Here is a 181,621-nt window from a genome sequence, read left to right as displayed (position 1 = left end):
GATTCAAGCCGGAGTGAGGGCATGCCGAGCCTAGGCGAGGCACCGAGTGTTGGGGCAAGAGCCCTTTGGTTACTTTGGGGCTTTTCCAAAGTGACCCGCTGTAAGAGCGGAACCATAAGCCGCCGTGACCTAAATAACGGATATGTACCCCGTCAGACCAAAATAGTATTTAACGAACGTTTTTTAGAACCATAAGCTCATCCCTATTCCATTAGAAGATCGAGCCCCCCATGCCCATACGCCGCCCCTTCATCGCCGTCCTAGGATTACTGGCCTTCTCCATCGCAGCCACCGCCGAAGCCCAAGAATCCCTACGCATCGGCTACCAGAAATCCTCCACCCTGATCACCCTGCTAAAAACCCAGGGCACCCTGGAAAAAGCCCTCAAGGCCAACCACATCGACGTGACCTGGCACGAGTTCCCCAGCGGCCTGCCCCTGCTCGAAGCCCTGAACGTAGGCAACGTGGACATCAGCGCCGACGTCGCCGACACCGTACCGATATTCGCCCAGGCTGCCCAAGCCAAGCTCACCTACTTCGCCCAGGAAGCGCCCTCGCCTTCGGCCCAGGCCATCGTGGTGCGCAAAGACTCGCCGATCCAGCAACTGAGCGATTTGAAAGGCAAGAAAATCGCCGTCACCAAAGCCGCCGGCACTCACTACCTACTGATCGCCGCGCTGGCCAAAGCCGGTCTGGAATTCGCTGATATCGAACCCGCCTACCTGTCACCCGCCGACGGCCGCGCCGCGTTCGAGAACAACAAGGTGGATGCCTGGGTCACCTGGGAACCCTTCCTCACCGGCGTGCAACGCCAACTACCGACCCGCACCCTGGCGGACGGCGCCGGGCTGGCCAGCTACAAGCGCTATTACTTGACCGGCACGCCATACGCCAAAGCCCATCCCGAGGTGTTGAAGGTGGTGTATGAACAGTTGGAAAAGACCGGCCAATGGGTCAAGGCCAACCCACAGGACGCGGCGAAAGTGCTTGGCCCGCTGTGGGGCAACCTGGACGTGGCCACGGTGGAGGCCGCCAATGCACACCGCAGCTATCAGGTGCAACCGGTGACAGCCGATCAGTTGGGTGAACAGCAGAAGATTGCCGATGCGTTCTTCAAGGCGGGCCTGCTGCCCAAGGCCGTGGATGCCAAGGACGTCAACATCTGGAAGCCGTGAGCGGCTCAACGGTGGAGTGGGCCCGCTCCCACACAAGCCCACTCCCCCATGTTGACCTTGCTCAGACCGTTAAAGCAGGGTTCGACTCAGCGCCTTTTTCCATTCCTCGTACCGACCCGCCATCGCCGGATCATCCTGCGGTTCAAACCGCTCGCGCTGGCGTTCCAACCCGGCCAGCGCGGCGTCGCTGGTCCACACGCCAAGCGCCCTGCCCGCCAGGTGCGCCGCGCCCAGCGCCGAGACTTCCGGCGACAGGCTGCGCACTACCGGACGTTGCAGCAGGTTGGCGAGAAACTGCATCAGCCAGCGGTTGCGCGTAGCGCCACCGTCGACCCACAGCTCCTTCAACGGGCTGCCGATGTCTTGCTGCATGGCGTCGAACACATCACGAATCTGATAGCCGATGGACTCCAGCGACGCCCGCAGAATATGCGCGCCAGACGTGGCCTCGGTCAGCCCGCAGATCAACCCACGTGCATCCGCCTTCCAGTGCGGCGCACCCAGCCCTGACAGCGCCGGCACGAAGTACACCCCGCCATTGTCCGGCAGTTGCGCGGCCTGTTCGGTCAGGGCATCCAGGGATTCCCCCGCGACCAGGCGTGACGCCCACTGCACAGCCGCGCCGGTGTGGACGATATTGCCTTCCATGCCAAACGTCGCCCGCCCGCCGTCATGCCAGGCCAAGGTGGTGGACAAGCCGTGGGTCGAGGCAATCGGGCCGCTCATGGGCGTCATCAACGACGAGCCGGTGCCGAGTGTGGCCTTGACCAGCCCGGGCGCGAAGCCGCCCTGCCCGTACAGTGCTGCGTGGGAATCGCCGATCATCGACAGCACCGGAATGCCTGCCGGCAACCCGCCGACGGCCACGGTTTCGGCAAAAAAACCGGCACTGGGTTGGATCGGGGCCAAGGCGGCCAGCGGAATGCCGAACAGGTCGAGCAACGCCGAGTCCCAGGCGCAGGTGTGAAGGTTGAACAGTTGGGTTCGTGCCGCGTTGGAATAGTCGGTGGCAAACACCTGGCCGCCGCTGAGTTGCCACAACAGCCAACTGTCGATGGTGCCCAGGCAGATCTCACCGGCCGCCGCACGGGCATGGCCGTTGTCGAGGTGGTCGAGAATCCAGCGGAACTTGCCAGCGGAAAACATCGGGTCGAGGGCCAGCCCGGTCTTTTCCAGGACCAGCGCTTCATGCCCCTGCGCGTGCAATTGCGTGCACAGCGCCGTGGAGCGGCGGCATTGCCAACTGATGCACGGTGACAGCGGCGCGCCGCTACGTCGGTCCCAGGCCACTACCGATTCACGCTGGTTGCTGATGGCCAGGGCAGTCACCGGGCGGTCCACCTGGGCCAGGCATTCTTCAATCGCCGCCAGGGTGCTTTGCCAGATGAGCAGCGGGTCTTGCTCGGAGAACCCGGCCTGGGGATGGCTGATGCTCAGCGGCCGCGAGCCCCGAGCGATGACCTGCCCGAGGTCGTTGACCAGCACCGCCTTGGCGTTGCTGGTGCCTTCATCTATCGCCAGGATCAGCGGAGTGTTGTTATTCATGGATTTCACCGCAACCGAGTGGCAGCCGCCACGATCCCAGCCGCGTCGATGTGATGCAAGGCGCGGGTCGGTTCACGGGCGCCGGCCGCCGCGTATTCGCCGTCGCCGATGCCCAGGCGCACCAAGGGGATACCCAGCCCGGCTTCGGCCAGCACTTCGGAGACCAGGCTGCCGACGCCGCCATTGATGTTGTGTTCTTCCACGCTGATCACCGCCCGCGTGCCACGCAGGGCATTGAGCAACACGTCACGCTGTAGCGGACGGATCGAGGACAGGTTGATCACCTGCGCCTGGATGCCCTGCTCCGCCAGCAACGCAGCGGCGTCCACCGCTTCATGCACCACCGAGCCGAGGGCGACGATGCTCACGTCTGTGCCCTCGCGCAGGATGTCGACCTGACCGGGGCTGAATTGATAGTCGGCGCCATGCACATCGGGCAAGGCCTTGCCGTCGAGGCGGATGTATACCGGGCCGGCATGGCGCAGCGCGTAATCGACGATCTGCCGGCACTCAACGGCGTCCGCCGGGGCGAAAATCTGCACATTGCCAAAACCGCGCATCACCGAAATATCGTCAAGGCTGTGGTGGGTGCTGGCCAGCGGGCCGTAGCTGGCGCCGGCGTTGAGGCCGAACATCTTCACGTTGGCCTGGTTGTAGCAGACGTCTACCTTGATCTGCTCGTTGGCCCGCGAGATCAAAAACGGCGCCGCATTGCAGGTGACGGCGATCTTGCCGCCCAACGCCAAACCGGCGGCGACACTGACCAGCGACTGCTCGGCAATCCCCACGTTGATCAGACGCTCGGGAAAACGCTGGGCAAACGGGCCGATCTTCGCCGTGGAGGTGGAGTCGCTGACCACCGGAATCACGTCCAGCCCGGCGTCGACGGCTGCGATAAAGCCTTCCACCATCACGCTCGCCAAATGTTCACTCGCCATGACTCAACTCCTCCAGTGCCGCGTTGATTTCGTCACCCTTGGGCACGCGGTGGTGCCATTCGGGACGGGCTTCGATAAACGACACGCCCTTGCCTTTGATGGTGTGGGCGATCAGCACCTGGGGCGCGCCGGTGTTGGCCTGCATGCGTTCCAGGGTGTCGACCAACTGGCCGACATCGTTGCCGTCGCACTCGCTGACGGTGAAGCCGAAGGCGGCCCATTTCACGTCGAGCGGGTCCAGCGGCATGATCTCGGCGGTCAACCCGGCCAGTTGCAGCTTGTTCTTGTCAACGATCACAAACAGGTTATCCAGGCCGTACTTGGCCGCCGCCATCGCCGCTTCCCAGTTGGAGCCTTCGGCCAGCTCACCGTCGCCGGTCAACACATAGATGCGCTTTTTGCTGCCCGACAGCTTCGCCGCCAGCGCCAGCCCCACCGCCACCGGCAAGCCGTGGCCGAGGGCGCCGGTGTTGAGTTCGATGCCGGGGGTTTTCTGACGGACCGGGTGGCCAGGCAAGTGGGAATTGAAGTGCTGATACGTCGGCAACCAGTCGACAGGAATGTAGCCCGCTTGCGCCAGGCAGCAGTACAAACCGCCGACGCCGTGGCCCTTGCTCTGGATGTAGATGTCGCGCTCAGGGTCCTGGGTGCGTTCCGGGCCGGTGTTGAGGATGCGGAAGTACAGGGTGGCGAGGATGTCGGTTTCCGACAGATCCGCCCCGGTGTGGCCGCCGGCCGGTGAGTCGGCATTCAGGCGGATCACGTGGCGCCGTATCAGGCGGGCCTGTTCTTTGATCTGGTGGGCGTCGTACTGGAAGGCATTCATGCAGCGGCTCCTTTGAGGCTGACCACGCGGGGTGAAAGTGTCCAAGGCTGTTTTGAATATTTATTCAGCAGTGACAATATATTTCTATTTAGACGCCGAACGCCCAGCAGGTCAAGTGAGCGAACCACAGAAAAATCAAAAATATCCCTCGGACAAACGGCCAAAATCCCACGCGCGCTTATCTATCCCGTGGCTTTGCGTGGTATGAAAGCGGCGGTCTAGAGGCTCAGATGAAAAATTAAGGACTTGACATTGCCACGGTGGCACTGGAATCTGAATTAACAGTCAGGCACGCATAAATATTCAAGCGCCCTGAAAGCACTCCAAAAAAAATAAATCAGGAGAACACTGTGGACGCCAAAGCTACTGTCCAGCACCCGGCCGAACTCAAGCCGCCCCACCGCCCACGGTTGGTGAAACTGCTCCCCAGCAACATCGGCGGCCCGCTGATCGGCCTTGTGCTGTTGGTGCTGGTCTTCTCCTTCAGTTCCGAATTCTTCTTCTCCTTGCGCAATGGCCTGAACATCCTTGATCAGGTCACGGTGCTGGGCATCCTGGCGATTGGCATGACGGCGGTGATCGTGATCGGCGGCATCGATCTGTCGGTCGGTTCGGTGTTGGCGTTCTCAATGATGATGCTCGGCTGGCTGTATCAGGATCAGGCGGTGCCGCTGGGCTTCGCGATCCCGATCTCGATCGCCACCGGCATGCTCGCCGGGCTGGTGTCCGGCGCGCTGATCACCTACGCCAAGCTGCCACCGTTCATTGCCACGCTGACCATGATGTCGGTGGCCCGTGGCCTGGCGAACATCCTCACTGAAGGGCGGCAGATTGTCGGCTACCCGGACTGGTTCACCAGCCTGGCCACGGTGCGGCATTTCGGGTTCTTGTCCGCAACCGTCGGACTGTTCCTGGTGATGCTGCTGGTGGCCTGGGTGTTCCTGCGCTTCCGGGCCGGTGGCCGTAACCTGTATGCCATGGGTGGCAGCCCGGAAGTGGCACGCCTGTCGGGCATCAAGGTGCGGGCGATCACGCTCTGGGTGTACGCCATCAGCGGCGCCCTCGCCGGTATCGCCGCCGTGACCCTGGCCGCCCGCCTCGACTCCTCGCAACCCAGCGCCGGCCTGAGCCTGGAGCTGGATGCCATCGCCGCCGTGGTGATCGGCGGCGCCAGCCTCAACGGTGGTGTCGGCAGCATCGGCGGCACCCTGGTGGGCGTGCTGATCATTGGCGTGTTGCGCAATGGCCTCAACCTCCTGGGCGTCTCGCCCTTTATCCAACAAGTGGTGATCGGCGTGGTCATCGCCCTCGCGGTGACCATCGACACCCTGCGTCGCCGTTCCAGTACTGCCCGTTAAACCTGTTCGACAGTTGACACCCTCCAACAATAAAACCAGGAGTCACCGACATGTTCAGCCCCAAGAAACTGCTGTTGGCCACCGCACTGGCTGCCGCCACCCTCACCACTGCTGGCACCACCTGGGCCAAGGACCTGACCATCGGCCTGGCCGTGGCCAACCTGCAGGCCGACTTCTTCAACCAGATCAAGCAGTCGGTGGAAGCCGAGGGCAAGGCCAAGGGGATCAAGGTGATCACCGTGGACGCCCAGGGCAACTCATCCACCCAGGTCAGCCAGATTGAAGACCTGATCACCCGCCAGATCGACGTGCTGATCTACATCCCGGCCGGCGCCACTGCCGCCGGTGTGCCGGTCAAGGCCGCCAAGGCGGCGGGCATCCCGGTGATCGCCGTGGACCGCAACGCACCGGACGCACCGGGCGACACCTTCATCGCCAGCGACAGCGTGGCCGGGGCCAAGGCCCTCGCCGAGTACGTCGGCAAAGTCACCGACGGCAAAGGCCGCATCGCGATCCTGCAAGGCCAGCTCGGCACCACGCCAGAGAACGACCGCGCCAAGGGTTTTGAAGAAGGCCTCAAAGCCTTCCCGGACCTCAAGGTCGTCGCCCAGCAGCCCGCTGAATGGGCCCAGGACAAAGGTTTCGCCGTGGCCCAGGACCTGCTCCAGCGCGATCCGAACATCACCGTGTTCTTCGGCCGCGCCGATGCCATGGCCCTCGGCGCCGCCCAGGCGGTGAAGGTCGGCAACCTCGATCACAAAGTCGTGGTGGTGGGTTTCGACGGTGACGTCGCCGGGCTCAAGGCCGTGGAAAGCGGCGTGCTCAACGCCACCATGACCCAGCAGACCCAGCACATGGGCCGCCTGGCCGTGGCGTCCGCCATCGACCTCAAGGCCGGTAAAGCCGTACCCAAGGAACAACTGCTGCCCACCGTGCTGACCACCAAAGACAACGTCGCGCCGTTCCTGCAACAGCACCCGTAAGCCTTGGAGGTCGTCATGCACGCAGCAGCTTTGGATAACACCGTGGAAGCGGTGTTGTGCCTGCGCAATATCAGCAAGGCCTACGGGCCGGTGCAGGTGTTGTCCCAGGTCAACGTGGAGATTCGCCCCGGCGAAGTGCTGGCCCTGCTCGGCGAGAACGGCGCGGGTAAATCCACCCTGTCGTCGATCATCGCGGGCCTGGTGCAACCGGAAGCCGGGGGCAGCATGACCTGGCTTGGCCAACCGTACGCGCCGAACTCGCCGGGGGCGGCGCTGGCGGCGGGCATCGGCCTGATCCACCAGGAAATCCGCCTGCTGCCGCAATTGTCGATCGCCGAGAACATCTTCGTCGGCCGCCTGCCCATGCGTTATGGGAAGGTGGACCGCGAGTACATGGAGGCCCAGGCGCAGATCCAACTGGAACGCCTGGGGCTCAAGGTGCCGGCGTCACGCAAGGTCGAAGGCCTGAGCGTGGCGGCCCAGCAACTGGTGGAAATCGCCAAGGCGCTGACCCTCAAAGCCAGCCTGTTGATTCTCGACGAGCCCACCGCCGCACTGGGTGGCGAAGAAACCGAGCTGCTGTTCAAGCAGGTGGAACGCCTCAAGGCCGAGGGCGTGTCGTTTATCTACATCAGCCATCGCCTGGAAGAAATCGCACGCATCGCCGACCGCGTGCTGGTGTTGCGCGACGGGCGCCAGATCGCCCTGCACGCCACGGCCCAGGTGCCGGTGCGGGAGCTGGTGGAGCAGATGGTCGGGCGCAGCCTGGAGCGGATTTTCCCTGCGTTGCAGGCGCCCCAGGAACGGGTGATGTTGCAGGTCAAGGACTTGAGCTGCCGCGAACTGGCCCTGCACGGCATCGATTTCAGCGTGCGCGCCGGTGAAGTGTTTGGCATTGCCGGGGTGGTCGGCGCGGGGCGTACCGAACTGGTGCGCGCCATCGCCGGTGCGGCCCAGGACATCCAGGGCCACCTGCTGCTGGACGGCGAGTCGCGCCAGTTGCGCTCGCCCTTCGAGGCGATCCAGGCCGGCGTGGTGCTGGTGCCCGAGGACCGCAAGCAGCAAGGCGTGGTGGTCGAGCATCGCATCGAAGACAACCTGATCTACGGCAACACCGACCTGCTGGATAAACGCGGTTGGGTGTTCCCTGCCCCGCTGCGCGAATTTGCGCGCACGGCGGTGGCGCGGTTGGGCGTGAAAGGTGCGCCGCAGTCGCGGATTTCGAGCTTGTCCGGGGGCAACCAGCAAAAGGTGATCATTGCCAAATGGCTGGCGCGCAACCCCAAGGTGTTCATCCTCGATGAGCCGACACGGGGCATCGACGTGGGCGCGCGTGCCGCGATTTATGAAGTGATCGCCGACCTGGCGGCCAAGGGCATGGCGGTGATTGTGGTGAGCTCGGATCTGGATGAGGTACTCGGGTTGTCGCATCGCGTCATGGTCATGAGCCGGGGTCGGCAGATGGGGATTCTGGAGCGGGGCGAGGCTACGCCGGTATCTGTCATGGAAATGGCCACTGCGTAACAACGAAGAACCCATGTGGGAGCGGGCTTGCTCGCGAAAGCGGTGTATCAGTCAACACATTCATCAACTGACCCACCGCTTTCGCGAGCAAGCCCGCTCCCACAGTTTTGATCTGTGGTGTGTTCACTATTGGGAGTTATTCATGCAGCTTTTTAGTCTTCAGGGCCAAGTAGCCTTCGTGACCGGTGCCGGCAGCGGTATCGGCCAAGCGATTGCAGTGGGTCTGGCCGAGGCCGGTGCGGATGTGGCCTGCTTCGACCTGCCGGGCAGCCCCGGCATTGCCAGCACCGTCGAACGCATCCAGGCCGTCGGCCGTCGCGCCCTGGCCCTGAGCGGCACCGTCACCGAGCGCGCCGCACTGGATGCCGCGGTCGCCCGCACCGAACAAGAACTGGGCGAGCTCAGCGTCGCCGTCAACTGCGCCGGCATCGCCAATGCCCAGGCCGCCGAAGACCTGGAACTGCAACGCTGGCAGACCACCCTGGACATCAACCTCACCGGCATCTTCCTCAGCTGCCAGGCCCAGGCCGCCGTGATGCTGCCCCGTGGCAAAGGCGCCATCGTCAATATCGCCTCGATGTCCGGCAGCATCGTCAACCGTGGCCTGCTACAAGCCCACTACAACACGTCCAAGGCCGGGGTGATCCACCTGAGCAAAAGCCTGGCGATGGAATGGGCCGACAAGGGCCTGCGGGTCAACTGCATCAGCCCTGGCTATACCGCCACGCCGATGAACTCGCGCCCGGAAGTCGCCGACCAGGTGAAGATCTTTGAACAGACCACGCCCATGGGCCGCATGGCCAGTGTGGAAGAAATGGTCGGCCCGGCGATCTTCCTGGTCAGCCAGGCGTCGTCGTTCTGCACCGGTGTCGACCTGCTGGTCGATGGCGGCTTTGTTTGCTGGTAAGCCTTGGAGCCCATCCCCATGTCGCAACGTTTCAGCGGTAAAACCATCGTGATCACCGGCGCCTGCCGTGGCATCGGCGCCGGCATTGCCGAGCGCTTCGCCAGGGAAGGCGCCAACCTGGTGCTGGCCTCCAACGACCTGGAGCGCGTGACGTTCACTGCCGACCAGCTCGCCCGGGAATACAGCGTCGACACCCTTGCCCAGGGCATCGACGTCACCAACGAAGAGGACATCGAAAAGCTCTACCGCGAAGGCCATGCGCGTTTTGGCAGCATCGACGTGTCAGTGCAGAACGCCGGCATCATAACCATCGACCACTACGACAAGATGCCCCGCGCCGATTTCGACAAGGTGCTGCAGGTCAACACCACCGGCGTGTGGCTCGGTTGCCGGGAAGCGGCCAAGTACATGGTCAAGCAAGGCAGCGGGCGCTTGATCAACACCTCGTCCGGCCAGGGCCGCCAGGGCTTTATCTACACGCCCCACTACGCCGCGAGCAAAATGGGCGTGATCGGCATCACCCAGAGCCTGGCGCTGGAACTGGCGCGGCATAACATCACGGTCAACGCGTTCTGCCCCGGCATCATCGAAAGCGAGATGTGGGACTACAACGACCGCGTCTGGGGCGAGATCCTCAGCACCGATGAAAAACGCTACGGCAAGGGCGAGTTGATGGCCGAATGGGTGCGCAACATTCCCCTGCGCCGTGCCGGCAAACCCTCGGATGTGGCGGGCCTGGTGGCGTTTTTGGCCTCGGACGATGCGGCCTACCTCACCGGGCAGGCGATCAATATCGACGGCGGCCTGATCATGTCGTAAGGGTTTGGTATCCTCACCGACGTTGAGTCAATTACTGAGGCTTTCATGAGCCAGATCGAAGAACAGCGCCTGATTACCAAGATCGCGAGCCTCTATTACGAAGAAGGGCTCAAGCAGTCCGAGATTTCCACGCAGCTGGATTTATCCCAGTCCTTTATCAGCCGCGCCCTGCGCCGGGCGCTGCAGGACGGCGTGGTGAAGATCAGCGTGATGCGCCTGCAAGGCCTGCACCTGGAACTGGAAAGCCAATTGCAGCGCCGCTACGGCGTGCGCCGGGTGATCGTGGTGGAAGCCACCGAACCGGGCAACGACGAGAGCATCAAGCAAGCCATCGGCTCGGCAGCGGCCCATTACCTGGAAACCAGCCTGTCGCCCCAGGACCATATCGGCATTTCGTCGTGGAGCAGCACCATTCGTGCGATGGTCGGGCACTTGCATGCGCAACCGGGCAAGCAAGGCGCCGAAGAGGTCGTGCAACTGCTCGGCGGCGTCGGCAACAAGGGCGCGTTTGAAGCGACCTTGCTGACCCAGCGCCTGGCCACCCTGCTCAACTGCCCGGCGTATCTGCTGCCGTCGCAAAGCATCGAGCAATCGGTAGAGAGCAAGCAGCGCATCGTGCAGATGGAAGAGGTCAAGGAAGTGCTGCAACGCTTTGACAGCATCACCCTGGCGATTGTCGGCATCGGCGACCTGGAGCCCTCGCAACTGCTGCGCAACAGCGGCAACTACTACACCGAAGACATGCTGCGCCTGCTGGCCGAACGTGGCGCGGTGGGTGACATCTGCCTGCGCTACTTCGATGCCGAGGGCCAGCCCGTGCTGGAAGAAGATGAAGAGTTCGTGGTGTCGGTGGCGCTGCCCAAGCTGCGCGCCATCCATCGCGTGCTCGGCCTGGCCGGTGGGCTGAACAAGGTCCAGGCGATTCGCGGCGCGCTCAAGGGCGGCTACCTCGACATCCTGATCACCGACCTGGACACCGCACAGGCCTTGAACCACTAACCGTTTCTCTGGAGACCACCGTTCATGACGTCCAAGCTCGAACAACTCAAGCAATTCACCACCGTGGTCTGCGACACCGGCGACCTCGAAGCCATCAGCCGTCTGCGCCCGGTGGACGCCACCACCAACCCGTCGCTGCTGCTCAAGGCCGCCGCCATCCCCGAATATGCCGACCTGCTGCACAGCGCCGTGGCCCACGCCAAGGGCAATGTGGACCTGGCTTGCGATCACTTCGCTGTGGCGGTGGGTGCGGGGATTCTCAAGGTGATTCCGGGGCGCATCTCCACTGAAGTCGACGCGCGTTTGTCCTTCGATGAAGAGGCGCTGTGGGCCAAGGCCAACCAGTTGATCGCCCTGTACGACCAAGCCGGCGTGAACCGCGACCGCGTGCTGATCAAACTGGCCTCCACCTGGGAAGGTATCCGCACCGCCGAGCGCCTGGAAAAGGCCGGCATCCAGACCAACCTGACCCTGCTGTTTTCCTTCGCCCAGGCCGTGGCCTGCGCCGATGCCGGGGTGTTCCTGATTTCGCCGTTCGTGGGCCGCATCTACGACTGGTATCGCAAGAGCACCGGCCAGGACTACACCGGTGCCGACGATCCGGGCGTGCAGTCGGTGACGCGCATCTACAACTACTACAAGGCCAACGACATCCCCACCGTGGTGATGGGCGCCAGCTTCCGCACCCTCAGCCAGATCGAACAGCTGGCCGGCTGCGACCGCCTGACCATCAGCCCGGACCTGCTGCAAAAACTGGGTGAAGACCACGGCCCGCTGACCCGCAAACTGGCGCCGGGCAATGCCGGTGAAGCACGCCAGTCGTTGACCGAAGCGCAATTTCGCTGGGCCTCCAACGAAGACGCAATGGCCACCGAAAAACTCGCCGAAGGCATTCGCCAGTTCGCCCGCGACCAGGAAAAGCTGGAAAAACTGCTGGGCAGCGCATGACCCCGGTGGCGGCGCTGGGTCTGCCGCGCACCTTGGTGTTCCTGGCCTACCCGCAAATGGGCCTGCTGGACCTCACCGGTGCACAGACGGTGTTCTGGGCCGCCACCAAAGCCATGGCCGAACGTGGCCTGCCCGGCTACGTGATGCACACCGCCAAAGGGCTCAGCGTCGATACCACAGCGCTGAGCTCATTGACCGACGGCATCATCGACACCCTGTTTAGGCGGACGTTTTTTTATCACCCTCACCCAACCCGCGCGCCGCCACCGCCCCCAACACCCCACCCACTATCGGTGCCAGCCAGAACAGCCACAGCTGCGCAATGTACTCACCGCCCGCAAACAACGCCGGCCCGGTACTGCGTGCCGGGTTCACCGAGGTGTTGGTCACCGGGATCAGAACCAGGTGAATCAAGGTCAGCGCCAGGCCGATGGCAATCGGCGCAAACCCGGCCACCGCGCCAGGGGCGGTCACACGCATGATGATGAAGACAAAGAAGAACGTGGCGATCAGTTCGGCCAGCAACGCGGCCTTCATGTCGAAGTGGCCTGGGCTCAAGGCGTCATAGCCGTTGGCGGCAAATCCACCCATGACAAAATCGTCCTGGCCGTTGGCGATCAGGTACAGCGCTGCCGCCGCGCCAATTGCACCGGCGACCTGCGCCGCGATGTAGGGCAGCACGTCAACGCCCGCCACCCGCCGCCCGGCCCACAGGCCAATGGTCACCGCCGGGTTGAAGTGCCCGCCCGAAATGCCGCCCACCGCATAGGCCATGGTCAACACCGTGAGGCCGAACGCCAGGGACACACCGACAAAACCAATACCCAACTCGGGGAATGCCGCCGCCAGGATGGCGCTGCCACAGCCGCCGAAGGTCAACCAGAAAGTACCCAGAAACTCTGCGGTCAAACGCTTTTGCACAATCGACTCCATTGCTGTTCAAGTGCCGTCACCACAGGGCGTGGGCGGTCCTGTGTGACGGTAGCAATGGGCATCGATGCGCCCTGTAAGACTTGTCTGGTTTTAGCTGGGTGACACACCCTGCCCAAACTTGCGAATCGCCAGGCAATAGCCGATCAACGCGAGCGCCGCCAGCAAGCCGCCTGCGGCGCCGATCCAGGCGAAGCCGAACTGGCTGCCGACCCAGCTGCCCATCAGCGCGCCGCCACCGATGCCGATGTTGTAGATGCCGGAAAACATCGCCATGGCCACGTCGGTGGCGTCCGGCGCCAGCACCAGCACCTTGGACTGCATCGCCAGGCCAAAGCCCATGATTGCCATGCCCCAGAAAATGCTCAGGCAGACGAGATAGGATTCGGCCCCGCTCAACGGCAGCATCAGCGCCAGGCACGCCGCCAGGATGAATACCGCGCCGACCACGAACAGATGGGGATTGAAGCGGTGCACCAGGCTGAACAGCAGCGAACCGATAATGCCCGCGCCACCAAACACCAGCAGGATCAGGGTCACGGCACTGCCGCTCATGCCGGCCACGCCTTCGACGAAGGGTTCAATGTAGCTGTAGGCGGTGAACTGCGCGGTCACGGTAAGGGCGGTGAGCACGTACAGCGCCACCAGCGCCGGACGTTTGAACAGCAACGGCAGGCTGCGCAACGAGCCGGAGTTCTGGCTCGGCAACAGCGGCAAGGTGCGCGCCAGCCAAAACACCAGCGCCGCGGCGAACGCGCCGATCACGAGGAACGTGGTGCGCCAACCCATGGCCTCGCCGAGCAGGCGGCCCAGCGGAATACCCAACACCATCGCCAGGGACGTACCGGTGGCCAACAGGCCGAGGGCTTGCACCTGTTTGCCGGCCGGCGCCAGGCGCACGGCCAACGACGCGGTGATCGACCAGAACAACGCATGGGACAAGGCGATGCCAATGCGACTGACCATCAGCAAGCCAAAACTGGTGGCCACGCTGGACAGGATATGGCTGGCGATAAACATGCAAAACAGCACGATCAGCAACTTGCGCCGCTCGACGTTGCGCGTCAGCAACATCACCGGAAGTGACGTCAGGGACACGATCCAGGCATAGATCGTGAGCATCAGGCCGACGCTAGACACCGGCATGTCAAAGCTCGCGCCAATGGCGCTGAGCAGCCCGACGGGGACGAATTCGGTGGTATTGAATACAAAGGCGGCCAACGCGAGGGCGATGACCGGTTGCCAATTGGCTTGGGGGGTTGCGGCTGAAATGCTCATTGAAGGGCGCGGTACTCGGACGATGATCAAACGGCTACCCAGGACAAGCGCCGCCGTCGAGCATTCTATAGGTTTCTCGCTCGTCTGTTGGCGCTGATCCTGATCAAAAAGCCATCAGTTTCATCACGGCGCGGTCAGCGTGACCACGTAGAGCCCAGTCTTAACCTGCTTTCCCTGGGTATCCACCAGCACATACCGCTGGTCGTAATATCGCCCGCTGCCAGTGTCCGTAACCAGCTTGACGCTGACCGATGCATCGCCCACCGCCTGCACGCTGCGAATCGGTTGCACATCGAACCGTCCACCGCGAAAGGCCTGCGGACAGCCCTTCAACTCCACCGACGAACCGCCCGATGCCCCCGCGTTGCAGCCTGGCTCGACAATACTGCCGTGAAATTGAATGACTCCGCCCGATGCCGCCAGGCAACTGCCCGCCCACACCACAAAAAACCCGCTAACCAGTGACAAACGCTTAACGTTGTTCATCTCGACGCTCCTTCTTGGGTGATTAAGAAGGTAGTCGTCCGATTGGCCCAAGACTTGAGGGCCCTACAGCGCCAAGTGGCAACTCAGGGATCAACCTGCTCCATCAGTTCCACAACCGACTCGGGCCGCTGCGCATAGCGCTGGGCCAGCGCCGCGCAGACCATCAACTGGATCTGGTGAAACAGCATCAACGGCAGGATCAGCACGCCCATGGTTGCCCCGGCGAACAGCACCTGGGCCATCGGCACGCCCGTCGCCAGACTTTTCTTCGAGCCGCAGAACAGGATGGTGATGCGGTCTTCCTGGTTAAAGCCGAACGCTTTGGCCAGCACCGTCGACGCAACCAATACCAGGGCCAGCAACACACAGCACGCCACCACCAGGCCGCCCAGTTCCCACAACGGGATCTTGTGCCAGATGCCTTCATTGACCGCTTCGCTGAACGCGCCGTAGACCACCAGCAGGATCGAGCCTTGATCGACGAATTTCAGCCAGGACTTGTTACGCCCCACCCACGCGCCAATCCAGCGCCGCGCAATCTGCCCGGCGATAAACGGCAGCAGCAGTTGCACGCTGATCTTGAGGATCGCATCGAGGGTGTTGCTGCCTTCGCCGTGCACATTGAGCAACAGCGTCACCAGCAGTGGCGTGAGGAAGATGCCAAACAGGCTCGACGCCGCCGCGCTGCAAATCGCCGCCGGGATGTTGCCCCGCGCCAGCGACGTAAAGGCAATCGCCGACTGCACCGTGGCCGGCAGCGCACACAGGTACAGCATGCCCATGTACAGGTCTTTGCCGATCAGCGGCGACAACAGCGGCTTGAGCGCCAGGCCCAGCAACGGGAACAGCACGAAGGTCAGGCTGAACACCAGCAGGTGCAGGCGCCAGTGCCCGGCACCGGCGATGATCGCCTGGTTCGACAGCTTGGCGCCGTGCAGGAAAAACAGCAGCGCGATGGCCAGGTTGGTGACCCAGCCAAAGGCCACGGCGGTCTGGCCGCTGGCGGGCAACAGCGAGGCGAGGATCACCGTGGCGATCAGGGTCAGGGTGAAGTTGTCAGGGAGAAAGCGCGGACGGGTCATAAGTGAGTTCTTCCGGGGGTTGCCAAGAGCGTCTCGGCGACTCTAACGTAACGGCTTGTTACCGACTAACGCCAATGAGCCAACAAATGCCGCCTAAAGGACATGACAAAACCGTGCGCCGCAGCGTGCCCGGGCTTTCCAGCCTGCCACGGCCGGTGTACGGGCGCACCGAATCCCTGCCTAATCGCGCCTTGACCCGGCGCCACAGTCACCCGTGGGTGCAATTGTCGTACGCGATTTCCGGGGTGCTGGAGATTCAGACAGGCGCCGGCCGCTTTGTCGCGCCGCCGCAACGCGCCGTGTGGATTCCGGCGGGCATGCCCCACCGCGTGTTCAGCTCGCCACGCACCGAGATGCGCAGTCTGTACCTCGATTGCAGCGTGACCACCTGGGCGGACACACGTTGCCATGTGCTGGAGGTGAGCAGTTTGCTGCGCGAGCTGATCCGCAGCTTCAGCGAACTGCCGGTGGCCTATGCCGAAGACGGCGCGGAGGGGCGCCTGGCCCAAGTGCTGCTCGACCAGTTGGCCGCAGCGCCCCAGGTGGACTTGATGCTGCCGCTGCCCATGGACCCGCGTTTGCGCCAGATCTACCGCAGCTTGAACCTACACCCGGAGCAGCAAACCACCCTGTGTGACTGGAGCCGCAAATTGGCGGTCAGTGAGAAAACCCTCAGCCGCTTGTTTTTGCGCGACACCGGGCTGACCTTCCGCGCCTGGCGCCAGCGCTTGCGACTGCTCACCGCCCTGCCCGCCCTGGAACAAGGCGAGCGCGTGACGGATGTGGCGTTGGGGTGCGGGTATGAATCGACGTCGGCGTTTATCAATGCGTTTCGCCAGCAGTTTGAGGCGACGCCGGGGGAGTTTTTCCGCTGACTATCAGGTGTAGGTGATCCAAATGTGGGAGCGGGCTTGTGTGGGAGCGGCGGTGCGACGATTCGACTTGCTCGCGAAAGCGGTTGGTCAGTTGGAACATCTTTGACTGACACACCGCTTTCGCGAGCAAGCCCGCTCCCACAGGGGATTGGGTTCACAAGCCAGATCAGGTTTGCACCGCTCAAAAAATGTGGGAGCTGGCTTGCCTGCGATGGCGGTGGGTCAGCTGCATCTGTGTTGGCTGACAGGCCGCCTTCGCGGGCAAGCCCGCTCCCACAGGGGATTGGGTTCACAGGCCAGATCAGGTTTGCACTGGTCAAAAATGTGGGAGCGGGCTTGCTCGCGAAAGCGGTGGGTCAGTTGGAACATCTTTGCCTGACACACCGCTTTCGCGAGCAAGCCCGCTCCCACATTTGGATGTATGTAGATTCGTTAGATATGGGACTTGGCCAATATCGCCTGGAGCAACACATCCGCGCCCGCCGTCGACCATTCAGGCAAAATCTCCTCCGCCTCGTTATGGCTCAACCCATCCACACACGGCACAAAGATCATCGCCGTCGGCGCCACTTGGTTCAGGTAGCAGGCATCATGCCCCGCGCCGGAAATCATCGGCCGATGGCTGTAACCCAACGCCTCGGCAGACGCCCGCACCACCTCCACGCACTCAGCGTCAAACGCAATCGGCGCGTACTGGAAGATCTGCTTCACGCTGTGCTGCAAGCCGATCCCGTCGGCGATCTGCGCCACCGCTTCGCGCAGTTGCTGGTCCTGGCGCGCCAGCACGGTTTCGTCCGGGTGACGGAACTCCACGCTGAAAAATACCCGCCCCGGCACGACGTTGCGCGAGTTGGGGAAGATATTCGCCATGCCCACCGTGGCGCGCCCTTCGGCGCCTTGTTCCAGGCCCAGGCCGTTCACAGCCTCGACCACGCGGGCGAAGCCGAGCAAGGCGTCGAGGCGATGGTCCATCGGCGTGGTGCCGGCGTGGGCGCTGCGCCCCTTCAATTCGACTTCATACCAGCGCTGGCCCTGGGCGCCGGTGACCACGCCGATGGTGATGCCTTGCGCTTCAAGGATCGGGCCTTGCTCGATATGCAGTTCGAACGCCGCATGCACCGACTGGCCACCCACCGGATGCGGGCCGGCATAGCCGATCTGCTGCAACGCCTGGCCAATGCTCACGCCGTTTTTGTCTTCACGGGACAGACCGTATTCCAGGTCAAACACGCCGGCGTAGACCCCCGACGAAATCATCGCCGGGGCAAAGCGCGAGCCTTCTTCGTTGGTCCAGTTGACCACCTCGATCGGCCGGTCGGTCTCGATGCCGAGGTCGTTCAAGGTGCGCAGTACTTCCAGCCCGGCGAGCACGCCGTAGATGCCGTCGTACTTGCCGCCGAAGGGCTGGGAGTCGCCATGGGAACCGGTCAGCACCGGCGCCAGGTCAGCAAAGCGCCCGGCGCGACGGGCGAAGATATTGCCCATGGCGTCCACGCGAATACTGCACCCGGCCGCCGTGCACCACTGCACGAACAGGTCGCGCCCGCGGCGATCCTCATCCGTCAGCGCCAGGCGCGAGACGCCGCCCTTTTCGGTGGCGCCGATCTGCGCCATGTCCATCAGCGAGTCCCACAAACGCTTGCCGTTGACCCGCGCCACATTATTCATGGGGTTTGGCCCGGTAGCGGAAATCACAGCGATGGTCGCCGCCCATGATGGTCTGGGTGCGGGTCAGCTCGATATCGGGGTTGTAGCCGACGATAAACAGCTCGTCGCGGTTGCACGACAGCAAGTGGCCGATCTCGCCCAGGCCCATTTCGGTGTACATCTCGGCGTAGCGGCAGCGCTTGACGTCGTAGTCGTAGTGCTCGGCGTCGCTGGCGATGATCTCGACCTTCAGCGCGTCGTCTTTTTCCCAGAGCACTTGCAGTTCGACGAAACTCTTCAGGTCAGCCTGCTCTTCCAGCGAGGCAAAATGCTTGCCCGCCTGGATCGCCGCGTTGCCCACGGCTTCGCCGATCACGGCAGCGGCAAAGTCCTTGCCCTGCTCGCGCTTCAAGATCTCGTAGATCGGCTTGATGATTTCGGCCTCGATCCGCCGCCGGGCGAGGATGCCCAGTTCACCTTCCAGTTTGCTCATTTCATCTCTCCTCCAATCCAATGTGTGCACAACCGTCTTGATCGTTCCCACGCTCTGCGTGGGAATGCATCCCTGGACGCTCTGCGTCCGTTCTTGAAGGCATGACGCGGAGCGTCACCGGCGGCATTCCCACGCAGAGCGTGGGAACGATCAATTCAAGGGCACCCAAGAGATCTTTACTTGCCGCCCGCCACGCTGACCGGCTGCCATTGGTTGGCTTTGACCTGATAAACAGTGAACGACGGCTTCTTCAAGTTGCCTTGCGCATCAAACGCGATAGTCCCCGTCACACCCGCGTAGCTGATGGCGCGCAGCACCGGCAGGTACTTCTGCGGATCAACCGAGTCGGCCTGTTCAATCGCCGCCACCAGCACGCCAACGCCGTCATAGGCGAACGGCGCGTGCAGTTCGATATTGGCCTTGTAGCGCTCTTTGTAAGCCTGCTCGAAGGCCTTGCCACCCGGCATCTGCGCAATCGCCAGGCCCGGCTCCAGGGCAATCACGCCCTCGCCTTCGTTCTGCGCCAGTTCCAGGAACGTCTGGCTGACAAAACCACCCGCGCCCATCAGCGGTGCCTTGATCCCCAATTGCTTGATGCGCCGCGCCAGCGGTGCCGCCTGGGCGTCGACGCCGCCAAAGAAGATCAGGTCCGGGTTCTGGCTGCGGATATTGGTGAGCACGGCGCTGAAGTCGATGGTCTTGTCGTCCACGTATTCACGGCCAACCACTTTTGCGCCACCGGCTTCGATGGCTTTGACAAACTGATCCGCCAGGCCCTGGCCGAACGCGGTGCGGTCGTCGATCACGGCGATGCGCTTGGCTTTCAGCGTGTTCAACGCGTAATCACCGGCGACCTGACCGCCGTCGTCGTCATGGCCCATGATGCGGAAACTGGTGTCGAAACCCTGCTGGGTGTACGCATGACCGGTGGCAACCGGTGCCACCTGCGCAATCCCGGCGTCGTGGTAGACCCGCGCAGCCGGGATGCTGGTGCCGGTGTTCCAGTGGCCGACCACGCCGACCACGCCTTCATCCACCAGGCGCTGGGCCACGGTGACGGCGGTGCGCGGGTCGGACTGGTCGTCTTCGGAGACCAGCTTGAAGGTCACGGCCTCGCCGTTGATCTTCGGGTGCTTGGCGTTGGCTTGGTCGATGGCCAGTTTGGCGCCGTTTTCCAGGTCCTTGCCGATGCGTGCGGACGGGCCAGTCAGCGGGCCAGCCAGGCCGATCAGTACGGTCTGGTCGGCTTGGGCCATGGCGCTGGCGAGACTGCTCAGGGCCAGGCCGATCAATGCGGTGTTCTTCAAAATACTCATCAGTGGTTCCTGCTTCTTTTCGGGCGGGTCGGAACACGCCGGGCGTCCGGTAGCGTCATGGTTTGGTTATTCGCCGAGATACGCGCTGCGCACCTCGGGGTGTTCAAGCAAATCCTGGGATGGGCCCGTGAGGCTGATGCGCCCGGTGTCCATCACATAGGCGCGGTCGGTGACTTGCAGCGCCAGCCGCGCGTTCTGTTCCACCAGCAACAGGGTCATGCCCTGGCGGCAGACGTCGTCGATCACCTGGAAAATCTTCTCCACCATGATCGGCGCCAGGCCCATGGACGGCTCATCCAGGATCAACAAGCGCGGGCGCGACAACAGCGCGCGGGCCAGGGCGAGCATCTGTTGCTCACCACCCGACAGCAGGCCGGCGGATTGGTGCAGGCGTTCTTCCAGGCGTGGGAAATGTTCGAACAACTGGCGCATTTCGCGCTGCACCTGCGCGTTGTCGCGGCGTAAAAATGCGCCGGCCTGCAAGTTCTCCAGCACGCTCATGCGCGCGAAAATCCCACGGCCTTCCGGGACCATGGCGATGCCTTGGCGCAGCAGCTTGTCCGGCGCCTGGCCGAGGATGGATTGCCCGGCAAAACGGATCTCGCCCTTGGCCGCCGGCAGCAAACCGGTGAGCGCCTTGAGGCTGGAGGTCTTGCCCGCGCCGTTGGCGCCAATCAGGGTGACGCGCTCACCTTCATCGATATGCAGGTCGAGGGCTTTGACGGCTTCGATGGCGCCGTAGCGCACCTGCAAACCTTCGACTTTCAACAGTGCTTCAGACATGCGCGCTGGCTCCCAGATAGGCTTGGATCACCGCCGGGTGCTGGCGCACGTCGGCGGGCGGGCCGACGGCGATGACCTGGCCGTAATCCAGCACGCTGATGCGGTCGCACACGCCCATCACCAGCTTGACGTCGTGTTCGATCAACAACAGGGTGTGGCCGTCGTCGCGGATCTTTTCCAGCAGGTCGCGCAGTTGCACTTTCTCGCTGGCGTTCATGCCCGCTGCCGGCTCATCCAGGGCCAGCAGGCGCGGTTCGGTGGCCAGGGCGCGGGCGATTTCCAGGCGGCGTTGGTGGCCGTAGCTCAGGCTGTCGGCGCGGTAATTGGCGAAACCGGCAAGGCCCACGTAGGCCAGCAAACGATGGGCGTGAGCGCGGGTTTGCGCTTCTTCATCGCGGGCGCGGCGATGCTGACTCAAGGCCGCCCACAGGCCGTTGCGGGTGCGCACATGGCGCCCGACCATGACGTTTTCCAGGGCGCTCATCCCATTGAACAGGCGGATGTTCTGGAAGGTACGCGCGATCCCCGCCTCGGCCACCTGGTGCACGCTGGTGGGTTGATAGTCGCGGCCATCCAGTTGGAAGCGCCCGGAGTCGGGCGTGTACAAGCCGGTCATCACGTTAAAAAAGGTGGTCTTGCCCGCGCCATTCGGGCCGATCAAGCCGTAGATCTCGCCGGGCTGGATGCTCAGGCTCACGTCGGTCAGCGCCGCGACGCCGCCGAAGTGTTTATTGACCTTGTCGATCTGCAACAGCGGTGCGTTCATCGTGCCACTCCTTTGGGCCACAATCCGGCGGGTCGGTAGAGCATCGCCAGGATCAACGCCAGGCCGTAAAACAGCTGGCGGATGATCTCCGGGTCCACCAGCACCTGGCCGAACAGCGCCTGCTGCAACGGGCCCATGCTGGCGCGCAAGGCTTCGGGCAGGGCCGCCAGCAATACGCAACCGAGGATGACCCCGGGGATATGGCCCATGCCGCCCAGCACCACCATCGCCAGTACGGCGATGGACTCGTTCAAGGTGAAGGATTCCGGCGAGACAAAGCCCTGGAACGAGGCGAACAACACGCCGCTCACGCCGCCGAACGCCGCGCCAATGGCAAACGCCAGCAGCTTGAGGCGCACGGTATTGATGCCCATGGCCTGGGCCGCGTCTTCGTCCTCGCGGATCGCCACCCAGGCACGGCCGATGCGCGAACGCTCCAGGCGGATGCAGGCAAACAGGATCAACACCACCAGCGCGGCAAACAGGTAGTAATAGAGGTACACCGACGGCAGGCGCAGGCCGAACAGCTCTTGGGTGCGCCCCAGGTTGACGCCGAGCAGGCTGACCGGATCGACCTGGGAGATGCCTTTGGGGCCGTTGGTGATATTCACCGGGCGGTCGAGGTTGCGCAGCAGGATGCGGATGATTTCGCCAAAGCCCAGGGTGACGATGGCCAGGTAGTCGCCGCGCAGGCGCAGGGTCGGCGCGCCCAGCACCACGCCAAAACCTGCCGCAAGCAGCGCGCCCAGCGGCAGCATCAGCCAGATCGAGGTGTGCATGCCCGCTGGCAACAACGCCGCCAGCGCAGGGAACTGTTGCAGCAGATGGGGCGACGAGAGCAACGCAGCGAGGTAGGCGCCCACCGCGTAGAACGCGATAAAGCCCATGTCCAGTAACCCGGCGTAGCCGACCACGATGTTCAGCCCGAGGGCGAGCATGATGTACAGCAAGGCAAAGTCGAGGGTGCGCACCCAGGTGTTGCCGCCCGCATGGCCGACGATCCACGGCGCCAGCACCAGGGCCACGGCGAGCAGCAACAGGCCCAGGCTTGCGCGTTTGTTGGGGGTCAGGGACTTGATCATGCGCGGGTCGCCAAACGTTCGCCCAACAACCCGGAAGGCCGGAACACCAGCACCGCGATCAACACGATAAAGGCGAACACATCCTGGTAATTGCTACCGAACACGCCGTTGGTCGCCGCGCCGAGGTAGCCGGTGCCGAGGGCTTCGATCAAGCCCAGCAACAGGCCGCCGAGCATGGCACCCTTGAGGTTGCCGATGCCGCCCAGCACCGCCGCGGTGAAGGCTTTGATGCCGGGCAAGAAGCCCATGTAGAAGTGCGCGCTGCCGTAGTTGCTGGCCATCATGATTCCGGCGAGTGCCGCCAGGGCGCCGCCGATGGCGAAGGTGATGACAATGATGCGGTTCGGGCTGATGCCCATCAGGCTGGCGACTTGCGGGTTCTCCGCCACGGCACGCATGGCCCGGCCGAAACGCGTGCGCTCCACCAGCACCAGCAACGCGAGCATCACCGACAAGGCGATGGCAATCGTCGTCAGCGCCGTGGCGTTGGTGATGGCCGGGTGCTCGGAGGCGCCGGCCAGCACTTCGATCGGCTCCAGCGGCAGCAGTTGCGGGAACATCTGCGGGTTGCGCGTCCACACCAGCATCGCGAGGGTTTGCAGCAGCAGCGACACGCCGATACCGCTGATCAACGGCGCCAGGCGCGGGGCGTGGCGCAGGCGGCGGTAGGCGACGCGCTCGATCACCACCGCCAACACCGCGCAAAAGGCCATGGCGACGAGAGTCGCGCAGAGCAACACCAGCATCGGCGCAAGGCCTGGAAAGGCGGCCTGCATCAGACGGATCACCGACAAGCCCACCAGCGCGCCGATCATCAACACATCGCCGTGGGCGAAGTTGATGATGCGCAAGATGCCGTAGACCATGGTGTAACCCAAGGCCACCAGCGCGTAGAGACTGCCCGTCATCAAACCGTTGAGCAGTTGTTGGATAAACCCATCCATGAAAACCATCGACCTCAGTGCGTGCAAGGGCGGCACACTAAGCATCTATTCTGTTTTTATCAAATAACAGAAAGTCATATGGTTATATCAACCCTTAAACAGGCTATTTATGCCGTAAATACGGCATTTATGGCTCTTTATTCGGCGCAAGAGTTAGTATTTAATTCAACACATGAATAAATCAGAACAATTAGCCAATGACCCTCCCCTGCGTGCCGTGCGCACCTTCGAAGCCTTTGCACGCCATGGCGGGGTGAATGCCGCCGCGCGCGAGCTGGAGGTTTCCGCCTCGGCCATCAGCCATCAACTGCACTTGCTGGAAGATTTCCTGCAGCAACCGCTGACCTTGCGCCAAGGCCGCAACCTGGTGCTCACCGACGAAGGTCGCGAGTACTACCGCGCGATTCGCTCGGCGTTTGCGGTGCTGCGCAGCGCCACCGAACACGTGCGCGAAAAAAGCGCCACGCGCCAGGTGACCATCAGCCTGATCCCACTGTTTGGCATCAATCTGTTTATTCCACGCCTGGCGAATTTCCTGAAGGATCACCCGGCGCTGGACATCAACGTGACCTACGCCAACCACCGCAGCTACCCCAGCGATGCGGCCGACCTGTCGATTCGCTTCGGCACCGGGCATTGGCCGGGCTACCACAGCGAACCGCTGATCTCCGGCGCGGTGACGCCCTATTGCAGCCGCGCCTTCCTGGCACAGCACGGCCCCATCGACACGCCCGAGACCTTGAGCCAACTGCCACTGCTGCACGATGAAGAACGCGGCACCTGGGGCCAATGGTTCGAAGCCGCCGAAGTGGATGCCACCGCGTTGAATGGGTTGTTGCTGGAAGATGGCCAGCTTGCACTCACGGCAACCCTCACCGGCCTCGGCTGCGCATTGCTACGCGAACCCTTGGTGGCACCGCTGGTAGCCAGTGGCGAGTTGGTGAAGTTGTTTGAGCTGGAGGTGAATGATGGCCGCCAGTATTACCTGTGCCGACGGGCCAACAGCGAGTTGTCTAGCGAGGGCAATGATTTGTATGACTGGATCAAGCGCAGCTTGATTGCAGCCTGAACCGTTGATTAATCCCCCACAAACCGGCGCTCGGCTGCTATTGTGCCGCGCTTTGAAAAACCGCCGAACCTGCGAGGAAATGCACGTTGAACACTGACGAAAAAATGACCGGGGACCTGTTCGAGGTGGATAAGCGCCTGTCACTCAAACCCGTGGTGGACTTCAACAGCTACCTGCGCACAGCGTTCGGCGACGGCCCATGCACTTGCATCCGCTGCACCGCCAGCGGCGGCGATGAAACAGGCTACGCGTTCCAACACACCTTCACCTTCGACGGCAAACCCACCCACCGCCGCTTCGCCACCACGGCGGGCAGTGATGTGTTGCAGGTGTTGAAGAAGGCGTGGTTGTCGTACACCAAGGCCGAGCTGGCGTTGAGTGGTGTGCTGGGGTTGGATACGGTGAAGGAATTTGTCGAGCCGCAATTGCACAAACGAGTGCTGCCGTTGTTTTTGGCCAGTGGGTTGGTCAAGGAAGTGGAAGGCGAGTTGCAGGTCCAGCCTCAAGCGGCGTAATCCAGAGCACACCGCCCTACAAAATCTGCGCGAGCTTGCCTGCGATGGCGCTGGGCCAGCTGCATCTGTGTTGGCTGACAAGCCGCCTTCGCGGCGATGCGGCGGCCCGACAAGCCCGCTCCCACAGGGGATTGGGTTCACAGGCCAGATCAGGTTTGCACTGGTCAAAAATGTGGGAGCTGGCTTGCCTGCGATAGCGGTGGGTCTGTTGTAGCAGTGTTGACTGACAAGCCGCCACCTGAGCGCGCGGGTGCGGGTGTTTGTCGAATGGTTGGTGGAGGTGTTTGCCGCACATCCCCATGTTCGGCAGTGATCAAACCGTCAGTAGCCGACACCGCGCACGCCACCGGATGCGCGGATGGATTCCCCAGTGACCCAATGGGCATCTTCGGACGCGAGGAACACCGCCAGCGGTGCAATATCTTCAGGCTCACCCAAACGCCCCAACGGCGTCCCGGCAATCAGTGACTGGCCAAATTCACCGGCAAAGTTGCCATCGGTGGCCGGGGTATTGGTATGGCCCGGCAAGATTGAATTGACCCGGATGCCCTTTGGCCCCAGTTCACGCGCCAGGGCGAACGTCAGCGTGTCCACCGCCCCCTTGGTGGCCGAGTACACGCTGGAGGCCAGGTAGGGGTCGGTGCTGAGGATCGAGCTGATATTGATAATACTGCCGCCCTGCCCCAGCAACTTCACCGCCTCCCGCGCCGCCAGCAAATAGCCCAACACGTTAAGGTTGAACTGCTTGTGGAAGGCCTCTTCGGTCAGGTCCTCGATCATCTGGAACACCGCGACACCGGCGTTGTTGACCAGGATATCCAGCGTGCCGAAGGTCTGCCGAACCGTGTCGAACAAGCGCGTCACATCGGCACCCGCACTCATGTCTGCCTGCACGCTGATGGCGTTGCCGCCCTGCGCCTGAATATGGGCGACGACTGCATCAGCATCGGCTTTGCTGGAGGCGTAGTTGACCACCACCGTCGCACCGGCCGCCGCCAAGCCTTTTGCAATGCCTGCGCCGATACCTTTTGATGCGCCAGTGACGACTGCAATTTTTCCGTCGAGCTTCATACGTTTGATTTCCTGCGGTTGAGTGATACTGCGTGCCGCCAGTATTCGGCCCGCCGCCCGCATGACGGTTGCCGGTTCCTCGCCCATGCTTGCCTATTCTTCTCAGTTGCCTTGCGCTACCGCTCGGCGTAGCTCATGGTCGAGCCCATGAACAACGACCTCGATGAACTGCGCCGCCGCGTGCTGCGCGCAGAAAACAAGTGGACCGACACCGGCCTGCCCCGTGTGGCGATGGTGTGTGCCGAAGCCTGCGCCGATCAGGTGTATCAGCCGATGCTGCATCTGGTGCTGCAAGGCGTGAAAACGCTGTCTATCGGCGATCAGGTGTCCACCTACGGGCCGTCCAGCTATTTCGTGGTGCCGGTGGAGGTGCCCGCGACCGGGCAGGTTCACCCTTATGCTCCCGAGTCGCCCTACCTGGCACTCAGCCTGACCCTTGACCCGAGTGTAATCGCCAGCGTATTGGCAGATGACATCGCGCCGGCTGAACGGCCGCGCGCGCAACGGTTCGCAGCGGTGCAGGCGCCAGCAGAAATGATCGATGCGTGGCTGCGCATGCTGCGGCTGATGGATCGCCCCAACGAAGCGGCCGTGCTGGCACCGATGATTGAGCGGGAGATTGTGTTTCGGGCGCTGCAAGGCCCCCTGCGTGAAACCCTGGTGGCGATGGCCCGCCCCGATGGACGTCTGGCCCAGATCCGCCGAGCCACCGAGTGGATTCGCCAGCACTACACCGAACCTTTTCGCGTGGAACCGCTGGCGGCCATGACTGGCATGAGCGTGGCGGCCTTCTACCGGCATTTCAAAGCCATCACCGCGATGACGCCCATTCAGTATCAGAAACGCCTGCGCCTATTGAGGGCGCGTTGGTTGCTGCTGTTCGACACCCTGGATGCGGCGTCCATCGCCTTCACCGTGGGTTATGAAAGCGCTTCGCAGTTCAGCCGCGAATATGCGCGGCTGTTCGGCTTGCCGCCGGTGAAGGATGCAGCACGTTTCAAAAGCCACCCTTGAACCGCCTGCGAACCGCTGTGGCGAGGGAGTTTGCTCCCGCTGGAGTGCGTAGCGCTCCCGCTTTTTGGGGCCGCTTCGCGACCCAGCGGGAGCAGGCTCCCTCGCCACAAGGTCATCAGGTTCCGGCCAGGACTGCCGGATCGCCCGAGCGCCAGACGTTATCCACGGTCACGCGCTGGATCAGCCATACGCCCTCCTCCCGCACCAACTCAACGTCATAACGGTTCTTCATCAAGTAATGCCGAGAAGGATCGCTTTGCGGCACGTGCTGCGCTTCCACCAACGCATCCAGCCGCGCGTTATCACCGTCGAGGGTGACCCGTGCATTGCTCACCGAGTGCGTGGTATCGAGCTGGCCGAGCGCGGCGGACAGCGCGCCGACGATGGTGTCGCGCCCTTCCAGCACCGGGTATTCAAAGCCGGCCTTGGCGGCGGCCGGACGGAAGTCCGAGATGGCGGTGGCGGTGAATGCCGAGGCAAGCAGGGCCGAGTCCTTCAGATCGATGCCTGCCGCGAAGCGATGCAGGGTGTCGATCACCGCGCTGTTTTCAGCGGCCGTTTGCAGATCAGTCATGGTGCAATTCCTGTGAGTTCAATAATCGGTGATTTGAGTGCCGCCGATGGTCTGGGCAAAACCCACACCAAACAGCTTTGCCGGGGTTTCAAAGCCGGATCGGCGTTCGCCGCCGAGCACTCGACGCGCCGCTTCCACGGCAGCCAATGGGGTGTAGCTGTAGCCGTTGACGGTTTCGATGACTGACCGTGCAACCGTGCCATCGATGCCTGTGACTTCGGCCACGGCGCGGGCACGGTGGGCGTCACGCTGGGCCTGGGTGGGGCCGTCGGGCAGTAGCGACAGGTCGCCTTCGGGGAAGGCTTCGCCGGTGATGTGCACGAACATCGCGATGTTCGGGATGGCGCTGGAATGCCAGGCCGTGACCAGGTCGCCAAACGACAACGGTGCGCACAGCGCAGGGCCGTCGCCAAAGTCCAGGAGCTGCGGGTGCGCGTCCGGGGTGGCCAGCAATTCGCCGTCGATGCGCGCCATCACCCCGGCGCCGATGATCTCGCCGACACTCAGCGCCGAGCCCCGGGACATCGCGCCCGGCACCTGCAAGGCGATTTTCAGCGACTGCGGCTGCGGCACGCGGCGGGCGACGTGCATCGCCAGGCAGTCGGTGGGCACCACGTCCCAGCCCACGCCGGGCAGCAGCATCACATCCGCCCCGGCGCCGAGCTGTTCGGCCAGGCGATACACATTGATTTCGGCGGTGATGTCCAGGTAGTCGGTGCCGCTGGCCATGCAGGCGCGCATCAAGGGTTCGGCGGTGTGGGCGAACGGACCGGCGAAGTTGAGCAGGACGTCGATGCCCTGCAATTGGCTGGCGTCAGCCGCAAACACGCGATGCGGCACGTCCAGCTCAGCGGCCAGGGACGCCAGGCGCTCGGCGTTGCGGCCAGCGATCACCAGGTTCAGGCCGAGCTGCTTGGCATGTTCGGCCGCCATGCGCCCGGTATAGCCGGTGGCGCCGTAGATCATCAGGGTTTTCATAGGCTGTGCTGCCAGTTTTTGTAGACGAATTCGAGGCTGTAGCCGTCCGGGTCGAGGACGTTGGCCGCGTAGTAGTTGGGGTCGTAATGCAAGCGCGCACCCGGTGCGCCGTTATCGGTGGCGCCGTTGTCCAGGGCGGCGGCGTAGGCCTTTTCCACCTCGGTGCGGTTGTTGGCGACAAAACCCACATGCACCGCCCGCCCTTCGACCACGCCTTCGCGCAGCCAGAAGAACATGCGCCCGTTGGCGCCAAAGCCCTTCAGGTCCGGGTGGCCGGGTGGCCCGTCCTTGCCGTCGTAGTCGAGCCGCGCAGTGATGCCCAAGGGTTTGAGGGTGGCTTCGTAAAAGCGCACAGAGCGCTCGATGTCGCTGACCGAGATAAACAGATGATCCAGCATGTGTAGCCTCGCTATTCAGATGATGTAGCCGCCCGCAACTTCAATCGTCTGGGCATTGATCCAACGGCCTTCTTCGGACAGCAGCAGCGCAATGACCCGCGCCACGTCTTCAGGTTCTCCGACACGGCCAAGGGCGGTTTGCCCGGCCAGCAGGGCCTCGAACTCATCGTTCAAGCCACCGCCCAGTTCGGTGCGGATGGCGCCGGGCGAAACAGCATTGGCGCGAATCCGCCGCTCGCCGAATTCCTTGGCCATGTAGCGGGTGAGTACATCCAGGCCACCTTTGAATGCGGCGTAAGGCGCCACGCCTGCGGTCGCAGCACGGGTGGTGGCACTGGTGAGGTTGACGATGCTGGCGTGCTCTTCCAGCAACGGCAGTAAAGCCTGGGTCAGGAAAAACGGCCCTTTCAGGTGCACGCTGAACAGGCCGTCGAACTGCGCCTCGGTCACCGACTCCAGGGGGTTGAACAGGCCATAGCCGGCGTTGTTCACCAGGCCGCTCAAGGTGCTGACGCCCCAGGTGGTGTCCAGGGCTTGCACCAGCGTTTCGCGGAAAGTGGCGAATGTGCTGACAGCGGCAACATCCAATGCCAGCGCCACGGCCTTGCCACCGGCGGCTTCGATCCGCTGCACCACCGCCTGCGCCGCAGCCGGGTTGCGGTTGTAGGTGAGGATCACGCCATGGCCTTGGCGAGCACACAACTCGGCGGTACTGGCACCGATCCCGCGGCTGCCTCCGGTAATCACGATGACGCTCATGGCCTGCTCCACTGCTGAAAAGTTGAGTGAGCACAGTAGCCCTCGCCCTACCCCATCACTCAGCCGTTCCTACTCCAATCCTGCCTGTTTCTGCTTTTTGCTTGCGCAAGGCCTGAAGGAAGGAACAGCATGGCCGGCATGAATACTCAACTGATCGAACTGCGCGCCTTGGCCGCAAACGCCGAAAACCGCCGCACCGAGACCGGCATCCCGCGCGTGGCGATGGTCCAGGGGGCGATTCCCGAGCATATGCTCGCGGCGGTGTATGACCCGATGATCAACCTGATCCTACAGGGCAGTAAGTGCATGACGGTGGGCGACCGCACCTTGCATTACGACCCGGCGACGTATTTTGTGATGTCCATCGAGTTGCCCGCCGTGGGGGTGGTGAACCCGGCGAGTACCGGCGAGCCTTACCTGGCCGTGAGTCTGACCCTTGACCCTACGGTGCTGACCACACTGCTCAACGACTTGCCGCCGCCCAGCGGACGCTGCGAGCAGGAAGCGGGTTTTTCGGTGGCGGCCGTCACGCCCGCGCTGATGGACGCCTGGGTGCGCATGCTGCGCCTGATGGGCGATCCCGTCGCGATTGCCGCCTTGGCGCCGGCTTATGAGCGGGAAATCCTCTATCACGTATTGCAAGGCCCCCACGGCTGGATGCTGCGCGAGATTGCCGCGCCGGATACGGCCATGGCGCGGGTCAGCCGGGCCATCCAGTGGATTCGCCGCGACTTTGCCGAACCGATTCGCGTTGAAGCGCTGGCATCAATGGCAACCATGAGCGTTTCGGCGTTTCACCGCCACTTCAAGGCGGTGACCAACCTGAGCCCGTTGCAGTATCAGAAGCGCGTGCGCTTGTTACAGGCGCGCACCTTGATGGTGGCCAGTGCGAGCAGCGTGACCAGCGCAGCCTTTGAAGTGGGATATGAAAGCGCAACCCAGTTCAGCCGGGACTATGCGCGGGTATTCGGCTTGCCGCCGGCGCGGGATACGGCGCGGATTTTGGCGGCGAACAAGGTTCGTCAGTAAGCTACGAGATTGATCGTTCCCACGCTCTGCGTGGGAATGCCGCCGGTGACGCTCTGCGTCACGCCTTCAAGAGGGGACGCAGAGCGTCCAGGGAGATGTATTCCCACGCGGAGCGTGGGAACGATCAAGACAAAACTCAGGGATATTCCTGGCGGGCATGCAGAACGTTGACTATCTCAATCCGCTCGGCAGTCACGCGGTACACGAGTACGTAGTTAGGATGCACCACCACTTCGCGAGTACCTGGCACACGGCCATTGGGGTAGAGTCACGATGTCAATCAGGTCGGTGATGGCTTCATCCAGCCAAACCACCGCCAGCATCAGGCCTTGGCCCTTTGCTTGCGCCCTGCTTCCAGAATGATGGCCTCAACCCGCGCCATCACTTCGTCATGGGGCACGCCAGGCCCAGGATTGGCCAAGCTTTTTTCAACTTTTGCACGAAACCAGAGATCATGGCTGCTCGCCTGCTCTTCTGTCTCAAACTCGGAAACAATAAGGGAAAGTGGAACACCCATCGGATGACCTCCTGCATGAATAGCCAGGAGTTTAGTCGTAACCAGCGGCACTGTCTTGGACCTCCTGATGAAATGCAGGCCCCGCCCCGAATGCAAAAAACAAAACGGCACCTGAGTGCCGTTTTGTTTTATCCAACTCGATTACTTACGCGCAGCCTCCCACTGCTTGAGCAGGTCACCGTAAGCCACGGTCTCGCCTTTTGGCTTCTCATTCGCCAACTTCGGCTTCGGCGCACCCGGCTGGTCGAACCAGTATTGCGCGTCACGCTCGGGGTTCATTTTCGGGCCGCACACCGGTTGCACCTTGGAGCGTTCCAGGCGCGTCATGATCGCGTCTTGCTCCTTGGCCAGGTTGTCCAGCGCTTGCTGCGGGGTTTTCTCGCCGCTGGCGGCGGCGGCGATGTTGCTCCACCACAGCTGCGCCAGGCGTGGGTAGTCCGGCACGTTGGTGCCGGTCGGTGACCACTCGGTGCGGGCCGGGCTGCGGTAGAACTCCACCAGCCCACCCAGTTTCGGCGCCATGTCGGTCATGGCCTGGGAGTTGATGTCGGACTCACGAATCGGCGTCAGGCCGACGATGGTTTTCTTCAGCGAGACGGTTTTCGAGGTCACGAACTGGGCGTAGAGCCACGCCGCGAGTTTCTGTTTTTCCGGGGTGGATTTGAGGAAGGTCCAGGAGCCTACGTCCTGATAGCCCTTCTTCATGCCCTTTTCCCAGTAAGGTCCGACAGGCGACGGCGCCATGCGCCATTTCGGGGTGCCGTCGGCATTCACTACCGGCAGGCCTGGCTTGACCATGTCAGCGGTAAACGCGGTGTACCAGAAGATCTGCTGGGCGATATTGCCCTGGGACGGCACCGGGCCAGATTCGGAGAAGGTCATGCCCGCGGCTTCCGGTGGCGCGTAAGCCTTCATCCAATCCACGTACTTTTGCGTGGCGAACACCGCCGCCGGGCCGTTGGTGTCGCCGCCACGGGTGACGCTGGAGCCCACCGGGTGGCAGTCCTCGACGCGAATGCCCCACTCGTCCACGGGTAGGCCGTTGGGCAGGCCTTTGTCGCCGCCACCGGCCATGGAGAACCAGGCATCGGTGAAGCGCCAGCCGAGGGACGGGTCTTTCTTGCCGTAGTCCATGTGCCCATACACGCGCTTGCCGTCGATTTCCTTGACGTCTTCGCTGAAGAATTTGGCGATGTCTTCGTAGGCCGACCAGTTCACTGGCACGCCGAGGTCATAGCCGTACTTTTCCTTGAACTTGGCTTTCAGGTCCGCACGCTCAAACCAGTCGGCGCGAAACCAATAGAGGTTGGCGAATTGCTGGTCGGGCAGTTGGTAGATCTTGCCGTCGGGCGCCGTGGTGAAGGAGATGCCGATAAAGTCCTTGATATCCAGGGTCGGCGAGGTGAAGGCCTTGCCTTCGTTGGCCATCAGGTCGGTGATGGATTCAGTCTTGCCGTAGCGAAAGTGCGTACCGATCAAGTCGGAATCGTTGACCCAGCCGTCATAGATGTTTTTGTCGGACTGCATCTGGGTTTGCAGTTTTTCCACCACGTCGCCTTCCTGCAACAGGTCGTGGGTCAGCTTGATGCCGGTGATTTCGCTGAAGGCCTTGGCCAGCACCTTGGATTCGTACTCGTGGGTGGTGAGGGTTTCCGACACCACGTTGATCTTCATCCCACGGAACGGTTCTGACGCCTTGATAAACCATTTCAACTCTTCGAGCTGCTGCTCGGCCGTGAGCGTTGATGGCTTGAACTCGCTGCCGATCCATTTTTTCGCGGCATCTTCGTACGCATCGGCCCACGCCGAGGCACTCAAACCGCTGAGGGCCAGTACGGCGGCCAATGAAATGCTATGTCGCAGCTTATTGTTTTTATCGAACATAGAGACCTCCTGGTTGTTTATTCATAAGGGCACTAGCCCCAACGCATCACGCTCAACAGCCACACCAGGGACAGCGCAGTCGCCGCCCAGATGCTCCAGCCGGTGACGCCGATTACCAGCAAATGCAGGTAGGCGCTGCCGAGAAGACCGATAAACAAACGATCACCACGGGTGGTGCTGATCGGCAAAAAACCGCGCCGGGGAATACTCGGCGAACGCAGTTCCCAGGTGGTCATGCCCGCCAGAATCAGCGCGATGCCACCGAAGAACAGTGCGGTTGGGGTGGTCCAGGCCATCCATTCCATCATCGACTCCTCAGACCCGGCCGAGGGCAAAGCCCTTGGCCACGTGGTTGCGAACAAACCAGATCACCAGCATACCCGGCAGGATGGTCAACACCCCCGCCGCTGCCAGCACGCCCCAATCGATCCCCGACGCCGAGACGGTGCGGGTCATCACCGCCGCGATGGGCTTGGCGTTGACCGAGGTCAGGGTGCGCGCCAGCAGCAACTCGACCCAGGAAAACATAAAGCAGAAAAACGCGGTGACGCCGATACCGGAGCCGATCAGCGGGATAAAAATCTTCACGAAAAACTTTGGAAACGAGTAGCCGTCAATGTAGGCGGTTTCGTCAATTTCCTTGGGCACGCCGGACATGAAGCCCTCCAGAATCCACACCGCCAACGGCACGTTGAACAGGCAATGGGCCAGGGCCACAGCGATGTGGGTATCGAACAAGCCGATGGACGAATACAGCTGGAAAAACGGCAGCAAAAACACCGCCGGCGGCGCCATGCGGTTGGTCAGCAGCCAGAAGAACAGGTGCTTGTCGCCGAGGAAACGATAGCGCGAAAACGCATAGGCCGCCGGCAACGCCACGCTCAGGGAGATCACCGTATTCAGGCTCACGTAGTACAGCGAGTTGAGGTAACCGGTGTACCAGCTCGGGTCGGTGAAAATCACCTTGTAGTTCGCCAGGGTGAAGTCCTGCGGAAACAGCGTCAGCCCGCCGAGGATTTCGGTGTTGCTCTTGAAGGACATGTTCAGCAGCCAGTAGATCGGCACCAGCAGGAACAGGATGTAGATCAGCAGGGGGATCACTTTCTTCATAAACGTAAGACGCTTGCTCATGTTGGCGGCCTCAGCGGTTGGCGTCGGAATGGGTCATGGCGGTGTAGAACAGCCAGGACACCAACAGGATGATCAGGAAGTACACCAGAGAAAACGCGGCGGCCGGGCCCAGGTCGAATTGACCTACAGCCATTTGAGTGAGCGTCTGACTGAGAAAGGTGGTGGCGTTACCCGGCCCGCCGCCAGTCAGTACGAAGGGCTCGGTGTAGATCATGAAGCTGTCCATAAAGCGCAGCATTACCGCGATCAACAGCACGCTTTTCATCTTCGGCAACTGGATATGTCGGAACACCGCCCACGCCGATGCACGATCAATCCGCGCCGCCTGGTAGTACACATCCGGGATGGCCCGTAGTCCCGAGTAACACAGCAGCGCAACCAGGGATGTCCAATGCCACACGTCCATGATCAGCACGGTGACCCAGGCATCCGCCGTGTTGGCCGCATAGTTGTAGCTGATGCCCATGGCGTTGAGGCTGTAACCCAACAAACCGATATCCGCACGGCCGAAGATCTGCCAGATCGTGCCCACCACGTTCCACGGAATCAGCAGCGGAATGGCCAGGATGATCAGCACCAGCGACGACCAGCGGCCCTTTGTCGGCATGGTCAGGGCGATGGCGATGCCAAGGGGGATTTCGATCAGCAGCACACAGGCCGAGTAGATGAACTGGCGCAACAATGAGTCATGCAGACGCGGGTCAAGCAGTACCTGCTTGTACCAGTCGGCACCGACGAAGTAGCGGCTGGACTGGTCGAAAATGTCCTGCACCGAGTAGTTGACCACCGTCATCATCGGGATCACGGCACTGAACGCCACCAGCAAAAACACCGGTAAAACCAGCCACCAGGCCTTGTTGTTCTGCACCTTGTTCATGGCTGCCCCTCCAGCAAGTAATCGTCGGCGTAGACCATCAGCCACTGCGCCGGAAAGCTGATGGACGCCTTGCCCTCAGGCACCGGCTTGTCTTCGGCCAGGCGTACTTTCAACAGCGTGCCGCCAAGGTTGAGGGTCATGATCTTGTAGGTGCCGAGGTCTTCCAGATGAGTGACATCGGCTTGCAGGGCGTCAGGGTTGAACTCGTCCCATACATGGATAAATTCCGGGCGGATGCCGACCTGCAATTTCTTGTAGGACGTGTCGCTGATGCGCTGCGCAATCGCCGCGGACAACGGCAGATGAGTCCCGGCAAACCGCACCCCGCCCGCCTCGGCCTGCACCTCGATCAGATTCATCCCAGGGCTGCCGATGAAATAGCCGACAAACGTATGGCTGGGCCGCTCGAACAACTCGCGGGGCGTACCGAACTGCACGATCTGCCCGCCGTACATCACCGCGATCTTGTCGGCGAAGGTGGAGGCTTCCAGTTGGTCATGGGTGACGTAGACCATGGTGATGTTGAACTGCTCATGGATCTGCTTGAGCTTGCGCCGTAGCTTCCACTTGAGGTGCGGGTCGATCACCGTCAGCGGCTCATCGAAGAGGATCGCCGACACGTCGTCACGCACCAGGCCACGGCCCATGGAGACCTTCTGTTTTTCGTCGGCGGTTAGGTTGCGGGCTTTCTTGGACAGCAGGTTTTGCAGGTCGAGGACTTCGGCGATTTCCTGCACCTTGCTGTGAATGTTCGCCTCCGCCATGCCTTGGTTGCGCAGCGGAAAGGCCAGGTTGTCGAACACCGTCATGGTGTCGTACACCACCGGGAACTGGAACACCTGGGCGATGTTGCGTTTTTCCGGGGTGAGGTCGTTGACCACTTTGCTGTCGAACAGCACCTGGCCTTCGGACGGGCTGAGCAGGCCGGAGATGATGTTAAGCAGGGTTGATTTGCCACAGCCGGAGGGCCCGAGCAAGGCGTAGGCACCGCCCTGCTCCCACACATGGTTCATTTCCCGAATCGCGTAGTCCTCAGGACCATTAGGCGTAGGGCTGTAGCTGTGCGCCAGGTTCTGCAAATGGATCTCGGCCATCAGGCAACCCTCGCAACACGGCGCCCGGGGGCCTGGACCAGACGGCCCTGGCTATCGAACACAAACAGTTTATGGGTGGGGATATACACGCGGATCGGCGCGTCGACGTCGTACTCGTGCACCCCCGGCAGGTGCAGCACCAGCAGGAAATGTTCGCTGCGCACATGCAGGAAGGTTTCCGAACCGCTGATCTCGGCGACTTCCACGGTCACCGCCAGTTCCAGGTCGTCATCGTTGCTCGGCACCAGGCTGATATGGCTGGGGCGCACACCGAAGCGGAATTCACCTTCGCCGATGGGGCGCAAATCGACGTTGAGCGGAAAATGCACGAAATTGGCAAAACTCACTTCGTTGCCACTGATGCGCCCCGGCATCAGGTTGATCGGCGGCTCGGAAAACAACTCGGCGGCGAGCACACTCTGCGGCTGGTGATAGACCTCAGCCGCCTTGCCGCTCTGGATCACCCGGCCTTCATGAAGGATGGTGGTGGTGCCCCCCAGTGCCAGGGCTTCGTTGGGTTCGGTGGTGGCGTAGATGGCGATGGTGTGGCGCGCCTTGAACAGTTCGCGCATTTCCTGACGCAGTTCTTCTCGCAGCTTGTAGTCCAGGTTCACCAGCGGCTCATCGAACAGGATCAGCTCGGCATCCTTGACCAGCGCGCGGGCCATGGCCGTGCGTTGTTGCTGGCCGCCAGACAGCTCCAGCGGATGACGCTGCAGGAACTTCTCGATGCGCAACATTTTCGCGGTTTCGAGCACTTTGCTCTGGATCAACTCGTTGGCCACACCGGCCTGGCGCAAGGGCGAGGCGATGTTTTCGAAGACAGTCATGGTCGGGTAGTTGATGAACTGCTGGTACACCATCGACACGTTGCGCAAGCGCACCGGTTTGTGGGTAACATCCACGCCATTCATCAGGATGCGGCCGCTGTCGGGCTTGTCCAGTCCGGCCATCAGGCGCATCAGGCTGGTCTTGCCGGACAGGGTGCGGCCAAGCAATACGTTGAAGGAACCGGGTTCGAAACGCAGGGTGGCGTCGTCGATCCAGGTTTGGCCTTCAACGACGCGGGAGACGTGTTCCAGGGTCAATGACATGACACGACCTTTTTATTATTGGAATGAATCTGGCCATTCGTCAGAGCGAGTTTCGTGCCAAAACTGCAAGTGCTTGATGTGTGAGGAATTGGCTTGAACGACATTTTCAGGAGTGAACAATCCGGGTGAACAACTGAACAGTCCGGGGGTTGACAATGAACAGTTCTGAACAACACTCTTCGAACTCGATTTAACGAACACCACAGGTTGATTCGGTTTCAAGTGAAAGAAATTGCAAGACCCCATAACAATAAAAATGAAGGTCACCCCATGGCCGAACCCTTGGCTCACGACACCCTTATCCAGGAATCCTGGCGCCGTTGCCGCGCGTTTGGCCTGGACCATCAAAGCGTCCCCAGCTTCGACCAACTGCCTGCCGAAGGCATCAGCCAACTGCTGGAAAGCCAGCATTCCCTGGTGCAGACCACCCACCAGGAAGTGCTGCCCTACTACGAAAACATCCTCAGCAATTCCAACTGCCTGATCATGCTGGCCGACAATCAGGGCCAGGTGCTGACGTCATGGGGCACCCAGCGCTTCATCGAGCCGAAGCTGGCCCGCGGCTTCAACCCCGGCGCCAGCTGGCGCGAGCGCTCCAGCGGCACCAATGCCATCGGCACCGCGCTGGCCTGTGCCCAGGCGGTGCATATCGAGCATGACGAACACTTTCTCAAGGCCAACCGCTTCATGACCGGTTCGGCGGCGCCGATTTTCGATGCGCAGCGCGAGATCATTGCCGTGCTGGACGTGTCCAGCGACAGCTACCTGCCGCCCTCCCACACCCTGGGCATGGTCAAGATGATGAGCCAGACCGTGGAAAACCGGCTGATCCTCAACCTGTTTCGCGGCGAGCACTTTCAACTGACCTTCAACACCGGCCTGAACAATCTGGACAGCCAATGGGCCGGCCTGCTGATCTTTGACGACAGCGGCCAGGTGCTGTCGGCCAACCGCCGCGCGGACAATCTGCTGGGTATCAGCTTGTCGCGGGTGATGATCGACAGCTTGTTCAAGGTGTCGCTGCTGGAGTTGCTGAACCAGCCGGAGGGACTGCCGTTCTCCTTGCAGGCGGCGGGACGCAATCGGTTCCAGTGCCTGTTGAAACGACCCAAACAAATGCCGGTGCAGGCGCGAGTATTCACACAACCCACGCCGCCAAAGCCGACGTCGATTGGGCTGAAGACCTTGCACTTCGGCGACGCACGCGTGGAAAAAGCCGTACGCCAGGCCGAGCGCCTGCTGGAGAAGGACATCCCGCTGCTGATCCACGGCGAAACCGGGGTGGGCAAAGAGGTATTCGTCAAAGCCCTGCACCAGGCGAGTTCCCGTAGCCAGCAGGCATTTATCGCGGTGAACTGTGCGGCGATTCCTGCGGAGTTGGTGGAATCGGAACTGTTCGGCTATGAAAAAGGCGCGTTCACCGGCGCCAATCAGAAAGGCAGCATTGGCCTGATCCGCAAGGCCGACAAGGGCACGCTGTTCCTCGATGAAATCGGCGACATGCCACTGCCGACCCAGGCGCGTTTACTGCGGGTATTGCAGGAACGTTGCGTGCAGCCCGTAGGCAGCAGTGAATTGTTCCCGGTGGATTTGCGCATTATCTCTGCCACCAACCGCACCCTGCGGGAGTGGGTGCAGGCCGGGCGGTTCCGTGAGGATTTGTACTACCGCATCGGCGGCCTGACGCTGGAGCTGCCGCCCTTGCGCGAACGCACCGACAAGCAGGCGTTGTTCCAGCAACTGTGGCAGCAGCACCGCGAACCGACCCAATGGGCCGGCCTGAGCGCTGAGGTGCTGGCGTTGTTTGAGCAGCACCCGTGGCCGGGGAATTTGCGCCAGGTGAGCAGCGTATTGCAGGTGGCGCTGGCGATGGCCGAGGAGCAGCCGATCCGTGCGGAGCACTTGCCGGATGATTTTTTTGTGGATCTGCACGTACCCGCGCCACGGCCAGCCGACGAGTCCCTAGATGACAGCATCGACTTGAACCAACGCTTGAAGGCGCTCGGCGGGAATATTTCCCACCTGGCGCGGGAACTGGGCGTCAGCCGCAACACCCTGTACAAACGCCTGCGCCAGAACGAGCGCTAGCGCGGCTTGACCACCACCAGCAGGTCGGTGAAGTACTCCACCTGGATCGGCAGATTGTCCGCCAGTGCCGCGAGTGCCGCCGCCGTGTCATCGAGCTTGAACACCCCGGAGACCCGCAGGTTGCGCAGCGCCTGGGGATCAAAACGCACCATGCCGTGGCGGTAGCTGGCCAGGGTTTGCAGGACGTCGCTGAGGGGCTGGTCGTTGACCTTGAGCAGGCCACGGGTCCAGGCGTCCGGATCGGCGTTGCCAGTGGCTTGCGCGAGTTGGGCGCGGCCGTGATCGAGGATCGCACGCTGGCCGGCCGTGACCTTGACCTCATCGCGGGTATCACCTTTGACGGCCACGGTGGACTCGATCACCGTCACCACGGTCGTACCGTCTGCCGCGCGCTTGACCAGATAACGGGTGCCTAGCGCGGTCGCCGTGCCTTGGTCGGTGCGCACCACGAACGGCCGTTGTGCATCCTTGGCCACCTCCACCCACAACTCGCCTTGCAGCAGTTCGATCACCCGCTGATGGCCGTCGAACTTCACGTCTACCGCCGAGTTGCTGTTGAGCTGTAGCTGGCTGCCGTCTTCGAGGGCGATCTGGCGGCGTTCGCCGACGCCAGTGCGTTGGTCGGCCATCCACAACGGCAGGTGTTGCAGGCCGATCCAACCGCAGAGCACCAGGCCGAGCACACCGACCGCCTGGGCGCCACGCGCGCGTTGCGGCGCGAACGCGCGGTTGAGGGCTCGGCGCGCAGGCTGGGCGGGCAACGTATCCAGGCTGCCCCACAGGCCGCGCATCCGCTCAATGGCGACGGCATGCCGTGGGTCGGCGTCGCACCATAGGAGGAAGGCTTGGCGGTCCGCATCGGTGACGTCTTCGTCGTGCAGGCGTGTCAGCCAATTCGCCGCCTGCTGAATGATTTGTTCGGAACTCATGACAGCGGATCGGCTGCGTGCAGGCTGTGGTAACAGTGCACCAAAGCGCTGGAGATGTAGTTTTTGACCGTGCTGGAGGACACCTCCAGGCGCGTGGCGATCTCGCTGTAGGTCAGCCCGTCGAGACGGCTCAACAGGAACGCCTCGCGGGCCTTGGCGGGCAAGCCGGCGAGCATCTCGGCAATACGCTCCAGGGCTTGCAGCGCCACATGGATCGCGGCCGGGTCGGGCATGCCGGCGTCTTCGCACTGGATCACCAGGGCTTCCATATAGGCTTTTTCGATACGCCGGCGGCGCGCGCCGTCGATCAGCAGGCGCCCGGCGGTGGTGGCGAGAAAGGCGCGGGGTTCCTTGATGTTGTGCGGCTCGGCGAGCATCAGCACACGGATGAATGCGTCGTGGGCCAGGTCGGCGGCGTTTTGCGAACAGCCCAGTTTTTTGCGCAGCCAGTTGTGCAGCCAGCCGTGGTGCTCGCTGTACATTGCCGCAAGGGTCTGCTGACGGGTTGAATCGTTCAGCACGGCCGGAATGTCATGCATGCGCAAAAATTTCTCAAATGGGAAATATTACCAATTGCGCGAAGAATGCCAGTAAATCGGAGTAGGAGCAAGAACCGCTGGGCAACACACATCACTGAGGGAGCTGGCTTGCCTGCGATGGCGGTGGGTCAGTTGCATCTGTGTTGGCTGACAGGCCGCCTTCGCGGGCAAGCCCGCTCCCACAGGGGATTGGGTTACCACTTTGGAGCAGGTTCACACCACCCAAACTGTGGGAGCTGGCTTGCCTGCAAAAGCGGTGGGTCAGCTGCATCTGTGTTAACTGGCAGGCCGCCATCGCGGGCAAGCCCGCTCCCACAGGGGATTGGGTTACCACTCTGGAACAGGTTCACACCGGTCAAACTGTGGGAGCTGGCTTGCCTGCGATGGCGGTGGGTCAGTTGCATCTGGGTTGGCTGACAGGCCGCCTTCGCGAGCAAGCCCGCTCCCACAGGGGATTGGGTTACCACTTTGGAGCAGGTTCACACCATCCAAACTGTGGGAGCTGGCTTGCCTGCGATAGCGGTGAGTCGCCATCGCGGCGATGCGGCAGCCCGACAAGCCCGCTCCCACAGGGGATTGGGGATGGCTCGCAGGATCAGGCTCAGCGCCAGCTCCAGGACACACCGGTGTAGATACCGCGACCATCCGCTGGCGTGGAACGCGCCATGTCCACGCCTTTGTCGTCATACCCCGGCGTGACGGTATTGGCGTAACGCCGATTGGTGAGGTTGCGCAGGTCGACCCAGGCTTGCCAGTCCTGTTTCGGCGCGTCGTAGCCGAAGGTCGCGCCCACAATCGTGTAAGACGCAGCGTTGTAGGAATTAGCGTAATCAACTGCCACCTTTGACGAATGCTCGGCGTTGAAACTGCTGTAGAACCCCGTCGGATGGCTATAGCGCAGTTGCCCCTGGTAGAAGTGCTTGGGGATACCCGGCAAGGTGTTGCCGCCGAAACGGTCGTCGTCACGGTAGTGGAAGTCGCTGAAGGTATAGGCCTGCCGCAGGGCGAGCTTGCCGTTGCGGCCGCCGTCCCACAGCGGGCTGAGCAGGCTCAATTCAACGCCTTGGTGCACCGTGGGGCTGGCGTTGTTTTCGGCAACGATGGCGTTTGTCGTGCCTGTCTGGGCCTGGGTTTCCACGGTGAGCAATTCATGGCGCACTTCGGAGCGGTACAGCGCCAGGTCCCATTGGCCGAACCAGTGTTCGCCGCGCCCACCGATTTCCAGGGTGGTGGCGGTCTGGTTTTTCAGGCTCACGCCTTCGCGCTGCAAACCGGTAGCCGCGCCGCTGTGTTCCGGAAAGTACTTGTTGGAACCCCAGATCATCGACCACGCATGCGGCGGCTCGACCGAGCGGCTCAGGTTGCCGTACACCTGCAATTGCGGGTTGAAGTCGTAACGCAGGCCGATGCGCGGCGCGTAGTCCCAATCGTGCTGGCTCAGCGGCGCGTGGGCGTCCGGGTAGGTCACTTCGGTTTCGCGGCGGGTGTAGATCGCCGCTAGGCCGGTAGTCAGCCACAGGTCGGGGGCCAGTTCCAGGTCGTTACCGATATGCAGCACGGTGTCCGAGCCCAGGTAGCTGTAGTCGCGGGTCTTGGTGCCGGGGGCGTAGTATCTTGCGGGGTCTTTTGAGGGAATCCGCACGTATTCCGCGCCACCGTTGTTGGGCATCGCCTGGGTGGTGCGCAGGCCGATCGTGGTTTTGCTGTCGTGGCCGAACAACGTGTCCTGGCGGATGTAATTGAGGGTGCTGCTGATGTCGGTGTAGGCGACTTTCAGGCGAATCGTGCCTTCGCGCAGGTCCATCGGATAGTCGTGGTAGGCCAGACCGAACTCGACGCGGGAATTGTCGTCCAGTTGCAAGGTGGTCTTGTTGGCGATCCAGGTCGAGCCCGGTTGCAGGCGCTTGGAGTCGCGGGCGGCGTTGAGGCTGTTGGCGGCCCGGGGGTCGTGGCTGATCTGCTCGCGGGTGAGTTTGCCCGGGGTGTCGTTGGTGGTTTCGCGGTAGCGGAAATAGAAACGGGTTTCCAGTTCCGGGCTGAAGCGGTAGCCGAAGTTGGCCGCCATGCCCTTGCCCGTGGCGGCGCTCTGGCGCTGGTAGCCGTCGGCTTCGGAGTCGGTGAGGCTGATGTAGTAATCGGCATCTCCCAGGACCTGGCCGGAGCTGATCTCGCGCTGGGCGTAGCCTTTGCTGCCCGCCTCATAACGCAGTTGCAGCTTGGGTGCGTCATAGCCGGTACGGGTCACGTAGTTGACCGCGCCGCCCAACGCCAACGCGCCCTGATCGAAACCGTTGGCGCCGCGCAGCACTTCGACGCGGCTTTGCCACAGCGGGTCTTTCAACTCATAGGGCGTGCCGCCTGGGCCGGTCAGCGGCAGGCCGTCGAACATTTCATACAAGCCCGAGCCATGGGAACCGGGGCTGCGGTTCAGGCCCGAACCGCGGATCGACAGTTTCACCCCTTCGTTGTTCGCCGCCTTGGCGTACACCCCGGCCTGGTACTTGAACACGTCTTCGTTGGTGCTGACCCGCCCTTGCTGCACGCTGTTCATGTCGATGTAGTTGGTGCCACCGGGCACGCTCTTGAGCTGGGCCTCGGCGATTTCGCCGGCGCTGGCTTCGCTGCTGGTGACTTCGACCGGGGCCAGTTGCAGGTCTTCGGCGTGCACCAGTGAGCTTAAGGTCAGGGCGGCAAACAGGAGCGGAGGCTGGCGCAACAACATGGGGCGGGTCCTTGGAATTCGGGGGACGTAAAAGGCGGGGCCCAGATGGGAAGACAGGGACGCCCGGCAAGTCACTCCTGATTAACGAACCAGCGCCGAAGTGCAACAGCGTTTCTTAAGTCCAAAATCGAATTAACACATGAAAACTCAGTATTTAAAGAAATAACCGGCGCAGATTACTGTGGAGCCACTGAGTCACCCACGCCCCACGAGACCATCCCCATGCAAACATCCGCCACTGTCATCGACTTCACACTCCACCGTAAACGCCGCCAGGCGCGCGCAGCGGCCGAGCTGATGTGGGCGATGTACGCGGCGCGCGCAGGGCTGGCGGTGTTTACTGCACAGGCGACGTCGTCCAGCGACACTCGCCGGGCGTAATGCCGATGAATTTCCTGCATGTGTTGCCCGATCCTCCCGAGCCCCCGCCCAAACCGAATTCCGATGACGACGTCATCAGCCTGTGCGTCGCGCACAATCTGCAACGCCTGCGCGGCAAGCGGCATTTGTCCCTGGATGGCCTGGCGCGCGCCTGTGGTGTGAGCCGTGCGATGCTGGCGCAGATCGAGTCCGGGCGCAGCGTGCCGTCGATCAAGGTGCTGTGCAAGATTGCCAAGGGATTGAAGGTGTCGGTCGCGGCGTTCCTGGAAGATCGCGCATTTGAAGGGGTCGAGGTGTTGCCGGCGCGACAGAGCAAGCGCCTGGTGAGTGCCGATGGCGCGTTTATCAGCCGTGCGTTGTTTCCCTACGATACGGCGCGCCAATCCGAGTTCTACGAGATCCGCCTTCGCGCACTGGGCGAGGAAGTTTCCGAAGGCCACGGTCCCGGTATCCAAGAGAACCTGGTGGTGGCCCAAGGTGTACTAGAGGTGAGCGTCAATGATGAGCGCTACCTGCTATCTACCGGTGATTCGATCCTGTTCTACGCCGACCAGCCCCACCGCTACCGCAACCCGGCGGACAGCGAGGCGGTGGCGTTTTTGGTGATCACTTACCCTGAACGTTTGGACTAATCGCGAATATCTGTGGCGAGGGAGCTTGCTCCCGCTGGGCTGCATAGCAGCCCCGAATCCAGGCACTGAGATTTATCAGGGATATTGAGGTGGCCTTTTTGGGGCCGCTGCGCGCCCCAGCGGGAGCAAGCTCCCTCGCCACACCTGTCAGCAGGTGCAGCACATCATCGGCATGCCATTGCAGCTCATCATCATCGGCATGGCGCAGTCGTTCATCATCTTGTTCATGAGCATGCAGCAGTTTTCCATCATGGCCATGCTCATGCCGGGCATTGGCATCATTTTGCACATCATGCTATCGGCCATCAGGGTGCATTCCATCACGCACTTCATCATCGGCATCGGCATGCCCATCATCGGCATCATGTTCATGCTGTTCATCATGGCCATGGCGTCGGCCGACAGGCACATCATCGACATATTGGCGCACTGCATCATCATCGGCATGCCGCAGTTCATCATCATCGCCATCATCTCGGCGTTGTTCTTGAACTGAGCCATGTCCATGCCAGCGGCAGGTTTCATGGTGCACATCATGGCGTCAGCGGCCATTTCGCATTTCATCGTGGCCATCATCATCGGCATGCCCATCATCGGCATCATTGGCATGGCGCTGTTCATCGGCATCTGCATTGCATTCATCATGTTCGAAACTCCGTAATCGACAGGAAATGGCTAAGTTCTGGCGCCGATTCTAGAGACGCCGGGCCGCCGTGCAAGACGTCGGCAGAGCAGCAGGAATGGATGTTCGGTGGCGGGCTTGGTCGATGAAAACAGCTGAAATGGATGTGATGACGTTGGATTTGTCGCTACTACGCCAATTCCATCCATTACCGCTATGAAAGTGGCGTTATGGATATTCATTGTAGGAATTGCGACCAACGATAAGGAAATAATCGATCTAACCACGCTGAAAATTCAGCGTCTGCATCAACTCATCCGCCTCTGAACCCTGGGTAAACCGAAAGCCAACCATTTCTTCGGTGGCCAGAATCTCAGCAAGGGTTTCGCACAACTGCTCTTCCGTAGGCGAATCACGCAGCAGTTTATGCGCAGGCAACAACAACTCAGCGCAAACGCCTTGAACACTGGCGGCGTCAATCACGGCAAACAGGATAAATCGCAGGCGGATTTCGCGATCCGTCGGCCAACGCGTTTTGGACTTACCCAAGGTAGGCACTCATTTTTAAGAAAAGTCCGAGGCTATTGCCGAGTGGTAGGCGTTTCAAGCAGCGTCCGTGAAGTTAGGCCCATTCCTACATCGGAAGAAGAAACAGCGCACTCCTAAACATCGCGCAGTCGCGTGCGCGTCGCTTGCCAGCACATCAGCGAGCCCACGGTCACCAACACGGCGCCCTGCCAGAACTGTGCGGTCAAGTGGGCCCCCAGCCACACCGCCGCAAATGCCGACGATAGCACCGGCGCAGAATACGAGGCAGTGGCCAGCAGGGTCAGGTTGCCGCGCAGAATGCCCAGGTTCCACAGCGCGTAGCCGCCGGCCATGGCAATGCCCGCAGCGCCCAGTTGCAGGCTGCTATTAAGGGTGAACGCGGGCAGCACTTCTGTGCTCAGCGCGTATTTCAGCCAGAGCACAGCGGCGGCCAAGGTAAAAAACAACATCACCAGGTTTTGCCCACCGGCATAGCGCCGGGTGACGTTGCAGTACAACGCGAACGTCACCGCGCAGCCCAGCGCGAGGCTGTAGCTCAGGGGGTTGCTGCTCACATTGGCGACGAGGGTGGACAATGCCAGGCCATCACCGCTCACCACCCACACGATGCCAAACAACGCCAGCGCGGTGCCAGGCAGGATCAGCCAACGGGCTTTCTGCCCATTCATGACAATGGCGAGCAACACGGTCAGGCAGGGCCAGAGGTAGTTCACCACCCCAAGCTCAATCGCCTGGTTGCGATTGCTGGCGTAACCCAATGCCAGCGACAGGCACAATTCGTACGCCACAAACAGCGCACTGCCCACAATCAGGTAGAACCAGGACGTCGCGCGCACCCGCGGCCGTCCCAGGAACAGCACCAACAGCACCGCCCCCAAGGTGTAGATCAACGCCGCGCCGCCCAACGGGCCAAACAGTTCACTGACGCTGCGGATAAGCCCGGCGGCGGTACTCCACAGGAGAATCGCTACCAAACCGCATGCAGTGGCTGCACGCTCGCTGTTGATCTGCATGGTGACCTCGTGGGCAAAGCGGGAGGGATGAAAGACGGCGCAAACCGTCTATCACGCTGCAATTGGACATTTTTAGCCACACTAATGTAAAGCCACTTATGTGGGGTGCTTACTGCACCGGCAGGAAATTCATCAGCAACAAGCTCTGCGCATAGTTGACGCCGATACGCCGGTAGCGCTCATCCAGCAGCTGGGTCAACAGGTCGAGCCGCGCAACAATCTTGCCGAATTCCACGGCAAAGCTGAGGTTGCTGCCCTCCTCCGAGATTTCGTTGGAAAACAGCAGCAACACACCGTTGGCATCCTGGCGCTGGCTGAGCAGCCAGGTGGCCTTCTCGATGTTGCGCGCGGCGTTGCTGACAAACTGCGGGTTGATCGCGTCGGTGATGTAGAACTCGGTGCGCCCGCCATGAGCGGTGACGATCATGCTGCCGATCGCATAGATGAAGGCGCCGACCCGGTCACCGCGAAACTCCGGGCTCAGGGAGTAACTCAGGGCGGCCAGGTCGCGACGCTCGCCGAGGGCTGGCAGTGAGCGGCGGTTTTCGATGGCCAGGCGAATTTCCCGGGCCGCGCTCACCGCATCCGGGTAGCCCGATTGCCGCCATTGGCTGGGGTTGCGCAGGTAGAGCTTGTTCATCAGCAGATACAGGCTTTGCAGGTTGTCGCGCATACCCAGGGTGGCCATGCGATCGACGCTGGTCTGGAAGAACTCATCCGGCTTGCCGTTGCTGAACTGCTTGGCCATGTCCTGCGCCTGCTGCTGGCTGCAACCGGCGACACACAGCGCAAGCGCGGCAACCAGTAGCAGTGGTTGCCGCGTCCGGCGACGCTTACATCTGGCTTTCAGGCGATCTATCGGCACCAGGTCTCGCTCTTGTGTCCACGGGGAATGAATGTGGCTGGGTCACAGATAGAGCGAGGAAATGCAAAAAAGTGCGATAGGCAATGGCTTAAACCGCTGCCTCAAGCAGCAAAACCGTGGAAGGCCCGGCGCGGAACGTAGGATTGTGCCGACTGGCTTCTTGCATATGGGCCGTGCGGTGGTGGGCTTCCAGCGTGGCTTTTGATGCCCACTTCTCGATCAGCACGAAGCTGTCGGGGTTGCCGGCCACGGGATGCAGATCATATTGAATGCATCCCTCCTCGGCCCTGACCAACGGAGCCAGCTTCTCAAACGCCGCCAGCTGGTCGGCACCGCGACCCGACTGAGTAGTGATAATGACGACAAGCCGCACTTCATCTGACATGGATTACACCCTGCACTGTGGGAAAGAACCCACACACTACGCCAGACGCTAGGCGTCGCACAGCCCTACAAAAAGGTTGCGCCAGGTGCTGTCCTTTCACATCGTTTTCACAGTCAAGCGCTTATGGTCACACCAGCTCCTAATGAACATCCCTTTTAGCCCGTGCTCCCCATCACGGGCTTTTCTTTGTCTGGGATTTGGTGGAGGTCCGAAAACGGCCCCGGTTATCCCACGCGTAAAACACCGCGTGCGGCGCCAGCATCACCGCGAACATTCCCCAGAATTCGACGAGCCTTGCGCCATACAAGCCGCCTCCGATTCCGATCACAACAGTGCATACGAGCTGTCGCAGTGTTTCGGTTTTGATTCCTTTCACGTCACGCCTCCTTGAGTTCGGCCGCAAGGATACCGCGAACACGCACGTGTCAGGAGCAGGCAGCGGTTCCTGGCCGTTGGTTGGTAGCCGATCAGACCGAACTGAACGAAGCGTCGCCCTCACCCGGCAGCGGCGGCGCCAACCGCAAGGTATTGCGCCCCATGCCCTTGGCCTCATACAACGCTGCATCCGCGCGGGCCAGCAGGCTGGCGGTGGTGTCGGACGCCCCTGGTACCCCGCAACACACACCGATACTGATCCGCGCCGCAATGCTTGACGCCCCATACCCCGCCGGCGTGTCGGCCAGCGAAGCGCGCAGCTCATCGAGTACCGCCACCGCACCTTCAGGGCTGGTGCCCGGCAGCAGCAACAGAAACTCCTCGCCGCCGTAACGGCCGATGCTGTCGGATTGGCGCAGGCGCTGGGACAGGTGCGCTGCACAGTGAACAATCACTTCATCCCCCGCCAGATGGCCATGCACATCATTGATCTGCTTGAAGTGGTCGATATCGACCATCGCCACAGCCAGGCTGGAGCCGTCGCGGCGGGCGCGCTCCAGCTCCGTGGCGAACTGCTCGAGGATCGCCCGACGGTTGAGAATACCGGTCAACACATCACGCAACGCCAGGTATTGAAACCGCGATTCACTGCGCTCCTTGGACAGCAACACCAAGCCCAGCGAAATCATCATGGCCGTGAACGTGCCGATGCTCACCGAAATGGTTTGCTTGAGGTTGCTGACGTCATAGCGCATCTCTGCCGCACCGCCGCCGAACACCGCCACCACACGCATGCCCAGGCCAATCAGGCTGATGCTCGAGCCAATGATCAACAACAGGCGCGCCCGCCCCTGGGCCGGGATGTAGCGCAGGGTCCAATAGATGATCAACGCGCACTGCAACATCAACACAAAGGTGGCGGCGAGCATGCGCGGTTCCAGGGTGCCGATCAGGCTGGCCATCAACACCGCCATCAGCACCGCAGGCGCAAACGCCCGCCACCAGGCGACCGGCAGTTCAACGATGCGAAACACGCTGGCACCATAAAACGCCAGCGCCACGGCCAGCAGCGTATTGGCCACGCCGTAGGTAAACCACAACGGCGCATGCCCGTAGAAGGTGTAGCCAACGTAGGCCAACGCGTGGGCCAGCAGGCCGAAGCCAATGGTGAGCAGGCTGTCACCCCGATTGAACTGGCCGACCAGGATCAGACAAAACGCCATGATCGTCGCCACCAGGGCGACACAGGCAAAAAGCGTGGGGGTATGGGCAATCATGGAGGGCTCACCGGACGCTGTCAGCAGCTGTTGTGCTGGCTAGTCTAGTTGAGCCGGCCCGGCGTCGATATGGGTTTGTCGGTACTGTGTTTCGTGGTGCTACAGGGTAATGGACGTCGCGGGGTAGAAGAGCATGTTGAGCACGAACAGAATCATCCAGAAGCCGATTTCCAGGGTTTCGGTAATCGGCTGAATGCGCTTCAACGCGCCATAGACATGCACGACAAACATCAACGCAAACACCACAAACAGCACATCGAAGGCGTAGCTGAAACGGGTGCCGGTGGTGACCGAGCGCAGCATGGTCGCCTCCACCACCAGGATGAAAGCCCCCAGGCAACGACCAAAGTAGATCGCCAAATGCTGGTGCTCGGGAATCGTCCAGCGCATGGCGCGTGCCCAGGCGATCGGCGCGACAAAAATCGGCAGGGCGAAAAACAGTGTGGTGACCACCATCAGGGTGGTGAGGTAAAGGTGGCTGTATTGGGCGTAGTAACCGAGCATTGTTAGCGTCCTTGTCCATGGGCAGTGTCGGTTGGCAGGATTGCAGCCGAAAATGCTCAAGTCCAATGGAAACGGGGCTTGCAGGACCAAAGAGAACAGGCTTGGGTGGGTGGGATTAGTACGGAAGGTGGAGCTGTGAGCAATAACTACGACAGCCTATGAATGACATCCGCAACCATCTTTTCAGCACGATTCATCCCGTCAATCCGTAAGACCGGAGCCGTTTGCCCTGACAGCCACGTCTCATGCCACGCGCGGTTGCGTCCTGAAAAGCTTGGTTCGTCATATTGCGAGGCCCATTCGCGAAAGGCGATGTGTATCTCATGCATATCGCCACCCGGTGCGATCCGTTCGCCAAACCGCTGCTTCTCGCGGGCAGCCAGCCGCTCCAGGCGAACGGGTGTGGGTGTCACAACGAATACAATCAGATCGACAGCGGCAATCAGCGCATCGCCCCACCCCATGCAGGAGCCGGTCAGCACCCACTCATCACCACCGAATGCTTGCTGGATCAATGGCACGCGCTCACTGGCAGGTCGCTTGGTCGTGAACGGCGGGTTGGTGGGCATCCAGTAAAAATCATCGACATCGACGTGGGGCATGGCGAGCTGGTTGGCGAGATTTTGGCCCAGGGTGGTCACGCCTGCGCATGAGGCGCCGGTGATGTAGATCCGCATTTATTCCTCCGTGAACGTCAGTGGAGCTTAAGGTCTTTACGAAGACCGCACTTGGCAGCCTCATTCTTGCCCCCCAGCCAGCCAGAGCTCTGGCGCCTGGATGATCTGGCTGTAGAGCTGCCAGATATCGTCCGGTGTTGGAGCATCCCTTCCAAAAACTACATGCCCGCTCTCACTTTTGGCGCCGCGTCACGAACAAAGGAAGTACAAACAGCACCAAACCTCCCGACAGAATACCTACCCCAAAAGTGTGCATGAAACCTTCAGCGTTCATTGCGAGGGTAGCTACGCCCGCAACCATCCCGGCAATGCCTACGATTCGAATGTTTTTACTCGGCGACTTCAATTCCATTGCGTTGAGGCTCCCTTCAAATAATTGGCTGAGTCTATCTCAGTGCATCCGGTTCACATCCGTGCGAAAGCGGCCAAGGAAATGCTTGATCTGGGGGATGGCAGCCAGAAACACAAAAGCCCCGCTTTCGCGGGGCTTTCGTTTGAATCTTGGCGCAAAACCAGGGATTCGAACCCTGGCAGTGCGAAGCCTATTTCAGCGCTTCCTTACTTGGCCTGGCGAAGCACAAGCTGCGACAGACGAGTCTTGACTCGGAAGCAGAATTCACGAATTTGGAATTGATAAGCAGGCATGACCATGTAGTTCAAATCAGAACCTAGCGAGTCCTTGATTTCCATGTACTTGGCAGTCTTGGCAGCAATGGCTTGGTATTCCGCCTCGTACTTCACGTAAGACGCTTTGTTGTAGAGCTTCAAAACATCCAGCTCTTTACGGCACTGCTCAGCGCGATTCTGGTTCAGGTTTGTGTCTGCTTCCGACTGATCCGCGTCCGCTGAGGCAGCGGTCCGGGAGTCATAAGTGGCGGCCGCAGGAGCTGCCTCGTACCGCACGGTGTAATTTGGTGGTGTCGAAGGTGCGACTTCAGGTGGTGCTGGCTGGACAACGGCAGGAGCTGGAGCAACTTCAGGCTTTTCTGGAGTTTTCGTAGCGCATCCCGCGAGGGCAAGTCCGACCACTACAACGATGCCACACATTTTATCCATCGGTTTCACCAAAAAGTAATTACGGCTGGCTGAGTCGTTAGGTTCTGGGTAAAAGCAATAACTCATTGAATGATCGAGTGTAATTTTCTACCAGACTCAAGGCGCTCAGCCTCTCTTCCTTGAGTACACAGACGAAGGATAGTAGTAAAAAAACAAGGAGATGACGAGTAAAAGGTAGTCGGAAAAGCGACAAATTTGAGGGGATACCACCCCGCCTGTTTGAGACTACAGGCGCTTAGCTGTGTGGTTTGCCGGCTTCGCCAAGGTCTTTGTATGAGCGATACCAACACCAACCGGTATGCCAGTGCCGCGAAACACCTGAGAGCGAATCTGCCGGCCCAATGCATCCAACCCACCGACACCAGTCAAGTCGGCAAACGCCTCGTCGATGCTGTACACCTCAACTGCCGGCACCATCGCCTCAATCAGGCTCATCACGCGCCCGCTCATGTCGCCGTTTATGTGGAATAGAAAATCTATAGAAAGATACGCCTTTTTTTACGCTGAGCGTCATTCTGGAGCTGAGCGGAGGAGGTGTCTCAGGCTTTGAATTGTGCGGTCAGAAGGCAGCAAATATGGGTGTTGCACTCAGTCTCCGCGGCCGTCCTTCAGCCATGATAGAACCCAGACCCCTATCCCAACAGGGACGGCATAAGCAAAAGTCCCAGGAAATAAATCCGAAATATCAGACCAACCAAATTGCCATACGCCAGTTTTATAGTAATTAATGCAAGCCCCCATAAATGTCGCAATAACACCCACCAAAAAAAACAAAAATATTAAATATATCAAAAGCAAAATAAATGCTTGAACCCTCGATTTAGGCTTAATCACTTCTTATCTCCCAAGGCACCTACCTCGCCGCCAACTGTTTCAGAGCCGTACGCACCGATGCTGTTGTCTATTAGATCCGCCCAAAGGCAGCAAGCGAAATTCTGAATCTCGGTGATACCAGCCGCTTTCTGGGCCACACGGACAAGCGCATCACGGAGACGGTTTACCAGCGGGTCGGCGAGATCGTAAAGCCAACTCGCTGACGACGAATCTGGCGGAGTTGCGGAAACTGCCTGAAATGATGCGGAAACGATCCGAAGCTCTAGCCCCGGCGTTCTCGGATGCCAGAAACACAAAAGCCCCGCTTTCGCGAGGCTTTCGTATGAATCTTGGCGGGAAACCAGGGATTCGAACCCTGGGAACGCTATTAACGTTCGCCGGTTTTCAAGACCGGTGCATTCAACCACTCTGCCAATTTCCCTTTTGCATCACAGGATTAGAGTAGACCATCCTGTCTCAGCGGGCGCCATAATACCCGAATGAAACACACTGTCAAACTCTCGGCATCGCTTGTTACAGAGCGTCTGTTATGATCTTTGCGACTGAACGTTTCAAAACTGAAGGAGTGTCGCCATGCGCGAACAGAATTACGCAGTGAATGGCAACGCGCAGGCTGAGCAGCTTGAAGTCAGCCGCGTGTTGCGCAACACATACGGCTTGCTCGCCCTTACCCTCGCATTCAGCGGCGTGATGGCGTTCGTGGCGCAGCAGATGCGCGTTGGCTATCCGAATATCTTTGTCGTGTTGATCGGCTTCTACGGTCTGTTCTTCCTGACCAACAAGCTGCGTGACTCGGCCTGGGGCCTGGTGTCGGCATTTGCCTTGACCGGCTTCATGGGTTTTATCCTCGGCCCGATCCTTAACCGTTACCTCGGCATGGCCGGCGGCGCGGAAGTGGTCAGTTCGGCATTTGCCATGACGGCGCTGGTGTTTGGCGGCCTGTCGGCCTATGTGCTGATTACCCGTAAGGACATGAGCTTCCTCGGCGGTTTCATCACCGCGGGTTTCTTCGTGTTGCTGGCGGCCGTGGTTGCAGGCATGTTCTTCCAGATCAGCGGCCTGCAACTGGCGATCAGCGCGGGTTTTGTGCTGTTCTCCTCGGTGTGCATCCTGTTCCAGACCAGCGCCATCATCCACGGCGGTGAGCGTAACTACATCATGGCGACCGTCAGCCTGTATGTGTCGATCTACAACCTGTTTATCAGCCTGTTGCAGATCTTCGGCATCATGAGCCGCGACGACTGATCCAAGTAACGCAAAAAAAAGCCCCGTATCGAAAGATACGGGGCTTTTTTGTTTTCAAGGGATCAGTACTGGTTGGGCTCCATTTCCAGTTCGACCTTGAAACGCTCAGCAATATCGCGCTGGATACGCAGCGCCAGGTTCGCAATATCGTGCCCGGTGGCAGCACCATAGTTGACCAGCACCAGCGCTTGCAGCGCGTGTACGCCGGCATCACCGTCCCTGAAGCCCTTCCAGCCGGCCTTGTCGATCAGCCAACCGGCAGCGAGTTTCATCTGGCCATCGGCCTGCGGGTAAGCCACCAGGTCGGGGTATCGCGCCTGCAATTCGGTCGCGAGCACCTGGGAGACCAACGGGTTCTTGAAGAAGCTGCCGGCATTCCCCAGTTCTGCCGGATCTGGCAGTTTTTCGCGGCGGATGCTGCAGATGGCGCGGCTAACATCGCTCGGCGTCGCCTCAGTGATCCCCTGCCCGGCCAGGCGTTGCTGCACCGGGCCGTAATCAAGCTTGAGGTGGCTGGTGCGGCTCAAGGCAAAACGCACACGCAGGATCAACCAGCGTCCGGTTTCGTGCTTGAACAGGCTGTCGCGGTAGGCGAAGTTGCATTCTTCCAGGCTGAAATCCCGCAGTTCGCCGGTATGGCGATCCAGGGCGGTGAGGCCGGCGAATACGTCCTTGATCTCGACGCCATAGGCGCCGATGTTTTGCATCGGTGCCGCGCCAACGGTACCTGGGATGAGGCTGAGGTTTTCCAACCCACAAAAACCTTGCTCCAGGGTCCACAGCACAAACGGGTGCCAGGCTTCGCCTGCTTCCGCTTCGACCACCACAGACTTGCCGTCATCGTGCAGCACCCGGATACCCTGGGTGGCCATGCGCAACACCAGCGCAGGGATATCCTGAGTCAGCAACAAATTGCTGCCACCACCGATCACCAGCAGCGGCAGCGCTTGCGTAACCGCGTAGGCCAAGGCCTCACGGACGTCCGCGTCGCTGTGGGCTTCGGCAAACAGTTGGGCACGCACGTCGATGCCAAAGCTGTTGAAGGGCTTGAGGGATACCTGCGAGAGCACTTGCAAGGTCATAGCCGCCCCTTGATTTCGATCACCAATAAATCACAGGCCTGCTCGATCAGGTCCAGGACCCGTTCGAAGCCCTGTTCGCCTTCGTAGTAAGGGTCTGGCACCTCGTCAACCTCAGCGTCATAGCGGCGCAGGAACAAGTCCAGCTGTGCCTTGCCCTGCCCCGGCTGCAGCGCCTTCAGGTTGCGCAGGTTGCTGTGGTCCATGGCCAGGATCAGGTCGTAGCGCGCAAAGTCGGCACGGCTGACCTGTTGCGCACGCTGCGCCGACAAGTCGTAACCGCGCGCCAACGCCGCGCGCTGGCTGCGCTGGTCCGGTGGGTTGCCGACATGCCAGTCGCCCGTACCGGCGGACGCGACCTCGACCTGCCCAGCCAGCCCCGCGTCGCGCAATTTATGGCGCAATACACCTTCGGCCGTTGGCGAGCGGCAGATGTTGCCCAGGCAGACAAACAGGACTTCCATCACGCCCCCAGCAGGCGACGGACGCGCTCAAGGTCTTCCGGCGTGTCCACACCCGCAGGCGGCGCTTCCAGGGCGTCACCCACGTGGATACGTACGCCATGCCACAAGGCACGCAGTTGTTCCAGGGATTCGGTGTTTTCCAGCCAGCACGGGCCCCAGCTGACGAAGTCATGCAGGAAGCCGGCACGGTAGGCATAGATGCCGATGTGACGACGGTACGGCACGCCCTCTGGCAATACGTCAGGGTGTTTGGCGAAGGCGTCGCGCGCCCAAGGCAGGGTCGAGCGGCTGAACGTCAGCGCCAGGCCATTGATGTCGCTGACCACTTTCACCACGTTCGGGTTGAACAGGGTGTCGATGTCTTCGATCGGCTCGGCCAGCGTCGCCATGCGCGCTTCGCCGTGGGCCGCGAGGTTGGCGGCCACTTGGTCGATGACGCTTGGCGGGATCAGCGGCTCATCGCCTTGCACGTTCACCACGATGGCGTCGTCGGCCAGGCCCAGTTGCGTGGCCACTTCGGCCAGGCGATCGGTGCCAGAGTTGTGGTCTTCGCGGGTCAGCACCGCTTCGGCGCCAAAGCCCTGGCAGGCGGCGATGATGCGTGGGTCATCAGTGGCGACTACAACCCGTTCAGCGCTGCTTTTGCAGGCCTGTTCCCACACCAGCTGGATCATCGGCTTTTTGCCGATCAATTGCAGCGGTTTGCCCGGCAGGCGCGTCGAGGCAAAGCGCGAAGGAATGACAACGGTAAAGGCGGTGGTCATTTATCCAGGCGCTCATCGGAAGTCAGGGTGCGGGCTTCGCTTTCCAGCATGACCGGGATGCCATCACGGATCGGATAGGCCAGGCCGGCGCCTTTGCTGATCAGCTCGGTTTTGTCGGCGCTGAGCTTGAGCGGGCCTTTGCAGATCGGGCAAGCGAGGATGTCGAGCAATTTGGTGTCCATGAGTGTTTCCTGGAAAGAAGCAGTTAAGGCAAGAGACGGGCAGGCAACAGACGCATCAGCTGCGTGTCGAACCAGGCGACGAACGCCGGCGACGGCACCGCATCCACCGCAAGGTACCACCAGTCGGGCTGGGCAAAGGCGCGGCACTTCACCGCGTCCTTCTCGGTCATGACCAGCGGCAATGACGGCATAAAATTCAAGACCTCTGCGCTGTAGGGCGCATGGTCGGCAAACGCATGGGGTATCGCCTGCCAGTGTAACGTTTCAAGGGTGTTGAAGAAACGTTGCGGGTTGCCGATACCAGCGACCGCGTGTATCCGCTGCCCCGCTGGAAAATGCCCGACTGGCTGGCGCTCACCGGTTTGCAGGTTGACCAACGCCGTGGGTTGCAGGCGAAAGGCAAAGCCATCTTCGCGATCGGCTGCCGCGCCGTTATAGAGCAGCGCATCGACGCTCTGCAGGCGCTCCACCGGCTCGCGCAACGGCCCGGCCGGCAGGCAACGGCGGTTGCCGAGACCGCGGGCAGCGTCGATCAGCACCAGCTCAAGGTCGCGGGCCAGGCGATAGTGTTGCAGGCCGTCATCGGACAGGATCAGGTCCAGGGTCTCACTGGCCAGCAAGGCCTGGACGGCACGGCTACGGTCGGGGTCGATCATCAGCGGTACACCGCACCGCTGCACGATCAGCAACGGCTCATCGCCGGCGACTTCGGCGCTGTGGCTGGCGTCGACCCGCCACGGCAACTGCGGCGGTTTGGCGCCATAGCCACGACTGACCACGCCCACCCGCAACCCGCTGCGGCGACAGTGTTCGATCAACCACAGGATCAATGGCGTCTTGCCGGTGCCACCCACCGTGATATTACCGACCACCACCACCGGCACGGGCGATTGGTAAATCTGGCCTTCGCCCGCGAGGAAGCGCGCACGCTTGCCCTGCACGACCCGCCGATACAGCGCCTCCAGCGGGCGCAGCAACGCGAGAGCCGGATGCCCTTCATACCAGGCCTTGAGTAAACGATCAGACATGGCCATCAGGGTTGGCTCGCCGCCTCGACAGTGGTCATGCGCAGATGGCTGAAACCGAGCTTGCCGGCCGCATCCATCGCCGTGATCACGGCCTGATGCTGGGTCTTGCCATCAGCACTGATCGACAGCGGCATCTTGGTGTCGCCCCCGGACTCTTTCTGCAAGGCGTCCATCAGGCTGGCAAGGTCGTTCTTCGCCAGCAACTGGTTATTCACCGAAAACACGCCGTCGGCGCTGATGGCGATGTCCAGTTGCTTGACCTGCTGGTCTTCTGCCGGCGAGCCGCTGACCGCTTCCGGCAAATCGACGCGCAACTCGGTTTGGCGGGTGAAGGTGGTGGTGACGACAAAAAACAGCAGCAGGATAAACACCACGTCGATCAGCGACGCGAGGTTGATATCAACGTTTTCCCGTTGCTTGCGGCGAAATTTCACGCTCTGCCCTCGACCAGGTCCACATCACGGTCGCCCTGCACCACTTCCACCAACTTGATGGCTTCCTGCTCCATGCCTACCACCAACTCATCGATGCGCCGTTGCAGGAAACGGTGGAAGAACACTGAAGGAATACCGACCATCAAGCCGGCAGCGGTGGTGATCAACGCCTTGGAAATACCACCGGCCAGCACAGCGGCGTTGGTGGTCATGCCCGAGCCCATGAACGAGCTGAAGATGTCGATCATGCCCAGCACGGTGCCCAGCAAACCGAGCAAAGGCGCCATGGCGGCAATGGTGCCGAGGGCATTGATATAGCGCTCCAGTTCATGAATGACCCGTGCCGCGGCCTCTTCGATGCACTCTTTCATGATCTCGCGACCATGCTTGGAGTTGGCCAGGCCAGCGGCGAGGATCTCACCCAAGGGCGAATTGGCCCGCAGTTCCTTGAGTTTTTCCTTGTCGAGCTGTTTGCTTTTGATCCAGCCCCAGACCTGCCCCAGCAGGTGTTCGGGGGTGACGCGACTGGCGCGCAGGGTCCACAGGCGTTCGGCAACGATGCCGAGTGCGGCGATAGAACTCATGATGATCGGCAACATCATCCAGCCGCCGGATTTGACCAATTCCCACACAGTGAATGTCCCCTTGAAAAAGTGCGCCACTTTACCATATCGGTTCGTCAGCGGGGTTCGCCGACCACAGGCCCTGAGGGTAACGCTTCGCGCCAGAAGCGACGTTGACTGCGCGCAACAACCGGTGGTGCGAAGGCCCCCAACCGCAAGCGCACGGCACCCTGTTCGGCGCTGTCGTAGATCCGGCTGCCGAGCGCCTGATACCGCTCTATCACTTGCCGGTGAGGATGACCAAACCCATTGCCTCGACCTCGGGAAATCAGCACTGACGTGGGTGAGAGCCGCTGCACAAAGGGCCAGGACGAGGAGCTGCGACTGCCATGATGGGGCGCTTGCAGCCAATCAGTCGGTACCGCCAGGGGCGATGCGAGCAAGGCCCGCTCGGCGGCGCGGTCGATATCGCCGGTCAGCAACAGGCGCTCGCCACTGGCCTGGACCTGCAACACGCAGGACTTCGCATTGCCTTCAATAGCATCAGGCCATTGCCATAGTTCAAACACCACGCCATCCCATTCCCAACGCTCCCCGCTCACACACGGCTGGGTGCCGAGAAACGCCGGCAAGCCTTCGGTCTCGCCACCTACCACGCGACGGATGGCCAGCCCACGAGCCACAGCCGCCGCGCCACCCGCGTGATCGGCATCCGCATGGCTGAGCAGCATCAGGTCCAACTGCTCTACCCCGAGTTTTTTCAAGGCGGGCAGCACGACCTGCGCCCCCATGTCGGCCATCCCCAAGCGCGGGCCTGCGTCGTACAGCAAGGTATGGTTGCGGGTACGCAGGATCAAGGCCTGGCCCTGCCCCACATCCAGTTGCACCACGTCCACTTGGCCATGGGGCACCGGCTCCCTGGGTGGGAACACCGCCAACAGCAGCATCGGCCAGCCCAGCAGCCGAAACGGCACGCCCTTGGGCAGCAGCAGCAACACCGCGCCCAGCAGGCTGATCAGCCAGTACCCCAAGGGGACCTCGCCGGGGCCCCACGCCGGCACTTGCCCGGCCAACAGTTCAAGGCCCTTGAACAGCCCATCAAGTGCACCGCCCGCCAACCACAACAACCCCTCGCCCAGCCATGGCACCGGCAACAGCACTGTCCCCAGCAATGCCAACGGCAACACCACCAGGCTGATCCACGGCACCGCGAACAGATTGGCCAACGGCGCGCTGAGACTGATGGGCAAGCCCAGCACCAGCAAGATAGGCAACAAACCGATAGCAATCAGCCATTGCGGGCGGGTCCACACTTGCCAGAAGCTCCACGGCCCCAGACGCCCGCTGAACGCCAGCACCAGTACCGCAACCGCCGCAAACGACAACCAGAACCCCACTTGCAGGCTGGCCAACGGCTCAAGTACCAACACCCCATTGAGCGCGAGCAACAACGGCCACCACACCCCCATGTGCCGAAACCGCAAACGCCACAACAGTACCAGCCCGACCATCACACAGGCGCGCTGCACCGGCACACCGAACCCCGCCAGCAAGCCGTAACCCAACGCCGCGGCAAAGGCCAGGCCACAGGCCCACGGCAGCCAAGGTAAGGTTCGCGGCCAGCAACCGTAACGTGCCATCCCGGCGATCAGCCCGTAGATCAAGCCCGAGAGCAAGCCAATGTGCTGGCCGGAAATCACCAGCAGATGCACCGTGCCGGTGGCCTGCAGCACCCGCCAATCCTGGGGCGCCAGCCCGGAGCCGTCGCCCAGCACCAGGGCTGCCACCGCCGCTTCACGGCCCTGGGCGTCCACGGCCAGCAGGCGCTGGCGCACGTTGTCGCGCCAGGCATTGCGCGCTGGCGTCAGGCGCACGCCATCCTTTACCGAGCCGGTGGCGCCAATGCGCTGGGCCAGCAGCCAGGCTTCGCGGTCAAATCCGTGAAAATTTAACAACCCGGAGGGCCGCTTGAGCGTGACCGCCAGGCGCCAGCGCTCACCGCTGCGCACGGGCGGCCCGCCGTGCCAGGACACCTGGATACGCTTGGGCAAGCGGGCATTGCGCGACCGACTGTCGACCAGTTCGAAACGCACACCGCTGCCCGTCTGCTGCGGCAACCCGACGACACGCCCCTCCAGCCAGCGCGTCTGCCCGTCCAATGCCGGCCGCAACCGATCATCCAGCGCCCAGTGCGCACTCAGGCAGGCCCAACTCAAGCCCAGTAGGAAGAACGCCAGCCAATACGTGCGAAATGGCAACAACATCAATGCCACCACCAACATGGCGAACAGCCAGCCAACAGATGGCAATGCCGGCAAATAGCGCAACGCCAGCAGCCCCAATGCAAACGCGAACATCCCTGCTCTCATGGATCATCCCTTTCAAGTGATCCACTCAGTCTTAGCCGGACGCCGAGCGCGGCCTATGATGTTTTGTCACAAAGTCTGAATTTTCTGTTTATAGAATGCGGGCATACTTGCCCCTCGAACTGACCTGGACCCCTTATGCCCCGGCGCTTATTCAAACGCTACATGCCCGACCCGACCAGTATCAGGGAACACAAGTCCTTACGATTCCTCGGCACCCTGCTGCACGACCCAAACCTCTGGCACCTGAACCGGCACTCGGTGGCGCGGGCCATGGCCGTGGGTTTGTTCGCGGCGTTTATCCCGATCCCCTTGCAGATGCTGTTGGCGGCCGTACTGGCCATTGTGGTGCGCGGCAATATGCCCATCGCCGTCAGCCTGGTGTGGCTGACCAACCCGATCACCATGCCGGTGGTGTTCTTCTGCACTTACCTGACCGGCGCCTGGCTGATGAATGTACCGCCGCGCAGCCTGCCGGATGACCTCACCTGGGAATGGATCAGCGGCCAGCTGAGTACCTTGTGGCAGCCGTTCCTGCTGGGTTCAGTGGTGCTGGGCCTGGTGTTGGGCGCCCTGGCCTATTGCCTGACCATGCTGTATTGGCGCTGGTGGGTTGCTCATCAATGGAAGAAGCGCAAACAACGTCGCGCCTGAGGCCTAGCTCGCCCGCAAGCGCAGGTGCACCCGCAGGCCAAGCCCGGTGTTTTGCGCCCACAGGCTGCCATCCTGGCGTTGCACGGCATTGCGCGCGATGCTCAAGCCGAGGCCAAAGCCGCCGTCGCCGGGGCGCGAGCCGTCCAGGCGGGTGAACGGCGCGAAGATGCGTTCCAGGTCCTGCTCGGCGATGCCGCCGCCCTGATCCTCCAGCCACAGGTGCCAGTAATCGCCCTCACGCCGCCCGTCCAGGCTGACCACCCCTTCGGCAGGAGAATGGCGGATAGCGTTGCGCACAATGTTTTCCAGGGCCTGGGCCAACGCGTTCAAGTTGCCGCGCACCCAGCAATCAGCCTCCAACAGGCACGGCAGGCGCGATGCCGGCCAGTCGCTTTCGAAACACGCGTTCTCCCGCAACATGTCCCACAACGCCTGCAACTGGATGTCTTCCTGAGGCAGCGGCGCGCGTTCGGTGTCCAGCCAGGCGAGCTGCAGGCTGTCCTCCACCAGGCGTTGCATGGCGTCGATCTCGCGGCCCAGGCGTTCACGCAGTTGCGTCAGGTCCTGCTCACTGTCACAGGCCACTCGCAAGCGGCTCAAGGGGGTGCGCAACTCGTGGGACATGTCCCGCAGCAACTGCTGCTGCAACACCACCGTGCCTTGCAGGCGCTCGGACATATGGTCAAAAGCCCGCCCCAACTCACCCAACTCATCCTGGCGACTGATCGCCGCGTGGGACAGCCGCGTATTCAATTGATCGGCGCGCCAGGCGTTGGCCTGCTCGCGCAGTTGATTGAGGGGCATGATCAGCAAACGATACAGGCCGATGCACAACAACAAGGTAAACAGGCCCGGAATCACGCCGTTGGTCAGCACCCGCCAGAACAACTGATAGCGCCCCGGCAAAAAGCGTTGGGGCAACTCGATCACCAGGGAGCCCGCCGACGGGTCCACAGGAAAGGGGATTTTCAACCACGGCAAACCCTGCACGTGGCGGCTGACGGGCCAGTCGAGCCCGCGCAGGGAGGTGAGGCGCTGGCTTTCCTTGTCGGTCAGTGGATAGCTGCTCAACGATTGCAGGTCGTTGCCAATCACGCCGATCCAGGTGCGTTCGTGCTTGCCCATTGCTTGCAGCCAGGCGTCGACGCCGGCGTGGCCGCCGCGATTCCAGGCCTGTTCGGCACTCACGGCGTAACCACTCAATGTGATCCGCGCCTCGTCGGACAGGTACCGGTTCTTCTGCTCCATGTAGCGGCCCCAGGACCAACTGAGCCAGATCATCAGCAAGCAGAAGGCAATCAACAGGCACGCCAGCTTCCAGAATAACGAGTGCTTGCCCGGCAGCCGCGTCAAAGGGCGCTCAAAGAACCTCATCAGCACCGCTCAACACGTAGCCCTTGCCCCACACCGTGCGCACTTCACGTTCGCTGTAACCGACGGCCTTGAGCTTGCGGCGGATCTGACTGATGTGCATGTCCAGGCTGCGGTCGTGGGGCGCATAACCGCGCTGCAACACATGCTGATAAAGGAAGGCCTTGCTGAGGACTTCTTCGCCATTGCGATGCAGGGTTTCCAGCAAGCGGTATTCGCTGCGGGTCAGCCCGGCCCATTGTTCCTGGTAGAACACATCACACAGTTCATCGTCAAAACGCAGGGGGCGCAGGTCGTCGCGCAACGGTGCAAGGCTCGGCAACGGCCGCCGGTCGAGGGCTACGCGGCGCAGGATGGCTTCGATGCGCACGCGCAGTTCGATCATGCTGAACGGCTTGGGCAGGTAGTCGTCGGCACCCAGGCGAAAACCGCTGATACGGTCGGCCTCGGCCCCCAGGGCCGACATCAGGATGACCGGGATCGAATGGCTCTGACGCAAATGCGTAAGGATCGACAAGCCATCCATCCCCGGCAGCAAGATGTCCATCAACACCACATCAAACGCCTGGTCGCGCGCCATCTGCAGGCCTTGCTGGCCGTTCTGGCACCAGGTGACCTGGAAGCCGCAACGCCCCAGATGCTCGTGGACATAGGCGCCGAGCACAGGGTCATCTTCGATGGTCAGGATACTGGGTAGGCCAACTACTGCGGGATTCATTAGCGTCTGCAAGTCATTCTCAATGACTGATTATTCAAGATTAACCCGCCACAGGCAATCGCCATCCGGCCACCAATGGCCCGAAGATTGCCGCTTGTCATTAATTTGCAAGATTCCACCGTGCGCAAATGGCTACACTGCGCAGGTGGCGCGGCCCGGATGCTTGCGTGGTTCATTGATAACAGTGTGGTAGCAGGAGAGTGGCGTGCTTAGAAGAATGGGGATAAAAGGCCGCGTACTGTTGCTGACCTTATTGCCGACCAGCCTGATGGCCCTGGTGTTGGGGGGCTACTTCACCTGGATGCAGCTGTCGGAATTACAGAGCCAATTGCTGCAACGGGGCGAAATGATCGCCGAGCAACTGGCACCGCTGGTGGCACCGGCCCTGAGCGCGAAGAACGCCGACCTGCTGGAGCGCATCGCCACCCAGTCCCTGGAGCAGCCGGACGTGCGCGCCGTCTCATTCCTCGGCCCTGACCGCACGCCCCTGGCCCATGCCGGCCCGACCATGCTCAACCAGCCTCCCGCCGGCAATAGTTCCCATCTGCTGCAACGCACCGGCAACGACGCCACCCGCTACCTGCTGCCGGTGTTTGGCCGCCATCGCAACCTCGCGGGCGACTTGATCCCCGACGAAGCCGACCGCCTGCTGGGCTGGGTCGAAGTCGAACTGTCCCACAACGGCATGTTGCTGCGCGGCTATCGCAGCCTGTTTGCCAGCCTGCTGCTGATCGCCATCGGCCTGATCGGCACGGCCACCCTGGCACTGCGTATCAGCCGTACGATCAACTCGCCCATTGGCCTGATCAAGCAAGCCGTGGCCCAGCTCAAGGACGGCAACCTGGAAACCCGCCTGCCGCCGCTGGGCAGCCAGGAGTTGGACCAACTCGCCTCGGGCATCAACCGCATGGCCGAAACCCTGCAAAACGCCCAGGAAGAGTTGCAACACAGCATCGACCAAGCCACCGAAGACGTGCGCCAGAACCTCGAAACCATCGAGATCCAGAACATCGAGCTGGACTTGGCGCGTAAGGAAGCCCTGGAGGCCAGCCGCATCAAGTCGGAGTTCCTGGCCAATATGAGCCATGAAATCCGCACCCCGCTCAATGGCATCCTCGGTTTCACCCACCTGCTGCAAAAAAGCGAGCTGTCGCCGCGCCAGCTGGATTACCTGAGCACCATCGAAAAGTCCGCCGACAACCTACTGGGCATCATCAACGAAATCCTCGACTTCTCGAAGATCGAGGCCGGCAAGCTGGTCCTCGACAGCGTGCCCTTCAACCTGCGCGACCTGCTGCAAGACACCCTGACCATCCTCGCCCCGGCCGCCCACGCCAAGCAGCTGGAACTGGTCAGCCTGGTCTACCGCGACACGCCGCTGGCACTGGTGGGTGACCCGCTGCGCCTCAAGCAGATCCTGACCAACCTGATCAGCAACGCGATCAAGTTCACCCGCGAAGGCACCATCGTCGCCCGCGCGATGATCGAGGACGAGCAGGAAGACAGCGTGCAGTTGCGCATCAGCGTGCAGGACACGGGCATCGGCCTGTCCAGCCAGGATGTGCGCGCGCTGTTCCAGGCGTTCAGCCAGGCCGACAACTCGCTGTCGCGCCAGCCTGGCGGCACCGGCCTGGGCCTGGTGATTTCCAAGCGCTTGATCGAACAGATGGGTGGTGAGATCGGCGTCGATAGCACACCGGGCGAAGGCTCGGAGTTCTGGATCAGCCTGAACCTGCCCAAGACCCGCGACGACCTTGACGACCTGCCCTCTGCCCCGCTGCTCGGGCGCCGCGTGGCCGTGCTGGAGAACCACGAACTGGCGCGCCAGGCCCTGCAACATCAGTTGGAAGACTGCGGCCTGGAAGTCACCCCGTTCAATAGCCTGGAAAGCCTGACCAATGGCATTACCAGCGCGCACCAGACCGAACAGGCCATCGACCTGGCGGTGCTCGGCATCACCGCCAACGACATTCCGCCGGAACGTCTCAACCAGCACCTGTGGGACCTCGAACACCTGGGCTGCAAAGTGATGGTGCTGTGCCCGACCACCGAACAGATGCTGTTCACCCAATCGGTGCCCAACCCCAACAGCCAGTTGCAGGCCAAGCCGGCCTGCACGCGCAAGCTGCGCCGCGCCCTGGCCGACCTGATCAGCCCGCGCCCCTCGCGCAGCGAGCCCGGCGAGCCGTTGTCCAGCCGTGCGCCGCGGGTGCTGTGCGTGGACGACAACCCGGCCAACCTGCTGCTGGTGCAAACCCTGCTGGAAGACATGGGGGCCAAGGTTCAGGCGGTCGAAAGTGGTTTTGCCGCCATTGATGCGGTCAAGCAGGAAACCTTCGACCTGGTATTGATGGACGTGCAAATGCCTGGCATGGACGGTCGCCAGAGCACCGAAGCGATCCGCCAGTGGGAAAGCGAACGCCACGGCACGCCATTGCCGGTGGTCGCCCTCACCGCCCACGCCATGGCCAACGAAAAACGCGCGCTGTTGCAAAGCGGCATGGATGACTACCTGACCAAGCCCATCAGCGAACGGCAACTGGCCCAGGTGGTACTCAAATGGACCGGCCTGGCCCTGCGCAACCAGGCGCCGGAGCGCGCCACCGACGGCCTGGCCCCGGCCGTGCGCCTGCTGGTGCTGGACCACGAAGAAGGCCTGCGCCTGGCCGCCGGCAAGACCGACCTGGCCGCCGACATGCTGGCCATGCTGCTGGCCTCGCTGGAAGCCGACCGCCTGGCCATCACCCTGGCCCGCGAAGCCAATGACCACCACGCCCTGATCGAACGCGTCCACCGCCTGCACGGTGCCACCCGCTATTGTGGTGTGCCGCAACTGCGCGCCGCCTGCCAGCGCGCGGAAACCCTGCTCAAGCAGGACGATGCCAAAGCCCTGAGTGCGCTGGACGAACTGGACATGGCCATTGCTCGGTTGGCCAGTGAGGCGCGGGTTAGCGCCTGATGCAAAGCCGCAGGAAACAGCCATATGTGGGAATGGCTTTGGGTGGGAGCGGGCTTGCTCGCGAATGCGGAGTGTCAGTCACCTATATTTCGACTGGTCCACCGCTTTCGCGAGCAAGCCCGCTCCCACACAAGCCCGCTCCCACAGGGGTTATGTATTTTCAAATGATTAATCGCAGGGAGCATTTTCTATGCGCGTCATACTTTTCAGCAGCCAAACCTACGACCGCGACAGCTTCCTCGGCGAGCCTCTACCGCCCGGCGTGGAGCTGCAATTCCAACCCGCGCGCCTCAACCTCGACACCGTGGCCCTGGCCGAACACCACGAAGTGGTCTGCCCGTTTATCAACGACGACCTCAGCGCCCCAGTGCTGGAACACCTGGCCAAAGGCGGCACGCGCCTGATCGCCCTGCGCTCGGCCGGCTACAACCACGTGGACCTGGCCGCCGCCAAGCGCCTGGGCCTGACCATCGTGCGCGTCCCCGCTTACTCGCCGCACGCCGTGGCCGAGCATGCGGTGGCGCTGATTCTCGCACTCAACCGCCGCCTGCACCGCGCCTACAACCGCACCCGCGATGGCGATTTCAGCCTGCACGGCCTCACCGGCTTCGACCTGGTGGGCAAGACCGTCGGCGTGGTCGGCACCGGGCAGATCGGCGCCACATTCGCCAAGATCATGGCCGGTTTCGGCTGCCAGTTGCTCGCCTACGACCCATTCCCCAACCCTCAGGTGCTGGCCCTCGGCGCGCGCTACGTGAGCCTGCCCGAGCTGCTGGCGCAGGCACAGATCATCAGCCTGCACTGCCCGCTCACCGCCGACAGCAAACACCTGATCAACGCCGGCTCCCTGGCGCATATGCAACCCGGCGCGATGCTGATCAACACCGGGCGTGGCGGCCTGGTGGATACGCCGGCGTTGATCGAAGCGCTCAAGGACGGCCAGCTCGGCTACCTGGGGCTGGATGTGTACGAAGAAGAAGCCCAATTGTTCTTCGAAGACCGCTCCGACCTGCCCCTGCAAGACGACGTGCTGGCGCGCCTGTTGACCTTCCCCAACGTGATCATCACCGCGCACCAGGCGTTTTTGACCCGCGAAGCCCTGGGCGCCATCGCCGGCACCACCCTGGCCAACATTGCCGCCTGGGCCGAAGGCCGCACACAAAACCTGGTCGAGGGATGATCAGTGGTCACATACCAGGCCCATGATGGGCCGGCACCCGTGATAGGATGCCGCGCCTATTTGGAGGATCCATGGCCGAACACGATTTCCGCTTCAGCTTGCTGAGCCCGCAACACACCCTGATCGAATGCCGCGCCCTGGTGCCGGGCCGTTACCAGGTCACCGGCAACGGTGGCGCGATCAAGCACGGCGACGTGCTGATCGTCACCCTGCGCGGCAGCAAAACCCTGTCGATGCGCCTGACCGTCGAAGGCGACGCGCGCTATTCCATCCGCCCGGCGGGCCAATGGGTCGCCATGGCCCAGGGGCCGAAATTCGGCGAGTTGGAGATTCACACCTGGAAGGTCAACTGCGACAGCTGCGACAGCGTGCTGGAGTTTGAATTCGCCGTCGAAACCAAGCTGAGCAAAGAGCCGCTGCAACCGGCCGCCAACGCGCGCATCAAGGAGTTGGGCTGGGCCAGCGAAGGCGCCAAGCACCGCTGCCCGAAATGCCAGCAGGCCGCGCAATGAAAGGCCTGCTTCTGCTCGCCGCCGCTGGTGCGGCCCTGACGGGCTGCGCCGGGGATGCGGTCAAGCTCAAGCAGGACCACAGCTACGTGGTGGAATGGATCGGTGAACGGCCGCTGATGGATTACGCGCACCTGACCGTCACCTTGGGTGCGGACGGTCGCGCCTACGGCAATGGCGGTTGCAACCATTGGTTTGCGCCGTACACCGTCGACGGTGAAAAGCTCAGCTTCGGCCAGATCGGCAGCACCCGCAAACTCTGCGCCGAGGCCTTGATGGAGCAGGAACACCGCTTCTTCCAGGCCCTGCAAGGCGTGCAGCGCTGGGATATTTCGCCGATCGAACAGACACGTTTCTGGCCGGCCGAGGGCAAGCCGATTCGCTTGTGGCTGGAAGAAGGCTGATTCAGACAGCGAGTGCGGCTGGCTCTTCTGTGGGAGCTGGCTTGCCTGCGATGCGGGCGGCGCGGTGTAACAGGTACACCGCAGCGATGCCATCGCAGGCAAGCCAGCTCCCACACAAGCCAGCCCTCACCTGCTTCCAGCTGTTTAGCCGCGCAACGCCTTGAGCTTGGCAATGACGCCTTCCGCCGTCTGCTCCCCCATCAACTGCTCACGCACCTTGCCCTTGTCATCAATGATGTAGGTCACCGGCAACGCTTCACTGCGCGGAATATCAAAGATCCCCTCCGGGTTCTGCGCCAGCACGGTGAACTTGATCCCCAGCTTCTCGCTGGCCGCCTTCAATTCTTCGCCCTGCACATTGTCGAAGTTAACCCCGAACACCCCGACGTTCTGCCCTTTCAACTGGTCCGACAGCGCGTTCAGCTCGGGGATTTCCGTGCGGCACGGGCCACACCATTCGGCCCAGTAATTGACCACCACCCATTGTTTGTCCAAGCGCTCGGCCGCGACTTTCTGGCCGTATTGGTCAACGCCGTAATCGTTGCCGCAGCCGCTGAGCAGCAGGGTTGTGATGATCGCCAATGCACCGATCAGTCGATTTGTCATGGGGTAATCCTTCGCAAAAATGAACGTTGGCTGCGACCTATCGCCTCTTACGGTTTAAGGACGGGACGCAGCGCGGGTAGAATACCCGCCACCTTACGCAAGATGCGACCCGCACATGACCGATCTGACGCTTTATCACAACCCGCGCTGCTCGAAATCCCGCGGTGCGCTGGAACTGCTCGAAGCCCGCGGCCTCACCCCGACCGTGGTGCGCTACCTGGAAACGCCGCTGGACGCCGCGCAACTAAAGGCCTTGCTCGCCAAGCTGGGCCTCACCGCGCGCCAACTGCTGCGCACCGGTGAAGACGAATACAAGGCCCTCAACCTCGCCGACGTCAGCCTCAGCGAAGCGCAACTGATCGCCGCGATCGCCGAGCACCCCAAGTTGATGGAACGCCCGATCCTCGAAACCGCCGACAAGGCCATCATTGGCCGTCCGCCAGAAAACGTGCTGGAGATCCTGCCGTGACTACGCCGTATGTGCTGGTGTTGTATTACAGCCGCCATGGCTCGGTCAGCGAAATGGCCCGGCAGATTGCCCGGGGCATCGAGCAAGGCGGCATGGAAGCGCGCCTGCGCACCGTGCCGGCGATCTCCGCCGAGTGCGAGGCCGTGGCGCCGAGCATCCCCGACGAGGGCGCGCTGTATGCCAGCCTCGATGATCTGAAGCACTGCTCGGGCCTGGCCCTGGGCAGCCCGACGCGCTTCGGCAACATGGCCGCGCCGCTCAAGTACTTTATCGACGGCACCAGCAACCTGTGGCTGACCGGCGCCCTTGTCGGCAAGCCGGCCGGGGTCTTCACCTCCACCGCCAGCCTGCACGGCGGCCAGGAAACCACGTTGATGTCGATGCTGCTGCCGTTGCTGCACCACGGCATGTTGATCACCGGCCTGCCCTACAGCGAACAGGCGCTGCTCGACACCCAAGGCGGCGGTACACCCTACGGCGCCAGCCACCACGCCGGCCCGGACGGCAAGCGCCTGCTCGATCAACATGAAATCGCCCTGTGCCGCGCCCTCGGCCTGCGCCTGGCGAACACCGCGACGCTGCTGGAGGCCGGTCGTGGCCAAAAAGCCTAAAGTCCTGCCGCCCCAGGCGTGGCTGGAACCACGGGTCAAGGTCGCACGGGCATTGAGCCTGCTGGCGTTCTTTGGCCTGGTGGGTTTGCTGTGCGGGTATTACCTGTTCGTCGCCGACCTGCACGGCGCACGGCCATGGGTGATCCTGCTGATCGAACTGGTGCCGCTGCTGTTGCTCGCACCGGGGATGCTGCTGGGCAGCGCGCGCGGGCATTCGTGGATGTGCTTTGCGGTGAACCTGTATTTCATCAAGGGCGCGCTGGCGGCGTATGACCCGAACCGGCAATGGTTCGGGGTGTTGGAGATGCTCGCGAGTCTGACGGTGTTTTGTACGGCGTTGTTGTATGTGCGGTGGCGGCATCAGTTGAATCGGCGGCTGGCTGTAGAGCCTGTGTCGGCCTGAAGTCCGCTATCGCGGGCAAGCCCGCTCCCACATTTGATTGCATTTCAATTCAAGGAACGCGGTCGAATGTGGGAGCTGGCTTGCCTGCGATGGCATCACCTCGGTTTCAATGATTCACCGTATAGGCCAGCATCATCGACAACTGGCACATCGGCCGCCCACTCTCGGCATGCCACTGGTTGAACGCCCCTTGCACCGTCGCCAGATCCCGCAGGCTGGTCGGCGCCTTGTCGACGATCTTCTGCGCATTCAACGCCGCCACCACGTCATAACTGGGCACAAACGTATCCTTGCCGACCATGCGCAAGAAGCGCGGCGCCGACAAACCGCCCAGCTGGTGGCCGTGCTTGCTCAGGTATTTCCACAGGCCGACGATGTCGGTCGCCGGCCAGTCGGCGATAAACGCGCCAAAGCTGCCGTGTTCCTGGGCGATATCCAGGATCATCTGCGCATTGCGCGGCACGCTCTTGAGCTTGCCCAGGTGGCGGATGATGCTGGTGTCCTGCATCAGCCGCTCCAGGTGCTCGGCACCCATCAACACGACTTTTTCCGGGTCGAAGCCGAAGAATACTTTCTCGAATGCCGGCCACTTGGCGTCCACCACACTGTGCTTGAGCCCTGCACGAAACACCCGCAGGGCCAGGGTCGACAGGTAACGGTCATCGCTGATCTTGCGCAATTGCGCCGGGGTGTTTGGCACCGGCAGATGGGCTTCCAACTCGGCGACCGAACCGAAACGGTTCAGACAGTATTCGTGTAGCCACTTGTAATCGCGCATGCCCTCTCCTGGGGTTTGAATTGAAAACGGCGCCCGCGAGCGCCGTGTGTCAGAGCGTGGAAGTCGCCTAGAGGTTCACTACATTGACGAAGCGCGAAGCGGCGGTCTCGTCGATCTTGAGGCTGGTGAAGTCGAACAGGTTGCGGTCGGCCAACTGCGACGGCTGCACGTTCTGCAGGCTGCGGAAGATGCTCTCGGTGCGGCCTGGGGTCTTGCGCTCCCAGTCCAGCAGCATCTCCTTGACCACCTGGCGCTGCAGGTTTTCCTGGGAGCCACACAGGTTGCACGGGATGATCGGGAATTGCTTGAAGTCGGAGTAGGCCTGGATGTCCTTCTCGTTGCAATACGCCAGCGGGCGGATCACCACGTTGCGTCCGTCATCGGCGCGCAGCTTGGGCGGCATGGCCTTGAGCGAGCCGTTGAAGAACATATTGAGGAAGAAGGTCTCGACGATGTCGTCGCGGTGATGACCCAGGGCCATCTTGGTTGCGCCGATTTCATCGGCAAAGGTGTAGAGCGTGCCACGGCGCAGGCGCGAGCACAGCGAGCAGGTGGTCTTGCCTTCCGGGATCAGCTCCTTGACCACCGAATAGGTGTCTTTCTCGACGATGTGGTACTCGACGCCCAGCTCTTTGAGGTAGGCCGGCAGCACGTGCTCGGGGAAGCCCGGTTGTTTCTGGTCCATGTTGACGGCGACGATCTGGAACGTGATCGGCGCGACCTTTTGCAGGTGCAGCAGCACGTCGAGCAGGGTGTAGCTGTCTTTGCCGCCGGAGAGGCAGACCATGACCTTGTCGCCGTCCTCGATCATGTTGAAATCGGCGACCGCTTCACCGGCCAGGCGACGCAGGCGTTTTTGCAGTTTGTTCTGGTTGACCGTAAGAGTGCCCATGGCGCTTGGATCCGCAAAAGGTGTGTGACGAAAAGCCGGGTATTTTAGCGTTATGAGCGACCGAGTTCCAATGTGGGAGCTGGCTTGTGTGGGAGCGGGCTTGCTCGCGAATGCGGTGGATCAGAAATACATTCAGTGACTGACACACCGCTTTCGCGAGCAAGCCCGCTCCCACATTGTGATTACGGCACTCCCGACAGACCTCAGCGCGATTAACCCCAGCGTTTACAGCGCAATTTGCTCTAAAGGCCCTACAGTTATTCCGATCATCCCTTCCTATACTGCGACTTGAGGTCGCACACATATCCAGGACCTTTCAGGCCAATTGGCCCGTGGGCGCTCCGATGGGGGGCGATGGTAATAACGACAGGAGTGACTGGCATGATCCATCACGTCGTGGGGCTATTTACCCATCCCGACCGGGAATGGCGGGAAATCCGTGGCGATAAAGAAGAAAGCATCGGCCACATGTACCTCACTCATACGCTGATTCTTGCGGCGATCCCCGCCGTATCAGCCTTTATCGGCACCACCCAGGTCGGCTGGGTCATCGGCAACCGCGCGCCGGTCATGCTGACCCAGGAAAGCGCCTTGTGGATGACCCTGATGTCCTACGCCGCCATGCTCGGCGGCGTGGCGGTGATGGGCGCGTTCATTCACTGGATGGCCCGCACCTACGACGCCAACCCCAGCATGCCGCGCTGTGTGGCGTTTGCGACCTACACCGCAACGCCATTGTTTATCGGCGGGCTGGCGGCGCTGTATCCACATATGTGGCTAGGCATGGTGGTGGGCACGGCGGCGATTTGCTACACGGTGTATCTGCTGTATGTGGGGCTGCCGACCTTCATGAACATCGACCCGGACGAGGGTTTCCTGTTTTCCAGTTCGGTGCTGGCCGTAGGGCTGGTCGTGCTGGTGGCGATCATGGCGTTTACCGTGATTGTCTGGGGCCTGGGCGTAGGGCCGATCTACACCAGTTGAGCGCGTTCAAACCTTGGACAAAGCCACCGCAAGGTGGCTTTGTGCGTTATGTGCGACCATTCGGCGCCTGACAGATTCGGAAACACCCGCCTTTACGGCATACTGGGCGTCTCTGGAGATAGGTACAGCATGCCCGAGCAGCTCAACACCCGCGTCGAAGATTGTTTCCAACAAGCCGAATCCTTTTTCAAACGAAGCTTCAAACGCCCCCAGGTCAGCCTCAAGCTGCGGGGCCAGAAGGCCGGTGTCGCGCATTTGCACGAGAACCTGCTGCGCTTCAACCCTCAGTTGTACCGAGAAAACAGCCAGCACTTCCTGAAACAGACCGTGGCCCATGAAGTGGCACATTTGATTGCCCACCAACTGTTTGGCGAGCGCATCCAGCCCCATGGCGAGGAATGGCAACTGATCATGCGCGGGGTTTACGAACTGCCACCGGATCGTTGCCATACCTATGCGGTGAAACGGCGCCAGGTGATGCGGTATATCTACCGCTGCCCGTGTGCGGACAGTGATTTCCCGTTTTCGTCGCAGCGCCATGGGCTGGTGGCACAGGGGCGGCGGTATTTGTGTCGGCGGTGCCGGCAGACCCTGGTGTTTACCGGGGAAACTCGGGTGGAGTGAGGGCCTCATCGCAGGCAAGCCAGCTCCCACATTGGATAGGCGGCGCGGTCAAAATGTGGGAGCTGGCTTGCCTGCGATAGCGCCGGATCAGTCAACCAATAATCCTGGCCTGCCGTAAATCCTCGATACGCTGAGCACTGATCCCCAACTCCGCCAACACCTCATCACTGTGCGCCCCCACCGCCACCCCAATATGCCGAGGCGCTGGCAAACCCTGCGAGAACTTCAACGGGCACGCCAGTTGCGCCTGGCTCGAACCATCCCCCCTAGGCACTTGGCTGACCAATGCCCGCGCCTTCAACTGGGGATGCTCAACCGCCTCACTGAAACTCAGCACCGGTTCGACGCAGGCATCCACGTCGGCGAACAACGCACAAAGCTCGTCGAAACTGCGTTTCTCAAACTCCACCTGCAACGCCTGTTTCAGGGCCTTTTGCTGCGCAGGCTGGGGCGATAACCCTTGCGTCGCCAACTCGGGCCGCCCCAACGTGGCGCACAGTTGCTGCATAAACGCCGGCTCCAGGCTACCGACGGACATCCAGCGCCCATCCCGGGTGCGGTAATAGTCATAAAAACTGCCGCCGTTCAGCACATGGCTTTCCCACCCAGGCTCCACCCCGCACGCCAGGTAACCCGCAGCGGCCATGGCGTTCAGGCTGAACGAGCAGTCAGTCATGCTCACGTCCAGGTATTGGCCGACGCCACTGTGCTGCCGGGCGATCACCGCAGCCAGCAACCCGACGACGGCGTGCAACGAGCCACCGGCCACATCCGCCAATTGCACGCCCAGGGGCAACGGCCCGCTGTCCTGGCGCCCGGTGTGGCTTGCCACACCGGCCAGCGCCAGGTAGTTGATATCGTGCCCGGCACGGTCCTTGTAGGGGCCGGTCTGCCCGTAGCCGGTGATCGACACATAAATCAGCCGCGGGTTGATCGCCTTCAACGTCTCATAGCCCAGGCCCAGCCGCTCCATTACCCCAGGGCGAAACTGCTCAAGCACAATGTCGTACTCCTTGACCAACGCGCGCACGATCTCCAACGCTTCGGCCTGCTTGAGGTCCAGCGCCAGGCTACGCTTGTTGCGATTGAGGTAGGCATGGCTCGCCGACGTGCCCCGGTCATGGGGCGGCAGCACCCGCAGCAGGTCCATGCGCGTGGGCGATTCGATGCGCAAGACCTCGGCACCCATGTCCGCGAGCATCAAGGACGCAAACGGGCCAGGCAGCAAGGTGGAGAAATCCAGCACTTTGAGGGACGCCAAGGGACCTGACATGGGCACTCCAATTCCGTTTCGATTGCCCACAGACTAGGCAGCCTTGGTCCTACGGGCAATCGTCAGAACAATCAACGACAGTGACCGTTTTGATCACGGCGGGCTTTTTCCTGGCGGCGGCTTTATCATTGGCCCACGTTTGCTTGCAGAGTGTTCCATGAAGTTTGCGATTGCCGTGTTTTCCGCCGCCCACGCGCCCTCCTCGCGCCGCGCCCTGCTGTTCGCCCAAGCGGCGCTGGCCGGCGGGCACGAGATTGTGCGGCTGTTTTTCTATCAGGATGGCGTGTACAGCGCGTCCAACAACATCGTCGCGCCCCAGGATGAGCAAGACATCGCGCGCCAATGGCGTGAGTTCGTCAGCCTGCACCAGCTCGACGGCGTGGTGTGCATCGCCGCCGCCTTGCGTCGCGGCGTGCTCAACCAGGAAGAAGCCGCGCGTTATCAGCGCAGCGCCGTGAATATTGAAGCCCCTTGGGCGTTGTCGGGCCTGGGGCAGTTGCACGATGCCGTCCAGGCCGCCGACCGCCTGATCTGTTTTGGAGGGCCGTGACATGTCCAAATCCTTATTGGTGATCAGCCGCCAGGCACCGTGGTCCGGCCCGGGTGCGCGGGAAGCCCTGGATATCGTGCTGGCCGGTGGTGCCTTTGATTTGCCGATTGGCCTGCTGTTCATGGATGACGGCGTGTTTCAGCTCGCACCGCACCAGAACGCCAAGGCCGTGCAACAAAAGGACCTGAGTGCCAACCTGCAGGCATTGGGGCTGTTCGGCATCGACGATGTCTTTGTCTGCCGCCACAGCATGGCCGTGCGTGGCTTGACGCCGCCCACCGAGGCGCAACCGTTGAGCAACGACGCGATTTCCCAATTGATTGACCGTTACGACCAGGTGATTACCCTCTGATGTCGACTTTACATGTGGTGTCTCACTCACCGTTTTCCGACAGTCGCCTCGACAGTTGCCTGCGCATCTGCGGCGCCGAGGACGCGATCCTGCTGTGCGGCGACGGCGCCTACGGGCTGCACGCTCCCGCCCTGCACACCAAGGGCGTAAAGGTGTTTGTGCTGGCCGAGGACATGCAGGCGCGCAACCTGCCATTACCGGACTGGGCCGACAGCGTGGACTATCCCGGCTTCGTGCAACTGTCGCTCGATTACGACAAGGTCAACAGCTGGTTATGAACACCTTGACCGTAGGCGAACGCACCTATGAACTGGACAAGGACGGCTATCTCGTCGACTTGAATGACTGGTGCGTCGACGTCGCCAACGCCCTGGCCGCCGCCGAATCCCTGGAGCTGACGCCAGACCACTGGCAGATCCTCGACCTGCTGCGCGGCTTCTACGCCGAATTCCAGCTGTCCCCGGCCACGCGCCCGCTGATCAAGTACACCGCGTTGAAGCTCGGCCCGGAAAAGGGCAACAGCCTGCACCTCAACAAACTGTTCAACGGCACTCCCGCCAAACTCGCCGCCAAGCTGGCGGGCCTGCCCAGGCCGACGAATTGCTTATGACCGACTTTGCTCCCCTGATCCTGGAAACCCCCGCCGAACACCCGTTTGCGCAATTCGTGCGCATCCTCGGCAAAGGCAAGCGCGGCGCGCGCAACCTCACCCGCGAGGAAGCCCGCGAAGCCATGGGCATGCTGCTCGACGAAAAGGTCGAAGACACCCAGCTCGGCGCCTTCCTGATGCTGCTGCGCCACAAGGAAGAAAGCCCGGAAGAACTCGCCGGCTTCACCGAAGCCGTGCGCGAACGCCTCAACGCTCCAGCGTTGAATGTGGACGTGGACTGGCCAACCTACGCCGGCAAGAAACGCCACCTGCCGTGGTATCTGCTGGCGGCCAAGTGCCTGGCACAAAACGGTGTGCGCATCCTTATGCACGGCGGTGGCGCGCACACCGCAGGCCGGTTGTACACCGAGCAATTGCTGGAAGGCTTGCAGATTCCGCTGTGCCGCAACTGGCAGCAGGTCGAAGCCGCCTATGGGCAAGGCAACCTGGCGTTTATTCCGCTGGGCGATTGGGCACCGCAGTTGCAACGCATGATCGACCTGCGGAACACCCTGGGTCTGCGCTCGCCGATCCATTCCCTGGCGCGTTTGCTCAATCCCTTGAATGCACGCCTGGGCCTGCAGAGTATTTTCCATCCGGGTTACCAGGGCGTGCACCGCGATGCCAGCGGCCTGCTCGGCGACAATGTGATTGTGGTCAAGGGTGACGGCGGCGAGATCGAGATCAACCCCGACTCCGCCAGCCACCTCTATGGCACCACCGGCGGCGAAAGCTGGGACGAAGAGTGGCCTGCCCTCTCCGCCCAGCGCCACGTCAAGCCGGCCAGCCTTGAACCTGAGCACTTGAGGGCGTTGTGGCGCGGTGATGTCGAGGACAGCTACCCGCAACTGGCGCTGATTGCCACCATGGCCCTGGCCTTGCGCGGCCTCGGCCACCCACGGGAACAGGCGTTTGCCTTGGCCCAGCAGTACTGGGACGCGCGGGATAAATCGATTTAATCGATCATTCACCCGCAGTCTTTGCGCTTTTAAATCGAACCCATCCCTTTAGACTGGGCTCCAACGCTTATTAGCCAAGGAGCCAGTCATGGGTTTGCTGATCGAAGGACACTGGAAAGACCAGTGGTACGAAAGTAGCGCGGACGGCGCATTCCAGCGCGAACAAGCGCAACGCCGCCACTGGGTCACCGCCGACGGCGCGCCCGGCCCAAGCGGCGAAGGTGGCTTCCAGGCCGAAGCCGGCCGCTACCACCTGTATGTGTCCCTCGCCTGCCCCTGGGCCCACCGCACCTTGATCTTGCGCAAGCTCAAAGGCCTGGAAAGCCTGATCGACGTGTCCGTGGTCAGTTGGCTGATGCTGGAAAACGGCTGGACCTTCGACAAGGCCCACGGCTCAAGCGGCGACGCCCTCGACGACTTTGCCTTCATGCACCAGCGTTATACCGCTGACACCGCCGACTACACCGGTCGTGTGACGGTGCCAGTGCTGTGGGACAAAAAGCTCAACCGTATCGTCAGCAACGAATCGGCGGAAATCATCCGTATGTTCAACAGCGCGTTTAATGGACTGACCGGCAACACGCTGGATTTCTATCCCGAGGCGCTGCGCCCGACCATCGACGCACTGAATGAGCGTATTTACCCCGCCGTGAACAACGGCGTGTATCGCGCAGGCTTCGCCACTTCACAACACGCTTATGAAAGTGCGTTTGACGATGTGTTTGCCGAGCTGGATTACCTGGAACAGCACCTGAGCGACCATCGCTACCTGGCGGGTGAATACCTGACCGAAGCGGATGTGCGCCTGTTCACCACGCTGATTCGCTTTGATGCGGTGTATTACGGGCACTTCAAATGCAATTTGCGGCGGATTGCGGATTATCCGAATCTGTCGAATTGGCTAAGGGAGATATACCAGTGGCCGGGGGTGGCCGAGACGGTGGATTTTGCGCATATCAAGGGGCATTACTATGCGAGTCACCGTACGATCAATCCGACGGGGATTGTGCCTAAAGGCCCGTTGCAAGAGTTTGATACTGCCCATGATCGGCAGCGCTTGACCGGCGCCGGCGTCTGGAGCTGAAAACACTTTGTGGCGAGGGAGCTTGCTCCCGCTGGGCTGCGAAGCGGCCCCAAAATCTTGGGAGCGCTTCGCACTCCAGCGGGAGCAAGCTCCCTCGCCACAGGTACAGTGTCAGATCTGTGACTGCGCGCCTTCGAACCACTTGAGCTTTTCACGCAACACCACCACTTCACCCACGATCACCAGTGTCGGCGCATGCACTTCATGCTCCGCCACCATGCGTGGCAAGTCGGCCAGGGTGCCGGTAAACACACGCTGGTTGGACGTGGTGCCTTGCTGGATCAAAGCCGCCGGGGTATCGGCTGCGCGTCCGTGCTGGATCAGCTGTTCGCAGATGATCGGCAAGCCAATCAAGCCCATGTAGAACACCAGGGTCTGCGACGGTCCCACCAGGTCATGCCAGGGCAGGTCCGAGGTCCCGTCCTTCAAATGCCCGGTGATGAAACGCACCGATTGCGCATAGTCGCGGTGGGTCAGCGGAATCCCGGCGTACGCCGCGCAACCACTGGCCGCCGTGATACCCGGCACGACCTGGAACGGGATGCCATGGGCCGCCAGTTCCTCGATCTCCTCGCCACCGCGGCCAAAGATGAACGGATCGCCACCCTTGAGGCGCAGCACGCGCTTGCCTTGCTTGGCCAGGTCCACCAGTTGCTGGTTGATCTGGTCCTGGGGCACAGCATGGTCGGCGCGGCGCTTGCCGACGTACACACGCTCGGCATCGCGGCGGCACAGCTCAAGAATCGCCGGCGCAACCAGGCGGTCGTAGAGCACCACGTCGGCTTGCTGCATCAGGCGCAGTGCGCGGAAGGTCAGCAGGTCCGGATCGCCGGGGCCGGCGCCCACCAGGTAAACCTCACCCGGCGCATGGGGCGCCTTGCCGTTGACTTTTTCCACCAGCAAACGCTCGGCTTCGGCGCCCTGCCCGGCCAGTTGCCGATCGGCAATCGGGCCCTGGAACACCTCTTCCCAGAACGCGCGACGTTGCTGCACATCCGGGTACAAGCCTTTGACCTGGGCGCGAAAACGCGCCGCCAACCCGGCCAACTGGCCGTAGGTGGACGGAATCCAGGTTTCCAGCTTGGCGCGGATCAGTCGCGCCAGCACCGGCGCATCGCCGCCACTGGACACCGCAATCACCAACGGTGAACGGTCGACAATCGCCGGGAAGATCACGCTGCACAAGGCAGGCGCATCGACCACATTGACCGGCACGCACCGACGCTTGGCATCGCTGGACACTTGCGCGTTCAGCGTTTCATCGTCGGTGGCGGCGATGATCAGGGTGCAGCCGTCGAGGTCGGCCTCCTGATAACCGCGCAAAATCAGTTCCCCGCCACTGCCCAGGACCAACTCATTGAGCTGGTCTTCGATCTGGGGAGCAACCACCCGCAGCAACGCACCGGCGTCGGCCAGCAGCCGGGATTTGCGCAAGGCAATCTCCCCGCCACCGACGACCAACACACGACTGCCGCGCAGGTTATGAAACAGCGGCAGAAATTCCATTTAGCCGATGACCTCAACGCCCGCCATGTACGGCTTGAGCACGTCCGGTACGCGGATGGAACCGTCAGCCTGCTGGTAGTTTTCCAGCACGGCCACCAGGGTACGGCCTACGGCCAGGCCCGAACCGTTGAGGGTGTGTACCAGTTCCGGCTTGCCGGTTTCCGGGTTGCGGAAACGCGCCTGCATGCGACGGGCCTGGAAATCACCGCAGTTGGAGCACGACGAGATCTCGCGGTACTTGTCCTGGCTCGGCACCCACACTTCAAGGTCGTAGGTTTTCACGGCGCTGAAACCCATGTCGCCGGTGCACAGCGCGAGGACGCGGTATGGCAGCTCCAGCAGTTGCAGGACGCGCTCGGCGTTGGCGGTCAGGCCTTCCAGGGCGTCCATGGAGGTCGACGGCTCGACGATCTGCACCATTTCGACCTTGTCGAACTGGTGCTGGCGGATCATGCCGCGCGTATCGCGACCCGAGGCACCGGCTTCGCTACGGAAGCACGGGCTGTGGGCGACGAACTTCAGCGGCAGCTCTTTGGCGTCGAGGATCTCGCCGGAGACGATGTTGGTCAGCGACACTTCGGCCGTCGGGATCAGGTACAGATCGGCTTCGCCTTCGCGGCTGATCTTGAACAGGTCTTCTTCGAATTTCGGCAGCTGGCTGGTGCCCATCAGCGCCGGCGCCTGTACCAGGTACGGCGTGTAGGCTTCTTCGTAGCCGTGCTCGGCGGTGTGCAGGTTGATCATGAACTGCGCCAGGGCGCGATGCAGGCGGGCCACCGGGCCACGCAGCAGGGAGAAACGTGCGCCGGACATCTTGGCAGCGGTCTCAAAATCCAGGCCACCGGTCAATTCGCCCAGGGCAACGTGGTCCTTGATCTGGAAATCAAAGGCTTTTGGCGTGCCCCAACGGCGCACTTCGACGTTGCCGTCTTCGTCGGCACCGACCGGCACGGATTCGTGCGGGATGTTGGGGATACCCAACAGGATCGAATCCAGTTCGGACTGGATGCCCTCCAGCTCGACCTTGCCGTCGGACAGCTCGGTGCCCATGCGCTCGACGTCGGCCATCAACGGTGCGATGTCTTCGCCGCGCTGCTTGGCCTGACCGATGGATTTGGAACGTGCATTACGCTCAGCCTGCAGTGCTTCGGTGCGGGTCTGGACGGTCTTGCGCTGTTCTTCCAGCGCTTCGATGCGCGCAACATCCAGGGCAAAGCCACGGGATGCCAGGCGGTCCGCTACGTCCTGAAGGTTGCTACGTAACAGTTTGGAATCGAGCATGTCGGTCTCTCGTTTATCAAAGTTTGGTCAGGGACAGGCCAGCCCAGGTGGCGAGCAGCCCGCCGAACACGCTGATGCCCAGGTACCCGAAGGCGACCAGGGCTTGCCCGCTTTCCAGCAGGCGCAGCGTATCCAGTGAAAAGGATGAAAAGGTCGTCAGACCGCCTACAAAGCCGACAATCAAGCCGGCGCGAATCTCAATCGGCACTTCCGGGCGCAACAGGAACCAGCCGTACAACAGCCCGATAATCAAGCAGCCCACCAGGTTGACCGCCAGGGTCGCCGCATAAAAATGCTTCGGCCAATTGGCGCTGACCCACGTACCGGTGGCGAAACGCAATAATGTACCAGCGATGCCGGCTGCGGACACGGCAAGAATCGTCTTGAGCACTACTTTCTCCGCTGTTTTGGGCTGAGTCGATCGAGTTGTGCGAGGTGATTGAGCTTTTCGCCGATTTTCAGCTCCAGGCCACGGGGCACTGGCTGATAGAGCGGCAGCGGTTCAAGCTCATCGGGGAAGTAGTCTTCGCCGGCGGCATAAGCGTCCGGCTCGTCATGGGCGTAGCGGTATTCATCGCCATAACCCAGTTGCTTCATCAGCTTGGTCGGCGCATTGCGCAGGTGCATCGGCACCTCAAGGGAGCCGTATTCGGCGGCCGCACGCAGCGCCGATTTGAAGCCCATGTACACCGCGTTACTTTTGGGTGCACAGGCCAGGTACGTGATGGCCTGGGCCACCGCCAACTCGCCTTCCGGGCTGCCGAGGCGCTCCTGCACGTCCCACGCCGCCAGGCACAGGCTCAGCGCACGCGGGTCGGCGTTGCCGATGTCTTCGCTGGCCATGCGCACCACGCGGCGGGCCAGGTACAGCGGGTCGCAACCGCCGTCGATCATGCGCGCAAACCAGTACAGCGCGCCGTCGGGGTTGGAGCCACGCACGGATTTGTGCAGCGCCGAGATCTGGTCGTAGAAGGCTTCGCCGCCCTTGTCGAAACGGCGGCGGGTGTCGCCCAGCAGGCTTTGCAGCAGGTCGACACCGATCTCGCTGCCGTCTTCCGCCAGGTCGGAGGCGTTTTCCAGCAGGTTGAGGAAGCGCCGCCCGTCGCCATCGGCGGCGGTCAGCAGAATCTTGAAGCCTTCGTCGCTGACGCTCAGCTGGCGCTTGCCCAAGCCCTTGTCTTCGCTCAAGGCGCGGTGCAACAGCTTTTGCATCGCCGCTTCGTCCAGGCTCTTGAGCACATAGACCCGCGCCCGCGAGAGCAAGGCGTTGTTCAATTCGAACGAAGGGTTTTCGGTGGTGGCGCCGATAAAGATCAGCGTGCCGTCTTCCACATAGGGCAGGAACGCATCCTGCTGCGACTTGTTGAAGCGATGCACTTCATCGACGAACAAGATGGTGCGCTTGCCGTATTGCCCGGCCTGCTGCTTGGCCACCTCGACCGCCTGCCGGATCTCCTTGACCCCGGCGAGTACCGCCGAGACCGTTTCGAAGTGTGCATCCGAGACTTTCGCCAACAGGCGCGCGAGGGTGGTTTTACCCACCCCGGGCGGGCCCCAGAAAATCATCGAGTGCAGCGCACCTTGCTCCAGGGCTTCGCGCAACGGCTTGCCGCGAGCGAGCAGGTGTTCCTGGCCGACGTACTCATCCAGGTTGGTCGAGCGCAAGCGCGCGGCCAGGGGCTGGGCAATCGGGTCACTGCGAAACAGGTCCATGGGCAGCGTTTTACTCCTGGATCACGTCGGCACCCTTGGGGATGTCGAACTTGAACGTGGACGCCGGTACCGGCTGGTTGGCCTTGACCCCGGAGAACAGGATATCGGTACGCTGGCCGACGCTATCGATCAGGCGCATGTTGTTGATCACACCGTTGCCGAACGACAGGTTCAGGGTATCGAACAAGGTGTCCTTGGACTTGGGCTTGAGGGTGAACTCAATCACGTTGCTGGTTTGCTTGGAGGTGATTTCGAAGCTGTCGTTGATCTTCGACACATCACCCGACAGCAGCAGCGCCGGGGTCTGGTTCAGGCGTGGATCGAGCTTCTTGATGGTTGCCTGTTCCAGGTCCGGGTCCCACAGCGTGACTTTCTGGCCGTCGGAGACGATGGTCTGCTCCGACTTGCCTTCGGTATGCCAGTAAAACAGCCCCGGGCGCTGTACGGCCATTTCGCCTTCGGTTTGCTGCAACTGGGTGCCGCCGGCGTCCAGGGTCAGCTGGGAGAAGCGCGCAGTCAGGGTCTGGGATTTGTCCAACAGGTTCTTCAGGCTGGCGACGGAGGCCGGGTCAGCGTGAGCCGAAACAGCGGTCAGGGCCAGTGCCGGCAACAACAGCATGCGGATAAGGCGCATGGGAGTCCTCATTGAGTCGTAAGGGCGTGCCGCGTGCTGCCACGCGGCACGGGGTCAGTCGCGCATCTGCCCGGGGGCGATGACTTCACGCGAGCCGTTGGTGTTCATGGCAGTCACGACGCCGGCCATTTCCATGGCTTCGATCATGCGGGCGGCGCGGTTGTAGCCGATTTTCAGCTTACGCTGCACCGCAGAAATCGACGCACGGCGGCTTTCGAGCACAAAGGCCACGGCTTCGTCGTACAGGGCATCGGTTTCCGCATCGTCGTCACCGCCACCGCCGCCATTTTCGAAGCCGCTGCCGGCTTCTTCGACGCCGTTGAGGATGTCGTCGTTGTACTCGGGGGCGCCGCGCAGTTTCCAGGCTTCCACCACACGGTGCACTTCATCATCGGAGACAAAGGCGCCGTGTACACGGATCGGCAGGCTGGTACCTGGTGGCATGTAGAGCATGTCACCGTGGCCCAGCAGCTGCTCGGCGCCGCCCTGGTCGATGATGGTCCGCGAGTCGATCTTGCTCGACACCTGGAACGCCATGCGCGTCGGAATGTTGGCCTTGATCAGACCGGTGATCACATCCACCGACGGACGCTGGGTCGCGAGGATCAAGTGGATACCGGCCGCACGGGCCTTCTGCGCGATACGCGCGATGAGTTCTTCGACCTTCTTGCCGACGATCATCATCATGTCGGCGAATTCGTCCACCACCACCACGATGGTCGGCAGCTTGGTCAGCTTCGGCGCTTCGTCGTGAATGCTTTCGCGCTTGTACAACGGGTCATCAATGGTCTCGCCACGATCGTGGGCTTCCTTGATCTTGGCGTTGAAGCCCGCCAGGTTGCGCACGCCCATCTTCGCCATCAACTTGTAGCGGCGCTCCATCTCGGCGACACTCCAGCGCAGGGCGTTGGCGGCGTCCTTCATGTCGGTGACGACCGGGCACAACAGGTGCGGGATGCCTTCGTAGATCGACAGTTCCAACATTTTCGGATCGATCATGATCAGCTTGGCGTCGTCCGGCCCGGACTTGAACAGGATCGACAGGATCATCGCGTTCACGCCCACCGACTTACCGGAACCGGTGGTACCGGCCACCAGCAAGTGCGGCATTTTCGCCAGGTCGGTGATCACCGGCTTGCCGCCGATGTCGTGGCCCAGGGCCAGGGTGACCGGCGACTTGAAGTTGTCGTACTCGGGCGTCGACAGCACTTCGGAGAAGCGCACGATCTGGCGGTCTTCGTTGGGAATCTCAATGCCCACGGTGGTCTTGCCGGGGATCACTTCCACCACGCGCACACTGGTCACGGCGAGGGAACGGGCCAGGTCTTTCGCCAGGTTGGAGATACGGCTGACCTTGACGCCTGCGGCCGGCTGGATTTCGTAACGGGTGATAACGGGGCCGGGGTGGATCGAGTCCACGGTCACTTCGACGCCGAATTCCTTCAGTTTGATTTCCAGCAGATGACCAACGGCAGCCAGCGACTCTGGGGAATAGTTGAGTTGTTTCTTTTCTGCCGGGTCGAGAATCGAGATCGGCGGCAAGGTGCCTTCGACGGCGCTGTCGACAAACAGCGGTGCCTGTTTCTCTTTCTGCACACGGGCACTTGGCTCAGGGGCCTTGGGCGGTGCCGGCGCGATCACTGGCGGCACCTGCTTCTCGCGGTCCGACATGTGCTTGCTCAGGGCCTGCTCACGTTCGATCAGGCGTTCCTTGACCTTGGCCTGTTCACGGCGGTCCGGCGTGCTCGGGGCCACCACTTCGTTGACACGGGTGTCGACTTCACGCAGTTGCGCGACCATGCGCTTGCGGTCGACCCGCGCCGCCCACCAGCGGTTGGCGGCACCCTGGAACAGCTCCAGCAGGTCGAGGGTGATCTTGCCGGTCACGTCCATCACCTTGAACCACGACAGGTCGGTGAACACGGTCAGGCCGAACAGGAACAGGGCGATAAACATCAACGTGCTGCCCTGGATGTTCAGGGTCTTGCGCGCCAGGTCGCCCAGGCTTTCGCCCAGCGCACCACCGGCGCCCGCAGGCAGGCCAGTAGGTGCATGGAAATGGATATGGGCCAGGGCCGCGCCGGACAGCACCAGGAACACCAGGCCGATCAGGCGCCAGGAGAACAGCCAACCGCTCCACTGCCACGGCTCGTGGCGCTGGCGGAAGATCTGCCAGGTCTTGATTGCCAGCAGCAAGGGGAAGATATACGCGAAGTAACCCAACACCATGAACAGGATGTCGGCGCTGTAGGAACCGGCGGGGCCGCCAAAGTTCTGTACATCGTCGATCTTGCTGTTGTGGCTCCAGCCCGGATCGTCCTTGCCATAGGTGAGCAAGGCCATCATCAGGAACAGGCACAGGGCGCCGATCGCGATCAGCGCGCCTTCCTTGAGGCGGTAGTGCAGGTGCTGGCGCCAGGCCGGCACGACTGCTGCTTTAGGTGTTGCGGCGGATTTCTTCAAAACGGGTCTTTTCCTGCGCTTTTAGCGCGTCCATCTATTGAATGACTGCAACCACTGCCCAATCCGAGCAGCTGAAAAATAAACGAACGTCGTTGATTCTACGTTTAACACTGGGAGATGAAGCGGTGAAACGGCGATAACGCCACAGTGCCCGCATTGTACGGGTTTGTGCCCCCGTTGCCACGCCCTTGCCCTTCCCTCGGCAGCATAGACAATTCAAGTGTTGCAACATGTTCAATTTGAGCATGCATTGTCTTTGCTGACAAAGGCTTATGGGCTGTTTTTACCAAACAAGGCAAGCTTGGCAAATGGCCTGCATGGTGTAACCCCGGTTACGACCACATCCCCGGCAGAGAGTTGCAGAAACACCCGCTCACGCTAATCCTGACTTGCGCCCGATTCGGGCTGGCCCTGGGGCGCTCTGTCGACAATAATCACCCTCACTCGCGGCACGTGCCGCTCCCCTCCCCCTCCGTAAGCCTGGATGCCATGCTGACCTGGTTGCAACGTGACTCTCTGACCTTCCCGCCGCTGGCCAAGGCCATGCGCGAACCCAATGGCCTGCTGGCCGCCGGTGGCGATCTATCGGCCGAACGCCTGGTGCAGGCGTACCGCCACGGCTGCTTCCCGTGGTTCTCGGACGGCCAGCCGATCCTCTGGTGGTCACCCGACCCGCGCACGGTGATCTTCCCCGAAGAACTGCATGTCTCCCGCAGCCTCGGCAAACTGTTGCGCCAACAACGCTATACCGTGACCTTTGACCAGGACTTCGCCGCCGTCATCCAGGCCTGCGCCGCACCCCGCGCCTATGCCGACGGCACCTGGATCACTGAAGGCATCCAGGACGCGTACCTGGCGCTGCATCAGCGCGGTTACGCGCACTCCGTCGAAGTGTGGGACGAGGGCAAACTGGTGGGCGGGCTCTACGGCCTGGCAATGGGCCAATTGTTCTTTGGCGAATCCATGTTCAGCCGTGCCGACAACGCCTCGAAATTCGGCTTCGCTACCCTGACCCGGCAGTTGCAGGCCTGGGGCTTTGTGCTGATCGACTGCCAGATGCCCAACGACCACCTGCACAGCCTGGGCGCCCGCGCCATCCCGCGCAGCGACTTTGCACAGTACCTGCACGACCACCTGGACCGACCCAATGGCGGACCCTGGGTTTCCTAGGCGACTTTCGCGCACGTGGCTTACACTTGTTTCAAAGCTTATCCCGAGGGTTGATCATGACCGAGCTGGCACGCTTGAAGTTTTATGCCACTCAAGCCCACTCTTGCAGCTACCTGCCCGACGAGCAGGCCACCACACTGTTCCTCGACCCCAGCCAGCCGATGGACGTGCACGTGTACGCTGACCTGTCGGAAATGGGCTTTCGGCGCAGCGGCGACCATCTGTACCGCCCCCATTGCCAGAACTGCAATGCCTGCGTACCGGCGCGCATTCCTGTCGCGCAATTTCTGCCGGATCGTAACCAGAAGCGCATTCTCAAGCGCAACGCCGACCTGACGGTGACCGCCACCAAGCCACACTACAGTGAAGAGTATTTCGACCTTTACCAGCGCTACATCGAACAGCGCCATGCTGACGGCGATATGTTTCCGCCCAGCCGTGACCAGTTTTCCACCTTCCTGGTGCGCGACCTGCCCTTCTCGCGCTTCTACGAGTTCCGCCTCGACGGACGGCTGGTGGCCGTCGCCGTGACCGATTTGCTGCCCAACGGGCTGTCGGCGGTGTACACCTTCTACGAGCCCGCCGAGGAACGCCGCAGCCTGGGGCGCTTTGCGATCCTGTGGCAAATCGGGGAAGCCCTGCGCCTGGAGCTGGAGGCGGTGTACCTGGGTTACTGGATCAAAAACTGCAAAAAGATGAACTACAAGACCCAATATCGCCCCATAGAACTGCTGATTAATCAAAGATGGGTCACGCTTAACTAGAACCCCTTGGCTTAAACACCCTTTTTCGGGCACAATGCACGCCGCTTTTGCCTGGCGCAGTTGCACCGGGCCATTCACTGGATACCGAGGGCTTTACTGCATGTCGAAAGAAGACAGCTTCGAAATGGAAGGCACTGTCGTCGACACCCTGCCCAACACCATGTTTCGTGTGGAGTTGGAAAATGGGCACGTCGTAACCGCGCATATCTCCGGCAAGATGCGCAAGAACTACATTCGTATTCTTACCGGTGACAAAGTGCGCGTCGAGCTGACGCCCTATGACTTGAGCAAAGGGCGCATCACTTACCGCGCTCGCTAAGCAAGTCAATACAAAACGCCCGGTTATGCCGGGCGTTTTTGTGTGTGCGTTATTTACCGAACACCACAGATTTCCTGTGGGAGCGGGCTTGCTCGCGAAGGCGGCGGATCAGCCGATAAATTTGCTGGCTGACACTCCGCATTCGCGAGCAAGCCCGCTCCCACATTTGATCCTCTACACATGAACGTTAGTGTCCAGCCTGGTATGGCACGCAGCAAAAAGGCGCCTTTCGGCGCCTTTTGCTGTGTTGCGATCAGCGATCAGGCCATTTCAGCCGTGGTCTCGAACTCGAAGGTCAGCTCGCCATCCTTCAGATCGATATGCACCACGCCACCATGGTCGGAAAGCTCGCCAAACAGGATCTCTTCGGCCAATGGCCGCTTGATCTTGTCCTGGATCAGACGCGCCATCGGGCGTGCGCCCATTGCCGCGTCGTAGCCGCCTTCGGCGATCCAACTGCGCGCCGCTTCCGTGACATCCAGCTGCACGCGCTTGTCTTCCAACTGCGCTTGAAGCTCGGTAAGGAACTTGTCCACCACGCTTTTGATGACCTCATGGCTGAGGCGACCAAACTGGATAATGGTGTCCAGGCGGTTGCGGAACTCCGGCGTAAAGCTCTTCTTGATCACTTCCATCGCATCGGAAGAGTGATCCTGATGGCTGAAGCCGATCGAGGCCCGCGCGGCCGTTTCGGCACCGGCGTTGGTGGTCATGATCACGATCACGTTGCGGAAGTCCGCCTTGCGGCCGTTGTTGTCGGTCAGGGTCCCGTGGTCCATCACCTGCAACAGCAGGTTGAAGACTTCCGGGTGAGCCTTCTCGATTTCATCGAGAAGCAATACGCAATGCGGTTGCTTGGTGATCGCTTCGGTCAGCAGACCGCCCTGGTCGAACCCGACATAGCCCGGAGGCGCGCCGATCAGGCGCGACACGGTGTGACGCTCCATGTATTCGGACATGTCGAAACGCACCAGCTCGATCCCCATGGCCTTGGCCAACTGCCGCGCCGCTTCGGTCTTGCCGACGCCGGTCGGGCCGGCGAACAGGAACGAACCGACTGGCTTGTCCGGCGACTTGAGGCCCGCACGGGACAGCTTGATTGCCGTGGACAGCGCATCGATAGCCGCATCCTGGCCAAACACGGTGAGCTTGAGGTCGCGCTCCAGGTTACGCAGCAGCTCCTTGTCGGAACTGTTGACGTGTTTAGGCGGAATCCGCGCGATCTTCGCGACGATGTCCTCGACCTGAGGCACATCGATGCGCTTCACACGTTTCTCGACCGGCTGCAGGCGCTGATAGGCGCCGGCCTCGTCGATCACGTCGATGGCCTTGTCCGGCATGTGCCGATCATTGATGTAGCGTGACGCCAGCTCGGCCGCCGCACGCAGGGCCTCATCGGTGTACTCGATGCCATGGTGCGCTTCGAAACGCCCCTTGAGCCCGCGCAGGATGCCGATGGTGTCTTCAACCGAAGGCTCGGACACGTCGACTTTCTGGAAGCGACGCGCCAGGGCGCGGTCTTTTTCGAAGATGCCGCGAAACTCCTGGAACGTGGTCGAACCGATGCAACGGATATCACCCGACGACAGCAGCGGCTTGAGCAGGTTGGAGGCATCCATCACCCCGCCAGACGCCGCACCGGCACCAATGATGGTGTGGATTTCGTCGATGAACAGGATCGCCTGCGGGCGTTTTTTCAGCTCGCCGAGCAACGCCTTGAAGCGCTTCTCGAAATCGCCACGGTACTTGGTCCCGGCGAGCAACGCGCCCAGGTCCAGGGAGTAGACGACACTGTTGGCCAGCAGATCCGGCACCTGGTTATCCACAATGCGCTTGGCCAGGCCTTCGGCAATTGCGGTTTTACCCACGCCCGCCTCACCCACCAGCAACGGGTTGTTCTTGCGACGACGTGCAAGGATCTGCGCTACGCGCTCAACTTCAAGCTCGCGCCCCACCAGCGGATCGATCCGCCCCTGGCGCGCCAGTTCATTGAGGTTGCTGGCATAGGCATCCAATGGATTGCCCGAAGAAGAAGACTCACCGCCCTCGTCGTCCTGCATATCCTGCTCACCCTCGGAATGATCGCCGTGCCCAGGCACCTTGGAGATACCGTGGGCGATGTAGTTGACGACATCAATACGGGCAACGCTCTGCTGCTTGAGCAGGAACACTGCCTGGCTTTCCTGTTCGCTGAAGATCGCCACAAGCACATTGGCGCCTGTGACTTCACGCTTGCCGGAGCTCTGCACATGGAACACGGCACGCTGAAGCACCCGCTGGAAGCCCAGGGTTGGCTGGGTTTCACGGTCTTCATCGTGGACTGGAATAAGTGGCGTTGTGGAGTCGATAAACTCCTGCAGGTCATGCTTGAGTTTGTCGAGGTTGGCGCCGCACGCACGCAAGACGGTGGCGGCAGCTTCGTTATCCAAAAGTGCCAGCAGCAGGTGCTCGACGGTCATGAATTCATGACGCTTCGAACGGGCCTCCTTGAAGGCAAGATTGAGGGTGACTTCGAGCTCGCGGTTTAACATAGCTTCACCTCATACCCAAGTGGTCGGCGTTAACCGTCCTTCTCGATTTCACAGAGTAGCGGATGCTGGCTTTCCCTGGCGTACTGGTTGACCTGCATGGCCTTTGTCTCGGCGATGTCGCGGGTAAACACTCCACATACTGCCCGTCCTTCTGTATGAACGGCCAGCATTACCTTGGTCGCCAACTCGCGGTTCAGATTAAAAAACACCTCGAGCACTTCGACGACGAAATCCATCGGTGTGTAGTCATCATTGAACAAAACCACCTTGTACATCGGCGGCGCCTGTAGAGCAGGTTTGGCCTCTTGAACAGCAATGCCTGCAGAACCGTCGTCATCGTGTTCCTGATCCGGGCGATCCTGATTGAATGTTAGTCGAATCTGGCTGTTTGCATGCATGGAAAGAAAGGTTCGTCAGTGGTTCAAATACAGTGGTGGGGGCGACCTGTCAGAATTTCAACTCTGACTGACTGGTCGCCTTGACTATCGGCAAATCAGTGTTACAACCAATAGAACCCACATTGGGGAAAAAAGGTCCGCGCAGTCAACCTTATTTATTCGGGTTAGGACGGATAAACTGGATGATACTCCAGTGATGGAGTCTGGTGCAGAGGGATATGGAGATGGCTAGTGGTAAGGTCAAGTGGTTCAACAATGCCAAAGGCTACGGCTTCATCAATGAAGATGGTAAAACCGAAGACTTGTTTGCGCATTACTCAGCGATCCAAATGGAAGGATACAAAACGCTGAAAGCGGGGCAACCCGTGAATTTCGATATTATTCAAGGACCCAAAGGGCTGCACGCGGTGGCAATCACGAACGCCACACAACTGCAACCTGACGATCACGTACCTTCGCACGCTCACAAAGAAAAGAAACAAACGGCTTGATCCGCCGATAAGCGAGAACGTTGCGATAAAAAAGGCCACTCCAACTAACCAGGGGTGGCCTTTTTTTGTACTGCCTTTACATATGCGAGATCAGCGCGTCACCAAAGCCGGACGATGACACCAATTTCGCGCCATCCATCAAGCGCTCGAAGTCATAGGTCACGGTTTTGGCCGAGATGGCACCATTGGTGCCCTTGATGATCAGGTCGGCCGCTTCGGTCCAACCCATGTGGCGCAGCATCATCTCCGCCGACAAAATCAGCGAACCAGGGTTGACCTGGTCCTTGCCCGCATATTTCGGCGCCGTGCCGTGGGTTGCCTCGAACATCGCCACGGTGTCCGACAGGTTGGCCCCCGGCGCAATACCAATACCGCCCACCTCTGCCGCCAAGGCGTCGGACAGGTAGTCACCGTTGAGGTTGAGGGTGGCGATCACATCATACTCAGCCGGGCGCAGCAGGATCTGCTGGAGCATGGCGTCAGCGATAGCATCTTTGACCACGACATTCTTGCCAGTCTTCGGATTCTTGAATTGCATCCACGGGCCGCCATCGAGCAGGGTCGCGCCGAACTCTTCAGCCGCCACTTCGTAGGCCCATTCCTTGAAGGCACCCTCGGTGAACTTCATGATGTTGCCTTTGTGCACGATGGTCAGCGAATCGCGGTCGTTATCCACTACATATTGCAGGGCCTTACGCGCGAGACGCTTGGTCCCCTCTTTAGAAACCGGCTTCACGCCAATCCCGCAATCCTGGTCAAAACGAATTTTGGTAACGCCCATTTCCTCCTTGAGGAACTTGATCACCTTGATGGCTTCCGGCGAACCAGCCCTCCATTCGATGCCGGCGTAAATATCTTCGGAGTTCTCGCGGAAGATGGTCATGTCCACATCCCCCGGTTTTTTCACCGGGCTCGGCACACCTTCAAACCAGCGCACCGGGCGCAGGCAGACATACAGGTCGAGCTGTTGGCGCAGGGCCACGTTCAGCGAACGAATGCCGCCACCCACCGGCGTGGTCAGCGGACCCTTGATGGAAACCACGTAGTCCTTGACCGCATCCAGGGTCTCCTGGGGCAGCCAGGTGTCCTGGTCGTAGACCTGAGTGGCCTTTTCGCCGGCATACACCTCCATCCACGAGATCTTGCGCTTGCCGCCGTAGGCCTTTTCAACAGCAGCGTCGACTACCTTGATCATCACCGGGCTGATGTCGACGCCGATACCGTCACCTTCAATGTAAGGGATGATCGGTTGGTCAGGAACATTGAGAGAATGGTCTGCATTGACGGTGATTTTGTCGCCGACGGCTGGAACCTGAATCTTCTTGTATCCCATGCTGAACTCCATCTATGGATTGAACATCTGGCTGCGTTCGAGCCTACTCCAGATAAATGACGACTGAAACCTCGCGCCATGCTCATTTGCATCGAAAACAGCATATTTAGTCGCCTACAAGCCTGAAATCAAAGGCAAAATCGCCAATCCTGAGCACATCGTGCGACTTTGGGCGTAACCCGGTACCTGCGACCTTTAGACCAATGGACGACACACCTTTTGTATGAAGGCTCGGCGTAAGCATAGCGACCTATGTATAATGCCGCCGCTGACCCAAGAGTCACGACAGCTGACCGCTCTGGAACAGGTGCCTTCAGCTACAAAGCCGGACTATTACAATAGTCCACCCGCTTGACGCTCGACTGATGCAACCCAACATCACCGCGAAGAAACCTCGACATTTCGCTCATGGATGACTTTGAACGAACGCGCTCCACCCGGCGCATCTCGAGTTTCTGCGCACGCTTTCAGCAAAGAAGAGAGTTAATCCGAATATGCCCACCCGCTCGAAGATCATCTACACCTTCACCGACGAAGCCCCGGCCCTCGCCACCTATTCACTGCTGCCTATCGTAGAGGCCTTCACCGCTTCCGCTGATATTGCCGTGGAAACCCGCGACATCTCCCTCGCCGCGCGCATCCTCGCAAGCTTCCCCGAGCAACTGGGCGCCAAGGCTATCCCGGACCACCTCGCCGAACTGGGCGACCTGGCCGTTACGCCTGAAGCCAACATCATCAAGCTGCCTAACATCAGCGCCTCGACCCCGCAGCTGCAAGCCGCGATCAAGGAACTGCAGGCCCATGGCTACGCCCTGCCGGACTACCCGGAAACCGTAACCACCGACGCGGAAAAAGAAACCCGTGCACGTTACGACAAGGTCAAGGGCAGCGCCGTGAACCCGGTACTGCGCGAAGGCAACTCCGACCGCCGCGCACCGCTGTCGGTCAAGAACTACGCACGCAAGCACCCGCACAAGATGGGCGCCTGGGCTGCCGACTCCAAGTCGCACATCGCGCACATGAACAACGGCGACTTCTACGGCAGCGAAAAAGCCGTACAGATCGAAGCCGCTGACGCCGTGAAGATCGAACTGATCGCCCAGGACGGCACCGCCACTGTCCTGAAGGAAAAGACTTCGGTACAGGCCGGCGAGATCATCGACAGCGCCGTACTGAGCAAGAAAGCCCTGCGCAGCTTCATCGCCGCCGAAATCGAAGACGCCAAGAAACAAGGCGTGCTGCTGTCGGTCCACCTGAAAGCCACCATGATGAAGGTCTCCGACCCGATCATGTTCGGCCAGATCGTTGCCGAGTTCTATAAAGACGCCCTGGCCAAGCACGCTGTCGTGCTGGAGCAGATCGGCTTCAACCTGAACAACGGCATCGGCGACCTGTACGCTCGCATCAAGGCCCTGCCGGCCGACCAGCAAGCGCAGATCGAAGCTGACATCCAGGCGGTCTACGCCGCTCGCCCTTCCCTGGCGATGGTCAACTCCGACAAAGGCATCACCAACCTGCACGTGCCGAGCGACGTCATCGTCGACGCCTCGATGCCAGCCATGATCCGTGACTCCGGCAAGATGTGGGGCACCGACGGCCAGCTGCACGACACCAAGGCCGTGATCCCGGATCGCTGCTACGCCACCATCTACCAAGCCGTCATCGAAGACTGCAAGGCCAATGGCGCGTTCGACCCAACCACCATGGGCAGCGTGCCAAACGTTGGCCTGATGGCGAAGAAAGCCGAAGAGTACGGTTCCCACGACAAGACCTTCCAGATCAAGGTTGACGGCGTAGTCCGCGTCACCGACAGCAAGGGCAACCTGCTGATGGAACAAGCAGTCGAAGCCGGCGACATCTTCCGCATGTGCCAGACCAAAGACGCGCCGATCCAGGACTGGGTCAAACTGGCCGTCAACCGTGCCCGCGCCAGCAACACCCCAGCGATCTTCTGGCTGGACCCTAAGCGTGCGCACGACGGCGTCGTGGTCGAGAAAGTTCAGGCCTACCTGAAAGACCACAACACCGAAGGCCTGGACATCCGCATCATGGCCCCGGTCGATGCGATGAAGTTCACCCTGGAGCGCACCCGCAAGGGCCTGGACACCATCTCGGTGACCGGCAACGTACTGCGCGACTACCTGACCGACCTGTTCCCGATCATGGAACTGGGCACCAGCGCCAAGATGCTGTCCATCGTGCCGCTGATGAACGGCGGTGGCCTGTTCGAAACCGGCGCCGGTGGTTCGGCGCCGAAACACGTGCAGCAGCTGGTGGAAGAAAACTTCCTGCGCTGGGATTCCCTGGGCGAGTTCCTGGCCCTGGCGGCCTCCCTTGAGCATTTGGGTGTGACGTACAACAACCCGAAAGCCCTGGTACTGTCCAAGACCCTGGACCAGGCCACTGGCCAGTTCCTCGACAACAACAAGTCGCCATCGCGCAAAGTCGGCAACATCGACAACCGCGGCAGCCACTTCTACCTGGCGCTGTACTGGGCACAAGCCCTGGCTGCCCAAGCTGAAGACACTGCACTGCAAGCGCAGTTCGGCGAACTGGCCGAAACCCTGACCGCGAACGAAGCAACCATTGTTGCCGAACTCAACGCAGTACAGGGCAAGCCAGTGGACATCGGCGGCTACTACGCGCCGAGCCCGGAGCTGACCAGCAAAGCCATGCGCCCAAGCAACACCCTCAATGCGGCGATTGCCAAGTTGAAGTAAGGTTGTAAGGTGACATCACAAACCCCGGCCATGTGCCGGGGTTTGTGTTTTCAGGCCTTAATCAAAGTGGGCCATCGATATACTCAGAAGCCCATGCTGTGCGGATCAAGTCCAGCATCTGCTGACGACAGCCGGGATTCCAACCTGCTCGCTCCCTTAGCATCACGGCAAACTCGGGCAGCCTCGGCAGGCTGGAAACACCCTCGAGGCTTCTCAAACCCAGCACCTGCGCAACATAAGGCAGCAACGTCACCCCCACACCCGCTTGCACCGCAGAGCGCAATGACATCAAGTCTTCCGATTCATAGACGCAGTGCCATTTTAGCCCGCACGCCTCAAGACTCCTGATCGCCAAACTGCGGAATCCACAAGGGGGCTTGAACAACACCAAGGGCACATCTTTCAAATCATCACCTAAGCCGACCTGCGCACTGCCAAACCATTTAACAGATAACGTATGCCAAGGCGGCTCGCTCGCAATACCCAGCTCATCTATAACCAGACATAAGTCGATCTCACCGTCATTTACGGCCTCCAACAACACGCCAGACCTTGCGACCTTTACCACCAACTGCGTAGATGGAAACTGGATGGCCATATTGGAAATGATATGCGGTAGCACACGCTCACAAAAATGCTCAGGCATACCCAGTACGACTGTTTCTCTTCTTTTTTCCTTTTCAAACAGCCCGCCTATCTTGTCGTTGCAAGCAACAATATCCTTGGCGTAGCCAAATAGCTTTTCCCCATCCAGGGTAAGCAGCACCTGACGCCTTTCCCTTACGAAGAGCTCGACACCCAGCAAGTCCTCGAGACGCCTGATCTGCTGACTGATCGCGGGCTGAGTCAAACTCAATGCTTGCGCAGCGCGCGTAAAGCTCTTGGTTTCACCCACCTTGATAAAACTGCGCAAGGACTGAACATCAAGATTGACCCTCATGACACACCACCCACCGAGGAATAACGCTTGGGAGTGTGGCAATTCCCTGCAACACTTACAACTGACTGTTCGGCTAGGTAGAAATGTTACTCGCGTAGGAAGATCAAACTTAACGTGTACTCCTGTAATTCCTCCTAAACCCTATGCAAACAAACGCGACCCTGAACGAACAAGTGACAGCCTCGATAGGACGTCGTTAGCTCGCCTCGCCGAATGACGGGAATTGATTTCCAACGCACTGGTAAAAAAGAATGCGCCGCTCGTGAGCTCACCTAGCACTGTAATTCTGTCGTCCACATAACCTAGCTGATTAATCAGTCCGCCTGTTTCAGCAGAAACCCTGACACCCCCGAAGGGATCAACACTGGCGAGGCCCTGATGAAGCATATTTTGCACAATAGGGTTGTCGAACATTTTGACGTCACGAGGCGTACCAGTCGCAATAACCACTGCGTCATACTCGCAGCGACGAATACCTGAACAATTATCTACTACCAAGGTAAACCTCCCGTCACACTCCACCGCTTTAAGCTCAACCTTGAGGATTGACAATTGTTCCGCCTCAAGTAACACCTTTATTTTTACTGCATTCTCAACCGGAATGGAAACGCGGTAGATCATCCACCAACTTGAATAACCTAAAAATCTACGCCTGTCCTCATCAGGCATTGCTGGCCAAATCAAATCAAGTACCGCATTGGTAGAATAAAGTACTGACTGCCAAAATCTGGGATATTTTGCCTGTTCGATTTCATCGCCCAGGAACTCAATAGCAGGCTTCTGGGCGCACTTGGATGACCAATCAATGGCGCCAATAGCCTCTCCACCTAAAGCCAACTCCTGCAACGTCCAACGCATCACATCTTCAAGTCGGACCACCCCACACCTAGAAATGCAAGACTTGACCGTCTCAGGCGTCAGAATTTTCGGCTTATAGCGTGCCTGGGTCCCACGAACACAGGGCAACGCCCCGGTACGCGAATGCAATGTGATTGGCCCCACGTGCCCATTAGTGGTGAGCCCGATCAATGTATCGATGGCACTGAGCCTTGAGCCAACAATGGCTACACTTGCATGCTTTGGAATCAAGCGACATGTACGCCTTAGAGGGTAAGGACTGTTGAAAAAACCCTCTGAAGCCTCCAGATGCCGATACTCCAGACTTCGGGCATTACCGCAACTGAGTACCACGTGATCACTTGGAAAGGAAAGATTTCCTCTGGTTAAAACCACCACTTTCCCGTCGTGCGCAAAACTCAGGCTGACCGCCTCATCATGAACCTGAATCAATTGACAGCCGAGTGCCACTGCCCTATTAACCAACCACCGAATCATATGCGCAAGATAAAGCCCAAACAGCGGACGGGGTAGAAAGGACTGAGGCAATAATTCAATACCTGGAAAGTCATCCTCCCAAATCTCCCGATTATTCGATAACCATTTATAGAAATGCCCAGGCTGATCGGCGAAAGGCGAAATGAACTCAGCCCGAGTATTTAAAATATTCGTGATGCAGTCCTCTGAATAGGCGAGCCCCCCGCCCACATTGAGACTGCCTGTCAATTAAAAACAAAGAGACACTCGAGTAACAACCCGACCTGCCGAGACCCTCCAGCAACGAGTAGATAAACGCAACGCTCGATGCGCCACCGCCGATGATTGTAATCACGCTATTTGACATAACAGCCTCCCTTAAATCGAATTGATCACCCCGCTAACACCTCACAACGCCATCCAACTTCAAACGCCACAACAACCCGCTTACCTAAATTAAAAAAACATCGCCCTTCATGCGCTTGCAATTAGCCGAGATAACAAATCCGCCTTCGATGCACGGTACAATATCCCGCGCGATATCAATACCCGGCGCGACCTCATCCAAATAAATAACTCCATCACGCAACGAAAAAACAGCGCGTTCCGTCACAAACATTACGCGCTGACGCAACAACTTAGCGTAGCCACCGTTAAATGTCAGGTGCGAAACATGGCGTACAAACTTCTTGACGCGCCCTTCCTGGACAATTTGCAGCCCTTCTGGACCCATTTCGACATTCAGCCCAGCAGCGGTTAAAGTTCCGCAAAATATAATGAAGCGCGCGGACTGTGAGATGTTTATAAAACCGCCAGCACCCTGCAACTTGCTGCCAAACTGCGAGACATTGACATTGCCAGCGGCATCAACTTCAGCAAAACCCAAGCACGCCACATCAATGCCGCCGCCTTCATAAAAATCAAACAAGGCTGCCTGCTCGATCACAGCACTCGGTCGATAGCTGGCTCCAAACGACAATCCGAAAGCAGGCCTACCACCCACAACTCCAGACTCAACAGTAAAGACCTCGCTCCCCGGACAACCATTCTCTTCAGCCACTCGACCAATAACCGTGGGCATACCAATACCGAGATTGACTACTTGAGCGTTTTGCTGGCGAATTTCCTGTAGCGCGCGTTTGGCAATGATCCGCTCGGCACAGGATATTGCCCCCCTATCAGGTGTCTGAACTCCCGGACATATGAATTCGGAATTATAGACTTCGGCATAGGTTTGAGGATGTTCTCCGGGGCGAGACACGGTGACGTAGTCTACTAATACACCTGGAATCTTTACATGTTGTGGCTCTATCTCATGCCGCCCTACCAAGGTTTCAACTTGCACGATTACGGTGCCGCCGCAATTTTTAACAGCCATAGCCTGCGCGAGTGAGTCACTATAAGAAACCTCCCTCTCCATTGAGATATTTCCATCAGGATCGCAACAGGTACCTCTCAACAACGCACAATTAACGTCAAGCGCGGGATAGAAAAGTGTTGTCGCCCCCGCGATATCAACTCTTTGAACAAGCGGGCCGCGCCCTCGATCATTCAAACAGCCCCCTTCATTATTAGGATCAACGAAAGTATTGAGCCCGATGTTCGATATTACCCCGGGCTTTTTGGCTGCGATGGCACGAAAGAGCTGGCTGATAACACCCTGCGGCCAGTTATGCGCCTCTATTTCGCCGCGCCGCGCCATCTCACCCAGTCGCGGAACCAACCCCCAAAAACCGCCAATCGCCCTGGCCACCAGCCCTGGCTTAGCAAATAGATCGACACCTCGCCCCTCAAGATCCCCTGAGGCCGATGCAAAGAGCAGACCAATTTGGCGCGGCCGCCCTTCACCCTTGAAACGCTCACTGATTGCACGCGTGAGACCATCTGGATGCCCGCAACTTCCAAAGCCACCGGGGATGATTGTCCAACCGTCTTCGATCAAGTCCGCCGCTTGTTGCTCGCTAATGACTTTCATATGTCGGCCTCATGAGTTGAGGCAGCGCCTGCACTGTCTTCAGGTGACGTGACAACCTGAACGGGTTGCTCCCAAACAACCAGGAACGTACAACCTGTCATCGAACAGAGTTCATGCGAAGAACCGGGCGGATAAATCTGCAACACGCCCTCTGTATGAAGCCCCCTATCATCAAGCAGCTCACCCTTTAATACTAAAATCAACTCCCACCCCAAGTGCATATGTCTTGGGGTAAAGGCCCCCGCCTTGTAACGGACCAAAGCTGCGGCGGGCCCTTGCGCATTTTGCCGGGCGTCATACAGATAAAATATCGAAACGCCCTCCCGACCATCAATTTGATAAGGCTCAAACTTTAAATTCTCAAGATCGTCGGTAGATAATCCACCGCCTAACTCACTCATCTGAATGTCAAATATTTCGCCACTGCCTATCGTATGCATGACCGTTCTCCGTCTTGTCACGAATGAACTGTTTATCAATCATTTCGCGCGGGCATGATTCATCAAATAAACCCCAACCGCCGAAACAACAAACCCCACAATCGCAACCGTACTCGGCACTTCCCCCAACACTAGCGACGCCATAATCTGTGTGACCGCCGGAATAACATGAAACAAGTTAGTCGCCTTACTTGCCTCGCCCCGTCGAATCATCAAATACAGCAGCGTCAACGCCCCAACTGAATTCATCAACGTGATCCAGGCCACCGATGCTGCAAATGGTGCCCACTCAGTCACGCGCATGGTTTCGGTGGTGTAGGCCAGAAGCAACATAACCAGCGACGCGACAACCATTTGAATGAAGCAGCCCACCCACAGGTTCACGCCACCTAGAAAGCGCTTCTGATAGAGCGTGCCGAGCGTGATACCTAGCAATGCCAGGCCCACTGCGCCGTACCCGCCCAATGACGCCTCGGAGCCGGACAGGCTGCTGGCTACGACAATGACCACACCGCCGACGCCCAGGATGGACCCCGGCAGGTCGCGCCAACTCAATTGCTCACCTAAAAAGCAATAAGCACCGATCACGACAAATACCGGCATCAACCCAACAATCAAGGCGGCTTGCCCTGCTGGAACGCCCTGACTAATGCCGGTGTACAAGCCACCGAACTGCAACGCCTGCAGAAGCAGCCCAACTGCAGCAGCGTGAAGGTAAGGCGTCAGCTTTTTCGGCCATTCAGCTTTAATCGCAAGTGCAACTCCCAGGAAAACCAGCGCCGCCAGGGCAAATCGATAGAACGTCATGGTGAACGGCTCGCCATAACGGACGCCGAACGCGCCGCCGATGTAACCGGAGCTCCACAGCAGAATGAAGGCAATGGGTAGCGGCGAGGTGAGGCGTACTTCGTAGCTTTTGTGGGCAACCGGACTCATGACACTCTCCAAATTGGCTTGAAGAGGTAAACTGCGCCACGCCCTGGCATCCGTAAAATCATAAAATGTCAGGCTCATCATGCAGATTGCTTATGCAAACTCATTGAAGAAACCCAATCAAATGTGGGAGCTGGCTTGCCTGCGATAGCGGTGGGTCAGTTGCAACTGTGCCAACTGACAGACAGCCATCGCAGGCAAACCAGCTCCCACATTGACCGAGTTTCTCCAGCCACATCATCCTTGAGGCCGCTTATGACCTGGCAACCCCACATCACCGTCGCCACCATCGTCGAAGACAACGGCCGCTTCCTTATGGTCGAAGAACTGAAAAACGGCCGCGCCGTGCTCAACCAGCCGGCCGGCCACCTCGATCCGCATGAAACCCTCACCGAAGCCGCTATCCGCGAAACCCTCGAAGAAACCGGCTGGGACGTCGAAGCCACCGGCATTGTCGGCATCTACCTGTACACCGCCCCCAGCAATGGCGTGACTTATCAAAGAGTCTGCTTCATCGCCAAGGCGCTGAAACACCACCCGGACTATCAACTCGACGAAGGCATCCTCCGCGCCCGCTGGCTGACCCGCGACGAGCTGCTGGCCGTGCGCGAGGACTGGCGCAGCGAGCTGATCATCCGCTGTATCGATGATTATTTGGCCGGCCAGCACCACAGCCTCGAATTGATCCGCCCTTCTCTTTAGCCTTGAAGGCCCGAGCCTGATAGAATCGCGTCCTTTTTCAAGACACCCGTTGAAACCCTATGCGTGATCCAGCCCCTTCTGACACACAAAAGAAGCGCGTCATCGTCGGCATGTCCGGCGGCGTGGATTCTTCCGTTTCCGCCGTTCTGCTCATGGAGCAGGGTTATGAGGTGGAAGGCCTGTTCATGAAGAACTGGGAAGAAGACGATGGAACGGAATATTGCACCGCCATGGACGACCTGGCGGACGCCCAGGCCGTGTGCGACAAGATCGGCATCAAGCTGCACACCGCCAACTTCGCCGCCGAGTACTGGGACAACGTGTTCGAGCACTTCCTGGCCGAGTACAAGGCCGGCCGCACGCCGAACCCGGATATCCTGTGCAACCGTGAGATCAAGTTCAAGGCGTTCCTTGACTACGCCATGATGCTTGGCGCCGACCTGATCGCCACCGGCCACTACGTGCGCCGCCGCGACATCGATGGCCGCACCGAACTGCTTAAAGGCCTGGACCCGAACAAGGACCAGAGCTACTTCCTGCACGCCGTCGGCGGCGAACAGATCGCCAAGACCCTGTTCCCGGTGGGCGAACTGGAAAAGCCCGAAGTGCGCAAGATCGCCGAAAAGCACGGCCTGGCCACGGCCAAGAAGAAAGACTCCACCGGGATCTGCTTTATCGGCGAGCGCCGCTTCAGCGACTTCCTCAAGCAATACCTGCCGGCGCAACCGGGCGAGATCAAGACCACCGACGGTGAAGTCATCGGCCGCCACCATGGCCTGATGTACCACACCATCGGCCAACGCCAGGGCCTGGGCATCGGCGGTTTGAAAGACGCCGGTGAAGAGCCGTGGTACGTGCTGGTCAAGGACCTGGAAAACAACGAGCTGATCGTCGGCCAGGGCAACGAGCATCCGCTGTTGTTCTCCGGCGCCCTGCTGGCTTCGGAAATCTATTGGGTCAACCCGATCGACCTGAGCACCCCACGCCGCCTGACGGCCAAGGTGCGCTACCGCCAGAGCGACCAGCCGTGCACGCTGGAAAAGACCGCTACCGGCTATCGCGCCACCTTTGATGACCCGCAACGCGCGGTCACTCCTGGTCAGTCCGTGGTGTTCTACGACGGCGAAATCTGCCTGGGCGGCGGCGTGATTGAAATCGCCGAAGCCTGGAGCCAGACGGCATGAGCCCGACCCAGGAGCAATTGACGGCGCTGGGCGGGGTTTTCCTCGCCGCCGTCCTGGTGGACAAGATCGCCAAGACCGGCCAGGTCACCGAGGCGGGCCTGACCTGCATGCTCGGCAGCCTGCTGATCCGCGACCCCAAGGACACCCTGGAAGTCTACGGCGGCGACGATATCGCCCTGCGTGAAGGCTACCGCGCACTGATCGGCGCCCTGGAGCGCGACCCCAGCACCTTGCAGCGCGAGCCATTGCGCTACGCCCTGTCGATGCTTGGCCTGGAACGACAACTGGCCAAGCGCGAGGACATGCTGGAAGTCATCGGCAAGCGTCTGCCACAGATTCAATCCCAGGTGGAACACTTCGGCCCGGCCCACGAAAACGTGATCGCCGCCTGCGGTGCACTTTACCAAGACACCTTGAGCACCTTGCGTCAGCGGATCCAGGTCCACGGCGACATGCGCAACCTGCAACAACCAAACAATGCCTCGAAAATCCGCGCCCTGCTCCTGGCCGGCATTCGTTCGGCGCGGTTGTGGCGGCAGTTGGGCGGCCATCGTTGGCAGTTGGTCATCAGCCGACGCAAATTGCTCAAAGAGCTTTACCCGTTGATGCGCAACGAATAAGTCGCAGCAACCGCATTTTTTCAAGCGTTACGCGTAATACGCCGGTCAGTTGGCGACGGACCGGCGGATTTTTTCATGTATGATACGCGCCCCATTTCGTTGCCCGACTGTCCGAGAACACCCCATGCAGCTCTCTTCGCTCACTGCGGTTTCCCCTGTTGACGGCCGCTACGCCGGCAAAACCCAGGCCCTGCGCCCTATTTTCAGCGAATACGGCTTGATCCGTGCTCGTGTTCTGGTTGAAGTGCGCTGGCTCCAGCGCCTGGCCGCTCACCCCGCCATCAGCGAAGTGCCGGCGTTTTCCGCCGAAGCCAACGCTGTGCTCAACACCCTGGCGGAAAACTTCTCCCTGGAGCACGCCGAGCGTGTGAAAGAGATCGAGCGCACCACCAACCACGACGTAAAAGCCATCGAGTACCTGCTCAAAGAGCAAGCGGCCAAGCTGCCGGAACTGGCCCAGGTCAGCGAGTTCATCCACTTTGCCTGCACCAGCGAGGACATCAACAACCTGTCCCACGCCCTGATGCTGCGCGAAGGCCGTGATGACGTGATGCTGCCGCTGATGCGCCAGACCGCCAACGCCATCCGCGAACTGGCGATCCGCTTCGCCGACGTGCCGATGCTGTCGCGCACCCACGGCCAGCCGGCTTCGCCGACCACCCTGGGTAAAGAACTGGCCAACGTGGTGTACCGCCTGGAGCGTCAGATCGCTCAAGTCGCGGCCGTCCCGCTGCTGGGCAAGATCAACGGCGCCGTGGGCAACTACAACGCACACCTCTCGGCCTACCCTGAGATCGACTGGGAAGAAAACGCCCGCGCCTTCATCGAAGATGAGCTGGGCCTGGGTTTCAACCCGTACACCACGCAGATCGAACCCCACGACTACATCGCCGAGCTGTTCGACGCCATTGCGCGCTTCAACACCATCCTGATCGACTTCGATCGCGATATCTGGGGCTACATCTCCCTGGGCTACTTCAAGCAGCGCACCATTGCCGGTGAAATCGGTTCGTCGACCATGCCGCACAAGGTCAACCCGATCGACTTCGAAAACTCCGAAGGCAACCTCGGCATCGCCAACGCGCTGTTCCAGCACCTGGCCAGCAAATTGCCGATCTCCCGCTGGCAGCGCGACCTGACCGACTCCACCGTACTTCGCAACCTCGGCGTGGGCTTTGCCCATAGCGTGATCGCGTACGAAGCCAGCCTCAAAGGCATCAGCAAGCTGGAGCTCAACGCGCAGAAGATCGCCGCTGACCTCGACGCATGCTGGGAAGTCTTGGCCGAGCCGATCCAGACCGTGATGCGCCGCTACAACATCGAAAACCCGTACGAGAAGCTGAAAGAATTGACGCGCGGCAAGGGCATCAGCCCTGAGGCGCTGCAAACTTTCATCGACGGCCTGGACATGCCAGCCGCGGCCAAGGCCGAGCTGAAACAGCTCACCCCGGCCAACTACATCGGCAACGCTGTAGAGCAAGCCAAGCGCATCTGATCATCGCAAGACCCTTTGAGACGCCCGGCCGCGCCGGGCGTTTTTATTCCAGTCTGAAAAGTGCTTTCTTTCAATAGGTTACACATGAATCCTGACATCCCTCTTCAACTTCTGGGCGGCATCACGGCACGGGAATTCCTGCGCGACTACTGGCAGAAAAAACCACTGCTGATCCGCCAGGCCATCCCTGATTTCGAAAGCCCGATCGACGCCGACGAACTGGCCGGCCTGGCCCTGGAAGAAGAAGTCGAGTCGCGCCTGGTGATCGAACACGGCGAACGTCCGTGGGAGTTGCGTCGCGGCCCGTTCGCCGAAGATGCGTTCGGCGCCCTGCCTGAGCGTGAGTGGACCCTGCTGGTACAAGCCGTCGACCAATTCGTGCCGGAAGTCGCCGAGCTGCTGGAACAGTTCCGCTTCCTGCCAAGCTGGCGTATCGACGACGTGATGATCAGCTTTGCCGCACCGGGCGGCAGCGTGGGTCCGCACTTCGACAACTACGATGTGTTCCTGCTGCAAGCCCAAGGCAAGCGCAACTGGAAAATCGGCCAGATGTGCAACTCCGAAAGCCCGCTGCTGCAACACGCCGACCTGCGCATCCTCGCCGAATTCGAAGAAAGCGCCGAATGGGTGCTGGAGCCGGGCGACATGCTCTACCTGCCACCGCGCCTGGCCCACTTCGGTATCGCCGAAGACGATTGCATGACCTACTCCGTAGGCTTCCGCGCACCGAGCGCCGCCGAAGTGCTGACCCACTTCACCGACTTCCTCGCCCAGTACCTGACCGACGAAGAGCGCTACACCGACGCCGACGCCCAGCCGGTCAGCGACCCGCACCAGATCCAGAGCGACGCCCTCGACCGCCTGAAGAGCCTGCTGGCCGAGCACATGAGCGACGAGCGCATGCTGCTGACCTGGTTCGGCCAGTTCATGACTGAACCGCGCTACCCGGAACTGGTGGCCGGCGAAGAACTGGGCGAGGAGGACTTCCTCGGCGCCCTGCAAGATGGCGCGATCCTGGTGCGCAACCCAAGCGCGCGCATGGCCTGGTCGGAAGTGGATGACGACGTCCTGCTGTTCGCCAGCGGCCAGAGCCGTTACCTGCCGGGCAAGCTGCGCGAACTGCTGAAGCTGATCTGCGCCGCCGATGCCCTGCACGCCGAAAACCTCGGCCCATGGCTGGCGGACGAAGACGGCCGCGATCTGCTGTGCGAACTGGTCAAGCAAGGAAGCCTGGGGTTTGCTGATGAATAAGATTCACGTAAGTGTCGCGGACTGGCAAAAGGATATCGCCGAGATACGGCGCATTCGTGAAGCGGTGTTTATCGCTGAGCAATCGGTACCCCCAGAGCTGGAATGGGATGCAGACGACGCTGACGCAGTGCATTTCCTCGCGTTCGAAGGCGACTTTCCGATTGGCACCGCTCGCCTGCTGCCCAGCGGCGAGATCGGGCGCGTGTCGGTGCTCAAGGATTGGCGCGGGCTTAAAGTCGGCGACAAGCTGATGGACGCGGTGATCGGCGTGGCCGAGAAGCGTGGCCAGGCCAAGCAGTTCCTCAGCGCGCAGGTGTATGCAGCGCCGTTCTATGAGCGGCTGGGTTTCAAGATCGTCAGCGATGAGTTTCTTGAAGTCGGGATCCCGCATGTAGATATGGTGCGCGGGGACTGATCCAAGACCGAGTCGCGCCTTTCGCGAGCAAGCCCGCTCCCACATTTTGACCGCATTCCAAGGGATGCACTCAGCCAACTGTGGGAGCGGGCTTGCTCGCGAAGGCTATTTCAGCACCACCACAAATGCCCTGCCCTGCCAGGGCATTTTGCCGTCTACGACTCAACTTGCACCCCGCCAGGCCGACAAACTGGCACTATCAAGCCTAAATGACTCGCAGAGATAACGGACATGTCCCTACGCACCCTGCTCACCGCCCTCCTGCTGGCCACCAGCGCCACGGCCATGGCCGATACCGAAGTGGTCAACCTGAGCAACCGCACCAGCGCCGACCTGCTGCCCGTCGCGCAGAACTTCATCGGCAAGGACGGCACCGTCAGCGCCTACGGTAACCAGCTGATTGTCAACGCTGACCCCGGCAAGATCCAGGACCTGCGCGCCCTGCTCGCGCAACTAGACACCCCGGCCAAGCGCCTGCTGATCACCGTCGACACCAACGAGAACAACCAGCAGAACAGCGGCGACAACCAGACCCGCATCATCAGCTACGGCACCGCCAGCCGCGACGGCGGCGTGCAGCAGATCCAGGCCAGCGAAGGCGTGCCTGCGCTGATCCAGGTCGGCCAGAGCGTGCCGCTGACCACCACCCAACCGGACGCCTACGGCCGCCCGCAGAACCAGACCCAATACCGCAACGTGACCCAGGGCTTTTACGTGACCGCAAGCGTCACCGGCGAGACCGTTCACCTGGCCATCAGTACCAACCGTGACCGCATGAGCCAGGAACGTCCCGATGTAGTGAACGTGCAAAGCACCGACACAACCGTCAGCGGCCGCCTGGGCGAATGGATCCCCCTGGCCGGCATCAACCGCGAGACACAGGCCGACAAATCCGCTGGAACCCGCACCTACTCTACTCAGGGCCGCGATGACCTGACTTTACGGGTCAAGGTCGACACCCTGAACTGAAGCACCAAAAACTGACTGATGAGTCGTCTTAGACTAAAGATGTAGTGCTTGAAAATAAGCACTACAAAACATTTGACGAGCCAAAAAAGCATGGGCATGATGGCCTCGCTCCCGCTAATCAGGGGCCCTGGCAAGGGCCTTCGGATCGCGCTCTAAGCCACCCATCTGAGCCGATCCGTGTCTGTACCGCCCACAAGGTGTGTTTGACGAGGTTGCGACTGGAACGAAGTTGTCCCGAGGGACGGAAGCTAACCAGGTAACCCGGCTACACACTGATGGATCGTACAAAGGCCCACGACGCCCGAAGACCGCCCGCAGTTTGCCCCTACCTGCTCAACTCCTCCTCTCGCCATTCGTTCATCCCGTCGCATTCCCCGCCAAACCCGACATGACCGCCTAAGCTTCTGGTCAGCGAGCAGCCCTGCCTATGCATTGATTGCATGGCTGGAAAACGGATCTTCCCAAACTGTTTTTTCACAAGAAGACGCGACGAGGTTTACTCCCATGGCACTGACACGCGAACAGCAAATTGCAGCCCTCGAGAAAGACTGGGCTGAAAACCCACGCTGGAAAGGCGTGACCCGCGCTTATTCCGCTGCTGACGTCGTCCGCCTGCGTGGCTCGGTTCAACCGGAGCACACCTTTGCAAAACTCGGCGCCGAGAAGCTGTGGAACCTGGTGACCCAAGGTGCCAAGCCGTCCTTCCGTCCCGACAAAGATTTCGTCAACTGCATGGGCGCCCTCACTGGCGGCCAGGCAGTCCAACAGGTAAAAGCCGGCATCCAGGCGATCTACCTGTCCGGCTGGCAAGTGGCAGCGGATAACAACTCCGCTGAATCCATGTACCCCGACCAGTCGCTGTACCCGGTGGACTCGGTTCCAACCGTGGTCAAGCGCATCAACAACTCGTTCCGTCGTGCCGACCAGATCCAGTGGAAAGCCGGCAAGAACCCAGGCGACGCTGGCTACATCGACTACTTCGCGCCAATCGTGGCTGACGCCGAGGCTGGTTTCGGCGGTGTACTGAACGCCTACGAGCTGATGAAGAGCATGATCGAGGCAGGCGCTGCCGGCGTGCACTTCGAAGACCAACTGGCTTCGGTGAAGAAATGCGGCCACATGGGCGGCAAAGTACTGGTGCCAACCCAGGAAGCCGTACAAAAGCTCACCGCTGCACGCTTGGCGGCTGACGTTGCTGGTACACCGACCATCATCCTGGCCCGTACCGATGCCAACGCTGCTGACCTGCTGACTTCGGATTGCGATCCGTACGACCAGCCGTTCGTCACTGGCGAACGTACCCAGGAAGGCTTCTACAAGGTGCGCGCCGGTCTCGACCAGGCCATCGCCCGCGGCCTGGCCTACGCGCCGTACGCCGACCTGATCTGGTGCGAAACCGCCAAGCCAGACCTGGACGAAGCCCGTCGCTTCGCCGAGGCGATCAAGAAGGAATACCCGGACCAGCTGCTGTCCTACAACTGCTCGCCTTCTTTCAACTGGAAGAAGAACCTGGACGACGCGACCATCGCCAAGTTCCAGCGCGAACTGTCCGCCATGGGCTACAAGCACCAGTTCATCACCCTGGCCGGCATTCACAACATGTGGCACAGCATGTTCAACCTGGCGCACGACTACGCCCGCAACGACATGACCGCCTACGTGAAGCTGCAAGAGCAGGAATTCGCTGACGCCGCCAAAGGCTACACCTTCGTGGCGCACCAGCAGGAAGTGGGCACCGGCTACTTCGACGACATGACCACCGTGATCCAGGGCGGCTCCTCGTCCGTGACCGCGCTGACCGGTTCGACCGAAGAAGAGCAGTTCCACTAAGCACCGCGTACACGGCCACTGCGGCCCCAAGGAAGACCTAACCGCAGTGCCGCAAAAAAATCACGCCCCGACCTGTTCGGGGCGTTTTTTTTGGGCGATGGAAAACCTCCTGACACAATGAAGATCAAAATGTGGGAGCGGGCTTGCTCGCGAATGCGGTGGGTCAATTAGCCCATCAGTGACTGACACACCGCATTCGCGAGCAAGCCCGCTCCCACAAGGGGAATGCATTCAGTCAGGTTTTTTTTGCGCAAAACATTGATCCAGAGCGGTATTCGCTGTGAGCAAATCGGTTAAAAGATCCCCGTCAACAACTAAGCCGCAATCAAGCAAGTAACGACAACTTCCCCCGCCACACGCGAAACATTCGCTTAAACCCTACGCAAACAATATTCATTATCATTTGGCGCATGAAAACTTCGTTACAGCTTAAACAAAACACATTTGATTAAATGCCCGCTAATGCCCGCTACACAAGGGTTACAGCCCCATCGAGGTGCACTATGTCCTTATTCCATCGAATAATTTCGCCATAGGAATTTTACTTGCCCGGTGTTTAGCCATAAAATCACCGCGATTGATTGCAGTGCGACATATCGTCACTGCATCGTTACTTTTTTAAGCTCAGAGACCCTTGCTCTCTGTTAAGGACTTCCAGCATGACCGAAGCGACAGGACTCATGGCCCACAACTGGGGCTTTGCCATTTTCCTTCTCGGTGTTGTCGGCCTTTGCGCCTTCATGCTTGGCGTCTCCAGCCTCCTCGGGTCAAAAGCCTGGGGCCGCAGCAAAAACGAACCGTTCGAGTCCGGCATGCTACCTACAGGTGGCGCCCGCTTGCGGCTCTCAGCCAAATTCTATCTGGTCGCGATGCTGTTCGTGATCTTCGATATCGAAGCCCTCTTTCTCTTTGCCTGGTCTGTGTCCGTCCGCGAAAGCGGCTGGACCGGATTCGTCGAAGCTCTCGTTTTCATAGCAATTCTGTTGGCAGGCCTTGTCTACCTATTCCGAGTGGGCGCCCTTGACTGGGCACCGGAAGCTCGTCGTAAGCGGCAAGCGAAGCTGAAACAATGAGGCTTTGGCGATGCAATACAATCTCACCAGGATCGACCCGGATGCTCCTAACGATCAGTACCCTATCGGCGAACGGGAAACCGTCTCCGATCCGTTAGAAGATCAAGTCCACAAAAACATCTACATGGGCAAGCTGGAAGACGTGCTGAGTGGCGCGGTCAACTGGGGGCGTAAAAACTCCCTGTGGCCGTACAACTTCGGCCTTTCGTGCTGCTACGTGGAAATGACCACTGCCTTCACGGCGCCCCATGACATCGCACGCTTCGGCGCCGAAGTTATCCGGGCATCACCGCGCCAGGCGGATTTCATGGTTATCGCCGGCACCTGCTTCATCAAGATGGCGCCGATCATCCAGCGTCTCTACGAGCAAATGCTCGAGCCGAAGTGGGTTATCTCCATGGGTTCGTGCGCCAACTCCGGTGGCATGTACGACATCTACTCCGTTGTCCAAGGGGTGGACAAGTTCCTGCCCGTGGACGTCTACGTGCCTGGCTGCCCGCCCCGCCCTGAAGCGTTCTTGCAAGGCTTGATGCTGTTGCAGGAATCGATTGGCAAGGAGCGTCGCCCGCTTTCCTGGGTCGTCGGCGATCAAGGCGTTTACCGCGCCGAGATGCCTTCGCAAAAGGAAGAGCGCCGCGAACAGCGAATCGCAGTGACCAACCTGCGCAGCCCCGACGAAGTCTGATCCAGCCCCGCTTCTTTTATAGAACGAAAACCTGGCTTCATTCTTTACGTTGACCGAAAGCGATAAAAAAACCATGACTACAGGCAGCGCTCTGTACATCCCGCCTTATAAGGCAGACGACCAGGATGTGGTCGTCGAACTCAATAACCGTTTTGGCCCTGACGCCTTCACCGCCCAGGCCACGCGCACCGGTATGCCGGTGCTGTGGGTGGCGCGCGCCAAGCTCGTCGAAGTCCTGACCTTCCTGCGTAACCTGCCCAAGCCGTACGTCATGCTCTATGACCTGCATGGCGTGGACGAGCGTCTGCGCACCAAGCGTCAAGGGCTGCCGAGCGGCGCCGACTTCACCGTGTTCTACCACCTGATGTCGATCGAACGTAACAGCGACGTGATGATCAAGGTCGCGTTGTCCGAAGGCGACCTGAGCGTGCCGACCGTCACCGGTATCTGGCCGAACGCCAGCTGGTACGAGCGTGAAGTCTGGGACATGTTCGGTATCGACTTCCCGGGCCACCCGCACCTGACGCGCATCATGATGCCGCCAACGTGGGAAGGTCACCCGCTGCGCAAGGACTTCCCTGCCCGCGCCACCGAATTCGACCCGTTCAGCCTTAACCTCGCCAAGCAACAGCTTGAAGAAGAAGCCGCGCGCTTCCGTCCGGAAGACTGGGGCATGAAACGCTCCGGCACCAACGAGGACTACATGTTCCTCAACCTGGGCCCGAACCACCCTTCGGCTCACGGTGCCTTCCGTATCATCCTGCAACTGGACGGCGAAGAAATCGTCGACTGCGTGCCGGACATCGGCTACCACCACCGTGGTGCCGAGAAGATGGCCGAGCGCCAGTCGTGGCACAGCTTCATCCCGTACACCGACCGTATCGACTACCTCGGCGGCGTGATGAACAACCTGCCGTACGTGCTCTCGGTCGAGAAGCTGGCCGGCATCAAGGTACCGGACCGCGTCGACACCATCCGCATCATGATGGCCGAATTCTTCCGCATCACCAGCCACCTGCTGTTCCTGGGTACCTATATCCAGGACGTCGGCGCCATGACCCCGGTGTTCTTCACCTTCACCGACCGTCAACGCGCCTACAAGGTCATCGAAGCCATCACCGGTTTCCGCCTGCACCCGGCCTGGTATCGCATCGGCGGCGTGGCCCACGACCTGCCGAACGGCTGGGAGCGCCTGGTCAAGGAATTCATCGACTGGATGCCCAAGCGTCTGGACGAGTACCAAAAGGCCGCGCTGGACAACAGCATCCTCAAGGGTCGGACCATCGGCGTCGCCGCCTACAACACCAAAGAGGCCCTGGAATGGGGCGTCACCGGTGCAGGCCTGCGTTCCACCGGTTGCGATTTCGACCTGCGTAAGGCGCGCCCGTACTCCGGCTACGAGAACTTCGAATTCGAAGTACCGCTGGCGGCCAATGGCGATGCCTACGACCGTTGCATCGTGCGCGTCGAAGAAATGCGCCAGAGCCTGAAGATCATCGAGCAGTGCATGCGCAACATGCCGGCCGGCCCGTACAAGGCGGATCACCCGCTGACCACGCCGCCGCCGAAAGAGCGCACCCTGCAGCACATCGAAACCCTGATCACGCACTTCCTGCAGGTTTCGTGGGGCCCGGTCATGCCGGCCAACGAATCCTTCCAGATGATTGAAGCGACCAAGGGTATCAACAGTTATTACCTGACGAGCGATGGCGGCACCATGAGCTACCGCACCCGGATTCGTACTCCAAGCTTCCCACACTTGCAGCAGATCCCTTCGGTGATCAAAGGCGAGATGGTCGCGGACTTGATTGCGTACCTGGGTAGTATCGATTTCGTTATGGCCGACGTGGACCGCTAAGCATGAACAGCACGCTTATCCAGACAGACCGTTTCACCTTGAGTGAAACCGAGCGCTCGGCCATCGAGCACGAGCTGCATCACTACGAAGACCCGCGCGCGGCGTCGATCGAAGCCTTGAAGATCGTCCAGAAGGAACGTGGCTGGGTGCCGGACGGCGCCCTCTACGCCATCGGCGAGATCCTCGGCATCCCTGCCAGCGACGTTGAAGGCGTGGCCACGTTCTACAGCCAGATCTTCCGCCAGCCAGTGGGCCGCCACATCATTCGCGTGTGCGACAGCATGGTCTGCTACATCGGTGGCCACGAGAAAGTGGTCGACGCGATCCAGACCAAACTGGGCATCGGCCTCGGCCAGACCACTGCAGACGGGCGTTTCACCCTGCTGCCGGTGTGCTGCCTGGGCAACTGCGACAAGGCGCCGGCGTTGATGATCGACGACGACACATTCGGTGACGTGCAGGCAGCTGGCGTGACCCAATTGCTCGAGGGCTACCCATGACCCTTACATCTTTCGGCCCGGCCAACCTGATCAAGCGTTCGCCTGAAACCCACCCGCTGACCTGGCGCCTGCGTGACGATGCCGAGCCGGTATGGCTCGACGAGTACCAGGCCAAGAACGGTTACGCGGCGGCGCGCAAAGCCTTCGCCGACATGGCCCAGGACGATATCGTCCAGACCGTGAAAGACGCCGGCCTCAAAGGCCGCGGCGGTGCAGGCTTCCCCACTGGCGTTAAGTGGGGCCTGATGCCCAAGGACGAATCCATCAACATCCGCTACCTGCTGTGCAACGCGGATGAAATGGAGCCGAACACCTGGAAAGACCGCATGCTGATGGAGCAACTGCCCCATCTGCTGATCGAAGGCATGCTCATCAGCGCCCGCGCGCTGAAAACCTACCGTGGCTATATCTTCCTGCGTGGCGAGTACACCACCGCCGCCAAGCACCTCAACCGTGCCGTGGAAGAAGCCAAGGCAGCAGGCCTGCTGGGCAAGAATATCCTCGGTTCGGGTTTCGACTTCGAACTGTTCGTGCACACCGGCGCCGGGCGTTATATCTGCGGTGAAGAAACCGCACTGATCAACTCCCTCGAAGGCCGCCGCGCCAACCCGCGCTCCAAGCCGCCCTTCCCTGCCGCCGTGGGCGTGTGGGGCAAGCCGACTTGCGTGAACAACGTCGAAACCCTGTGCAACGTGCCGGCGATCATCGCCGACGGCGTGGACTGGTACAAATCGTTGGCCCGTGAAGGCAGTGAAGACATGGGCACCAAGCTCATGGGCTTCTCCGGCAAGGTCAAGAACCCTGGCCTGTGGGAACTGCCGTTCGGCGTGACCGCACGCGAGCTGTTCGAGGACTACGCCGGCGGCATGCGCGACGGTTACACCTTGAAAGCCTGGCAGCCAGGCGGCGCCGGTACTGGCTTCCTGTTGCCCGAGCACCTCGACGCACAAATGTATGCCGGCGGCATCGGCAAGGTGGGCACCCGCATGGGTACTGGCCTGGCGATGGCGGTGGACAACACCGTGAACATGGTCTCGCTGCTGCGCAACATGGAACAGTTCTTTGCCCGCGAATCCTGCGGCTTCTGCACCCCATGCCGCGACGGTTTGCCGTGGAGCGTGAAGCTGCTGATGGCCCTGGAAAAAGGCGAAGGCCGCGAGGGTGACATCGAGACCCTGCTGGGTCTGGTCGGCTTCCTCGGCCCAGGCAAGACCTTCTGTGCTCACGCACCGGGCGCCGTGGAGCCATTGGGCAGTGCCATCAAATACTTCCGCTCGGAGTTCGAAGCCGGCATCGCGCCTACCAGCGCCGCCGTCCCGCCTCTGGCGAGGCCGATCGTAGTCGGCGCGTAACGCTTAAAGAAGCGAAGGGTCCGTGCCCTTCGCTTTCTCATGTGCTGACGCCTTAACGGCTGTGTAGATGCACATGAATAACAAGATTCCATTAGCCACGCCCGCTGACAACGGGCCAACGAAGAACTTTGAACCATGGCCACTATCCACGTAGACGGCAAAGCGCTCGAAGTCGATGGGGCAGACAACCTGTTACAGGCATGTCTGTCACTCGGCCTCGACATCCCGTATTTCTGCTGGCACCCCGCGCTTGGTAGCGTCGGTGCCTGTCGCCAGTGTGCGGTCAAGCAATACACCGACGAAAACGACACCCGTGGTCGTATCGTCATGTCGTGCATGACCCCAGCCACCGACAACACCTGGATCTCCATCGAAGATGAAGAATCCAAGGCGTTCCGCGCCAGTGTCGTTGAGTGGCTGATGACCAACCACCCCCACGACTGCCCGGTCTGTGAGGAAGGCGGTCACTGCCACCTGCAAGACATGACGGTGATGACCGGCCACAACGAGCGCCGTTATCGCTTCACCAAGCGTACCCACCAGAACCAGGACCTCGGCCCGTTCATTTCCCACGAAATGAACCGCTGCATCGCCTGCTATCGCTGCGTGCGCTTCTATAAAGACTACGCCGGCGGCACTGACCTCGGTGTGTTCGGCGCCCACGACAACGTGTACTTCGGTCGCGTTGAAGACGGCGTGCTCGAAAGCGAGTTCTCCGGCAACCTCACCGAGGTCTGCCCGACCGGTGTGTTCACCGACAAGACTCACTCCGAGCGCTACAACCGCAAGTGGGACATGCAGTTCGCCCCGAGCATCTGCCATGGCTGCTCCAGCGGTTGCAACATCTCCCCGGGCGAGCGCTACGGCGAACTGCGTCGTATCGAAAACCGCTTCAACGGTTCGGTCAACCAGTACTTCCTGTGCGACCGTGGCCGTTTCGGCTATGGCTACGTCAACCGCGAAGACCGCCCGCGCCAGCCATTGCTGGCCGGTGGCGCCAAGCTGAGCCTGGACGACGCGCTGGATAAAGCCGCCGACCTGCTGCGCGGCCGCAACATCGTCGGTATCGGCTCGCCGCGCGCCAGCCTCGAAAGCAACTTCGCCTTGCGTGAACTGGTCGGTGCCGAGCACTTCTACAGCGGTATCGAAGCCGCTGAGCTGGAGCGCATCCGCCTGGTCCTGCAAGTGCTGAACGACAGCCCGCTGCCCGTGCCGAACATGCGCGACATCGAAGACCACGACGCCATTTTCGTCCTCGGTGAAGACCTGACCCAGACCGCTGCCCGCGTCGCCCTGTCCCTGCGCCAATCGGTGAAAGGCAAGGCCGAAGAAATGGCCGACGCCATGCGCGTACAGCCATGGCTCGACGCCGCGGTGAAAAACATCGGCCAGCACGCGCTGAACCCGCTGTTTATTGCAAGCATCGCTGAGACCAAGCTCGACGACATCGCCGAAGAATGCGTACACGCAGCCCCGGACGACCTGGCCCGCATCGGTTTCGCCGTTGCCCACGCCCTCGACGCCAGCGCCCCTGCCGTCGAAGGCCTGGACAGCGAAGCCGTGGCCCTGGCCCAGCGTATCGCCGACGCCCTGCTGGCGGCCAAGCGCCCATTGATCATTGCCGGTACCTCGTTGGGTTCCAAGGCGCTGATCGAAGCCGCTGCCAACATCGCCAAAGCCTTGAAGCTGCGCGACAAGAACGGCTCCATCAGCCTGGTGGTGCCGGAAGCCAACAGCCTTGGCCTGGCCATGCTCGGTGGCGAGTCCCTGGACGCGGCCCTGCAAGCGGTGATCGACGGCAATGCCGACGCCATCGTGGTGCTGGAAAACGACCTGTACACCCGCACCGATGCCGCCAAGGTTGACGCTGCACTGGACGCTGCCAAGGTCCTGATCGTCGCCGACCACCAGAAGACCGCTACCAGCGAACGTGCCGACCTGGTGCTGCCAGCCGCCACCTTCGCCGAAGGCGACGGTACCCTGGTCAGCCAGGAAGGCCGCGCCCAGCGCTTCTTCCAGGTGTTCGATCCGAAGTACATGGACGCCAGCATCCTGGTTCACGAAGGCTGGCGCTGGCTGCACGCCCTGCGCGCCACCCTGCTGAACCAGCCGATCGACTGGACCCAGCTCGACCACGTGACCGCGGCCACCGCTGCCAGCACGCCGCAACTGGCCCGCATCATCGATGCTGCGCCGTCTGCCGCGTTCCGCATCAAGGGCATGAAACTGGCCCGTGAACCGCTTCGCTACTCCGGTCGTACCGCCATGCGCGCCAATATCAGCGTGCACGAACCGCGTACCCCACAAGACCCGGACACCGCGTTCGCCTTCTCCATGGAAGGTTACTCGGGTTCCGCCGAACCCCGTCAGCAGGTGCCGTTCGCCTGGTCGCCGGGCTGGAACTCGCCGCAGGCCTGGAACAAGTTCCAGGACGAAGTCGGTGGTCATATCCGCGCTGGCGACCCGGGCACCCGCCTGATCGAAAGCACCGGTGATGCGCTGAACTGGTTCGCCGCCGTACCGCGTCCGTTCAACCCGGCCCAGGGCACCTGGCAGGTTGTGCCGTTCTTCCACCTGTTCGGCAGCGAAGAGAATTCTTCCAAGGCCGCGCCGGTGCAAGAGCGCATTCCAGCGGCCTACGTGTCTGTAGCCAAGTCCGAAGCTGACCGCCTGGGCGTCAACGACGGTGCCCTGCTCAGCCTGAACGTGGCCGGCCAGACCCTGCGTCTGCCGCTGCGCATCAACGAAGAGTTGGGTGCAGGCCTGGTTGCACTGCCTAAAGGCATCGCCGGCATCCCCGCGGCGATCTTTGGCAAAACCGTTGACGGTCTGCAGGAGGCAGCGCAATGACTTGGTTCACGCCGGAAGTAATTGACGTGATCATCTCGGTGGTCAAGGCCATCGTGATCCTGCTGGCCGTGGTCGTTGCGGGCGCCCTGCTCAGCTTCGTCGAACGTCGCCTGCTGGGCTGGTGGCAGGACCGTTACGGTCCGAACCGCGTTGGCCCGTTCGGCATGTTCCAGATCGCCGCCGACATGCTGAAAATGTTCTTCAAGGAAGACTGGACCCCGCCATTTGCCGATAAGGTGATCTTCACCCTGGCACCGGTCGTGGCCATGAGCGCCTTGCTGATCGCCTTCGCGATCATCCCGATCACCCCGACCTGGGGCGTGGCGGACCTGAACATCGGCTTGCTGTTCTTCTTCGCCATGGCCGGTTTGTCGGTCTACGCGGTGCTGTTCGCCGGTTGGGCCAGTAACAACAAGTTCGCCCTGCTGGGCAGCTTGCGGGCTTCGGCCCAGACCGTGTCCTACGAAGTGTTCATGGGCCTCGCGCTGATGGGCATCGTGGTGCAGGTTGGCTCGTTCAACATGCGCGACATCGTCGAGTACCAGGCGCAGAACCTGTGGTTCATCATTCCGCAGTTCTTCGGCTTCTGTACCTTCTTCATCGCTGGCGTCGCCGTGACTCACCGTCACCCGTTCGACCAACCGGAAGCGGAACAGGAACTGGCCGACGGTTACCACATTGAATATGCCGGCATGAAATGGGGCATGTTCTTCGTTGGTGAATACATCGGCATCATCTTGATCTCGGCCCTGCTGGTCACGCTGTTCTTCGGCGGCTGGCACGGTCCGTTCGGCATCCTGCCGCAGTTGGCGTTCTTCTGGTTCTTCCTCAAGACCGCGTTCTTCATCATGTTGTTCATCCTGCTGCGCGCTTCCATTCCGCGTCCACGATACGACCAGGTGATGGATTTCAGCTGGCGCTTCTGCCTGCCGCTGACCCTGATCAATTTGCTGGTGACGGCTGCCGTTGTGTTGTTGAACACGCCAGCCGGCGCGGTTCAGTGAGGATTTGACCCATGTTCAAATATATTGGCGACATCGTTAAGGGTACTGGTACCCAGTTGCGAAGCCTGGTGATGGTTTTCGGCCATGGCTTCCGCAAACGCGACACCCTGCAATACCCGGAAGAAGCGGTGTACCTGCCGCCGCGTTATCGCGGCCGTATCGTGCTGACCCGCGACCCCGATGGCGAAGAGCGTTGCGTAGCCTGCAACCTGTGCGCCGTGGCGTGCCCGGTGGGTTGCATCTCCCTGCAGAAAGCTGAAACCGAAGACGGTCGCTGGTACCCGGACTTCTTCCGCATCAACTTCTCGCGCTGCATTTTCTGCGGCCTCTGCGAGGAAGCTTGCCCGACCACCGCGATCCAGCTCACCCCGGATTTCGAGATGGCCGAGTTCAAACGTCAGGACCTGGTGTACGAGAAAGAAGATCTGCTGATCTCTGGTCCCGGTAAAAACCCTGATTACAACTTCTATCGTGTTGCAGGTATGGCCGTTGCCGGTAAGCCGAAAGGCGCCGCACAAAACGAAGCCGAGCCGATCAACGTGAAGAGCTTGCTGCCTTAAGGAAGAAAGATGGAATTCGCTTTCTATTTCGCGTCCGGTATTGCAGTGGTGTCCACGCTTCGCGTGATCACCAACACCAATCCTGTGCACGCCCTGCTCTACCTGATCATTTCGTTGATCGCCGTGGCCATGACCTTTTTCAGCCTCGGCGCACCGTTCGCCGGTGTCCTGGAAGTGATCGCCTACGCTGGCGCCATCATGGTGCTGTTCGTGTTTGTGGTGATGATGCTCAACCTGGGGCCGGCTTCGGTCGCCCAGGAGCGCGTCTGGCTCAAGCCCGGCATCTGGCTCGGCCCGGTGATCCTGGCGGCCCTGCTGCTGGGTGAACTGCTGTATGTGCTGTTCGCTCACCAAAGCGGCCAGGCCATCGGCCACACCACCGTAGACGCCAAGGCCGTGGGCATCAGCCTGTTCGGTCCGTACCTGCTGGTGGTCGAACTGGCTTCGATGCTGCTGCTCGCTGCAGCCATCACCGCCTTCCACTTGGGCCGCAACGAAGCCAAGGAGCAATGACGATGCCTGCTATTCCTTTGGAGCATGGTCTGGCGGTCGCCGGCATCCTGTTCTGCCTTGGCCTGGTCGGCCTGATGGTCCGCCGTAACATTCTGTTCGTGTTGATGAGCCTGGAAATCATGATGAACGCCGCCGCACTCGCGTTCATCGTTGCCGGCGCACGTTGGGGCCAGCCGGATGGACAAGTCATGTTCATCCTGGTGATCAGCCTGGCAGCCGCCGAGGCCAGTATTGGCCTGGCGATCCTGCTGCAACTGTATCGTCGCTTCCACACGCTTGATATCGACGCTGCCAGTGAGATGCGCGGATGAACATGATCTTTCTGACTTTCGTATTCCCCCTGATCGGTTTCCTGCTGCTGTCGTTCTCTCGCGGGCGCTGGTCGGAAAACCTGTCTGCCCTGGTGGGTGTGGGTTCCATTGGCCTGTCGGCCATCGTGACCGCCTACGTCATCTGGCAATTCAACGTGGCGCCGCCGGAAGGTGGCCACTACACCCTGGTGCTGTGGCAGTGGATGTCGGTGGAGGGCTTCAAGCCCAACTTCGCTCTCTACGTCGACGGCCTGTCGATCACCATGCTCGGCGTGGTGGTGGGTGTGGGCTTCCTGATCCACCTCTTCGCGTCCTGGTACATGCGCGGTGAAGCCGGTTACTCGCGCTTCTTCTCGTACACCAACCTGTTTATCGCCAGCATGCTGTTCCTGGTACTGGGCGATAACCTGTTGTTCCTGTACTTCGGCTGGGAAGGCGTGGGCCTGTGCTCGTACCTGTTGATCGGTTTCTACTACAGCAACCGCAACAACGGTAACGCGGCACTCAAGGCCTTTATCGTCACCCGTATCGGCGACGTGTTCATGGCCATCGGCCTGTTCATCCTGTTCCAGCAAGTGGGCACGCTGAACATCCAGGAACTGCTGGTGCTGGCACCGCAGAAATTCCAGGTCGGCGACTTCTGGATCACCCTGGCGACCCTGATGCTGCTGGGTGGCGCCGTGGGTAAATCCGCGCAACTGCCGCTGCAAACCTGGCTGGCGGATGCGATGGCCGGTCCTACCCCTGTTTCCGCACTGATCCACGCGGCAACCATGGTAACTGCCGGTGTCTACCTGATCGCCCGTACCCACGGCCTGTTCACCCTGGCGCCGGACATCCTGCACCTGGTCGGCGTCGTTGGCGGCGTGACCCTGGTCCTGGCCGGCTTCGCCGCGCTGGTACAGACCGACATCAAGCGTATCCTCGCCTACTCGACCATGAGCCAGATCGGCTACATGTTCCTGGCCCTGGGCGTTGGTGCCTGGGACGCGGCGATCTTCCACCTGATGACCCACGCCTTCTTCAAGGCCCTGCTGTTCCTCGCTTCCGGTGCGGTGATCGTTGCCTGCCACCACGAGCAGAACATCTTCAAGATGGGCGGCCTGTGGAAGAAACTGCCACTGGCCTACGCCAGCTTCATCGTCGGTGGTGCCGCCCTGGCCGCCCTGCCGTTGGTGACCGCCGGTTTCTACTCGAAGGACGAAATCCTCTGGGAAGCCTTTGCCAGCGGTAACCAGAACCTGCTGTACGCAGGCCTGGTGGGTGCGTTCATGACCTCGCTGTACACCTTCCGCCTGATCTTCATCACCTTCCACGGTGAAGCCAAGACCGAAGCGCACGCAGGCCACGGCATCTCCCACTGGCTGCCCTTGTCGGTGCTGATCATCCTGTCGACCTTCGTCGGCGCACTGATCACCCCGCCACTGGCCGGTGTATTGCCAGAAAGCGCCGGCCATGCCGGTGGCGCTGCCAAGCACAGCCTGGAAATCGCCTCGGGCGCCATCGCCATCGCCGGTATCCTGCTGGCCGCGCTGCTGTTCCTCGGCAAGCGTCGCTTCGTGACCGCCGTGGCCAACAGTGGCATTGGCCGCTTCCTGTCAACCTGGTGGTTCGCTGCCTGGGGCTTCGACTGGATCTACGACAAACTCTTCGTCAAGCCTTACCTGGCCATCAGCCATGTACTGCGCAAAGACCCGCTCGACCAGACCATCGGTTTGATCCCGCGCGCCGCCAAGGCCGGTCACACCGCCCTGAGCCGCAGCGAGACTGGCCAGTTGCGTTGGTACGCTGCTTCCATGGCTGCCGGTGCGGTACTGGTGATCGGCGCCATCGTCGTGGTAGCGGTCTGACTATGAACTTTGCCAACTTTGCGAACTTGCGAAAGGAAACGAGCCTGTCATGATTCTGCCCTGGCTAATCCTGATCCCCTTCATCGGCGGCCTGCTCTGCTGGATGGGTGAACGCTTCGGCGCCACCCTCCCCCGCTGGATTGCGTTGCTGACCATGTCCCTGGAACTCGCGCTCGGCCTCTGGCTGTGGGCCCATGGCGACTATTCATTTGCTCCGGCACCGGGTGTCGATCCAACGTTCGCGCTTGAATTCAAGCACGTGTGGATCCAGCGCTTCGGCATCAACGTGCACCTGGCCCTCGACGGCCTGTCGCTGTTGATGATCCTGCTGACCGGCCTGCTGGGTATCCTCTCGGTACTCTGCTCCTGGAAAGAGATCCAGCGTCACGTGGGCTTCTTCCACCTGAACCTGATGTGGATCCTGGGCGGTGTCGTCGGCGTGTTCCTCGCCCTCGACCTGTTCATGTTCTTCTTCTTCTGGGAAATGATGCTGGTGCCGATGTACTTCCTCATCGCGCTCTGGGGTCACAGTTCTTCGGACGGCAAGAAAACCCGGATCTACGCAGCGACCAAGTTCTTCATCTTCACCCAGGCTTCCGGCCTGATCATGTTGGTGGCGATCCTGGGTCTGGTACTGGTCAACTTCAACACCACCGGCGTGATTACGTTCAACTACGCCGACCTGTTGAAAACCAAGATGTCCCTGACCACCGAGTACATCCTGATGCTGGGCTTCTTCATCGCGTTCGCGGTGAAGCTGCCGGTGGTGCCGTTCCACTCCTGGTTGCCTGATGCGCATGCCCAGGCGCCGACCGCGGGTTCCGTGGACCTGGCCGGTATCTTGCTGAAAACCGCCGCCTACGGCCTGCTGCGTTTCGCCCTGCCGCTGTTCCCGAATGCCTCGGCCGAGTTCGCGCCGATCGCCATGACCCTGGGTCTGATCGGGATCTTCTACGGTGCGTTCCTGGCCTTCGCACAAACCGACATCAAGCGTCTGATTGCCTTCTCGTCCGTTTCCCACATGGGCTTCGTACTGATCGGCATCTACTCCGGCAGCCAACTGGCGCTGCAAGGTGCAGTGATCCAGATGTTGGCCCACGGTGTTTCCGCCGCTGCCCTGTTTATCCTGAGTGGGCAGCTGTACGAGCGCCTGCACACCCGTGACATGCGTGAAATGGGTGGCGTGTGGTCGCGCATCGCGTACCTGCCGGCGATCAGCCTGTTCTTCGCCGCCGCGTCCCTGGGCTTGCCGGGTACCGGCAACTTCATCGGCGAGTTCCTGATCCTGATGGGTGCCTTCGTGCAGACGCCATGGATCAGTGCCATTGCGACGTCCGGCCTGGTGTTCGGTTCGGTCTACTCGTTGATCATGATCCACCGCGCCTACTTCGGCCCGGCCAAGTCCGACACCGTCCTGCAAGGGATGGATGCTCGCGAACTGATCATGGTGTTCGGCCTTGCGGTATTGCTGATCTACATCGGCGTGTACCCGCAACCGTTCCTGGACACTTCTGCCGCGACGATGCATGGCGTGCAGCAGTGGTTCGGCACCGCCTTCTCTCAACTCGCTTCGGCCCGGTAAGAGCGCTATGGAATTCACGATCCAACACTTTATCGCGCTTGCGCCGCTGCTGATTACCAGCCTCACCGTTGTTGCGGTGATGCTGGCCATCGCCTGGCGCCGCAATCACTCGCAAACGTTCCTGCTGTCCTGCGCCGGTCTCAACCTGGCCTTGCTGTCCATCATCCCGGCCCTCAAGGTCGCGCCACTGGCGGTCACGCCTTTGATGATGGTCGATGACTTTGCCCTGCTGTACATCGCGCTGATCCTGGTTGCCACACTGGCCTGCGTCACCCTCGCCCACGCCTACCTCGGCGAAGGCGGCACCGGCTACCCAGGCAACCGCGAAGAGCTGTACCTGCTGATCCTGCTGGCTGCGGCCGGTGGCATCGTGCTGGTCAGCGCACAGCACCTGGCGGGCCTGTTCATCGGCCTGGAACTGCTGTCGATCCCGACCTACGGCCTGGTGGCCTACGCGTTCTTCAACAAGCGCTCCCTGGAAGCCGGCATCAAGTACATGGTGCTGTCGGCTGCCGGTTCTGCGTTCCTGTTGTTCGGTATGGCCCTGCTCTACGCCGAAGCCGGCAGCCTGAGCTTCACCGGTATCGGCCACGCCCTGGCCGCCACCGGCATGCCTGCGCCGATTGCCCAACTGGGCCTGGCGATGATGCTGATCGGCCTGGCGTTCAAGCTGTCGCTGGTGCCGTTCCACTTGTGGACCCCGGACGTGTACGAAGGCGCCCCGGCGCCGGTGGCCGCGTTCCTGGCAACCGCGTCGAAAGTGGCTGTGTTTGCGGTGATGGTGCGTCTGTTCCAGATCTCCCCTGCTGCCAACACCGGCGTGCTCAGCGACGTACTGACCGTGATCGCCATCGCGTCGATCCTGTTCGGTAACCTGCTGGCCCTGACCCAGAACAACCTCAAGCGTCTGCTGGGTTACTCCTCCATCGCACACTTCGGCTACCTGCTGATCGCCCTGGTGGCGAGCAAAGGCCTGGCCGTGGAAGCCATGGGCGTGTACCTGGTCACCTACGTGATCACAAGCCTCGGTGCATTCGGCGTGATCACGCTGATGTCCTCGCCGTTCAAAGGCCGTGACGCCGATGCCCTGTACGAATACCGTGGCCTGTTCTGGCGCCGTCCGTACCTGACCGCCGTACTCACCGTGATGATGCTGTCCCTGGCCGGCATTCCGCTGACTGCGGGCTTTATCGGCAAGTTCTACATCGTGGCTACCGGTGTTGAAGCCCACGAATGGTGGTTGGTTGCCTCCCTCGTGCTGGGCAGCGCCATCGGCGTGTTCTACTACCTGCGCGTGATGGTGACCCTGTACCTGATCGAGCCAAACCTGCGCCGTGTGGATGCCGAGCTGCATTGGGAACAGAAGGCAGGCGGCGTGATGCTGCTGGCCATCGCCCTGCTCGCGTTCTTCCTGGGCGTATACCCACAACCGTTGCTCACCCTGGTGCAGCATGCGGTGCTGGGCGTTTGATCGCTTAAGTCAATGCGGTAAACAAAACGGCGCCTTCGGGCGCCGTTTTGCGTTTCTAAGCTAAGTGTTTTTGCCCTCCTCCACTTGCTGAAAATTCCTCTTCTCCCTGCATGCTTCGTCCGGCATCTAGCCGCTGAAGCCCGCCGTATGGTGTCTGCGTTTTAGGAAAGTTCCCACAGCAGGGTCACTTGACCCACAGCGAGTGGGCCAGCAAACTCTACGCAGGCTACGTACAGAACATGGATGCTCTATTTATCGAACTGCCGGCCTTCGAGCGGCATCGCAAGGACTATCTGAGTGACGAGCTTTTCCAGGGTTTTCAACAGGAGTTGATGCGAAACCCGCAGGCAGGAGACGTGATCGAGGGGACAGGAGGACTACGCAAGGTACGATTCATTGATGAGCGACGAAACAAGGGCAAACGCGGTGGGCTGCGCGTCATTTACTACTGGTGGTCGGGCGGCACGCAATTCTGGCTGTTCACCCTGTACGGCAAACACGAACAGGACGACCTGGCGCCGCAGCACAAGAAGGCCCTAAAACACATGCTGGACAGGGAAATCAAAGCGAGAGTAAATCATGAAACGTGACATTTTTTCCGAACTGGTCGAAGGCTTCGACGCACTGGCAAACGAACGCCAAGGCAAAGTCACCCTACGGACCCACAAGGTCCATCTCAATAAATTGGCACCGCTGAGCGCAGAAGAAGTGGTCGCGGTACGCCAACAGCTCAACCTATCCCGCTCGGTATTTGCCATGTATCTGCGCACCAACACCCGCACGCTGGAGAACTGGGAGCAAGGCCGGGCCAAACCCAATGCCCAGGCAGTGACCTTGATCCGCCTGGTGGAGCGTTTTCCGGAAACCGTGGCGCAACTTGCTGCATTGAGCTAACACCACTTACGAGTGTATGGGCTTGCCCGCGAATGCGGTGGTTCAGTGCCAGATGTGGTGACTGATACGCCGCTATCGCGGGCAAGCCCGCTCCCACAGGGGATCGGGTTCACATCACCCAACTGTGGGAGCTGGCTTGCCTGCGATTGCAGTAGATCAGTTGCATTGGTGCTGTCGTCAGAACGCGATTCCGACCTTCACCCCATACTCATCCCGCTTGAGCCTGGTGTTATCCGCCACCTCCGAGTCTTCATCCAGCTTGTACTCGGTACGGGTGTAATACAGGCCCGCGACCACCGGCAAGTCGCCCTTCTGGTTCATCAGCAGGCTGACTTCGGCGTAGGGGTTGGTGCGGTCCTTGAGGTCCACGGTGTCGCTGCCCAGGCCGTCGACCTTGATCTTGGCGCGGCCGTCCAGGGTGCGGCGGGCGCCGGCTTCGACACGCAGGGTCATGTCATCGAACTGGTGGTTGTAGCCAAGCGCCGCCTTGGCGAACGGCGACTTGCTGGTGAGCTCCAGGTCTTCATTGTTGGAGTCCAGCTCGTAGCGGGTCCAGCTATAGCCGCCGCCGGCGATCACATCGACCGAGTTGCGCGCATCCAGCGCGGCACGCCAGCCGAGGTCCAGGTCGGCCTGGCCGTCCTTGAGTTTGTTGTCGCTCTTTTTGCCGTACTTGGCGGTAACGCCCGCCTGGTAGATAAAGCCGGACTCAGCGGTGAGTTTGTTGCCGAAGGTATAGAACAGGCCCGCTTCGGGCATGTTGTCCTTGTCACTTTGGCTGCCGCCTTCGAGCTTGAAGTCGTTGTAGGCACCCAGGATACCGAAGGTGGAAATCGGCCCTGTCGGCGGTGCGGCGAACACCATGGCAGGCGCTGCGACTAGCGCAAATACCGAGGTGTTCTTGAGGAATTTTCCGAATAGCTTGGACATCGTTTTACAGCTCCTTGTCTGGTGAGCAAATTACTCCGGAACCGCTTCGAGCCTAAATGTAGGAAAAAGGTTCGCATTCATTTGCGCAGACAAAGAGATAAAACGGTTCAGCGATGGCTCTATCTCGATATGTCTAGATAGACGCCAGTATTAGGCCATCGATTTTTTCAACAAGCTGGCCATCTGCCGGTAAGCGAATCCCAAAGGTTTCCCTGAGCAGCGCCAGGAGTTCATCAGCCTGTTTAATCGTGTGTTTCTCGCTGGGCCGATCCAGGTAGTGGACTGCGTAGTGGGCGTTGTTCAACGTGTAGCGCTTGCCCGGCGCCAACCGCGCCACTTTCAACTGGCCAACAAACGGCGACTCGGGATGCGTGGACACGTACCAGTTGCCGATTTCGTAATCGATATCCGCCTGCACCTGTAGGTCAAACACATACAGCCCGCGCCATTCCCCGGCGACTTCAGCCCACAACGTGTAGCTGCCGTCCGCATTGTGCGTCAGGCGATAGGGCTCGTGAGCCGTAGCCTGTAGCGCTTCGCTGTCCAACTGCAACGGGCTGCTGGGCACCATGCCGCCAAAGCCGACGTCGGTGATGTAGCGCACCCCGTCCAGGGTCACCAGGCTCAAGCGATGGGTGCGCGCCGTGCGTGCATCCGCCGGCCCGCCCATGACCACGCGGCCAGTAATGCCGCGCGCGTCAAAACCCAGTTCCTGCAACAGGGCCAGGAACATCTGGTTCAGCTCATAGCAATAACCCCCTCGACCATCGAGCAGCACTTTGCGCTCGACACTGGCCAGGTCGATGGGCACCGGCAGGCGCAGCAAGGTGGACAGGCTTTCAAAGGCAAAGGTGCACACATGGCGCAGTTGCAGGTCGCGCAGGGTTTGCAGGGTGGGTGCAGGCGGCGTGTCGTAGCCCAGGCGTTGCAAGTAAAGCTGGCGATGGGTCAGGTCGGGCATGGCGCAATCCTTGGGCGCAATCGTTGGGCAAAGTGCAGAGGCGACACTATGCCGCGCCGACGTGCAGATTGTCATTTTGAATGAACCTTTTTGAACGCCGCCCTATCCATTTATAACAACACAGGGAGGCAACATGAGTAGCGCAAAAATCTACACCATCAACTACCAACTACACGGTCAACCCAAGTCCTTTGTGGTACGCGCCGAGGTGATGAACAACGCCGAGGCCTGGCACTGGGCGGCAATGGATGCCGACATTGCCCACGTGAGCCGCATCGGCCGCGTCGGTCATGAGCAAGTGAAAAAGACCACCCGGCCCTGGGCGGAGAAATTCGGCGTTACCGAAGTGACGTGGACCGCGCCCAAGTAACTAAAAGCCCCGCCTAAGCGGGGCTCTCTATGTGCGATGTGCGAAGATGCGCGCCTACGCCACTGGAGACCGCCCCGGATGTTCGAGCTCAAACCCTGCGACCCTGTCACCTTCCGCCGCCAAACCCGCCGCAGCACGCTGATCGTGGCGGTGCTGTTCCTCGCGCTGGCGATGTTGCTGTCGAGCCTGGCGGTGATGCTGTTCGGCGAGCCGGGCGCTGACAACTTCCGCTTCAACGTCGGCGGCGTATTTGCCGGCGTGCTGATCACCCTGGCCCTGGTACGCGGCCCGCTCTGGACCCAGCCGTGGCTGGCGCCCGCGGTGTATGGCTGGCAGCTCAAGCGCAGCCTGATGAGCGTGACCAATGTGATGCACAAGGTCACCGAGGGCGTGCAGGCCAACGACCCGACGGCAATCAAGCTGCTGCGTTTCTACCACTTGGGGCTGACGCAGATGCATGCCCTGGACGCCAACTCCAGCGCCCAGGCGCAGCTCCTGAGCGAGGTCGAGGCGCACAAGGCGAAAATGCAGGCGCTGGGCATCGAGACCGAACAAACACGCCTTGATCCTGCGTGGCTGGAACAACTGCGCGGTTAGGCGACCCGACCGGCGCGCCAGCAGAACAGCGCACTCACTGCAATCGCCGCGCCGGCCAAACCAAACACCAGCGGCGCCGACGCCACCGGCAGCAACAACCCCGCCAACAACGGGCCAAGGCCCGCGCCGATATCACGCCACACCGCATTCGAGGCCAGCGCCGACACCCGCATCGCACCGGGGTTGCGTTCGGCCACCAGGGTAGTCACCAGCGGCAGTTGCAGCGCGCGCAACACCAGCACCGCCGCCGCGCCGACGATCACCCAGTAGCTGGCAAACGCCGTCAGGGCCAGCGCACTCATGAACGAGAACAACAGCAACATCGAGGTCGCGCCGAAGCGCTGGGCCGCGCGCCCACCCAAGGGGCTCAGGAGCATTTCCGAGACATAGCGCAGCGCCATCAACCCGCCGGCGATCAACACCGCATCGCCACCCAGGATCTTCTGCGCCTGGATCGACAGGCCAAAGATAAACAACCCATCCAACGCCACGCCTTCGATAAACGACCACATAGCCACGCTGTCGGGCCACTTGAAGCGGCGCCCGCTGCTGTGCAGATCATGGCCCGCGACGGGCAAACCACGCGCCACCCACAGGCCCACCAGGCAGCAACCGGCGAGGATCAGAAAGATCGGCCGCGGCCCGGCCCATAACGTCAGCCAACCACCCAGCGGCAACGCGAGCATCGGCCCGAGGGCGATCACGGCCCGTGAACGTCCGGCCCGGCGTGCCGCACCTGCAGGTTCCGACGTCGCCAGCACCTGGGTCGAGAGGTTCAACGCGGCAAAACACAGGCCCCAGACCAACCGCAACCCCAGCAACGCGGCAAAGCCCGACAACATCGAGTTGCCCAAGGCACACAGCATCGCGGCGCCGGCGGCGATCATGCAGGTCAGGCGGTCGCCGTTGCGCGCGTAGAAATTCAACACATGCCGGTAGCCGAAAATCCGCACCAGGCGGTTGGCCGCCAGCAATACCCCGGCCTGGGCGAGCGTGATGCCGAAGGCCTGGGACTCCATCGGCAGCAGCAGGTACAGCAGCACATCGCTGGGCAGGCATAAAGCCAGGGTCAGCGCAGCGCGGCGGGATTGGGTGTCAGCAGTGCGTTGGGCCAGGGCGGTCATAAATCTGAAACATCCCGAAATATTCAGGTCGCCACGGTAGCCTTCCCCCCGCGTGTTTTACAACGGCCTAGCGGGCTTTTTTCCATAGGGCAGCAGACGCAACACGCTGGCCACCGCGCCCACCAACGCAAACACGCAGCCCAGCCACAACGCCGTTTGCGGGCCGCTGTCGACGAACAGGTGGAAACACAGCGCCACCAACGACGCCCCCAGCGTCTGCCCCAGCAACCGCGAAATTGCCACGATGCCACTGGCCCCACCGCTACGGGCGAGTGGCGCGCTGGTCATGATGGCCTTGAGGTTGGGCGACTGGAAGAAACCAAAACCGGCCCCACACAGGGCCATGCGCCAGCCAATATCCCAGGCCGACGCCTCGTTGCCCAGGCTGGCCAGCGCCGCCATGCCCAGGCTGAGCATCAACAGGCCGATGCCGCACAGCGCCCCCAGCGACACGCGGTCCGCCAGGCGCCCCGCCACCAGCGCCATCACCGCCACCACGGCCGGCCACGGCGTCATCAGAAAACCGGTTTCCACCTGGCTATGGCCCAGCACCGCCTGCAACAGGAACGGCAGCGACACAAACGCCAGGCCCTGGGCGCTGAAGGCGCAAATCGCGGTGAGGGACGACAAGGCAAACACCGGCCGCTTGAACAGGTCCACCGCCAGCATCGGCGCCGGGTGACCCGCCTGCCGGCGCAGCAGCAAGGCGCCGCACACCAACGCCACCGCGATCAACCCCAAGGTCAGCGCGCCCTGGGCACCCTGCACCGCCGTACCCAGGCCCAACACCAGCAGGGCGAATAACCCGGCACACAGCAAGGCCGCCAGCCGGTCAAACGCGTGCCCGGTCATTGGCAGGGTCGGCAACGAGCGCAAGCCCAACGCCAGGGCCAACAACCCCAGTGGCACATTGATCAGGTACAGCCAGTGCCAGGTGGTGACCGCCAGGATCGCCGACGCCGCCGTCGGCCCAAGGGTAAACGCCAACCCCACCACCAGCGAGTTATAGCCCAGGCCACGCCCCAGCATGCGGGACGGATAGATATGCCGCAGCAACGCAGCGTTCACGCTCATGATCGCCGCCGCCCCGAGCCCCTGCACGACCCGCGCGGCGGTGAGGGTTTCCAGTGAACCCGCCAGCCCGCAGAACAGCGACGAGACGATAAACAGCAGCAACCCGCCGAGGTACACGCGGCGATGCCCCAACACCTCGCTCAGCGACGCAAAGGGCAGCACCGTGGCAATGATCGCCAGTTGATAGGCGTTGACCACCCAGATCACCGAGGCCGAGTCCGTGCCAATGCCCTCGGCCAGGGTCGGCAACGCCGTGTTGACGATTGCCGTGTCCAGGGTCGCCATGCCGATCCCCAGGGAGAGCGCGATCACGGCCGGCAGGCGTTTATTGAGGGGCAGCCCATCGGCAACTGAAGACATGAACAATCCGCACGGGTGACAAAGGCGTCTAGAGTACGGGCAGCGGCAATTTTTTTCAGCGGCTGATTGGCCAACTGTCAATATCTTCATGTCCAATGCCGACGTTTACGCCTCAATCAGAGGGCTCCTACAGTCTTGCGCAGCATTGTTTGCAACCTTGGCACTTCTCTGTTCCAACCACTCCGAGAAGCCAATCGATGGACAGCGCCCACCAACCCGTCCCACCCACCTTGATGAATGACCGCCGCAACTTTCTACGACTGGCCACCGCCGGCGCCGGAGCACTGCTCCTGGCGGGTGCATTGCCGCCAGCGCTGGCACATGAAGTGGCTGCTCCACCGGCTGTTACAAACCCACAACAAGCCCTGGAGCGGCTGCAGGAAGGCAACCGTCGATACGCCGCGGATGTCACAAAGCGCCGCGGCCTGATGGATGAGCGCGCGGCGCTGGTCAACGGCCAGCGTCCGTTCGCAGCGGTACTGGCCTGCGCCGACTCAAGGATTGCCCCTGAGTACATGTTTGACACGGGCCTGGGCGAACTTTTTTCAGTCCGCGTCGCGGGCAACTTCGTCACCAATGACGGGCTCGCCAGCCTCGAATACGCCGCCGCGGTGCTGAACACCCCGCTGATCCTGGTACTGGGGCATGACAGCTGTGGCGCCGTCGCGGCCGGCGTCAAGGCGGTCACAGACAACGCCACGTTTCCCGGCAAGATCCAGGGCCTGGCAAATGCGTTCAAACCCTCGGTGAACAAGGTATTGAAAGCACCCGGCAATCTCCTCGACAACGCGATTGCGCAAAATGTCCGGGACACCGTGGCGCGGCTCAAGCGCGAGTCCAGCCTGCTGACCGAGGCACTGGCCAAAGGCCAATTGAACATCGTCGGCGGCATTTACCGCCTACACAGTGGCGAGGTTGAATGGCTCGCTTAGATCAGCGCGTCAGCACACTCAGCTCCAGGCGCCCGTCCTTGACCGGTGGGCACCAGTAGTAGCCTCCCGTCAACGGCGTGCTGATACGATACAAACCATCAACAATCCCATCCTCCAGCCCACTCATCCTTCGCAGTTGCGCTTCAAACGCATCAAAGGAATGGCCAAACGCCAGGAACATCAGACCCGCCTGGCCGTTCTCGGCCCATGGCATCGAGCGGCGTACCACGAAGGCTTCCGGGGTGAAGCTTTCCTGGGCGGTGCGTTTGACGTGGGCGGATTCCGGGGCGTCGTCGAGTTCTTCGTTGTCGCCATGGCGACGGCCGATGATGTGGTCGCGCTCCTGCGCCGGTAACGCGGCAAAGCCGTCGAGGTCGTGCTGCCATTGCTGGATCGCGGCGAAACTGGCGCCGCTGTCGGTCAGGGCGGCTTCGACGGCTGCGTCGTCGTGCGGGTTTTCGGTGCCGTCTTCGTAGTCGGTGAGGTCGAAGCCGGTCTTGTAGCGGAAGCCTTCGGTCATCTGCACCAGGCTGAACGCCGGGGCCAGGGCCTTTTCAAAGGCGCGGCTGCGCAACAGCAGTTCGCCACGGTCGACGCCGTGCAACCACACCCACAGCGCCTGTTGAGTGGACGGGTTGTGCGCGCCCGGGCCGCTGACAGTGGGGAAACTGCGCAAGCCATCAATCTGAGCGTCCAGTGCATTGACCAGCGGTTCACCAACACCAACCACCACCAGCGCATCCGTCAACTGCACCAGCGCATCAAGCGCAGCGGGCACGGCGGCCAGGGAATCCACGGCAAAAAACAGATGGCGTGCCTGCAACGGCACCGGTGCGGCAAGAATGCCCGGCTGGTACTGACTCATGTGAACTCCTTCAAGAAAGCCGCGCAGTTTACCCGCAGGCGTACAAGAAAGCGCGCAAGCCTTGCCATAGAGCCCTGTGTTGGGTGACTCTCTAGTCATGTTTTGCAACTATTCCAGGGGTAGCGACATGACCACCAGCAACCTGCTCGACGAGCTGTTTCCCGCCACCGCCAACGATATTCCCGAGCAATACCGCCTGGCCGCGCCCACTGAACAGCGTGATTACCTGGTCGATGGCCAGTTGCAGGTCTGGAACGGCCCATTGGCCCAAGTGCAAAGCCCGGTGCAGCTCGGTGAAAAACGCGTGCATATCGGCAGCACGCCGCTGCTGGATGCCGACACCGCCCTCACCGCCCTCGACGCCGCCGTGCGCGCCTACAACCGCGGCCAAGGCGAGTGGCCAACGATGCGCGTGGTAGAACGTATTCAGCACGTCGAAGCCTTTTTGCGCCGCATGCGGGAACAGCGCGACGCCGTGGTCAAGCTGCTGATGTGGGAAATCGGCAAGAACCTCAAGGACTCGCAGAAAGAGTTCGACCGCACCTGCGACTACATCACCGACACCATCAACGCCCTCAAGGAACTCGACCGACGCTCCAGTCGCTTCGAGCTGGAGCAAGACACCCTCGGCCAGATCCGCCGCGTCCCCCTGGGCGTGGCGTTGTGCATGGGCCCCTACAACTATCCGCTGAACGAAACCTTCACCACGCTGATCCCGGCGCTGATCATGGGCAACACGGTGGTGTTCAAACCCGCCAAGCTCGGCGTGCTGTTGATCCGCCCCTTGCTGGAAGCATTCCGTGACAGCTTCCCGGCCGGGGTGATCAACGTGATCTACGGCAGCGGCCGTGAGACAGTCAGCGCGCTGATGGCCAGCGGCAAGATCGACATCTTTGCGTTTATCGGCACCAACAAGGCCGCCAGCGACTTGAAGAAGCTGCACCCAAAACCACACCGTTTGCGCGCCGCCCTGGGCCTGGATGCAAAAAACCCGGGCATCGTGTTACCCGAGGTGGACCTGGACAACGCCGTGAGCGAAGCCGTCACCGGCTCGCTGTCGTTCAACGGCCAACGCTGCACCGCGTTGAAAATCCTCTTTGTGCATGAAGACGTGGTTGATAGCTTCATCGAGAAGTTCAACCAGAAACTGACCACCCTCAAACCCGGCATGCCGTGGGAAGACGGCGTGTCGCTGACGCCGCTGCCGGAAGCCGGCAAGGTCGACTACCTCAACGGCCTGGTGGCCGATGCCGCGCAACACGGCGCCCAGGTGGTGAACGCCCATGGCGGCGAAAGCCGCGGTTCGTTCTTCTACCCGGCGGTGCTGTACCCGGTGAACCCGCAGATGCGCGTATACCACGAAGAACAGTTCGGCCCGGTGGTGCCGATCGTGCCTTACCGTGATCTGGAGACCGTGATCGACTACGTGCTGGATTCGGATTTCGGCCAGCAACTGAGCATCTTCGGCACCAACCCCGAAGCCGTCGGCAAGCTGGTGGACACCTTCGCCAACCAGGTCGGCCGCATCAATATCAACGCCCAGTGCCAGCGCGGGCCGGACACGTTCCCCTTCAACGGGCGCAAAAACTCGGCCGAGGGCACACTGTCGGTGCATGACGCGTTGCGCGTGTTCTCGATCCGCACGCTGGTGGCGACCAAGTTCCAGGAGAGCAACAAGGCGTTGGTCAGCGATATCCTGAAAAACCGTGACTCCAGCTTCCTGACGACCGACTACATCTTCTAAACACACCGCTGGCCAGTCTTGTGTGAGGGCTGGCTTTTGTGGGAGCTGGCTTGCCTGCGATTGCATCACCCTGGTCTGACTGAAAGACCGAGGTGCCTGCATCGCAGGCAAGCCAGCTCCCACAGTTGACTGCACGCGTCCTGACTATTGAGGCCCCTTTACTCCCGATGAACCTGCCCCTCTTCGCCCGGCGCCTGCTGCGCCCGCTACTCGACCCCTACCGCCGCTATCGCCACGCCAAACTGATCCACGCCGTGCGCGTGTCCATCGGCTTGCTGGCGACGATCCTGCTGACCACCGGCATCAACCTGCCCCATGGCGAGTGGGCGTCGGTGACCATGCTGATCGTGATCGGCGGCTTGCAACACCACGGCAATATCGGCAAGAAAGCCGTCGAGCGCGCCTACGGCACCCTGATCGGTGCCAGTGTCGGCTTGCTGCTGGTGCTGCAACAGGCCTGGCTCGGCCAGCCGCTGCTGACCTACTTGCTGATGTCCGTGGTGTGCGGGTTCTTTTCCTATCACGCCATTGGCAAGGGTGGGTACATCGCGCTGCTGTCGGCGATCACCGTGTTTATCGTCGCAGGCCATGGGGACAATCCGGTGTCGGACGGCTTGTGGCGCACGGTGGATATCCTTATCGGTATCGTGCTGGCGTTGGCGTTCTCGTTCGCCCTGCCGCTGTATGCGGTGTATTCGTGGCGCTACAACCTGGCCAGTGCGTTGCGTGATTGTGCCGAGATTTATAGCCGAATCATCAGCGGGCGGTCAGTGACTGACGATGAGCATTTCAAACTGCTTAACCGCCTGAACGCGGCGATGTTGCAACTGCGCTCGCTGATGCCGTCGGTGTCCAAAGAAGTACGGATCTCCATGACCGAGTTGGACACGATCCAGCGCCATCTGCGCCTGTGCATCAGCACCCTGGAGATTCTTGGCAACACCCGGCCGGATCCCCGGGATGAACAGGCGATGGCGCGAATGCAGCTGATGTTGAAAGCCGAGCACCGGCAGATTCGGGTGCAGTTGGTGGGGATGGCGCGGGCGTTGAAGTCGGGGGTGACGGAGCGGTTGGAGCGGTCAGGCAATGCCGAGGGAGTTGAGTCAGCATTGAAAGGACCGCTGCGCAGTGCGCCGGACGGGTATCGGTTATTGACCTTTGAGTTGCTAGACAATATCAAGGCCATGCGCGAGCAATTGGCAAAGAAATCCAAACAATGGCGAATTTAAGCAACGCCACAACTCAACAATCAAAATTCACCTAGCACTGCGCAAACGCGGGCACAAGCTGTCAATATTGACAGTACACCAAGAACAAAATAAGTGATTTTATTGATAAGCCACTTCAACTTGAGGATACCGCGATGAAGCTGCCCAATAAACTCGCAGGATTAACATTATTTATCGGCACTGCACTTGCATTAGGCGCATGCACCCCCCAAAAAGAGCAGTGGACGTTTCCAGAGTACAACGGCCCACATACTGTCATCATGCCTGACCCCCCCTGCACTGCAGCAGGTTACTTCACGAGCAACACCCCCGGCAAATATTACAAATGTGAATACAATGGTAGCAGATGGTTAAAAACCTTATACTCTTGCCCACCAGGACAAAACTTCAACCAGGCCAAACGAAAATGTGAGTAATCACAATAACATTGCATGCCAATCACCTAACGCCACCTTTGTGGCGTTAGGTGATTTCTTTCGCAACATCGATACAACCCCAACTAACCAAAACTATCACTCTAAACAACCAAGCCCCGAGTTATCAATCGGAAGGGCGACGCCTATTCACATAGCCACCTAGCCACCGCCCTCCCCCTAAAAACTTACAGCCTCCATATCTTAATATTATCCAAGGAAAACCCGACGTTACCTCCAGCTGGAGAATTCAGAATATCAATGACAAACGCCGCCCCCACGGAACTATAAGGAGGAGAAAACCTCAAGGTCACTGGCGTCCATCCGCCTCCGCCAGTTGCCCCGCCAGAGCTATTCGAAAAAAGCACAAGACATCCGTTATTGGTTGAGCTCATGAAGTCAAACGTCAGCTCGTACGTCGCTCCCCAGGGCAGTACGCCGTAAGGAAATGTCTTTTTTAAACCGCATTGAAATTCGCCGCTGCCGACTCCATACCAATATAAATTCGGACCACTGCTAACGAGGTCGCCCGAGCTGCTTCTATTCACCCAACCTCCTCTTTGGGCATTTTGAAAGTCGACACTTTCAATGAGTCTTCGCGATTTAAGGCTGTAACTGGTCTGGGTAAATTCGACGGCATTCGCTCTGTGGGTACTGCCATCAAAGGTTACTGCAGCCCTCACAGTGATTTGCGCATTGTCGGCCAGCGCTTCAAACCAGGAACGTAAAGCAGGCTTGTTCACCAAACCACTCCCCGCTTCGGCTGAAGTAATCACCGCACCACTGGCACCCAGTACTTCCAACGGCGCCACGCCCGCACTGCTGCAAGTAATCCAGGCACGCTGGCCCATGTTACTCAGTGCCCACTTAGCCAGCGAGGCCAACGCGTTTCCGGTAAAGGCGCTAAGGTCCAGCGTCGAGCCACTGGCCAGCCCGTTGATCCGTGGCCCTGCCAGGCTGGCGGCCGGAATGGCGCTTACCCTGACCGTCTGAACCTGCGATGGAATCGGGTCCGCCACACCCTCCCGGTTTACCGAGTATTGCAACTGCACCGTGCTGTTCACACTGCGGTGCAGCACTTTGGCAGCGGTCAAGTTAAACACCTGCTGTCCGCCCGCAACGCCATCGAGGGGTGTATCATAGTGCGTGCCATCGGCATACATCCACTTCAGCGTGATGCGGTCCTTGTCACTCATTCCGACGTACTTAACGGTCACCGTCGTGTTGTACTCAATGGACAGTGGCGCAATAGTTACATCCTTACCGACATCCGTCGTGCCACCAATAAATGGATGCGGTAGGATACTTGGCAGCGCCTTCACAGTGTAATGCCGCTCGCGAAGCAGCACCGCGTTGGCTTTGCTACTCCCCCGATCAAAACTGACCCAGGACTTGATTCCCAATATTGAGCCCTCTTTGAGTTTACGCAACTCGTCCACGGGGGTTGGCGGAGAAATGCCTTCTCTCTCACCATTCTCAGTCACCAGATTGTTGGTGTAAGTGGCCTCAAAGTAGGGCGCTTCTGGACTGGCATATGTGCCGGTGTATTCCAGCCAAATGCGCTGGTAGCGATTGATGAACGGCCAGACATTGATCATCGTGCGTTCGGTGCCGTTCAATTTTGCAATTTCCAGCAGCGGCACATCTCCAATGCCCTCGATAGTCGGGATGGGCAGCGTTGTTAGATTGAGCAACAACAGGTCCAGAATAGGCGATGGCGTTTCCCGCCCGCTTCGCAACAAGAAGTACTGCACGCTGATCTGTTGGCCAAATGGCGCAATATTGGCACCCACCACTTGCGGAGGGACGGTGTAGTCCACCACTTGCGCGGCGTTACCGTCCTTGGTTTCACAGTAACTGCCGATATCGGGAATGCCTTTCCAGCAAGCTCTGATACGATCGGACAGACGCATCTGTGGGAAAGTGACACGAATGGTTGCACCCGCCGTGACCGCTTCCGGTGTCAAGTGGGCAGGATTTTTCGAGGCTTCAACGACGTCCGGCATCAACAAATTAAAGGCTTCGCCGACAGTCACTTCGAGTGTGTCAGAGTGCAGCGTACGGCTACCATTTGCGGGTATAAGCGAATAGCTCAGACGAATGAGGCCATCAACGTTCACATCGGCGTAGTGCCGGTCCAGTGAAAATAAAACCGGTCGACCCGCTGTCGCTCCGCCGAGAGGGATTTCACCGTTAGTACTGCCGGTCGGGGCAGTTCCTATCAGGCGCCATTGAAAGAGGTCGCCTGGGAAGGTCCTGAGGTAGGGCAGTGTGATATCGAGCTGACCAAACAGATCGCGCGGGTCCAGGTTGTCGTTTTCATCGACCCTATCGATTTCCGGCCGTGGCATTTCAGGTATACGAGGGCCGAACTCCACAAACGTCGATTCGGACTCGCGAACGGTCTGTGTGCCCGCCCCCAACAGCCGGATTACACCATCGTCGACCTTATAGAAAGTCCTCACAGGGCCCAATCCAATGAACCGCGAAAAGATGGCGTTAGCGACCGTGCGGAAACGCGTTGGCGGCGGTGGAGCGCCAGCGATGTGAGAGACTTCGTAGGAGACAATCCCCCCGCCCGGCAAGAAAGCCTCCATACATAGGGTAACAAGATTGTTGGGGTCGTAGGGGCTGTAGGCCGGGTTGGGATACTCAATGGTGATGTAAGGCTCGCTGGGGTCTACCACTCCCCCCAAAGCCTCCACCACATTGACTGCCGGCATATTCGCAATCGTGCCGGAGATCAGGACCGTCAACGACTGGGAGGTGGCTAATGATGTACCCAATGGGAAATCCAGCCGCCAGGTAATCTTCATCGAGCCCTGGACCAACTGTTTGATAATGTCCTCATCTACATTGAAAAAACTGGACCGGCCCGGATTAACCAAGGCATCGGGCAATTCCACTGTCAAGGTGGAACTATCGGCGCGGGTACCGCTCAACGTCACTACGATACGAGCGCCCGCAGGCGTCAGGCTTCCATCTGGCAGCCGACGAGGAGCAACAACCTCAACCCGGAAATTGCTTCCCGCCTCTTCGTCATAGTTGACTGTTGTCGCGTCCATGAAATTGACTTGGAAGTACGCGCGTTCAAGCAGGCTCGGATCTAGCTCGGCTAGCAGGTTCACAGGTTGAGAATAGTGTTCAACATGCCCCGAGCGATTTTCAACCTCATCAAAAACCTGATAGCGGATAGGTATCAGCCCGCTGCCGGTACCAATGATCGCAGGGCCGACTTCCACCTCAATCGGTTTCACGCCTGAAGCGTGATCGTCGTCGAGCTCAAATATCACCAGCTGCAAGATTGTGTCCCAGTACAGATACACCTTATCGCGCACACGTTTGCCGGGGTAATCGATGGTCAGCTTCACGCCCAGCGCCGCACGCTCTGGCGTCAAGACTGCATCAGGGCCTGCCAGGTCAGCAGGCAAACTCATCTGCAGTTTATCGTGGTAGCCCAGTCCAGGCTGCTCGTCGAGACCTGGCCTTTCCACCTTGGCGAAAACAGTCAGATTGTCCGAAGTGCTAGGGGTGCCGGGGCCATTTCGCACGACACGTGAAAACACCGGATATGTAAAATCTCGCGGAAACCGCTCTTCCTCTATGACAAGCCGGAAAAAGCTATTGGTTTCCTCGCCGGACCTGACAAAGTCCGACGCCAGTGGGATGACGCTATTCCCCGCATAAAACTCAAAAGTATCGCCGATGCCTAATCCGGTCCACCGGGAGAGCGTGACGAGCAAATAGGGCTGAAGATGGCGTGCGCCAAGGCCTATATCGGCCCCCACTACACCTAACACCGGGTTGGAAAAAATCGGTGGATCCAGATCATTGACGCGCGTGGAAGGCTGAGAGCAAACAGGCAGATGCGAATGCACCACTGGTTTTTTAGACATGGTCGAACTCCTTGAACGGGTGCCTTCACGGCCACGGGACAAGGAAATCAGACTCCTGGAGAACCTTAGCGTCTACCTGTCAGAATTGACAGTCACGACGAGTGGTACTGCATTGCGTGGTCACTTTGAGAAAGCGGTATCGGTGTTTTCCGTGTGGGCTCACATCTTTCCCTACATATTTTTCACGTTTTATTCACATCCACAGTCGTAGTGTGAAGCCTCATCCGTTACAAATGTTGCATATCAAGCCCGCCGCCCCAGCGGGCTTTTTTTTGCCTCGGATTTGCCTTAACGCGAAGCCTTGGCGGCAGGCGCCGCGGCTTGTTCACGAATCGCGCGCTGGGTATCCAGCACCCGCGCCAACGCGGTTTCCGCCTCAGGGCTCTGCTGCGGCACGCGAATCGCCGCCGACACCAGGGTGATCAACTTGGCCATCACCTCGGCATCCGTCGCCGGGCGGCCCAGGCTCATGGAGTTCATCAGCAGGCGCAGTTCGGTACCGGCCATCACCCCGGAAATCGCCTTGAGGGCAAACTGCAGGCGTACGCCCAGTTCGTTGCGCGGCAAGTCCGGCAGGGCCAGGGCGAAGGCCTCGAAGAAGCGCTGGAACACCGGCTGGTAATGCACCTTGAGGTATTCCTGGATGAACGGCGAGGTGTCGCTGTAGACGCGGCCGAGAAAGCGGATGAAGGAACGCCCTTCCCCGCTGGCGCTTGCCGGGTCACTGCGCTCCAGGCCCATGGCCGGGGCGAACAGCACGCCCAGCAAGGTGTCGCAGTCGAGGGGGCCGTCGGATTCGGCTTCACAACGCGCCAGCAATTCCAGGCGCTGCTCGTTGAGCGGTTCCAGGCGCTGCATCAGCAGGGTTTTCATCAGGGAATCCTTGTCCCCGAAGTGGTAGTTCACCGCCGCCAGGTTGACCTGGGCGCGCTCGGTAATCTGCCGCAACAAAACCGCGTCGTATCCGTACTTGATGAAGAGGGCCTCAGTCGCATCCAGCAATCGAGTTTTGGTAACGTTTGGAGCGCTGAGTTTCTTCGCGACCATAAGAGTTCCACGGCGGAAATATTGTTTTAAAAAATAATTTGATTTTTTATACCGGGGCCGCTGGCCGAAAGCAAGTAGTGACACACCGCCATATCATGCAAAGCCCTTGTGGATAGGCTTGTGACGGCTACTCAGAGGTTTTTTTCAGGCCCGGAATGCCCTTCAGATGAATCGTTTCAAAGGGTAAAAACGCTCTACATCGATGGCTGGCGGAGCAGGTTGAACGCAGTTACTATTCAAACAATATTTTAAAAACAAGAACTAAAACCAGTCCGTGACGCGCACCGGGCAGCTCCCGAACTTGTTACAAGGCTTTACCAGGGGGCATGACGGCAGCGGCGAGACTGAAGGCGTAGTCATGATGACAGATACCCCCGCGCACCCAGGCTTGATCTCCCTGCAAGGCATCGGCAAGCGCTATCAGCTGGCCGGGCAACACCTGTCCATTCTCAATGACGTCAGCCTGGCCATCGCCCGGGGTGACAGCTGCGGCATCCTCGGCGCCTCCGGTTCCGGCAAAAGCACCCTGCTCAATATCCTTGGCCTGCTGGACTTGCCCAACTGCGGCCAGTACCACTTCGCGGGGCACGATATCTTCAGCGCCAGCCCCGATGAGCTGGCGGCGATCCGCAACCAGCAGATCGGCTTTGTGTTCCAGAGCTTCAACCTGCTACCGCGCCTCAGTGCACTGGACAACGTCGCCCTGCCCCTCAGTTATCGCGGCATCTCCCGCCATGAATCGGTAGAGCAAGCCCAGCGCATGCTCGAACAAGTCGGCCTGGGCGAACGCGCCCACCACCGCCCCGCCGACCTCTCCGGCGGCCAGCGCCAACGCGTCGCCATTGCCCGTGCGCTGGTGGGCAACCCCTCGGTGATCCTCGCCGACGAACCCACCGGCAACCTCGACAGCAGCACCGCCCAGGACATCATGGACCTGCTCCTGGCCCTCAACCGCGAACAGCACGTGACCCTGATCATCGTCACCCACGATGCGCAGATCGCCGCGCGCCTGGACCGCAAGATCCTCGTGCGCAACGGCGTGGTGCAAGAGGCCCCGCGCCCATGAGCCTGCGGGTCGAGCAGAGCCTGAGCCAACTGCTGCATGAAGCGTTCGTCAGCCTGCGCACCCTCGGCAAACGCTCGGTGCTGGCGCTGCTGGGCATCGTCATCGGCAGCTCCTCGGTGGTGGCGCTGATCAACATCGGCCACAACGCGGCGGTGGACGCCGCGTTGATCTTCAAGGACATGGGCACCGACACCCTGGTCGCGCAGTTCCCGGCCAAGGTCGGCAGCAGCCGCCCCATGCGCACGCACCTGGACCTCGACGCCGTGCGCCAGGCCGTGCCGGGCATCGCCCATATCGGCGCGCTCAGCCTGTTCAGCGGGCCCGTGGTGTTCCATGGCCGTACCGCCAACGCCAACCTTGTCGGCAGCACGCCGGACATCCAGGACGCCATGCGCCTGAGCCTGCGCAAAGGTCGCTTCCTCTCGGACTTCGATGCCAACGAAACCTTCGCCGTGATCGGCGGCCAACTCGCCCAAACCCTGAGTACACCCGGCGACCCGCTGAAACTGGGGGAACGGCTGCGCATCAACGACTATCTGTTCCTCATCGTCGGCATCCTGCACAGCCAGCCCCGCGCGCTGTTGATGCCGGTGCAGAGCGACGAATCGTTGTTTATTCCCGCCGCAGGCATGCAACGCATCTACGCCAACCCGCAAATCGGCAATGTGGTGATCCGCGCCGCCCCCGGCCAGGACATGGAGGCCATGGCCAAAGCCGCCAGCGCCGTCCTGCAACGCCAACTCACCGACCACACCGTGGACATCCAGGTGCCCCAGCAAATGATCGACGGCATGACCCGGCAAAGCCGCACCTTCGCCTACCTGCTGCTGGCCCTCGGCGCGATTTCCCTGGTGGGTGGCGGCGTCGGCGTGATGAACGTGATGTTGATGAACGTCTCGGAGCGGCGCCGCGAGATCGGCATTCGCATGGCCCTCGGCGCGCGCCAGCGGGATATCCGCAACCTGTTCCTGCTGGAAGCCGTGACCCTCACCGCCGTCGGTGCCGCCTGCGGCGCGGTACTCGGCATCACCGCCGCCTGGCTCTATGCCTGGCTGTCGGGCTGGGCGTTCACCCTCGCCGTCGCCGCCCTGCCCCTCGGGGTCGGCAGCACGCTGCTGGTGGGGCTGTTCTTCGGCATCTACCCAGCGGTCTCGGCGTCCCGGTTGCAGCCGGTGGAGGCCTTGCGTGATGAATAAAGGCCTGCTGTTCCTGGCGCTGCTGAGCCTGCCGTGCGCGGCCGCCGACATCGTGATCAACCCTTCGGCGCCCAGCAGCAGCCGCAGTGTCTCGCTGAACGCCCAGGTGACTAGTGTGACCCTCGGCGACGCGGTGTACCTGGGCCTGCGCAACAACCCGGCGATCCGCAGCGCGTACCTGCAACGGGTGGCGCAGAAGTTCGACCTGCGCGTTGCCGAAGATACGTTCAACCCCAAGCTCACCCTCAACAGCTACTACCGCGGCACCCGTGGCAGCGCCGACAACGCGCGCAACGCCAACCTGGCGCCGACCACCAGCTTGCTCAGCGAATACGGCACGCGCCTGAGCATGGGCTGGACCCAACAACTGAACACCGCCGACCGTGCCGGCCGCTACCGCAGCGACGGCCTCGACCTGGCGATCATCCAGCCGCTGATGCGCGGCGCCGGCTGGGACGCCACCACCGCGCCGCTGCGCCTGTCGCGCCTGGCGGAACAGGCCAACCGCCTCAACCTCAAGGCCACCGTGGCGCAAACCATCAGCCAGGTCATCGCCACCTACCGCGAACTGCTGCGCGCCCAGGAACAACTGAGCATCGTGCAGGACGCCCTGAAACGCTCCGGCACCTTGCTGGAGGTGAACAAGGCACTGATCGCCGCCGGGCGCATGGCCGAGTTTGAAATCGTGCAGACCGAAGCCGATATCGCCACCCAACAACTGGGCGTCGAAGAAGCCCAGAACCAGCTCGACAGCAGCCGCCTGGCCCTGCTGCGCCTGCTCGCCCTGGACCTGGCCACACCGATTCGCGCCACCGAAGCCCTGGAGGCCAAGCCCATGCAGATCGACAAACGCCAAGCCTTCAACCTGGCGCAGAACCAGCAACCGGAATACCTCGCCGCCCTGCTCGGCAGCCAGCAGGCCGACCTCAACCTGGTGATCGCCAAGGACTCCGGGCGCTGGCAAGTGGACCTGGTGGCCGGCGCGAACCAACTGCGCGACACCTACAACAATGACAACGGCAGCGGCAACAACCGCACCTGGAACAGCTACGCCGGCGTGCAGGTGCAGATCCCCATTGGCGACATCAGCACGCGCCAGGCCGAAGTGCGCGCGCGGGTGAATGTGCAGGACCAGGAGATCCGCATCACCGACGCGCGCCAGGAACTGGAACGCAACGTCAACGATGTGGTGCGCGACCTCGGCACGCGCTGGCGCCAATATGAAATCTCCCAGCGCGCGGTGGAACTGTCGCGACGCAAGATCGACATCGAACGGGAAAAACTCAGCGCCGGGCGCTCCACCAACTTCCAGGTGCTGAGTTTCGAGAGCGATTTGCGCAACGCCGAAAACGCCCAGCTCAACGCGCTGATCGCTTATCTGAACGCCCAGACCCAGCTCGACTTGACCCTGGGCATGACGCTGGAAAGTTGGGAAATCGCCCTCAATGACTACTAATCGCAAACGCCTGATCGGTGCGCTGTTGATCCTGCTGGTGGCCGTCGCCGGGTTCGCCCTGCGCAGCCCGGCCCAAAGCCCCGCCGCTACCGAACAGTGGCTGGCGGTGCAGCCCGACGCGCTGGTGCACCAGATCGGTCTGGTGGGCAAGATCGAGCCCGACACCACCATCACCCTCACCGCACCGTTCGACGGCAATGTGCAGGCCAACCTGGTGGAGCAAGGCCAGCGTGTCGAGGCCGGCCAGGTGCTGTTGCGCATGGACCCGGCCACCCTGGAAGTGCAACTGCGCGACGCCCTTTCCGCCCAGCTCAAGGCACGGCGCACCGTGCAAGAGATGCAGGATTGGGCCAACGGCCCCGCCGTCAGCCGCGCCCGCCGCAGCCTGCGCACCGCCGAGATGAGCGCTGGCAACACCCAGCGCAAGCTCACCGAAAGCGAAACCCTGTTTCAGCGCGGCATCATCCCGCGCAACGAATTGGACGACCTCAAGCAACAGACCCAACAGCAGCAACTGGACCTCGCTTCGGCGCGCAGCGAACTGCAACAGGCCATCGCCCAAGGCCAGGGCGAATACCGGCAGATCGCCGAGATGGAACTGACCAACGCCACGGTCAAGTACGACGCCCTGCGCCAACTGCTGGAAGGCCGCGAGGTCAAGGCACCGTTCTCCGGCATCGTCGTACCGGCCCCCGGCGCCAACACCCCGCAAGCCAGCGCGAACAGCAACGCCCCGGTGCAGGCGGGCAGCAAGGTCAGCCAGGGCCAGGTACTGTTTGGCCTGGCGAATATCGAGCGACTGAAAATCGTCACCAAGGTCTCGGAGCTGGACATCAACCGACTGCATCAAGGCCAGGCGGTGGAAGTGCTGGGGGACGGCTTTGACGGCGAACGGCTCAACGGTTCGGTGAGTGTGGTCAGCGGCTTGGCGATGACCAGCGACAGCCAGGGCAGTGCACAGTTTCCAGTGACGCTGTCGATTCCCCAACTCACGCCACAGCAGTTGCAGCGGGTACGGCTGGGGATGAGTGCGCGGTTGACCATCGTGACCTACAACAATGCGCAGGCGATGGTAGTGCCGGCGCAAGCGATCAGCGCTGGCGAGGTGGAGTATCGGCAGGCGATGGACAAACCGGTGGAGCGGGTCAAGGTCACGACAGGGCAAGCAACACCGCAGGGGGTTGAGGTGTTTGGCCTCAAGCCTGGCTTCGTGAAGATCTCAAATTAAATGCAAATCCAACTGTGGGATCGGGCTTGTGTGGGAGCGGGCTTGCTCGCGAATGCGGTGTGTCAGTCAAAGATATATTCACTGATCCACCGCATTCGCGAGCAAGCCCGCTCCCACACAAGCTCCACTCCACATTCAGATCTCTGCCAGCTTCAGGGCCAGTGCTTTTGCCTGGAGCGCCACATCGGTGACCGCCGTACTCTCCCACCAAAGCCCCCGCAACGGCGGGCCCATGGCATACAACCGCTGGCTGACCCGCCCCTGCGCATCCACCACCGCCCCACTGGCATCAGCGGCAATCCCCAACGCCAACGGCCCTGGCTGGATCAACCCACGCTTGAGCAACTGCTGCGGCAATGGCCGAGCCACACGGCGCCAGTCGTATTCGATGCCGCTGGAGTTGATCAGCGCAGCCCCCGACACCCGCGTGATCGCCTGCTCGCCGCGATGACGCAAGCGAATGTTCACGCCGTCCACCGACGGTTCCAAGCCTTTGAACGACGCCGCCCGAATGCGCAACCGCCCTGCTTCATGCAACCGCGCCACCAACTGCGCACTCAACGGCGGTGAGCGGTGGTGATGGCTCTCCCACCAGGGCCGCACATGCCTTACAAACTGGCGTTTCTCCCGTTCGCTGGCCTGGCTCCACAGCCGACCGATATGTGCGCGCACGGTGTCCAGCGGCGCCTGCCAATCAATGCCCTGCGCCTGCGCCAGCCGGCACTGGCGACGCACTTCGCGCAGCAGTTGCCGAGGGCTGCGCAGGCTGTGGTCCTCGGCGAGAAAATCCACCCAACCCGGCGGCTGCCGACGCACATGGGGCAACAAGCCATGGCGTGAAAAAATCTCGATAGGCCCACGATGGCCGGCCTGTTCCAGCGAGACCACGGCATCGACCATGGTCAGCCCGGAACCGATGATCAGCACCGTGGCCTGCGGGTCAATCTGCGTCATGGTCTGCACGTCCCAGGGATCGACCGCCGCTGCATTCAAGCCACTGGACTCGGTCTGCGGCGTGCGCGCCGCCGGGAACATGCCGGTGGCCAATACCGCAAAGGCGCCGCGCAGTTGTTGGCCATCAGCGAGGGTCAACAACGCGCCGTCGTCCTCCACTTGCAGATCCACCCCTTCGCCGCGCACATGCTCGACCGTGGACGCCGACAACGCCTTGGCCTCGGCCAGTCGCTGCTGCGCATACAGGCCAAAAATCCCGCGCGGCGGGAACAGTTCGCTGATCGGCACGTGTTGCTGGTCCGACTCCGGCCAGCCGCCGGCGCCGATGTAGGCGGTGAGCCATTGGGTCAGGTCGTCGGCGTTGTCCGGGTCGACGCTCATGCGGGCGGCGTTGCCGTTCAACGTGTGGCCCAGCTCAACCGCGCTATAGGCCTCGCCACGGCCAAGCTCGGCGCGCGGTTCGATCACCAGGATCTGCCGCTGGCCCGGCAACCGCAGCAGCTGCACCGCGAGCATCGTGCCGCTTAGCCCGCCGCCGATGATCAGGACATCAGCGTTGCGGATGGATTCAGTCATGCCTGTTCGCCTTTACTGTTTACCCAGATAAATGTCATGCAAATCGCCCCGCGCCAACAGCTCGGCGGCGCTGCCACTCAAGGCCACGCGGCCAGTATCCAGCACGTAGCCGTGGGACGCATAGGTCAGCGCGACGTTGATGTTCTGCTCGGCGATCAGGAAGCTCACCTGCTGTTCGCGGTTGAGCTGGGCGATGATCGCAAAGATCTCCTGCACGATCATAGGCGCCAAACCCATCGACGGCTCATCAAGCAGTACCAAAGTAGGACGAGTCATCAGTGCGCGGCCAATGGCGACCATTTGCTGCTCGCCGCCCGACGTCAGCCCGGCGCGGGTGTGGCGCTTGGTCTTCAGCCGGGGGAACCAGCTGTAGACTCGCTCCAGGTCCTGCTCCATGTCCTTGCGGCTCAGGCGCCGCACAAAGCCGCCGCTGCGCAGGTTGTCTTCCACCGTCAGTTGGCCAAACACATGGCGGCCTTCCAGCACGTGGACCATGCCCTGGCGCACGCGCTGGCTGGGGTCGATCCCGGCCAGGTCACGCCCGCCGTACTCGATCCGGCCACGGCTGACCTCGGCCCGCTCGGCGCGCACCAGCCCGGAGATCGCCTTGAGCGTAGTGCTCTTGCCGGCGCCATTGGCGCCGAGCAAGGCGACGATGGCACCCTTGGGCACCTGCAACGAAACCCCGGCCACCGCCAGGATCGCACCGTCGTAGATCACTTCGATATCGTTGACCGTCAGCAACGACGGGCTGGCGGATTCAGCGGCGGGCTGGCTCATGGTTTATTCATCCCCGGTGCAGGTACGCGGCGTCAGGCCTTTTTCCTTGGCGAAGGCCGCGGACTTTTCATCGATCAGCGGGCGCAACAGCGCGCGGTCGGCAGGAATCCACTCGCTGACCAGCGTCCAGTTGGCGCCGTCCCATTGCTGAACGCGCGCCGAGCCGCCGCCTTCGTGGTCACGGCACGACAGCTTGAGGTTTTGCATCAGGCCCAGGTAACCCATGTCCTTGAGGCGCGCGTCGTCGATGTTCAGGTGTTCCAGGCCCCAGCGGCCTTCTTCGCCATTGAGTGGGCGTTTGCCGAACTTGGCCTGGCCGGTGCGGATCGCTTCCACCGCCACGGCGGCGTTCACCAGGCCGGAGTTGTAGTAGACGCTGCCGAAGTTTTTCAGGTCCTTGAGGTCGCTGTGGCCCTTGTCGAGGATGTATTGCTTGAGACGTTTATGGATCTCGAAATCGGCGCCGGCCGGGTATGGCGTCAGCGCCAGGTAGCCTTTGGCGGCAGCACCGGCGGGCAATACGTCTTCGCTGGAGCTGGCCCAGATGTCGCCGATGATATGGTCCACCGGGAAGCCAAAGCGCGCGGCGGTCTTCACCGCCACCGGCGTCGATACGCCCCAGGTGCGCAGGAACACCCAGTCCGGGTTGGCCTGGCGCACCTGGCGCCATTGTGCCGATTGCTCGTTGCCCGGATCGGCTACCGGGATCTGGATATTTTCAAAGCCGTATTTTTCCGCCAGCAACTTCAGCGGGCCGAGGGTTTCGCGACCGTAGGCCGAGTCGTGGTAGACCGTGGCAATCTTCTTGCCCTTGAGCTTGTCGAACCCGCCCTCACGCTGGGCGATGTAGTTCACCAGGGTCGAGGCCTCACTATAGAAGGTCAGCATCACCGGGAAGTTGTACGGGAACACCGTGCCGTCGGTGGCTTCGGTGCGCCCGTAACCGAGGGTGATCAGCGGGATCTTGTCCACTTCCGCGCGCTCGCTCAGGGCATACGCCGCCGGTGCGCCGTTGGGCTGGTACACCGCGACCGGCGCGCCGTCCAGGCCATTCTTGAAGCGCTCGTAGCACTCGATGCCCTTCTCCGCCGTCCACTCGGTCTCGCACTCCTGCCAGACCAATTTGACGCCGTTGATACCGCCTTCGACCTCGTTGATATAACGCAGGTAGTCGATCATCCCGGCCCACACCTGCACACCGCTGGAGGCGTAGGCGCCGACGCGGTAGGTGGCCAGGGGAATGAATTGTTGGTCCGGCGAGGCGATTGCCTGAGGCACAGCGCCGGCCAGGGTGGCCAGCGCAAACGCAGCGCCGACCAGGGAACGTTTCAAGGATGCACGCATGGAAGATTCTCTTGGGAAGTTAGAAACGCAGCGGCCACTGCCGCACACGGTCACGCAGGTTGTGCAACAAGCGGATCAAGCCCTCGGGTTCCTTGATCAGGAACACGATGATCAACACGCCAAAGATGATTTTCTGCAGGTTCTGCAACTGCCCCGCATCCACCGAGCCGCCGAACAGCGCCTGCCCGGCATGGCTGAGGAAAATCGGCAGCAAACTGATAAACGCCGCGCCGACAAAGTTGCCGGCGATGCTGCCCATGCCACCGATAATGATGATGAACAGGATCTGGAATGAGCGATTGATATCAAAGCTGCTGGCGCTGGCCGTGCCCAGGTAGGCAAAGGCCCACAACGCTCCGGCTATCCCCAGGTAGAACGAGCTGACCGCAAACGCCAGGCGCTTGTAGCGCACCACCGGGATGCCGACCACGGCGGCGGCGGTGTCCATGTCGCGGATCGCCATCCAGTTGCGCCCGACCTGGCTGCGCACCAGGTTGATCGCGGTCCAGGTCAGCAGCAGCACCGTGACCAGCGTCAGCAGGTAGCGGCCCAGCGGCGTGTTGAGGTCATGGCCGAACAGCGAAAGCTTCGGCGCAGAGATGGTCCCGGAGGAACCGTAGTTGTAGAACCAGGGGAATTTGACGAACAACCACTCCAGGAAAAACTGCGCAGCCAGCGTGGTGACCATCAGGTAAAAACCTTTGATCCGCGAACTGGGCAAGCCGAACAGCAGCCCGACCAGCGCGCTGATAATCCCGCCACCCAGCAGTGCCACCGGCAAGCCCAGCTCCGGCAGGCGCAGCAAAAACCCATAGGTGGCAAACGCGCCGACGGCCATGAACCCGGCCGCGCCCACCGAGGTTTGCCCGGTGTAGCCGGTCAACAGGTTCAAACCGAGCCCGGCCAGGGACAGCACCAGGAACGGGATCAAAATCGCGTTCAGCCAATAGTCATTGCCCCACAGCGGCACCACGATAAACCCCAGCGCCAACAGGCCCAGCAGGCCCCACGGGATACGCCGCTGGATCAACAACAAGGGCGCGGTTTCTTGCGCAACAGGAATCGACATGGTTTCAGACTCGCTCGATGGCGCGCTCGCCGAACAGGCCGGCGGGACGGATATACAGGAAGGCCAAGGCCAATACGTAGGCGAACCACGGCGTGATGCCGCCGCCGATCAGCGGGCCGATATACACCTCGGCAAGGTTCTCCGCCGCGCCGACAATCAGCCCGCCGACAATCGCCCCGCCAATCGAGGTAAAGCCGCCGATGATCAGCACCGGCAAGGCTTTGAGCACCACCAGCGACAGCGAGAACTGCACGCCCTGGCGCGCGCCCCACAGCAGCCCGGCGACCAACCCGACAATCCCGGCCACCGCCCAGACGATCTGCCAGATGCGGTTGAGGTTGATGCCGATGGACAGCGCCGCCGTGGTGTCATCCGCCACCGCCCGCAGCGACACACCGATGCGGGTCTTGTTGAACAGCAGCGCCAGCACCGTTACCAGCACCACCGCGGCGGCGGCGGCGATCAGGTCGAACTGGCTGAGCATCAGCGGGCCGACAAACAGCGGCACGTCGTCGATACCCAAATCCAACGCGCGCACCTGCGAGCCCATCAAGCCTTGGGCGAGGCCTTCGATAATGAAGGACAGGCCCAGCGTGGCCATGAACAAGGTGATCTGCGAACGGTTCACCAACGGTCGCAGCACCAGGCGTTCGATCAGTAGCGCGCCGACGATCATCACCAGTACCGTCAACAACAACGCCAGGGCAAACGGCACGCCTTGGTCGTGCAGGCTGACAAAGGTCAGCGCGGCGAACAGCAGCATCGCGCCCTGGGCAAAATTGAACACGCCGCTGGCCTTGTAGATCAGCACAAAGCCGATGGCGACTAGCGAATACATGGTGCCGGCGAGCAGGCCACCGAGCAGGGTTTCGAAGAAGAAGGTCATCAGTGCGCCACTCCCAGGTACGCCGCGATCACGTCGGGATTGGCTTGCACTTCGGCAGGCGTGCCGTCGCCGACCTTGCGTCCGTAGTCGAGCACCACCACATGGTGGGACAGGCCCATCACCACGCCGATATCGTGTTCGATCAACACCACGGTGGTGCCCAGGTCGCGGTTGACGTCGGCGACGAAGCGCGCCATTTCCTGTTTTTCCTCGGCGTTCATCCCGGCCATGGGCTCATCCAGCAGCAGCAGGCTGGGCCCGGCGATCAAGGCGCGGCCCAACTCCACGCGTTTTTGCAGGCCGTAGGACAGGTTGCCCACCAGCACATCGCGGTGCGCTTGCAGCTCCAGGAATTCGAGAATGCCCTGGGCGCGCACGCGAAAGGCGTCGGCCTCAAGGCGCGCGCGGGGCAAGCCGAGGGCTTGTTCGATAAACGTACTGCGCTGATGCCGCGACAGGCCGGTGAGGATGTTGTCGAGCACGCTCATTTTCTTGAACAGCGCGTTGTTCTGGAACGTGCGGCCGATGCCCCGACGCGCCGCGCCCAGCGGGTCGATGCGGTGAAAGTGTTGGTCTTCGAAGACGATCTCGCCGGCGTCGAAGCGGTACACGCCGTTGAGCACATTGAGCAACGAACTCTTGCCCGCGCCGTTGGGCCCGATCAGCGCGCAGATCTCGCCGCGCGCCACGTCGAAGGACAAGGCATTGATCGCCTTGACCCCCTTGAACGACAGCGAGATATCCCGCACCTGGAGAATGGCTTGGCTCATGCGATGTCCCGTTTGAATTCGGCCAGCCACACCGGTGATGACGTGGCTTTGAGGGGTTGCCAGATATAGGCCAGGCGTTGGAAGCCGAGCAGTTTGCGTACGCGGTTTTTCAGCACGCGCCGCAGGCCGCTTTGCGGGTGGGCGATGGCCCAGTCGCACAGGCGTCGGCGCCAGGTACCGTGGGGGGCGAGGCGGCTTTCGATTTCATCGGCCAGGTGTTGCAGGCGTTCGGCAGACAACAGCAAGCCGGTGGGCGCGACTTCGCGGCGATCCCGCGACGCCGAGGCCAGGCTTTCCGGGAAAGCCAGGCCGTGACCGGTGTTGAGCCATTGCTCCAGCAATACCGCCAGGCCGCCCTGCCAGTGGGTGCCCTCTTCGCTCCATAAGGCGGTTTCGCCGGCCGGTTGCCACCAGCGTGCGAGGTGTTGCGCGGGATCGACCGGGCCTAGCAGCTGGGCGAAATCCAGCGGATTGGCGGACGCCCAGTGCCGTTGCTGACGGCCTTGCACATAAGAATGGCTGGGGCGGATACGCCACAGTTGCTGCTGCACCGCCTCCGGCTCGAGGTCATCGGCCAGGGTCAGTACCTGCCCGCCGACGGCTTCGGCGGCCAGGGCCAACAGCAACAGGTTCGGCTCAAACGCACCGCTCAAGGCCAAGCGCGACTGCTGGCTGAAGCCCTGCTGGCGCAAACCATCGGCCAGGCGTTCGACGTCACGCAAGGCGTCGATCCAGCGCCACGCATACCACTGGCCCTGGCGCTTGTGGCGCAGGGCGGTGTGCAGCGGGGTGATCTGCGCCCAGTGGTGCAGTTGCTCGAGGGCCTTGGGCAGGTTGCCGAGCTGTTCGGCAGGCCATTCCACGGCCTGCGGGCGTTTTAGTTCGTGCACGCTCATAGGGGTAATGCTCCTATTAGGTGATTAAGCGTGCGGTGGTCCGCTGGCCGAAATAGATCAAACAATGAAGATCAAATGTGGGAGCTGGCTTGCCTGCGATTGCAGGCTGTCAGTCGATGCATTTGTAGCTGACCCACCGCTATCGCAGGCAAGCCAGCTCCCACAGGGATCGAAGTGTGTCTGTTAGAGGGTGGTGGCTTTGAGGTCGCGGTAGCTGGCGCCGGGGTGATTGGCGCCCAACCGCGCCCCGTCGCCAAACAACTTCTCGCGCAACGTACCCTGGGCATACTCGGTCTTGTACACCCCGCGCTTCTGCAACTCCGGCACCAGCAATTCCACCGCGTCGATAAAGGTCTCGTGGGTCAGTGCATACGCCAGGTTGAAGCCGTCTACATCAGTCTCTTCGACCCACTCCTGCAACAGGTCCGCCACGGTCTCAGGGCCGCCGACGAACAGCGGGCCAAAGCCACCAATACCCACCCAGTCGGCCAGTTCATTGGGTGTCCACACCTTGTTCGGATCCGCCGTGGAAAACGCTTCCACCGCCGACTGAATCGCATTGGTGTGCACATGCTTGAGCGGTTCATCCGGCTTGAACTGGCTGAAATCAATACCGGTCCAGCCGGAGATCAGCGCCATCGCGCCTTCGTAGCTGACGTAGGATTTGTACTCATCAAACTTGGCCTTGGCCTTCGCGTCTGTCTCGCCGACGATCACCGTTTGCAAGTTGAAGATCAGGATCTTCTTCGGATCGCGTCCGGCCTCGGCCGCACGGCGGCGGATGTCGGCGACGGTTTTTTTCAGCAGCACCTTGGACGGTGCAGCGACAAACACGCATTCGGCCTGCTCGGCGGCGAACTGCTTGCCACGGCTGGATGCGCCCGCCTGGTACAGCACTGGCGTGCGCTGAGGTGACGGCTCGCACAGATGAATACCGGGCACCTGGAAGTGCTTACCGACGTGACGGATCTCATGGATTTTGCTCGGGTCGCTGAAGATGCGGCGTTCACGGTCACGCAGTACGGCACCCTCCTCCCAACTGCCTTCCCAGAGTTTGTAGCAAACCTGCAGGTATTCTTCGGCGTAGTCGTAGCGCGCGTCGTGTTCGGTCTGGGCTTTCTGGCCGAGGTTCTTCGCGCCGCTCTCCAGGTAGGAGGTGACGATATTCCAGCCGATACGGCCCTTGGTCAGGTGATCCAGGGTCGATAGGCGGCGGGCAAACGGATACGGGTGCTCAAACGACAGCGAGGCCGTCAGGCCAAACCCCAGGTGCTCGGTGACCAACGCCATCGGCGCGATCAGCGACAACGGGTCGTTGACCGGCACTTGGGTGGCCTGGCGAATCGCCGCGTCGCCGTTGCCGTTGTACACGTCGTAGATGCCCAGCACGTCGGCGATAAACAGGCCGTCGAACTTGCCGCGCTCGAGGATCCTGGCCAGGTCGGTCCAGTATTCCAGGTCCTTGTACTGCCACGAACGGTCACGCGGGTGTGCCCACAGGCCTGGGGATTGGTGGCCGACGCAGTTCATGTCGAAGGCATTCAAGCGGATTTCACGGGCCATCAAAGCACTCCGTTGAGGTGGTAGTTGCCGACGATCTGGTATTTGGCGCGCAGCGGATCATCCAGGGTCGAGGGCAGCCCGGTGCGATGGCCGGTCAGTTCAAACTCGGCGTTGCTCGCGGCGATCAAGGCTTCGGCGGCGGCGATCTGCGCTTCGGTGGCGGCCACTGGGCTGGGATGGGTTTGGGCGCGTTCCAGCAAGGCCGCGGCGACGTCGACGCGGATCTGCAAGTCGCCGAAGCGGCTGATCACGTAGGGGTCGGTGCTGGTTTCAACGTGGCGGCGGGTGCTGTCCAGCAGTTGGCGCGCCTGATTTAAAACGTGGCTCAGTACGGTCATGGGTCAGCTCCTCAGTTCCAGGCGTGGCGCGCGGGCTTCACGCCGTTGAGCACGAAGTTGCCGATCAGGTGGTATTTCCAGCGGGCCGGGTCGTGCAGGGTGTGGGTGCGCGCGTTACGCCAGAAGCGGTCGAGGTTGTGTTTGCCGGTGACCGAGCGGGTGCCGGCCAGTTCGAAGAGTTTGCTGCTGGCGAGCAAGGCGGTTTCGGCGGACAGCACTTTGGCCTGGGCGACCACCAGTGAGGCGTGGGCCACTGTGTCTTCGCTCGGTTCGGCGAGGGCGCGGTCCACGGCTTGACCCGCTTTGGCGAGGATGGCTTCGGTGCCGTGCACACGCCATTCCAGGTCGCCAATGGCGGCGATGGTGAACGGGTCTTGCCAGCCGTGCTCCTGCTGGCTGTCGATCCACGGACGCGCTTGGCGGGCGTAGATTTTCGCGTGTTCCAGGGCGCCGAGGGCGATGCCGGTGTCAACCGCCGCCTGAATGATCTGTGAAATCGGGCCGTTGGCGGTGGGTTGATCGAAGGCCAGGTGGGCCGGAATCACGGCACTGCGCGGCACGCTGACGCCATCGAGGGTCACGCCGCCGCTGGCGGTAGTGCGCTGGCCGAAACCGTCCCAGCTGTCGACCACGCTCAGGCCTTGGGCATCGCGCTCGATGAACGCGATAAAGGCCTGATCCTTTTCGTTGTTGCCGACGGTGGGCACGATATGGGCGAACAGCGCACCGGTGCAGTAGAACTTCTCGCCGTTGATTTGCGCGGTGTCGCCGTGGAAGCGGATCTGCGTGTCGAAGGTGCCGGCGTTCTTGCTCTTGGCTTCGGAGAAGGCATTGCCGAAGCGGTAGCCGGCCAGGACCTTGCCGAAGTAGTGACGTTTTTGCTCTTCGGTCGCGGTTTGCAACAGGATGTCTACGACGCCCAGGTGGTTCTGCGGAATCTGCCCCAGGGACGGGTCGGCGGCGGAGATCAACTTGATCACCTCGGCCACGGTCACATAGGACACCTCGGCGCCGCCGTAAGCCTTGGGAATGGTGATGCCCCACAGGCCACTCGCGGAAAACTCGTCGAGCTCGGCAATAGGCAAGCGCCGCTCGCGGTCGCGCTCACTGGCCTCGACGGCAAAGCGGGCGGCCAGGCGTGTGGCGACTTCGATGGCCTCCGCGTCCGAGCGGATGATATGGGCAGGGTGTAAAGGGTGGGCAGACATGGGCCGACTCCAGGCTCCGAATAAGATACGGAAGCTACTGCAGGAGTCATGCCCGAAGCTGACCTCTGATAAAACAGGCCAGTTGCATAAGATTCAGGAAGAAAAAGATGGAACAAACCAACATATTGCTGGACCACTGTTGCTCCACCAACAGTTGCTTACCAAAAGCAACATCCTTCACCTATAACACAGCAATTAATCGACGACGCTGTATACAGCCTGATGCGAGCGTATCTCCCCGCCTTGTTTCTCAATCGTATAGTATGCCGTCGCACGGGTAGCTCCCACAAAGAGGGCATCATACAAAGCACGAGTAACGACTTCTGTTGTAGAGTCGATAGTGCCATAGGTAGACCAACTCCACTGACCACCAAAAGCATCTACAAATAGGTAGTATTTATCACCCAGTTCAATATCTTTGTAAATAGGAAGAACAAACGTCCCTCTATTACCTGACGTCTGCGAACGGGAGATCACTCCATCTTCCGAAGGAACAATACTTGGGGCGACGAGAAAATCGCCGCAAAAAACCAGTACTCCATTCATATCCATATATCCTTGAGTGGATTATTGATAATTAACTCATTGATGCAACACCAACAAGCCAATGCACAGTAAATAGGAGACAACCTACTTACTCGAGCAAACTCACCATAATCAAAAAAAAGCGCCGACGTAACCTGTAAAACTTGACAGTTGACAAACTAAATAACGACATTCCGCACAAACTTTACGGCGATACTCCCATCATTGCGATAGGTGTGAGGCTGATGACTGGCGAACATGAAAAACTCGCCAGTACCGATTGTCTTGTCTTCACCTGCCAACACCAGGGTCAAACAACCCTCAAAGACGAACAGCTGCTCGCTCCAGCCCTCAAGGTCGGGGTCCGGGCAGTACCGATCACCGGGCTCAAGGCGCCACTCCCACAGCTCCACTTCCCGCCGTGCCGTGGCTTTGGCCAGCAACACCGCCTTGCTGCCGTCGAGCTCGCCGGCCCAGGCAAGCTCGTTGATGCGGCTGTGATCGCGCACATCCGGCGCCTGGATCAGGTCGCTGAACGCGACGTCCAAGGCTTCGGCGACGCGGTCGAGGGTGGACAGGCTGACGTTTTTCTCCCCCGCTTCGATGGCCACCAGCATGCGCCGGCTGACCCCGGACTTTTCCGAGAGCGCGGTCTGGCTCAAGTCGGCGGCATGGCGCAGGCGACGAACGTTCTGGCTGACGTGCTGCAGGACCGAGGCCCGTTGCGGATTTTCTTTGTGCACTATATTGCTCAATGGGTGGGTGTGCGCAGTATACTGCCCAGCGTGCGGCGCATTGTGCGGTCCGTGCCTTTCCCTTGCAAGACCGAGCCGCCATGACTGCCGCCAAATCCCCCTCGCGTTTCAACCGTTTCAGCAAAGCCGAATGCATCCTGGTGGTGATCACCATGATCTGGGGCGGCACCTTTTTGCTGGTGCAGCACGCCATGACCGTCAGCGGGCCGATGTTTTTCGTGGGCCTGCGTTTTGCTGCGGCGGCGATTGTGGTCGGCTTCTTTTCCCTGCGCACCCTGCGCGACCTGACGCTGTTCGAGTTCAAGGCCGGGGTGTTTATCGGCGTGGCGATCATGTTTGGCTACGGCTTGCAGACCATTGGCTTGCAGACGATCCTGAGCAGCCAATCGGCGTTTATCACTGCGCTGTATGTGCCCTTCGTGCCGCTGCTGCAATGGCTGGTGTTGGGGCGCCGTCCGGGGTTGATGCCGAGCATTGGCATCATGCTCGCGTTTGCCGGATTGATGTTGCTGACCGGGCCGGCGGGGGCTTCGTTGAATTTCAGCCCGGGTGAGATCGCCACATTGATTGGTGCGATCGCCATAGCGGCCGAGATCATCTTAATCGGTGCCTATGCCGGGCAAGTGGATGTACGCCGGGTCACCGTGGTGCAGTTGGCCACCGCGTCGGTGCTGTCGTTCATGATGGTGGTGCCAATGGGCGAAGCATTGCCAGGCTTCTCATGGTTGCTGCTGTTCAGTGCGGTGGGCCTGGGCTTGACCAGCGCGGTGATCCAGGTCGCGATGAACTGGGCGCAGCAGAGTGTTTCACCGACGCGGGCCACGTTGATCTATGCCGGCGAGCCGGTGTGGGCCGGGGTGGTGGGGCGGATTGCCGGGGAGCGTTTCCCGCCGATTGCGATGCTGGGGGCGGCGTTGATTGTGGCGGCGGTGATTGTCAGTGAGATGAAGACCAAGGGGCAGAAGGCGTTGCCGTTGGAAGATGAGCTCGAGCAGGAACGACAGGGGTAAGCCTCGACTCGGTCAAGTGTGGGAGCGGGCTTGCTCGCGAAAGCGGTGGATCAGCCAACACCTTTGTTGAATGCCAGCCTGCATTCGCGAGCAAGCCCGCTCCCACACTTGGAGGTGGTGTCTGTAAACAATGCTAAATGGGCGTTTTCGGCTTACCTTGTAGGATCCTGCCACATCTTGCCGTTTGGTGATCGTGAAAGCGGCACGTATGATGCATCCCAAACTCCCGCAGATTAGAAGCCTATGTCCCTGATAGTTCTACTGCTTCTGCCTTTTATCGGCAGCTGTCTGGCGGCTTTGCTGCCGCATAACGCACGTAACACCGAATCCCTGTTGGCCGGCCTTGTGGCCCTGGTCGGCACCATTCAAGTCGCCCTGCTCTACCCCCAGATCGCCCACGGTGGCGTGATCCGCGAAGAATTCATGTGGTTGCCCAGCCTGGGCTTGAACTTCGTGTTGCGCATGGACGGGTTTGCCTGGCTGTTCTCGATGCTGGTGCTGGGCATCGGCACGCTGGTGTCGCTGTATGCGCGTTACTACATGTCGCCGGATGACCCGGTGCCGCGCTTCTTTGCGTTTTTCCTGGCGTTCATGGGTGCGATGCTCGGCCTGGTGATCTCCGGCAACCTGATCCAGATCGTGTTCTTCTGGGAACTGACCAGCCTGTTCTCGTTCCTGCTGATCGGCTACTGGCACCACCGCGCCGATGCGCGACGCGGCGCGTACATGGCGCTGATGGTCACCGGCGCGGGCGGCTTGTGCCTGCTGGCGGGCGTGATGCTGCTGGGGCATATCGTCGGCAGCTATGACCTCGACCTCGTGCTGGCGGCCGGTGAGCAGATCCGCGCCCACGCGCTGTACCCGATCATGCTCGCCCTGGTGCTGATCGGCGCCCTGAGCAAAAGCGCGCAGTTCCCGTTCCACTTCTGGCTGCCCCACGCGATGGCGGCACCGACGCCGGTTTCGGCGTACCTGCACTCGGCAACGATGGTGAAGGCCGGCGTGTTCCTGCTGGCCCGCCTGTGGCCGTCGCTGTCCGGCAGCGAAGAATGGTTCTATATCGTCGGCGGTGCCGGCGCGATCACCCTCCTCCTCGGCGCTTACTGCGCCATGTTCCAAAACGACCTCAAGGGCCTGCTGGCCTATTCCACCATCAGCCACCTCGGGCTGATCACCTTGCTGCTGGGCCTCAACAGCCCGCTGGCCGCGGTCGCGGCGGTGTTTCATATCCTCAACCACGCCACGTTCAAGGCCTCGCTGTTCATGGCGGCGGGCATCATCGACCACGAAAGCGGCACCCGCGACATTCGCAAACTCAGTGGCCTGGTACGGTTGATCCCGTTTACCGCGACTCTGGCGATGGTCGCCAGTGCATCCATGGCCGGCGTGCCGTTGCTGAACGGCTTCCTGTCCAAAGAGATGTTCTTCGCCGAAACCGTATTTATCTCGGCGACCAAATGGGTGGAAATCACCCTGCCCGTAATCGCCACCATCGCCGGTACGTTCAGCGTGGCCTATGCGCTGCGCTTCACGGTGGATGTGTTCTTCGGCCCCACCGCCACCAACCTGCCGCACACGCCCCACGAGCCGCCGCGCTGGATGCGCGCACCGGTGGAGTTGCTGGTGTTCACCTGCCTGCTGGTGGGGATCTTCCCGGCGCAGATGGTCGGTTCGATCCTCGCCGCTGCCGCCCTGCCCGTCGTCGGCGGCGTGTTGCCGGAATACAGCCTGGCGATCTGGCACGGCTGGAACGCGCCGATGATCATGAGCCTGGTGGCCATGACCTGCGGCGTGATCCTCTACCTGCTGCTGCGCAAGCAACTCAAGCGCGGGCGCTTCAAGTACCCGCCCGTGATCAGTTACTTCAATGGCAAGCGCGGCTTCGAGCGCTGCCTGGTGGTGCTGATGCGTGGCACGCGCAAGATCGAGAAGCTCATCAGCACCAAACGCCTGCAAACCCAGCTGTTCCTGCTGGTGCTGGCGGCGGTCATCGCCGGTTTGATCCCGATGCTGCACAGCAGCCTCAGTTGGGGCGACCGGCCGAAGATCCCGGGTTCCATCGTCTTTGTGACCCTGTGGCTGCTGGCGATTGCCTGCGCCCTCGGCGCCGCCTGGCAAGCCAAGTACCACCGGCTGGCGGCCCTGACCATGGTCAGCGTGTGCGGCCTGATGACCTGCATCACCTTCGTATGGTTCTCGGCGCCGGACCTGGCGTTGACCCAGTTGGTGGTTGAAGTGGTCACCACCGTACTGATCCTGCTGGGCCTGCGCTGGTTGCCACGGCGGATCGAAGAAGTCTCGCCACTGCCAAGCTCCTTGCGCAAGGCGCGTATTCGCCGCCTGCGTGACTTCCTGCTGTCCACCGTGGTTGGCGGCGGCATGGCGTTGCTGTCCTACGCGATGTTGACGCGCCAGACGCCCAACGACATCTCCTCGTTCTACCTCAGCCGCGCCCTGCCCGAAGGCGGCGGCAGCAATGTGGTGAACGTGATGCTGGTGGACTTCCGTGGCTTCGACACCCTCGGCGAAATCACCGTGCTCGGCGCCGTGGCGCTGACGGTGTACGCCCTGCTGCGGCGCTTCCGCCCATCGAAAGAAAGCATGCAACTGCCCGCGCAACAGCGCCAACTGGCGCCGGACGTGGCCACCGACCTGGTCAACCCGCGCCAGGCCAGCGATACCGCACTGGGCTTCATGATGGTGCCCGCCGTGCTGGTACGCCTGCTGCTGCCGATAGCGCTGGTGGTGTCGTTCTACCTGTTCATGCGCGGCCACAACCAACCGGGCGGCGGGTTTGTCGCCGGGCTGGTGATGTCCGTCGCGTTTATCCTGCAGTACATGGTCGCCGGTACGCAGTGGGTCGAGGCGCAGATGAGCCTGCGACCGATGCGCTGGATGGGCTTCGGCCTGCTCTCGGCGACCCTCACCGGGCTTGGCGCAGTGTTTGTCGGCTACCCGTTCCTGACCACCCACACCTGGCATTTCAGCCTGCCGGTGCTGGGCGATATCCATGTGGCCAGCGCGCTGTTCTTCGACGTTGGCGTGTACGCCATGGTGGTCGGCTCGACGCTGCTGATGCTCACTGCCCTCGGCCACCAATCGGTGCGTGCCCATAAACCGAGCAACCAGGCCAAAGTGGTTGCCGCAACGGAAGGAGCGGCCTGATGGAAGAAGTCATCGCAATTGCCATCGGAGTGCTCGCAGCCTCCGGCGTGTGGCTGATCCTGCGGCCGCGGACATTCCAGGTGGTGATGGGCCTGTGCCTGTTGTCGTATGGGGTCAACCTGTTCATTTTCAGCATGGGCAGCCTGTTTATCGGCAAGGAGCCGATCATCAAGGACGGCGTGCCGCAAGACCTGCTGAACTACACCGACCCGCTGCCCCAGGCCCTGGTGCTCACGGCCATCGTGATCAGCTTTGCCATGACCGCGTTGTTCCTGGTGGTGCTGCTCGCCTCCCGGGGCCTGACCGGCACCGACCACGTTGATGGCCGGGAGCCCAAGGAATGAATTGGGTGAACCAACTGATCATCGCACCGATCCTGCTGCCGCTGTTGACCGCCGCGCTGATGCTGATGCTCGGCGAAAAACGCCGGCCACTCAAAGCCAAGATCAACCTGTTCTCCAGCGTGCTGGGCCTGGGCATTGCGATCCTGCTGCTGTACTGGACGCAAAAAGGCGGCCCCGGCTCGATTGGCGTGTACCTGCCGGGCAATTGGCAGGTGCCATTCGGCATCGTGCTGGTGGTGGACCAACTGTCGGCGCTGATGCTGGTGCTTACCGGCATTATCGGCGTGAGCGCGCTGGTGTTCGCCATGGCCCGTTGGGACCGTGCGGGCACCAGTTTCCATGCGCTGTTCCAGGTGCAGATGATGGGCCTGTACGGCGCGTTCCTCACCGCCGATCTGTTCAACCTGTTCGTGTTCTTCGAGGTGCTGCTGGCCGCGTCCTACGGTTTGATGCTGCACGGTTCGGGCCGGGCACGGGTGTCGGCGGGGCTGCATTACATCGCGATCAACCTGCTGGCGTCCTCGCTGTTCCTGATTGGCGCGGCGATGATCTACGGCGTCACCGGCACGCTGAACTTTGCTGATCTGGCGCTGAAAATCCCGCTGGTACCCGAGGCCGATCGCGGCCTGCTGCATGCGGGCGCAGCGATCCTCGCCACCGCATTCCTGGCCAAGGCCGGCATGTGGCCGCTGAACTTCTGGCTGGCGCCCGCCTATTCCTCGGCGAGTGCGCCGGTGGCGGCGATGTTTGCGATCATGACCAAGGTCGGCGTGTACACCGTGCTGCGCCTGTGGACCCTGCTGTTCTCCGGCCAGGCCGGTGCATCCGCGCTGTTTGGCGGCGACTGGCTGGTGTACGGCGGCATGGCGACCATCATCTGCGCCGCGCTGGCGATGGTGGCGGCGCAGCGCCTGGAACGCATGGCGAGCTTGAGCATCCTGGTGTCGGCGGGGATCTTGCTGTCGGCCGTCGGCTTCGCGCAGCCAAGCCTGACGGCGGGCGCGCTGTTTTATCTGGTCAGTTCGACGCTGGCGTTGAGTGCGCTGTTCCTGCTGGCCGAGCTGATCGAACGCTCGCGCTCGGCCAATGACCTGCCGCTGGACGAAGAGATCGATGCGCTGCCACGTGCCATGGAATCGCTGCACCCGCAGCCCGGCGTGAACCTCGACGACGAGCAGAAAGCCGTGGTTGGCCAGGTGATTCCGTGGACCATGGCCTTCCTCGGCCTGAGCTTTATTGCCTGCGCGCTGCTGATTATCGGCATGCCGCCGCTGTCCGGGTTTATCGGCAAGCTGAGCTTGTTGAGCGCGCTGATCAATCCGCTGGGGCTTGGCGTCAGCATCGATGAGCCGATCCGTCCGGCTGCCTGGGGTCTGGTCACGCTGCTGATCCTGTCGGGCCTGGTCTCGTTGATCGCCTTTGCACGCTTGGGCATCCAACGCTTCTGGACCCCGGAAGAACGTCCATCTCCACTGCTGCGTCGCTACGAGTGCGTGCCGATCTTCTTCCTGCTTGGCCTGAGCATCCTGCTGACCTTCAAGGCCGAGCCGCTGATGCGCTACACCGAAGCCACCGCCGTGAGCCTGAACAACCCGGAGCACTACGTGATGGCGGTGATGGCCACGCGCCCGGTGCCGAGCCCTGAAGCCCAGGCCGCCGCCACGGAGGCACAGCCATGAAACGACTGTTCCCTGCCCCGTGGCTGTCCCTGGCGCTATGGCTGTTGTGGCTGGTGCTGAACCTGTCCGTGAGCCCCGGCAACCTGCTATTGGGCGCGCTGCTGGGCTTTCTCGCGCCGCTGCTGATGGCGCCGCTGCGGCCGCTGCCGATCCGCATCCGCCGCCCTGGGGTTATTATCCGCCTGTTCTTTGTGGTGGGCCGCGATGTGATCGTGTCCAACCTGCAAGTGGCCTGGGGCGTGCTGACCTGTGGTTCACGCCCACCGCGTTCGCGCTTTATCAAGATCCCCCTGGACCTGCGCGACGCCAACGGCCTCGCCGCGCTGTCGATGATCACCACCGTAGTGCCCGGCACCATCTGGTCGGAACTGGCGCTGGACCGCAGCATCCTGCTGCTGCACGTGTTCGACCTGGACGATGAAGCGCAGTTTATCGAGCACTTCAAGACCACCTACGAGCGGCCCCTGATGGAGATCTTCGAATGAGCGCCCTGCTCTCCAATGCGATCCTGTTCAGCCTGTTCCTGTTCTCCCTGGCCATGGTGCTGACCCTGGTGCGCCTGTTCAAAGGCCCCTCGGCCCAGGACCGGGTACTGGCGCTGGACTACCTGTACATGCTGGCGATGCTGATGATGTTGGTGCTGGGCATCCGGTATGCCAGTGACACCTACTTTGAAGCGGCGCTGCTGATCGCGCTGTTCGGCTTTGTGGGCTCGTTTGCCCTGGCCAAATTCCTGCTGCGTGGCGAGGTGATTGAATGATGCCGTTATGGGTGGAAGTGATCGTCGCGGTGCTGCTGGTGCTGAGCAGCGTGTTTGCCTTGATTGGCGCGATTGGCTTGCTGCGCATGAAGGACTTTTTCCAGCGCATGCACCCACCGGCGCTGGCCTCGACACTGGGGGCGTGGTGTGTGGCGTTGGCGTCGATTGTGTACTTTTCGGTGCTCAAGTCCGGGCCGGTGTTGCACGGGTGGTTGATCCCGATCCTGTTGTCGATCACGGTGCCGGTGACCACGCTGCTGCTGGCGCGCACGGCGCTGTTTCGCAAGCGCATGGCCGGTGATGATGTGCCTGCCGAAGTCAGCAGCCGCCGCTGATTTCTCAGGACAACTCGGTTAAAAATGTGGGAGCTGGCTTGCCTGCGATGAGGGTGTGTCAGTCACCCAAAGTGTTGGCTGCCCCACCGCTATCGCAGGCAAGCCAGCTCCCACATTTGGATCGGCGCTAGGCGAAGGATCGGATTCTGGCAGCCAGTTCTGCCAACCCGGCATCATCTGCCCGCCCATGATCATGGGACGAGATATAACCTTCATACGTTTCGAAAAACTTATCCACCTTCGAACTCAACGGCTTGAACGTGCTGTCCGAGCCCGTCCCATGCATGGGAAACAACTTCGCGTGCAGGTGGTCCACGCCATACCCCTCCATGATCAGCCCCGTGCGCGCCACATCGGGAAACGCCCGGTCGATCTGCAAGGCCGTCTTCTTCGCCGCCACCGCGAGCGCGGCCAGCACTTCATCCGACTGCGCAAACGCATAACTGCCGTAATGCTGCTTGGGGATCACCACGCTGAAACCGGGGGTGTTGGGGAAGATCGAGAGGAAGGCCATGTGCTGGTCGTCTTCCCAGAGGATGTGGGCTGGGGAGGTTTTGCGGACAATGCTGCAGAAAATACAATCCATTTTAATCGCTGCCATTTCAGTCGTGGGTTTGCTCGTGGAGAGCATCTAAAGCTAGGATTCGGCGCACGTCAAAACAAAAGGAGTTTCAGCCTGCCATGGATATCAAGTGTTCCGTATTTATCGCAGCCAGCGTTGACGGTTTCATTGCACGACCCGACGGTGATATCGAGTGGCTGCACCGCCCGCAATACGAAACCCCGGTGCTGAACGGCGTGACGTATGAAAGCTTCATCGCCAGCGTCGATGCATTGGTCATGGGGCGCAAGACCCTGGAGAAAGTCCTGTCCTTTCCCGAGTGGCCGTATGAGGGAAAACCTGTCATCGCGCTGTCTCACCAACCGCTGGAGATCCCTACGCATTTGCAGGGCAAAGTAGAAGTACTGGCGGCGGATGTGAGCGCACTGGTCACACAACTGGCCGAGCGCGGCATGCAGCATCTGTATATCGACGGCGGGCAGACGATCCAGGCGTTTCTCGACGCGGGCCTGATCGACGAGTTGATCATCACGCGCATTCCGGTGTTGCTGGGCGAAGGAATTCCGTTGTTCAGCCAGGTGGGCAGCGAGCATGAACTTCGCCATCTCGGTACGGATGTGTCGGACAATGGCTTTGTGCAGAGCCGCTACGCCGTTGCGAAGGCAGTGACTGCATGACGAACATCCCCGTCGCTTTGGTGGCGGGCATAGGCCGCCACAACCGCTCCATCGGCAAGGCCGGCGGGCTGCTGCGCAACGTCCCCGACGACATGCGCCGCTTCGCCACCAAGACCATCGGCAAACCCGTGATCATGGGGCGCAAGACCTTTGAGTCGGTAATTGCACTCAGCGGGCGGCCGTTGGTGGATCGGCCGAATATCGTGCTTTCGCGTGATCCGACGTATCAGCACGACCACGCGATTGTCTGCCGGTCTTTGGCATCAGCCATAGAATGCGCAGCGGCGTTCGCGCCCGAAGAGATTCATATCGGCGGCGGGCCGGAGCTTTATGACCAGGTGATCGACCGGGTGGACAGGCTCTACCTCACCCTGTTCAACGATGATCACGAAGGTGAGGCCAAATTCCCCAGCTTCGAAAGTGAGTTCATCGAGGTCTGCCGGCATGGCGTCAGGGAACACCAAGGCCTTGAATATGAGTGGGTGGATTACGTACGCCGCGCAGACTCTCACGGTGCTGAGCGGGCACGGTAAAAAATGTGGGAGCTGGCTTGCCTGCGATGAGGGAGTGTCAGTCACCCAAAGTGTTGGCTGACCCACCGCGATCGCAGGCAAGCCAGCTCCCACATTTAGATTGGGGGTAACCACTGGTCCGGTGGCGCTGCCCAGCAAAAACCCGCAGAATTTTCTGACAGCGTTTTAGGGTTGTCCCTCGGAAGATGGCTGCCTAATCTTCGGCGGTCGCTGCAAATTCAGCGACCGGGTTTCGCAGCCCGGTTAAACTCTAGACGCACAGCGTCCACCTCAGATAGCGGGCGCTTTTTTATGCCTGATGTTATGGCGGCTGTGCGCGGGATACCTTCGGGTATGCCGGGTGCCTAGAGTCCCGGTCTGCGAACCTGCGTACAGCTGCCACCCGGGTATCGTTTCGCAGCGATGGGGGCGGCTCCAATACTCTAGGAGCTTCGCCATGATTAAAGACAGTCCGAATCCGCCGTTAGACTCAACCGCGTTTCACGCCTCTGCTCATCGAGCGATTAACCACTATCTGAACCCCTCTGAAAAACCGCAGCCATCTGCTGAGGACGACAACCTGTTTACCGTACGCGAAGGATTGGACGCCGAGACGCTGTTGGTCAACGCGTCAGAGGATCTAGCGTCGGTTCGTGCGCTGGCAAGCCATTTGGCTTTCGAGATCGATGGCAATCCTCGCAGCGTGGCACTGGGAATGTGCCGGATGCTGGAAGGAATCCAGTTGATGGTGGATAAAACACTAAGCCTCAAAGACGACCCCATTCACAGACCAATCTGAAGCCGAAGAATTTGCAAAGCGGGCACGGTAAAAAATGTGGGAGCTGGCTTGCCTGCGATAGCGGTGTATCAGCCTACCTCGTCGGTAACTGACACACCGCTATCGCAGGCAAGCCAGCTTCCACAGTTTGATCGAGTGGGTGGTTAAAACAGTGTGCAAAAAAACGCCCCGAACCAGTCGGGGCGTTTTTTTGTTCAGCGTTTACCGATCAAGCCTGATCAGCCAACCGCCACGTCGTCCCACCCTTGCCATCTTCCAACACTACGCCCATGGCGGTGAGTTGGTCGCGGATACGGTCGGATTCCGCCCAGTCCTTGTTGGCCCGAGCGTTCAGGCGCGCCTGGATCAACGCGTCAACTTCAGCCGCATCCACACGCCCTTCGGCGCCGGCTTGCAGGAAGTCATCGGCTTCCATCTGCAACACGCCCAGCACGCTGGCCAGTTCTTTCAAGCGGGCGGCCAGGCCAGCCGCTGCGTCGAGATCGCTCTCGCGCAGGCGGTTGATCTCGCGCACCATCTCGAACAGCACAGCGCAGGCTTCAGGGGTGCCGAAGTCGTCGTTCATGACTTGGGTGAAACGCTCGACGAACGCTTCGCCGCCAGCAGGGGCAACCACCGGCAAGCCTTTCAACGCATGGTAGAAACGCTCCAGGGCGCCCTTGGCGTCCTTGAGGTTGTCTTCCGAGTAGTTGATCGCGCTGCGGTAGTGGCTCGACACCAGCAGGTAACGCACAACCTCAGGATGGTACTTTTCCAGCACGTCGCGAATGGTGAAGAAGTTGTTCAAGGACTTGGACATCTTCTCGCCATTGATGCGGATCATGCCGCAGTGCATCCAGGCGTTGGCGTAGGTCTTGCCGGTGGCGGCTTCGCTTTGGGCGATTTCGTTTTCGTGGTGCGGGAACTCGAGGTCGCTACCGCCACCATGAATGTCGAAGGTCTCGCCCAGGCAGCAGGTGGACATCACCGAGCATTCGATGTGCCAGCCCGGACGCCCGGCGCCCCATGGCGACTCCCAGCTCGGCTCGCCGGGCTTGGTGCCTTTCCACAGCACGAAGTCCAGTGGGTCTTGCTTGGCTTCGTCCACTTCGATGCGTGCGCCGATGCGCAGGTCTTCGATTTTCTTGCGCGACAGCTTGCCGTAGCCCATGAACTTGGCGACGCGGTAGTACACGTCGCCATTGCCCGGGGCGTAGGCGTAACCCTTGTCGATCAGGGTCTGGATCATCGCGTGCATGCCCGGGATGTGGTCCGTGGCGCGCGGCTCCATGTCCGGCTTGAGGATGTTGAGGCGCGCCTCGTCCTCGTGCATGGCGGCGATCATGCGCTCGGTCAGCGCGTCGAACGACTCGCCGTTTTCGTTGGCACGGTTGATGATCTTGTCGTCGATGTCGGTGATGTTGCGCACATACGTCAAGTCATAGCCGCTGAAACGCAACCAGCGGGTCACCAGGTCGAAGGCCACCATGCTGCGGCCGTGGCCGATGTGGCAGTAGTCGTACACGGTCATGCCGCACACGTACATGCGCACCTTGTTGCCATCCAGCGGCTTGAAGACTTCTTTGGTCTTGCTGAGTGTGTTGTAGATCGTTAACACGACGATTCCTTCTCTCTAGGCAAAGCCGGTCAGGCCTGCCTGAATCACTGGCCCCACGAATCACGCAAGGTCACGGTACGGTTGAATACCGGAGCACCAGGTTTCGAGTCTTTGATATCCGCGCAGAAGTAACCTTCGCGCTCGAACTGGAAACGGTCTTCCGGCTGTGCTTCGCCCAACGACGGCTCGGCACGACAACCCGTAAGTACTTGCAGGGAGTCAGGGTTTATGTTGTCGAGGAAACTCGCGCTGTCTTCAGCCTTCTCAGGGTTCGGCGAGCGGAACAGACGATCGTACAGGCGCACTTCGCATTCGATGCTGGCGGCGGCCGGCACCCAGTGGATCACGCCCTTGACCTTGCGGCCTTCCGGGTTCTTGCCCAGGGTTTCCGGGTCGTAGGAGCAACGCAGTTCGACGATGTTGCCATCGGCGTCCTTGATCGCTTCGTCGGCACGGATCACGTAGCTGCCGCGCAGGCGTACTTCGCCAGCCGGTTCCAGGCGCTTGTAGCCCTTTGGCGGCTCTTCCATGAAGTCATCGCGGTCGATGTAGATTTCACGGCTGAACGGCAGCTTGCGTACGCCGAGTTCTTCTTTCTGCGGATGACGCGGCAGTTCGAGGTGATCGACCTTGTCTTCCGGGTAGTTGGTGATCACGACTTTCAACGGACGCAGTACGCACATGGCGCGTGGGGCGCTGTGGTCGAGGTCGTTGCGGATGCTGAATTCGAGCATGCCGAAGTCCACGACGCCGTCGGAACGGTTGGTGCCGACCATGTCGCAGAAGTTGCGGATCGAGGCTGGCGTGTAGCCACGGCGACGGAAGCCCGACAGCGTGGACATGCGCGGGTCGTCCCAGCCATGTACGTGCTTTTCATCGACCAGTTGCTTGAGCTTGCGCTTGCTGGTGATGGTGTAGTTCAGGTTCAGGCGGCTGAACTCGTACTGACGTGGGTGCGCCGGCACCGGCAGGTGCTCCAGGAACCACTCGTACAGCGGGCGATGGCTTTCGAACTCCAGGGTGCAGATGGAGTGGGTGATGCCTTCGATGGCGTCCGACTGACCGTGGGTGAAGTCGTAGTTCGGGTAGATGCACCACTTGTCACCGGTCTGGTGGTGATGGGCATGGCGGATGCGGTACATGATCGGGTCGCGCAGGTTCATGTTCGGCGAGGCCATGTCGATCTTGGCACGCAGTACGCGGGCACCGTCGGCGAACTCACCGGCACGCATGCGGGCGAACCAGTCGAGGTTCTCTTCCACCGAACGGTCGCGGAACGGGCTGTTCTTGCCCGGCTCGGTCAGCGTGCCACGGTATTCCTTGGCTTGCTCCGGGCTCAGGTCATCGACGTAGGCCTTGCCGGCCTTGATCAGCTCGACAGCCCAGTCGTGCAACTGGTCGAAGTATTGCGAGGCATAGCGCACTTCACCGGACCATTCGAAGCCCAGCCACTTCACGTCGCTTTCGATGGCGTCGATGTATTCCTGGTCTTCCTTGGCCGGATTGGTGTCGTCGAAACGCAGGTGCGTGACGCCACCGAACTCCTGGGCCAGGCCGAAGTTCACACAGATCGACTTGGCGTGACCGATGTGCAGGTAGCCGTTGGGCTCTGGCGGGAAGCGGGTGACGATCTGCGTGTGCTTGCCCGAATCCAGGTCCGCCTGGATGATCGGGCGCAGGAAATTGACCGGGACGGCAGGTCCGGCCTTGGAATTCGAGGTAGGGTCGACAGTGGGCTTGCTCATAGGATCCTTGAACAGACAGGTTCGTGGCCGGGTAAGGCCAGATAAAACAAAGCGCTCATAATAGCCGAAGCCGTCAAGACACTGACAGAGCGTGGTCAAAAACTGCTGCATTTATTGCATGGGCGGTAAAAAACCACCTCGAAATTCCTACAGGTCACGCTAAACTGCGCCCCTTGGCCGAAGTTTTGCCAAACCGGTAAGGCGCCCCGGCGTCCACACCCACGAATTCCTTGAAAGAGAAACGACCATGACTCAAGTCAAACTGACCACCAACCACGGTGACATCGTCATCGAACTGAACGCCGAAAAAGCGCCGATCACCGTCGCCAACTTCATCGAGTACGTGAACGCTGGCCACTACGAAAACACCGTGTTCCACCGTGTGATCGGCAACTTCATGGTCCAGGGCGGCGGTTTCGAGCCTGGCATGAAAGAAAAGAAAGACAAGCGCCCAAGCATCCAGAACGAAGCGGACAACGGCCTTTCCAACGACAAGTACACCGTCGCCATGGCCCGTACCATGGAGCCGCATTCGGCCTCCGCGCAGTTCTTCATCAACGTGGCCGACAACGCCTTCCTGAACCACAGCGGCAAGAACGTGCAGGGTTGGGGCTACGCGGTATTCGGTAAAGTCACCGAAGGCCAGGACGTCGTTGACAAGATCAAAGGCGTGCAGACCACCGGTAAAGCCGGTCACCAGGACGTTCCGGTAGAAGACGTTATCGTCGAGAAAGTCGAGATCATCTAAGGGTGATCCTGCTTATTTCAGACTTGCATCTGGAAGAGGAGCGCCCGGACATTACCCGGGCGTTTCTGGATCTGCTCCACGGCCGCGCCCGTGGCGCCCAGGCCTTGTACATTCTGGGGGACTTCTTTGAAGCCTGGATTGGCGACGATGGCATGACCCCCTTCCAACGTTCGATTTGCGTGGCCCTGCGCGAACTCAGCGACAGCGGCACCCCGATTTTCATCATGCATGGCAACCGCGATTTCCTCATCGGCAAGGCGTTCTGCAAAGCAGCAGGCGCAACCTTGCTCAAGGACCCGAGTGTCGTGCAGCTATTTGGCGAGCCCGTGCTGTTGATGCACGGCGACAGCCTCTGCACCCGCGACGTCGGCTATATGAAGCTGCGCCGCATCCTGCGCAACCCCATCGTGCTGTTCATCCTGCGCCACCTGCCCCTGCGCACCCGCCATAAACTGGCGCGCAAGCTGCGCAGCGAAAGCCGTGCACAGACGCGCATGAAGGCCAACGACATTGTCGATGTGACCCCCGAGGAAGTGCCCCGGGTGATGCAGCAGTTTGGCGTGCGCACCCTGGTCCACGGCCATACCCACCGCCCCGCCATTCACAAGTTGCAGATTGGCGAGCAAGCGGCCAAGCGCATTGTGCTGGGGGATTGGGACAAGCAGGGCTGGGCGTTACAGGTGGATGAGCAGGGGTTTCAGTTGGCGGCGTTTGATTTTGTGAACCCGCAGTTGGCGTTGCCCGGCGCCTGAACCTCAAACACCACTGATCCAATGTGAACACAGATCCAAATGTGGGAGCGGGCTTGCCTGCTCCCACAGGGGATTTCATTCCACACTCGCGCTTTGTACATACGACTCGTCAGCCAGAAATATCTGTGAAGGCAGCGTAAAACCGCGCAACTTGAGCAACGCCAACGGCCCGGCATCCAGTTCAGTGCGTAGACGCCAAGCCAGTTCAATACCGTCAGGCGCCTTGAGCACCATGCGATAGAGGCTGTCGCCATCGTCCAATGGCGTGACGCGGGCTTTTTCCAACAGACGAATCAGACCCCATATGCCCTGGTAATCACCAAACAGGCGTTCGCCGGCATGCACACTGGTCCAGCTCAGGCTCACCCCGGGGTAATCGCTACGGCCTGGCCAGCTGAAGCGCTGCCAACGTTCTTTTTGGTTGAAGTAGTGGTGTTTTTCACCATTGAGAACAAAGGTGGTTTGCACCACGTCTCTGGCCGCTTTGCCCTGGAGCTCGAAGCTCAGACCCATGCCTCCGTCGGTGTAGAGCACGTCCGCCAAGTTGCTGAGCTGGTTGATGGCGGACAGAAACTGCGGGTTGAAACGCAGGCCCTGACTATGCAACGGATCGACCACCCAGCGATTGCCCTCCTTGCGCAACACGCCGCTTAGTTGATGGTGCAAAAACTGCTCGATCCGCCCCGAGTCGGCACGGATCATTTGTCCCAACATCGGCAACGAGGCGTCACTGCCTGTAGCCGCAAACGGATAGCGGCTGGCAAACGCGCTGTGCCAGGGTGTCACGATGGCGCGTTGCCACTGGCGATTAAGACTCACCGCTGAAGGTTGCAGCACCCGCTGCCAGGCCTGGTCCATTGGACGCACGAACAGCGCCTCACCGAACCCAGCCCACTGCGCACCAAGGCTGGCAGCGATCAGCCTGCCGTAGGACTGGGTATCGGTCAGATCGACGTTTTTACCCTGGAAGACTGTTTGCGCCAGGACCTGGGTCAAGGCCTGTGGGTCCGGGGCGTGGCTGACTTGCTGCAGTTTCAGGCGAGCGCGGGTGACTTGGGTGAGAAAGGCGTGCAGGGTGAGCTTACTGCCGCTGCCGTCGATGCTCATCAGTGAAAGCAGCGGGCCGAAAGTGGCATCCATCGGGCCGCTCGGCTCACTCGTCAATCTGTCGATCACTGGCGTCTCGTCCTGGCCGATCAACTTTTGTGCCGACTGGATCAGCGAGTCCCCCAGTGCCCGGCCACGCTGACCTGCATGCGCGTGGTAGGCCACAGTGTTCATCAGTGCAATCAATGGCGACTGGCGCACATCGCTCATCAAAGTCAATTGGTCGATGACATCGGACATCCGTTCGGATTGCTGCCAGCGCAGGCTGTTGAGGAAGTCCAGCCACGCTTGGGCATAGTCCTGGAAGTAGCGTTCGGTAAGACGCTCGCGCAGTTTTTCTGGCGTCAGATGGGGATCAACATCGATGGGCTTGTCGCTGAGCACCCAGTCGATTTCCTCGCGTCGGGCGCTGGCAATATCATCGATGGCCTGGCGCACATGGCCCTCCCAGGCTTGGCGGGTAAACACCCCCGCTACACTGGCGTCGGTGGAAAACAGTGCCAGTGCATCGGTATCGGCGACCATCTGGTGTAGGCTCAAGTCCGGCGAATGGTTGGCGGCGCCATCGAGCAACTGTTGGTACAGGCTGGCCTCGGCATTGCGTCGACCCAACTGGCCGAGCAAGACCTGCCGGGCCTGAGCGACCCGCTTCCAGTCAGCCGCGATGCGCCACTCGGGATGTGCAGCCAACTGTACGCTGTAGAACTGCCAGAGCGTCGGCGACAGGTTCCGCCAAATACCGGGGGACAAACCGGCACGCAGCGGCTCAGCCTCGCCCAAGACCTTGGCCAGGAAGACAGAATCGGTTTTCTCCGGGCGAGCCATCATCAGGTATGCCTTTAGTTGATCGTAGGCAACCTGGGCGTGACGGGCGCGGTCCGGGCTGTCCGGTGCCAGGCTGATCAGAGTGTCGAGTTGGCGTCGCAAATTCGCGGCCGCCGGGTCGCGCATCAATCGGTTATTGGCTTCGACATAGCGCGGCCAAAGGGCTTCAAGCAAGGCTTGGTTTTGGTTCAAGCCGAAGCGTTGATACCACGGCGTGCCGTGTTCGGCGCGGTAGTCCAGCCGGGCGAGTGCGCGGGTCAGCTCGTTGAGGGCCTGAAATTGCTGGTCACCTTGTTCCGATTGCTGCAGCGCAGCGAGCGAAACGTGTGCCTGCGCAACCTGCGCGCGGTTACTGGGAAAGGACAGCAACAAGCCAATTCCCCAGGCCAGCATCAGCAGCATAGTCACGGCGTAACCCACGCGAGCGGCGCTCCAGCCCACTCGACGCCGTACGGGCTTGTCCTCCAGCACGCCGTTCCAGGCGGGATCCGTCGGCCAATAATGGCCCGCCTGCTCACGCTGCACCGGCAGGCTGAACCACACACCACGCAGAGGTACTCCACGGGCGGACCGGCCTAGCAACGGCGCAAGCGCCTGGCGCCAACGGGTAATGCCTTCGGCCTGCAAATCGCGAGACAGCCGGAGCAGGAAATCATGGGTAGTCTGATCACGCATCTGTGCCAGACCCGCGTGACGCAGGGGCTCGATCAAGCCTTGCAAGCACGCTTGCAGGGCGGCGGCGGTCAGCCTCGTCGGCAACACACTGCCAACCGGCTCGACCGTGCGCTGGGCCTGCGGCCATTGGCTGGCGCAGACTTGCCACAGGTGCAGTGGGATCTGCCAGCGCAGCTCACGGGACAGTTTGCCAAAATGCCGAACACCCTCACCCATCGCGACTTCATCGAGGCTTTGCTCACTGCTCAGCGCCCAGACCACAGCATCCAGCGCATGCCAGCGGCTCAACTCGCGCCACGGTGCAAGGGCTGCCTCGTCCAGTCCGGAATTGACACTGCCACCCCATAACAACACCGTGCCTTGCCCTTCCAGCCAGTTCTGCGGCGTCAAGCCAGGTGCGATAGCGCTGATCTGATCCGGTTCGCCAAACACTAAAAACAAGCGGACTTTGCTGCGCCAGAAGTTCCCGTGCTGCGTGCGAAGAGACTTGCGTAACGCCTCCAGCCACAGGTTTCCTTCAGGTTCGACGGGGCTCGGAAAAGCATCCCAGGGTTCAGCCACCGTCGCCACCAACCCCGTTGCCCAGCCAACCGCCATACGGTCCCAAGCCAATACAATCAGCGGGCAAAACCAGCAAAGCGCGAGCCCAATGAACAGGCCCCGTAGTGCCAGATCCTTGAGCGCCAACGCTGGCCAAGCGAAATAGTTGCTGCACAATGCGTAGAACAAGCAGCCGAGCGTGACCAGCAACCACACCACCACCAGATAGCCCAACCCCATGCCGACCAAAGAGGCTTTACGCCCACTTTTAATGATTGCCATGAGGTACCACCACTCCAATGGCCAGTCGCTCCTCGGCATCCTGACTCAACCAGCCGCAGGGCTGAGCTGCCACCGTCGCCTGCAACAGCGCCAGCGACATACCGATGAAAGGCGCCAGGTTCCCCAGCAGGCCCCATTGCGTGCTCAGTTGGTGCTCTGCTGCGCACCAGCCTCCCTGCGCAAACGCTACCTGGCTGATCTTATCCAATGCCAAACAGCTGGGTGGAGGCCCATCAAGGCCGGCATAACATTGCACCTGCGCGCACAGTTCAGCGGGCGACTCATTCGTCTCGCTCAATAGATACTCACCTCGATGCAACAGCTGCCTGGCTTGCCGATCCACTACCCACAGAAAGCCTGCTTCGCCTGGCAGGTCGCCGTCTCCGGCGCGCTCCAAAGACACTACGCCGGCACACAAGAACCAATCAGCCGCTTCCTGACAGAGCGGGTAAAAGCCTTCAATCAGCGCGTCGAGGTCAGCCAGATCGCCCAATGGCACGCGGGTATCGGGCAGCCTCACTCCGGCCTTGACCAACTGTTGCGTGAACGCCGTCTCGCTGCCCGCATCACCCGCCCAGGCAACGCCGCGCAGCGTTGGCCAGCGCGCAGATAACTCAGGAAGTGCAAGGGTCAACCGGGCAAGGTGGCGGGCCAAGGCAGGGCCGCGCTCGGTGACATTGCTCAGTGACAATCGACACCGTAGCGCAGGCTGCGTCGCCCCCGGTATCAGCGACGGTTTCGGGACTGGCGTGGCGGCCATCAGCCCGCAGTACTGTGCCTGCTCGTCGCCCGCCGGCCCGAGCAACAGCACCTGTTGCACCGGCAAACCCAAACCACGCCGCCGCCACCAGCGCTGCAGGTCTTCATCACGGATGCCTCGGTACACATCCGTCTGGAACTGAGCGATCTGCCAAACCAATACACGCAACGCCAATACCATCGCCCAACTCAATGGCAGCACTGCACTCCATAACCACAGTTCAAGCTGAGGCTGCCCTTTGGGCCATAACCCCAGCAGGACCGCAGCCTGCACGCTACAGAGCATCAGCAACGCCAGCCACCAGCGTCGCCACTGGGGTGCTCGCGGCGCGATGACCTGCGGATACAGCGGTGGCCGAGTCATGGCGACACCCCCATCGATGAGGTCGCAAGGGTGCTCACCAAACGGCAGCCGCACTCACACCGGTGCCCGTGCAGCGCCACAGGTTTGCCGTCCATCGTGGAACCCGCAGTGCCTTCACTGATTTTGTTCAAACCATGCTTTTTACAGCGGACTGGATCGCCCATGCAGGCCACCGGTTTGCCGAAGGCCAGGAAATGGCCTTGCAAAACCTCGCCGCCAAACGGCTGCAAAGGATCACCGACACGCACTAAAGGCAACATCAGGCCACCTCCCCGTCGATCTCAAACAAGCTGCCCGCCGCGCGCAGCATGGCAGTGGTACGTTCCAGGCGCTCGGCCAGGTCCTCCTGGACGATTTGAGTTTTCAGCTCGGCGGCCACCAAGCCAATATGCGCGGTTGGCTTGAGGATTTGCTCAGCCCCTGGCAAGAACGGCACCACCAAGCCCGTGGCCTTGTCGATGACCTGATAACCGATGGTCGCGCCGCCGATGCCGGCGGCGAGGCCACCCAGGGCGTTTTTTCGCTTGATGCCATACACCGTGGCCCCAACCACCATCGCCACACCCAGCATCCGCCCCGCCACCACCACCGGGGAAAGCTCGCGGCTGTTTTCATTGCCGAAATAGGTCATGCGGTAGAAAAAGTAACCGGCCCACAGCTCACGGGTTTTCAATGCGTCATGCATAAACCAGGCGCGGGAATCGTGGACTTGGTCGTCGAACAGCGCGACCAGCAGGGCCATATTGGTTTGCGTACTGGGTGTACCTCGGTCATCCCGAAACAGCTGTTTGCAACGTCGCTCGCCCGCTGCCTTGAGTGCGGCATGGTCCCTGGCTTCGTCATCTTCATTGAGCAGGTAGATCGCGTCGCGCAGCACCACGTCCAGCATGTAACCCTTCAAGCTGGTTTGTTCGCGTTTGCTGCCGGTGTAGTCGGCCTTGAACTCGGCAGCGGCCTGGCTGAGTTGGGTCTGGTCGATCTTCGGTTCGTAGATGGGTGGGCCGGGATAGTTTTTGGCGGCCTCGGGGGCTTGTTGGCGGTCTTTTTTTAGACCGCGTTTCAACGCTTCATAGTGTTCGCGTTGTTGGCCCTCATCGTAGGCCGTGGTCTCGTGGGCTTGAGTGAAAAAGGGTTGGTGTTTGTAGCTGTCGTTGGCAAAACGGCCGATGCGCCAGCCGGTGATCCAGCCCAACTGGTCGGCCAGGGTGTCTTCGACAGTGGTGGTGAGCTGGATGGGTTGGTAGGACCAGGGGGGAGTGGCGGTGGGTGGGTCGGAAGGGATGCCTGGGAGGGTTTGGCGCCAGGCGTTGAAGCGTTCGACTAATTCGCTGCTCAGACCAAATTCACTCTCTATGTTGGGGTCCATCACACGCCAGAACTTCTGGTCAGATAACCCTCTCGGCAGAGCAGCTTCCGGCACTTGCAACGGTGCACCCACTGCGAAAGCCTCGGCGTACAGGTCATGCAACACGATCTGTGACACCAATTCATTGGTAGCGCCCCGCGCCTTGCCCTGATCATTCTTAGGGTAGCCACCACCGACATCGGAGTGAACGCCGGGGTAGACCACTTCGATGGTGTTGGCTGGGTACTTACCGTCCTCATTACGTATCGAATCCAGCGGGAAACACGAGCGCTGTTCAAAGCCTGCGACAAAGTGTCGACAGCACTTGACCAGATCCGGAAAACGTTGGGTGTCGGGCAATAATTGAGTGTTATCAGCCCAATCCATGTGCCCTGCAAAAAACGGCGCAGCATGAGCGATACCGACCGAAGCTACGGTATCCAGCAGGCCGAGAAATTCGACACTGATGGGCAGGCCAATCAGGCTTTGTTCGGGGCGTCCGGCGCCTTCTGACGTGTCGAATAACTGGGTTAACCAAGTGACAAAAGTGCGGGCCTCTGCGGCGCCTCGGGAGAAGCCGTATACGAAGAGTTTGATTCCCAGGACTTTGGGCTGTGCTATCGGCACGCGCGCTTTCAAGGGGGCAAGCAGGCTGGTCATTACGGAGCGGCGATTGCTTGGGCCAAGGGTACTCATCAAGGGCGTAGGCCACGTGCTCATTTTGCTGACCGCTTTCGCACGATCATCCTGCGATAAAGGAACACCGGCCAACGACGAATACATGGCGTCGGCGACAGATACCAAAGCCCAGTTGATGCGATCCTCGCCTCCGGAGGCGTACTTCAACCCGTCCTCGCTGTAATCCAACTCGCCCACTTCCGGAAATGGAGTGCCAACACCGGGCATGTAGTAAGAGTAATAGCCACTGCCTTTAGCTTCATCATCTTGAATCGACGCATGATAGAGCTTGGCGATATTACTGGGATGGTTCTTCTTGGTGTCGTTATTATCGTTATTATTGGTCCCATCGAAAAACAGACTTATATGCATACTGTGGCAACATACAAAGCGCTGACTCTTTCCAGAAAAATCACGCTGCCTACAAAATAGGTTTTCTTCAGCAGCTTGCCTACGATAGTTAGCACCCACCACCGAGACCTCTGTAGGCAAGCGCCCGCCCAGAGGAAAAACAGGCGGCCCGAAAGCTTTTTCTTTAAGTTGGCTATTTATTTTAAGCATACAGCTGGCTCCTTCGCGCGCCTAGGCTCTCTGATCGGATAATCTGGTCGGCCATATATCGCACAAGCAGTAGTAACTGCAACGCGATTGCAAGTTAAAAAATGTACCTTTAGATCACAAGATTTTTTTTCCGGCCATTCAGGAACATCGACAGTAACGCGGTACTGTCGAAATTTAGCCTTGTGACTGGCCCAGGCTTCCTCATCAAATCCAAACCCGATTGTTTTTCTTTTTATTTTCGCAAAGCGATCAGGATCAACCTCCCACTCAACATCCACCTTCAACCCCGGCCGCCACTTAACCGGCATAATAATGCAACACGAACTCCCCCCTCCGCCGTGCGCTCTATAGCCATTCACCGAAAACCAATTAATCGCAGTCCCTTCAACATGATTAATCGCCGCTATATTCCCGGCCACCATTTTATTTTCGGCAGATACACAC

Annotated in this window: 179 protein-coding genes, 1 tRNA gene and 4 pseudogenes; 85 read left to right on the top strand and 99 right to left on the bottom strand. The window is 60.9% G+C overall.

All coding sequences use genetic code 11. The annotated features are described in order from the left end of the window. The first annotated feature begins 230 nt into the window (after positions 1 to 230). Complete coding sequence (locus tag ACZRMO_RS19920) at positions 231 to 1,175, top strand: aliphatic sulfonate ABC transporter substrate-binding protein (protein ID WP_463973972.1); 945 nt, start codon at positions 231 to 233, stop codon at positions 1,173 to 1,175. Between the two features lie 69 nt (positions 1,176 to 1,244). On the opposite strand, the gene ACZRMO_RS19915 is transcribed toward ACZRMO_RS19920, so the two are convergent. Genes ACZRMO_RS19915 through ACZRMO_RS19905 form a run of 3 tightly spaced genes read right to left on the bottom strand, consistent with a single transcriptional unit; the run spans position 1,245 to position 4,484 of the window. Then, entirely contained in the window at positions 1,245 to 2,720 is a 1,476-nt protein-coding gene (locus tag ACZRMO_RS19915; RefSeq protein ID WP_463973971.1) for an FGGY family carbohydrate kinase, read from the bottom strand. A 5-nt stretch (positions 2,721 to 2,725) separates the two neighbouring features. Beyond that, on the bottom strand, positions 2,726 to 3,658 hold the full coding sequence (locus ACZRMO_RS19910) for a transketolase family protein (RefSeq protein WP_463973970.1): 933 nt from the start codon (positions 3,656 to 3,658) through the stop codon (positions 2,726 to 2,728). Then, on the bottom strand, positions 3,648 to 4,484 hold the full coding sequence (locus tag ACZRMO_RS19905) for a transketolase (RefSeq protein ID WP_463973969.1): 837 nt from the start codon (positions 4,482 to 4,484) through the stop codon (positions 3,648 to 3,650). The genes ACZRMO_RS19910 and ACZRMO_RS19905 overlap by 11 nt, the downstream gene beginning before the upstream one ends. A gap of 350 nt (positions 4,485 to 4,834) precedes the next feature. Between ACZRMO_RS19905 and ACZRMO_RS19900 the strand changes: the two genes are divergently transcribed. The 8 genes and pseudogenes from ACZRMO_RS19900 to ACZRMO_RS19865 all read left to right on the top strand — a co-directional run. Then, positions 4,835 to 5,842, top strand: a complete 1,008-nt coding sequence (locus ACZRMO_RS19900; protein ID WP_463973968.1) for an ABC transporter permease — start codon at positions 4,835 to 4,837, stop codon at positions 5,840 to 5,842. Between the two features lie 50 nt (positions 5,843 to 5,892). Next, entirely contained in the window at positions 5,893 to 6,825 is a 933-nt protein-coding gene (locus ACZRMO_RS19895) for a substrate-binding domain-containing protein (protein WP_463973967.1), read from the top strand. Positions 6,826 to 6,840: 15 nt separating this feature from the next. Beyond that, entirely contained in the window at positions 6,841 to 8,349 is a 1,509-nt protein-coding gene (locus ACZRMO_RS19890) for a sugar ABC transporter ATP-binding protein (RefSeq protein ID WP_463973966.1), read from the top strand. Between the two features lie 142 nt (positions 8,350 to 8,491). Continuing rightward, on the top strand, positions 8,492 to 9,256 hold the full coding sequence (locus ACZRMO_RS19885) for an SDR family oxidoreductase (protein ID WP_463973965.1): 765 nt from the start codon (positions 8,492 to 8,494) through the stop codon (positions 9,254 to 9,256). An 18-nt stretch (positions 9,257 to 9,274) separates the two neighbouring features. Next, a complete protein-coding gene (locus ACZRMO_RS19880) occupies positions 9,275 to 10,075 on the top strand; it encodes an SDR family oxidoreductase (protein ID WP_463973964.1) in 801 nt (266 codons plus the stop codon). A 45-nt stretch (positions 10,076 to 10,120) separates the two neighbouring features. Next, complete coding sequence (locus ACZRMO_RS19875) at positions 10,121 to 11,074, top strand: sugar-binding transcriptional regulator (protein ID WP_463973963.1); 954 nt, start codon at positions 10,121 to 10,123, stop codon at positions 11,072 to 11,074. Positions 11,075 to 11,098: 24 nt separating this feature from the next. Next, the gene (gene tal / locus ACZRMO_RS19870) at positions 11,099 to 12,022 is read left to right on the top strand and encodes a transaldolase (protein ID WP_463973962.1); all 924 of its coding nucleotides are present in this window, start codon (positions 11,099 to 11,101) and stop codon (positions 12,020 to 12,022) included. After that, positions 12,019 to 12,240, top strand: a pseudogene (locus ACZRMO_RS19865) (AraC family transcriptional regulator); the annotation flags it as partial. The gene tal and the pseudogene ACZRMO_RS19865, both read left to right, overlap by 4 nt. Position 12,241: 1 nt before the next feature. Here the strand turns inward: ACZRMO_RS19865 and aqpZ are convergent. The 4 genes from aqpZ to ACZRMO_RS19845 all read right to left on the bottom strand — a co-directional run bounded on the left by aqpZ (position 12,242) and on the right by ACZRMO_RS19845 (position 15,798). Continuing rightward, the gene (gene aqpZ / locus ACZRMO_RS19860; RefSeq protein ID WP_463973961.1) at positions 12,242 to 12,955 is read right to left on the bottom strand and encodes an aquaporin Z; all 714 of its coding nucleotides are present in this window, start codon (positions 12,953 to 12,955) and stop codon (positions 12,242 to 12,244) included. A 90-nt stretch (positions 12,956 to 13,045) separates the two neighbouring features. Then, positions 13,046 to 14,230: a sugar transporter gene (locus tag ACZRMO_RS19855; RefSeq protein WP_463973960.1), complete on the bottom strand. Its 1,185-nt coding sequence runs from the start codon at positions 14,228 to 14,230 to the stop codon at positions 13,046 to 13,048. Between the two features lie 123 nt (positions 14,231 to 14,353). After that, a complete protein-coding gene (locus tag ACZRMO_RS19850) occupies positions 14,354 to 14,716 on the bottom strand; it encodes a type 1 fimbrial protein (RefSeq protein ID WP_463973959.1) in 363 nt (120 codons plus the stop codon). Positions 14,717 to 14,799: 83 nt separating this feature from the next. Further along, positions 14,800 to 15,798, bottom strand: coding sequence for a bile acid:sodium symporter family protein (locus ACZRMO_RS19845; RefSeq protein WP_463973958.1), 999 nt, complete (start codon positions 15,796 to 15,798; stop codon positions 14,800 to 14,802). 86 nt (positions 15,799 to 15,884) lie between these two features. On the opposite strand from ACZRMO_RS19845, the gene ACZRMO_RS19840 reads away from it, so the two are divergent. Beyond that, a complete protein-coding gene (locus ACZRMO_RS19840; RefSeq protein WP_463973957.1) occupies positions 15,885 to 16,673 on the top strand; it encodes an AraC family transcriptional regulator in 789 nt (262 codons plus the stop codon). A 432-nt stretch (positions 16,674 to 17,105) separates the two neighbouring features. Here ACZRMO_RS19840 and ACZRMO_RS19835 read toward each other — a convergent pair whose 3' ends face one another. The 7 genes from ACZRMO_RS19835 to ACZRMO_RS19805 form a co-directional block, all read right to left on the bottom strand. Then, positions 17,106 to 18,341, bottom strand: coding sequence for an allantoate amidohydrolase (locus ACZRMO_RS19835; protein ID WP_463973956.1), 1,236 nt, complete (start codon positions 18,339 to 18,341; stop codon positions 17,106 to 17,108). After that, the gene (locus ACZRMO_RS19830) at positions 18,334 to 18,813 is read right to left on the bottom strand and encodes an L-2-amino-thiazoline-4-carboxylic acid hydrolase (protein ID WP_124527990.1); all 480 of its coding nucleotides are present in this window, start codon (positions 18,811 to 18,813) and stop codon (positions 18,334 to 18,336) included. The genes ACZRMO_RS19835 and ACZRMO_RS19830 overlap by 8 nt, the downstream gene beginning before the upstream one ends. 176 nt (positions 18,814 to 18,989) lie before the next feature. Beyond that, positions 18,990 to 20,129 (bottom strand): branched-chain amino acid ABC transporter substrate-binding protein, encoded by a 1,140-nt coding sequence (locus ACZRMO_RS19825; protein ID WP_463973955.1) that lies wholly within the window; start codon positions 20,127 to 20,129, stop codon positions 18,990 to 18,992. 66 nt (positions 20,130 to 20,195) lie between these two features. Further along, positions 20,196 to 20,912, bottom strand: a complete 717-nt coding sequence (locus ACZRMO_RS19820) for an ABC transporter ATP-binding protein (protein WP_463973954.1) — start codon at positions 20,910 to 20,912, stop codon at positions 20,196 to 20,198. Next, positions 20,905 to 21,678 carry an ABC transporter ATP-binding protein gene (locus ACZRMO_RS19815; protein ID WP_463973953.1) on the bottom strand — a complete coding sequence of 258 codons (774 nt, stop codon included), beginning with the start codon at positions 21,676 to 21,678 and terminating at the stop codon, positions 20,905 to 20,907. Before ACZRMO_RS19815 ends, ACZRMO_RS19820 begins: the two co-directional genes overlap by 8 nt. Next, positions 21,675 to 22,760 (bottom strand): ABC transporter permease subunit, encoded by a 1,086-nt coding sequence (locus ACZRMO_RS19810; protein ID WP_463973952.1) that lies wholly within the window; start codon positions 22,758 to 22,760, stop codon positions 21,675 to 21,677. Before ACZRMO_RS19810 ends, ACZRMO_RS19815 begins: the two co-directional genes overlap by 4 nt. Beyond that, complete coding sequence (locus tag ACZRMO_RS19805; protein WP_463973951.1) at positions 22,757 to 23,704, bottom strand: branched-chain amino acid ABC transporter permease; 948 nt, start codon at positions 23,702 to 23,704, stop codon at positions 22,757 to 22,759. The genes ACZRMO_RS19810 and ACZRMO_RS19805 overlap by 4 nt, the downstream gene beginning before the upstream one ends. A gap of 172 nt (positions 23,705 to 23,876) precedes the next feature. Between ACZRMO_RS19805 and ACZRMO_RS19800 the strand changes: the two genes are divergently transcribed. Together ACZRMO_RS19800 and ACZRMO_RS19795 are read left to right on the top strand one after the other, a co-directional pair. Further along, complete coding sequence (locus ACZRMO_RS19800; protein WP_463973950.1) at positions 23,877 to 24,773, top strand: LysR substrate-binding domain-containing protein; 897 nt, start codon at positions 23,877 to 23,879, stop codon at positions 24,771 to 24,773. 86 nt (positions 24,774 to 24,859) lie between these two features. Next, a complete protein-coding gene (locus tag ACZRMO_RS19795) occupies positions 24,860 to 25,288 on the top strand; it encodes a hypothetical protein (protein WP_124527983.1) in 429 nt (142 codons plus the stop codon). Positions 25,289 to 25,609: 321 nt separating this feature from the next. Here the strand turns inward: ACZRMO_RS19795 and ACZRMO_RS19790 are convergent, their stop codons facing one another. Next, on the bottom strand, positions 25,610 to 26,359 hold the full coding sequence (locus tag ACZRMO_RS19790; protein ID WP_463973949.1) for a glucose 1-dehydrogenase: 750 nt from the start codon (positions 26,357 to 26,359) through the stop codon (positions 25,610 to 25,612). A 147-nt stretch (positions 26,360 to 26,506) separates the two neighbouring features. Here ACZRMO_RS19790 and ACZRMO_RS19785 point away from each other — a divergent pair, with 147 nt between their 5' ends. After that, positions 26,507 to 27,373, top strand: coding sequence for an AraC family transcriptional regulator (locus ACZRMO_RS19785; RefSeq protein WP_463973948.1), 867 nt, complete (start codon positions 26,507 to 26,509; stop codon positions 27,371 to 27,373). Positions 27,374 to 27,488: 115 nt separating this feature from the next. On the opposite strand, the gene ACZRMO_RS19780 is transcribed toward ACZRMO_RS19785, so the two are convergent. Genes ACZRMO_RS19780 through ACZRMO_RS19765 form a run of 4 tightly spaced genes read right to left on the bottom strand, consistent with a single transcriptional unit; the run spans position 27,489 to position 30,082 of the window. Further along, the gene (locus ACZRMO_RS19780) at positions 27,489 to 27,947 is read right to left on the bottom strand and encodes a nuclear transport factor 2 family protein (RefSeq protein ID WP_463973947.1); all 459 of its coding nucleotides are present in this window, start codon (positions 27,945 to 27,947) and stop codon (positions 27,489 to 27,491) included. Positions 27,948 to 27,965: 18 nt separating this feature from the next. After that, entirely contained in the window at positions 27,966 to 28,925 is a 960-nt protein-coding gene (locus tag ACZRMO_RS19775; protein WP_463973946.1) for a saccharopine dehydrogenase family protein, read from the bottom strand. Next, positions 28,922 to 29,323 carry a VOC family protein gene (locus tag ACZRMO_RS19770; RefSeq protein ID WP_463973945.1) on the bottom strand — a complete coding sequence of 134 codons (402 nt, stop codon included), beginning with the start codon at positions 29,321 to 29,323 and terminating at the stop codon, positions 28,922 to 28,924. The genes ACZRMO_RS19775 and ACZRMO_RS19770 overlap by 4 nt, the downstream gene beginning before the upstream one ends. A gap of 15 nt (positions 29,324 to 29,338) precedes the next feature. After that, the gene (locus tag ACZRMO_RS19765) at positions 29,339 to 30,082 is read right to left on the bottom strand and encodes an SDR family NAD(P)-dependent oxidoreductase (protein WP_463973944.1); all 744 of its coding nucleotides are present in this window, start codon (positions 30,080 to 30,082) and stop codon (positions 29,339 to 29,341) included. A gap of 138 nt (positions 30,083 to 30,220) precedes the next feature. Between ACZRMO_RS19765 and ACZRMO_RS19760 the strand changes: the two genes are divergently transcribed. Then, on the top strand, positions 30,221 to 31,111 hold the full coding sequence (locus ACZRMO_RS19760; protein WP_463973975.1) for an AraC family transcriptional regulator: 891 nt from the start codon (positions 30,221 to 30,223) through the stop codon (positions 31,109 to 31,111). Between the two features lie 136 nt (positions 31,112 to 31,247). Here ACZRMO_RS19760 and ACZRMO_RS19755 read toward each other — a convergent pair. From ACZRMO_RS19755 to ACZRMO_RS19720, 8 genes and pseudogenes are all read right to left on the bottom strand, one after another. After that, positions 31,248 to 31,367 (bottom strand): annotated as a pseudogene (locus ACZRMO_RS19755) (type II toxin-antitoxin system RelE/ParE family toxin); the annotation flags it as partial. Between the two features lie 66 nt (positions 31,368 to 31,433). Continuing rightward, a complete protein-coding gene (gene relB, locus ACZRMO_RS19750) occupies positions 31,434 to 31,628 on the bottom strand; it encodes a type II toxin-antitoxin system RelB family antitoxin (RefSeq protein ID WP_463973943.1) in 195 nt (64 codons plus the stop codon). Positions 31,629 to 31,769: 141 nt separating this feature from the next. Next, a complete protein-coding gene (locus ACZRMO_RS19745; RefSeq protein ID WP_463973942.1) occupies positions 31,770 to 33,512 on the bottom strand; it encodes an ABC transporter substrate-binding protein in 1,743 nt (580 codons plus the stop codon). A 32-nt stretch (positions 33,513 to 33,544) separates the two neighbouring features. Next, positions 33,545 to 33,817, bottom strand: coding sequence for a DUF2160 domain-containing protein (locus ACZRMO_RS19740; RefSeq protein WP_017735080.1), 273 nt, complete (start codon positions 33,815 to 33,817; stop codon positions 33,545 to 33,547). A 10-nt stretch (positions 33,818 to 33,827) separates the two neighbouring features. Further along, complete coding sequence (locus tag ACZRMO_RS19735) at positions 33,828 to 34,622, bottom strand: carbohydrate ABC transporter permease (protein ID WP_200846343.1); 795 nt, start codon at positions 34,620 to 34,622, stop codon at positions 33,828 to 33,830. 31 nt (positions 34,623 to 34,653) lie between these two features. Beyond that, positions 34,654 to 35,520 carry a carbohydrate ABC transporter permease gene (locus tag ACZRMO_RS19730; protein ID WP_463973941.1) on the bottom strand — a complete coding sequence of 289 codons (867 nt, stop codon included), beginning with the start codon at positions 35,518 to 35,520 and terminating at the stop codon, positions 34,654 to 34,656. Next, on the bottom strand, positions 35,517 to 36,614 hold the full coding sequence (locus ACZRMO_RS19725; RefSeq protein ID WP_463973940.1) for an ABC transporter ATP-binding protein: 1,098 nt from the start codon (positions 36,612 to 36,614) through the stop codon (positions 35,517 to 35,519). The genes ACZRMO_RS19730 and ACZRMO_RS19725 overlap by 4 nt, the downstream gene beginning before the upstream one ends. Further along, positions 36,614 to 37,708, bottom strand: coding sequence for an ABC transporter ATP-binding protein (locus ACZRMO_RS19720; protein ID WP_463973939.1), 1,095 nt, complete (start codon positions 37,706 to 37,708; stop codon positions 36,614 to 36,616). The genes ACZRMO_RS19725 and ACZRMO_RS19720 overlap by 1 nt, the downstream gene beginning before the upstream one ends. A 270-nt stretch (positions 37,709 to 37,978) precedes the next feature. Here ACZRMO_RS19720 and ACZRMO_RS19715 point away from each other — a divergent pair, with 270 nt between their 5' ends. Further along, a complete protein-coding gene (locus ACZRMO_RS19715) occupies positions 37,979 to 39,796 on the top strand; it encodes a sigma-54-dependent Fis family transcriptional regulator (protein ID WP_463973938.1) in 1,818 nt (605 codons plus the stop codon). On the opposite strand, the gene ACZRMO_RS19710 is transcribed toward ACZRMO_RS19715, so the two are convergent. The 3 genes from ACZRMO_RS19710 to ACZRMO_RS19700 form a co-directional block, all read right to left on the bottom strand. Beyond that, a complete protein-coding gene (locus ACZRMO_RS19710; RefSeq protein ID WP_463973937.1) occupies positions 39,793 to 40,725 on the bottom strand; it encodes a FecR family protein in 933 nt (310 codons plus the stop codon). The two genes, ACZRMO_RS19715 and ACZRMO_RS19710, sit on opposite strands and share 4 nt — an antisense overlap. Further along, complete coding sequence (locus tag ACZRMO_RS19705) at positions 40,722 to 41,264, bottom strand: sigma-70 family RNA polymerase sigma factor (protein ID WP_463973936.1); 543 nt, start codon at positions 41,262 to 41,264, stop codon at positions 40,722 to 40,724. Before ACZRMO_RS19705 ends, ACZRMO_RS19710 begins: the two co-directional genes overlap by 4 nt. A gap of 601 nt (positions 41,265 to 41,865) precedes the next feature. Continuing rightward, a complete protein-coding gene (locus tag ACZRMO_RS19700; protein ID WP_463973935.1) occupies positions 41,866 to 43,986 on the bottom strand; it encodes a TonB-dependent receptor family protein in 2,121 nt (706 codons plus the stop codon). Between the two features lie 222 nt (positions 43,987 to 44,208). On the opposite strand from ACZRMO_RS19700, the gene ACZRMO_RS19695 reads away from it, so the two are divergent. Together ACZRMO_RS19695 and ACZRMO_RS19690 are read left to right on the top strand one after the other, a co-directional pair. Next, entirely contained in the window at positions 44,209 to 44,367 is a 159-nt protein-coding gene (locus ACZRMO_RS19695) for a hypothetical protein (RefSeq protein WP_177414112.1), read from the top strand. 5 nt (positions 44,368 to 44,372) lie between these two features. Then, complete coding sequence (locus ACZRMO_RS19690; protein ID WP_463973934.1) at positions 44,373 to 44,999, top strand: helix-turn-helix domain-containing protein; 627 nt, start codon at positions 44,373 to 44,375, stop codon at positions 44,997 to 44,999. Between the two features lie 147 nt (positions 45,000 to 45,146). On the opposite strand, the gene ACZRMO_RS19685 is transcribed toward ACZRMO_RS19690, so the two are convergent. The 13 genes and pseudogenes from ACZRMO_RS19685 to ACZRMO_RS19625 form a co-directional block, all read right to left on the bottom strand. Next, positions 45,147 to 45,644, bottom strand: a complete 498-nt coding sequence (locus tag ACZRMO_RS19685) for a hypothetical protein (protein ID WP_463973933.1) — start codon at positions 45,642 to 45,644, stop codon at positions 45,147 to 45,149. A gap of 256 nt (positions 45,645 to 45,900) precedes the next feature. Continuing rightward, positions 45,901 to 46,170 carry a hypothetical protein gene (locus ACZRMO_RS19680; protein ID WP_463973932.1) on the bottom strand — a complete coding sequence of 90 codons (270 nt, stop codon included), beginning with the start codon at positions 46,168 to 46,170 and terminating at the stop codon, positions 45,901 to 45,903. Positions 46,171 to 46,283: 113 nt separating this feature from the next. Next, a complete protein-coding gene (gene yddG / locus ACZRMO_RS19675; RefSeq protein ID WP_463973931.1) occupies positions 46,284 to 47,183 on the bottom strand; it encodes an aromatic amino acid DMT transporter YddG in 900 nt (299 codons plus the stop codon). A gap of 109 nt (positions 47,184 to 47,292) precedes the next feature. Then, entirely contained in the window at positions 47,293 to 47,931 is a 639-nt protein-coding gene (locus ACZRMO_RS19670) for a hypothetical protein (RefSeq protein ID WP_242551641.1), read from the bottom strand. 205 nt (positions 47,932 to 48,136) lie between these two features. After that, positions 48,137 to 48,433, bottom strand: a complete 297-nt coding sequence (locus ACZRMO_RS19665; RefSeq protein WP_463973930.1) for a putative quinol monooxygenase — start codon at positions 48,431 to 48,433, stop codon at positions 48,137 to 48,139. Between the two features lie 172 nt (positions 48,434 to 48,605). Beyond that, positions 48,606 to 48,809 (bottom strand): hypothetical protein, encoded by a 204-nt coding sequence (locus tag ACZRMO_RS19660; protein ID WP_463973929.1) that lies wholly within the window; start codon positions 48,807 to 48,809, stop codon positions 48,606 to 48,608. Positions 48,810 to 48,900: 91 nt separating this feature from the next. Beyond that, positions 48,901 to 50,085, bottom strand: a complete 1,185-nt coding sequence (locus ACZRMO_RS19655; protein ID WP_463973928.1) for a GGDEF domain-containing protein — start codon at positions 50,083 to 50,085, stop codon at positions 48,901 to 48,903. A gap of 99 nt (positions 50,086 to 50,184) precedes the next feature. Then, complete coding sequence (locus tag ACZRMO_RS19650; protein WP_463973927.1) at positions 50,185 to 50,589, bottom strand: hypothetical protein; 405 nt, start codon at positions 50,587 to 50,589, stop codon at positions 50,185 to 50,187. Positions 50,590 to 50,735: 146 nt separating this feature from the next. Further along, on the bottom strand, positions 50,736 to 51,266 hold the full coding sequence (locus ACZRMO_RS19645; RefSeq protein ID WP_463973926.1) for an ATP-binding protein: 531 nt from the start codon (positions 51,264 to 51,266) through the stop codon (positions 50,736 to 50,738). A 172-nt stretch (positions 51,267 to 51,438) separates the two neighbouring features. Next, on the bottom strand, positions 51,439 to 51,618 hold the full coding sequence (locus tag ACZRMO_RS19640) for a hypothetical protein (RefSeq protein ID WP_463973925.1): 180 nt from the start codon (positions 51,616 to 51,618) through the stop codon (positions 51,439 to 51,441). Positions 51,619 to 51,824: 206 nt separating this feature from the next. Further along, on the bottom strand, positions 51,825 to 52,388 hold the full coding sequence (locus ACZRMO_RS19635) for a hypothetical protein (RefSeq protein ID WP_242551629.1): 564 nt from the start codon (positions 52,386 to 52,388) through the stop codon (positions 51,825 to 51,827). Positions 52,389 to 52,550: 162 nt separating this feature from the next. Further along, a pseudogene (locus ACZRMO_RS19630) lies at positions 52,551 to 52,790 on the bottom strand (Y-family DNA polymerase); the annotation flags it as partial. A gap of 120 nt (positions 52,791 to 52,910) precedes the next feature. After that, positions 52,911 to 53,156, bottom strand: coding sequence for a hypothetical protein (locus tag ACZRMO_RS19625; protein ID WP_463973924.1), 246 nt, complete (start codon positions 53,154 to 53,156; stop codon positions 52,911 to 52,913). Positions 53,157 to 53,230: 74 nt separating this feature from the next. Here ACZRMO_RS19625 and ACZRMO_RS19620 point away from each other — a divergent pair. Next, positions 53,231 to 53,359: pseudogene (locus ACZRMO_RS19620) on the top strand (integrase); the annotation flags it as partial. Between the two features lie 127 nt (positions 53,360 to 53,486). Here the strand turns inward: ACZRMO_RS19620 and ACZRMO_RS19615 are convergent. Next, positions 53,487 to 53,577 (bottom strand) — tRNA-Ser (locus tag ACZRMO_RS19615). Between the two features lie 152 nt (positions 53,578 to 53,729). Here ACZRMO_RS19615 and ACZRMO_RS19610 point away from each other — a divergent pair. Continuing rightward, on the top strand, positions 53,730 to 54,401 hold the full coding sequence (locus ACZRMO_RS19610) for a Bax inhibitor-1/YccA family protein (protein ID WP_003174664.1): 672 nt from the start codon (positions 53,730 to 53,732) through the stop codon (positions 54,399 to 54,401). Between the two features lie 62 nt (positions 54,402 to 54,463). On the opposite strand, the gene murB is transcribed toward ACZRMO_RS19610, so the two are convergent. From murB to ACZRMO_RS19570, 8 genes are read right to left on the bottom strand one after another with little or no spacing between them, the layout of a single operon-like run. Next, complete coding sequence (gene murB / locus ACZRMO_RS19605; protein ID WP_463973923.1) at positions 54,464 to 55,483, bottom strand: UDP-N-acetylmuramate dehydrogenase; 1,020 nt, start codon at positions 55,481 to 55,483, stop codon at positions 54,464 to 54,466. Next, on the bottom strand, positions 55,480 to 55,944 hold the full coding sequence (locus ACZRMO_RS19600) for a low molecular weight protein-tyrosine-phosphatase (protein WP_207043887.1): 465 nt from the start codon (positions 55,942 to 55,944) through the stop codon (positions 55,480 to 55,482). The genes murB and ACZRMO_RS19600 overlap by 4 nt, the downstream gene beginning before the upstream one ends. Further along, positions 55,944 to 56,708 (bottom strand): 3-deoxy-manno-octulosonate cytidylyltransferase, encoded by a 765-nt coding sequence (gene kdsB / locus ACZRMO_RS19595; protein WP_124527906.1) that lies wholly within the window; start codon positions 56,706 to 56,708, stop codon positions 55,944 to 55,946. Before kdsB ends, ACZRMO_RS19600 begins: the two co-directional genes overlap by 1 nt. Then, positions 56,705 to 56,890 (bottom strand): Trm112 family protein, encoded by a 186-nt coding sequence (locus ACZRMO_RS19590; RefSeq protein ID WP_017736029.1) that lies wholly within the window; start codon positions 56,888 to 56,890, stop codon positions 56,705 to 56,707. The genes kdsB and ACZRMO_RS19590 overlap by 4 nt, the downstream gene beginning before the upstream one ends. 23 nt (positions 56,891 to 56,913) lie before the next feature. Continuing rightward, positions 56,914 to 57,924: a tetraacyldisaccharide 4'-kinase gene (gene lpxK / locus ACZRMO_RS19585; RefSeq protein WP_463973922.1), complete on the bottom strand. Its 1,011-nt coding sequence runs from the start codon at positions 57,922 to 57,924 to the stop codon at positions 56,914 to 56,916. Then, complete coding sequence (locus ACZRMO_RS19580) at positions 57,924 to 58,352, bottom strand: ExbD/TolR family protein (protein ID WP_017736031.1); 429 nt, start codon at positions 58,350 to 58,352, stop codon at positions 57,924 to 57,926. Before ACZRMO_RS19580 ends, lpxK begins: the two co-directional genes overlap by 1 nt. Then, on the bottom strand, positions 58,349 to 58,984 hold the full coding sequence (locus tag ACZRMO_RS19575) for a MotA/TolQ/ExbB proton channel family protein (protein ID WP_017736032.1): 636 nt from the start codon (positions 58,982 to 58,984) through the stop codon (positions 58,349 to 58,351). Before ACZRMO_RS19575 ends, ACZRMO_RS19580 begins: the two co-directional genes overlap by 4 nt. A 47-nt stretch (positions 58,985 to 59,031) precedes the next feature. Continuing rightward, positions 59,032 to 61,272: a ComEC/Rec2 family competence protein gene (locus ACZRMO_RS19570; protein ID WP_463973921.1), complete on the bottom strand. Its 2,241-nt coding sequence runs from the start codon at positions 61,270 to 61,272 to the stop codon at positions 59,032 to 59,034. A 147-nt stretch (positions 61,273 to 61,419) separates the two neighbouring features. Between ACZRMO_RS19570 and ACZRMO_RS19565 the strand changes: the two genes are divergently transcribed. Then, the gene (locus ACZRMO_RS19565; protein WP_124527903.1) at positions 61,420 to 61,935 is read left to right on the top strand and encodes a DUF2062 domain-containing protein; all 516 of its coding nucleotides are present in this window, start codon (positions 61,420 to 61,422) and stop codon (positions 61,933 to 61,935) included. 3 nt (positions 61,936 to 61,938) lie between these two features. Here ACZRMO_RS19565 and ACZRMO_RS19560 read toward each other — a convergent pair whose 3' ends face one another. After that, the gene (locus tag ACZRMO_RS19560) at positions 61,939 to 63,309 is read right to left on the bottom strand and encodes a histidine kinase sensor domain-containing protein (protein WP_463973920.1); all 1,371 of its coding nucleotides are present in this window, start codon (positions 63,307 to 63,309) and stop codon (positions 61,939 to 61,941) included. Continuing rightward, on the bottom strand, positions 63,296 to 64,024 hold the full coding sequence (locus ACZRMO_RS19555; RefSeq protein WP_257781031.1) for a response regulator transcription factor: 729 nt from the start codon (positions 64,022 to 64,024) through the stop codon (positions 63,296 to 63,298). Before ACZRMO_RS19555 ends, ACZRMO_RS19560 begins: the two co-directional genes overlap by 14 nt. 205 nt (positions 64,025 to 64,229) lie before the next feature. Here ACZRMO_RS19555 and ACZRMO_RS19550 point away from each other — a divergent pair, with 205 nt between their 5' ends. The 4 genes from ACZRMO_RS19550 to ACZRMO_RS19535 all read left to right on the top strand — a co-directional run bounded on the left by ACZRMO_RS19550 (position 64,230) and on the right by ACZRMO_RS19535 (position 69,076). Then, entirely contained in the window at positions 64,230 to 66,983 is a 2,754-nt protein-coding gene (locus ACZRMO_RS19550; RefSeq protein WP_463973919.1) for a response regulator, read from the top strand. A gap of 190 nt (positions 66,984 to 67,173) precedes the next feature. Next, positions 67,174 to 68,163, top strand: a complete 990-nt coding sequence (locus tag ACZRMO_RS19545) for a 2-hydroxyacid dehydrogenase (protein ID WP_124527899.1) — start codon at positions 67,174 to 67,176, stop codon at positions 68,161 to 68,163. Positions 68,164 to 68,234: 71 nt separating this feature from the next. Continuing rightward, positions 68,235 to 68,675, top strand: a complete 441-nt coding sequence (locus ACZRMO_RS19540) for a hypothetical protein (RefSeq protein WP_124527898.1) — start codon at positions 68,235 to 68,237, stop codon at positions 68,673 to 68,675. Further along, complete coding sequence (locus ACZRMO_RS19535) at positions 68,672 to 69,076, top strand: META domain-containing protein (RefSeq protein WP_124527897.1); 405 nt, start codon at positions 68,672 to 68,674, stop codon at positions 69,074 to 69,076. Before ACZRMO_RS19540 ends, ACZRMO_RS19535 begins: the two co-directional genes overlap by 4 nt. Before the next feature lie 144 nt (positions 69,077 to 69,220). Here the strand turns inward: ACZRMO_RS19535 and ACZRMO_RS19530 are convergent, their stop codons facing one another. Further along, a complete protein-coding gene (locus ACZRMO_RS19530) occupies positions 69,221 to 69,682 on the bottom strand; it encodes a redoxin domain-containing protein (protein ID WP_463973918.1) in 462 nt (153 codons plus the stop codon). A 115-nt stretch (positions 69,683 to 69,797) separates the two neighbouring features. On the opposite strand from ACZRMO_RS19530, the gene arsC reads away from it, so the two are divergent. The 3 genes from arsC to ACZRMO_RS19515 are packed head-to-tail and all read left to right on the top strand — an operon-like array spanning position 69,798 to position 71,165. Beyond that, complete coding sequence (gene arsC, locus ACZRMO_RS19525) at positions 69,798 to 70,151, top strand: arsenate reductase (glutaredoxin) (RefSeq protein WP_463973917.1); 354 nt, start codon at positions 69,798 to 69,800, stop codon at positions 70,149 to 70,151. Then, positions 70,148 to 70,762 (top strand): NAD(P)H:quinone oxidoreductase, encoded by a 615-nt coding sequence (gene wrbA / locus ACZRMO_RS19520; RefSeq protein ID WP_463973916.1) that lies wholly within the window; start codon positions 70,148 to 70,150, stop codon positions 70,760 to 70,762. Before arsC ends, wrbA begins: the two co-directional genes overlap by 4 nt. After that, positions 70,746 to 71,165, top strand: coding sequence for a DUF2069 domain-containing protein (locus ACZRMO_RS19515; protein WP_463973915.1), 420 nt, complete (start codon positions 70,746 to 70,748; stop codon positions 71,163 to 71,165). Before wrbA ends, ACZRMO_RS19515 begins: the two co-directional genes overlap by 17 nt. A gap of 106 nt (positions 71,166 to 71,271) precedes the next feature. Here the strand turns inward: ACZRMO_RS19515 and ACZRMO_RS19510 are convergent, their stop codons facing one another. Together ACZRMO_RS19510 and ttcA are read right to left on the bottom strand one after the other, a co-directional pair. After that, positions 71,272 to 71,943: a DNA-3-methyladenine glycosylase I gene (locus ACZRMO_RS19510; protein ID WP_463973914.1), complete on the bottom strand. Its 672-nt coding sequence runs from the start codon at positions 71,941 to 71,943 to the stop codon at positions 71,272 to 71,274. Positions 71,944 to 72,010: 67 nt separating this feature from the next. Then, positions 72,011 to 72,835: a tRNA 2-thiocytidine(32) synthetase TtcA gene (ttcA, locus tag ACZRMO_RS19505; protein ID WP_207043847.1), complete on the bottom strand. Its 825-nt coding sequence runs from the start codon at positions 72,833 to 72,835 to the stop codon at positions 72,011 to 72,013. Positions 72,836 to 73,216: 381 nt separating this feature from the next. Here ttcA and ACZRMO_RS19500 point away from each other — a divergent pair, with 381 nt between their 5' ends. Both ACZRMO_RS19500 and ACZRMO_RS19495 read left to right on the top strand, forming a co-directional pair. Then, positions 73,217 to 73,819: a Yip1 family protein gene (locus ACZRMO_RS19500; protein WP_124527891.1), complete on the top strand. Its 603-nt coding sequence runs from the start codon at positions 73,217 to 73,219 to the stop codon at positions 73,817 to 73,819. A gap of 129 nt (positions 73,820 to 73,948) precedes the next feature. Further along, on the top strand, positions 73,949 to 74,443 hold the full coding sequence (locus ACZRMO_RS19495; protein WP_257783487.1) for a SprT family zinc-dependent metalloprotease: 495 nt from the start codon (positions 73,949 to 73,951) through the stop codon (positions 74,441 to 74,443). Positions 74,444 to 74,534: 91 nt separating this feature from the next. Here ACZRMO_RS19495 and ACZRMO_RS19490 read toward each other — a convergent pair whose 3' ends face one another. Continuing rightward, positions 74,535 to 75,716: a CaiB/BaiF CoA transferase family protein gene (locus tag ACZRMO_RS19490; RefSeq protein ID WP_463973913.1), complete on the bottom strand. Its 1,182-nt coding sequence runs from the start codon at positions 75,714 to 75,716 to the stop codon at positions 74,535 to 74,537. A 157-nt stretch (positions 75,717 to 75,873) separates the two neighbouring features. Here ACZRMO_RS19490 and tusD point away from each other — a divergent pair, with 157 nt between their 5' ends. The 6 genes from tusD (at position 75,874) to ACZRMO_RS19460 (ending at position 79,310) form a co-directional block, all read left to right on the top strand. Beyond that, positions 75,874 to 76,266 carry a sulfurtransferase complex subunit TusD gene (gene tusD / locus ACZRMO_RS19485; protein WP_463973912.1) on the top strand — a complete coding sequence of 131 codons (393 nt, stop codon included), beginning with the start codon at positions 75,874 to 75,876 and terminating at the stop codon, positions 76,264 to 76,266. A gap of 1 nt (position 76,267) precedes the next feature. Next, positions 76,268 to 76,618, top strand: coding sequence for a sulfurtransferase complex subunit TusC (gene tusC / locus ACZRMO_RS19480; RefSeq protein WP_207043838.1), 351 nt, complete (start codon positions 76,268 to 76,270; stop codon positions 76,616 to 76,618). Then, complete coding sequence (tusB, locus tag ACZRMO_RS19475) at positions 76,618 to 76,896, top strand: sulfurtransferase complex subunit TusB (protein WP_185706677.1); 279 nt, start codon at positions 76,618 to 76,620, stop codon at positions 76,894 to 76,896. Before tusC ends, tusB begins: the two co-directional genes overlap by 1 nt. Next, positions 76,893 to 77,228: a TusE/DsrC/DsvC family sulfur relay protein gene (locus ACZRMO_RS19470; RefSeq protein ID WP_463973911.1), complete on the top strand. Its 336-nt coding sequence runs from the start codon at positions 76,893 to 76,895 to the stop codon at positions 77,226 to 77,228. Before tusB ends, ACZRMO_RS19470 begins: the two co-directional genes overlap by 4 nt. Further along, positions 77,225 to 78,226 carry a glycosyl transferase family protein gene (locus tag ACZRMO_RS19465; protein ID WP_463973910.1) on the top strand — a complete coding sequence of 334 codons (1,002 nt, stop codon included), beginning with the start codon at positions 77,225 to 77,227 and terminating at the stop codon, positions 78,224 to 78,226. The genes ACZRMO_RS19470 and ACZRMO_RS19465 overlap by 4 nt, the downstream gene beginning before the upstream one ends. Before the next feature lie 88 nt (positions 78,227 to 78,314). After that, a complete protein-coding gene (locus ACZRMO_RS19460; RefSeq protein WP_463973909.1) occupies positions 78,315 to 79,310 on the top strand; it encodes a glutathione S-transferase family protein in 996 nt (331 codons plus the stop codon). Positions 79,311 to 79,421: 111 nt separating this feature from the next. On the opposite strand, the gene cysG is transcribed toward ACZRMO_RS19460, so the two are convergent. Genes cysG through ACZRMO_RS19430 form a run of 6 tightly spaced genes read right to left on the bottom strand, consistent with a single transcriptional unit; the run spans position 79,422 to position 86,907 of the window. Then, positions 79,422 to 80,816 carry a siroheme synthase CysG gene (cysG, locus tag ACZRMO_RS19455; protein ID WP_124527884.1) on the bottom strand — a complete coding sequence of 465 codons (1,395 nt, stop codon included), beginning with the start codon at positions 80,814 to 80,816 and terminating at the stop codon, positions 79,422 to 79,424. After that, on the bottom strand, positions 80,817 to 82,097 hold the full coding sequence (serS, locus tag ACZRMO_RS19450) for a serine--tRNA ligase (protein ID WP_463973908.1): 1,281 nt from the start codon (positions 82,095 to 82,097) through the stop codon (positions 80,817 to 80,819). It abuts the gene before it with no gap. Positions 82,098 to 82,113: 16 nt separating this feature from the next. Next, positions 82,114 to 82,488, bottom strand: coding sequence for a fluoride efflux transporter CrcB (gene crcB / locus ACZRMO_RS19445; RefSeq protein ID WP_003232122.1), 375 nt, complete (start codon positions 82,486 to 82,488; stop codon positions 82,114 to 82,116). Further along, complete coding sequence (locus ACZRMO_RS19440; protein WP_124527882.1) at positions 82,488 to 83,810, bottom strand: replication-associated recombination protein A; 1,323 nt, start codon at positions 83,808 to 83,810, stop codon at positions 82,488 to 82,490. The genes crcB and ACZRMO_RS19440 overlap by 1 nt, the downstream gene beginning before the upstream one ends. 10 nt (positions 83,811 to 83,820) lie before the next feature. Then, positions 83,821 to 84,444: an outer membrane lipoprotein periplasmic chaperone LolA gene (gene lolA, locus ACZRMO_RS19435; RefSeq protein WP_463973907.1), complete on the bottom strand. Its 624-nt coding sequence runs from the start codon at positions 84,442 to 84,444 to the stop codon at positions 83,821 to 83,823. A gap of 54 nt (positions 84,445 to 84,498) precedes the next feature. Then, positions 84,499 to 86,907: a DNA translocase FtsK gene (locus ACZRMO_RS19430; RefSeq protein ID WP_026136830.1), complete on the bottom strand. Its 2,409-nt coding sequence runs from the start codon at positions 86,905 to 86,907 to the stop codon at positions 84,499 to 84,501. 489 nt (positions 86,908 to 87,396) lie between these two features. Between ACZRMO_RS19430 and aat the strand changes: the two genes are divergently transcribed. The 3 genes from aat (at position 87,397) to infA (ending at position 89,160) form a co-directional block, all read left to right on the top strand. Beyond that, positions 87,397 to 88,077 carry a leucyl/phenylalanyl-tRNA--protein transferase gene (gene aat / locus ACZRMO_RS19425; protein WP_463973906.1) on the top strand — a complete coding sequence of 227 codons (681 nt, stop codon included), beginning with the start codon at positions 87,397 to 87,399 and terminating at the stop codon, positions 88,075 to 88,077. 56 nt (positions 88,078 to 88,133) lie between these two features. Continuing rightward, positions 88,134 to 88,841, top strand: coding sequence for an arginyltransferase (locus ACZRMO_RS19420; RefSeq protein ID WP_124527879.1), 708 nt, complete (start codon positions 88,134 to 88,136; stop codon positions 88,839 to 88,841). A 100-nt stretch (positions 88,842 to 88,941) separates the two neighbouring features. Further along, positions 88,942 to 89,160 (top strand): translation initiation factor IF-1, encoded by a 219-nt coding sequence (gene infA / locus ACZRMO_RS19415; protein ID WP_002553999.1) that lies wholly within the window; start codon positions 88,942 to 88,944, stop codon positions 89,158 to 89,160. Positions 89,161 to 89,420: 260 nt separating this feature from the next. Here the strand turns inward: infA and clpA are convergent, their stop codons facing one another. Together clpA and clpS are read right to left on the bottom strand one after the other, a co-directional pair. Beyond that, positions 89,421 to 91,691: an ATP-dependent Clp protease ATP-binding subunit ClpA gene (gene clpA / locus ACZRMO_RS19410; RefSeq protein ID WP_124527878.1), complete on the bottom strand. Its 2,271-nt coding sequence runs from the start codon at positions 91,689 to 91,691 to the stop codon at positions 89,421 to 89,423. Positions 91,692 to 91,720: 29 nt separating this feature from the next. Next, complete coding sequence (gene clpS, locus ACZRMO_RS19405) at positions 91,721 to 92,089, bottom strand: ATP-dependent Clp protease adapter ClpS (RefSeq protein ID WP_005789091.1); 369 nt, start codon at positions 92,087 to 92,089, stop codon at positions 91,721 to 91,723. Between the two features lie 224 nt (positions 92,090 to 92,313). On the opposite strand from clpS, the gene cspD reads away from it, so the two are divergent. Next, a complete protein-coding gene (gene cspD / locus ACZRMO_RS19400) occupies positions 92,314 to 92,580 on the top strand; it encodes a cold shock domain-containing protein CspD (RefSeq protein ID WP_463973905.1) in 267 nt (88 codons plus the stop codon). A gap of 76 nt (positions 92,581 to 92,656) precedes the next feature. On the opposite strand, the gene icd is transcribed toward cspD, so the two are convergent. Next, the gene (icd, locus tag ACZRMO_RS19395; protein ID WP_463973904.1) at positions 92,657 to 93,913 is read right to left on the bottom strand and encodes an NADP-dependent isocitrate dehydrogenase; all 1,257 of its coding nucleotides are present in this window, start codon (positions 93,911 to 93,913) and stop codon (positions 92,657 to 92,659) included. A 494-nt stretch (positions 93,914 to 94,407) separates the two neighbouring features. On the opposite strand from icd, the gene ACZRMO_RS19390 reads away from it, so the two are divergent. Beyond that, entirely contained in the window at positions 94,408 to 96,633 is a 2,226-nt protein-coding gene (locus ACZRMO_RS19390) for an NADP-dependent isocitrate dehydrogenase (RefSeq protein ID WP_463973903.1), read from the top strand. Positions 96,634 to 96,694: 61 nt separating this feature from the next. On the opposite strand, the gene ACZRMO_RS19385 is transcribed toward ACZRMO_RS19390, so the two are convergent. The 5 genes from ACZRMO_RS19385 to ACZRMO_RS19365 all read right to left on the bottom strand — a co-directional run bounded on the left by ACZRMO_RS19385 (position 96,695) and on the right by ACZRMO_RS19365 (position 102,319). Further along, positions 96,695 to 97,573 carry a LysR family transcriptional regulator gene (locus ACZRMO_RS19385; RefSeq protein ID WP_463973902.1) on the bottom strand — a complete coding sequence of 293 codons (879 nt, stop codon included), beginning with the start codon at positions 97,571 to 97,573 and terminating at the stop codon, positions 96,695 to 96,697. 141 nt (positions 97,574 to 97,714) lie between these two features. After that, positions 97,715 to 99,136: an FAD/NAD(P)-binding protein gene (locus ACZRMO_RS19380; RefSeq protein ID WP_463973901.1), complete on the bottom strand. Its 1,422-nt coding sequence runs from the start codon at positions 99,134 to 99,136 to the stop codon at positions 97,715 to 97,717. A 202-nt stretch (positions 99,137 to 99,338) separates the two neighbouring features. Further along, the gene (locus ACZRMO_RS19375) at positions 99,339 to 100,862 is read right to left on the bottom strand and encodes an acyl CoA:acetate/3-ketoacid CoA transferase (protein ID WP_463973900.1); all 1,524 of its coding nucleotides are present in this window, start codon (positions 100,860 to 100,862) and stop codon (positions 99,339 to 99,341) included. Continuing rightward, positions 100,859 to 101,302: a cupin domain-containing protein gene (locus tag ACZRMO_RS19370; protein WP_463973899.1), complete on the bottom strand. Its 444-nt coding sequence runs from the start codon at positions 101,300 to 101,302 to the stop codon at positions 100,859 to 100,861. Before ACZRMO_RS19370 ends, ACZRMO_RS19375 begins: the two co-directional genes overlap by 4 nt. A 39-nt stretch (positions 101,303 to 101,341) precedes the next feature. After that, complete coding sequence (locus ACZRMO_RS19365) at positions 101,342 to 102,319, bottom strand: DMT family transporter (protein ID WP_463973898.1); 978 nt, start codon at positions 102,317 to 102,319, stop codon at positions 101,342 to 101,344. 171 nt (positions 102,320 to 102,490) lie between these two features. Between ACZRMO_RS19365 and ACZRMO_RS19360 the strand changes: the two genes are divergently transcribed. The 23 genes from ACZRMO_RS19360 (at position 102,491) to ACZRMO_RS19250 (ending at position 127,204) form a co-directional block, all read left to right on the top strand. Further along, positions 102,491 to 102,937, top strand: coding sequence for an NUDIX hydrolase (locus ACZRMO_RS19360; protein WP_463973897.1), 447 nt, complete (start codon positions 102,491 to 102,493; stop codon positions 102,935 to 102,937). 59 nt (positions 102,938 to 102,996) lie between these two features. Continuing rightward, positions 102,997 to 104,121: a tRNA 2-thiouridine(34) synthase MnmA gene (mnmA, locus tag ACZRMO_RS19355; RefSeq protein ID WP_124527873.1), complete on the top strand. Its 1,125-nt coding sequence runs from the start codon at positions 102,997 to 102,999 to the stop codon at positions 104,119 to 104,121. Next, positions 104,118 to 104,741, top strand: coding sequence for a high frequency lysogenization protein HflD (gene hflD, locus ACZRMO_RS19350; protein ID WP_017737157.1), 624 nt, complete (start codon positions 104,118 to 104,120; stop codon positions 104,739 to 104,741). Before mnmA ends, hflD begins: the two co-directional genes overlap by 4 nt. 124 nt (positions 104,742 to 104,865) lie before the next feature. Next, on the top strand, positions 104,866 to 106,236 hold the full coding sequence (purB, locus tag ACZRMO_RS19345) for an adenylosuccinate lyase (RefSeq protein ID WP_463973896.1): 1,371 nt from the start codon (positions 104,866 to 104,868) through the stop codon (positions 106,234 to 106,236). An 84-nt stretch (positions 106,237 to 106,320) separates the two neighbouring features. Next, complete coding sequence (locus ACZRMO_RS19340) at positions 106,321 to 107,487, top strand: ribosomal protein uL16 3-hydroxylase (RefSeq protein WP_463973895.1); 1,167 nt, start codon at positions 106,321 to 106,323, stop codon at positions 107,485 to 107,487. Then, positions 107,480 to 107,902, top strand: coding sequence for a GNAT family N-acetyltransferase (locus ACZRMO_RS19335; protein ID WP_463973894.1), 423 nt, complete (start codon positions 107,480 to 107,482; stop codon positions 107,900 to 107,902). Before ACZRMO_RS19340 ends, ACZRMO_RS19335 begins: the two co-directional genes overlap by 8 nt. A 231-nt stretch (positions 107,903 to 108,133) precedes the next feature. Next, positions 108,134 to 108,871 carry a secretin N-terminal domain-containing protein gene (locus ACZRMO_RS19330; protein WP_463973893.1) on the top strand — a complete coding sequence of 246 codons (738 nt, stop codon included), beginning with the start codon at positions 108,134 to 108,136 and terminating at the stop codon, positions 108,869 to 108,871. A 504-nt stretch (positions 108,872 to 109,375) separates the two neighbouring features. Continuing rightward, positions 109,376 to 110,701: an isocitrate lyase gene (aceA, locus tag ACZRMO_RS19325; RefSeq protein WP_017737152.1), complete on the top strand. Its 1,326-nt coding sequence runs from the start codon at positions 109,376 to 109,378 to the stop codon at positions 110,699 to 110,701. A 659-nt stretch (positions 110,702 to 111,360) separates the two neighbouring features. Then, on the top strand, positions 111,361 to 111,774 hold the full coding sequence (locus ACZRMO_RS19320) for an NADH-quinone oxidoreductase subunit A (protein ID WP_003219575.1): 414 nt from the start codon (positions 111,361 to 111,363) through the stop codon (positions 111,772 to 111,774). Positions 111,775 to 111,784: 10 nt separating this feature from the next. Further along, positions 111,785 to 112,459, top strand: coding sequence for a NuoB/complex I 20 kDa subunit family protein (locus tag ACZRMO_RS19315; RefSeq protein WP_016975544.1), 675 nt, complete (start codon positions 111,785 to 111,787; stop codon positions 112,457 to 112,459). Positions 112,460 to 112,532: 73 nt separating this feature from the next. Continuing rightward, positions 112,533 to 114,317: an NADH-quinone oxidoreductase subunit C/D gene (gene nuoC / locus ACZRMO_RS19310; RefSeq protein WP_207043773.1), complete on the top strand. Its 1,785-nt coding sequence runs from the start codon at positions 112,533 to 112,535 to the stop codon at positions 114,315 to 114,317. A gap of 2 nt (positions 114,318 to 114,319) precedes the next feature. After that, on the top strand, positions 114,320 to 114,817 hold the full coding sequence (gene nuoE / locus ACZRMO_RS19305; protein ID WP_017737149.1) for an NADH-quinone oxidoreductase subunit NuoE: 498 nt from the start codon (positions 114,320 to 114,322) through the stop codon (positions 114,815 to 114,817). Continuing rightward, a complete protein-coding gene (gene nuoF / locus ACZRMO_RS19300) occupies positions 114,814 to 116,169 on the top strand; it encodes an NADH-quinone oxidoreductase subunit NuoF (RefSeq protein ID WP_105698604.1) in 1,356 nt (451 codons plus the stop codon). The genes nuoE and nuoF overlap by 4 nt, the downstream gene beginning before the upstream one ends. Before the next feature lie 135 nt (positions 116,170 to 116,304). Beyond that, positions 116,305 to 119,019, top strand: coding sequence for an NADH-quinone oxidoreductase subunit NuoG (gene nuoG / locus ACZRMO_RS19295; RefSeq protein WP_463973892.1), 2,715 nt, complete (start codon positions 116,305 to 116,307; stop codon positions 119,017 to 119,019). Beyond that, complete coding sequence (gene nuoH, locus ACZRMO_RS19290; RefSeq protein ID WP_017737147.1) at positions 119,016 to 120,023, top strand: NADH-quinone oxidoreductase subunit NuoH; 1,008 nt, start codon at positions 119,016 to 119,018, stop codon at positions 120,021 to 120,023. The genes nuoG and nuoH overlap by 4 nt, the downstream gene beginning before the upstream one ends. An 11-nt stretch (positions 120,024 to 120,034) precedes the next feature. After that, on the top strand, positions 120,035 to 120,583 hold the full coding sequence (gene nuoI, locus ACZRMO_RS19285) for an NADH-quinone oxidoreductase subunit NuoI (protein WP_003174725.1): 549 nt from the start codon (positions 120,035 to 120,037) through the stop codon (positions 120,581 to 120,583). A gap of 9 nt (positions 120,584 to 120,592) precedes the next feature. After that, positions 120,593 to 121,096 carry an NADH-quinone oxidoreductase subunit J gene (gene nuoJ, locus ACZRMO_RS19280; RefSeq protein ID WP_003219561.1) on the top strand — a complete coding sequence of 168 codons (504 nt, stop codon included), beginning with the start codon at positions 120,593 to 120,595 and terminating at the stop codon, positions 121,094 to 121,096. 2 nt (positions 121,097 to 121,098) lie between these two features. Continuing rightward, positions 121,099 to 121,407, top strand: a complete 309-nt coding sequence (gene nuoK, locus ACZRMO_RS19275) for an NADH-quinone oxidoreductase subunit NuoK (protein ID WP_003174727.1) — start codon at positions 121,099 to 121,101, stop codon at positions 121,405 to 121,407. Further along, entirely contained in the window at positions 121,404 to 123,257 is a 1,854-nt protein-coding gene (nuoL, locus tag ACZRMO_RS19270) for an NADH-quinone oxidoreductase subunit L (protein ID WP_463973891.1), read from the top strand. The genes nuoK and nuoL overlap by 4 nt, the downstream gene beginning before the upstream one ends. A 49-nt stretch (positions 123,258 to 123,306) precedes the next feature. Next, positions 123,307 to 124,839 carry an NADH-quinone oxidoreductase subunit M gene (gene nuoM / locus ACZRMO_RS19265; RefSeq protein ID WP_463973890.1) on the top strand — a complete coding sequence of 511 codons (1,533 nt, stop codon included), beginning with the start codon at positions 123,307 to 123,309 and terminating at the stop codon, positions 124,837 to 124,839. Between the two features lie 7 nt (positions 124,840 to 124,846). After that, the gene (gene nuoN, locus ACZRMO_RS19260; protein WP_017737144.1) at positions 124,847 to 126,310 is read left to right on the top strand and encodes an NADH-quinone oxidoreductase subunit NuoN; all 1,464 of its coding nucleotides are present in this window, start codon (positions 124,847 to 124,849) and stop codon (positions 126,308 to 126,310) included. Between the two features lie 239 nt (positions 126,311 to 126,549). Continuing rightward, positions 126,550 to 126,900 carry a toxin gene (locus ACZRMO_RS19255; RefSeq protein WP_463973974.1) on the top strand — a complete coding sequence of 117 codons (351 nt, stop codon included), beginning with the start codon at positions 126,550 to 126,552 and terminating at the stop codon, positions 126,898 to 126,900. Further along, a complete protein-coding gene (locus tag ACZRMO_RS19250) occupies positions 126,890 to 127,204 on the top strand; it encodes a helix-turn-helix domain-containing protein (RefSeq protein ID WP_463973889.1) in 315 nt (104 codons plus the stop codon). Before ACZRMO_RS19255 ends, ACZRMO_RS19250 begins: the two co-directional genes overlap by 11 nt. A gap of 177 nt (positions 127,205 to 127,381) precedes the next feature. Here ACZRMO_RS19250 and ACZRMO_RS19245 read toward each other — a convergent pair whose 3' ends face one another. Together ACZRMO_RS19245 and ACZRMO_RS19240 are read right to left on the bottom strand one after the other, a co-directional pair. Further along, the gene (locus ACZRMO_RS19245; protein ID WP_463973888.1) at positions 127,382 to 128,134 is read right to left on the bottom strand and encodes an outer membrane beta-barrel protein; all 753 of its coding nucleotides are present in this window, start codon (positions 128,132 to 128,134) and stop codon (positions 127,382 to 127,384) included. 133 nt (positions 128,135 to 128,267) lie between these two features. Beyond that, a complete protein-coding gene (locus tag ACZRMO_RS19240) occupies positions 128,268 to 129,095 on the bottom strand; it encodes an arylamine N-acetyltransferase family protein (RefSeq protein ID WP_463973887.1) in 828 nt (275 codons plus the stop codon). A 133-nt stretch (positions 129,096 to 129,228) separates the two neighbouring features. Between ACZRMO_RS19240 and ACZRMO_RS19235 the strand changes: the two genes are divergently transcribed. Together ACZRMO_RS19235 and ACZRMO_RS19230 are read left to right on the top strand one after the other, a co-directional pair. Further along, complete coding sequence (locus ACZRMO_RS19235) at positions 129,229 to 129,465, top strand: DUF6555 family protein (RefSeq protein WP_463973886.1); 237 nt, start codon at positions 129,229 to 129,231, stop codon at positions 129,463 to 129,465. Positions 129,466 to 129,543: 78 nt separating this feature from the next. Next, positions 129,544 to 130,062, top strand: a complete 519-nt coding sequence (locus ACZRMO_RS19230; RefSeq protein ID WP_463973885.1) for a DUF3087 family protein — start codon at positions 129,544 to 129,546, stop codon at positions 130,060 to 130,062. On the opposite strand, the gene ACZRMO_RS19225 is transcribed toward ACZRMO_RS19230, so the two are convergent. Further along, positions 130,059 to 131,186 (bottom strand): MFS transporter, encoded by a 1,128-nt coding sequence (locus tag ACZRMO_RS19225; protein WP_124527864.1) that lies wholly within the window; start codon positions 131,184 to 131,186, stop codon positions 130,059 to 130,061. The two genes, ACZRMO_RS19230 and ACZRMO_RS19225, sit on opposite strands and share 4 nt — an antisense overlap. 57 nt (positions 131,187 to 131,243) lie before the next feature. After that, positions 131,244 to 132,620 (bottom strand): MFS transporter, encoded by a 1,377-nt coding sequence (locus ACZRMO_RS19220; protein WP_463973884.1) that lies wholly within the window; start codon positions 132,618 to 132,620, stop codon positions 131,244 to 131,246. 197 nt (positions 132,621 to 132,817) lie between these two features. On the opposite strand from ACZRMO_RS19220, the gene ACZRMO_RS19215 reads away from it, so the two are divergent. Further along, positions 132,818 to 133,552 carry a carbonic anhydrase gene (locus ACZRMO_RS19215; RefSeq protein ID WP_463973883.1) on the top strand — a complete coding sequence of 245 codons (735 nt, stop codon included), beginning with the start codon at positions 132,818 to 132,820 and terminating at the stop codon, positions 133,550 to 133,552. A gap of 1 nt (position 133,553) precedes the next feature. Here ACZRMO_RS19215 and ACZRMO_RS19210 read toward each other — a convergent pair whose 3' ends face one another. Then, positions 133,554 to 134,417: a Dyp-type peroxidase gene (locus ACZRMO_RS19210; protein ID WP_463973882.1), complete on the bottom strand. Its 864-nt coding sequence runs from the start codon at positions 134,415 to 134,417 to the stop codon at positions 133,554 to 133,556. Between the two features lie 127 nt (positions 134,418 to 134,544). Between ACZRMO_RS19210 and ACZRMO_RS19205 the strand changes: the two genes are divergently transcribed. The 3 genes from ACZRMO_RS19205 to ACZRMO_RS19195 all read left to right on the top strand — a co-directional run bounded on the left by ACZRMO_RS19205 (position 134,545) and on the right by ACZRMO_RS19195 (position 137,806). Then, positions 134,545 to 136,161: an NADP-dependent glyceraldehyde-3-phosphate dehydrogenase gene (locus ACZRMO_RS19205; protein ID WP_463973881.1), complete on the top strand. Its 1,617-nt coding sequence runs from the start codon at positions 134,545 to 134,547 to the stop codon at positions 136,159 to 136,161. A 167-nt stretch (positions 136,162 to 136,328) separates the two neighbouring features. Next, on the top strand, positions 136,329 to 137,390 hold the full coding sequence (locus ACZRMO_RS19200; protein ID WP_463973880.1) for an FUSC family protein: 1,062 nt from the start codon (positions 136,329 to 136,331) through the stop codon (positions 137,388 to 137,390). A 134-nt stretch (positions 137,391 to 137,524) separates the two neighbouring features. Next, positions 137,525 to 137,806, top strand: coding sequence for a chitin-binding domain-containing protein (locus ACZRMO_RS19195; RefSeq protein WP_463973879.1), 282 nt, complete (start codon positions 137,525 to 137,527; stop codon positions 137,804 to 137,806). A gap of 185 nt (positions 137,807 to 137,991) precedes the next feature. Here ACZRMO_RS19195 and ACZRMO_RS19190 read toward each other — a convergent pair whose 3' ends face one another. Further along, the gene (locus ACZRMO_RS19190; RefSeq protein WP_463973878.1) at positions 137,992 to 141,699 is read right to left on the bottom strand and encodes a hypothetical protein; all 3,708 of its coding nucleotides are present in this window, start codon (positions 141,697 to 141,699) and stop codon (positions 137,992 to 137,994) included. A gap of 288 nt (positions 141,700 to 141,987) precedes the next feature. Next, positions 141,988 to 142,746 (bottom strand): TetR/AcrR family transcriptional regulator, encoded by a 759-nt coding sequence (locus tag ACZRMO_RS19185; RefSeq protein WP_448187100.1) that lies wholly within the window; start codon positions 142,744 to 142,746, stop codon positions 141,988 to 141,990. Between the two features lie 358 nt (positions 142,747 to 143,104). Between ACZRMO_RS19185 and ACZRMO_RS19180 the strand changes: the two genes are divergently transcribed. The 4 genes from ACZRMO_RS19180 to ACZRMO_RS19165 are packed head-to-tail and all read left to right on the top strand — an operon-like array spanning position 143,105 to position 147,692. Then, a complete protein-coding gene (locus tag ACZRMO_RS19180; protein ID WP_463973877.1) occupies positions 143,105 to 143,812 on the top strand; it encodes an ABC transporter ATP-binding protein in 708 nt (235 codons plus the stop codon). After that, on the top strand, positions 143,809 to 145,008 hold the full coding sequence (locus ACZRMO_RS19175) for an ABC transporter permease (RefSeq protein WP_463973876.1): 1,200 nt from the start codon (positions 143,809 to 143,811) through the stop codon (positions 145,006 to 145,008). Before ACZRMO_RS19180 ends, ACZRMO_RS19175 begins: the two co-directional genes overlap by 4 nt. Next, complete coding sequence (locus tag ACZRMO_RS19170) at positions 145,001 to 146,464, top strand: TolC family protein (protein WP_463973875.1); 1,464 nt, start codon at positions 145,001 to 145,003, stop codon at positions 146,462 to 146,464. Before ACZRMO_RS19175 ends, ACZRMO_RS19170 begins: the two co-directional genes overlap by 8 nt. Beyond that, a complete protein-coding gene (locus ACZRMO_RS19165) occupies positions 146,454 to 147,692 on the top strand; it encodes an efflux RND transporter periplasmic adaptor subunit (protein WP_463973874.1) in 1,239 nt (412 codons plus the stop codon). The genes ACZRMO_RS19170 and ACZRMO_RS19165 overlap by 11 nt, the downstream gene beginning before the upstream one ends. Positions 147,693 to 147,827: 135 nt before the next feature. On the opposite strand, the gene ACZRMO_RS19160 is transcribed toward ACZRMO_RS19165, so the two are convergent. The 12 genes from ACZRMO_RS19160 to ACZRMO_RS19105 all read right to left on the bottom strand — a co-directional run bounded on the left by ACZRMO_RS19160 (position 147,828) and on the right by ACZRMO_RS19105 (position 159,344). Beyond that, positions 147,828 to 149,222, bottom strand: a complete 1,395-nt coding sequence (locus tag ACZRMO_RS19160) for an FAD/NAD(P)-binding protein (RefSeq protein WP_463973873.1) — start codon at positions 149,220 to 149,222, stop codon at positions 147,828 to 147,830. Between the two features lie 12 nt (positions 149,223 to 149,234). Beyond that, positions 149,235 to 150,002, bottom strand: coding sequence for an ABC transporter ATP-binding protein (locus ACZRMO_RS19155; RefSeq protein ID WP_463973872.1), 768 nt, complete (start codon positions 150,000 to 150,002; stop codon positions 149,235 to 149,237). 3 nt (positions 150,003 to 150,005) lie between these two features. Further along, complete coding sequence (locus ACZRMO_RS19150; protein ID WP_448187107.1) at positions 150,006 to 151,346, bottom strand: ABC transporter substrate-binding protein; 1,341 nt, start codon at positions 151,344 to 151,346, stop codon at positions 150,006 to 150,008. Positions 151,347 to 151,365: 19 nt separating this feature from the next. After that, entirely contained in the window at positions 151,366 to 152,415 is a 1,050-nt protein-coding gene (locus ACZRMO_RS19145; RefSeq protein WP_463973871.1) for a branched-chain amino acid ABC transporter permease, read from the bottom strand. A 4-nt stretch (positions 152,416 to 152,419) separates the two neighbouring features. After that, positions 152,420 to 153,301, bottom strand: a complete 882-nt coding sequence (locus tag ACZRMO_RS19140; RefSeq protein ID WP_017734173.1) for a branched-chain amino acid ABC transporter permease — start codon at positions 153,299 to 153,301, stop codon at positions 152,420 to 152,422. Then, entirely contained in the window at positions 153,301 to 154,071 is a 771-nt protein-coding gene (locus ACZRMO_RS19135) for an ABC transporter ATP-binding protein (protein WP_463973870.1), read from the bottom strand. Before ACZRMO_RS19135 ends, ACZRMO_RS19140 begins: the two co-directional genes overlap by 1 nt. Next, complete coding sequence (locus tag ACZRMO_RS19130; protein WP_463973869.1) at positions 154,068 to 154,967, bottom strand: acyl-CoA synthetase family protein; 900 nt, start codon at positions 154,965 to 154,967, stop codon at positions 154,068 to 154,070. The genes ACZRMO_RS19135 and ACZRMO_RS19130 overlap by 4 nt, the downstream gene beginning before the upstream one ends. Positions 154,968 to 155,150: 183 nt before the next feature. After that, positions 155,151 to 156,530, bottom strand: coding sequence for an LLM class flavin-dependent oxidoreductase (locus ACZRMO_RS19125; RefSeq protein ID WP_463973868.1), 1,380 nt, complete (start codon positions 156,528 to 156,530; stop codon positions 155,151 to 155,153). After that, on the bottom strand, positions 156,530 to 156,868 hold the full coding sequence (locus ACZRMO_RS19120; protein ID WP_463973867.1) for an acyl-CoA dehydrogenase: 339 nt from the start codon (positions 156,866 to 156,868) through the stop codon (positions 156,530 to 156,532). The genes ACZRMO_RS19125 and ACZRMO_RS19120 overlap by 1 nt, the downstream gene beginning before the upstream one ends. 11 nt (positions 156,869 to 156,879) lie before the next feature. Further along, positions 156,880 to 158,076, bottom strand: a complete 1,197-nt coding sequence (locus tag ACZRMO_RS19115; protein ID WP_463973866.1) for an SfnB family sulfur acquisition oxidoreductase — start codon at positions 158,074 to 158,076, stop codon at positions 156,880 to 156,882. A 195-nt stretch (positions 158,077 to 158,271) separates the two neighbouring features. Then, positions 158,272 to 158,622, bottom strand: a complete 351-nt coding sequence (locus ACZRMO_RS19110) for a hypothetical protein (protein WP_463973865.1) — start codon at positions 158,620 to 158,622, stop codon at positions 158,272 to 158,274. 158 nt (positions 158,623 to 158,780) lie between these two features. Next, complete coding sequence (locus ACZRMO_RS19105; protein ID WP_463973864.1) at positions 158,781 to 159,344, bottom strand: helix-turn-helix domain-containing protein; 564 nt, start codon at positions 159,342 to 159,344, stop codon at positions 158,781 to 158,783. Between the two features lie 92 nt (positions 159,345 to 159,436). On the opposite strand from ACZRMO_RS19105, the gene ACZRMO_RS19100 reads away from it, so the two are divergent. The 7 genes from ACZRMO_RS19100 (at position 159,437) to ACZRMO_RS19070 (ending at position 166,649) form a co-directional block, all read left to right on the top strand. After that, positions 159,437 to 160,366 carry a DMT family transporter gene (locus ACZRMO_RS19100; protein WP_463973863.1) on the top strand — a complete coding sequence of 310 codons (930 nt, stop codon included), beginning with the start codon at positions 159,437 to 159,439 and terminating at the stop codon, positions 160,364 to 160,366. 243 nt (positions 160,367 to 160,609) lie between these two features. Then, positions 160,610 to 163,531: a monovalent cation/H+ antiporter subunit A gene (locus ACZRMO_RS19095; RefSeq protein WP_463973862.1), complete on the top strand. Its 2,922-nt coding sequence runs from the start codon at positions 160,610 to 160,612 to the stop codon at positions 163,529 to 163,531. Further along, positions 163,531 to 163,875 (top strand): Na+/H+ antiporter subunit C, encoded by a 345-nt coding sequence (locus ACZRMO_RS19090; protein WP_003192163.1) that lies wholly within the window; start codon positions 163,531 to 163,533, stop codon positions 163,873 to 163,875. Before ACZRMO_RS19095 ends, ACZRMO_RS19090 begins: the two co-directional genes overlap by 1 nt. Beyond that, entirely contained in the window at positions 163,872 to 165,554 is a 1,683-nt protein-coding gene (locus tag ACZRMO_RS19085; RefSeq protein ID WP_124528986.1) for a monovalent cation/H+ antiporter subunit D, read from the top strand. Before ACZRMO_RS19090 ends, ACZRMO_RS19085 begins: the two co-directional genes overlap by 4 nt. Further along, complete coding sequence (locus ACZRMO_RS19080; protein ID WP_017734184.1) at positions 165,551 to 166,039, top strand: Na+/H+ antiporter subunit E; 489 nt, start codon at positions 165,551 to 165,553, stop codon at positions 166,037 to 166,039. The genes ACZRMO_RS19085 and ACZRMO_RS19080 overlap by 4 nt, the downstream gene beginning before the upstream one ends. Beyond that, the gene (locus ACZRMO_RS19075) at positions 166,036 to 166,314 is read left to right on the top strand and encodes a K+/H+ antiporter subunit F (RefSeq protein WP_105522735.1); all 279 of its coding nucleotides are present in this window, start codon (positions 166,036 to 166,038) and stop codon (positions 166,312 to 166,314) included. Before ACZRMO_RS19080 ends, ACZRMO_RS19075 begins: the two co-directional genes overlap by 4 nt. Beyond that, positions 166,311 to 166,649: a Na+/H+ antiporter subunit G gene (locus tag ACZRMO_RS19070; RefSeq protein ID WP_026136444.1), complete on the top strand. Its 339-nt coding sequence runs from the start codon at positions 166,311 to 166,313 to the stop codon at positions 166,647 to 166,649. The genes ACZRMO_RS19075 and ACZRMO_RS19070 overlap by 4 nt, the downstream gene beginning before the upstream one ends. Positions 166,650 to 166,776: 127 nt before the next feature. On the opposite strand, the gene ACZRMO_RS19065 is transcribed toward ACZRMO_RS19070, so the two are convergent. Beyond that, positions 166,777 to 167,235, bottom strand: a complete 459-nt coding sequence (locus ACZRMO_RS19065) for an HIT family protein (protein ID WP_463973861.1) — start codon at positions 167,233 to 167,235, stop codon at positions 166,777 to 166,779. Positions 167,236 to 167,330: 95 nt separating this feature from the next. Between ACZRMO_RS19065 and ACZRMO_RS19060 the strand changes: the two genes are divergently transcribed. From ACZRMO_RS19060 to ACZRMO_RS19050, 3 genes are all read left to right on the top strand, one after another. Beyond that, positions 167,331 to 167,888 carry a dihydrofolate reductase family protein gene (locus ACZRMO_RS19060; protein ID WP_463973860.1) on the top strand — a complete coding sequence of 186 codons (558 nt, stop codon included), beginning with the start codon at positions 167,331 to 167,333 and terminating at the stop codon, positions 167,886 to 167,888. Then, complete coding sequence (locus ACZRMO_RS19055; protein WP_463973859.1) at positions 167,885 to 168,421, top strand: dihydrofolate reductase; 537 nt, start codon at positions 167,885 to 167,887, stop codon at positions 168,419 to 168,421. The genes ACZRMO_RS19060 and ACZRMO_RS19055 overlap by 4 nt, the downstream gene beginning before the upstream one ends. 436 nt (positions 168,422 to 168,857) lie before the next feature. Then, positions 168,858 to 169,199: a DUF6124 family protein gene (locus ACZRMO_RS19050; protein ID WP_463973858.1), complete on the top strand. Its 342-nt coding sequence runs from the start codon at positions 168,858 to 168,860 to the stop codon at positions 169,197 to 169,199. A gap of 208 nt (positions 169,200 to 169,407) precedes the next feature. On the opposite strand, the gene cysS is transcribed toward ACZRMO_RS19050, so the two are convergent. After that, positions 169,408 to 170,796, bottom strand: a complete 1,389-nt coding sequence (cysS, locus tag ACZRMO_RS19045; RefSeq protein WP_463973857.1) for a cysteine--tRNA ligase — start codon at positions 170,794 to 170,796, stop codon at positions 169,408 to 169,410. Positions 170,797 to 170,840: 44 nt separating this feature from the next. Then, positions 170,841 to 172,541 (bottom strand): glutamine--tRNA ligase/YqeY domain fusion protein, encoded by a 1,701-nt coding sequence (locus ACZRMO_RS19040; RefSeq protein ID WP_124528972.1) that lies wholly within the window; start codon positions 172,539 to 172,541, stop codon positions 170,841 to 170,843. Positions 172,542 to 172,788: 247 nt separating this feature from the next. Here ACZRMO_RS19040 and ACZRMO_RS19035 point away from each other — a divergent pair, with 247 nt between their 5' ends. Next, on the top strand, positions 172,789 to 173,289 hold the full coding sequence (locus tag ACZRMO_RS19035; RefSeq protein WP_463973856.1) for a peptidylprolyl isomerase: 501 nt from the start codon (positions 172,789 to 172,791) through the stop codon (positions 173,287 to 173,289). 2 nt (positions 173,290 to 173,291) lie between these two features. Next, positions 173,292 to 174,041, top strand: a complete 750-nt coding sequence (gene lpxH, locus ACZRMO_RS19030; protein ID WP_463973855.1) for a UDP-2,3-diacylglucosamine diphosphatase — start codon at positions 173,292 to 173,294, stop codon at positions 174,039 to 174,041. A gap of 75 nt (positions 174,042 to 174,116) precedes the next feature. Here the strand turns inward: lpxH and ACZRMO_RS19025 are convergent, their stop codons facing one another. From ACZRMO_RS19025 to ACZRMO_RS19005, 5 genes are all read right to left on the bottom strand, one after another. Then, positions 174,117 to 177,470, bottom strand: coding sequence for an ImcF-related family protein (locus tag ACZRMO_RS19025; protein WP_463973854.1), 3,354 nt, complete (start codon positions 177,468 to 177,470; stop codon positions 174,117 to 174,119). Then, positions 177,457 to 178,449, bottom strand: coding sequence for a hypothetical protein (locus tag ACZRMO_RS19020; RefSeq protein WP_463973973.1), 993 nt, complete (start codon positions 178,447 to 178,449; stop codon positions 177,457 to 177,459). Before ACZRMO_RS19020 ends, ACZRMO_RS19025 begins: the two co-directional genes overlap by 14 nt. A 140-nt stretch (positions 178,450 to 178,589) precedes the next feature. Further along, positions 178,590 to 178,853: a PAAR domain-containing protein gene (locus ACZRMO_RS19015; protein ID WP_207043507.1), complete on the bottom strand. Its 264-nt coding sequence runs from the start codon at positions 178,851 to 178,853 to the stop codon at positions 178,590 to 178,592. Continuing rightward, positions 178,853 to 181,177: a T6SS phospholipase effector Tle1-like catalytic domain-containing protein gene (locus tag ACZRMO_RS19010; RefSeq protein ID WP_463973853.1), complete on the bottom strand. Its 2,325-nt coding sequence runs from the start codon at positions 181,175 to 181,177 to the stop codon at positions 178,853 to 178,855. The genes ACZRMO_RS19015 and ACZRMO_RS19010 overlap by 1 nt, the downstream gene beginning before the upstream one ends. Beyond that, positions 181,165 to 181,621, bottom strand: a 457-nt coding sequence (locus ACZRMO_RS19005; RefSeq protein ID WP_463973852.1) for a DUF3304 domain-containing protein, incomplete at its 5' end; no start/stop codon positions are given. The genes ACZRMO_RS19010 and ACZRMO_RS19005, both read right to left, overlap by 13 nt.

Source organism: Pseudomonas sp. B611 (assembly GCF_055407965.1).
This window is presented reverse-complemented; position numbering and strand designations above follow the sequence as displayed.

Excerpts from the sequence above, each read along its gene's own strand:
- ACZRMO_RS19920 (WP_463973972.1), top strand. The coding sequence starts at position 231 with ATGCCCATACGCCGCCCCTTCATCGCCGTCCTAGGATTACTGGCCTTC.
- ACZRMO_RS19915 (WP_463973971.1), bottom strand. The coding sequence starts at position 2,720 with ATGAATAACAACACTCCGCTGATCCTGGCGATAGATGAAGGCACCAGC.
- ACZRMO_RS19910 (WP_463973970.1), bottom strand. The coding sequence starts at position 3,658 with ATGGCGAGTGAACATTTGGCGAGCGTGATGGTGGAAGGCTTTATCGCA.
- ACZRMO_RS19905 (WP_463973969.1), bottom strand. The coding sequence starts at position 4,484 with ATGAATGCCTTCCAGTACGACGCCCACCAGATCAAAGAACAGGCCCGC.
- ACZRMO_RS19895 (WP_463973967.1), top strand. The coding sequence starts at position 5,893 with ATGTTCAGCCCCAAGAAACTGCTGTTGGCCACCGCACTGGCTGCCGCC.
- ACZRMO_RS19890 (WP_463973966.1), top strand. The coding sequence starts at position 6,841 with ATGCACGCAGCAGCTTTGGATAACACCGTGGAAGCGGTGTTGTGCCTG.
- ACZRMO_RS19885 (WP_463973965.1), top strand. The coding sequence starts at position 8,492 with ATGCAGCTTTTTAGTCTTCAGGGCCAAGTAGCCTTCGTGACCGGTGCC.
- ACZRMO_RS19880 (WP_463973964.1), top strand. The coding sequence starts at position 9,275 with ATGTCGCAACGTTTCAGCGGTAAAACCATCGTGATCACCGGCGCCTGC.
- ACZRMO_RS19875 (WP_463973963.1), top strand. The coding sequence starts at position 10,121 with ATGAGCCAGATCGAAGAACAGCGCCTGATTACCAAGATCGCGAGCCTC.
- tal (WP_463973962.1), top strand. The coding sequence starts at position 11,099 with ATGACGTCCAAGCTCGAACAACTCAAGCAATTCACCACCGTGGTCTGC.
- aqpZ (WP_463973961.1), bottom strand. The coding sequence starts at position 12,955 with ATGGAGTCGATTGTGCAAAAGCGTTTGACCGCAGAGTTTCTGGGTACT.
- ACZRMO_RS19855 (WP_463973960.1), bottom strand. The coding sequence starts at position 14,230 with ATGAGCATTTCAGCCGCAACCCCCCAAGCCAATTGGCAACCGGTCATC.
- ACZRMO_RS19850 (WP_463973959.1), bottom strand. The coding sequence starts at position 14,716 with ATGAACAACGTTAAGCGTTTGTCACTGGTTAGCGGGTTTTTTGTGGTG.
- ACZRMO_RS19845 (WP_463973958.1), bottom strand. The coding sequence starts at position 15,798 with ATGACCCGTCCGCGCTTTCTCCCTGACAACTTCACCCTGACCCTGATC.
- ACZRMO_RS19840 (WP_463973957.1), top strand. The coding sequence starts at position 15,885 with ATGCCGCCTAAAGGACATGACAAAACCGTGCGCCGCAGCGTGCCCGGG.
- ACZRMO_RS19835 (WP_463973956.1), bottom strand. The coding sequence starts at position 18,341 with ATGAATAATGTGGCGCGGGTCAACGGCAAGCGTTTGTGGGACTCGCTG.
- ACZRMO_RS19830 (WP_124527990.1), bottom strand. The coding sequence starts at position 18,813 with ATGAGCAAACTGGAAGGTGAACTGGGCATCCTCGCCCGGCGGCGGATC.
- ACZRMO_RS19825 (WP_463973955.1), bottom strand. The coding sequence starts at position 20,129 with ATGAGTATTTTGAAGAACACCGCATTGATCGGCCTGGCCCTGAGCAGT.
- ACZRMO_RS19820 (WP_463973954.1), bottom strand. The coding sequence starts at position 20,912 with ATGTCTGAAGCACTGTTGAAAGTCGAAGGTTTGCAGGTGCGCTACGGC.
- ACZRMO_RS19815 (WP_463973953.1), bottom strand. The coding sequence starts at position 21,678 with ATGAACGCACCGCTGTTGCAGATCGACAAGGTCAATAAACACTTCGGC.
- ACZRMO_RS19810 (WP_463973952.1), bottom strand. The coding sequence starts at position 22,760 with ATGATCAAGTCCCTGACCCCCAACAAACGCGCAAGCCTGGGCCTGTTG.
- ACZRMO_RS19805 (WP_463973951.1), bottom strand. The coding sequence starts at position 23,704 with ATGGATGGGTTTATCCAACAACTGCTCAACGGTTTGATGACGGGCAGT.
- ACZRMO_RS19800 (WP_463973950.1), top strand. The coding sequence starts at position 23,877 with ATGAATAAATCAGAACAATTAGCCAATGACCCTCCCCTGCGTGCCGTG.
- ACZRMO_RS19790 (WP_463973949.1), bottom strand. The coding sequence starts at position 26,359 with ATGAAGCTCGACGGAAAAATTGCAGTCGTCACTGGCGCATCAAAAGGT.
- ACZRMO_RS19785 (WP_463973948.1), top strand. The coding sequence starts at position 26,507 with ATGAACAACGACCTCGATGAACTGCGCCGCCGCGTGCTGCGCGCAGAA.
- ACZRMO_RS19780 (WP_463973947.1), bottom strand. The coding sequence starts at position 27,947 with ATGACTGATCTGCAAACGGCCGCTGAAAACAGCGCGGTGATCGACACC.
- ACZRMO_RS19775 (WP_463973946.1), bottom strand. The coding sequence starts at position 28,925 with ATGAAAACCCTGATGATCTACGGCGCCACCGGCTATACCGGGCGCATG.
- ACZRMO_RS19770 (WP_463973945.1), bottom strand. The coding sequence starts at position 29,323 with ATGCTGGATCATCTGTTTATCTCGGTCAGCGACATCGAGCGCTCTGTG.
- ACZRMO_RS19765 (WP_463973944.1), bottom strand. The coding sequence starts at position 30,082 with ATGAGCGTCATCGTGATTACCGGAGGCAGCCGCGGGATCGGTGCCAGT.
- ACZRMO_RS19760 (WP_463973975.1), top strand. The coding sequence starts at position 30,221 with ATGAATACTCAACTGATCGAACTGCGCGCCTTGGCCGCAAACGCCGAA.
- relB (WP_463973943.1), bottom strand. The coding sequence starts at position 31,628 with ATGGGTGTTCCACTTTCCCTTATTGTTTCCGAGTTTGAGACAGAAGAG.
- ACZRMO_RS19745 (WP_463973942.1), bottom strand. The coding sequence starts at position 33,512 with ATGTTCGATAAAAACAATAAGCTGCGACATAGCATTTCATTGGCCGCC.
- ACZRMO_RS19740 (WP_017735080.1), bottom strand. The coding sequence starts at position 33,817 with ATGGAATGGATGGCCTGGACCACCCCAACCGCACTGTTCTTCGGTGGC.
- ACZRMO_RS19735 (WP_200846343.1), bottom strand. The coding sequence starts at position 34,622 with ATGAAGAAAGTGATCCCCCTGCTGATCTACATCCTGTTCCTGCTGGTG.
- ACZRMO_RS19730 (WP_463973941.1), bottom strand. The coding sequence starts at position 35,520 with ATGAACAAGGTGCAGAACAACAAGGCCTGGTGGCTGGTTTTACCGGTG.
- ACZRMO_RS19725 (WP_463973940.1), bottom strand. The coding sequence starts at position 36,614 with ATGGCCGAGATCCATTTGCAGAACCTGGCGCACAGCTACAGCCCTACG.
- ACZRMO_RS19720 (WP_463973939.1), bottom strand. The coding sequence starts at position 37,708 with ATGTCATTGACCCTGGAACACGTCTCCCGCGTCGTTGAAGGCCAAACC.
- ACZRMO_RS19715 (WP_463973938.1), top strand. The coding sequence starts at position 37,979 with ATGGCCGAACCCTTGGCTCACGACACCCTTATCCAGGAATCCTGGCGC.
- ACZRMO_RS19710 (WP_463973937.1), bottom strand. The coding sequence starts at position 40,725 with ATGAGTTCCGAACAAATCATTCAGCAGGCGGCGAATTGGCTGACACGC.
- ACZRMO_RS19705 (WP_463973936.1), bottom strand. The coding sequence starts at position 41,264 with ATGCATGACATTCCGGCCGTGCTGAACGATTCAACCCGTCAGCAGACC.
- ACZRMO_RS19700 (WP_463973935.1), bottom strand. The coding sequence starts at position 43,986 with ATGTTGTTGCGCCAGCCTCCGCTCCTGTTTGCCGCCCTGACCTTAAGC.
- ACZRMO_RS19695 (WP_177414112.1), top strand. The coding sequence starts at position 44,209 with ATGCAAACATCCGCCACTGTCATCGACTTCACACTCCACCGTAAACGC.
- ACZRMO_RS19690 (WP_463973934.1), top strand. The coding sequence starts at position 44,373 with ATGAATTTCCTGCATGTGTTGCCCGATCCTCCCGAGCCCCCGCCCAAA.
- ACZRMO_RS19685 (WP_463973933.1), bottom strand. The coding sequence starts at position 45,644 with ATGATGAATGCAATGCAGATGCCGATGAACAGCGCCATGCCAATGATG.
- yddG (WP_463973931.1), bottom strand. The coding sequence starts at position 47,183 with ATGCAGATCAACAGCGAGCGTGCAGCCACTGCATGCGGTTTGGTAGCG.
- ACZRMO_RS19670 (WP_242551641.1), bottom strand. The coding sequence starts at position 47,931 with ATGGCCAAGCAGTTCAGCAACGGCAAGCCGGATGAGTTCTTCCAGACC.
- ACZRMO_RS19665 (WP_463973930.1), bottom strand. The coding sequence starts at position 48,433 with ATGTCAGATGAAGTGCGGCTTGTCGTCATTATCACTACTCAGTCGGGT.
- ACZRMO_RS19655 (WP_463973928.1), bottom strand. The coding sequence starts at position 50,085 with ATGATTGCCCATACCCCCACGCTTTTTGCCTGTGTCGCCCTGGTGGCG.
- ACZRMO_RS19650 (WP_463973927.1), bottom strand. The coding sequence starts at position 50,589 with ATGCTCGGTTACTACGCCCAATACAGCCACCTTTACCTCACCACCCTG.
- ACZRMO_RS19645 (WP_463973926.1), bottom strand. The coding sequence starts at position 51,266 with ATGCGGATCTACATCACCGGCGCCTCATGCGCAGGCGTGACCACCCTG.
- ACZRMO_RS19640 (WP_463973925.1), bottom strand. The coding sequence starts at position 51,618 with ATGGAATTGAAGTCGCCGAGTAAAAACATTCGAATCGTAGGCATTGCC.
- ACZRMO_RS19635 (WP_242551629.1), bottom strand. The coding sequence starts at position 52,388 with ATGAGTTATTGCTTTTACCCAGAACCTAACGACTCAGCCAGCCGTAAT.
- ACZRMO_RS19610 (WP_003174664.1), top strand. The coding sequence starts at position 53,730 with ATGCGCGAACAGAATTACGCAGTGAATGGCAACGCGCAGGCTGAGCAG.
- murB (WP_463973923.1), bottom strand. The coding sequence starts at position 55,483 with ATGACCTTGCAAGTGCTCTCGCAGGTATCCCTCAAGCCCTTCAACAGC.
- ACZRMO_RS19600 (WP_207043887.1), bottom strand. The coding sequence starts at position 55,944 with ATGGAAGTCCTGTTTGTCTGCCTGGGCAACATCTGCCGCTCGCCAACG.
- kdsB (WP_124527906.1), bottom strand. The coding sequence starts at position 56,708 with ATGACCACCGCCTTTACCGTTGTCATTCCTTCGCGCTTTGCCTCGACG.
- ACZRMO_RS19590 (WP_017736029.1), bottom strand. The coding sequence starts at position 56,890 with ATGGACACCAAATTGCTCGACATCCTCGCTTGCCCGATCTGCAAAGGC.
- lpxK (WP_463973922.1), bottom strand. The coding sequence starts at position 57,924 with ATGGCCATGTCTGATCGTTTACTCAAGGCCTGGTATGAAGGGCATCCG.
- ACZRMO_RS19570 (WP_463973921.1), bottom strand. The coding sequence starts at position 61,272 with ATGTTCGCGTTTGCATTGGGGCTGCTGGCGTTGCGCTATTTGCCGGCA.
- ACZRMO_RS19565 (WP_124527903.1), top strand. The coding sequence starts at position 61,420 with ATGCCCCGGCGCTTATTCAAACGCTACATGCCCGACCCGACCAGTATC.
- ACZRMO_RS19560 (WP_463973920.1), bottom strand. The coding sequence starts at position 63,309 with ATGAGGTTCTTTGAGCGCCCTTTGACGCGGCTGCCGGGCAAGCACTCG.
- ACZRMO_RS19555 (WP_257781031.1), bottom strand. The coding sequence starts at position 64,024 with ATGAATCCCGCAGTAGTTGGCCTACCCAGTATCCTGACCATCGAAGAT.
- ACZRMO_RS19545 (WP_124527899.1), top strand. The coding sequence starts at position 67,174 with ATGCGCGTCATACTTTTCAGCAGCCAAACCTACGACCGCGACAGCTTC.
- ACZRMO_RS19540 (WP_124527898.1), top strand. The coding sequence starts at position 68,235 with ATGGCCGAACACGATTTCCGCTTCAGCTTGCTGAGCCCGCAACACACC.
- ACZRMO_RS19535 (WP_124527897.1), top strand. The coding sequence starts at position 68,672 with ATGAAAGGCCTGCTTCTGCTCGCCGCCGCTGGTGCGGCCCTGACGGGC.
- ACZRMO_RS19530 (WP_463973918.1), bottom strand. The coding sequence starts at position 69,682 with ATGACAAATCGACTGATCGGTGCATTGGCGATCATCACAACCCTGCTG.
- arsC (WP_463973917.1), top strand. The coding sequence starts at position 69,798 with ATGACCGATCTGACGCTTTATCACAACCCGCGCTGCTCGAAATCCCGC.
- ACZRMO_RS19510 (WP_463973914.1), bottom strand. The coding sequence starts at position 71,943 with ATGCGCGATTACAAGTGGCTACACGAATACTGTCTGAACCGTTTCGGT.
- ttcA (WP_207043847.1), bottom strand. The coding sequence starts at position 72,835 with ATGGGCACTCTTACGGTCAACCAGAACAAACTGCAAAAACGCCTGCGT.
- ACZRMO_RS19500 (WP_124527891.1), top strand. The coding sequence starts at position 73,217 with ATGATCCATCACGTCGTGGGGCTATTTACCCATCCCGACCGGGAATGG.
- ACZRMO_RS19495 (WP_257783487.1), top strand. The coding sequence starts at position 73,949 with ATGCCCGAGCAGCTCAACACCCGCGTCGAAGATTGTTTCCAACAAGCC.
- ACZRMO_RS19490 (WP_463973913.1), bottom strand. The coding sequence starts at position 75,716 with ATGTCAGGTCCCTTGGCGTCCCTCAAAGTGCTGGATTTCTCCACCTTG.
- tusD (WP_463973912.1), top strand. The coding sequence starts at position 75,874 with ATGAAGTTTGCGATTGCCGTGTTTTCCGCCGCCCACGCGCCCTCCTCG.
- tusC (WP_207043838.1), top strand. The coding sequence starts at position 76,268 with ATGTCCAAATCCTTATTGGTGATCAGCCGCCAGGCACCGTGGTCCGGC.
- tusB (WP_185706677.1), top strand. The coding sequence starts at position 76,618 with ATGTCGACTTTACATGTGGTGTCTCACTCACCGTTTTCCGACAGTCGC.
- ACZRMO_RS19470 (WP_463973911.1), top strand. The coding sequence starts at position 76,893 with ATGAACACCTTGACCGTAGGCGAACGCACCTATGAACTGGACAAGGAC.
- ACZRMO_RS19465 (WP_463973910.1), top strand. The coding sequence starts at position 77,225 with ATGACCGACTTTGCTCCCCTGATCCTGGAAACCCCCGCCGAACACCCG.
- ACZRMO_RS19460 (WP_463973909.1), top strand. The coding sequence starts at position 78,315 with ATGGGTTTGCTGATCGAAGGACACTGGAAAGACCAGTGGTACGAAAGT.
- cysG (WP_124527884.1), bottom strand. The coding sequence starts at position 80,816 with ATGGAATTTCTGCCGCTGTTTCATAACCTGCGCGGCAGTCGTGTGTTG.
- serS (WP_463973908.1), bottom strand. The coding sequence starts at position 82,097 with ATGCTCGATTCCAAACTGTTACGTAGCAACCTTCAGGACGTAGCGGAC.
- ACZRMO_RS19440 (WP_124527882.1), bottom strand. The coding sequence starts at position 83,810 with ATGGACCTGTTTCGCAGTGACCCGATTGCCCAGCCCCTGGCCGCGCGC.
- lolA (WP_463973907.1), bottom strand. The coding sequence starts at position 84,444 with ATGCGCCTTATCCGCATGCTGTTGTTGCCGGCACTGGCCCTGACCGCT.
- aat (WP_463973906.1), top strand. The coding sequence starts at position 87,397 with ATGCTGACCTGGTTGCAACGTGACTCTCTGACCTTCCCGCCGCTGGCC.
- ACZRMO_RS19420 (WP_124527879.1), top strand. The coding sequence starts at position 88,134 with ATGACCGAGCTGGCACGCTTGAAGTTTTATGCCACTCAAGCCCACTCT.
- infA (WP_002553999.1), top strand. The coding sequence starts at position 88,942 with ATGTCGAAAGAAGACAGCTTCGAAATGGAAGGCACTGTCGTCGACACC.
- clpA (WP_124527878.1), bottom strand. The coding sequence starts at position 91,691 with ATGTTAAACCGCGAGCTCGAAGTCACCCTCAATCTTGCCTTCAAGGAG.
- clpS (WP_005789091.1), bottom strand. The coding sequence starts at position 92,089 with ATGCATGCAAACAGCCAGATTCGACTAACATTCAATCAGGATCGCCCG.
- cspD (WP_463973905.1), top strand. The coding sequence starts at position 92,314 with ATGGCTAGTGGTAAGGTCAAGTGGTTCAACAATGCCAAAGGCTACGGC.
- icd (WP_463973904.1), bottom strand. The coding sequence starts at position 93,913 with ATGGGATACAAGAAGATTCAGGTTCCAGCCGTCGGCGACAAAATCACC.
- ACZRMO_RS19390 (WP_463973903.1), top strand. The coding sequence starts at position 94,408 with ATGCCCACCCGCTCGAAGATCATCTACACCTTCACCGACGAAGCCCCG.
- ACZRMO_RS19385 (WP_463973902.1), bottom strand. The coding sequence starts at position 97,573 with ATGAGGGTCAATCTTGATGTTCAGTCCTTGCGCAGTTTTATCAAGGTG.
- ACZRMO_RS19375 (WP_463973900.1), bottom strand. The coding sequence starts at position 100,862 with ATGAAAGTCATTAGCGAGCAACAAGCGGCGGACTTGATCGAAGACGGT.
- ACZRMO_RS19370 (WP_463973899.1), bottom strand. The coding sequence starts at position 101,302 with ATGCATACGATAGGCAGTGGCGAAATATTTGACATTCAGATGAGTGAG.
- ACZRMO_RS19365 (WP_463973898.1), bottom strand. The coding sequence starts at position 102,319 with ATGATGAGCCTGACATTTTATGATTTTACGGATGCCAGGGCGTGGCGC.
- ACZRMO_RS19360 (WP_463973897.1), top strand. The coding sequence starts at position 102,491 with ATGACCTGGCAACCCCACATCACCGTCGCCACCATCGTCGAAGACAAC.
- mnmA (WP_124527873.1), top strand. The coding sequence starts at position 102,997 with ATGCGTGATCCAGCCCCTTCTGACACACAAAAGAAGCGCGTCATCGTC.
- hflD (WP_017737157.1), top strand. The coding sequence starts at position 104,118 with ATGAGCCCGACCCAGGAGCAATTGACGGCGCTGGGCGGGGTTTTCCTC.
- purB (WP_463973896.1), top strand. The coding sequence starts at position 104,866 with ATGCAGCTCTCTTCGCTCACTGCGGTTTCCCCTGTTGACGGCCGCTAC.
- ACZRMO_RS19340 (WP_463973895.1), top strand. The coding sequence starts at position 106,321 with ATGAATCCTGACATCCCTCTTCAACTTCTGGGCGGCATCACGGCACGG.
- ACZRMO_RS19335 (WP_463973894.1), top strand. The coding sequence starts at position 107,480 with ATGAATAAGATTCACGTAAGTGTCGCGGACTGGCAAAAGGATATCGCC.
- ACZRMO_RS19330 (WP_463973893.1), top strand. The coding sequence starts at position 108,134 with ATGTCCCTACGCACCCTGCTCACCGCCCTCCTGCTGGCCACCAGCGCC.
- aceA (WP_017737152.1), top strand. The coding sequence starts at position 109,376 with ATGGCACTGACACGCGAACAGCAAATTGCAGCCCTCGAGAAAGACTGG.
- ACZRMO_RS19320 (WP_003219575.1), top strand. The coding sequence starts at position 111,361 with ATGACCGAAGCGACAGGACTCATGGCCCACAACTGGGGCTTTGCCATT.
- ACZRMO_RS19315 (WP_016975544.1), top strand. The coding sequence starts at position 111,785 with ATGCAATACAATCTCACCAGGATCGACCCGGATGCTCCTAACGATCAG.
- nuoC (WP_207043773.1), top strand. The coding sequence starts at position 112,533 with ATGACTACAGGCAGCGCTCTGTACATCCCGCCTTATAAGGCAGACGAC.
- nuoE (WP_017737149.1), top strand. The coding sequence starts at position 114,320 with ATGAACAGCACGCTTATCCAGACAGACCGTTTCACCTTGAGTGAAACC.
- nuoF (WP_105698604.1), top strand. The coding sequence starts at position 114,814 with ATGACCCTTACATCTTTCGGCCCGGCCAACCTGATCAAGCGTTCGCCT.
- nuoG (WP_463973892.1), top strand. The coding sequence starts at position 116,305 with ATGGCCACTATCCACGTAGACGGCAAAGCGCTCGAAGTCGATGGGGCA.
- nuoH (WP_017737147.1), top strand. The coding sequence starts at position 119,016 with ATGACTTGGTTCACGCCGGAAGTAATTGACGTGATCATCTCGGTGGTC.
- nuoI (WP_003174725.1), top strand. The coding sequence starts at position 120,035 with ATGTTCAAATATATTGGCGACATCGTTAAGGGTACTGGTACCCAGTTG.
- nuoJ (WP_003219561.1), top strand. The coding sequence starts at position 120,593 with ATGGAATTCGCTTTCTATTTCGCGTCCGGTATTGCAGTGGTGTCCACG.
- nuoK (WP_003174727.1), top strand. The coding sequence starts at position 121,099 with ATGCCTGCTATTCCTTTGGAGCATGGTCTGGCGGTCGCCGGCATCCTG.
- nuoL (WP_463973891.1), top strand. The coding sequence starts at position 121,404 with ATGAACATGATCTTTCTGACTTTCGTATTCCCCCTGATCGGTTTCCTG.
- nuoM (WP_463973890.1), top strand. The coding sequence starts at position 123,307 with ATGATTCTGCCCTGGCTAATCCTGATCCCCTTCATCGGCGGCCTGCTC.
- nuoN (WP_017737144.1), top strand. The coding sequence starts at position 124,847 with ATGGAATTCACGATCCAACACTTTATCGCGCTTGCGCCGCTGCTGATT.
- ACZRMO_RS19255 (WP_463973974.1), top strand. The coding sequence starts at position 126,550 with ATGGATGCTCTATTTATCGAACTGCCGGCCTTCGAGCGGCATCGCAAG.
- ACZRMO_RS19250 (WP_463973889.1), top strand. The coding sequence starts at position 126,890 with ATGAAACGTGACATTTTTTCCGAACTGGTCGAAGGCTTCGACGCACTG.
- ACZRMO_RS19245 (WP_463973888.1), bottom strand. The coding sequence starts at position 128,134 with ATGTCCAAGCTATTCGGAAAATTCCTCAAGAACACCTCGGTATTTGCG.
- ACZRMO_RS19240 (WP_463973887.1), bottom strand. The coding sequence starts at position 129,095 with ATGCCCGACCTGACCCATCGCCAGCTTTACTTGCAACGCCTGGGCTAC.
- ACZRMO_RS19235 (WP_463973886.1), top strand. The coding sequence starts at position 129,229 with ATGAGTAGCGCAAAAATCTACACCATCAACTACCAACTACACGGTCAA.
- ACZRMO_RS19230 (WP_463973885.1), top strand. The coding sequence starts at position 129,544 with ATGTTCGAGCTCAAACCCTGCGACCCTGTCACCTTCCGCCGCCAAACC.
- ACZRMO_RS19225 (WP_124527864.1), bottom strand. The coding sequence starts at position 131,186 with ATGACCGCCCTGGCCCAACGCACTGCTGACACCCAATCCCGCCGCGCT.
- ACZRMO_RS19220 (WP_463973884.1), bottom strand. The coding sequence starts at position 132,620 with ATGTCTTCAGTTGCCGATGGGCTGCCCCTCAATAAACGCCTGCCGGCC.
- ACZRMO_RS19215 (WP_463973883.1), top strand. The coding sequence starts at position 132,818 with ATGGACAGCGCCCACCAACCCGTCCCACCCACCTTGATGAATGACCGC.
- ACZRMO_RS19210 (WP_463973882.1), bottom strand. The coding sequence starts at position 134,417 with ATGAGTCAGTACCAGCCGGGCATTCTTGCCGCACCGGTGCCGTTGCAG.
- ACZRMO_RS19205 (WP_463973881.1), top strand. The coding sequence starts at position 134,545 with ATGACCACCAGCAACCTGCTCGACGAGCTGTTTCCCGCCACCGCCAAC.
- ACZRMO_RS19200 (WP_463973880.1), top strand. The coding sequence starts at position 136,329 with ATGAACCTGCCCCTCTTCGCCCGGCGCCTGCTGCGCCCGCTACTCGAC.
- ACZRMO_RS19195 (WP_463973879.1), top strand. The coding sequence starts at position 137,525 with ATGAAGCTGCCCAATAAACTCGCAGGATTAACATTATTTATCGGCACT.
- ACZRMO_RS19190 (WP_463973878.1), bottom strand. The coding sequence starts at position 141,699 with ATGTCTAAAAAACCAGTGGTGCATTCGCATCTGCCTGTTTGCTCTCAG.
- ACZRMO_RS19185 (WP_448187100.1), bottom strand. The coding sequence starts at position 142,746 with ATGGTCGCGAAGAAACTCAGCGCTCCAAACGTTACCAAAACTCGATTG.
- ACZRMO_RS19180 (WP_463973877.1), top strand. The coding sequence starts at position 143,105 with ATGATGACAGATACCCCCGCGCACCCAGGCTTGATCTCCCTGCAAGGC.
- ACZRMO_RS19175 (WP_463973876.1), top strand. The coding sequence starts at position 143,809 with ATGAGCCTGCGGGTCGAGCAGAGCCTGAGCCAACTGCTGCATGAAGCG.
- ACZRMO_RS19170 (WP_463973875.1), top strand. The coding sequence starts at position 145,001 with ATGAATAAAGGCCTGCTGTTCCTGGCGCTGCTGAGCCTGCCGTGCGCG.
- ACZRMO_RS19165 (WP_463973874.1), top strand. The coding sequence starts at position 146,454 with ATGACTACTAATCGCAAACGCCTGATCGGTGCGCTGTTGATCCTGCTG.
- ACZRMO_RS19160 (WP_463973873.1), bottom strand. The coding sequence starts at position 149,222 with ATGACTGAATCCATCCGCAACGCTGATGTCCTGATCATCGGCGGCGGG.
- ACZRMO_RS19155 (WP_463973872.1), bottom strand. The coding sequence starts at position 150,002 with ATGAGCCAGCCCGCCGCTGAATCCGCCAGCCCGTCGTTGCTGACGGTC.
- ACZRMO_RS19150 (WP_448187107.1), bottom strand. The coding sequence starts at position 151,346 with ATGCGTGCATCCTTGAAACGTTCCCTGGTCGGCGCTGCGTTTGCGCTG.
- ACZRMO_RS19145 (WP_463973871.1), bottom strand. The coding sequence starts at position 152,415 with ATGTCGATTCCTGTTGCGCAAGAAACCGCGCCCTTGTTGTTGATCCAG.
- ACZRMO_RS19140 (WP_017734173.1), bottom strand. The coding sequence starts at position 153,301 with ATGACCTTCTTCTTCGAAACCCTGCTCGGTGGCCTGCTCGCCGGCACC.
- ACZRMO_RS19135 (WP_463973870.1), bottom strand. The coding sequence starts at position 154,071 with ATGAGCCAAGCCATTCTCCAGGTGCGGGATATCTCGCTGTCGTTCAAG.
- ACZRMO_RS19130 (WP_463973869.1), bottom strand. The coding sequence starts at position 154,967 with ATGAGCGTGCACGAACTAAAACGCCCGCAGGCCGTGGAATGGCCTGCC.
- ACZRMO_RS19125 (WP_463973868.1), bottom strand. The coding sequence starts at position 156,530 with ATGGCCCGTGAAATCCGCTTGAATGCCTTCGACATGAACTGCGTCGGC.
- ACZRMO_RS19120 (WP_463973867.1), bottom strand. The coding sequence starts at position 156,868 with ATGACCGTACTGAGCCACGTTTTAAATCAGGCGCGCCAACTGCTGGAC.
- ACZRMO_RS19115 (WP_463973866.1), bottom strand. The coding sequence starts at position 158,076 with ATGTCTGCCCACCCTTTACACCCTGCCCATATCATCCGCTCGGACGCG.
- ACZRMO_RS19110 (WP_463973865.1), bottom strand. The coding sequence starts at position 158,622 with ATGAATGGAGTACTGGTTTTTTGCGGCGATTTTCTCGTCGCCCCAAGT.
- ACZRMO_RS19100 (WP_463973863.1), top strand. The coding sequence starts at position 159,437 with ATGACTGCCGCCAAATCCCCCTCGCGTTTCAACCGTTTCAGCAAAGCC.
- ACZRMO_RS19095 (WP_463973862.1), top strand. The coding sequence starts at position 160,610 with ATGTCCCTGATAGTTCTACTGCTTCTGCCTTTTATCGGCAGCTGTCTG.
- ACZRMO_RS19090 (WP_003192163.1), top strand. The coding sequence starts at position 163,531 with ATGGAAGAAGTCATCGCAATTGCCATCGGAGTGCTCGCAGCCTCCGGC.
- ACZRMO_RS19085 (WP_124528986.1), top strand. The coding sequence starts at position 163,872 with ATGAATTGGGTGAACCAACTGATCATCGCACCGATCCTGCTGCCGCTG.
- ACZRMO_RS19080 (WP_017734184.1), top strand. The coding sequence starts at position 165,551 with ATGAAACGACTGTTCCCTGCCCCGTGGCTGTCCCTGGCGCTATGGCTG.
- ACZRMO_RS19075 (WP_105522735.1), top strand. The coding sequence starts at position 166,036 with ATGAGCGCCCTGCTCTCCAATGCGATCCTGTTCAGCCTGTTCCTGTTC.
- ACZRMO_RS19070 (WP_026136444.1), top strand. The coding sequence starts at position 166,311 with ATGATGCCGTTATGGGTGGAAGTGATCGTCGCGGTGCTGCTGGTGCTG.
- ACZRMO_RS19065 (WP_463973861.1), bottom strand. The coding sequence starts at position 167,235 with ATGGATTGTATTTTCTGCAGCATTGTCCGCAAAACCTCCCCAGCCCAC.
- ACZRMO_RS19060 (WP_463973860.1), top strand. The coding sequence starts at position 167,331 with ATGGATATCAAGTGTTCCGTATTTATCGCAGCCAGCGTTGACGGTTTC.
- ACZRMO_RS19055 (WP_463973859.1), top strand. The coding sequence starts at position 167,885 with ATGACGAACATCCCCGTCGCTTTGGTGGCGGGCATAGGCCGCCACAAC.
- ACZRMO_RS19050 (WP_463973858.1), top strand. The coding sequence starts at position 168,858 with ATGATTAAAGACAGTCCGAATCCGCCGTTAGACTCAACCGCGTTTCAC.
- ACZRMO_RS19040 (WP_124528972.1), bottom strand. The coding sequence starts at position 172,541 with ATGAGCAAGCCCACTGTCGACCCTACCTCGAATTCCAAGGCCGGACCT.
- ACZRMO_RS19035 (WP_463973856.1), top strand. The coding sequence starts at position 172,789 with ATGACTCAAGTCAAACTGACCACCAACCACGGTGACATCGTCATCGAA.
- ACZRMO_RS19025 (WP_463973854.1), bottom strand. The coding sequence starts at position 177,470 with ATGGCAATCATTAAAAGTGGGCGTAAAGCCTCTTTGGTCGGCATGGGG.
- ACZRMO_RS19015 (WP_207043507.1), bottom strand. The coding sequence starts at position 178,853 with ATGTTGCCTTTAGTGCGTGTCGGTGATCCTTTGCAGCCGTTTGGCGGC.
- ACZRMO_RS19010 (WP_463973853.1), bottom strand. The coding sequence starts at position 181,177 with ATGCTTAAAATAAATAGCCAACTTAAAGAAAAAGCTTTCGGGCCGCCT.